This is a genomic window from Streptomyces sp. NPDC052299, from assembly GCF_040679335.1.
In the GTDB taxonomy this organism is placed as follows: Bacteria; Actinomycetota; Actinomycetes; order Streptomycetales; family Streptomycetaceae; genus Streptomyces.
Genome location: NZ_JBFAUP010000011.1, coordinates 113,872 through 297,919 on the forward strand (window position 1 = coordinate 113,872; position 184,048 = coordinate 297,919).

The window sequence follows — 184,048 nt, forward strand, 5'->3', positions numbered from 1 at the left end:
GCACGCCGTCACCATCGTCCACCGGGCCGAGGGGCCGGAGATGCGGGAGTTCGGCGAATACCTCATGACGGTCGGCGACGAGCGCGTACGGACGGAAGTCCACGACGCGTTGGGCGACTCCCGGTGACGGAGGAACCGGTCCCGTGGCGACCGGCCGCGTTTCCCGCCGACGCGGCGGCCGCCGCCCAGCTCCGGGAATGGCTCGACGACACGAGTTACGCCCTGTACGGGGTGGGGCACGACTTCCGGGGCGCCGGTCTCGCGGACGGCGACTTCACCGGCGCGTGGCTCAGCGACGCCGTGCTGACGGGCGTGGGATGCGAGTCGGCGTCCATCTACCGTGCGGACCTCAGCGGGGCGGACCTGACCGGGGCGAATCTGGCCGGCGCCGACCTCGTCCGGGCGAAGCTCGACCGGGCCGTGCTCCGTTCCGCCCGGCTCGACGGGGCCGACATGGTCAAGGCGTCACTCCACGACGTCGACGCCTCGGGGGCGAGCTTGCGCGGAACGCGCATCATGGGCGCCTCGCTGTACGACGTGGACCTGCGGGGCGCGGACCTGACGGACGCCGTCCTGTTCCAGAACACGTTCAAGGTCACCGTGGACGACACCACGCTCGTACGCGGCCTCACCGGCACGGTCTTCGGCCCGGTCACGGTCGTCGGCGGCGAGGGCCCCCGGCAGCTGGGCGGCGCGGACCTGGAAGCATGGCTCGGCGCGCGCGGCGGTCAGGTCCGCGTACTCGAACCCCACCACACCCGAAGGACCCCCGCATGACCCAGGACGTCGTCGCACTCACCAAGCGCATGCCCGACTCGCTCAGTGTGCTGGCCGGGTTGCTCGCCGGTGGGCCCGATCTGCGCGTCGGGAGCGCCGGGGAGGGGGCCGTCGTGCAGTTGTGCGACGACGAGGGACGGCCGCTCGTGTCCGTCGAGGTGCCGTTGTTGATCCAGGTGCCCGGGGAAGCCGTGCGGCTGCTCGGGGCCGAGGCCGCGCCGGAGGGGGACGGGCCCTGGTGGTGGGTCGAGGCGCGGGCCGCCGCCGGGGTGTCCCGGGCCGAGGAGCTGGCCGGAGCCTTCGCCGCGCGGCTGACCATGCTGCTGGGCGGCAAGGTGTGGCCCGCCGACGTCCCCGGCACCACCGGCGCGGCCAGCCCCGTCGACGTCTCGGGCATCACGGCCGTGCCCTCCCCCGCCGCCGCGCAGCCCGCCGTCGACATGCTCACCGACAAGGCGGCCGTCGTCATGCAGGACCGCCCGGTCGTCCCCATGACGAGCTGGCTGACGGAGGCGCTGCGGGCCACCGTGGAGAGCGAGCGGTCGCTCCAGATCGTCACCCCGCCGCACTGCACGCTCTCCCTGCCGACGCGGCTGCTGCTCCAGTCCACCTCCTCCCGCTGGGTCGTCCAGGACGAGCGCTGCGGCTACTACGACGGGCTGACCGGTGCCGTACTGCGCTGGCAGGACGACGCGTTCGCACCGGACCGGCGGGAGGACGGGCAGACCCCCGTCGCGGAGGCGTTCACGGAGGCCGGGCCCACCGGCGAGCGGCAGCTCGTCCTGTCGCTCCGGACCGTGCACCGCCCCACCGCCGACCTGGTGCTCGGCGGCGCCCTGGAGGCCGCCTGGGAGGCGCTGACCGGTGCGCCCCCGGCCGGCTGGGGGACGTCGGAGCCCGCGGGGCTCACCTGGTCGCGGCGGCGGCTGACCGACCTGGCGTACGAGCGCGCGCCCCGGCCCACCTGGCTGGTGGCCGTGGGCAGCCCGGACCGCCCCGCCGTCGCCACCCTCCAGGTGAGCCGGACGCCGGAGGGCGTGGAGGAGGACATCACCCTCGTCCTCGGTTACGGCTCCGACGAGGCGCCGCCCCTGGACGCGCTGCCGGGGCTCGCCGACGAGCTGGTGACCCGGCACGGGCTGCGGACCATGCTGTGCCAGCTGGGCGAGGGCCGCCGCGATCTGAACGCCCCGCCCCGCTTCGAACGGCCGCCGCTCCCCCACGCCTTCGCGCTCGGCTCGGCCGAGGTGACCGAGGTGGGCCTCGACACCGCGGCCCGGACCCCGCTCAAGGAGGCGCCGGTGCGGCTGGGTCCCGGCGGCCGGCCGGGCTACTACTACCCGCTCGGCGACGGCGAGACCGCCGAGAGCTGGGCGGCCCTGGAACAGCTGATGCGCCATCTGCGTGGGGCGCCGCCGGTCTAGCGTGCCGGCCCCACGGGGCCTCCGGACGATCGGCTAGCGTCCGGAAATGATCAGATTTACGCACAAAGTAGCCGTTCTGGGTGCGCTGGGCGCGGTACTCGTCGGCTGTGGCCAGGCCCAGCCCCGTACCGCCGTCGAACGGCCGTCGGCCTCCCCCGTCGCCGGGAAGCCCACGGAGAAGCCCGCCGCGAAGCCGCCCGTCATGGCCCCCGGCCCCGGCGGGCTGACCCCCGTCTTCACGCGCGGGCCGCAGCGCGCCGCGAAGGTCGTCGCGCTGAGCTTCGACGCCGACATGACGGCCGACGAGGGACCGCGCGCGGCGGCCGGGGAACACTTCGACAACCCGGAACTGATCGCCCTGCTGCGCCGTCTGAAGGTGCCCGCGACGGTGTTCATGACCGGGCGGTGGGCCGAGGAGTACCCGGACCAGGCGCGCTCCATCGGCACCGACCCCCTCTTCGAGATCGGCAACCACTCCTACAGCCACTACGCGTTCACCACACCGTGCTACGGGCTGCCGACGGTCGAGAAGGGCGCGGTGCGGGAGGAGGTCCAACGGGCCTTCGGGGCGATCCGGGCGACCGGCGCCCGGAACGTGGTGCCGTACTTCCGCTTCCCCGGCGGCTGTTACGACGACGACACGCTGCGCGCCCTCGGGCCGGAGAAGGTGACCGCGGTGCAGTGGGACGTCGTCAGCGGCGACGCCTTCGCGACGGACGCGCACGCCGTCGCGGAGCAGGTGCTCGACGGGGTGCGGGCCGGTTCGCTCGTCGTCATGCACTGCACGCGCAGCGCGGCACCGGTCACCGCCGAGGCGGTCCGCCAGATCGTGCCGGAGCTGCGGAAGCGCGGCTACCGCTTCGTCCGGGTGTCCGAGCTGATGGCCGCCGGCTGACCCGCCTCACCCCGAGCAGGCCGTGCGCTGGGCCTCCTGCCACTCGCACACCGGGCACAGCGTGATCCCCTTGACCGACTCGGCGTATTCGGTCGGCTTCCCGGCACAGCACGCACTCGGCGTACGGAGGGCCCTCGGCCCGCTCCCGCGACGCCGTGGCCCCGGCGGGCGGCGTCTCGCAATAGGGCTCCGATTCCTCAGTCATACGTGCGAGCCTACTCAGCTCCGTACGGAAGCGAGCCGGCAGACGAGCGCGAAGGTGGCGGCCGCCACGGCGGCGGCCCCGAGCAGGGGCAGCACCGGGACCCGGACCGTACCGGTCAGCGAGCCGGTGACCAGGCCCGTCACCGCGTACTTCGCGGGCGACCCGGCCGTGACGAGCGCCAGCAGCGCCACGAGCGCCGTCGCCGCGACGGACCAGCCGCGCCCGTGCAGCAGCGGCCTGCTGCACAGCGCCCCGGCCGCCGCGCCCAGCAGCACGCAGGACGCGGTGGCGAGGATTCCGGCGGCCCCGGCGGGCGCCAGGGGCACCCGCACCGCATGGTCCGTACTGGCCGGGTCGCTGATCGCCAGGACCACGGCGGTGGCGGCGGTGCCCAGCAGCGCGGCGCCGCCCAGCGCGGTGAGCAGGGCCGCCAGATGGGCCCGGGGCTGCCCGCCGGCCGCCGCCGCGACGACCGCCCGGGCGGCGGGCGGCTCCTGGGTGACGCAGACCCGCACCAGCCAGGCGGTGACCGGGAGCGTCCCGGCGGCGGTGTAGCCGAGCGAGTCGAGGACGGGCTGTCCGGAGCGGACGCCGACGGCGAGGAAGGCCAGGTAGAGCAGCACCGGGGCCAGCCACCGCTGGGACCGTACGAGCAGGGCGGCCTGGTAGCGGATGAGTGCGGTCATGGCGCGGGGTTCCCGTCCGGGGTGGGTGAGCGGTGCGGCGCGGTTTCCGGCCCGGGGCGGGCCCCGGCACCGGCGCCGCCCGCCTCGTCGCCGTCCGCGCCGGGCCCCCGCACCGGCGCCACGCGCCCGATGTGCCAGGGCGGCCGGGCCGACAGCAGCGCGCCGAGCAGGGCGTCGGAGTGCGCCGCCGGGACCGTGAGCCGGGCCGTTCCGTCGTCGGCCAGGGTGTACGCGGGAGCCCCGGGCAGCCCGGGCGGGAGCGGGGTCCCCGGCGGGGCCGTCGCCTCGATCCGTACACGAGGCCCGGCGGGCGCGAGCGGGGCGGGGGTCAGGCCCAGGCCCTCCACCCGGTACGCCGCGTCGGCCTCGCCCGCCAGCCGGCGCGGGTCGTGGTCGACGTACACCACCGTCGCCCCGGCGGCGACGCGTTCCGTCACGGCCCGGTCCAGCTCGCCGCGCGCCTCGGTGTCGAGACCGGCCCACGCCTCGTCCAGCACCAGCAGCTCCGGTTCGGCGAGGAGCGCCTGGGCGACGGCGACCTTCTGGCTGGTGCCCTTCGAGAGCTCGCCGAGGGGCGTCCGGGCGTGCGCGGCGGCGCCGAACCGGGTGAGCCAGCGGTCCGCCCGCCCGGCCGCCTCGGCGGCGCCCAGCCCGTGGACGCGGCCGAGGTGGACGAGATATCCGGCGGCCGTGAACGGCAGGGCCGCCGGGAACCGCTCGGGGACGTACGCCGTGCGCGGCCGGCCCGTGACCCGGCCCTCGGAGGGGGCGTCGATCCGGGCCAGCAGCCGCAACAGGGTCGACTTGCCGCTGCCGTTGGCGCCCTCGACGCGGACGAGGGAGTGCGCGGGCAGGACGAGGTCGACGCCGCGCAGCACCCAGGGTCCGGTGAGGCCGTACCGTCGCCCGGCTCCCCGCAGCCGCAGGACCTCCGTACCGGTACTCAGTGGGACGACGCCTTCTCGGGCTTGAGCTCGCTGGGCCGTACGATCACGAACCCCTGCCCGTCCAGGCGCAGTTGGACGGCCTCGCCCGACCCGCCCCGGATCATCGAGCCGACGCTCTGCGAGCGGTGCAGCGAGGTGTTCAGCTGGGCGCTCCAGCCGACGACGGCGTCCGTGTCGACGAAGACCGGCTGCTGCGGGGTGACGGGGATGACGATGGGATACCCGTCACACATCAGGCCCAGCTTGCCGTGGCCGGTGAAGACGCTGTTGAAGAGTCCGCCGCCGGCCATCCCGGCGCCCTTGACGGTCTTTATCTCGTACGAGAGCGTCGCGTCGAAGCACAGGACGTTGCGGCCGTTGATGGTGAGGGCGTCGCCCTGCTCCATCTCCACGATGAAGCAGTTCGCGGCCTCGTGCGCGAACCACGCCTCGCCCTGGCCGCGCACGGCCATCAGCGGCAGTCCCTCGCCGGTGACCGCGCGCTTGAGCAGACCGCCGATGCCCTGGCTCTTGTGCTCGAACTGGAGGTTCCCGCGGAAGGCGACCATCGATCCCTGACGGGCGTGCATCTCCCCGTTGACCGCATACTTGATGGACTTGGCGTTCTGCAGCGTCATCCCGGGGACGGTCGCCTGCTCCGCCATGTGCTCACTGGAAAAGAGATCGCTCTTCATGGACGGCATCCTCGCCCGGAGCCCTCCATTCCGCCAAGAACGGTGTCCGGGGCGGCTGGCAGACTGGGCGGGTGAGCAGCAACGACATCCCCGTGTCCCCGTCCGCCGAGCCGGCCGCCGTGCCCGTGGACAGCCCCTTCAAGTCCGAGCGGACGGACCGGGACGAAGCACCTCAGTACGTACTGCCCCTGGTGGTGCACATCGAGAAGGCCGCGCCCCCGGCCCGCACCGACGCCCTGCGCACGGCCGCCCGCGCGGTGCTCGTGATGCTGTCCGACGAGCGGTCGGTGGGCGAGGGCGAGTGGGCGGGGGTGATGCGGGACTGGCAGGACGCCCGCATCCGCAAGGTGGTCCGGCGGGCCCGGGGCGCGGAGTGGCGCAAGGCGTCGGCCCTGCCGGGGATCACGGTGACGGGCGAGGAGGCGGAGGTGCGGGTCTTCCCGCCGGTGCCCCTGGACGGCTGGCCGAAGGAGCTGGCCAAGCTCCAGGTCTCCGGCACCGACCTGGACGACCCGGAGCCGCCGGCCGCGCCCGACCCGGCGCACCCGGTCCTCTGGCTCAACCCGGACCTCGGCATGTCGGCCGGCAAGGAGATGGCGCAGGTCGGACACGGGGCGCAGCTCGCCTGGTGGGAGCTGACCGCGACCGAGCGCAAGGCATGGCGCGAGGCGGGCTTCCCGCTCTCGGTGGCGACGGCCGAGCCGGGCCGCTGGGCGGAGCTGACAGCGAGCGGCCTGCCGGTCGTACGGGACGCGGGCTTCACGGAGATCGCACCGGGCTCGTGCACGGTGGTCGCCGACCACCCCGCCCTGCGCCGCCGCCGCTGAGCGGATCGGGCGGCACGGAACCTCAAATGAAGCTCTGAACGTCCCCCCTCGCGGATTCAGGGCCGCGCTCCGGGGCCATCACCCCTGCACGTAGCGAGGGGGAAGCACATGGGGGACGGGATGAGGCTGGGCATCGGGATCGGCTGGCGGCCGGAGATCGCCGACGAGGTGGAGGCGCTGCCGGGGATCGACTGGGTGGAGGCGGTCGCGGAGAACCTCTGCGCCGGTCATCTGCCGGACTCCCTGGTACGGCTGCGGGAGCGCGGGGTCACGGTGGTGCCGCACGGCGTCTCGCTGGGGCTCGGCGGCGCGGACCGCCCCGACCCCGGCAAGCTCGCGGACCTCGCCGCCCGGGCCACGCTGCTCGGCGCGCCGCTGGTGACCGAGCACATCGCCTTCGTACGGGCGGGCGGGGCGCGCACCGGTTCGCCGGTGCTCGAGGCGGGGCACCTGCTGCCGGTGCCGCGCACCCGGGCGGCGCTGGACGTGCTGTGCGAGAACGTGCGCATCGCGCAGGACGCGCTGCCGGTGCCGCTGGCGCTGGAGAACATCGCGGCGCTGGTCTCCTGGCCGGGCGAGGAGCTGACCGAGGGGCAGTTCCTGGCGGAGCTGGTCGAGCGGACCGGGGTGCGGCTGCTGATCGACGTGGCCAATCTGCACACCAACCACGTGAACCGGGGCGAGGACCCGGCGGCCGCGCTGGACGAGCTGCCGGTGGAGGCCATCGCGTACGTGCACGTGGCGGGCGGGGTCGAGAAGGACGGCGTGTGGCACGACACGCACGCCCACCCGGTGACCGCCCCGGTGCTCGATGTGCTGGCGGAACTGCGGTCGCGGGTGGACCCGCCGGGGGTGCTGCTGGAGCGCGACGACGCGTTCCCGCCGCCCGGTGAGCTGGCGGGCGAGCTGGACGCGATCAGAGGGGTGCTGGAGAAGGCCGGTGACGCCCCGGTGGTCCCTGCCGTCCCCGCGGCCCCCGCCGCTCCCGCCGGGCCCGTCACGGAGTCCGTACGGGACGGTGTCGCCGTCGCGCAGACCGCACTGCTGTCCGCCCTGGTCGCCGGGACGCCCGCGCCGGAGGGGTTCGACGCGGGCCGGCTCCGGGTGCAGAGCCGCGCCCTGGCCGCCAAGCGCGCGGACGTCGTGGCCAAGGTGGCGCCCGAGCTGCCGGAGATCCTGGGGAGCGGCTACCGGGCGGCGTTCCTCGCGTACGCCGGTGCGCGGCCGATGGCATCGGGGTATCGCCGCGACGCCCTGGACTTCGTCGAGCACCTGCTCGTCGCGGGCCGCCCCGAGGACGACGCGGCCCGGCGTCGGCTGACGCGGTGGTGGCGGGACCGGGCCGCGCCCCGGCCGCCGGGGCGCGCGAAGCGGCTGGCCCGCGTGGCCCGGTCCGTGCTGGTGGGGCGGTGACGGGCATGGAGGGGATGCTCGTGTTCCTGACGCTCCTGGTGGTCGCCTCGTCCACCGTGCTGATCTGCGGTCTGGCCCGCTCCCGCCGGGGCGTGGGCGGTCCGGCGCACGACCTGTCCGAGGTGGCGTTCCTGAACGGCGGGCCGGGCCGCGTCGTCGACACCGCGCTGGCCGCCATGCACGCCGACGGCAGGCTGACCGTCGGCGGGCCCGGCATCGTCGCCGTGCTCCGGCCGGTCGCGTACGACCCGGTGGAGCGGGCGGTGCTGCACGAGCTGGCGGACGCGCCGAGCGGGGCGCTGCCGGGGCTGCGGGCGGCCGTGATGCGGCACCCGGCGGTGCAGGAGACCGGGGACGGTCTGGCCGCGCGCGGGCTGCTGTCCGCGCCCCGGGCGAACGCCAAGTGGCGCGTCTGGGGCCTGCTGCAGATGCTGTTGTGTCTCGCGTCGGGCCCGGTCACCATCGGCCTGGCCATCGCCGAGTTCATGGCGGACGACGAGGGCTCGGGCTGGGCGTACCCGTTCGCGGTGGCGATGATCCCGGCCGTCGTCGTCGGCTTCGTGTCCGGGGCGGTCTGCGCGGCGGTGGCCCGGTCCCGGATCACCCGGGCGGGACGCAGGGCGGCGGCCGAGTTCGGGGCCGCGCACGCCCACCGGACCGACCCGGGGTTCCTGGTGGCGACCCGGGGGCTGCGCGGCGTCCCGGACGCGGAGCTGCGGACGCACCTGATCGCGGCCGCCCGGACCCGGCCCACCGCCTCCTCGTTCACCACGCACGACTCCTCGGCGCTGCTGGTCGCGCCGGCCGTGTGGTGTGCGGGGGCGAGCCCGGGCGGCGGCTGCGGCAGTTCGTCGGGCAGCAGCTGCGGCGGAAGCGGCGGTTCCGGCTGCGGGGGCGGCGGATCGAGCTGTGGCGGTGGATCGAGCTGCGGGGGCGGCAGCAGCTGCGGCGGCGGCTCCAGCTGTGGTGGCGGATCGAGCTGCGGCAGCAGTTCCTGAGACGGCCGTCCACTTACTGGACGAGCTATGGCGCCACGGGCCGCACTGGCATAGAACACCGGCATGGTGCCGTTTCTGTTGCTGCTGGTCGCGTGGGGTGCGGCGGGTCTTTCGTGCGCCCGGCTCTGTCTCGCGGGAGCCCGCGCGGCCCGGCGGCCGGCCGGCGCGGCCGACGGGCGGGGACGGCAACTCACGCTGTACGAGGCGGCGTTCCTGGCGGGCGGGCCGGGCCGGGTCGCCGATCTGGCGCTGGTCTCGATGCATCTGCGGCGCCGGCTGCTGCTGGCGCACACCGGATGGGCGACGGTCGTGGACCCCGAGGGCCGCGACGACGTGGAACGCACGGTGATCCGGGCCATAGGGCCGGAGGGCCAGTCGCCGATAGCGCCGGTGCGGGCATCGGCCGCGGCCGCCGATGCCGTGCGCGCGGTGGCCGACCGGCTCGTGGCGGCCGGTCTGGCGCTCCCGCGCGGGGCGGACGTCGCCTCGGCGGTGCGAGCGGTACGCGGGGCGGCGCTGCTGGTGGCCGCGCTGGGCGCCGCCGCCCTGCTCGTCCCCGGCGCCGGGGACGCGGCCCCGATGCCGGTGTGGTTCGCGGTGCCGCTCGCGCTGACCCTGGGGTGCCTGGCCATAGCCCGGGTCGAGGCGCACCCCTACGGTGCGTGGGCCTCCCCGGACGGGCAGCGGCTGCTGGCGGCGTGCGCGGTGCCGGGGGACGGCGCGACGGGCGACACGCTGGTGACGGTCGCGGTGCGCGGGGTGGAGGCGGTGGACGACCCGGCGCTGCGGGCCGCGCTCACGGGCCGGCCGGGCGTACGGAGGCGGCTGGGCACCCGCGAATGACAAACGGTGCGGCGCGCGAGAAGCGCGCCGCACCGCTGAGCCGAACCCGGTGTCGCTGGACCGGCGGACGGCACGAGGTGCCGTGGGCCCGCCGTCTGATCTTCCGGGTTGGGGTGGTCACAAGCCCGTTCGCTAGGCGAGCCCGGCCACCAGGTCCGCGACCGACTTGCGCCGGCCGGTGAAGAAGGGGACCTCCTCGCGGACGTGCATCCGCGCCTCGGAGGCCCTGAGGTGACGCATCAGGTCCACGATGCGGTACAGCTCGTCCGCCTCGAAGGCCAGCATCCACTCGTAGTCGCCGAGCGAGAACGAGGCGACGGTGTTGGCGCGCACGTCGGGGTAGCCGCGGGCCATCTTGCCGTGGTCGGCGAGCATGCGGCGGCGGTCCTCGTCGGGCAGCAGGTACCAGTCGTACGAGCGCACGAAGGGGTAGACGCTGACGTAGTTGCGCGGCGTCTCGTCGGCGAGGAACGCCGGGATGTGCGACTTGTTGAACTCGGCGGGGCGGTGCAGCGCCATGTTCGACCAGACCGGCTCCAGGTGGCGGCCGAGCCGGGTGCGGCGGAAGAGGTTGTACGCCTCCTGAAGCTCGTCCGCGGTCTCCGCGTGCCACCAGATCATGAGGTCGGCGTCGGCGCGGAGGCCCGAGACGTCGTACGTGCCGCGGATCGTGATGTCCTTCGCGGCGAGCTGGTCGAACAGCTCCTGGACCTCGCCGGCGACGGCCGCGCGGTCCGTGTCGGAGGGCAGGACGTCGCGCAGCTTGAAGACGGACCACAGCGTGTAGCGGATGACGTCGTTGAGGTCCTTGGCCTTCTTGCCGGCGTTCGGAACCTTGCTTGATGTCGCAGTCTCAGGAGCACTCATACGGCTATTGTCCCGCCTCGCTCCGAGTGCCCTGAACCAGGGTCGGCGTGGCGATGATCTCCCCGGTGGGACCCCCGCCGAGATCCCCGGCGATCTCGTCCGCCGCCCGGTGGGCGCTCGCCACGCAGGCGGGGATGCCGACCCCGTCGTACACCGCGCCGCACACCCGCAGCGCGGGCAGCTTGGCGACCTCGTCGCGGATGCGGGCGACCCGGGTGAGGTGGCCCACCGGGTACTGCGGCAGTCCGCCGGTCCACCGGGTGACCTCGGTCGCCACCGGCCGGGCGGCGAGCCCCGTCGCGGCGGCCAGGTCGCGCAGCGACACGCCGACGAGCTCGCCGTCCTCGCGGTGCAGGTGCTCCTCCTCGCCGTACCGGCCGACGGAGGTCCGCAGCACGAACAGGTCCGGGGCCGCGTCGGCGACCCACTGCCACTTGTGCGTGGAGAAGGTGGCGGCCTTGATGGTCCGCCCGTCGACCGGCGGTACGAGGAAGCCGGAGCGCCCGTCGAAGGCCGCGCCGGTCACGTCGGAGCGCCGGAACGCCATGGTGACCAGCGCCATCGACGCGTACTCGACGCCCGCCAGCTCGGCCGAGGCCCCCGGCGACTCGGCTGCGAGCAGCGTGGCGGCGGACCAGGCGGGCACGGCGAGGACGAGGCCGTCGGCGGAGACGACCCCGGTGTCGGTGCGGACGTCCCAGCCGTCGGCGGTACGGGTCAGGCCCAGCACCGGGGTCTCGGTGCGGATCTCGCCGCCCCCGGCGCGCACGGCGTCGGCGACGGCCACCGGAAGGGTGCCGATGCCGCCCTCGATGCCCTGGAAGACGGGCCCGGTCTGCTGCCGGGCGGCGGCCCGCTCCTGGAGCCGGGTGACCCCGTCGAGCAGGGAGCCGCCTTCCCGGGCGGCCTCGAAGAGCTGCGGTACGGCGGCGCGCATCGAGATCCGGTAGGCGTCGCCCGCGTACACCCCGCCGAGCAGCGGCTCCACCAGCCGGTCCACGACCTCCCGGCCCAGCCGGTCCGCCACGTACGCACCGACGGCGACGTCCTCGCCGACCGGCACCGACGGAAGCTCCCGGTCCTCGGCGATCCGGTCGAGCCCTTCGGCCGACAGCACCTCGCCCAGGACGGAGGGGTCGCCCGGGACTCCCATCACATGGCCCTTGGGCATCGGGCGCAGCGCGTCGCGCGTCCACAGCGCGGCGGTGGCCGTGGCGGGCGGCTGGAGGCGGTCGCCGAGGCCCACGGCACGGGCCAGGCCGACGGCCTCCGGGCGGCGGGCGAGCATGGATTCGGCGCCGAGGTCGACCTGGACGCCGGCGACCTCGCCGGACATGAGCTTGCCGCCGAGCCGGACGGTCGCCTCCAGGACGGTGACCTTCAGCCCGGCGCCGACGAGCCGGTGGGCGGCCGCGAGTCCGGCGATGCCGCCGCCGATGACGACGACATGACGGGGGGCCCGGTCCGCGCGGTGTGTGGATGGCTGCATGGCTCCACTCTCTCAAACCGGTCCGGGGCGCCGACCGTGACCGGTTCGCAACCGGATTTCCGGGTCCGTTCGCCCGACCCGCCACGTCCCACCGCCGACATCAATCACCCGTCCTGGGGGGACAGTTATGCAAGGAGCACCTTTCGCGCGCACCGGCCGGCGCGTCGCCGGACCGGCCGCCGTACTGCTGGCCGCCGTGCTCGCGCTGAGCGGCTGCGGCGCGTCCGGGGACGATGCGGGCAGCGCCGCCGACCGGGGCGTCGTCGGACCGCAGCAGCAGAAGTCCGGTTCCGGGGCCGGCCGGGCCGGGGCACCGGCTGCCGACGCGGCGCGGCCGGAGCGGCAGCGCGAGAACCCGAAACCGTCCGCCACGCATGTCATCCGCACCGCATCGCTCTCCGTCGAGGTGAAGGACGCGTCGAAGGCGGCGGCGAACGCCCGGACGGCGGTCCAGGACGCGGGCGGGCTGGTCGAGAAGGAGACCACCGAGCGGATCGACTCCACGCGGGACTCCTCGCACCTCGTGCTGCGCGTCCCGCAGGAGTCGTACGACGGAGTGCTGCGGGACCTGGCGGGGGCGGGGAAGCTCGTCTCGCGTACGTCGGCGGCCAAGGACGTCACCGACGAGGTGGTCGACGTCGACAGCCGGATCGCCACCCAGCGGGCGAGCGTGGCCCGGGTCCGCAAGCTGATGGACCGGGCCGGCAAGCTGGCCGATGTGGTCACGCTGGAGGGCGAACTGAGCAGCCGTCAGGCCGCGCTGGAGTCGCTGCTCGCCCAGCAGGCGTCGCTGAAGGACCGTACGGCGCTGGCGACCGTCACGCTCGACCTGGTGGAGCCGGAGGCGGCCGGGGCGGCCGACGACGACCCGGGCTTCCCGGACGCCGTCGCCGGGGGCTGGCACGCCTTCGTGACGGTGCTTCGGTGGCTGGCGATGGCGATCGGCGCGGCGGCCCCGTTCCTCGCCGTAGCGGCCGTCCTGGCGGTGCTGTGGCGGCTGCTGCGCCGTCGTCGGGGCGCGCAGGGCGGGTGAGTGCGCCGCGGTGCGGCCCGCCCCGTAGCGTGGGTCCTTTCGAAGGCGCTTCGGAGGGACCGGCATGGCTGCGGAACGACTGGTGATCATCGGCGGGGACGCGGCGGGGATGTCCGCCGCGTCCCAGGCCCGGCGGCTCAAGGGCCCGGACGAGCTGAGCATCACCGCCTTCGAGCGGGGCCACTTCACGTCGTACTCCGCCTGCGGCATCCCCTACTGGGTCGGCGGCGACGTCACGGACCGGGACGACCTCATCGCCCGTACGCCCGAGGAGCACCGGGCCCGTGACATCGACCTGCGCACCCGCACCGAGGTCACCGCGATCGATGTGGCGGGGCGCCGGGTGCGCGCCCTGGACCGGGAGTCCGGCGAGACGTACTGGACCGGGTTCGACAAGCTGGTGATCGCCACCGGGGCCCGTCCGGTGCGCCCCCGGCTGCCCGGCATGGACGCGGCCGGGGTGCACGGGGTGCAGACGCTGGACGACGGGCAGGCGCTGCTCGACAGCCTGGACCGGACGGAGGGGCGCCGCGCGGTCGTCGTCGGGGCGGGGTACATCGGCGTGGAGATGGCCGAGGCGATGCTGAAGCGCGGCTTCGAGGTGACCGTCCTCAACCGCGGCGAGCAGCCGATGGCCACGCTCGACCCGGACATGGGGCGCATGGTCCACGACGCGATGGACGGGCTCGGGATCACCACGGTGAACGGCGCGGCGGTCACCGCCATCCGGACCGGCGACGACGGCCGGGTCACCGGGGTCGTCACGGACGGGGCGTCCTATCCGGCGGACATCGTGGTGCTCGGCATCGGCGTCGAGCCGGAGACGGCCCTGGCCCGGGAGGCCGGGCTGCCGCTCGGGCCGCACGGCGGGCTGCTCACCGATCTGGCGATGCGGGTCCAGGGCCACGAGAACATCTGGGCGGGCGGTGACTGCGTGGAGGTCCTGGACCTGGTCGCGGGCCGCACGCGGCACATCGCGCTCGGCACGCACGCCAACAAGCACGGCCAGGTCATCGGGTCCAACGTCGGCGGCGGCTACGGCACGTTCCCCGGTGTGGTGGGCACGGCGGTGAGCAAGGTGTGCGACCTGGAGATCGCCCGGACCGGGCTGCGCGAGAAGGACGCCCGGGCGGTGGGCCTGCGGTACGTGACGGCCACGATCGAGTCGACCAGCCGGGCGGGCTACTACCCGGACGCCCGGCCGATGACGGTCAAGATGCTCGCGGAGTACCGCACGGGCCGGCTGCTCGGCGTGCAGATCGTGGGGCGCGAGGGCGCCGGGAAGCGGGTCGACGTGGCGGCGGTGGCGCTCACCGCCCGGATGACCGTCGAGCAGATGACCGCCCTGGACCTGGGCTACGCCCCGCCGTTCTCACCGGTCTGGGACCCGGTCCTGGTGGCGGCCCGCAAGACCGTGTCGGTGCTGCGGAAGGCGGGCACCGACTGAGCGGCGCCCGCCTTCCCGCCGGTTCAGCGGGCGGTGCTGGTGTGGACGTACTCGACGAGCCGGGTCAGCGCGTCCGGGTCCATGTTCGGCATGACGCCGTGGCCCAGGTTGAAGATGTGGCCCTCCAGCCCGGCGGCCGCGTCCAGCACCTCCTGGGTCTTGGCCTCCACCGCGGAGGTCGGCGCGAACAGCACCGCCGGGTCGAGGTTGCCCTGGAGCGCCTTGCCGGGGCCGACGCGGCGCGCGGCCTCGTCCAGCGGGACCCGCCAGTCGACGCCGACGACGTCCGCCCCGGCCTCGCCCATCAGGCCGAGCAGTTCACCGGTGCCGACGCCGAAGTGGATGCGGGGGACGCCGTACCCGGCGACGGAGTCGAGGACCTTCGCGGAGGCGGGCAGCACGGAGCGCCGGTAGTCGGCGGGGGCCAGGGCGCCGACCCAGGAGTCGAAGAGCTGGACGGCCGAGGCTCCGGCCTCGATCTGGACCTTGAGGAAGGCGCCGGTGATCTCGGCGAGCCGGTCGAGCAGGTCGGCCCAGAGCTCCGGGTCGCCGTACATCATGGCCTTGGTGTGCTCGTGGTTGCGGGAGGGCCCGCCCTCCACGAGGTAGCTCGCGAGCGTGAACGGCGCCCCCGCGAAGCCGATCAGCGGGGTCTCCCCCAGCTCGGCGGTGAGCAGCCGGACGGCCTCGGTGACGTACGGGACGTCCTCGGGGGTCAGGTCGCGGAGCCGGGCGAGGTCGGCGCGAGTGCGGATCGGCTCGGCGATCACCGGGCCGACGCCGGGCTTGATGTCCAGGTCGATGCCGATCGCCTTGAGCGGGACGACGATGTCGCTGAAGTAGACGGCGGCGTCGACCTTGTGGCGGCGGACGGGCTGCATCGTGATCTCGGCGACGAGCTCCGGCATCGTGCAGGACTGGAGCATCGGGATGCCTTCGCGCACCTTCAGGTACTCGGGCAGCGAGCGTCCCGCCTGGCGCATGAACCAGACCGGCGTGTGCGGGACCGGCTCGCGCCGGCACGCCTTGAGGAACGCCGAGTCGTACGTGGCGGAAGTCTTCGTCTGCTGCCCGGAGGGGCGGTCGTTGGCACTCACGCACAGAATCTTCGCACGCGCGGGAAACGAGCCCGGCCCCGCACGGGTGTCCTTCCGCGCACGGAGCTCCCGTTCCGCCTACTCTTCCCGGCATGGCTGCGGCTCAGGGACACATCTCCGGTCAATCCGATGGCGCTGACGGCACGGACGGCGCGGAGGGTGGTGCCGTACCGTCCGCGTTCCGTTCGGCGGTGGACGCGCTGCGCGCGGCGCGGCTGCGTCCCGAGCTGGAGGTGGAGCCGACCCGGCCGCCGAAGCGGCTCGCTCCGCACGCCTACGCACTGGAGGCGGCGGTGGTCGACGGCGACGACGACCTCGCCGACGGCCGGCTCGTCCTGCTGCACGACCCGGCCGGCCACGAGGCGTGGCAGGGCGCCTTCCGGCTGGTGACGCTGGTCCGCGCCGAGCTGGAGCCGGAGATGGCCGCCGATCCGCTGCTCCCCGAGGTGTGCTGGTCCTGGCTGACCGGCGCGCTGGAGGCCCGCGGCCTGTTCTACGGGGAGGCGGGCGGCACGGTCACCATGGCGGGCTCGCACTACTTCGGCGCGCTGGAGACCCGGCGCCCCGCGACGCAGATCGAGATCCGGGCCTCCTGGACGCCGCGCGAGGGCCTGGGCGGCGCGCCGGACGCGGCGGCCCATCTGGTCGCCTGGGGCGACCTGCTCTGTCAGATCGCGGGCCTGCCGCCGTCCGGTCCTCTCGACGCGGCGGTGGTCACGCTCCCACAGCGCCGGGGCCCGCAGACGCCGTAGCGCGCGGCCGGGAGCGGAACGGGCGGGGCGGCCTTCGGGCCGCCCCGTTTTCCGTGCCGCCGCGTCGGACGATCTCCGTGACAGCGAGTCATGCGATCACTTTCAGCCAGCTGAAAACGCTCTCAGGAATCGATCGAGAACCCCATTTGCCCGAATTGTTACTCAACAAATCGTGATCTTCCCCTAAAGGAGCAGGGGTCTGCTGCCGAAGGAGTCAATGACCCTTCAAGCACGGTTCGCCCCGGCTTCATCCCCGAGCCGGCCCGTCCCGCCACTCCCCAGGAGGCCTGGTGTCCGTTCTCCTCGAGCAGCCCGCAAGCCTGGTCGCCTACCGCCCGAACAAGCCGACGGCCATGGTCGTCGTGGCCGACCCGCGCGTCCGTTCCACCGTGACCCGCCATCTGTGGGCCCTCGGAGTTCGTGACGTCATCGAGGCGTCGTCCATCGCGGAGGCCCGTCCCCGCGTCGGCAACCCGCGCGACATCTGCGTAGCCGACGTCCACCTGCCCGACGGTTCCGGGCTGACCCTGCTGTCCGAAACCCGAGCCGCCGGCTGGCCCAACGGTCTCGCCCTGTCCGCCGCCGACGACATCGGCGCCGTGCGCAACGCCCTCGCGGGCGGCGTCAAGGGCTACGTCGTCACCGGCACCCGTACCAACATCGGCCACCCGGCCCGTCCCGGCGTCGCCCCCATCGGCGCCACCGCCGCCCGCATGCACCGTCGGCCCCCCGGCACCCCGAGCCACCCGGGCGGCTACCGCGAACTGTCCGGCCGCGAGGTCGAGGTCCTGCGGCTCGTCGCCGAGGGCCAGTCCAACAAGGCCATCGGCGTCTCCATGGGGCTGTCCGCCCTGACCGTGAAGAGCCACCTCGCCCGCATCGCCCGCAAGCTGGGCACCGGCGACCGCGCCGGGATGGTCGCGGTGGCCCTGCGGACGGGCATCATCCACTGATTCCCGGCCCCGGCCGGTGCCCGCGTACGGAACCGGCTGGAATACGTGCATCGGCGCCTGCCGACGGAACGTTCCGTCGGCAGGCGCCGCGCACACACAGATACCCTTGACACGTGACCGACGCCCAAGAGACCGCAGCAGACACATCACTGCGAACCACCGGGGGCGCTCCCCCGGACGACGTCGCCCCGGCGCCGATCCCCTTGCTCGAACCGCGCGAGGGCATTCCGCCGGTGGTGGCGTCCGACGACGCCCTGGCCGGGGTGATCGCCGCATTCGCCGCGGGCTCGGGCCCGGTGGCCGTGGACGCCGAGCGGGCGTCCGGCTACCGCTACGGCCAGCGCGCCTACCTCGTCCAGCTGCGCCGCGACGGGGCGGGCAGCGCGCTCGTGGACCCCGTGGGCTGCCCCGACCTCTCCGGGCTCGGCGAGGCCCTGCGCGGCACCGAGTGGATCCTGCACGCGGCGACGCAGGACCTGCCCTGCCTGCGCGAGATAGGGATGACGCCGACCGGGCTCTTCGACACCGAGCTGGCCGGACGACTGGCCGGCTTCCCGCGCGTCGGCCTCGGCGCCATGGTCGAGAACGTCCTCGGCTACTCGCTGGAGAAGGGCCACTCCGCCGTCGACTGGTCCACCCGGCCGCTGCCCGAGCCCTGGCTGCGCTACGCCGCGCTCGACGTCGAACTCCTCATCGACCTGCGCAACGCGCTGGAGGACGAGCTCGACCGGCAGGGCAAGCTGGAATGGGCCCAGGAGGAGTTCTCCGCCATCGCCTCGGCTCCGCCCGCTCCCCCGCGCCAGGACCCGTGGCGCCGGACCTCCGGAATGCACAAGGTCCGCCGCCGCCGCCAGATGGCGGTCGTCCGGGAGCTGTGGAACGCCCGGGACCAGATCGCCCGGCGGCGCGACATCTCTCCCGGCAAGGTGCTCGGGGACGCGGCGATCATCGAGGCCGCGCTCGCCCTCCCGGCGAACACCCAGGCACTGACCGCCCTCACCGGCTTCGGTCCGCGCATGGGGCGGCGCCAGCTGGAGCAGTGGCAGGCCGCCGTGGACCGGGCCAAGGCGCTGCCCGACACGGAGCTGCCGCAGCCCGGCCAGGCCCTCGCCGGCCCGCCGCCGCCGCGCGCCTGGGCCGACAAGGACCCGGCCGCCGCCGCCCGGCTCTCCGCGGCCCGCGCCGCGGTCTCCGCGCTGGCGGAGCGGCTGCACCTGCCGCAGGAGAACCTGATCACGCCGGACACGGTGCGCCGGGTCTGCTGGGAGCCGCCGAAGAACCCGACGCCGGAGACGGTGGAGTCCGCACTCGCCGGGTACGGCGCGCGGCACTGGCAGATCGAGCAGGTGGCCCCGCTGCTGTACCGGGCGCTGACCCAGCCCTCGTAACGGCACGCGGCCCTCGTCACGGCACGGGACAGGGGCGTGATCACGCCGACTTCCGTGCGCTCCGGCACGCGGCGCGAATGGCCCGGACGGACTCGAAAACGAGTCCGTCCGGGCCATTCGCCGTGTGCGGAGGGGCGCTCTCCGGGCAGTTTCCGCGTGTGACCTTCGCCGCTCCGGCCACAGGGGGTGGGCAGTCTGGTTACCCGCAAGTAGCATGACCGGAGCGGCGTGCCTCCGGGCGCGCCCCGCAGCAGTGCCATCCCGCACCCTGGAGGAGAGCCATCGTGCCTCGTACCATCCGGGACGTCGTCTTCGTAGACGGCGTCCGCACCCCGTTCGGCAAGGCGGGCCCGAAGGGCATCTACCACGAGACCCGCGCCGACGATCTCGTCGTGAAGGCCATCCGGGAGCTGCTGCGCCGCAACCCGGACCTGGACCCCAAGAAGATCGACGAGGTCGCCATCGCCGCGACGACGCAGATCGGCGACCAGGGCCTGACCCTCGGCCGTACCGCCGGCATCCTGGCCGGTCTGCCACAGTCCGTCCCGGGCTACTCCATCGACCGCATGTGCGCGGGCGCCCTGACCGCCGTCACCTCGACGGCCGGCTCCATCGCCTTCGGCGCGTACGACGTCGTCGTCGCCGGCGGTGTCGAGCACATGGGCCGCCACCCGATGGGCGAGGGCGTCGACCCGAACCCGCGGTTCGTGTCGGAGAAGCTGGTCGACGAGTCCGCGCTGTTCATGGGCATGACCGCGGAGAACCTGCACGACCGGTACCCCACGATCACCAAGGAGCGCGCCGACGCCTACGCGGTGCGGTCGCAGGAGAAGGCCGCCAAGGCGTACGCCAACGGCAAGATCCAGCAGGACCTGGTGCCGGTGTCGGTGCGCCGCACCAACGCCGAGGCCGGCGAGACCGGCTGGGGCCTGGTCACCGCCGACGAGCCGATGCGCCCGGGCACCACCATGGAGTCCCTGGCCAACCTGAAGACCCCGTTCCGCGCCCACGGCCGGGTCACGGCAGGCAACGCCGCGGGCCTCAACGACGGCGCCACCGCCTCGCTGCTCGCCGCCGAGGACGTCGCGCGCGAGCTGGGCCTCCCGGTCAAGATGCGCCTCGTCTCGTACGCCTTCGCGGGCGTCGAGCCCGAGGTCATGGGCTACGGGCCGATCCCGGCCACCGAGAAGGCCCTCGCCCAGGCCGGTCTCTCCATCTCGGACATCGGTCTCTTCGAGATCAACGAGGCGTTCGCCGTACAGGTGCTGGCGTTCCTGGAGCACTACGGCATCGCCGACGACGACGCCCGGGTCAACCAGTACGGCGGCGCGATCGCCTACGGTCACCCGCTGGCCTCCTCCGGTGTCCGGCTGATGACGCAGCTGGCCCGTCAGTTCGAGGAGCACCCCGAGGTCCGCTACGGCCTCACGACCATGTGCGTGGGCTTCGGCATGGGCGCGACGGTCGTCTGGGAGAACCCGCACTTCGAGAACGCCGGAGGCGACAAGTGAGCACCACCACCGAGCTTCTGAAGGGCGCGGCCGAGCTGTTCCCCGGCGAGGTCGTCACCCAGGCCCACGTACGCCACCTGGACCTGCCGGCCGGTGCGGGGCGCTTCGCCCTCATCACGCTGGACAACGGCCTGGACCACACCAAGCCGACCACCTTCGGGCCGCAGTCGCTGGCGAACCTCGACGCCGCGATCGACCAGGTCGAGAAGGAGGCCGCCGACGGTGCGATCACCGGCGTCGGCATCACCGGCAAGCCGTTCATCTTCGCGGTCGGCGCCGACCTCAAGGGCGTCGAGCTGCTCAAGGAGCACAAGGACGCGCTGGCCATCGGCAAGGGCGGCCACGACGTCTTCCGCCGGCTGTCCACCCTCGCGGTGCCCACGTTCGCGTACTACAACGGCGCGGCGATGGGCGGCGGCGTCGAGGTCGGGCTGCACTGCTCGTACCGCACCGTCTCCAAGGCGCTGCCGGCCTTCTCGCTGCCCGAGGTCTTCCTCGGCCTGGTCCCCGGCTGGGGCGGCTGCGTGCTGCTGCCGAACCTGATCGGCGCCGACCGCGCGGTCTCGGTGATCATCGAGAACTCGCTGAACCAGAACCGCCAGCTCAAGGGCAAGCAGGTCTTCGAGCTCGGCATCGCGGACGCGCTCTTCGAGGGCGCGGACTTCCTGGAGCGGTCCCTCGTCTGGACCGCGGGCGTGCTCAACGGCACGGTCACCGTCGAGCGCCCCGAGATCGACCGCGGGGACGCCTGGGACCAGGCCGTCGCGCGCGGCCGGGCCATCGCCGACTCCAAGGTGCACGGCGCGGCCCCGGCCGCGTACCGCGCCCTGGAGATCGTCGCCGCGGCCAAGGACGGCGACCTGTCCGCCGGCTTCGACCGTGAGGACCAGGCCCTGGCGGACCTGATCATGGGCGGCGAGCTGCGCTCCGGGATCTACTCCTTCAATCTGGTCCAGAAGCGCGCCAAGCGCCCGGCCGGGGCGCCGGACAAGAACCTGGCGCGCCCGGTCACCAAGGTCGGCGTGGTGGGCGCCGGCCTGATGGCCAGCCAGCTCGCCCTGCTCTTCCTGCGCCGCCTCGAGGTGCCGGTCGTGCTGACCGACATCGACCAGGAGCGCGTCGACAAGGGTGTGGGCTACGTCCACGCCGAGATCGAGAAGCTGCTCGGCAAGGGCCGCATCAACCAGGACAAGGCCAACCGCCTGAAGGCCCTGGTCTCCGGTGTGCTGGACAAGGCGGAGGGCTTCTCCGACGCCGACTTCATCATCGAGGCCGTCTTCGAGGAGATCGGCGTCAAGCAGCAGGTGTTCGCCGAGGTCGAGGCGGTCGCCCCGGCGCACGCGATCCTCGCCACCAACACCTCGTCCCTCTCGGTCACCGAGATGGCGTCGAAGCTGAAGAACCCCGAGCGGGTCGTCGGCTTCCACTTCTTCAACCCGGTCGCGATCCTCCCGCTCCTGGAGATCGTGCGCGGCGAGAAGACGGACGACGCCTCGCTGGCCACCGCCTTCGGTGTGGCCCGCAAGCTGAAGAAGACCGCGGTGCTGGTGAAGGACGCCCCGGCGTTCGTCGTCAACCGCATCCTCACCCGCTTCATGGGCGAGATCCAGAACGTCATCGACGAGGGCACCCCGGTCGAGACGGCGGAGAAGGCCATCGAGCCGCTCGGCCTGCCGATGTCCCCGCTGGTGCTCCTGGAGCTGGTCGGCCCGGCGATCGGCCTGCACGTCTCCGAGACCCTGAACCGCGCCTTCCCGGAGCGCTTCACCGTCTCCGAGAACCTGGCGGCCGTCGTCAAGGCCGGCAAGCGCGGCTTCTACGTGTACGACACGGGCGCCCCGGTCCTCGACCCCGAGGTCGCCGCCCTCCTCAAGCAGGGCGACACCGTCCTGACCGAGCAGCAGGTCCGCGACCGCGTCCTGGACGCGGTGGCCGAGGAGATCGGCCTGATGCTGGACGAGGGCGTCGTGGCCGAGGCCCAGGACATCGACCTCTGCCTGATCACGGGTGCCGGCTGGCCCTTCCACCTGGGCGGCATCACGCCGTACCTGGACCGCGAGGGCGTCTCGGAGCGCGTGAACGGGAAGAAGTTCCTGGCGGCGGGCGTCGCGAGCGTTCCGGCGTAGCAGGGCATTCGCCCCGGGGCGGCGGGCCGTACGGGATCGATCCGTACGGCCCGTTTCCGTACCCGGCGTCAGGGGGCCGGGCTGCGCGGGACGACGACGATCGCGTTGGAGACCTTGCGCTGGCGTGCCTCGTCCGTGTCCCCGGGGTCCGAGGGGCTGTTGCGGACCTTGTCCCCGACCACCATGGTGCTCGACCCGCCGCCGTCGAGGTTGATGGCGTCCTCGGCGCCCAGGTCCACCAGCATTCCGGCGGCCTCGGTGAGGGTGGCCCCCTCGCTGACGCCCGGCCGGCGGCCGTCGAACACGACGAGCAGGAGGGTTCCGTCCGGCCGGATGCCGGCCACCGTGCGGGGCGACCGGCTGCTGACGGCCGCCTTGGAGACCCCGTTGGCCGCCGCGTTGATCCAGACCCGGCCGTGGCGCACCAGCGCGGGTCCGGCTCCGACGACCGAGGCGCCGGAGGTGTCCACCGTCCGGCCTTCCGGGTCCGTCACCCGGGACTCCACGGTGAGGGTGCGGCCCTCGGCGGCGTGCTCCCGGAGCCAGCCGGCCGCGGACCCGGTGCCCACCAGGGTGCGCCCGCCCGCGGGGACCTTGCCGCCCGAAGGGCTGCGCACGGTCTTCACGGTGCCCTTCGCGTCGAGCACCACCTCGACGCTGTGCCGGCCGGCGGCCGGGGTCCGGGCGCCCCAGGGGGCGGGGAAGTCGACGAGTTCGTCCGGGTCGGAGCAGACGCGTCCGGGCAGCGGGTCCACGGTCAGTGCGCCGGTGTCCGTGCGCCGGTCCCCGCCGACGCCCCCGCAGCCGACGATCCGCCCCGGCACCCGGTCGGTGCCGTCCACGACCGCACGGGCGCCGTCGGACGAGGTGACGTAGGTGGCGGACCGCAGCTCGGTGATCCGGGGGCGCTCGCCGCGCCGGGGCAGGACGAGGGCGGTCCGCCCGTTGGTGGCCTCGCTGAGGAAGGCGCCGTCGGAGACGTAGATGCCGAGGGGGTCGCCCTTGTAGCGCGCGGAGTCCGAGTCGAAGTAGGTGCCGTTCACCGCGGCGACCGCATGGGCCCTGCGGGCGAGGTCGAAGACCGTGTCGGTCGTCGCCACCGCGCTGCCGTGCTCGGTGCGGACGTCGGCCCGGGCGTCCGGCGCCACGGCGAGCACACTGACCCGGACCGGCTTGCCGTCGGCCAGCCTGCGCACCGACTGCCGGAACGTGATGCCGTCGGGGAGGTCTTCCGCCCGCTGCGCGCTGTCCGCGGACGGGTGGGTCGCCCGCGCCCCGCCGTCGTCCGGGGCCGCACCGGTCCGCGCGGTGCACGCGGCCGTCAGGAGGGCGAGCAGGAGCGCCGGTGTCCGCGCGGCCCGTCGTCCGTTCATGTCCCACTCCCCTGCCCCCGGACAACGAACAGGGCTCTGTCCGGGCACCGCGCGGGGATTCGCCTTGGATACCAGCCATATGACGGTTCGGATGCTATCAACAACGCGTCCGAGACCGGTCGGGCCATTCGTGATGAATTCGGGCTCGACTGGTGGCGCGAGGGCCGGATAGACTCGGACGGCTTCCGTCGGGGGCCGTGTCCGGAATCACACAGGAGCAGGCAGCGTATCTCGATGACCACAGCACTTCCTCCTCTCGTTCCGAATCGCGCGGCCACCGACCGGCGCCGGGTGGTCACCGAGACGGACACCTCGGGTCCTTTCCCCGTCGAGTACCGATTCCGGCCGGCCGATGGTGACGCCCAGCACCTGATCGTCGTGTTCTCCGGGCTCGGCGCGCCCAACGGTTATCATTTCGCGGGTAAATCCCTGATGGAGCTGCGCGCGAACATCCTGTGGATTCGGGACGACTTCGACGGCCATTACAGCTATTACATGTGCCGGAACATGGATTTCGGCATCGAGGCGTCGGTTGCCGGAGTCATCGAGCGCACGCTCGCCCGTCTCGGGCTCGGCCGGGACCGGGTGAGCCTCCTGGGCGTTTCCAAGGGCGGCAGCGCGGCTCTCTATTACGGCCTGCGGTACGGATACCGGAATATCGTCACCGTGGTGCCGCAGTTCCTGATCGGCAGCTATGTGCGCGACAGGCCGGTGACGGGTCAGTACATGCTGGGCGAATCGATGCCGCAGCAGAACGTGGATGTGCTCGACGGCGCCGTGCCGGACATGCTCAAGGCACGCGGTGGTCAGGGCCACAACATCTATCTGTTCACCTCCGAGGCCGACGAGCAGTACGAGACGGAGATCAACCCGCACCTGCAGCTGTTCTGGGCCTGCGAGAACTTCAACTTCATCCGCACGGATTCCCCGATGGTGCGCCAGCACGGCGAGGTGTCCGGATACAACATGCCGCTCATCGCCGGTGTGCTGTCGGCCCTCACGGAGGGGGCGGACCCGCGGCTGGGGTTCGTGGAGAACGGCAAACAGCAGGTCAACGAGATGGAGCGGCAGTCCTACCTGTACGAGGTGCGGGCATCGGACGCGCTGACGGCCGTGGTGAAGAAGCAGGACATCCGCGGCGCGAACATCATCCTCTCCGGAGATGCTTTCATACCCGGGGAGTCTCCTTATTCGCATTCCATGACGACGAAGAGCCTCATCATGGAGAGCGGGAGCCGTCACTTCGAATACCCCTTGGCCACGACCGAGGCGAAGTACCTGTACAGCCAGTACTTCGACCGGTTCTCCTGCGACTACCCCCACGGGGGGTTCGAGCCGGAATCGCCTTCGGGAATCTCCATGAAGGGGCTCCCGGTAGGTACGTACAACCTTTCCGTGCGTGTGACGAGTCCGGCCGAGGGGATAGACAGGCGGACCGCTCTGGTGGCTCGCCGCCCCTTCGACATCAGGCGGCCGGTCGGTGGGAATGAGGCTGTTCTGATCGGGGACGGAAAGCGGGTCCGTCTGATACGCCGCCCCATTGTCGGCCAGTTCTCACCGGAGACGGTCTTCTCGCTGGAATCCTCCTGGCTGAAGGACCGGACGCTCCATGTGGAGGGCGCGCTCTTCGTCCATGGAATCGAGGCGGGCGACCGGGGGCACGGCCAGTACTATCTGGTGCTCCAGGGCCAGGGCTCCACGCACTCGTTCCGGCTCGGAATGTCGAGCAAGGCGGCGGCGATCCGCAAGCACGTCCGGCGGGGCGATTTCGGGAACTACGACTTCGCCTATTTCGCGACGTCGGGGTACAAGGGCGTCGATCTGCAAAAGGCCGCACCGGGCGTGTACGAGGTCTATATCTCGCTGAGCACCGGTGGGTCCCTGTTCTCGGCCGCCGCCGGAAGCATCACACTGGACTGAGGGAACGGGCGGGGGAATTCGGGGCGGAGAGCCCCGGGCTCCCCCGCCCGTATTCTCACGCGCGCTCGCGCTCCTGCTCCCCCGGCCGCCCCATCACGAGCGGCACCGACATCCGGCCCGGGTCGCCGCCCGCGGTGGCGTTCATCGTGTCGATGACGTCGAAGGCCCGCCGGCAGTTGTTGGTGTCCCGCAGCACGAAGAACTCCTCGGCGCGGCGGCGGTACTCGGGCTCGACCTCGAAACCGCGGGCGATGGAGGCGATGATCTCGTCCACCGCGTGGTCCACGGTCCCGCAGGCGGGGCCGAAGCCGTCGCGGGCCAGGTCGAAGTAGCCCCGCTTGTAGTGCTTGCTGTAGAACGCCTCGTCGTCGAAGTTCGTGTAGACGATCGGCTTGCCCATGTACGCGACGTCGAAGAACACCGACGAGTAGTCGGTGACGAGCATGGCGCACTCGCGCATGGCCAGCTGCACGTCCCGGCCCGTCGAGGAGACGGTGATCGACGGGTGGTCGATCCGGAAGTGCTTCAGGTACGGGCGGATCTCGTAGTGCGGCATGAACTCCAGCTCCACGCCGTAGTACTGGAGGGCCTTGAGCAGCCTCTCGTCCCGGAGCAGCGCGGAGAAGAAGCGGTAGTACTCGGACGCGGCGAACGGTATCTCGGGCTTGGCCGCCTTGTTGTACGACGGGGCCACGATGTCGCGGCGCCAGGTGGGCATGACCAGGACCTTGCGCGGGCCGTCGATCGGCTTCAGCGCGTCGTAGCGCGGCAGTCCGGTGGCGGCCACGCGGTCGTAGCCGTACCCGCAGTGCTCGGCGTAGTAGGCGCGTTCGCTGCGGCCCGTGGTGAGGACCATGTCCACGTTGGTGACCTGGGCGTGGATGGACTGCACGACGTCGTTGTAGACGACGCCGTGCTGGAGGAAGACGCGCTTGTAGCGCAGCAGGTCGCCGTAGCCGCGCAGGAAGGCCCGCTTCGAGAGGCCCGGGAAGCCGAGGTACGCCTCCAGGTCGTAGGCGTTGATCAGCCTGGTGGCGTGCAGCAGGTAGGCGCGGTACTTCCAGGAGAGGCGGTCGACCACCTGGCCGAGGTGGTCGACCTTCGCGCGGTCCTCGGCGTCGCCGTTGATCGCGTAGAAGACCTTGCGCTTCGGCTCGTTCTCCCTGATCCACTTGAACAGGTGGTACGAGTTGTCCTGGGCCGTGTCCTCGCGCTCGCCGATGATCCAGATGTTCTTGCGGTGCAGTCGCGGATACGTCAGCCAGTACAGCAGCCGGGTACGCCAGCCGGACCGGCCGGGCAGCGAGTTGCGCACCTCCTCGCGCAGGCGGCGGAGCCGGTGGCCCGCCTTGCGGAGCGGGCCGGTGATCCGGCGCAGGGTCACGGACTCGTCGGCGGCGATGCTCAGCCGGACCCGCGACCGGCCGGACCGGTGCACGCCCTTGAAGCGGTGCAGCATCTGGCGGGCCTCGACGGCGATGTCGTGGCTGCGCTCCGCGTCGTGGACACGGACCCGGAGGGTCAGATTCCGGTTGGAGAGCGAGGCGAGGTCGCCGGGGCGGGCGGTGGCCCGCCAGCCCGCGTACCAGTCCTGTTCCTTTCGGGCGCGCCAACGGTCGCGGCGGTAGACCTGCTCGATGGGCAGGGCGGTCTCCCGGTGGCCGTCGCCGAGGACGAGTTCCAGGCGGTTGCCGAACAACTGGGCGATGTCGACTCCGGAGAGGACGAGCAGCCCCTCGAAGTGCAGGTGGTCGCCGTCGGGGACGAAGGTCTCCAGGACGGCCTTCTGCCTGTCCACCCGCAGCAGCGCGGTCGGCGTGCGGTCCGCGTCGAGGCGGCGGTGCAGCCCGTCGTCGTCGACGAACAGCCGGGGCAGGTAGGCGGGCTTGGTGTACGGGTCACAGAACAGCTCGAAGTTGCCGGTGCGCACGGCGTGGTGCTGGAGGCGCGACATCGGCACGCCCGCGTACTGGAGGATCAGGTCGTCGGGTATCGGCCGGTAGACATCGACCAGGGCGGGGAAGATCCCGGCGATCTCCGCCCGGCTCATGATCCGGTGGATGTTGCGCAGGTGCGGCTGCATGGAGCGGACCACGAAGCGCATGGCCAGCCGTCCGGCCCGGTCGTCCAGCCGCTCCGCGAGCCGGATGACGTGGCGGCAGAGGCGGATGAGTTCCTGGGTCTTGACGGGGTCGTTCCAGGCCAGGTCGAAGAGCGAGTCCCGTCGCTCGGGGTCGCGGGCGAACGAGGTGGCGGTGGGTGCGGTGGTGACCGTACCGGCGTGCAGGAGGGCGGGCACGGTGAGCCAGGCGCCCTCGAAGCCGGGGCCGTGGCCCGTGCGCAGGGCGTACCGGCGCAGCAGGGAGGTCCGGAACAGCTTGGTGCCCAGCTCGGCGGAGAAGATCAGGTAGGGCGCCTTGTGCAGCCGGTCGACGCGGGGCGCGTCGGCTCCGAAGTAGCGCTTCCAGGGCGCGTCCGCGCTGCTGCGCGGCCCGGGGAAGTTGTCCTGGTCACCGACCACCACGTCGGCGTCGCACCGGCGGGCGGCGGCCACCAGCCGGCCCAGGCAGTTCTCGCCGAGGATGTCCTGGGCGCTGGTGAACATGACGTACGGCGCGTGCACGTAGCGCAGGCCGTTGTCGTAGCTGGAGCGCGCGCCGAGCCTGATCTGCGGGACGACCTCGACGTTGCCGTGGTACGCGGCGAACTGGGCCAGCTGCGCCGAGGTGGCGTCGGTGGAGCCGTCGTCGACGAGGATCACCTGGACCGCGGCGAACTCGCGCTGGGCGAGCAGGGAGCTGAGGAACTCGTAGAGGTGGTACTCGTCGTTGTGGCAGTGCACCACGACCGCGGCCTCGTACGACTCCGGGACGGTCGCCGGTTCCGCGGCCGGGCTGTTCTGCCACCACAGCCAGGGGGTGCCGCGCGGGCGGTCGACGGTCTGCTGCTCGGTCGTCTCCGGGCGCAGCGCGAGGTTGCCGCTGACCGTCTCGTAGATCTCGTACGTGCCCCGGGGCCCGTGGTAGCGCTCGCGTGCGATGTCGAGGCCCGTGACCGCGACGGTGGTGGTGGCCCGCTCCCCGCCGTGCCGCAGCTGTACGAAGAGGTTCCAGTTGCCCGCCCGGTCGGCCGCGCCCAGGGTGGCGGCCAGGTCCACCGTCGTGTGGTAGCGGATGAACTCCTCGTCCACGTCCACGCCGGTCACCTCGAAGGAGTGGTCGGCCTTGGTGCTGCGGCGGCGGAGCACCGCGGTGAGCTCCAGCTTGTCCTTCGGCCCGACCCTGGCGAACTGGTTGCGGATGTAGCCGGTGACGTGGAGGGTGCTGTCCCGGATCTCCACGAGGGTGGCCTGGTTGAACAGCCGGGAGTCGGAGAGGCTGTTGCCGGTCAGGTCGAGGTCGGTGACGTCCAGGAAGCGTTCGGCGTCCGGCCGGCCGAGCAGCGCGGCGGACCAGTAGACCTTGTCGTCCCGGCGCACCAGGTCGGAGCTGAGCACGCTGCGGCGCTGGGTGTAGTCCGAGACGCTGAGCGCCAGGTCCACCCGGCCGTGCATCAGGCAGAACGCCCGTACGCGCTCCAGGGGCCCGCACAGGTCGTAGACCTCGGACGGCAGCGTGCGGAGGTACGGGGCCACGAAGCCGGCAAATCCTGCCCGGAACTCCGCGTCGCCCGTGCGCAGCTCGGGGGTGTACAGCCGCAGGTCGTGCGAGAGGAACTTGGCGGCCTTGTGGGCGAGCAGCTCCTGCTCGCCCTGCTGGATGAGGAAGGCGTCCGCGTACTGGTGCACCAGGACCCGGTCCCGGATGCTGCGCAGCTCCCCGCGCCGGTTGGTGATGGAGGGGGTGTCGGTCTCGCGCTCCCAGATCCACCGGTAGACGGGGGCGGCGAGCAGGGTGACGGAACGCGCGGAGTACCAGGCGACGGTCGAGAAGTACGTGTCCTCGAAGAAGAGTTCCTCGGGGAAGCGGATGCCGTGGTTGAGCAGGAAGTCCAGCCGGTACAGCTTGGCCGCCGCGATCGGGTCCTGCAGCAGGTCGGGCATGGCGCGCAGACCGCCGTCGACCGCGCGGTCGGTCCCGTAGAGCTGGGGCTGCCAGATGGTGATCTCGTCCTTGGCGAGGTTCACCCGGAGCGCGCGCCCGGCGGTGATGTCCGCGCCGGTGGCGACCGCGGAGGCCACCAGGGTCTCGCACGCCTTGAGGGGCAGTTCGTCGTCGGCGTCGAGGAACATCACGTACTGGCCGGTCGCGGCCATGATGCCGTTGTTGCGGGGCGCGCCCACGCCGCCGCTGTTCTGCGGGCGTTCGACGATCCGGACGCGGCGGTCGCCGGCCGCGAACTCGCGTGCCACCTGGAGGGTCCCGTCGGCCGACGCGTCGTCCACGACGATCACCTCGACGGCGCGGTGCGTCTGGGCCAGTGCGGACTGGAGGGCCCGGCCGAGGGTGGCGCTCGCGTTGTAGGCGGGCACCACGATCGTCACGGTGTACAGCGAGGGGTCGGCGGGCGAGGTCATCGGACGGACCCCTCGCTCTCGGCCCAGTAGGGCAGCGCGCGGAGCTGCTGCGTCTCGATGTCGGACGGGTGCGGCGTGTAGGGCCGGGGGTACGGCTGGAAGCCGAGGTCGTCGTCCTGCTCGGGAAGGGGGAACTTCTCGGTGAGGACCTGGGCCTGCTCGTCGGCGGCGTCCCCGCCCCTGCGGTGGCGTCCGCGGTGCAGGTGCTCGGCGATGACGCCGGCCTGCGAGGGCTCGGTGGCGAGCTCGTCCATGAGCCGCGTGAAGTCACGGGTGGACAGCCAGAACTTGTACATGATCACGAGCTCGAACAGGCCGAGCGCGGCGGCGGATATCGCGGTCGTCCAGAGGATCTGGCCGATCAGCGGCGCCACGATGAAGATGAACATCTGGAACTCGATGCCGCTGATCAGGTGCGGCCGGATGCGGCTGCGCAGCAGGGCCTGCCGGAAGCGCGTATACCAGGGGAAGCGGTTGCGGAACTGGGCGTGCAGGTCGACCACCTCACCGGCCTGCTGCTTGAGGACCTCGGCCTCGACGCCCGGGTTCTCCCGGAGCAGGTCCTCGATGAAGACCACCTTGGGCTGGTCGGCCGTCTCCGCCGCCTCCCGCCGGGCCTGCTCGTCCTCCAGCGCCTTGCGCTCCAGCGTGACCTTCTCGATCTTCATGCGCATGGACATGCGCATCTTGTAGATCTGCAGGGCGTCGACGTACCGGAGCATGTCGAGGAAGACGACGGCCAGGGCGGCGAGCAGGTAGAGCTCGTTGTGGGTGCGCAGGTACTGGCCGCCCATCAGGGCGAGCGCGCAGAAGAGGACCCGGATGCGGTCGAAGACGTAGTCGAGCCAGCCGCCGAAGACGGTGCCGTTGCCCTTGAGGCGGGCGAGTTTGCCGTCGATGCAGTCGAGGATGAAGCTCAGGTGGTAGAGGGCCGCCCCGATGACGAGCGAGGGGGTGTCGCCCTTGAGGAAGAAGTACGCGGAGCCGAGGCCCACGAAGAGAGCGGACCAGGTGACGCGGTTCGGGGTGATGAATCTGAACTTGGCCATCCCGATCAGCATGCGCGTGGCGACGGGGTCGACCAGCAGGACGGTCCACCATGCATCGCGCTTCTTGCATGTCAGCTTCTGAACGGCGCGCAGCGACAGCTTCCCCATAACCCCTCAGACAAACACGACTCACGCGGTCAACGCGGCCCCATCGGCCTGCAAAAAGTCGCAATCAAGGGGCGTTCACATAATGGACACAGGAGCTTCACCTGTGATCCACATAAAGACAGGATTAGACCCTACCAAGATCAAGGTTGATCCCGAAACCATCAATCATGATCAGGCAGGCGCGCGCGACCGCCCCCGGGCCACAGGTCAGCCTCCCGCGACCACGGTCCACTGGGCGAAGACGAGGCCGGCTTCCCCCTGCACCTGACGGGTGATCCTCAGCCGCCCGTCGTCCCCCAGCACCGCGACGACCGCCCGGCCGAGGCCGTCCACCGCCACGGCCGGCGGCACCACCGAGGTCTCCCCCGCGTCGAACCACCACACGCCGCTCTCCGGCCGTCCGTCCGCGTGCGCGCCCACCAGGCACGCACCGGACTCCCCCGACCGCACCAGCACCGTGCAGCCCCAGCCCTGGATGTCCACACCGGCGACCCCGGCCACCGGCCCCGTACCGTCCGGCCCTCCCAGGCTCACCGCACCGGCCCCCGGCACCTGCACGCAGACCTCGTTGCTCCCCGCGTACCGGTAGCGCACCGTCCCCGCTTCGGGGGCCGCCGACAGGCTGCCGGGGGACGGGCTGACCGCGCCCGCGGCGTCCGCCGCCCACTCGCCTCCCGGCGTCGCGCGGTGCCACCGGACGGCCGCGGCCGCGTCCCTGACCCGGGCCCAGACCTCGGGGACCCCCGCGTCACCGGTGAGGGCGACCAGCTCGTCGGCGACCATGACGCCGCGCAGGTGCTGCCAGGCGCTCCATCGGCCGTCCGCCCCCTGGCGTCGGGTACTGATGCTGTGGCCGACGTTGCGCACGAAGACGTGGAGGCCCCCCTCGGCGTCGAAGGCCGCGGCGGGGAAACCGGCCTGGCGGCTCTTGGCCGGGTCGTTTCCGTGCGGGTTGCCCGCGGAGTGCCAGGGGCCCAGCGGGCGCCCGCTCTGGTACTGGGTCGCGTGGACCATCTCGACGAACTTCTCGCCGTCCGGCCGCTTCCGGCGGCGCAGACCGAAGAGGTGCACATAGCCCTGGGCGTCCTGGACGACGTCCAGGCCGGGCAGCAGGTCGGGTCCGTCGAGGAGTTCGGGACCGGTCCACTCGTCGGCGCCCGCGCGGACCTCGGTCCAGCGCAGCACCCCGGCCGCCGACGGCAGGTAGGCGGAGAGCCGCCCGTCCACCCCCCTGACGAGCCAGCGCAGCGGCAGCGGGTGACGGGCACTCGCACGAACCCCCAGCGAGGCCGACGCCCCGGCACGATGGCACCGGACGAACACCGGGGCCCCGCACTCCCGCTGGTAGGTGCGCGCGGCGGAGACCGTGGCACGCGCCACGCTGCCGCGCAGCGGCGGCTCGGTGACGACCGGGCGGTTGGCCTCCAGGTCGATCGAGGAGTGCCCGGGGTCCGGGTCCAGGGTGGTCACCAGCAGCGGCCGCAGCTCGCGGAGGGCGTCGAGCACGGAAGCGGTGATCTTGCCCGGTTCGGCGTCGATCACCCAGGGCTCGTCCGCCACCCGGACCCCGCGTGCCGCGGCCTCGGCCACGGCACGGCCGAACGCGGCCCGTTCGTCCGGAGTGCCGGGCTGGGCACAGACGACATCGACCACCGGACCGGCCGGCCGTTGCAGCGCCAGCGGCTCCACGGCGTCCCCCGGCGTCGCGACCACGATCGCCACGCCACCCGCGTCGCCGGCCCGGGCCGTGCGCACGCGGTCGCGTGCCGGCCGGCGGCGCTCCGACCGGCGCTCCCCTCTGCGTGCCATGCGCTGCGCCCCCCTCGTGTGTGGAGCCGGGCTGATGGACATCCCGGCTCACAAGAAGATATGCACTCTCGCCCCGGTCAGGAAATCCACCCATAGCGCTGCGATGTCCGCCGGATTCCGTCATACATGATCGTTTTCGCCCTCGACCGGTCACCAACACCCCGCCCCGGACCGCCCGGTCTGTCACAGTTACGCGACAGCCTTCGTACGTACACCTGATCGACTGCTTATAGTGCTCATCCCGGGAAAACGAGGACCGGCTCCACCCCCCACCCGAGTCCCACCCCCACCACCTGCGCCCTGACCAGGCCACAAGCTGTGAGGACTCACTCAGGATGAGCCAAGACGACACCACCCCCGGCCAGGGGAGTTCCCCGGAGACCCCCCGCCGCCGCGGGCGCAAGCGGGTCCGGACGCGGGGCCAGCGAATACGGCGGGTGATCCTGATCTCGTCCCTGGTGCTCGTCGTCGCCGCCGGCGGCACCGCGTGGTGGTTCTGGAGCCACCTCAACGGCAACATCAAGGGCGTCGACATCAACAAGGCGCTCGGTGAGGACCGCCCCGAGAAGCTCCCGACCAGCGGGCAGAACCTGCTGGTCCTGGGGTCCGACTCGCGGGCCGGCTCGGAGAACAAGGAGCTGGGCGGCGGGGCCGGGGTCAGCGGCGCCCGGTCCGACACGGCGCTCGTCGTGCACATTCCGGAGGGCCGCGACAAGGCCATCGCCGTCTCCATCCCGCGCGACACCCTGGTGACCCGGCCCGAGTGCACCAAGGGCGACGGCTCCACGGTCGCGGGCAAGGACCGTGTGATGTTCAACTCGGTCTACTCGCAGGTCGGTCCGGCGTGTGTGGTCAAGACCGTCGAGAAGATGTCCGGGGTGCGCATCGACCACTACCTGGAGATCAACTTCGCCGGGTTCAAGGGGCTCGTGGACGCCATCGGCGGGGTGAACATCGACGTCAAGGAGCCCATCCACGACAAGAAGACCGGGCTGAACGTCGACGCCGGACCGCACAAGTTCGACGGCACCGAGTCCCTGAAGTTCGTCCGCACCCGGTACAGCCTCAGCGACGGCACCGACCTGAGCCGCATCGGCCTCCAGCAGCAGTTCCTCATGGCGCTGCTCAAGGAGGTCAAGAGCCAGGACCTGCTGGGCAGCCCGACGAGCGCCTACAAGATCGCCAACTCGGCCACGGCGGCCCTGACCACCGACGACGAGCTGGCCTCGCTCACCTCGCTCGCGAAGTTCGCCCGGTCCATGAACGGCGTCGACCCGGACACGATGGAGACGATCATGCTCCCCGTCGAGTACGACAAGATCGACCACAACCGCGTCGTCGCCGTCGAGTCGCGGGCGAACGCGCTGTGGAAGGCGATCCGCGAGGACGCCCCCATCCCGGAGTCCGCCAAGAAGTCCCCGGCGCTCGGACAGGGCTGATCCGGACGAGAGGCCCTACGGCCCCGGGAACGCTCCCGGGGCCGTACGCGTCACCCGGACCGGCGCGTACGGCTCAGACCCGCCGGGCCGGTCCCAGCGCGAGCCCCGGTTCGTCGTTCTGCCGGGCCACGTAGAGCCCGCCGCGCTCGCCGATCATCGCGAGCACCACGCGCCCCTCGCCGTCGAGCGCCAGCGCCGGGGGCGCCGAGGTGCGTTCGCCCGTCGCGGCCCACCACAGGCCGCCCGCCTCGTTCTCCGTACCGCAGGCCGCGAGCATCACGCGGCCGTCGCGGGTGCGGTGGGCGAGCACCGTGCAGTCGTAGTCGTCCAGCTCGGCGCGGAGCACGGCGACCGGGCCCTCGGCCGGGGTGTCCCCGATCGTGATGGGCGGGGCGTCCAGACGGGTGGCGACCAGGGTGCCGGTGGTGGCGTCGGTCCAGTAGAAGGTGTTGCGGTCGGGCGCGGTCTCCAGCACGCTCACCGCGCCCCCGGCGATCTTGACGGTCAGGTTGTCGCCCTTCTGGAAGGCGCCGCCCGGCTCGGCCTGAGCCCACCGCATGGCCTTGTTGGTGCCGGGGACCAGGAGCTCCATGCGGCCCGACTCGGCGACCGCGACGGCCATCGTCTCCTTGCCCAGGGTGCCCCTGAGGTCCTTCCACGCCTCCCACTTGCCGTTCTTCGCCTCGCGGCGCAGCATCATGCCACCGTTGGCGTTGCGCACGAAGACGTGGACCATGCCGGTCGGGGCGACGGCGGCGGCCGGCGGGCCGATGCGGGCGGCGCGCTCGTCGCCGTCCTTGTACGGATTGCCCACGGTCCGCCACGTGGTGACCGGGCGGCCCGTCTGGTACTGGATGGCGTGCACGAGGTCGACCTGCGGCTGCTCCTCGTCGCCGTGCACCGTGCGGCGGCCGATGAAGTGGACGTAGCCGTCCGGGCCCTGGGCGACGCCGAGGTGGGTCAGGTGCGGGGCCGGGAAGAACTCGGGGCCCTGCCAGCCGGGGCCGCCGGGGCGCTCCTCGGTCCAGCGCAGGAGCCCGTCCTCGGTGCGGGCGTAGGCGGTGAGCCTGCCGTCCTTGCCACGCACGAGCCAGCGTCCGTCGACCGGGGTCTCGCCGGTGCCACGGGCGCTTTCGACGTCTCGCAGGGCGTCGTCGCCCTTGCCCGAGGCGCTCCCCTGGGCACGTCTCGACCTGACTCGCATGTCGTGGCGTCTTCCTTCCGTGATGGTCCGCCCCCGATCTGCGGCTTTGTGTCACGACCGGCATCCGGAAGGCGGGGAGCACCCATCATAGAATCACCGTTCGAACCCTTGGAATCACCGCGTCCGCACCGCTTGCGCGGGGATTCGGCGCGCCCCGGCATGACACTCTTGCCGCATGACGAACCCGCTGCCCCTGGTGATCGTCGACGCCGCCAATGTCGTCGGGTCCGTCCCGGACGGCTGGTGGCGCGACCGGTGGGGCGCGGCCGAGCGGCTGCGCGACTCGCTGGTGCCCTTCGCTTCCGACGGCCTGCCCGGTGTGCCCGGCCCCGTCGAGCTGGTGCTGGTGGTCGAGGGGCGGGCCCGGGACGTCGCGCCGGTGCCCGGGGTGCGGGTGGAGGCGGCCCCGGGCAGCGGTGACGACCTGATCGTGGAGCTCGCGGCCGGGGCCGCGCCCCGCCCCTGTGTCGTCGTCACCGCCGACCGGGAGCTGCGCCGCCGGGTCGAGGCGCACGGGGCGCGGTGCGCGGGGCCGCGTACGGTGCGGCCCTGAGGGTCAGACCCGTTCGCGGTTCACCCGGCTGTGCGAGCGGCCGTACGCGAAGTAGATGACCACGCCGATCACCATCCAGACGCCGAACCGCAGCCACGTCTCGGCCGGCAGGTTGAGCATCAGCCAGACCGAGGCGGCCACCGACAGGACCGGGACCAGCGGCACCCACGGCGTGCGGAAGGCGCGGTGCAGGTCCGGGCGGGTGCGGCGGAGCACGATGACGCCGAGCGCGACGACCACGAAGGCGAAGAGCGTACCGATGTTCACCAGCGTGGCGAGCTCGTTGATGCTGGTCACCCCGGCGACGACGGCGATGACCACGCCGAGCAGGATGGTCGGGCGGTACGGGGTGCGGAAGCGCGGGTGCGTCTTGGAGAAGAACCTCGGGAGCAGGCCGTCGCGACTCATCGCGAAGAACACCCGGGTCTGGCCGAGCAGCAGGATCATGCAGACCGTGGTGAGGCCGACGGCGGCACCGAAGCTGATGACGCCCGCGTAGAAGGGATGCCCGACGGCCTTGAAGGCGTCGGCGAGCGGGGCGCTGACGGACAGCTCGGTGTAGTGCTGCATGCCCGTGACGACGATCGAGACGGCGACGTACAGCACGGTGCAGATGAACAGCGAGGCCAGGATGCCGCGCGGCATGTCGCGCTGCGGCAGCTTCGTCTCCTCCGCGGCCGTGGCGACGACGTCGAAGCCGATGAAGGCGAAGAAGACGATGGAGGCGGCGGTGAAGATGCCCATGACGCCGAAGTTCGTCGGGGCGTAGCCGAAGATCAGCTGGACCAGTGGGGCGTCGAGCCCGGAGCCGGAGGGCTGGGGCTCGGCGTCGGGGATGAACGGCGAGTAGTTCGCGGTGTCGATGAAGAACAGGCCCGCGATGATGACGATCAGGACGACGGCGATCTTTACGGCGACCACCACCGTGGTGACCCGCGCCGAGAGCTTCATGCCCAGCACCAGGATCACGGTCAGGACCAGCACCAGGGCGAAGGCCAGGATGTCGAAGCCGAAGCCGTCCGCCACGTCCGGCCCGGCCAGCACGTCCGGCAGGTGCCAGCCCGCGTTGTCCAGGAGCGAGCGGACGTAGCCGGACCAGCCGACCGCCACCACCGCCGTGCCCAGAGCGAACTCAAGCACCAGGTCCCAGCCGATGATCCAGGCGACCAGTTCGCCGAGCGAGGCGTACGAGAAGGTGTACGCGGACCCCGCGACCGGCACGGTGGACGCGAACTCCGCGTAGCACAGGGCGGCCAGCGCGCAGACGACACCGGCGACGACGAAGGCGATGGCGGTGGCCGGGCCGGCCGTCTCCTTGGCGACCTTGCCGGTGAGGACGAAGATGCCGGTGCCGATGACGACGCCGACCCCGAAGACCGTGAGGTCGAGGGCCGAGAGCGACTTCTTGAGGGCGTGCTCCGGCTCCTCGGTGTCGCGGATGGACTGCTCGACCGTCTTGGTCCTGAACAGCCCGTTCCCGCTCGGGGGCAGGTCCTGCTGCGTGCTCACCGGCGTACCTCCACGCACTCGTCGTGCACGCCATGTTCCGGACCCGGCCCCGTCACCCGTTCGCGGCACGCCTGGGGCGGCCGTATTTCACGCGAACGGGCCGGTCGGACCACTCGTTACGGGTGGTCCGACCGGCCCGTCCGGCCGAAGCTGCGGTGCGCGTCAGTCCCGGACGCGCTCCGCGACGGTGCGGTCCTCCGCCGTCTCGTAGCGCCCGTCCAGCTTGGCGACCAGGCCGGTGACCTGGCGGGCGATGTCCGGGGCGGTCAGCCCGATCTCGGCCAGGACCTCCTTGCGGGAGGCGTGGTCGAGGAAGACCGGCGGGATGCCGAAGTCGCGCAGCGGCACGTCGACGTCCGCGTCGCGCAGCGCCTGGGAGACCGCGGAGCCGACGCCGCCCACCCTGCTGTTGTCCTCGACGGTGACGACGACGCGGTGCTGCGCGGCGAGCGGGGCCAGGGCCTCGTCCACGGGCTTCACCCAGCGCGGGTCCACGACGGTCGTGGAGATGCCCTGGGCGTCGAGCAGGTCGGCGATCTCCAGGCACATCGGGGCGAGCGCGCCGACGGAGACGAGCAGCACGTCGGGCCGCGCGGCGCCCGGCTCGCGCAGCACGTCCATGCCGCCCACCGTGGAGACGGCCTTGACCGAGGGGCCGACGGCGCCCTTCGAGAAGCGGACGACCGTGGGTGCGTCGTCCACCTCGACGGCCTCGCGCAGCTGGGCGCGGACCTGGTCGGCGTCGCGCGGGGCGGCGATCCGCAGGCCGGGCACGACCTGGAGGATCGACATGTCCCACATGCCGTTGTGCGAGGCGCCGTCCGTGCCGGTGATGCCGGCCCGGTCCAGGACGAAGGTGACCCCGCACTTGTGCAGGGCGACGTCCATCAGGACCTGGTCGAAGGCGCGGTTGAGGAAGGTGGCGTACACCGCGAAGACCGGGTGGAGGCCGCCGGTGGCGAGGCCGGCCGCGGAGACCGCGCCGTGCTGCTCGGCGATGCCGACGTCGTAGATCCGGTCCGGGAACTCCTTCTCGAACCCGGTCAGGCCGACCGGCTGGAGCATGGCCGCGGTGATCGCGACGATGTCCTCGCGCTCGTGGCCGAGCTTGACCATCTCCTCGCCGAACACCGAGGTCCAGTCGAGGCCGGAGGTGGCGACGGGCAGGCCCGTGTCGGGGTGGATCTTGCCGACGGCGTGGAAGCGGTCGGCCTCGTCCTGGAGGGCGGGGGTGTAGCCGCGGCCCTTCTCCGTGAGGCAGTGCACGATGACCGGGCCGCCGAAGCGCTTGGCGCGCTGGAGCGCGGACTCCAGGGCCTCGATGTCGTGGCCGTCGATCGGGCCGACGTACTTGAGGCCGAGGTCCTCGAACATGCCCTGCGGGGCGATGAAGTCCTTCAGGCCCTTCTTGGCGCCGTGCAGCGTCTCGTACAGCGGCTTGCCGACGACGGGGGTGCGCTCCAGGAGGTCCTTGCCGCGGGCCAGGAAGCGTTCGTAGCCGTCGGTGGTGCGCAGGGTGGCCAGGTGGTTGGCGAGTCCGCCGATCGTGGGCGCGTAGGAGCGCTCGTTGTCGTTGACGACGATGACGAGCGGGCGGTCCTTGGCGGCGGCGATGTTGTTCAGCGCCTCCCAGGCCATGCCGCCGGTGAGGGCCCCGTCGCCGATGACGGCGACGACGTGGTCGTCCTTGCCGCGGACCTCGTTGGCCTTGGCGAGGCCGTCGGCCCAGCCGAGGACGGTGGAGGCGTGCGAGTTCTCGATGACGTCGTGCTCGGACTCGGCGCGCGAGGGGTAGCCGGAGAGGCCGCCCTTGCTCTTGAGCCTGCTGAAGTCCTGGCGGCCGGTGAGGAGCTTGTGCACGTAGCTCTGGTGGCCGGTGTCGAAGAGGACCTTGTCCTTCGGCGAGTCGAAGACCCGGTGCAGGGCGATGGTGAGCTCGACCACACCGAGGTTGGGTCCGAGGTGTCCGCCGGTCTTGGAGACCGCGTCGACCAGGAAGGTCCGGATCTCCTCGGCGAGCTGCTCCAGCTGCTCGGGAGTGAGCCGGTCGAGGTCACGCGGTCCGCCGATGCGGGTCAGCAGATCCCATCCGTCGCCCACCACCGCCCGTGCGTGACGCGCTTCGCGCGGCTGTGTCACCGTGCCTCCTTGCGATTGTGCTGGTCGAGCATGCCGATCCGATGAGTCTAACGGCCTCCCCCCGAAGCGGGAGTCGGGGCGTGCTGCCCCTTCCGTGCCGGTACGCGCCGGAGCCCGGCGCCCTCCGTGGGGGCGCCGGGCTCCGGCGGGTGGTGCGCAGGGCGCGCGGCCTGCGGTGTCGCGCCGTGCGCTACGCGCGGCCCGCTGTCTTCTGCGTCTTGCGGGAGACCGAGTCGATGATCACGGCGATGAGGAGGACCGCACCGGTGATCATGTACTGGATCGCGTTGGACGACAGGTTCATCTGGTTGAGGCCCTGGACGATCGACTGGATGACCAGGATGCCCAGGAGCGCCGACCAGACCTTGCCGCGTCCGCCGAACAGGGACGTACCGCCGATGACGGCCGCTGCGATGCACATCATGAGCTGGTTGCCGCCACCGAGCGAGCGGTCGGCGCCGCCGGTCGCGGAGGCCAGGAAGAGACCGCCGACCGCGCCGAGCGTGCCGGAGATCATGAACACCGAGATGCGGATCCAGGACACGTTGATACCGGCACGGCGCGCGGCCTCGACGCCGCCGCCGACCGCGAAGACCTGACGGCCGTACGTGGTGCGGCGCAGCACGAAGTCGGTGATGACCAGGATCGCGAGGAAGATCACCAGGGAGAGCGGGAGGCCCTGCTCCTGGTTGAACGCGTACGCGGCGAGGAGGGACAGCACGGCGAGCAGCGCGGTGCGCAGGATGATCTCGCTCTGCGGGCGGGACGGCAGCTCGGCGGCCTTGCGGCGCCGCGCGTCGCGCAGTTGCGTGAGGTAGAAGAGGACGATCACGACCACGGCGAGGCCGTAGGCGGCGGCGACGTCCTCGAAGTAGTAGCTGGTCAGGTCGCGGACGAAGCTGCCGAGCGGGGTGGTGATGGTGGACTTCTCACCCATCACCCAGGTCTGCATGCCGGCCCAGCCCAGGAAGCCCGCCAGGGTCACGACGAACGCGGGCACACCGATCTTGGCGAAGACGATGCCGTGGAAGGCGCCGATGACCGTGCCGGAGAGGATGCCGACCACGATGGCGAGGCCGTCGGGCATGTCCGTGCCGAGGACGGCCCACACCGCGCCGGCGAGACCGGCGACGGAGCCGACCGCGAGGTCGATCTCGCCGAGCAGCAGGACGAAGACGATGCCCACGGCCATGATGCCGGGGCCCGCCGCGTACAGCGTGATCTGGTCGAGGTTGTACGAGGTGAGGAAGTTGCCGGTCTCGGCCTGGAAGACGATGCCGATGATGATCAGGCCCACCACGACGGGCAGCGAGCCGATCTCGCCCGAGCGCACCTTGCGCTTGAACTCGGTCCAGTAGCCCTTGAAGCCCTGCTCGCGGACGAGCAGCCGGGGGTCCACGACCCGTACCGCGCCCTCCGCGGCCGCGGGAGCGTCGGTGGTCTCCGCCTGGGCCGGGATCTTGGCCGAGGTCTCGTTGGTGTTGCTCACTTGGATGCCTCCGCGCTGCGCGACTTGCGGCGGGTCACGGCGTTGTCCGTGGCGCCCGTGATCGCGGCGATGATTTCTTCGTGGCTGGTCGTGGCCACGGGGAAGACGCCGTTGTTGTGGCCGAGTCGCAGCACGGCGACCTTGTCGGCCACGGCCTTCACATCGGCCATGTTGTGGCTGATGAGGATGACGCCGAGGTTCTGCTCGCGCAGTCGCTCGACCAGGTCGAGGACCTGTGCGGTCTGCTCGACGCCGAGGGCCGCGGTGGGCTCGTCCAGGATCACGATCTTGGGGTTGCCGACCAGGGCGCGGGCGATGGCCACGACCTGGCGCTGGCCGCCGGAGAGCGCGGCGACCGGGATGCGGACGCTGGGGATGCGGATGGAGAGGGTGGACAGGAGGTCCTGGGCCCGCTTCTCCATGGCGACCTCGTCGAGGACGCCGCCCTTCTTGATCTCGCGCCCGAGGAAGAGGTTGGCGACGACGTCCAGGTTGTCGCAGAGCGCGAGGTCCTGGTAGACGGTGGCGACGCCGAGGTTCTGGGCGTCGTGCGGACGGCTGATGTCCACCTTCGCGCCCTCCCACTCGATGACGCCCTCATCGATGGGGTGCACGCCGGCGATCGTCTTGACCAGCGTGGACTTTCCGGCACCGTTGTCGCCGACGAGGGCGACCACTTCTCCGGCGTGGACTTCGAGATCGACACCGGAGAGGACCTGGACCGCTCCGAATCGCTTGAAGACTCCACGCAACGCCAGCACGGGCGTCTGTGACACGTGAACCATCTCCTTCGCCGCCTGACCGGCGGGGATGTGCCGCCTGACCGGCGGAGACGCCGCGCCGCGAGGGCAGCGTCGGCATACGGGAAGCACTGGGGGGTGAAGAGTGTCCGGCACCCGGCCGGAAGCGGGGTGTGAGCCGGCCGGGGCCGGACAGTCATGGGGCGGGCGGCTTCCGCCGTGCGGGGCGGAAGGGGGCCCGTACGCGCCGGGGCCGGCCGGCCCCGGCGCGAGGAGGGACTACTTGATGCCCAGCGCGGTGCACTTGGCGGCGATGTCCTTGACGCAGACGTCGGCGACCTTGTAGATGCCGTCCTTGATCACGGTGGACTGGATGTTGTCCTTGTTCACCACGGTCGGCTCGAGCAGCGTGGACGGAACGCCGTCCGTCTCGCCCTGGGCGCCGATGTCCTTGCCCTGGAGCAGGTTGACGGCGAACTTGGCGGCCTCGGGGGCCAGCTGCTTCGGCGACTTGTAGATCGTGAAGGTCTGCGTACCGGCGATGATCCGCTGGATGCCGGGGAGCTCGGCGTCCTGGCCGCCCACCGGGATGTCCTTGATGCCGGCGTTGGTCAGGGAGGTGATGATGCCGCCCGCCATGCCGTCGTTGGCGGAGTAGACGGCGTCGATCTTGCCCTTGCCGACCGAGGAGATGGCGGCGGTCATCTTCTCGCCGGCGATCTTCGGGTCCCACTCGCCGGACGCCTCGTAGGCGATCTTGATCTTGCCGTCGAGGGACGCGTGGGCGCCCTTCTTGAACAGACCGGCGTTCGGGTCCTTCTCGTCGCCGTTGATCATGACGAGGTTGGCCTTGGCGGCCTTGGCGCCGAGGGCGTCGAGGACGGCCTGGCCCTGGAGGCGGCCGATCTTCTCGTTGTCGTGGCTGACGTAGGCGTCGGCACCGGCGATGGCGCGGTCGTACGCGACGACCTTGACGCCCTTCTTGTGGGCGGCTTCGACCCAGGCGGCGGACTTCTCGGCGTCGACCGAGGAGATCGCGATGACCTTGATGCCGTCGGCGATCTGCTGCTCGAACTGCTGCTTCTGCTGGCCGACGTCACCGCCCGCGTTGTTGTAGACGACCTCGCAGTCGGCGCAGTCCTTCTTGACCGCCTCGATGAACAGCGGCTTGTCCAGCGTCTCGTAGCGGGCGGTCTTGTTCTCCGGGAGCAGCAGACCGATCTTGGTCTTGCTGCCCGAGTCCGCCGAGTCCTTCTTGTCGTCGCCGGCCTTGCCGCAAGCGGCGAGGGAGACGGCCATCGAAACGGCGGCCGTGCCTATGACGATGCGTCGCGTCATTGCGTTCATTGGGGGTTTGCCTCCCTGACGAGGCCGCAACGTCGCGGCCGAGGTGGCTGGAAGTCAACTCGGCCGCGAGGGCGGCGTCAAGGAGTAAATCCTTAACGAGATGACAACGGTGCCATTCGTTATCTAAGTGAAGGCAGGAGTGGCCGCGGGGAGGGTGCTCTCCAAAAGGGTTGAATCCCCCATCTCGCTGAGGACGAGCGCCAGTGCGCCCAGCACCTCGGCACGGCCCCCCAGGGCCCCCGGGAGCACGGACAACTGCCGGGCCGCGCTGGGGATCGCGTAGCGCGACACGGAGTCCCTGATGGGCCCCAGGACCAGCTCCCCGGCCTCCGCCAGCGAGCCGCCGAGCACCACGCGGCTCGGGTTCAGCAGATTGCAGAGGTTGGCCACCCCGCTGCCGATGTGGCGCCCGACGTCGCCGATCACCCGCCGGCACCCCGGATCCCCCTCGCGGGCCAGCTGGACCACCCGCTCCATGGTGAGATCGGGGCCGTGGCTGGGCTGGAGCAGGGGCAGGACGTAGCGCGCGGCCGTGAAGGTCTCCAGGCAGCCGCGGTTGCCGCAGCGGCAGACCGGGCCCGACTCGTCGAGGGTGATGTGGCCGATCTCGCCGGCCGTGCCGCCCGGGCCCCGGTAGATGTGCCCGTCGATCACCAGACCGGCGCCGACACCGCTCGCGACCTTGATGTACGCGAGGTCCCTGACCCCCCGGCCGCTCCCCCAGACCAGCTCGCCCAGGGCTCCGAGGTTGGCGTCGTTGTCCACGTACACCGGGACGCCGAGGCGCGAGGAGAGCTCCTCGCTGGGGTTGATGCCCGTCCACCCCGGCAGGATCGACGTCGAGCCCAGGGTGCCGGACTCGACGTCGATCGGGCCGGGTACACCGAGGCCCACCCCGATGACCTTGCCCGGGCTGATCCCGGTCGTCTCGATCAGCCGGTTGACCAGCTGTTCCGCCCGCCCGAAGCCCTCGGCGGAGGAGGCGTCGACGTCCAGCGGCTCGGACTCCTCGGCGAGCACCTGGTGGGCCAGGTTGCCGACGGCCACCCGCAGGTGGGTGTGGCCGAAGTCGACGCCGATCACGATGCCCGCGTCGCCGCTCAGCGAGACGCTGCGGGCCCGCCGGCCGCCCGCCGAGGTGGGGGTCACCTCGACCGTGCCGCTGTCCTTCAGTTCACGAACGATATTGGAGACGGTGGCCGCGGAGAGGCCCGTGCTCCTGGCGATCTCCGCCTGGGTGAGCGAACCAGCCATGCGTACGGCGCGCACGACCCGCTCAAGGTTGGCGCGATGCAGAGACGTCTGCGACCCCGGAGTCTCCATCGACTCACTCACTCCTGCCATATTCTCCAACATGTGAACTCTAAGCTGACCGTTTTCGGGCGGGCCCCGTCAAGACCTTGAGCAGTCGGAGCCACCGATGAGCACCGGCCCCGGGCCCGGCGGCCCGGGCGAACTCCCCCGTACGCAGACGAACCGCCCGCCGGCTGGGATGCCGGCGGGCGGTTCGTTTCGTTCGTGAAGTGCGTTCGGGCCGTACGGGGCTTTACTTCACCGCCCCCGCGGTCAGCCCCGCCACCACCTGGCGCTGGAAGATGATGTAGGCCGCGAGGACCGGCAGCATCGCCATCACCAGACCGGCGAAGAGCCCGGACCAGTCGCCCTTGTAGCCCTGGCTGCTGGCGAGTTCGACCAGTCCCTGCGAGAGCACCCGGTACTTCGGGTCGGTGTTCAGCACCGTCGGCAGCATGTACTGGTTCCACTGGCCCAGGAAGTTGAAGATGCCGACGCTGATCAGCCCGGGCTTGGCCATCGGCAGCATGACCTGGAAGAACGTCCGGGTGTGCGAGGCCCCGTCGATCATCGCCGCTTCCGCCACCGAGCCCGGCAGCGTCCGGAAGAAGGAGGTGAGGAAGAAGACGGTGAAGGGCAGCGAGTACGCGATGTAGACCAGGATCAGTCCGTGCCGCGTGTTCAGCATCCCCATGTTGTTCATCACGAAGAACAGCGGGACCAGCGCCAGGATGATCGGGAAGCTCATCCCGCCGATGAACAGGTAGTAGATGAAGCGGTTGCCCGGGAAGTCGAACCGGGCCAGCACATAGGCCGCCATCGAGCCGAGCAGCAGCGTGCCGACGAGCGAACAGCCCACCACCACGATCGTGTTGAAGAAGTAGTCGCTCATGTGCGCCTGGCTCCAGGCGCGCGACCAGTTCTCGAAGTGGAGCTTGTCCGGCAGCGCCCACGGCGTGGACAGGATCGAGTCGTCGTCCTTGAACGACGACATGATCGCCCAGAGCAGTGGCATGACCACCAGGATCGCCCAGATGATCAGCACGCCGTGCGAGAAGACGTTGAGGGTCTTGCCCTCGCTGTTCTTCTCCTTGCCCGCCGGGGCGGGCGACTTGGACACGGGGGCCGGATCCGTCGCCGCGACCACGGGAGGGGTTTCAGTGGCCTTCACGCGTGCTCACCTCGTACTACTGTCGAGCCGGCCGCCGCGGCCGGGCTGTCTTGCCTGCTGGGGGTCCGGGGAACGCGCCCCGCGGAGCGGGGCATCAGAACTCCAGCCGCTCGCGCCGGCCCAGCCGCATCACGACGGCGGCGAACGCCATGGTGACGATGAGCAGTCCGACACCGATCGTCGTCGCGTATCCGGCCTGACCGTCGCGGAAGGCGGTCTGGTAGACGTACAGCGGCAGGATCGACGTCGAGTAGTCGGGGCCACCGGGGCCGACCGTCATGACCTGGACGGCCGTGAACGCCTCGACGCCGAGGGCCAGGATGCCCATGTAGACCCAGCCCGACTGGATGGTGTCCCAGAGCAGCGGGACGGTGATCTTGAAGAACGTCGTGATGCGGTTCGCCCCGTCCAGGAGCGCCGCCTCGTAGAAGTCCTTGGGAATGGACGCCATTCCGGCCGAGAAGAGGACGACGAAGAAGCCGACCGTCGACCAGACCAGCACCACCATGACGCAGATCAGCGCCAGATTCGGATCGCCCAGCCAGTCCGGCTGGACGGAGTCGAGACCGATCCCCTTCAGCGCCGAATTCACCATGCCGGAACGCGGGTTGTACGCGAACTGGAACAGCAGGGCGACGATGACGATCGACAGGACCTGCGGGAAGAAGTAGGCGATCTTGTAGAAGCCCGATCCCCGCACGCCGGCGACCGCGGCGTTCTTCCGCCGACGGCCTCCGACGTTGAGCATGAAGGCGAAGAAGAGCGCGAGGCCCAGCGTCACCAGCGGCAGCACCAGCACGAGAATCACGCTGTGCTGGAGCGACTTCCAGAAGATGTCGTCCTTCAGCATCCTGGAGTAGTTGCCGAAGCCGACCATCTTGAAGTCGGGGCTCAGTCCGGTCCAGTCCGTGAAGGAATAGTAGATGGCCTGGATGAACGGCCAGATGACGAAGACCGCATACAACACCAAGGGGACTACCAGGAACCCCACAATGAACCGGTACTTGCCGTGCTGCATCGTTTACCGACCCCGATCTTTCCGCGGGTGCCGCCGCTGGTGACGGTTGCTCACTGGTGCTTGTAGTGCTTGATGGACTGGTCCTTGGCCGCCGCGTCCGCGAATGCCTGGATCTTCTTGATGGCCTCGGCCGGGGTCAGGCGGCCCGCCATCATCTCACCGAGACCGGCGGTGCCGATCTGCTCCTTCTGGAGCTTGACGTACCAGTCCTGCATACGCGGGTTCACCACGTTGTCGCCGGCCTTCTTCAGCGCGTCGACGCCGGACTGCATGGCCGTGGAGAGGGTCAGGCCGTCGGTGCCGCCGTTGAAGGCGCTCAGCGACTTCACCTGCTTGGTGAAGTTCTTCGAGGACTCCTCGGAGAGCATGATGCGCAGCTGCTCCATGCCGCCCTGCGGGTTGGCCGCCTTGGCCGGGACGACGAAGGGCTCGCCGCCGGACGCCCAGATGGTGCCGAAGGGCATCGCGTCGGACTTGTCCAGGCTGGACGGGGCCGCGACCATCATCTTGAAGTCCTTGGGCGTGGTCGGCGCCGCCTCGTTCTCCACCCACGAACCGTTCGGGATGAAGAGCGCCCGGCCCTTGGTCCACTCGGTCTGCGACTGGATGTGGGTGAGGCCCGGGGTGCCCTTGAGGATGTACCCCTTCTTGTACAGCTCGTAGTACGCCTCGAAGGCCGCCTTGACGGCGGGGTCCTTCCACGCGTTCGGCTCCAGGTTGTCGATCTTGTCGAGAACCTCCCGGCCACCGATCTTGGCGATGAACGGGTAGAGGGAGAACGGCAGGTAGTACGGGTACTTACCGGCGTACGTCCAGCCCGCGATGCCCTGCTTCTTCGCCTTGGCGCAGAGGGCGAGCATGTCGTCCCAGGTCTCGGGGTACTCCGCGTCCAGCTTCTCCAGGTTGGTCTGCGAGTACCACACGCCGTACACGGTGTACGCGTAGTACATGATCCAGACCGGGTCGCCCTCGAACTGGCCCATCTCCAGAACGCCCGGACGCAGCGTGTCGCGGACCTTCTTGCTCGGGTCGTCGTAGGACGGGGCGTCCATCAGCGGGGTCAGGTCGAGCAGCTGCTTCTTGCCGACCAGGACACCCATGTCCATCTGCTCGGCACCCGAGTTGTCGATCAGGTCCGGCGGGGTGCCGCCGTTGAAGCGCGGCTGGAGCTGCGACTGGATCTTCTGCGTCGAGGTGTGCTTGACCTTGGCCTTCGGGAACGCCTCGCCGTACTTCTTCTCGGCGTCCTTGGCGTACTGGTCGCCGAATCCGCCATTGAAGATCACCACGTCGAGCGCGGCGCTCTCATTGACACCCAGCGGGTTCTTCGCGCTGGTCTTGCCCTTCTTGACGGGCTCGTCGCCACCGCTGTCGCCGCTCGCGCAGGCGGACAGGAAGCTCATGGTCGGAACGGTGATCAGACCGAGTGCGGCAGAACGCTTGATCACATCGCGACGGCCAAGGCCCTCATTGTTGTGGGCGGAGGTGGATCCCATGCTCAAGTCCTCGCCTTCTCCAGGACTCAGGCGGTGTGTACCGGTCGCCCCGTCGTAATTCGCCTCAGCGAAGGGCCCCGCCACCGCGGTCAGTTGCGCTTGGGTGGTACAGATTTCAGGCTAACGATTGCCGTGGGGGGCGCCGGGGGACCGGACAGCCGACGCACCTGCGGCGTCGCGTTGTCGTGCCCCCGTGTCCCCCAGCCGCACAACCGGTGAACCAGCTGTGCGGACGCCGACAGGTATAGTCCACTTGCCGCCAACTGAGCAAGATCGAAAGCAAGGTTGCACGGCAGTCTTTCCCGAGTTGAGACCTCGCGGATACCTCGACACTCCGGACCCTCCTTCGGATGTAACGATTTCCGCATTCCGGTCGATTCGGCGGCGGGCCGTGCCCCAACTCCCTTGACAGCATGAGCCACTTCACTCCCTACTTGTTCCTGCGCATCTTCTGACAACGTTGTCCAAGCGCACACTTCCCCGAGAGGAATCGGCTCGGCATGCACCCCCGACACCGTTCTCGTACGAGACGAAGCAGCACGGCAGCGCTGATCGCGGCCTCTTTGGTCGTGGTCGTGACAGCCCCCGCGGCGGCCGCCGCCCAATCGGCCGGGACCCGACCGGGAGGCCAAAAGCCCCCGGGCGAACGGACGTTCAGCACCTCCTTCGAGGAGGACGAAAAGCAACCGGACTGGCGTAATTCCGTAGAAGAGGGCCCCGACGGAAAGAAGCGGTCATCGGGTGTCGATGGCGGATTCTCCTCCGGAATACCGGGCAATGTGACCGACCGGGTCACCGGGGTCCGCGCCAGCGACGAGAACACCGGCGGCGGGGAGGTGAAGGAGAACCTCGTGGACGGCGAATCCCGTACGAAGTGGCTGTCGTTCGAGCCCACCGCCTGGCTCGAGTTCGACCTCACCGAACCGGTGAAGGTCGTGACCTACGCGCTGACCTCGGCCGACGACCACGACGAACGCGACCCCAAGGACTGGACGCTCCAGGGCTCCGAGGACGGCAAGACCTGGACGGACCTGGACACCCGGACGGGCCAGACCTTCAGCGAGCGCTTCCAGACCAAGTCATACGACTTCGAAACGGACAAGGCGTACCAGCACTTCCGCCTGGACATCACCAGGAACAACGGCGCCACCGACGCCACCCAGCTCGCCGACGTCCAGTTCTCCGACGGCGACACCTCGGCCCCCGCGCCCTCCGACATGCGCACGCAGATCAGCAACGGCCCCTCCGGCTCCCCCACCGCGAAGGCCGGCGCGGGCTTCACCGGCACGAAGGCGCTGCGGTACGCGGGCACCCACAAGGCGGACGGCCGGGCGTACTCGTACAACAAGGTCTTCGACGTCAACACGCGCGTCGAGCGGGGCACCGAGCTGTCCTACCTGGTCTACCCGCAGATGGGCGAGACGGACCTGTCCTACCCGGCCACGCACGTCGCGGTGGACCTGGCCTTCACGGACGGCACCTACCTGAGCGACCTGCGCGCCACCGACACCAACGGCGGGCTGCTGACACCGCAGGGCCAGGCGGACGCCAAGCGGCTCTACGTCAACCAGTGGAACAAGGTCGACGCCGCCATCGGCACCGTCGCGGCGGGCAAGACCGTCGACCGCGTCCTGGTCGCGTACGACTCCCCCAAGGGCCCGGCGAAGTTCCAGGGCTGGATCGACGACCTGAAGATCGCGCCCGCGAAGCCGGAGAAGCGCAAGGCGCACCTCTCCGACTACGCGTCGACCGTGCGGGGCACCAACTCCAGCGGCTCCTTCTCGCGCGGCAACAACTTCCCCGCGACGGCCGTGCCCAATGGGTTCAACTTCTGGACGCCGGTCACCAACGCCGGCTCGACCAGCTGGCTCTACGACTACGCGCGGGGCAACAACGACGACAACCTGCCCACGCTCCAGGCGTTCGCGGCGAGCCACGAGCCGAGCCCCTGGATGGGCGACCGGCAGACGTTCCAGCTGATGCCCTCGACGGCCTCCGGCACCCCGGACGCCTCGCGGACGGGCCGCGCGCTGCCGTTCAAGCACGAGAACGAGACCGCGCGGCCGCACTACTACGGCGTGACGTTCGAGAACGGCCTCAAGGCCGAGATGACGCCGACCGACCACGCGGCGCGGATGCGGTTCACGTACCCGGGCAAGGACGCGAGCATCGTCTTCGACAACGTCTCCAACGACGGCGGGCTCACCCTGCATCCGGCGACGAGCTCGTTCACCGGCTTCTCCGACGTGAAGAGCGGCGGTTCGACCGGGGCGACGCGGCTGTTCGTGTACGGCGTCTTCGACGCGCCGGTCACCGCGAGCGGCAAGCTCTCGGGCGGTGGCGGTGATGACGTCACCGGCTACCTGCGCTTCGACGCCGGCAAGGACCGCACGGTGAACCTGCGCCTGGCGACCTCGCTGATCAGCGTCGACCAGGCGAAGAAGAACCTGGCCGCCGAGATTCCCGCCGCGCGCTCCTTCGCGCGGGTGGAGGGCGCGGCGCAGGGCGCCTGGGACGACCTGCTGGGCAAGGTGGAGGTCGAGGGCGCCACCGCCGACCAGCTCACCACGCTGTACTCCAGCCTGTACCGGCTCTACCTCTACCCGAACTCGGGTTCCGAGCGGGTCGACGGCAAGGACAAGTACGCCTCCCCCTTCTCGCCGCAGACCGGCTCGGACACCCCGACGCACACCGGCGCGAAGATCGTGGACGGCAAGGTGTACGTCAACAACGGCTTCTGGGACACCTACCGGACGACCTGGCCCGCCTACTCGCTGCTGACCCCGAAGAAGGCCGGCGAGATGGTCGACGGCTTCGTCCAGCAGTACAAGGACGGCGGCTGGATCTCCCGCTGGTCGTCGCCGGGTTACGCGGACCTGATGACCGGCACCTCCTCGGACGTGGCGTTCGCCGACGCGTACGTGAAGGGCGTGGACTTCGACGCGAAGGCGGCGTACGACGCGGCCGTGAAGAACGCGACGGTCGTCCCGCCGTCCTCGGGCGTGGGCCGCAAGGGCATGGAGACGTCCCCGTTCACCGGGTACGCCGACACCACGACCCACGAGGGCATGTCCTGGTCGATGGAGGGTTACGTCAACGACTATGGCATCGCGAAGATGGGCGAGGCGCTGTACGAGAAGACGCACGAGCAGCGCTACAAGGACGAGTCCGAGTACTTCATGAACCGGGCCCGCGACTACGTGGAGCTGTTCGACGACAAGGCCGGCTTCTTCCAGGGCAAGGACGCCAAGGGCGACTGGCGGCTGCCGTCCGGCCTCTACGACCCGCGCGTCTGGGGCTACGACTACACGGAGACCAACGGCTGGGGCTACGCCTTCACCGCTCCGCAGGACAGCAAGGGCCTGGCCAACCTGTACGGCGGCCGGGACGGGCTCGCCAAGAAGCTGGACACGTACTTCGCCACCCCGGAGACCGGCACCCCGGAGTTCGCGGGCAGCTACGGCGGCGTCATCCACGAGATGACGGAGGCCCGTGACGTGCGGATGGGCCAGTACGGGCACAGCAACCAGGTCGCCCACCACGTCACGTACATGTACGACGCGGCCTCGCAGCCGTACAAGACGCAGGAGAAGGTCCGCGAGGTCCTGGGCCGCCTTTACACGGGCAGCGAGATCGGCCAGGGCTACCACGGCGACGAGGACAACGGCGAGCAGTCGGCCTGGTACCTCTTCTCCTCGCTCGGCTTCTACCCGCTGGTGATGGGCAGTGGCGAGTACGCGATCGGCTCGCCGCTCTTCACCAAGGCGACGGTGCACCTGGAGAACGGCCGCACGCTGGTCGTGAAGGCGCCGGAGAACAGCGCGAAGAACATCTACGTCCAGGGCCTGCGGGTGAACGGCAAGAAGTGGACCTCCACCTCGCTGCCGCACGACCTGCTGGCCAAGGGCGGGACGCTGGACTTCGCCATGGGACCGAAGCCGTCCGCCTGGGGCACCGGCAAGGACGCCGCGCCGGTCTCCATCACCAAGGACGACCAGGTGCCGTCCCCGCGCAAGGACGTGCTGAAGGGCGAGGGCCCGCTGTTCGACAACACCTCGGCCACCACCGGCACCGCCGCCACGGTCGAGCTGCCCGTCCCGTCCGCCACGAAGGGCGTCCAGTACACCCTGACCTCGGCCGCCAGGGCGACGGCACCGGCCGGCTGGGTGCTGCAGGGCTCGTCGGACGGCAAGAGCTGGAAGGACCTCGACAAGCGGTCCGGCCAGTCCTTCACCTGGGACAAGCAGACGCGGGCCTTCTCCGTGAAGTCCCCCGGCTCGTACGCGCACTACCGGCTGGTGTTCGACGGTGAGGCGTCGCTCGCGGAGGTGGAGCTGATCGCCTGACCGCACCGAGCGGCACGACCGGGCGGGGCCTTCTGGTCCCGCCCGGTCGTGCTGCGTACGGCGGGTTCGGCCGAAATTGGTCTACACCAAGTTTCCCCCAAGTCCCGCCCCGCGCTTGACCCGGCGCATTGGTCCAGTCCAATCTCCGTAGAAGACGGCCGTCTGGCATGCACACATAAACCGCGCCGTACCCGGAGGTGGCACGATGTCCGCACGCCCAGCAGGCTCCCCGACCGCGCAGGTGCGCGGACCGGCGGCCCGCGCACGACGCAACGGAGCCCTGGCGGTCGCCGCCGTACTGGTCGCCTCCGGGGCCGCCCTGGCCGCCGTCCCCGGCCACGCCGCCGCGGCCGACGCCGAACTCCTCACCAACCCCGGCTTCGAGACCGGCTCGCTGAACGGCTGGACCTGCGCGAACGGCGCCTCGGTCACCTCCACCGCGCACAGCGGATCGGGCGGCCTGGCCGGCAACGCCACCGCCGCCGACACCGGACAGTGCGGCCAGACCGTGGCCGTGCGGCCCAACACCTCGTACACCCTGTCCGGATGGGTGCAGGGCTCCTACGTCTACCTGGGTGCCACCGGCACCGGGGTGGACGCGAGCGCCTGGGCGCCGTCCGCCTCCTCGTGGCAGAAGCTGTCCACGACCTTCACGACGGGCGCGAACACCACCTCGGTGACGGTCTACACACACGGCTGGTACGGACAGGGCGCCTACCACGCGGACGACCTCAGCCTCACCGGACCGGATGGCGGCTCCACGGACCCGACCGACCCGCCCACCGACCCCACCGATCCCCCCACGGACCCGACCGACCCGCCGACCGGTCCGCCCACCGACCCCAACGGGCCCGCCGGTGACGGCAAGGTCACCACGCCCACGGGGCTGACCGCGTCGAAGGTCACCGGGAACGCCGCCGTGCTCACGTGGAAGGGTTCGACGCCCTCGTCGGAGGACGGCAGCGTGGCCTCGTACAAGGTGTGGTCGGGCGGACAGCTCGTGGCCACCTCCATGGGCACCACCGTCGCCGTCAGCTCGCTGCTGCCGAACCACAGCTACACCTTCACCGTGCAGGGTTACCAGGGCTCGCACGCCTCCGCCCAGTCCACCGCGGTCACCGTGACCACCCGGGCCGCGCCCGCCGCGAAGCCCTACGCCTCCGCCTACTTCGACCAGTGGGGCATCTACGAGAACGCCTACTACCCGAAGCACATCGGCACCAGCGGGGCCGCCGCCGGTCTCGACGTGGTCACCTACGCGTTCGAGAACATCCACCCCACGACGCTCAAGTGCTTCGAGGCGATCAAGGCGTCCGACGCGGGCAACGAGGACAACCCGAACGCGGGCGACGGCGCCGGTGACGCGTACGCCGACTACCAGGCGGACGTCCCGGCGGCCGACAGCGTGGACGGCACCGCCGACGTCTACGAGCAGCCGCTGAAGGGGAACTTCAACCAGCTGCGCGCGCTGAAGGCGAAGTACCCCAACCTCCGGTTCACCGTCTCGCTGGGCGGTTGGACCTACTCCAAGTACTTCTCCGACGCCGCGGCCACCGACGCCTCCCGGAAGGCGTACGTCTCCTCCTGCATCAACATGTTCATGAAGGGCAACCTGCCGAAGAACGTCCAGGGCGACCCGTCCGGCGGCCCCGCGTCGGCGGCCGGCATCTTCGACGGGATCGACATCGACTGGGAGTACCCGGGCTCGGCCGGCGGTCACACCGGCAACCACTACTCCGCCGCCGACAAGGCCGACTTCACCCTGCTGCTCAAGGAGTTCCGCACGCAGCTCGACGCGTACGGCGCGACGGTCGGCAAGCGGTTCCTGCTCACCGCGGCCCTGCCCAGCGGCCAGGACAAGATCGCCTACCTGGAGACCGACAGGATCGGTGACTACCTGGACTACGCGGACGTCATGACGTACGACATGCACGGCGCCTGGGACGCCACCGGGCCCACCAACCACCAGGACCCGCTGCACGACAGCCCCGCCGACCCGACGACGCCGATCACGCCGGGCACCGCCAAGTACAACCTCGACACCGCCGTCACCGCGTACACCGACGGGCTTCCCGCGTACGGCATCCCGGGCGGCTTCCCCGCCTCCAAGCTGGTGCTCGGCGTGCCCTTCTACTGGCGCGGCTGGACCGGGGTGCCGGCCGGTGACAACTACGGGCTCTACCAGAAGGCCACCGGCCCCACGCCCGCCAAGCAGCTGAGCCAGGAGGCGGGACTCGCCGCCTGGAAGGAGCTGAACGCGACGGAGGCCCAGACCCACTGGGACCCGGTCACCGAGAGCTCCTGGATCTACGACGGCACCAACTTCTGGACCGGTGACACGCCCCGCGCCATCCAGGCCCGGGCGGACTACGCCAAGAGCAAGGGGCTGGCCGGGATGTTCGCCTTCTCGCTGGAGAACGACGACGCGTCGGGCACCCTGCTCAACGCGATGACCGACGGCCTGGAGTGAGGCCGCCTGGCCGGGCCGCCGGGATCAGGTCCGCTCGGGTGTCTCCGGGACCGCCGCCGGGAACAGGCTCTCCGGCAGGGTGACGTTCCAGGCGGTGATGACCGGGTTGCCGTGTTCCCGGCCCAGCCGGGAAACGGCACCCGTGGCCAGCTGGAACAGGGTGCCCTCGGCCGGGGTCAGGCGGAGGTAGCGGGCGGTCAGGACGCGCAGGAAGTGGGAGTGCGCGACGAGCACGATGTCCTCGTCGCCGGCGCGTCCGGCCGCCTCCGCGACCTGCGCCAGCACCCGGTCGGCCCGGTCCCCGACCTGCGCGGGGGTCTCGCCGGGGTGGGCCGCGGGACCGGCGCCGACCCCGTCGGTCCAGAGGTTCCAGTCGGGCCGGGTGCGCCGGATCTCGTCCGTGGTGATGCCCTCGTAGCCGCCGTAGTCCCACTCGCGCAGCTCCGGGGTGATGCGGGGCGCGGCGAGCCCGGCGAGTTCGGCGGTGCGCCGGGCCCGGACCAGGGGGCTGACCAGGGTGAGCGCGATGGACCGGTCGGCGAGCAGGGGGGCCAGGGCGCGGGCCTGGCGCTCGCCGAGGGGGGTCAGGGGCAGATCGGTGTGGCTGGTGTGGCGCCCGTCGCGGGACCACTCGGTCTCGCCGTGCCGGATCAGGATCAACTCGCCCATGGAAGGCCATCCGCTCTCGGTGCTGTTACCGCTCGTGTTCACGTTCCGTACAGGCTCCAACCCGCCGGTCCACGATCGCATTCCGGCCGGGGCGGGGCGGGCGGGCGCGCCCGTGCGGCGTCAGTCCCTGAGCCGTCCGGCGTCGGACGACGCCTCGGCGAACGCGCGGATGAGCGGGGTCTCCGCGGCGGTGCGCCAGACCAGCGCCCAGCGGCAGGGGGGCGCGTCCCGGATGGGGACGTAGGCCAGGCTCGGCCACGCGTAGAAGTCCTGCGTCTCGGCCGGAACGGCGGCGGTGGCCTGCCCCGCGGCGACGACGCTCAGCGCTTCCTGCCAGGTGGTGACCCGGGGGCCCCGGCGGACCGGGCGGCCGGAGGGGGTGCGCCGGGGGTTGAGGGCCTCCTCCATCCCGGCGGGGATCGAGCCGCCCTCGACCACGGCGCAGTCGCCGAAGTCCTCCAGACAGACGGACTCGCGCTCCGCGAAGGGGTGGCCGGCGGAGACCATCAGGGACAGCGCGGAGGTGTGCCCGGTCGGCAGGACGGTCAGCCCCGGACCGTCGACGGGCAGCCATACGTAGACCGCGTCCACCTCGCCCGACACGAGGAGGTCGAGCGGTGAGGCGGGCTGGATCTCGCGGTGCCGGACGCGGGCGTCGGGGTGGCGGGCGTGGAAGAGGCCGAGGGTGTCCTTGATCTGGAGGGCGTACGGGCCCATGGTGCCCAGGGTCAGGGTGCCCCTGGTGCCCCGGGCGGTGGCCCTGGCGGCCTCGATGCCCTGGGTGATCTGCTCGTGGCCGCGCTTCAGCGCCTCGTACAGCTGCTCGCCGAGGGGCGAGAGGCGCACGGTGCGGGTGGTGCGGTCGAAGAGCGGGCCGCCGATGAGGCGTTCCTGTTTCCTGACCAGCTGACTGACCCTGCCGGGGCTGACGCCCAGCCGCTCGGCGGTGCGGCTGAAGTGCAGCTCCTCCGCGAGCGTCAGGAATATCTCGATCTCCCGCATCTCCACGCCCGGCCCCCCGGATTTGTTAGTCCAGAGTCAAAAGACGTTACCAGTCCCGTCGTTGATGCCCCGCGGGCGTCGGGGAAGACTGGTGGGTGCCGCCCTCGACCGGGAGTGCGCGCAAGCAGGCAGGCCCGGCTGCCGTTCCAGGAGGTGCCGTGCCCGTCGGATATCTGTTCCCCGTGCTCATCGTCACGATCGGCACGTGGTGTGCCCTGAGACCGGTGCGGTGGGAGCACCCGCTGGGCCGCCCCGCCTACGTCTTCGGTCTGGCGGCCAACGAGCTGCCGTTCGCCGCCTTCTTCTGGATGCTGTTCGTCCCGACGGCGATGGCCTTCGCCCAGGACGACGTCATGGACTCGCCGGGCGCCTGGTTCATCGTCGCGCTGGCGACCCTGGCCTCGGCCGGGCTCGCCGTGATCGCCCACCGGGCGTGGGGCGAGCGGGACCGGATCGAGCGCGCGATGACCAAGGGGCTCGGCGAGGGGTGGCGCGCCGCCATCGACGCGGACCTCGCCGAAGGACTGCGGCACCGGCCCCCGTGGTTCCGCGTCCTGTTCATACCGGTCGTCAAGCGCCGCCGGGACGTGCGGCGCGTGGCCAACCTGTCGTACGGGGAGGCGGGCCGCCGCAATCTGCTCGACGTGTACCACCACCGGGACCGCCCGCAGGGCGCGCCCGTGCTGATCCACATGCACGGCGGCCACTACAGCGGCGGCCACAAGAACAGCCAGTCGCTGCCGCTCCTGTACCGGCTTGCGAGCCGGGGGTGGGTCACCATCAGCGCCAACTACCGGCTGAAGCCGCAGGTCCGGCACCCCGAGCACATGATCGACCTGAAGCGGGTCATCGCCTGGGCGCGGGAGCACGCCCACGAGTACGGGGCCGACCCGTCGACCCTGTTCGTGGCGGGCAGTTCGGCGGGCGGCCACATGGGCTCGATCGCCGCGCTGACCCCGAACGACCCCGCGTTCCAGCCGGGGTTCGAGGACGCCGACACCTCGGTCACCGGGCTCGTCGTGCTGAACGGCTTCCTGGGCGCCTACTGGCACCAGGGCCCGGAGTCGTCCCCCCTCGGCCGTGCCCGGCCGGACGCGCCGCCCATGCTGATCGTCCACGGCGACCTGGACCCGCTGGTGCCGGCCGCCGACATCCGCGAGGTCGCCGAGGGGCTGCGCGACGCGTCCGAGAGCCCGGTCGTCTACGCCGAGCTGCGGGGCGGGAACCACGCCTTCGACCTGTACCACTCGCTCCGCTTCGAGGCGGTGGTGGACGCGGTCGAGGCGTTCACCGCCTGGGTCAGATCGCGGGAGCGGTCTCCCCGCCCGTGACGACCACCGCCTCGCAGGGCCGGTCCGTGTCGGCGGTGACCCGGAGCGTGCCGCCCTCGCGGACCACCTCGTAGGTGGCGGCGGGCTCGCCCGTGAGGCCGGGGACGGTGACCGTGCGGCGGACGTCGCCGGTGCCCTCGGGGGCGTACACGCGGAGCTGGAGGTTCTCCGTCCAGTCGCCGTCCGGCCGGGAGGTGTCCGCGCCGACCGGGAGGACCGCGCCGGGACGGACCAGCAGCGGGAGGCTGTCGAAGCCGTAGGTGTCCCGGCGCCAGGCCGGGCCGGTGACCGTCTCGCCGGTGAGCAGGTGGGTCCAGGTGCCCTCGGGGACGTAGTACTCGACCTCGCCGTCCTCGGTGAAGACCGGGGCGACCAGCAGGTCGGGGCCGAGCATGTACTGCCGGTCGGCGGTGCGGGCGGCCGGGTCGTCCGGGAACTCCAGGAGCATCGGGCGCATCAGGGGGACGCCGGTGCGGTGGGCCTCGACGGCCGCCCCGTACAGGTAGGGCATGAGCCGGTGCTTGAGCTCCGTGAAGCGCCGGGCGACCTCGACGGCCTCGTCGCCGAACTCCCACGGGACGCGGTACGACGAGGAGCCGTGCAGCCGGCTGTGCGAGGAGAGCAGGCCGAAGGCGAGCCAGCGCTTGAAGACCGCCGGGTCCGGGGTGCCCTCGAAGCCGCCGATGTCGTGGCTCCAGAAGCCGAAGCCGGACAGGCTGAGCGACAGGCCGCCGCGCAGGGACTCCGCCATCGCCTCGAAGGAGGACCAGCAGTCGCCGCCCCAGTGCACGGGGAACTGCTGGCCGCCGGCCGTGGCGGAGCGGGCGAAGAGGACGGCCTCGCCCTGGCCGCGCTCCTTCTCCAGGAGCTCGAAGACGGCCTTGTTGTACAGGTGCGTGTAGTAGTTGTGCATGCGCTCCGGGTCGGAGCCGTCGTGCCAGACGACGTCGGTGGGGATGCGCTCGCCGAAGTCCGTCTTGAAGCCGTCGACGCCCTGGCCGAGGAGGGTGCGCAGCTTGCCCTGGAACCAGGCGGTGGCCTCGGGGTTGGTGAAGTCGACGAGTGCCATGCCGGCCTGCCACTTGTCCCACTGCCAGACGTCGCCGTCGCGGGTGCGGACGAAGTAGCCCCGGGCCGCGCCCTCCTCGTACAGGGGACTCTTCTGCGCGATGTACGGGTTGATCCAGACGCAGATCCGCAGGCCCTTGTCCTTGAGCCGGGTGAGCATGCCCTCCGGGTCGGGGAAGACGGCCGGGTCCCACTCGAAGTCGCACCACTGGTACTCGCGCATCCAGAAGCAGTCGAAGTGGAACACGGAGAGCGGGATGCCCCGCTCGGCCATGCCGTCCACGAACGAGGTCACGGTCTCCTCGTCGTACGCGGTGGTGAACGAGGTGGTCAGCCAGAGGCCGAAGGACCAGGCCGGGGGCAGCGCCGGGCGGCCGGTCAGCGCGGTGTAGCGGGACAGCACCTCCTTGGGGGTGGGCCCGGCGACGACGAAGTACTCCAGCGTCTGGTCCTCGACGCTGAACTGCACCTGGCCGACCGCCTCGGAGCCGACCTCGAAGGACACCTTGCCGGGGTGGTTGACGAAGACGCCGTAGCCGCGCGAGGAAAGGTAGAACGGGACGTTCTTGTACGCCTGCTCGCTGCTGGTCCCCCCGTCCGCCTGCCACATGTCGACGACCTGGCCGTTCTTCACGTACGGCGTGAACCGCTCGCCGAGCCCGTGGACGGTCTCGCCGACGCCCAGCGCGAGCTGGGCGAACATGTGGTGGGCCCCCTCGCCCGTGGTGGCGAAGGCGGTCCCCTTGCGTCCGGCGGCGGTCAGGAGGCGCCCGTCCGCGTCCCGGAACTCCAGGCCGAAGCCGCCGTCGGCGGGGATGCGGAGGGTGAGCGGCCCGCTGGTCAGCTCGGCGGCCCCGGCGTCTTCGCGGGTGACGGCCGAGGGGTCACCGGTGGCGCCGGGCAGGGCGAAGTCGGGGCCGGGGTGGCGCTTGCCCGCCAGATGGGTGACGCGGACACCGATGACGCCTTCGGCGGGGGCGTACGCCTCCACGGTGATCAGCGGGGCGTTCAAGGTGTCCCCGCGCCGCGTCACGCGCTGGACCGCCGCGTAGGCGGTGAGGCGGTCGGTGCCGAGGCGGAGGTCGCGGAGCTCGGTGGCGTACGAGGCGTGGACACCGTCTCGCATCTGCCAGAAGCCGTCGGTGAACTTCATGGGGGGTCCGTTCCTGTGGTTCCTGATTTTGATCGTACACAAAACAAATATTTTTCGAAGCGCTTCGATTCACCCTCCGAGGCCCACGAATCCGCCACGACAAGGGCTCGAACGCCCCGCCCGAGCGGCCATGTTGCCCCTGTGTGACCTGTACGTCACCAGGACGGTCTAGAAACGGACGGCCACATGCCGTATTAGTACTGGCAGCAAACAAATCGGTCGGACGGCAGCGCAGCCGCCCGGGCCCTTGCCGACAAGAGGCAGCTGAATGTCGAACCGCTTCACCCCACGGGTCGCCGTCCCGCTCACCGTCGTGTCCGCGCTGATCGGCGGTGTGGTCCTGTCGGGCTGCGGCCAGCAGCGGGACCCGGACGTGTACACCGTTCTGAACTCCTCGACCGACGAGTCGTACCACCGCTGGGACGCCGAGACGCTGGCCCGGTGCAGCAAGCAGCTGGGGGTGACCATCGAGCAGCAGAGCGTCCCGGCCGCGCAGGTGATGACCAAGGCGCTGCGGATGGCGTCCTCGAAGTCGCTGCCCGACGTGCTCCAGCTGGACGCCTCCGAGATGCCGACGTTCGCCGAGGCGGGCGGGCTGATCCCGCTGAAGGACCTCGGGCTGACCACGAAGGACATCCCCGAGGGCATCGTGAACTTCGGCTCGTACGAGGGGAAGTACTACGGGGCCGCGCGCACGGTGAACACGCTGGCGCTCTTCTACAACAAGGACACCCTCGACAAGGCCGGCCTGAAGGTCCCCACCACCTGGGCCGAGATGCGCGAGACCGCGAAGAAGCTCACCCACGGCAAGCGGTACGGCCTGGCGCTCAGCGCGGGCGGCGCGGAGGACGGCGTCTTCCAGTTCACTCCCTTCATGTGGTCCAACGGCGGCGACGAGACGAAGCTCGACAGCCCCGAGGTGGCCGGGGCGCTGGACTACTGGAAGAGCCTCCTCAAGGACGGCTCGCTGTCCAAGTCGACGGTCAACTGGACCCAGGCCGACGTGAACGACCAGTTCATGGCGGGCAACGCGGCGATGATGATCAACGGCCCCTGGCAGGTGGAGACCCTGAACTCCAAGAAGGGGCTGAACTGGGGCATCGCCGAGATCCCGGTGCCGAAGGCCGGCGACGACTCGGTGGGCCCGCTGGGCGGCGGCGTGCTGACCGTGCCCAACACCGGTGACGAGGCGCGGGAGAAGATGTCCGCGAAGATCATCGGCTGCATGTCCGGCGAGCAGGAGCAGATCACCTACGCGCTGAACAGCTGGATGGTCCCGGCCAACGCGAAGGCCGCCGCCGAGTGGCGCACGAAGGTGCCGGAGCTCGACGCCCTGGCCGACCAGGTCGCCACGGCCCGCTCGCGCACCGCCAAGCTCGGCGCGCGGTGGTCGTCCGTCTCCCTCGCGCTCCAGAGCGCGTTCCAGTCCGCCCTGACCGGCGAGTCGAGCGAGGCCGCCCTCACCCGCGCCCAGAAGCGCGCGACGAGCGGGAACTGAGGTATCCGAACCATGTCGACCACCACCGCAGCCCCGGCGCTCGCGACCGCGAAGACCGCGAAGCCGCCGAACCCCGCCCGGATCCGGCGCCGCAGGCGGCTCGCCCAGTGGGGCTTCATCGCCCCCGCCGTGATCTTCATGGCGCTGTTCTTCGGCTACCCGCTCGTCCGGAACATCGTGATGAGCTTCCAGCACTACTCGCCGTCCACCTTCTTCACCGGCGAGTCCCCGTTCAACGGAACGGACAACTGGAGCAAGGTCTTCAACGACGAGCTCTTCGGCAAGGCCCTGTGGCACACCATCCTGTTCACGATCGGATCGCTGATCGGGCAGTTCTGCATCGGCCTCGGCCTCGCCGTCTTCTTCAACCGCCGCTTCCCGCTGAACGGGGTGCTGCGGTCGCTCATCCTGCTGCCGTGGCTGGTGCCGATGGTCGTCTCCGGTGTCGTCTGGCGGCGCATCCTGGACCAGGACACCGGCGTCCTCAACTCCTTCCTCGGCACGATCGGCATCGGCGGCGACACCCCGTGGCTGACCAGCACGAGCATGGCGCTGATCTCGGTGATCCTGGTGAACATCTGGATCGGCATCCCGTTCAACATGGTGATCCTCTACGGCGGGCTCCAGGAGGTCCCCAAGGAGCTGTACGAGGCCGCCTCGCTGGACGGCGCCTCCGCCTGGCGGACGTTCCGCTCGATCACCCTGCCGATGCTGCGGCCGGTGATCACCGTGGTCCTGGTGCTCGGCTTCATGTCGACGGTGAAGATCCTCGACCTGATCCTGGCGCTCACCGACGGCGGACCCGCCGACTCCACCCAGACCCTGGGCACCCTCACCTACCAGAACTCCTTCGTCCAGCTGGACTTCGGAGCGGGTGCCGTGGTCGGCAACATCCTGATCCTGATCTCCGCCGTCTTCGCGGTGTTCTACCTGCGGGCCAACCGCAACGAGGGGAAGTGACCGGCATGGCGAGCACCGTGCGTACCCCCGCCGCGCCCACGCGGTCCACCGGCCGGCCGAAGCGGCGCTGGGGCGCCACGGTCTTCGGCGTCCTGGTGCTGTGCGTGATGCTGTTCCCGCTGTACTGGATGGTGAACACCGCGCTCCAGCCCGAGTCCGGGCTGCTGGAGGTCGATGCCGTCCCGCACGGCCTGGACCTGTCGGGCTTCCGCTCGGCGCTGACCGACCAGGGCGGCAATCTGCTGACCTCGCTGGCGGTGGCGCTCGGCGCGGTCGTCATCTGTCTGGCGATCTCGGCGCCCGCCGCCTACGGGCTGGCGCAGTTCAAGCTGCGCGGCACCCGGACGATCGTCTTCGGCACGCTGATCACCCAGATGGTGCCGGGCATCGTCATCGCCAACGCCCTGTACAGCGCGTACGTGGACCTCGGCCTGGTCAACTCGTACGCCGGTCTGATGCTGGCCGACGCCTCGCTGGGGATTCCGTTCGCGATCGTGCTGATGCGGTCGTTCATGGTCGCGATCCCGCGCGAGGTCATCGAGGCCGCCGAGGTCGACGGGGCCGGGCGCTTCCGGACGTTCGTCCAGGTCGTGCTGCCGATGAGCCGCAACTCGCTGATCACGGCCGGGCTGTTCTCGTTCCTGTACGCGTGGAGCGACTTCATGTTCGCACTGACGCTGAACACCACGGACGACGTGAAGCCGATCACGCTGGGCATCTACCAGTACATCGGCGCCCATGTCGGCGACTGGGGCTCGGTGATGGCCGCTTCCGTGCTGTCCGCGGTGCCGGCCGCGGTGCTGCTCGTCCTGTCGCAGAAGTACATCGCCGCCGGGATCACCGGCGGCTCGGTCAAGTAGGGGTATCCATGAGTGAGTTCCCGGTCTTCCCGCCCGGTTTCGTCTTCGGCGCGGCGACGGCCTCGTACCAGATCGAGGGGGCCGCGCGGGAGGACGGACGCGGCCCGTCCATCTGGGACACCTACAGCCACACGCCCGGGAAGACGGACGGCGGCGACACGGGTGACGTGGCCTGCGACCACTACCACCGCTACCGGGAGGACGTGGCGCTGCTGCGCGAGCTCGGGGTCGGCTCGTACCGCTTCTCGATCGCCTGGTCGCGCGTCCTGCCGGAGGGCTCGGGCGCGGTGAACCCGAAGGGGCTCGACTTCTACTCCCGGCTGGTGGACGAGCTCCTGGAGGCGGGCATCGAGCCGGCCGCCACCCTCTACCACTGGGACCTGCCGCAGGCCCTGGAGGACCGGGGCGGCTGGCGGGTACGGGAGACGGCCGAGCGGTTCGGCGAGTACACCGCGGTCGTGGCGGAGCACCTGGCCGACCGGGTGCCGCGCTGGATCACCCTCAACGAGCCGTGGTGCAGCGCCTTCCTCGGCTACTCCGTGGGGCGGCACGCGCCCGGCGCCAAGGAGGGACGCGGTGCCCTGGCCGCCGCACACCACCTGCTCGTCGGCCACGGCCTGGCGATGAAGGCGCTGCGAGCCGCCGGGGTCCGCGAGGCGGGCATCACGCTGAACCTGGACCGCAACGTCCCGGCCGCGCCGACCGACGCCGACCGGGCCGCGGTGGTCCGCGCCGACACCCAGCACAACCTGGTGTGGACGGAGCCGATCCTCGCGGGCCGCTACCCGGCCACCGAGGAGGAGACCTGGGGCGAGCTGATCACCGGCCAGGACTTCCGGCGCGAGGGCGACCTCGACCTGATCTCCCAGCCCCTGGACTTCCTGGGCATCAACTACTACCGACCGATCGTGGTGGCCGACGCCCCGTACCGCGAGCCGGACCCGGCGCTGCGGGTCGCCACGGACAACCGGTACGCCGAGGGGCAGTACCCCGACGTGCGGCGGACGGCGATGGGCTGGCCGGTCGTGCCGGAGTCCTTCACCGATCTGCTGACCGCGCTGAAGGACACCTACGGGGACGCGCTGCCGCCGGTGCACATCACGGAGAACGGTTCGGCGGAGTTCGACACGGTGGGGCCGGACGGTGCGGTGCGGGACGCGGACCGGGTGGAGTACCTGCGTACGCATCTGACGGCGCTGCGGGCGGCGATGGACGCGGGCGTCGATGTGCGGGGCTACTACGTGTGGTCGCTGCTGGACAACTTCGAGTGGGCGCTCGGGTACGCGAAGCGGTTCGGCATCGTCCGGGTCGACTACGACACCCTGGAGCGCACCCCGAAGGACAGCTACCGCTGGTATCAGGCGCTGATCGCGGCGCACCGGGCCTGAGCGGCACGACGAAACGCCCTGTCCACCGCTGCGTGCGGTGGACAGGGCGTTCGTCGTACGGGCGCTCCGGTCAGGCGCGTCGCCGGGCCCACACGGGGCTGACGAAGGCGATGAGCACGGCGGCGACACCGATCTGGAAGATGTGGCGGATCCAGTCGATGCCCCCGGTGTCACGCACACCGAAGGCGCTGGCGAGGGCGTTGCCGGCGAGTCCGCCGACGATGCCGAGCAGGACGGTCAGCCACAGGGGGATGGGCTGACGGCCGGGGACGACCAGCTTGGCCAGCAGGCCGATGATGAGTCCCGCGATGATGGCCCACAGAAATGACACGACAACTCCTCTTCTACCGCTGTCCGACTGGTTTCGGGAAGCTGACTTCCGCCTTCCCGGCACGCACCGGTGTACGCATGTCTCTCCGGACGAAGGGCGATCGGCCCCCATCGGGCCCTCGCGGTGTCCGCATACCGGGGCGAAGGCGTGGGGTTGGCCTCATTTCGACAAACCCTTGGAGACGTGGAGGAGTCGTGAAAGGATCACCCTCAATTCCGTGGCGTGTCCCCGTATCCCGCGGCGCGTCGCGCCACCTCCCACCATCCATGGAGAAATACGTGGCCAAGATCTCTGGCCTGCGGCGCGGGCGGACTGCCGCCCGTCTCGCCGCCGCGATAACCGCGGCCCTGGTCGCCACCGGCACTGCCGCCGCTTCCGCCTCCGCCGCCGACGTCGGCGACGCACCCATGTTCGGCCTCTACGGCCTCGACAGCTCCGGCACCGCGTACACCTACGTGCCGCAGGGCGACGGCACCATCTCGCCGCGCGTCCAGTTCGAGACCGGCATGACGGGCCTCGCGTTCGTCGGGCTGGTGGACAACGACGCGAACAACCTCGCGGACGGACGCTGGCAGCTCGGCACGTCGGGCAACCTCTGGTACTACGAGGGCAACGCCCCGGCCACGAAGGTCGGTTACGGCTGGGACATCTACAACACCGTCGTCTCGGTCGGCCAGTTCGGCGGAGCCGAGGGCGGCGACCTGCTCGCCCGCGACACCAAGGGCGACGTCTACCTGTACCTGGGCTACGGCGACGGCAAGGTCACCAAGCGCCTGAAGGTCGGCTACGGCTGGGACATCTACACGCAGATCGCGGGCAACGGCGACCTGGACGGCGACGGCAAGGGCGACCTCGTCGCGCGCGACAAGTCCGGCGTCCTGTGGCTGTACAAGGGCACGGGCGACCAGAAGGCCCCGTACACCAAGCGCACCAAGATCGGCAGCGGCTGGAACCAGTACAACACCCTCTTCGCCGCCGGTGACCTGAACATGGACGGCCGGACCGACCTGGTCGCCCGCAACGCCAAGGGTGAGCTGTACCTGTACGCGGGCACCGGCGACGGAGCCGCCCCGTACAAGCCGAAGGCCCTCATCGGCACTTCGGGCTGGAACACGTACCGCCTCTTCTTCTGAGCCGGTCCGGTCACAGCGGTTACACACTCATGACGAAACGTGAAGGTTTCACGTACGAAATCGTGACACGATTCCGCTGAAACCGTGGCCCGTCGCCAACGTGCGGCGGGCCACTCCCACTTCACGATCCATGGAGTACTTGTGGCCAAAACCACTGGCCGGCACCACATGCGCATAGCCGCTCGCGCGGCAGCCGCGGCGCTCACCGCCGCCCTCGTCGCCACCGGCACCTCCGCGGTGGCCGCCGACGCCCCGCAGCCCTCGCTCGGCGCCTCCGCCGACCAGCCGGCGGCGGCTCCCGCCGCTGCCGCCGCTGCCGGCAACCCGCACTTCTCGCTGTACGCGGTCAACTCCGCGGGCATCGCGTACGCGTACGGCCCGAACGGCAAGGGCGGCCTCACCGCCCGCGAGCAGTACGGCCAGGGCTGGACCGGCGTCACCTCGATGATGCAGGTCGACCACCAGAACGACGGTGACAGCGACGGCCTCTGGTTCCGTGAGACCAACGGGAACATGGGCTACCTGAAGTTCGACTCGTCGGCCGTCAAGATCGGCTACGGGTGGGACATCTACAGCAAGCTCGTCTCCCCCGGCCAGATCGGCGGAGCCGCCGGTGGTGACATCCTCGCCGTCGACGGCAAGGGCGACCTGTACGTCTACCTCGGGTACGGCGACGGCACCGTCACCAAGCGCATCAAGGCCGGTTACGGCTGGAACATCTACAGCGAGATCGCCGGCAACGGCGACCTGAACGGCGACGGCAAGAACGACGTCGTCGCGCGCGACAAGTCCGGCGTCCTGTGGCTGTACAAGGGCACCGGCAACCAGAGCGCGCCGTTCGCCAAGCGCACCAAGATCGGCAGCGGCTGGAACCAGTACAACCGCCTGATCTCCACGGGCGACATCGATCTGGACGGCAAGACCGACCTGATCGCCCGCAAGGGCGGCGAGCTGTACCTGTACAGCGGCACCGGCAACGCCACGGCCCCGTACAAGGCCAAGAAGCAGATCGGCACGAGCGGCTGGGACAGCTACAAGTTCCTGTTCTGATCCGCACGGCAGCTCCTACCGGAGCATGAGAGAGGGCCGCACCCCCGTCACCGGGGATGCGGCCCTCTCGTCGTACCGCCGCTGATCCCTACTTGCGGATCAGGCTGCGCAGCACGTACTGCAGGATGCCGCCGTTGCGGTAGTAGTCCGCCTCACCGGGGGTGTCGATGCGGACGACGCCGTCGAACTCCACGCCGGTGTCGGTGGTGACCTTGACCGTGCGCGGGGTCGTGCCGTCGTTCAGCTCGGTGACGCCGGTGACGGAGAAGGTCTCCTCGCCGGTCAGGCCGAGGGACTCGGCGGTCTGGCCCTCCGGGAACTGGAGCGGCAGGACGCCCATGCCGATGAGGTTCGAGCGGTGGATGCGCTCGTAGGACTCGGCGATGACGGCCTTGACGCCGAGGAGCGCGGTGCCCTTGGCCGCCCAGTCGCGGGACGAGCCGGAGCCGTACTCCTTGCCGGCCAGGATGACCAGCGGGGTGCCGGCCGCCTGGTAGTTCTGCGAGGCGTCGTAGATGTACGAGACCGGGCCGCCGTCCTGCGTGAAGTCGCGGGTGAAGCCGCCCTCGGTGCCCGGCGCGATCTGGTTGCGCAGGCGGATGTTGGCGAACGTGCCGCGGATCATGACCTCGTGGTTGCCGCGGCGCGAGCCGTAGGAGTTGAAGTCACGGCGCTCGATGCCGTGCTCCGTGAGGTACTGACCGGCCGGGGTGTCGGCCTTGATCGCACCGGCCGGAGAGATGTGGTCGGTGGTGACCGAGTCGCCCAGCTTGGCCAGGACCCGGGCGCCGGTGATGTCCTCGACCGGCGAGGTCTCCATGGTCATGCCCTCGAAGTACGGGGGCTTGCGCACGTAGGTGGACTCGGAGTCCCACTCGAAGGTGTTGCCGGTCGGGATGGACAGCGCCTGCCACTGGGCGTCGCCCGCGAAGACGTCCTGGTAGGACTTGTTGAACATGTCCTCGCCGATGGCGTTCGCCACGACGTCGTTGACCTCGGCCTCGGAGGGCCAGATGTCGGCCAGGTGGACGGGCTTGCCGTCCTGGTCGACGCCGAGCGCGTCCTTGGTGATGTCCACCTTCATCGAACCGGCGATGGCGTACGCGACGACCAGCGGCGGGGACGCCAGGTAGTTCATCTTGACGTCGGGGTTGATCCGGCCCTCGAAGTTGCGGTTGCCGGAGAGCACCGAGGTCACGGCCAGGTCGTGCTCGTTGACCGCCTTGGAGACCTCCTCCGGCAGCGGGCCGGAGTTGCCGATGCAGGTGGTGCAGCCGTAGCCGACGAGGTTGAAGCCGACCTTGTCGAGGTACGGGGTCAGGCCCGCCTTGTCGAAGTAGTCGGTGACGACCTTGGAGCCCGGGGCGAGGGTGGTCTTGACCCACGGCTTGCGGGTCAGGCCCTTCTCGACCGCCTTCTTCGCCACGAGCGCCGCGGCGACCATGACGTACGGGTTCGAGGTGTTGGTGCAGGAGGTGATCGCGGCGACGGTGACGGCGCCGTGGTCCAGCTCGTACGTGGTGCCGTCGGGGGCGGTGACGGTGACCGGGTTCGTCGGGCCCGCGGCGCCGATGGCCGGGGAGTCGGAGGCCGGGAAGGACTCCTTGCCCGCCTCGTCCACGCAGTCGACGTAGTTGCGGACGTCCTGGGCGAACTGGGCCTTCGCGTTGGCGAGGACGATGCGGTCCTGCGGGCGCTTCGGGCCGGCGATGGACGGGACGACCGTGGAGAGGTCGAGCTCCAGCTTCTCGGAGAAGTCGGGCTCGGCGGCCGGGTCCAGCCAGAGGCCCTGCTCCTTGGCGTACGCCTCGACCAGGGCGACCTGCTGGGCGTCGCGGCCGGTCAGGCGCAGGTAGTTGAGGGTCTCCTCGTCGATCGGGAAGATCGCGGCGGTGGAGCCGAACTCCGGCGACATGTTGCCGATGGTGGCGCGGTTGGCGAGCGAGGTGGCGGCCACGCCCTCACCGTAGAACTCGACGAACTTGCCGACGACGCCGTGCTTGCGGAGCATCTCGGTGATGGTCAGCACGAGGTCGGTGGCGGTGGTGCCGGCCGGGAGCTCGCCGGTCAGCTTGAAGCCGACGACGCGCGGGATGAGCATGGAGACCGGCTGGCCGAGCATCGCGGCCTCGGCCTCGATGCCGCCGACGCCCCAGCCCAGCACGCCGAGGCCGTTGACCATGGTGGTGTGCGAGTCGGTGCCGACGAGGGTGTCGGGGTACGCCTGGCCGTTGCGGACCATGACCGTACGCGCCAGGTGCTCGATGTTGACCTGGTGGACGATGCCGGTGCCCGGCGGGACGACCTTGAACTCGCTGAACGCGGTCTGGCCCCAGCGCAGGAACTGGTAGCGCTCCTTGTTGCGGCCGTACTCCAGCTCGACGTTCTGCCCGAAGGCGTCCTTCGTGCCGAACTTGTCGGCGATGACGGAGTGGTCGATGACCAGCTCGGCCGGGGCGAGCGGGTTGATGCGCTCCGGGTCGCCGCCGAGCTCCTTGACGGCCTCGCGCATGGTCGCGAGGTCCACGACGCAGGGCACACCGGTGAAGTCCTGCATGATCACGCGGGCCGGCGTGAACTGGATCTCCTGGCTGGGCTGCGCCTGGGAGTCCCAGCCGCCGAGCGCGCGGATGTGGTCGGCGGTGATGTTCGCGCCGTCCTCCGTGCGGAGCAGGTTCTCCAGCAGCACCTTCAGGCTGTAAGGGAGGCGCGCGGAGCCCTCGACCTTGTCCAGCCTGAAGATCTCGTACGACTCGTCGCCCACGCGCAGCGTGCTGCGGGCGTCGAAGCTGTTCGCCGACACGACAGTCTCCTTCATCAATGTGCGCGTAACTCCGCGCCGCGCCTCACCACGGCGGGCGCCGCGTGGTGCCGCCTCGGACCACCGGGCCATCCGCTAAGGTAAGGCTTAGTTAGGTAACCCTTACCTCGGGCGGCTCGCTGTGCGCCTTCGGCATATATCTCGATGTCGAGATAACTCTAGTACATGACCGCGGAAGGGTCATGTTCGGGCGCCCCGATGATCTCTCGCCGCGAAGGTCGAGCGTTGTCACCGGAGGCTGCGCACTGTGTTGGGCTCCGTGTGGGTGCGCGGTGACGAGGGGCGGCCATGGGGGCTATGGGTCGTGGCCGGAGGGGCAGCCGGCCCCTCCCCCGGGAACGCTCAAGCGAGATCGTGCCGCCCGGCGGACGAGTCGGCAGGCGCCGACGGGACCGCGAAGAAGGCCAGTGCCGCGAGTACCGCCACACTCGCCGCGAGCGTCAAAGCGCCTGGAAGCGACCACGTCACCACGAGGCCGGCAACCGCTGCCCCCAGGGCGAACCCAGTGATCTTCAGACTGGCACCCGTGGTGAAGATCTGGCCCCGCAGGTGATCCGGGGCCTCCCGGTGACGAATGGCGAACAAGGCAGCCAGCTGGGGGCCTTCACCGATGCCCGCTACGAGTACGGCCACGGCGAGCACGAAGGGCGACCCCACGGCGGCCAGGGCCGACGCGGCAGCCTGGACAAGGGCACTGGCCCAGATGATCGTGTCGGGGGCGACCGCACGCGGAAACCGGGCGAGTACGGCGTTGGCCGCCAGGGCGGAGACCGCCGCACAGGAGAGCAGCACCGCGCCGCGGCCGGCCCCGCCCAGGACGCGCTCGCCCAGGAGCGGGATGCACGCCGTCAGCATGCCCTGGGCGACACAGGAAACAACCGAGCTGAGGGTCGCCCGCGCCAGAGCCGCCTTTCCGACGATGACCCGCGTTCCGGCAGCGAGGTCGCTGATCAGCGAGGTCGTCCGAGTTCCCCGCGCCCGACCAGGACGAGTGGGCAGCATCGACGCGGCGGGCAGCGCCAAGGCGATGAGCGCCGCGGAGACCACCACGGCCGACGAAGCTCCCCACGCCTCCGCCACGCCACCGGCGAGAGCCGGACCGGCCAGACTCGCCCCGCTGAACGTCATGGCATCGAGCGCGTTCGCCCGCGGCAGGCGGTCGCCAAGCGCCAAACGCGGCAGCTGGGCCGTCCATCCGCCCGACAGAGCTGGCCCCAGCAGCCCCGTCACCACGGCGATCAGCATCGTGACGCCGAATGGCAACCAGCCCAGCCCTACGAGAATCATCCCCAGCCCCGCGGCGTACAGGACGAGGGCCCCGGCCAGCAGGCGTCCCGGCCGTCCTGCCCTGTCGAGGAGCACCCCGAGCACCGGCCCGCCCACGGCGGCGGAGACCGTGATGCCCGCGAGCAGCAGCGACGCCTCGACAGCCGATCCGGCCACGGCGAATCCCGCCAGCATCAGCGCCGGTCCTGACATCTCGTCCCCGGAACGAGCTGCCACTGCTCCGGCGAGATACAAGCGCAGTGAGTAACGCCTTCTCATTCACCAGACGTTACGGAAGTAACTCAAAAGTCAGCAAGATGCGTTACATTGGGCGGGTGCTCTCCAACGGCGACGACTGGTCCACCCGACACTCCGTGCTGACTACGGCCCGACGGACCGCTGCCCTGATCAATGCTCTCGCCGACGACCGCCCCGACCCGACCGAAGTCGCCGACGTGCTCCGCGCATACGGTGAGTCCGACCCCCTCGACCTCACCAACCGCGACGTCACCGAGATGCGCGCGGCCGCCGCCCTGCTGCGGCAGGTCTTCGCCGCCGAGCACGCCGATGACGCCGCAGCCACCCTCAACCGCCTCCTGCACGACCACACCGGACCGCTCCGCCTGACCTCGCACGGCGGCAGCACCCCCTGGCATCCCCACCTCGACCGCGACGACAACGCGCCCTGGGGCGAGTGGCTCCTCGCCTCGTCGTGCATGGCCCTGACCGTCCTCGTCTGGGACCGTCAACGCCCGCCCGGCAGGATCTGCGCCTCGCTCAGCTGCCGGAACGTCTTCGTCACCCAAGGCAGCGGTCCGGAACGCCGCTACTGCTCACGCCGGTGCGCGACCCGCGAGCGAGTCGCAGCGCACCGACGCTCCCACTCCGCCGAGCGATCGAGCGACATCGAGTAGGGCGCCCAGGAGCCCACGCGCCATCACTCGGACTTCGGCGAGGACCGCTCAGCCTTCGCTACGGCAGAAGACCCCGGTCGGGGCGCGTGGCGCCCGTGCGGCGGCGGATCATGTCCTTGCTCTCGTCGGGCAGCGCGTCGGCGACGAGCAGGCGCGGCAGCAGCTCCGGCTCCAGGGTCATGGCCCGGAACTCCAGCGCGACGGTCACGTCGTGCGCGGGCCGGTGGACGATCTCCAGGCGGTCGCCGGAGCGGATCTCGCCGGGCTCGATCACCCGGAGGTACGCGCCGGGCAGGGCGGCCCGGGTGAACCGCTTGATCCACCCCTCCCGCTCCAGCCAGCCCTGGAACGTGGCGCACGGAATCCGCGCGCACGACACCTCCAGGACGACGTCCGGCCCGATCCGCCAGCGCTCCCCGATCAGGGCGCCGTTGACGTCCACGCCGACGGTGGTCAGGTTCTCGCCGAACTCCCCGCCGGCGAGCGGCCGGCCGAGCTCGGCCTCCCAGCCGTCGAGGTCCTCGCGCGCGTAGGCGTAGACGGCCTGGTCGGTGCCGCCGTGATGCTTCACGTCGTAGGCGCGGTCACCGGCCAGACCCACGGCTCCGGTGCCCTTGGGTCCGGGGGCGGTCACCGCGACCGGCCCGTCGACGGGCCGCTTGTCGATTCCGGTCGCGCTGATCCCCTTCCAGGGGTTGGGGCGGGGACGGCCGATGTTCACGGAGAGCACGTGCGTGCCGCGGGAATCCATGGGGCGTGACCCTACGAGGGGCGGGGTCCGTGCGCGAGGGAGTTTCGGGCACCGCCCTTCACTCCCCCGCCCCTTCAGTCACACCCCTCTCACCACTTCTCACCCGAACGGCACACCCCCACGCGGGTGCAATCTCATATCTGAGATAGCCTTTCGCCATGTCAGATGACTACCTCGTACGTATCGGCAAGCTCATCCGTGACGCCCGTCAGCACCGGGGCTGGACGCAGAGCCAGCTCGCCGAGGCGCTCGGCACCAGCCAGAGCGCGGTGAACCGCATCGAGCGCGGCAATCAAAACATCAGCCTTGAGATGATCGCCCGCATCGGTGAAGCACTCGACAGCGAAATCGTCTCGCTCGGCTACGCCGGTCCCATGCATCTGCGCGTGGTCGGCGGGCGCCGGCTCTCCGGCGCCATCGACGTCAAGACCAGCAAGAACGCCTGCGTGGCGCTGCTCTGCGCGTCCCTGCTCAACAAGGGGCGTACGGTGCTGCGCCGCGTGGCCCGCATCGAGGAGGTCTACCGCCTCCTCGAAGTACTCAACTCCATCGGCGTGCGCGCCCGCTGGATCAACAACGGCACCGACCTGGAGATCGTGCCGCCGGCCCGGCTCGACATGGACGCGATCGACGCGGACGCCGCACGCCGCACGCGCTCCATCATCATGTTCCTCGGCCCGCTGCTGCACCGCATGGACGCGTTCAAGCTGCCGTACGCGGGCGGCTGCGACCTCGGCACGCGGACGATCGAGCCGCACATGATCGCGCTGCGCCGCTTCGGCCTGGACATCGCCGCCACCGAGGGGATCTACCACGCCCGGGTGGACCACTCCGTCACGCCCGGCCGCCCCATCGTGCTGACCGAGCGCGGCGACACCGTGACCGAGAACGCCCTGCTGGCCGCCGCCCGCCACGACGGCGCCACGGTCATCCGGAACGCCTCCTCCAACTACATGGTCCAGGACCTCTGCTTCTTCCTGGAGGCGCTGGGCGTCCGCGTGGACGGCGTCGGCACGACGACCCTCACGGTGCACGGTGTGCCCGAGATCGACGTGGACGTGGACTACTCGCCCTCCGAGGACCCGGTCGAGGCGATGAGCCTGCTGGCGGCCGCCGTCGTCACGGAGTCCGAGCTGACGATCCGCCGGGTGCCGATCGAGTTCCTGGAGATCGAGCTCGCGGTCCTGGAGGAGATGGGCGTCGACTGCGACCGCACCGCGGAGTACGCGGCGGACAACGGCCGCACCCGCCTGGTCGACCTGACGGTCCGCCCCTCCAAGCTGGAGGCGCCGATCGACAAGATCCACCCGATGCCGTTCCCCGGCCTCAACATCGACAACGTCCCCTTCTTCGCGGCCATCGCGGCATCCGCCCACGGCCAGACCCTGATCCACGACTGGGTCTACGACAACCGCGCCATCTACCTCACCGACCTCAACCGCCTCGGCGGCCGCCTCCAGCTCCTGGACCCCCACCGCGTCCTGGTCGAGGGCCCCACCCGCTGGCGCGCCGCCGAAATGATGTGCCCCCCGGCCCTGCGCCCGGCGGTGGTCGTCCTCCTCGCCATGATGGCGGCGGAGGGCACGTCGGTGCTGCGCAACGTGTATGTGATCAACCGCGGTTACGAGGAGCTGGCGGAGCGGCTGAACTCGGTGGGGGCGCAGATCGAGATCTTCCGGGACATCTGAGGTGAAGGTGCCGCCGCGCCCCTCCAGCCTGCTGTTCGACGGCGCTGGAGGGGGGCGGCGGCGCTTCTCCCGGCCCGGGATGCCGCCGGGCACGCCTGTCGCCTTACTGCGCACCGTTCGCGGGGCGCCAGGGCTGTCCGCTCCGGCGTGGGCGCGCGTTCAAAGTGAGGCCCGGGACCGGCCGCGCACGGCTGGGTGGAGGACCAGGTGCGGACCGCCGCGCGGGTGGTCACGCTGATCGGCCGGAAGTTCGACGTCCCTCACAGCGTCTCGCTTCGCCCTTCGCGGCGTCCCGGCGGTCAGGGGCCTCTCCGCCGGGACGTAGGTCAGCACCTGACACTCCATGTGCAGGCAGTGCACGAGCTTCGCGGGAGGCGGCCCCTGGGCTACGCCGACCTGCGCACCCATACCAGGGCGAGCCATGGCATTACGGACGCCAGCAGCGCGAGCAGCCAGCCGACCAACGTCGGGGGGAACCCCAGCTTCAGGGGGAGGAGCAGGGCGCCGCCGAGGAGGAAGAGCGCGATGACCGGGAGATGGATGCGGGGGCTGAAGCGCCGCAACAGCGCGACGTCCTCCTCCTCGATGAATCCCATCCCGGCAAGGATCGCGACCAACGTCCACGCCCAGATGAAGATGAGGAAGAAGCTACCGTCGAAGAACCCGGTCGGATCGTCCCGCACGCCCAGTTCGGGATGGGCGGGCGCGTACATCACCAGTACTTGCTCGCCGCGTTGCGGCGTACCGCGCGTCCGCACGCCGTCGACGGTGAACTTCCTGCGTCCCTCGGGAGTCTTGAGGAACACGGTTACGGTCGTCGCGTACTGGTCGACGTCGTTGATGTTCACACCGGTGGGTTCCGGCGTGCCCACGACGCGGTCGATGGGCACGGCATACGTATCGCCGCCCGCCCGCTGGACCTTGTCCACCCACGCTGCCATCTCGCCGTCGGGACCGATGCCCTGGCTTAACGCGGATCCGCTGCTCAGCGCGAACACCAGAGCAACCAGTGTGCGCAGCAGCTTCCACCGGCGTTGTTGCGCCGGATGTTTGACAAGGTCGACGCCGCCCATGGTGCGCCGTCGCAGTGCGGCCCAGGACACGGCCACCCAGCAGCCGACGAAGACGGCAGCCGCCGCCGCGAGGATCAGCAGGTACCCATTGGGCACGGACCGGGTCGGCGCCAGCCCCGCGAGGACGGCCCCGAGCGTGCAGAGCAGGGTGAACGCTCCCAACACGCGGGCCACTTTGATCGATGCGGGCATTGTGGGCATGGGGACTCCGAACGTCACACGGGCCCTGTTCCTCGTCAGGGCAGTCACGCAGCACAGTGGCATGGACCCGCGCCCTGGGGGAACCGACGTGCGATCCCGTCTTCGCCGTGCGGCACGTCCGGGCCGCGTCGCCCGGCAGTCGGACCGACCGGCGCTTCCTGCTTCGACCACCGGACACCTCCGGTCGTTCGCCGCCGGCGCGGACCGGTGAGGGGCGACGAACATCCCGGTGCGGCCGGGGACTTTTCGAAGGATCACCCCAACGAGCCGACGGCAGCAGCAGCACCCGCCGCACCGCGTCCGCGTGGGGCGCGTGATCGCCGCGTCCACGGCCGTCGATCAAGTCGTTCCAAAGGCGGGCTGTGCCACCGGCATGTGGAGGGGTTGCCGAGGATCTGTTGACGGAGTGCAGTCGCGCCATCACAGATAAGTCTCTCACTGAGCTGTTCAGTAGTCCGCTCGAGCCTGCCCTACGCCGACGATCCGGGCGGCGCCGTCGGTGTCGCCTCCTGCCCCGCCGGAACCGCCGCGCAGACCGCGAACGTCACGCCCACCAGGCCGAGGACGATCGCCAGGTAGCCCTTGGTCTGGACGGCCGACTGGCGGGACGCGACCTCGCGGGACCAGAGGGCCGCGTCCTTCTGGGTCTGGGCCTGGTACTCGAAGTAGCACTTCTGGAAGAGCTGGTCGGGCGGGGTGCCCTCCTGCTTGGGCTTGCAGTCCGCGTCCTCGAACAGGCTGAGTTCGCCGGCGTACTCGTCCAGGGGCTTGTCCGAGACCTTCGAGGCATCGGACATCGCGACCGCGGCGAGGATCACCGCCGCGATCATGCTGAGCATCGCCATGACGATGCAGACGGCGGCTCCGGCGTTGCGTCCTTGGGATGACATGGGCATGAGAGTAGTCATCCCTCCGGAGCCGCCTTCCGGGGGCTCAGACCAGCCGCAGGCTGCCCCGCGCCGTCGCCGCCGAGCTCGTGCCCGTGTAGACGTCGATCCGGCCGCGCTCCAGGACGTACGTGCCCGACGGGTCGTTGGTCCAGAAGCCGAGGTCCTCCGCGCCCAGGGTGAAACGCAGGCGGCGCTCCTCGCCCGGGGCGAGGGTGACGCGTTCGAAGGCGCGCAGCCTGCGTACCGGCTGGACCACCGACGCCGCGACGTCGTGGACGTACAGCTGGACGACCTCGTCGCCGGTGCGGTCACCGGTGTTGGCGACGGAGACCGCGACCTCGACCCGCTCGCCGCGTTCCAGGGCGTCCACCGCGATCTCGGCGTGGCTCAGCCGCGGTTCACCGGTCGTGAAGGTGGTGTAGCTCAGGCCGTGGCCGAAGACGAACTGCGGGCCGTCCGGCAGGTCCAGGTACTTCGAGACGTACTTCTCGGCCTCGTCGTAGGGGCGGCCCGTCGACTCGCGGTTGTAGTAGACCGGGATCTGGCCGACCGTGCGGGGGAAGGAGACCGGGAGCTTGCCGCCCGGGCTGACCGCGCCGAACAGGAGGTCCGCGACCGCGTTCCCCGCCTCGATGCCCGCGTGCCACGCCTCCAGGACAGCCGGGGCCCTGTCCACCCAGCCGCCGATGGTGAGGGGTCGGCCGTTGACGAGGACGACCACGAAGGGCTTGCCGGTGGCCGCGACCGCCTCGATCAGCCGCTGCTGGCCCGCGGGCAGGTCGATCTCGCTGCGCGACGCCGCCTCACCGCTGATCGCGGAGTCCTCGCCGACCACGACGACGGTGACGTCGGCCGCCCAGGCGGCTGCCGCGGCCATCGCCGGGTCGCCGCCGGAGTGCCGGACATCGGCGTCCGGCGCGGCCGCGCGGACCGCGTCGAGCACGCTCACCGTGTCGAGCACCAGCCGGCCGGGGCCCGCCCAGGTGCCGTGCTGGTCCGTGGAGTCGGCGTGCGGGCCGACGACGGCGATCGTGCCGCCCGGCTTCAGCGGCAGGACACCGCCCTCGTTCTTCAGGAGCACCATCGACCGGGCCGCGGCCTCCCGCGCGGCGGCCCGCGCCTCGGCGGTGGGGCCGGTGATCTCCGCCGCCTCGTCGGTGTACGGGTCGTCGAAGAGGCCGAGGGCGTACTTCAGGCGCAGGATGCGGGTGACGGCGTCGTCCAGCCGTTCCGTGCTGATGCGGCCCGCGTCCAGCAGGTCCGCGCCGTGGTCCGCGATGTGCGTGGACACCATCTCCATGTCCAAGCCGTGCATGAGGGCCAGTTCGGCGGCGTGGGCCGCGTCCTCCGCGTAGCCGTGCGCGACCAGCTCCATGACGCCCGTGTAGTCGCTCACCACGAAGCCGTCGAAGTCCCACTCGCCCTTGAGGATGCTGTTCATGGTGTGGCTGTTGGCGTGCGCGGGGACGCCGCCCACGGTGTTGAACGCGGCCATCACCGTCGCCGCGCCCGCGTCCAGCGCCGCCTTGAACGGGGGCAGGTAGTGGTTGCGCAACCGCTGCTCCGAGAGGTCCACGGTGTTGTAGTCCCGGCCGCCCTCGGCGCCGCCGTAGGCCACGAAGTGCTTGGCGCAGGCGGCGACGCGCTCCGCGGACCGGAGCCCCGAGCCGTCGGCGGGGCCCTGGTAGCCGCGTACCTTCGCCACGGCCAGGACGGCGTTCAGATACGGGTCCTCGCCGCTCGATTCGGCGATCCGGCCCCAGCGCGGCTCGTTCGTCACGTCCATCATCGGCGAGAACGTCCAGCGCACGCCCTGCGAGCGGGTCTCGGCCGCCGACACCCGGGCGTCGGTCTCCGCCACGGCCGGGTCGAAGGCGGACGCCTGCGCGAGCGGGATCGGGAAGGTCGTCCAGAAGCCGTGGATGACGTCGAAGCCGAAGAGCAGCGGAATGCCGAGCCGGGACTCCTCCACCGCCAGGCGCTGGAGGTCGTTGGTCCACTTCGCCCCGTGCAGGTTCAGCACCGAACCGAGCCGCCCGGCGCGGGCCAGCGCCTCGATCTCCTTCGTCTGGCCGCCACCCGGTCCCGTGTCCCCGGTCCAGGTCAGCTGCTGGATCTGGCCGAGCTTCTCCTCGGTCGTCATGCGGCCGAGGAGTTCCTTGACCTTGTCGTCGTGCGATCGGAGCATGTCGGGTCCTTCGTAACCGGATAGCGGGGGCGAGCGGGCTCCCTGCCGGGAGCCTTGCCGGACGGAACAACGGCGGGCTAACGTCGCTCGCAGCAAAATGTAAGCGCATTCAGATGCGGGGGCAAGGAATCCTGGTCCCTCGTGACGGAATCGATGAGTCAGCACGGGAGAGATCCATGGCCAACAGCGCGTCGGCCCTGCGCGTCATGAGCTTCAACCTCCATGTGGACTGGGCGGGTTCGCCCCGGCCCTGGTCCGGGCGCCGGGACGCGGTGGCTGCGGTGCTCCGGACCGAACGGCCCCAGCTGCTCGGCACGCAGGAGGGCCGCCCGCACCAGATCGCGGACGTGCTCACCGCCCTCGGGCCCGGCTACGCGAAGTCCGGCCGGGACCGCGACGGCGACGGGACCGGCGAGCACACGGCCCTCTTCCACGACCGCGCACGCCTCGAAGCGCTGGAACGGGGCGACTTCTGGCTCTCGGACGCGCCCGACGTGCCCGCATCCGAGACCTGGGGCGGCGGCTGCCCCCGCATGGCGACCTGGGTCCGCTTCCGGGACCTGGCCGCCGGGGGCGAGTTCCTGGCCGTCAACACCCACCTGGACCATGTGAGCGCTTACGCACGCACCCGGGCGGCCGGGCTGCTCGTGGAGCGGTGCGCCGCACTCGCGCCCGGCCTGCCGGTCGTCGTCACCGGCGACTTCAACACCCCGGCCGGGGACCCGGATGTGCACGGCGTGCTGCTCGCGAAGGGCGGCCTGGAGGACACCTGGGACCGGGCCGAGGAGCGCGGGCCCGCGTACGCCACCTTCCACGACTACCGCGCTCCGGTCGCGGACGGCCCGCGCATCGACTGGATCCTCGCCTCGCGCGGTACGCGGGTACGGGAGGCGTCGGCGGTGCTGCCGGGCGCGACGGCGCCGAGCGACCACCTTCCCGTGCGCGCCCTGATCGAGCTGGAGCCCGCGCCCGTCGCGCGCTGAGCCGCGTTCACGCAGACCGCCCCGTACACCCTTGCAGGAGGAACCCGTATGACGTCCCCCCGTCCGGCGGCCGAATGGCTTGCCGACGCCGTGCTCTACCAGATCTACCCGCAGTCCTTCGCCGACTCGAACGGCGACGGGATCGGGGACTTCGCGGGGATCGAGGCCCGGCTCGACCATCTCCAGTGGCTGGGGGTGAACACCGTGTGGTTCAACCCGTGCTTCGTGTCGCCGTTCGACGACGCCGGTTACGACGTGGCCGACTACCTCGCCGTCGCCCCGCGCTACGGCACCAACGAGGATCTGGCCCGGCTCACCGAGGCCGCCGGGCGCCGCGGCATCCGAGTGCTCCTCGACCTGGTCGCCGGGCACACCTCCGACCAGCACCCCTGGTTCCGGGCGTCCGCCGACGACCCGGCCGACCAGCGGTTCATCTGGGCCGACACCGAGCAGGCGCCGCCCGGGTTCGTCGCCTCGCCCGGCAGCCGGTCCGGCTTCTACCAGCCGAACTTCTTCGAGTCGCAGCCCGCGCTCAACTTCGGACACGCGCGCATGGACCCGGCGGAGCCCTGGCGGCTGCCCGTCGACGCCGAGGGGCCCCGCGCCAACCGGCAGGCGCTGCGCGAGATCATGGACCACTGGCTGGGCCTCGGCCTGTCCGGATTCCGGGTCGACATGGCCGCCTCGCTGGTCAAGGACGATCCGGGGCAGGCCGAGACCGCGAAGCTCTGGACCGAGCTGCGCGGCTGGCTGGACCGGGCGCACCCGGGCGCGGCGCTGCTCTCCGAGTGGGGCGACCCGCAGGTCTCCGTCCCGGCCGGGTTCCACGCGGACTTCTTCCTGCAGTTCGGTCCGCGCGGCGACGGGCTGCCGCTCCGGTCGCTCTGGAACAACTGGGAGGGCACCGTCAGCGAGCCCTGGGAGCCGCTTGAGCCGTACTTCGGGGCCCGGGGAGAGGGCGGGTTCACCACCTTCCTCGACGCCTGGCGCGAGGCGACGGAGGTGATCGGGGACGCCGGGTTCATCTCGCTGCCCACGTCCAACCACGACTTCTCGCGCCTCGCCACGGGCCCGCGTACGGCCGAACAGCTGCCCGCCGCCTTCGCGTTCCAGCTGACCTGGCCGACGCTCCCCGCGATCTACTACGGGGACGAGATCGGCATGCGGTACGTGCCCGGCACGCCCACCCGCGAGGGCAGCCGACTGGGCCCGCGATACGACCGGGCCGGGTCCCGTACGCCCATGCAGTGGGACGACTCGCCCAACGCGGGCTTCTCCACCGCCCCCGCCGACGCCCTGTACCTGCCGATCGACCCGGACCCGGACCGCCCGACGGTCGCCGCCCAGCGCGCCGACGAGGGCTCCCTCCTCCACCTGGTCAGGCGCCTGATCGCGCTGCGCAAGGCCACCCCTGAGCTGGGCAGCGGGGGCACGACGGAGGTGCTGCACGACGGGTATCCGTTGGTGTACGTCCGGGGCGGGCGCCATCTGGTCGTGGTCAACCCGCGCTCCGAGGCCGCCTCCACCGCAGCGCCCCGCGGCCGGGCCACCCCGGTGGAGGCCCGCGGGGTCACCGTCGCGGACGGCCGCGTCCGGGCCGAGGGCTTCGGCTTCGGGATCTTCACGCTCGACGCGGGCTGACCGGTGCGCCCCCGCCCGGGACCGGGCGGGGGCGGAAGCCGTACGTCAGCCTGGGGTGTCCCCGTAGTGCGCCTGCAGCGCCGCCAGTTCGGCGGTCAGCTCCGCGACGAGATTCTGGCAGGCCGGGTCGTCGTAGCGGTTGTGCAGCTCGTCCGGGTCGGCTACCAGGTCGAACAGCTCCCACTCGGGGGCACGGGTCTCGTCCTTGGCGCCCGGCTGGCCGGAGCCGTGGCCCGGGTAGTGGATCAGCTTGTGGGTGTGGGTGCGGACGCCGTAGCTGGCCTGCACGTTGTGGCAGACGTCCAAGTGCTCGAAGTAGCGGTAGTACACCGACTGCCGCCAGTCGTCCGGCCGTTCGCCCCTGAGAAGCGGGACGAGGCTGCGGCCCTGCATCCGTGGATGCGCTTCCACTCCGGCCAGGTCCAGGATCGTCTGGGCGTAGTCGACGTTGACCACGAGCTCGTCGCACCTGCTGCCCGGCGGAGTGACGCCGGGCCACCGCACCACCAGCGGGATGCGCAGCGACGGTTCGTACATGAACCGCTTGTCGAACCAGCCGTGTTCGCCCAGGTAGAAGCCGTGGTCCGAGGTGTAGGCGACCGCGGTGCTCCGGTCCAGGCCGGTGATGTCGAGGTAGTGCAGGACCCGGCCGACGTTCTCGTCCAGTGCCGCGATGACCCGTAGGTACTCCTTGATGTAGCGCTGGTAGCGCCACTCGCGTTCCGCGCGCTCGTCCAGCCCTTCGGGCACGGGCGCCTTGAGGTCCTCCGGGAGCAGGTCCCGCATCCGCATCTCCGCCTCGGCGGCGGCGCTCGCCCGGTGGCTGTAGTCGTCGTGGAGGGTGCGGGGCGCCGGGATGTCCACGTCCTCGTACAGGTGCCGGTGGCGTTCGGCGGGTTCGAAGGCGCGGTGCGGGGCCTTGTGCTGGATGAACAGCGCGAAGGGCCTGTCGCGGTCCCGGCGGTCGAGCCAGTTGAGGGCGAGGTCGGTGATGAGGTCGGTGACGTAGCCGGTGTGCTGCCGCTCCCCGTCGCGGGTGACGAACGTCGGGTCGTGGTAGACGCCGTGTTCCGGCAGCACCTCCCAGTGGTCGAAGCCGACCGGGTCGGAGTCGCCGCCGTGGCCCAGGTGCCATTTGCCGATGATCGCCGTCTGGTAGCCGGCCTCCTGGAGCATGCTCGGGAAGGAGGGCTGGGTGGCGTCGAACTTCTGGCCCGGCTGTTCGAGGGTGGTCATGCCGTTGACGTGGCTGTAGGTGCCGGTCAGCAGGGACGCCCGGGCGGGCGAGCAGATCGAGTTGGTGCAGAAGGCGTTGTCGAAGCGCATGCCCTCGGCGGCCAGCCGGTCGACGGCGGGCGTCCTGTTGATGACGCTGCCGTAGGCGCCGATCGCGGGCACGGCGTGGTCGTCGGTCATGAAGAACACGAGGCTGGGGCGCTCGGCGCCGGTGGTACTCATGGCCCGGGGTCCTCCTTGGCTGGTGCGGGATCACGAGCGAGCCGCAGGGTTCGGCTGCCCGGCATGGGTAGGTCGAGCGTGGTGCGTACGAGGCCGTCCGGGCCGGTGTGCACGAGGGCTCCGGGGCCCCTGTCACCGGCGGGGCGCAGCCGGTAGCACGCCTCCGGTTCGAGGCCGGCGACCTCCACGGTGACGCGGCGGCCCAGCACCGGGACCGGTACGGCGCGCGGGCGGTCGGCGGCGGCGTTGACCACGCGCACCTCGACCGTGCCGTCGCGCGCGGTGACCGTGGCGGTCACCAGGGCGTGGGCTCCGTCGCCGGTGAGGTGCGCGGCGCGGTGCGGGGCCCCGGCGTCGACGCGGACCCGGACGCGGGCGGGTGCGCTGCCCGGGGCGAGCGCGCAGCCGCGTACGGGGCCGGGCAGCGGCGGCTCGGGGCCCTCGGCGGTCCTGGGCGCGATCCGGTACCAGTAGCCGCGGCCGGGCTCGGCGCGCGTGTCCGCGTACGGCGGGAGGACGGGGCCGGTGTGCAGGGGCTCGTACGGTCCCTCGTAGTGGTCGGAACGGTGTACGAGGTATCCGGCCGTCCTCGGTGCCGGGAGCCAGTCCAGGAGCACGTGGCCGATGCCGTCCCGGGACCGCAGCACCGTCCGGTGCGGGGGCAGTACGCCCGCGGGGCCGGGGCGCGCGTTCACTTCAGGCCGGAGGTCGCGATGCCCTGGGTGAAGTGCCGCTGGAGGGCGATGAAGACGGCGACGACGGGGAGCACCACGAGGAAGGCGCCGGCCATCAGCACACCGTTGGACCCGGCGGCCTTGGTGGGGTCGGTGGCGAAGGTGGCGAGGGCGACGGGCAGGGTGTACTTGTCGGGGTCGTTGGTCGCGACGAGGGGCCACAGGAAGTTGTTCCACGAGCCGAGGAACACGAAGATCGTCAGCGTGGCGAGGGCCGGCTTGACCAGTGGGAGCACGATCCGCCAGAAGATGTACCACTCGCCGGCGCCGTCGATGCGGGCCGCTTCGAGGAGTTCGTCGGGGATGGCCGAGATGAACTGCCGCATGAGGAAGACCCCGAACGCGCCCGCCGCGAAGGGCAGGATGAGCCCGGCGTAGCTGTCGAGCAGCCCCATCTTGCTCATCATCACGAACTGGGGCAGCAGCATCAGGTTGCCCGGCACCATCAGGGCGCCCAGCACGATCGCGAGCACGCCCCGCTTACCGAAGAAGTTCAGCTTGGCGAGCGCGTAGCCGAGCATCGAGCAGAAGACCAGGTTGCAGAGGGTCACGACGACGGCGACCACCGCGGAGTTGAGGAAGTTCCGCGCGATGTCCATCAGGTCGAGCAGTTCGCGGAAGTTCGCGAGGGTCCACTCGGTGGGAATCCAGACCGGCGGGCTGGCGCCCAGGTCCTGGGGGGTCTTGAAGGCGGACACCGCCATCCAGAGGAAGGGCGCGGCCATCACGATCAGGCCCAGGGTGAGCAGCGTGTACGTGAGGGCCGTGGTGCCCGGCCTGCGCGAGGTGGCGGTGCGTCGCCGGGCCGGTGCGCTCTTGGTGGGGAGGTCGGTGGCGCTCATCAGGTCTTGTCCTTCAGCAGGCGGAACTGGAGCAGCGTGACGGCCAGGACGATCGTGAACAGGACGTAGGCCATGGCGCTCGCGGAGCCCATGTGGAAGAAGCTGAAGCCTTCCTTGTACATGTGCAGGGACACGGTGAGGGTGCTGTCGCCGGGTCCGCCGTCGGTCATCACGAAGGGTTCCTCGAAGACGTTGAGGAAGCCGATGGTGGTCATCACCGCGACGTACAGCATGGTGGGCCGCAGCAGCGGGACCGTGATCCGGCGGAACTCCTGGAACACGCCGGCGCCGTCCAGCTTGGCGGCCTCGCGGACCTCGGCCGGGATGGCCTGGAGGCCGGCGAGGAAGAGGACCATCGCGGTGCCCATGTTGCGCCAGACGGCCATGACGATCAGCGAGGGCATCGCGAGCGCCTTGGAGGCGAGGAAGTCCGGCGTGGAGAAGCCGAGCTGTGCGCCGAGACCGGCGATCAGGCCCTCCGACGGGTCGAGCACGAACCGCCAGATGACGGCCACCGCGACGATGGCGGTGACCACGGGGACGTAGAAGCCGACCCGGAAGAAGGTGCGGAGGCGGTCGATGCCGGAGTTGAGCAGCACGGCGGCGACCAGGCCGCTGCCGATGGTGAGCGGGACGCCCAGCACCACGAAGTAGCAGGTGTTGAAGAGCGCCCTCATGAACTTCGGGTCGTCGAACAGCGCGGTGTAGTTGTCGAAGCCGACGAAGTTCGCGTCGAGCGGGTGGGTGACGTTGCGCAGGCCGAAGTCGGTGAAGCTCATGAGGAGCGTCGCGACGATCGGGAAGGCCATGAAGGTCAGGAAGAGGGCCAGGAACGGCGTGGAGTACAGCCAGCCGGCGAGGTTCTGCCGGGAGAGCCGGTCGCGGCGGAGCTCCTGCTGCGGTCCGGGAGGGCCGCCGGCCTGGGCCGGGGCGCGGTCCAGGCCGGCTCCGGCCCGGGTGGCGGCGGTCTTCACTGGGAAATCAGCCCCTCCGTGACGGCCTGGAGCTTCTTGGCCTCGGCGGCCGGGTCACCGCCCTGTGCGATCTTCTCCAGGGTGCCTTCGATGGCGGCGGCGATCTCGTTCCACTTCTCCAGGGCCGGGATCTCCTTGCCGGTGTCGAGGGCCTGGCGGAAGACCTTCAGGCTGTCGGCCTCGGCGCTGTCCTTGATCTCCGGGAGGTCGTAGGCGGCCTTGTTGGCGGGCAGCGACTTGGTCGCCCCGTACCAGGCGGCCTGGGTCTCGGGGGTGGTGAGGTACTGGGTGAACTTCTCGGCGGCGGCCTTGTGCTCGCTGTCCTTGAAGGTCACGAGCGAGGCGCCGCCGACCCAGGAGACGGACCCCTTCGGGCCCGCGGGCAGCGGGGCGGTCTTCCACTTGCCCTTGAGCTGCGGCTGCTGCTCGTTGAGGTTCTGGACCATCCAGGGGCCGGACATGAACGTCGGCTCCTCGCCCTTGGCGAAGGTCTTGGCGACGTCCGCGCCGGGCACGAAGTTCTTCTTGGCGAGCCCGTCCTTGAAGTAGCTGCCCCACGTCTCGAACGCCTTCACGGCCTCGGGGGAATCGAGCGCGGACTTGCCGTCCGCGTCGACCAGGCTGCCGCCCTCGGAGTACAGGAACTGGAGCCAGCTCTGCCAGGCGCCGGTGTTGCCGGGCTGGAGCGCGGTGCCCCACTGGGCGCCGCCCTTCTGGTACGCCTCGGCGAGCTTGTGGTGGTCGGCCCAGGTGGCCGGGGCCTTGTCGACGCCGGCCTTCTCCGCCAGGTCGGTGCGGTAGTACAGGCCGCGTACGTCGGCGTACCAGGGGACGCCGTAGGCGGTGCCGTCGACGACGTTGCTGTTCCAGGTGGCGGGGAAGAAGTCGGACTTCTTGAAGGTCTTGGTGTCCACCGGCTCCAGCACGTCGAGCGCGATGTACTGCCCCATCATCGTGGAGCCCATCTGCGCCATGTCGGGGAGCTTCCCGGCGGCAGCGGCGGCGGTCATCTTCTGGCCGACGACGTCCCAGCCGATGGGGGTCACCTTGACGGTGATGTTCGGGTTGGCCTTCTCGAAGTCCTCGGCGACGGTGGCGAGCCGCTTGGCCTCCTCGCCCATGCCCCAGACGGTCAGGGTCTGCTTGGCGTCGGCGGACTGCTGCGCGCCGCCGCCGCCACCGCAGGCGGTGAGGGACAGCGCGGCGACCACTGCGACGGAGATGCCTGCGACGGTCTTGGCGGGGCGTGCCATGGATGCTCCTCCTTGAGCCTGTATGCGCTATCTGAAAGCGCATACAGGACTCTGCAATACGGGTCCGGATCGCTCAAGAGGGATGGGATAACGCTTGGGTAACGTGGCGGGTGGCGGGGTTGACCGGAGGTGTACGGGAGTGAGCTCCGGGCGCACGAAGGAGGGGCACCCGGTCCCGCGGAAGCGCCCCTGACCTGCACTTACGGGCCCGTTCCCTTCGCTTGCGGCGCCCCGCGCCCGGCCGGCGGAAAGTCGGCGGCGGGGCCTACGCCGACGCGTCCGCCGGGCAGCCGCAGCTGCGGCGCAGCACCGCGGAGACGGGCAGAAGCCGTTCCTGAGGGGGTCTCTCGCGCTCGGAGAGCCGGGCCACCAGCAGTTCGACGGCCTCCACGCCCAGCTGTCCCATCGGCTGCCGGACCGTCGTGAGCGCCGGCCGCACGAGCCTGCTGAGCGGGATGCCGTCGAAGCCGGTCACGGCGATGTCCCCGGGCACGTCGATGCCGCGTGCCTCCAGGGCGTGCAGCGCGCCCACGGCCATCTGGTCGTTGGCGAACACCAGGCCCTGAGGCCGGGCCCCCTCCCCCGCCGCCCCGAACAGCGTCTCCACCGCCCGGCGTCCGGCGGCCTGGGTGAGGTCGCCCCGCAGGTCGGGGGCCTTGGGGAGCGGGAGGCCGGCTTCGAGGTGGGCGGCCTGGTAGCCGAGGAACCGGGCCTCCCCGTCCGGGGAGTCCTCCGGCCCTCCGACGAACGCGAGCCGCCGCAGCCGGTGGGTGCCGAGCAGGTGCCTCGTGATCTGCAGCTGTCCGTCGAAGTTGGCCACTTTCACGTGGTCGATGCCGTCGTACGGCTCCCCGGCGAGGAGCACGACCGGGACCCGCCTGGCCACCATCTCCAGGGTCTCGTCGGGCACCGCCTGGGCGAGGACGGCGAGTCCGTCCACCCGCCCCGCGACCTCGGTGAGCCGGGCGCCCGCGTCGTCGGCGTGCGAGGAGGCGATGAGCAGCGCGTAGCCGTGGCGCCGCGCGGCGCGCTCCATGCCCCTTATGACCTCGTCGGAGTAGAGGGTGACCTCGCCGGGCTCGGCGGCGGGCGCGCTGTCGGCCTCCGCGTCGTGGAAGTCCGGGTAGCACAGGCCCAGGACCCCGGTGCTGCGGCTGGCGAGGCCGCGGGCGCTGCCGCTGGGCACGTAGCCCAGTTCGCGCGCGCTGGCCAGCACGCGCTCGCGGGTCTCGCCGCGCACCGATTCCGGGCTGCGGTACACCCTGGACACCGTGGCGATGGAGACCCCCGCCCGCTCGGCAACGTCGTACACCGTCGGAGTACTCATCGCGCCGCGTCACCTCTCTTCCCCTGTGGTGGGGAGATGTTCCCACATGAGGGGACGCAGCATGGAAGCGCATTCACGCATCGGGCGTCGTCGGGCCGCGCCCCGCAGAATTCGTCCGGCGTTCGCGGGAAGTCTTCCTGCGGGGCGGCTCCCCGTTCGGGCTGGGCCGGGAGCGTCGGGCCGCCCGACCCCGACGACCTCAGGATGGACCCACGTGACCGCATCGCCCTCCCGCCCCCGGCGGCCCCGCGCCCTCGCCCGCTTCCTCGTCGCCGCGCCGCTGCTGGCGGCCGGTGCGCTCACCGGCGTCCCGGCGGCTCACGCGGCCCCGGCCGATGACGTACGGATCAACGAGGTGGTGACGACCGGCGCCGTGAACGACTCGGTCGAGCTGTACAACAAGGGCACCGCGTCGGTCGACGTGTCGGGCTGGATTCTGAAGGACGACGACAACGGCCACTCGTACAAGATCCCCTCCGGCACGACGCTGGCACCGGGCGGCTTCCGCGCCTTCGACGTCAGCGGCGCGTTCGGTCTCGGCTCGGCGGACCAGGCCCGGCTCTACCTGGCGGACGGCGGGACGCAGGTGGACGGCTTCTCGTGGAGCACGCACTCGGCCCCGTCCTGGTCGCGCTGCGCCGACGGCACGGGGTCCTTCGCGCAGGCGGCGTCGGTGACTCTGGGCGGCGCGAACGACTGCGGTCCGGGCGAGGGCTCGACCGCCCCCGTGGCGTGGCCGGGCGGCAGCTCGGTCGCCACCGCGGACGGCTCGAACGTGTTCGGCGAGGACCTGAGCGGGCTCTACCAGGACGGCAGCGTCCTGTGGGCGGCGCAGAACAGCGGCAAGCTGTGGCGCCTGGTGCGGGACGGCTCGGGCGGCTGGAAGCCCGACACCGCGAACGGCTGGTCCTCGGGCAAGTCCCTGCGCTTCCCGGGCGGCTCCGGCAGCCCGGACAGTGAGGGGGTGACCGCGACCCCGGCCGGTGTCTTCGTCGCGAGCGAGCGCAACGGGGACGCCTCGGGCACGAGCCGCCTGTCGGTGCTGCGGTACGACGTGAGCGGTACGGGCTCGTCGCTGACGGCCGCCAAGGAGTGGAACCTCACCTCTGACCTCCCGTCGACCGGCTCCAACCTGGGCCTGGAGGCGGTTACTTGGGTGCCGGACGCGTCGCTGACGGGCGCCGGATTCAAGGACGCCTCGACGGGCGCGGCGTACGACCCGGCCCACTACGGCGCCCACGGCAACGGCGTCTTCTTTGTCGGCGTCGAGGGCACGGGCATGGTGTACGGCTACGTCCTCGCCGACTCCGGTTCGTACACCCGGATCGCCTCCTTCAGCAGCGGCCTGTCCGGCGTGATGGAGCTCCAGTGGGAGCCCCAGGCTTCCCGCCTCTGGGCGGTCTGCGACGACACGTGCGACGGCCGCCACCAGACGCTGACGGTCAACGCGGCGGGCGCATTCGCCGTGACCGGCACGTACAACCGCCCGTCCGGCATGCCGAACTACAACAACGAGGGCTTCGCGCTGTCCGGCGCCGGCGAGTGCGTGTCGGGCTCGAAGCCGGTGTACTGGTCGGACGACGCGAATGACGGCGGGCACGCGTTGCGGCGGGGCAGCGTCGGCTGCTGAGCGGAGGCGCGGGCAAGCGGTCACGGCGCCCGGCGGAGGGAGGCGTCCAGCGCGGCCATGAGGTGCGCGGCGCGACTCCTGCCGCCGGGCGCGGGCGGGTAACGGCGGAGGACGTCGATCAGGACGGGCGTGGCCCGTTCGCGGGCCCCTTCGAGTACCCGGTTCCCGGCCTCGGGGTCCTCCCCCGCCTCGATCTCCGCGATGCGGGCCGCGTTCGCGGCGGCCCGGAGGATGTGGCCGACCTGGTGGGCCTTGGCGATGGGATGCAGGTAGGCGGCGGACGCGGCGTCGCCCGCCGCCTGCGCGGCGAGGCGTGCGGCTTCGGTGGCCGCGTCCTTCGCCGCGCGGTGCGCGTCCATCGACGTGACGCGCTGGAGCCTGCTCCGGGGCGCGCCGTCGATGAACTCCCGGGCCGCCGCGAGGGCGGCCCGCGGCCTGCCGTCGTCGGGGTGGGCGTCCTCGAACACCGCCAGGACTCCTTGCGCCGACTCTGCGGCGTACCGCGCCACGACGCGCAGCTCGGCCATGGACAGCTCGAAATCCCCGCTCACGCCCGTCATTCGAGCGATCGTCGCACATCGGCCCGCACCTGGCCTTACGGCTCCGAGGGGCCGCCCCGTCCGCCGGGGCGGCCCCCGTCCGCTTTCAGGCGAGGTGTTCGGCCGTGTACGCCTCGATGGCGTCGCGCTGGAACGCCGCGAGGCCGGGGGCGATCGCCTCGTAGGCCGCTCGCCACTCGGGGTTGTCCACGACGGAGCGCCCCATGGCCAGGTGCTCGTCGGCGGCGACCGGTCGCAGCGCGGAGAGCAGCCGGTAGTGGGCCTCGATCTCGGCCTGGACCGGTGCGGAGTCGGCCGCGTGTCCGGCGGCCCGGAGCTCGGCGAGGCGGATCATGCGGGCCGTGCGGTCCCGCTGCCCGGCCGCGATGTCCTCCGGGCTCATCGCGGCGACGTGCTGGGCGACCCGCTCGGCGTGGGCGGGGAAGTCGCGCAGGCTCTCCTGGTACTGGGTCGGCTGTACGCCCTCGAACAGGTTCTCCGGTCGGTTGATGGTCATGGGTGCGTCGTCCTTCCTGGACTGTTCCAGTTCGGCGATCGTGCGCGAGACGGTGGCGGCCAGGGTGTCGAGCCGGTCCCGTTCGGCCAGCAGCCGCCGGTGGTGGCCGCGCAGGGCCTCCACCGCGTCGACCTGCTCGGCCAGGACGCGGCCGATGTCCTCCAGCCCGAGCCCCAGCTCCCGCAGGACCAGGATCTGCTGGAGCCGCAGGAGCTGGCGCTCGCCGTAGTACCGCAGCCCGCCCGCCCCCGTCCGGGCGGGCCGCAACAGCCCGACCGCGTCGTAGTGCCGCAGCGTCCGCGCGGTCACCCCGGACATCCGGGCCACTTCAGCGATCGACCACTCCACCACCGTCACCCCGCGCTTCGCCGTTCCGGGCCGGTGTTTCCGGCCCTGTCCCACGACCGTAGAAGCTGCCGTTACGTCAACGGCAAGCCGTGGCGTCGGGCGGCGGGCGCACTCGCTGTTCGGGCCGCACGCGCACAGAACCGCGCTGCGGGGCAGCTGTCTTCCAGACGTCGCTTCCCGTAACTCTGTTCTAGGGCGTGTTTCGGAAGTAGCGCCGTCCGCCCGCAGGGCGGGTCCGGCGGCGTCTGGTGCGTGCGATCGCAAGGCGGAGGGTCGCCCCGATACTGGGTGTATCGGGGTGATCCCGACAACGCGGCGAGCGTGCGTGCCAGGCGTCGCCGGACAGGCGGGACTTTCGAAACACGCCCTAGGATCTCGGGATGAGTGACGAGCTTCTTCGCCTCACGGTCCTGGGCTGCGCGACGCCTTACCCGAGCGCGGACAATCCTTGTTCCGGCTATCTGGTGTCGAGCGGGGACACCCGTATCTGGGTGGACGCGGGGAGCGGGACGCTCGGCCCACTGCAGCGGCACGTGCGGCTGGATGAACTCGACGCGATCTGGATCTCGCATCTGCACGCCGATCACAGCGCGGACCTGCTCACCGCGTACTACGGAGCCCTGTACGCAGACATCCGCCTCGCAGCGCCTATCCCCCTCTACGGTCCGCCCGGAATCGCCGACCGGCTGGCCGGCTTCCTCACTCACACTCCAGCCCGTAGCCCTATCGAATCCGCCTTCTCCGTCGCCGAGTTGCACGACGGGCACCAGGCGGCCGTCGGCTCGCTCCGCCTGACCAGCCGGGCGGTGTCGCACGGCATGCCGGCCTTCGCCGTGCGCATCGAGGCGGCAGGCAGATCACTGGTGTACTCCGGAGACACGGCACCGTGCCCGAGCCTCACGGAACTGGCCGAGGGATGCGACGTGCTGCTGTGCGAAGCCGAGAGTGCGCAGGCACCGTCGGAGGGCGAACAGGTGCACCACACGCCCGAGGACACCGGCGACACCGCGAATAAGGCCGGGGCGGGCCGACTGATCGTCACGCACGTCGGCCGCTTCCTCACACCCCAGCAGGCAGTGGCTCGTGCCTCGGCGCGGTTCGGCGGTTCCGTCGATCACGCCGCCCCCGGCGCCACCTTCTCGATCGGCTAGTGCTCTGACCGGAAAGGTTCGCCGGGTATGTCATTCCGGCGGTTGGATGTCCTGAGACGTCCATCCGGGTACTGGAGGTGTGGGGCGGCTGAGCCTGTACGTGTACGCAGGCTGACTGACCAGGAGGGGCAGGAACTGCAGCAGATCGTGCGCCGGGGCAGCGCCGGCTCAGTGGGCTACCGGCGCGCGGTGATGCTGCTCGCCTCGGCCGGCGGCAACCGGATCCCGGTGATCGCGAAGCCGGTGCAGGCCGACGAGGACACCGTCCGGGATGTGATCCACCGGTTCAACGAGATCAGACTTGACTGCCTGGACCCTCGAAGGGCGGGAGGCCGTCCCCGCCTGCTCAACCGTGACGAAGAGGACTTCGTCATCGAGACGGCCATCACCCGCCCGACCAAGCTCGGTCAGCCTTTCAACCGCTGGTCCATCCGCGAGGCCCGCTTCGGACCGCTGCGGCAGTTCACGGTCGCCAACTCCAACCACCGCAACCACGCCGCCCAGACGCTCGCTCTGCACGCCTGTCTGCGCTGGCGCAACAAGAACGCTCGCCATCCCGACGTGCTGGCCGCTCAACGACGTGAGCGCGCCCGCATCCGCAGTGAGAAGGGCCTTTGCTGGGGAGCACGGCTGGTCCCGCAAACAGCACCGGCGGCACTGACGCCATGACGTACATGCCGGCCGGCATGGTCGTGGCAGCGGAGGCTCTACGGGCTTTCGATTGCGAGCCTGCTGGCGAATGCGATCATGGCAACTCCGCCGCTGGCCTTCAGCACCCGGATACGGCGACTTTTCGCCTGAAACCAGGTACGCATGGCTCCGGCGGCACAAACCCAGACGGTTTCGATGAGTGCCTGGACCACGCCTCCGGCGAGGCCGATGACCAGCATCTGGAGAACGAGGTTCCCGCGCGAGTGGTCAACGAACTGAGGTAGTACGGCCATCAGCGACACGATGCTCTTCGGGTTGGCCACACCGACCAGGAAGCCCTGCCGTACCGATCGCGTCCACGAACTGCTCGGGACATCGGCTGTGGCGGAGGACTCGTTAACGGAGTTGGACCGGGCGGAGCGCAGCGCACTGAAGCCCAGCCAGAACAGGTAGCACGCGCCGACGACCTTGACCGCCATGAAGAGCTTGGCCGATGCCGCGACGATTGCTCCAAGGCCAGCGACCACCAACACCAGAAGTACCAGACCGCCCAGGGCATTCCCCAGCACGATCCACATCGCAGATCGACGCCCCGAGGTGATGGCACTGCCGGTCTCAAGCAGGACAGATGGTCCCGGGATCGCTGACAGCAACGCCGACAGAGTCAGGAAACCAACGAGCAGGCTTGGGTTTACGGGCACAGGACGGACGATAACCGAGGGTGGATTCGCCGGGGAAGAGCCGTGCCCCGCGACTGCGGTACCAAACGCCTCCAGCGATCAGATCAGGCGTCACTGGCCATCCAGCGACGCACCTCGCCGACCCGGCGAACCTTTCCGGCCGCGGCACTACACCGCGGCTTGGAGCGGTCGGCGCGGCCGGCGTTCGCCCAGCAGCACATGGCGTGGCTCGCTCCGGTGCCGGGTACCCGGGTCCTCGACCTGAGGGCCGGGCGCGGCGCGCTGACCGCTGCCGCGCTTGGCCGAGATTGCCGGGTGACGGCCGTGGACTGCGCTCCCGGGATGGTCGAGCGACTGGCGGTCCAGTACCCGCAGGTGCGCGAGGCGCGAGTGATGGAGGTTCACCGGCTGGAGTATCCCGACAGCTCGTTCGACCTGGTCTGCGCAGGGTTCGTCGTCCATCTGCTCGATGATCCAGCTACTGCGGTCCAGGAGGTCCGGCGCGTGCTCGCTCCCGGTGGGTGTTCTCCTTCTCCGTCCCGGGCGACGTCGAGGACGCGCCGGAGTGGGAGCTCTACGGGGCCCTCTTCCGGGAATTCCAGCCCCTGATCCCCGACGGTCGCGGCCGGCTCAGTCGGCCCCTGGACGCGGAGCGGCAGCTCTCGGCTGCGGGGTTCACCGGTATCGGTGAGACCGCCACCGACCAACGCCTCCCCGTTCCGGACGCCGACACGTTCTGGGACTGGGGGCTCTCCCACGGCTCCCGCGCCTGCTTCGACGCCCTCCCGGCCCATGCACGTACCGAGCTCGAAGCCCGGGTGCGGGCGGAGCTGTCCGCCATGGACCCGATCGTCTTCGCCGCCGGTGCGCGCCTCTGGAGAGGCACCTCAGCGACCTGACCTCGGGCGGTGAACCGCGCCATCGTTCGTGAGGGCGAAGCCGAGCAGAGTGACCTTGTCCGCGTCGACGTCCTCGGGCGAGGGGCTGCCCTCCAGCAGGAAGCCGAAGAGGGACCGGAGCGCCTCGTTGCCCAGTTCCAGGGGGTGGAACGGCAGCGCGTAGCCCTCCATCGCCCGGTCGCCCGCCCAGTACGGCGCCTCGAAGGGGAACGGGTCGCCGACGTTCTCCACGATGCCCCCGTCCGGCGACAGGCTCAGGGAGCGGCGGAGGCGGCCCTCCTCCCAGACCGCGAACGCCAGCCAGTCCGAGACGCTGTGCATCGCGTGCAGGATCACGCGACGGCCCTGGGCGGCCTCCAGGTGGTGCACCGGGAGTCCCGACGGGCGGTCGAACATCAGCCGCCGGTCGCAGACCACGTCCACTCCGGTGAAGCTCGCCGCGTACGTGATGCCATCCGGCGGATACGTCGATTCGGCCAGGACATCCCCCTCGGTCGACACCAGCCCCCGGCCCGGGAACACCCGGGCGACCAACTCCGCCGTTCTCGGTGCCCGCGGCTCACCGGCCGCCTTCAGTACCGGGGCCACGTCCCCGTCCGCGTACGCCAGTAGCGCTGTCTTCGCTCCCATGCACCGCACGCTAGCCCCGAGCACTGACAGCCGCGTCAATCGCAAGCCGGCCGGGGAATCTCGTACTCAGCCCACACCGTCTTCCCCGGTGCCTGCGTTCTGGGATACCAGCCCCAGCGGGTGGCCAGGCCCTCGACCAGCAGCAGGCCGCGCCCGTCGTCCGCGAGGCCCGCGTCCGGGAGCTTGCCGGGGCGGGGCGGGACGTGTTCGCCCCGGGTGTCGGTCACCTCGATCCGGGCCGTCGGACCGGGGCGCTCCACGAGGCGCAGCAGCAGGTGGAAGTCCCGCCCCGACACGTGCCCGTGCCGCACCGCGTTCGCCGTCAGCTCGGCCGTGATCAGGACGACCGCCTCGTGCGGCTCCGTCCCGTACGGCAGACCCCACGCGTCCAGCCGGACCGCCGACAGGCGGCGGGCCAGCCTGGCGCCCCGGGGCGTGGAGGTGAACCGCATGTCGAAGCTCGGGGTGCCCAAGTGGGCGAAGTGGTGGGTGGGTTGCGTGGTGCGGTGGGGGCTGTCGATGTTGCTCGTCATGGCTACGAGCGTCCTCGCCGTGGCGTAGCGTGACCAGTGGTGACGCACCGACGCGATCTCCTTGTACGCGCGCTGACGGCACCGGTAGGCGGAACGCGGCGCGATCGAGCGAGGCAGGGTGCGATGACGGCTGAGCAGGTGGACCCCGGGGAGATGGACGGCGTCCAGGCGGCGGACAAGGCGGGCCAGGATGTGGTCCTTGCCTTCGGGCAGAGCCTGAAGACCTTACGCGTACGGGCGGGCATGCAGCGGGACGAGCTGGGCCGACGCCTGGGCTACTCGGCGTCCACCATCGCCTCCTTCGAGCAGGGCCGGAGGATTCCGCCGCCGAGGGCGATCGACCAGGCCGACAAGGAGCTGGGCGCGGACAACCTGCTGGCGGTGTGGAAGGAGCCGGTGGAGAACGCGCAGTACCCGGTGTTCTTCCAGGGCATGGCGCAGTTGGAGAAGCAGGCGATGGAGCTGCTGGTCTACGACACACATGTCGTCAACGGCCTTCTTCAGACGGAGGCTTACATGCGGGCGCTGCTCGACATGCGTCGTCCGCCTCTGGACCTGGAGACGATCGAGCAGCGGGTGGCAGCCCGGTTGGCCAGGCAGGACATCTTCGACCGGCGTCCTGCGCCGCTCCTGAGCTTCGTCATGGACGAGGCGGTCCTGCGGCACCGGTACGGCGGCCGAGAGGTTGTAAAGGGGCAGTTGGAGCACCTGCTGCTCTTCGGCGAGCGGGGCAACGTGGAGCTTCAGGTGATGCCGACCGACTGCGAGGACAACGCCGGGGTCAACGGCCCGTTCACCGTCATCACGCGCAAGGACGGCAAGAAGTATCTGTACGTCGAGGCCCTCAACACGAGCACCTTGGCAACCGATGCCTCGCAGACGGTCCTCGCTGCCGCACGCTATGGGATCATCCGTTCGCAGGCTCTCAGCCCGCGAGAGTCACTGGCGTTCATCAAGAAGTTGCTGGGAGAACTATGAACAACACCGAACCCCTCGCCTGGTTCAAGAGCAGCTACAGCGGCACCGAGGGCGGCCAGTGCGTTGAGGTCGCGACCGGTGCCGGAGCCGTACACGTCCGTGACTCCAAGGACGCGGCCGGCCCCGTCCTCCGCGTATCGCAGAACGCCTGGGCCGGGTTCGTCGGGCTCGCCACGGCGGAGTAGTACAGGCGGCGTTTGTACGCACGAGAGCCCTGCCGGTCCGCCTCGGACCGGCAGGGCTCTCGTCATCGGCCGCGCCCTATCAGAAGCAGGCGACCATCTTTCCGGTCGTCCGCGACCAATGGGCCCACACCATGGCACTTCTGGTCTGCGGTCCGTACTTGCCGTCCACGGTCACACCCACCCGGCGCTGCACGAACTTCACCGCCGCGTAGGTGGCGGCGCCGAACTTGCCGTCCACGTCCAGGCCCGTGCGGTAGCAGGCGTTCATATTGCGCTGGAGCGACTTCACGGCCGCGTTGGCCGCACCCTCGTGCAGGGTGCACGCGGAGGTGTATCTGCCTGCGGCCGTGTCGAATCCGATGGGGGTCGAGGTCACGTAGGAGCCCTCGTACGCGCTATAGACGCCGGTGCACGAAGGCGCCACCGCCGCCGCGGTCGGTGCCCAGACGAGGGCGCCGCCGAGCAGCGCTCCCAGCGCCAGGGTCACCGCGCCGGAGGACTTCAGCCGTCGTGTGCGTGTGTTCATGAAGAGTTCCCTTCTCTTGGGGTCAGCCAGCGTTCGGTGTGGCTTCCAGCAGTCCGCGTACAGGCGGACTCCCGCGGTCGTGCGGCCGGTGCCGTCAGCCGCCGCTGAGCGTCTGTTCCAGGCTGTCCGCATACAGCCGGGCGCCCACGACGGTCGGGTGGAAGGACTTCATCGAGTTCGGCCGGCTGTCCGCCTCGGAATGGCCGGTCAGGATGATGCCGTGCAGCCCTTCGGGGTTGCCGCAGATGCCCTTCCCCGCGAACTCGTCGCGTGGGTCCGAGAACACGGCGTTCGTGCCGAAGCGCGTATTCGCGTCGTCGACAGCTCCCGCCATCTCGGCGGCCACCACATCCGCCAGATGATTGAGCCACACCTTCTCGTCGGTGGTGATCAGGTCCAGGCACACATCCAGGGACAGCAGCCGCGGATACCCCATCAGCACGATGCGCGCGTTCGGCGCCTGTTCCTGGATCGTCCGCAGCATGCCTGCCAGACGCGGACGGATGATCTGGTGGGCCCAATCGGGAGCCCACAGACTCAGTGGCCCCGTCTCGTAGGAGAGTTTCTCCCCTGTGCTCGGATCGACGGCCGCGAGAGACGTATTGCGGCAGTCGAGCACCAGAGGGTTGATGCAGGAGGCCACGACGTCGGCGAACCGCATGTCGTTCCCGCCGATCGACAAAGCCACCATGGTGGTGTGCTGATCGAGGTAGCCCTGTTCGATCTGGCCCAGCTCCCCGTTCTGCCCCTCACCGAGGATGTGGTAGTGCCGGGCTCCTGAACAGGCGACGAACTGGAAGTCCAGTGCCGGGTCCATGGCATCGGCCCGCGCACCGATCGACGTGGACGTCCCGGGCAGGGCCGCCTGCCGTGACCAGGCCTTCGTGGAGCGGTGGCAGGAGTTCTTCGTCGCCTCGGTTCTCCCGTCGTAGTAGTCGCTCTCCGGGTAGTAGTCGACGCCGCCCGGACCCTCGGTCACGCCCTCACCGGACGCGTACGAGTCCCCCATGGTCACGATCTGGTGCGCCGGCTTGCGGTCCAGCGGTTCGAACCCGGCGGCGTCCCAGGCGATGTCTTCGGTGCCGTTGCCGTCCTTGGTGATGTTCGACAGGGACACCTGGGGTGTGCCGGTGAAGTTGAAGACCCCCAGGGAGACCCACTTGTTGGACATCACCCGCTGCGGTTTGGCCCGCTGCGGGCTGGTCGAGTCCGTCCCGGAGACCGTGTAGAGGGCCTGACGCGTATGGGCGCCGTGGTCGGGCAGGTGCACCCAGACCCGCATCCAGCCCCGGTGGGCCGTGCCCAGCGTCCAGGTACCGGTGACCTTCGTCCTGGGTGCTTCGGTGCCGTACTGGCGGTAGGTGTGGGAGAACCAGAAGTGGTTCTCGTGTCCGGCACCGATCTGGTGCAGGTCCATCCGGCCCGACGGGTCGGGGAAGTCGAAACCGAACGTACCGGCCTTGGAGGTCACCGCGCCGCAGCTGCGCGGCGGCGGGCCGGTGGATGTCGCCGTGGACGCGCCGGTGGGGGTGACGCCGTCCGCCACGTCGTCGATGATCAGGGTGCCCGCGGGTAGCTCGGCCGAGCAGCGCGGCGGGTACACGGGCGGATTCGGGTCGTCCTGTTCCGGATAGGTCGTGTTGAAGCGGTGCAGTGGGTAGCCGCACGCGCGCATCGCGCTGCCGCATTCCTTCCACGTCACCGGCTGGTGATACCAGCACTTCAGGTACAGCGGGTCGGAGCTGTCGCCCGGCAGCAGGCACGGGCCGCCGCCGGTGTCGTTCGTCGCGCCCTCGTCGATCCTCGACGGGTCGCAGTCGTTGGTGGTGTCGCAGAAGAGGCTGATCGGCGGCTTCGCCATCGTCCGGTACTCCACCTGGTTCCAGGTGGCCTGGCGGTAGCCGGGCTGGTAGTCGCCGGGCCGGAACATGGCCGAGATCGGCCGGGCCGCCCACCCGATGACCTTCTCCTGGTACGGCCAGTCCTGCGGGTGCGAGGCGTGGCTGTAGTCGTCGTCACCGTTCGACGCCTCCAGGAACGGCAGGCGGTTCTCCTTCCAGAGCGGATTGGCCGGGTTGTTGGTCCACCCGACGCCCCACTTGCCGCTCTTGGCCGCCGCCTCCGCCTTGGGGTAGTAGCCGCTGTTGTAGGCCCACAGCGCGTAGAACCAGTTCTCCATCCACTTGGGCTCGCCGTTGTTGACGACGAGGCCGTCCGCGCGGGTCTGGTTCCACTTGTCGGCGAGGATGTCCGCCCCGGCAGCGATGTTCGCGGCGTAGTCCACCGCGACGGCCCGCTGCTGGGTCTCGGACAGGGTCGGCTGCCCCTTGCCGGGCAGCCGCATGCCGTCGGTGACCTGGGTGACCCCGTAGCCGCAGTCCGCCTCCGACCAGTTGATGGCCCAGGGATCACCCTGCTCGCCGTCCGATGCGTAGCTCACGCCGTAGTAATTGCCGATCAGCGGGTTGGCGGACACCCCCGGGACCGCGTACCGAGTGGCCTGCCACATGTTGGACTCCTGCGCGGTGATGCCGAGCAGGATCTGCGCGGGAATCCGCCAGTCGGATCCCGTTCCGCCGCTCAGCGGGCTCAGCGGGAACAGCGACTGCGGGGAGTACGCGGGCATCCCGGTGTTCCGCCAGTCGGCCGGCCGGCTCGCCTTCGCGTTCAGATTGCTGACGACGGCCTGGTCGACGGCCCACTCGATCTGCCGCGGTGTCGGCTGGTACGCCTGCAGCTTGACGTCACCGCGCGGCACCGAGCACGTGCGGTCGGATTCGACCGGCGGCATCGCCGATGAAGTCGCCCCCGCAGCGGCAGGTCCGGGAAGGGCCGGGCTGGCGGTGACGGAGGTCCGCTGCGCCGTGGCGCTTCCGACGCGCCGGTCCGGCACGGTGTCGAGCGTCACGCTCTCGCCGGTGCCCAGCGACGTCAGTGTGATGCGGGCCGGGCGGGCGGACAGCGCGTCCTCCGGGTGCGCGGGCGAGTCCTTGCCGTCCGCCTGTCCGGTGGACAGCACGGCACGCCCGTGACTGGAGACCCGCACGTCCTTGGCGATCCCGCCCGGATTCCGCACCGATCCGGGCAGCTTCCGGCCCGGTTCCGTACGAGCCGTGCCCGTGACCAAGACCGTGCCGTCCGCCGCTCGGGCCAGGTCGAAGGCGGTCAGTTTGCCCTTCGCCAGCCTCTGCGCGGTGTTCTTCGCCGCCGGTGAGCGCAGCTGTGCGGCGGTGACACGTGCGACGGCGGCTTCGGACTCGGCGTCGGCCTGGGCGGCGGACCGGGCCGCGCCCGGCAGCCGGTCGATGAACGTGACGCCGCCGTCCGCGTCCGGCTTGAGCTGGAACGGGACGCCGTGGGTCCGGGCGACCACCCGCACCTTCCGCCCGTCGATCCGTACGATCCGGTGGCCCTGGGCGGCGACGATGTGTCCGCCCACCGGTACGGCCGAGGTGATCTGCCCGCCGAGGCGGGTCTTGTGCGTCGTCCCGCTCGGCGCGGCGACGGTGATCAGCCGCGTCTCGGAGGTGTCCGAGGACACCTCATCGGTGAACTGGGAGAAGACCGCTTCCTCGCCCCTGCCGCAGCCCGGCGAGAAGTACCCCAGGGTCGCCTGGAAGGGCAGCTTGCGGACGCTTCCGGTGTCGAGGTCGACCACCGCGGTGAAGGCGCCGCGGCTCATCAGGTCGGGCTTGTTGGTGAACGTCCGGGGCGCGTACGCGACGGCGGCGTACCTGCCGGACTCCGTCACGCAGGCGTTGCCGACCCAGGTGTCCGTGTCGAAACCGGCCTCGGACAGGGTGGCCGCGGTCCGCCACCCGTACCCCTTCTTCTCCTCGGCCACCATCACGTGGAAGCCGGTGGCATCGCCGGAGGTGGTGAACGCCCGGTCCGAGGAACCGGCGTAGTCCGCGCCGAGTACGGCGGCGCGGCGGTCCTTCGCCACGGCCGAGGGCTTGAACGCGGACTGCGCGTCCTTGACCGCGTCGTCGTCCCTGAGCGCGGCCTCCGTCTCGGCGGACCAGCCGTCGGCCGCCCGTGGCGGCGGGCTGTCGGCGGATGCCTGCGGCAGGCCGATCCCGACCGCGACCGCGAAGGCGGCGGCCGAGGCTGCGGCGGCGCGCAGGCGGGTGTGCGTGCTGCGGCGTCTCAACTTCCCTCTCCTCACGTACGCGGAAGCGGGGGTGCCGCACGGCACCCCCGCTCCGGTCATCGCCTCGTGCAGCCCTTGAACTTGCCGGTCGGCTCGTTGTAGAGGGGCCACTTCAGCGCGTCGCGGGTTTTGGGCCCGTACGCGCCGTCGGCGGTCACTCCCGCCACCCGCTGGGCGTTCTTCAGGGCCGCGAAGGTCTTGTCACCGAAGACACCGTCGATGGAAATGCTCTGGCTGTAGCACTTGACCAGCGCGCGCTGGATCGCATCGACCTCGCCCCCACGGGCGCCCTTGTGCACGTAGCAGTTCGTGTTGACCATGATCGGCTCCCACTCGTGGGGGATCTTGATGTAGTCGCCGCCTCCCCTCGACTCCCAGATGCCGCGGTCGCACTCCCACGACGCCGCGGAGCTCGGTGCCACCGCGACGCCTCCGAGGAGACCGGTGACCATCGCTGTCACGACTCCGGCTGCCCTGATCTTCCTGATCGTCCCTGTGGACATGAGACCCCCTGTTGACGGTGGTAGGACCCTAGGGGCGTCGGGGCCGCGTGACTTTGTCGTGTGTGCGGAGTCCTTTGTCCCGCGTGCGTCCGCGTCATGTCCCCCACGCGTCACAGCCGTTGCACCGTGGGAGCGTGTACTCCACACTCGTCTGCGACCGTTCATGTCGAGGGGGCGCGCATGAGTCCGGCACTGGACACCGCGTACATACCGCCGCAGGACCGCGAGGAGATCATCCGGCACGCGGTGTGGGATTCCGTCGTCCCGGTGGACATCGATCACCGGGCACCCGACGGGGAGATCCGGGCCCGGATGGACGTGAGGTCGGTCGGAGCGTTGCGCGTGTCATCGGCCCGGTCGACGGCGGTGACGTTGCGGCGGACCGAGCAGCTGGTGCGGAAGGACGAGGAGCCCTCGCTCTTCCTCAGTCTCCAGGTGACGGGCACCAGCATGGGCGCGCAGAACGGGCGGGAATGCGTCGTCGGGCCCGGTGAGTTCGCGGTGTTCCGGTCGAACGCCCCGTACACGCTGCTCTTCGACGAGGGGGTCGACCACCACTTCCTGCGGCTGCCCCTCTCCGCGCTCGCGCTGCCGGACCGGCTGATCCGGGACACCACCACGCTCACGTTCGGCGCCGGGGACCCGCTCGCGCGGCTGGCGTACACGTACTTCTCGCACCTCGCCCGGAGCGAGGAGCTGCACCGCAGCGACCGGGCCGAGGCCGTGCTGGCGCCCAGCGTGGAGCTGCTGCGCGCCGCCCTGGTCTCCCGGCACGCGGACGCCGCGACGGCGAGGGAGCCGATGGAGGCGACGCTCGCCTTGCGGATCACGCACTACATGCGGGAGCATCTGGCCGAGCCCGGCCTGTCGGCGGCGCGGATCGCGGCCGCGCACGGCATCTCCGTGCGGCATCTGTACACCGTGCTGTCCCGGGCGGGGATCAGCCTCGGGGACTGGATACGGGCCCGGCGGCTGGAGGCGTGCAAGCGGGAGCTGGCCGGGGCCGCCGGGCAGACGCGGACCGTGGCGGCGATCGGGCGGAGCTGGGGCTTCGTGAACGCCACCCACTTCAGCAAGGTCTTCAAGGACGCGTACGGGATGTCGCCACGGGCCTGGCGCGATCAGCATCACCGGGGCGGGTGAGGCCGGTCGCGCCGGGCCGGGCCGGTCAGGCCAGGGTCCAGGACTGGTTCGCCGTGCCGCCGCACGTCCAGATCTGGAGCTGGTTGCCGTCCGTGGTGCTCCAGTCCGTGACGTCGAGGCACTTGCCCGAACCCGTGTTGACCAGACTGCCGTTGGCGCCGGTCGTCCAGGACTGGGCGGCGGTGCCGTTGCAGTCGTAGAGCTGGACCTTCGTGCCGTTGGCGGTGCCGGCCGCCGCGACGTCGAGGCACTTGCCCAGCGCCCGGAAGGTGGTGCCGTCACGGGTCCACTGCTGGGCCGACGTGCCGTTGCAGGTGTAGAGGTCGACCTTGGTGCCGTTGGCGCTGTTGGCTCCGGCGACGTCGACGCACTTGCCGCCGTAGCCCTTGATGGCGGTCGTGCCGGCCGGTGGGTCGACGGGGCCGCCGCCGCCCGTGATGGCCTTGAAGGTGTTGGTGAACTGCCAGGTGCTCTGCGGGGTGCCGCTCTGGCCCTGGTTGTCGCGGCCCAGGGACCAGAAGGTGAGTTCCTGGATGCCCTTGCTCGCGGCGAAGGCTTCGAGTTCCTGGGCGTCCTGGACGGTGAAGACCTCGGCGGCGGTGTCGTTGACGCCGATCATCGGGCAGTTGCCCTCCATCGCCCACAGCTCGGCGGAGGACTTCTCGGTCCAGATCTGGCCGAGCTGGCCGTGCAGTCCGTTCGCGGCGCTGATCGCGGCCTGGCCCATGTCCATGGCGGGGCCGTAGTCCATGGTCATGATGTTGACCAGGTTGACGTTCAGATTGTGGCTCTTGGCGTTCTTCAGGAGCGCGATGCCGTTGGACTCCAGGCCGCTCGGGCTCACCGGGAGGGTGAAGTCGACGTCCAGCTTGCGACCCTGGGCCGCGTAGTCCTTCTGGAGGTTGGCCAGTGCCTGGTTGCGGCGGTCGTTGGCGGCGGTGTTGTCGAGGGTGCTGCCCTCGATGTCCAGGTCGATGCGGGTCAGGTTGAACTGGTCGATGACCTTCTTGTACTGCGCCTGCATCGCGGACACCGTGCCGCAGGAGGTGAGTTCGCTGCCGCTCGCGCCGCCGAAGGAGGCGATGACGTCGCCGCCGACCGCGCGGAGGCTGTTGATCGCGTTGTTCCAGCCGGTGTCGGTGACCGGGGTGTCGCCGTTGATGGTGGCGTTGCAGGTGCCCTGGCTGACGATGAAGGCCAGCGTGTAGTACTTGTTGCCGGTCGCGTTGTACGCGTTCATCAGGCTGGACGGGCTGTTCCACATCTCCGCGTACGGAGCCGCGTAGTGCGCGGGGAAGCCGGGGCCGGGGTTGGCGGCGGCGGAGGCGGGGGCGGCGGCCGTGGCGACCAGGCCGGCGGCGGCCAGCGGCACGACGCCGAGCAGGGCGGTGAGCCATCTGCTGCGGGATCTGGGCATGGGGGGGTCCCTCCGGTTTACGGGTAGGTGGTGAGGTAGGCGACGTTGCTGCTGGGCGTGACGGCCGCTCCGGTGCCGTTGATGATGTGGCTGATCGTTCCGGCGCCGCCGAGGACGACGGTGACCATGTCGTGGAACTTCACGCCGGAGGTCTGGGGCACCTCGAAGGAGTGGTCCTCGACCACTGACGGGTTGACGTTGAAGTACGCGTAGCTCCCGAGGCCCCAGGCTTCGTGGCTGGTCACGGACGCGCCGACCTTGTAGGCGGGGTAGCCGTTGGTGTTCCCGTTCTTCCAGGCGCTCTGGTTGGGCGGGTCGTACGGCAGCTCGTTCTGGAAGAAGTACGTGCGCCCGCCGTTGCCGTTCCAGATGACCTGCGTCTTCTGGTAGTGCTCCACGAACAGCCCGTACGCGGTGACGTTCCGGCCGTTTACGACGAGCCCGGTGTCGGCGGTGTTGGTGGTCCAGCCGACCGTGCCGCCGTTGCCGTGGTCGGCGCGCCAGATCCAGGTGTGGTCGATGATCGTGTCGTTGGTGTTGACGACCAGCGACTGGGTCGCCTTGCCGACGGTCGCGCCGCCGATGCGGAAGAACACGTCGTTGAGCGTGACGGGGTCGGCGGCGTGGCTCGCCGACGATCCGTCCGGCCCGATCCGCATCAGGGTCTGGGAGTTGACCGTGCCTGCGTCGACCAGGACTCCGGCGATCTTGATGCCGTCCACGTCGGCGGTGGTGAGCGCGGTGATGCCGTTGTCCGGGATGAGGGTGGCGAGGCCCATGCCGAGGACGACGGTGTCGGGGCGGGTCACGTTGAGCGTCTGGTTGAGGTGGTAGACGCCCGGGGTGATGAGGAGGTTCTTGCCGGCGGCCAGGGCGGCGTTCATGTCGGCCGCGCTCGCACCGGGCTTCGCGATGTAGAAGTCGTCCAGCGGCAGCGAGGAGCCCGCCTGGTTCCTGCCGCTCCAGGTGGTGGCCGATGCGTTGGTCTGTGCGGCGGGGACGAAGACCTTCCAGGCGCCCGCGTCGTCCACGTACAGGAAGGGCTTCTCGCGGTTGACCGGGGCCGAGGCGACGGTGGTGTAGGTCGGGAAGGACTGGGCGGGGGCGCCCTGGTCGCCGACGAAGACCATGTTCCAGTTGGAGCCGGACCAGGAGCCCATGCGGCTGTTCTTGGTCAGGAACTGCTGCTGGCTGCCCGACTGGATCTGCCCGTCGATCACGGAATCCGAGATGAAGCCGCCGCTGGACCAGCCGCCGTCGTCCAGCTTGAGGTTCCCGCGCACGTGCATGCGCCGGTACGGTGCCGCCTGCGAGACGGCCCAGCGGTCGCTGCCGCCGTTCGGCGTGACGGACAGGTTCTCCGCGTCGCGCCAGAAGTTCTGGGTGGCGTTGCCCTGGAACCAGTCGGCCTCGGCGTGGACCGCGCCGTTGATGTTCACGGCGTCCGGGGACAGCCCGAGGCCGGCGACCTGGGTGTAGAAGCCGACGTTGACGTCCGCGCTGTACGTGCCCGGCTTGAACAGGACCGCGTAGCGCTGGGAGCCGAACTGGTTCGACTGCTGCTGGCTGAAGATGCTGTTCAGCTTCGACTGGATGGACGAGGCGGACATGGACGGGTCGAAGATCACCGTGTTCGGGCCGAGGTCCGGGTTGTCGCCGGTGGGCGGGTCCGTGGGGTCGCTCGGGTCCACGGCTCCGGAGAAGCTCCACTTCTGGTTGCCGGTGCCCGCGCAGTCCCAGATCTGAAGGCGGGCGCCGTCCGCGTTGCTGTTGTCCTTGATGTCCAGGCACTTGTCCGCGGCGGTGTTGACCAGGTCTCCGGCGGAGGTCAGCCGCCACTTCTGGCTGGCGAGGCTCCCGTAGCAGGTCCACAGGTGGACGGCGGTGCCGTTCGCCGTGCCGTTCGCGGCCAGGTCGAGGCACTTGCCCTTCGCGGTCACCGAGCCGTCGCTGTTCAGGGTCCAGCTCTGGTTCTGGCTGCCGGGGTAGCAGGTCCACATCTGGACGGGCGTGCCGTCGGCGGTCGAGCCGTCCGTGACGTCGAGGCACTTGCCGTTGCCGGTGTTGGTCAGGGCGCCGGGCGTCGCGGCGCCGGCGGTCCCCGAGCCGAGGGCGACCAGGGCCCCGGCGGCGGCCAGCGAGGCGGACAGCGCCATGGCCAGGGCGGCGGTTCGCCGTCTGCGGCGATGGGGTGAACGAGGCATGGGGAGCCTTCCTGTGGTGGGGGATGCAGAGGCAGGTGCATGACAGGAGCTCGGCCGGGCGCCTTATTTCAAGCCGTGAAGCTAGAGGCGTCGCCGACTGCACGTCAACCCCCTTGTACAGGCCGGTATTTCACCTTCTATAGGCAATCGGCCCGCGATTTCGCGTAACCGCAGGATGCTCGTACGCCTTCTGAAGTCGCAGGTCAGCAGCACCGATGTGCAGCGTTCGAGTTGTGCGCGGTTTTCTGCCAGGAAGGTTTCCTGACAGAAACCTTGACGGGCTGTCGTGTACACGCGCAGACTCCGGTCTGCTCGGCCGCTGCGCTCCTCCGCCCACCTTGGAGTCCCCCATGCGCGTCAGACACGGCACCGCCCGCCTGCTCCGGCTCCTCGCCCTGGCCGCCCTCGTGCTCGGTCTGCAGGCCGCCCCGGCCCACGCCGCTCCCGCCGCCGCCGGTACGTTCCGGGTGCTGGCCTTCTACGACGGCACATACGACGCGGCGCACATCAGCTTCGACCGCGAGGCCAACGCCTGGTTCGCCCAGCAGGGCGCCGCCCACGGATTCACGTACACCGCCACCACCGACTGGAACCGGCTCAACAGCAGCGAACTGTCCGGCTACCAGGTCGTGATGTTCCTCGACAACTACCCGCACACCGCCTCGCAGCGCTCCGCCTTCCAGTCGTACGTGAGCAACGGCGGCGGGTTCGTCGGCTTCCACGTCTCCGCGTTCAACACGGACACCAGCGACTGGCCCTGGTACCACGACACCTTCCTGGGCACCGGTACGTTCCGGTCCAACACCTGGGGTCCCACGCAGGAGACGCTGCGCGTGGACGACCCCGGGCACCCGGCCACTGCGGGGCTCCCGGCCACCATCACCTCGTCGGTCAGTGAGTGGTACAGCTGGCAGAACGACCTGCGGAAGAACCCCGCGATCGACGTCCTCGCCTCCATGGCGCCGTCGACGTTCCCCATCGGCACCGACCCCAACCAGACCTGGTACAGCGGGGATTACCCGATCGTGTGGTCGAACCGCGACTACCGGATGGTCTACAACAACTTCGGGCACAACGCGATGGACTACGCGACGGACACCGCCCTGTCCTCCACGTTCGCGAGCGACCGGCAGAATCAGCTCCTGCTCCAGGAGATCGCCTGGGCCGCCGGCCAGGACGGCGGCCCGGTCACCCCGCCCGACGGCGCCACCGGCAGGATCACCGGATACGGCGGCAAGTGCGTCGACGTGGCGGGCGCGAGCTCCGCCAACGGCACGGCGGTCCAGCTCTACGACTGCAACGGCACCGACGCCCAGCGGTGGACGACCGCCGCCGACGGCACCCTGCGGGCGCTCGGCAAGTGCCTGGACGTCGAAGCGGCCGGGACCGCGAACGGCACGAAGGTGCAGCTCTACGACTGCAACGGCACCGGGGCGCAGCTCTGGCAGCACCGGAGCACCGGTGAGCTGGTGAATCCCGCGTCCGGGAAGTGCCTGGACGCGACCGGCCCCAGCTCGGCCAACGGCACCCGGCTCCAGCTCTGGACCTGCTACGGCACCGACAACCAGCTCTGGACCCTCCCGGTCTGACGGGACGCCCGGCCCCGCCATCCGGGTGACCCCGCCCCGCCGCGCGGCGCAACGGCTCGTGTCGCGCGCGCGGGGCCGGGGTGCGGGCCTCCCAGGATGCCGCCATGAAACCCATGCCCAAGCAGCGCCTGGCCGCGCTGCGCTCACGTGCCCGCACCACGGGTGCGGCCTGTGCCGTCCTGGCGGCCGTCGTCCCCGCCGTCACCTTCGGCCTGGGCACGACGCCGGCCGCCGCCGCCCCCCTGCCCGGCGGGCTCGGCCCTTGTGTGCCGGGCGACTGTCCCGACCCGTTTCCCGACGTCAACAACGGACCGATCGCCGGCCGGGACGACGGGATCAACATCTTCGTGGGTGACGACTTCCTCGTCCGGGGGCGTGCGGCGGAGGCCGAGGGCCGGGTCGTCGTGCTCGACGACTTCGACCAGAACAAGGACACGGCAGGCAGCACGCTGTACAACCTCGGGATCGTCGGGGTGGGGTCGCGCGTCGCGCCGCCCCGCGAGTCGGACTTCCTGGCCGCCGGCGGCGACGTGACCATCGCCGCCGGGCAGACCCTGGACACGACGGGCGGCCTCGTCGACGAGCTGGGCACCGTGCGCTACGCGGGCGCGCTGACCGGGAACGTCACCGGGACGACCGTCCAGGACGACGACGCGACGGCCCCTTACGTGGGCCTGCGCGACGAGCTGACGGCGGCCAGCCAGTGCTACGCGCGGCCGGACGGCGAGACCCGGACGCCCACCGGGACCGCGGTCAACGAGGGCTACCGGACACTGTTCACCGGCGACGGCACGTCCAGCCTCCAGGTGTTCAACGTCGACTTCGACCTGGTCAACCCGAACTCCCCCAGCGGCAGCCAGGACCTCGAGTTCACGGGCATCCCCGCCGACGCGACGATCCTGGTCAACGTGGTCGGGGAGGACCGCGTCATCAACACCACCAGCGGCAGCGCCACGCTGGGCCAGTACCGCGAGCGGCTGCTGTGGAACCTGCCCGACGCCACCACGGCGTCCTTCGAGGGGTCCGGGCAGTTCCAGGGCAGCGTGCTGGTGGGCGAGCAGGCGTCCATGACCACCGTGAGCCTGCCCGGCATGAACGGCAGGTTCTTCACGACCGGCTCGCTCACCCACACCAGCGAGAACGCCGGGGTGGAGTTCCACGCCTACCCCTTCGACGGCGACCTTCCGGAGTGCGGTGGTCCGCAGCCGGTCACGGGCGCGGTGAGCGTGCTGAAGACCGACGCCGAGACCGGCGACCCGCTCGCCGGGGCCGACTTCGAGCTCTGGCGCGAGACCAACGACATCCCTGGCCTCCAGACCGACGGTACCGACCCGGACACGCACGTCTCGGACTGCACCACCCCGGCGAACGGCGTCTGCTCCGACACCACGACCGTGGGTACGTACTACTGGCGCGAGACCGCGGCCCCCGACGGCTACGACCTGCCCGACCCCAACGTCTTCGGACCCCTCGTCCTCACCGAGGACAACGCGGACCAGGGCGTCCAGGTCGAGGCCGTCAACAGCCAGACGCCCGTGCCACCGGTGACCGGTGAGGTCCGCGTGCAGAAGACCGACGCCGAGACCGGAGACCCGCTGGCCGGGGCCGACTTCGAGCTGTGGCGCGAGACCAACGACACCCCCGGCCTCCAGACCGACGGCGCCGACCCGGACACCCACGTCTCGGACTGCACCACCCCGGCCAACGGCGTCTGCACCACGACGACGGTCCCCGGCACCTACTACTGGCGCGAGACCGCGGCCCCGGACGGCTACGAGCTGCCCGACCCGAACGTCTTCGGACCGCTCGTCCTGACCGAGGACAACGCGGAGGACGGCGTCCAGGCCGAGGCCGTCAACACCAAGACCCCCGTCCCGCCGGTGACCGGTTCGCTGACGCTGGACAAGACGGACGCGAAGAACGGGGAGCCGCTGCCCGGGGCCGTCTTCGAGCTGTGGCGCGAGACCAACGACGTGCCCGGCCTGCAGACGGGCGGCACCAACCCGGACACGCTCGCGGACGCGGGCTGCTCCACCGACCAGGACGGGCAGTGCACCTTCGACGACCTGCCGCTCGGTGAGTACTACCTCCGCGAGATCGCCGTCCCGGAGGGCTATGTCCTTCCGGCGAACCCGGTCTCGGGTCCGTACGAGGTGACGGAGGAGAACAGCGAGGAGGGCGTCACCGTGGAGCTGGCCAACCACCGCGGTGAGCCCTGCAAGGGCAAGGACTGCAAGGACGACACGCACAAGGCCGCTCGCGGCTGACACGGTCACCCGCCCGGCCGCCCACTCGTGGGCGGCCGGGCGTTTCCGCTGATTGGCTCGGCAGCACACCGTTCCCGTTGATCCCGCAGGAGGTCCGGCCGTGTCCCGTTCCCACCGCCTCATCGGTGCCACCGTCGCCACGGCGGCCATGGCGCTGCTGTGCACCGCGGCCCCGTCGGCCGCCCTCCCCGGCCGCGACGCCGCGTGCACCGCGCCGGCCGGTCCGTACCAGCGGCAGTTGGAGGCCCACCTCGGGCTGCCCGTGGACGGCCGTCAGTCCGACGCCGACTGCCGGGCGATCCGGTCCTTCCAGACCGAGCGGGGCCGCCCGCACCCGGACGGCTTCGCCGACCTCGGTACGTACCGCGCGGTGCTCGTCGTCGAAGCCACGCCGGACCCGAACGCCGCCGGGAACTGCCCCGTCGAGACCGGCCGGGTGACCTGCGTCGACATGGACCGCCAGCTGCTGTGGGTGCAGAAGGGGAAGAAGGTCGTCTTCGGACCCGTGGCCGTCCGTACCGGCCGCGACGCCGAGGAGACGCGGCCGGGGCGGCACACCATCTACTGGCGCGACCGCGACCACGTCTCCGACCTCTACGACGACGCCCCCATGCCGTACTCGCAGTTCTTCGACGGCGGTCAGGCGCTGCACGGTCACCCGGGCGACCTGTACGACGGCGGCGGCTCGGCGGGCTGCGTCAACCTCACCGTGGACGACGCGGCGAAGCTGTGGGATCTGCTCGCGCTCGACGACGTCGTGTACGTCTGGGGTGTGAAGCCCGGGACCGCCGGCTGAGGGCCGCGGTCGCTCAGTCCTCGCCCTCCAGGTTTCCTTCCGTCTCCAGGAAGACCTGGCGCAGCGCCTCGAGGACCGCCGGGTCGGGCTCGGCCCACATGCCGCGCGACTCGGCCTCCAGGAGGCGTTCCGCGATGCCGTGCAGGGCCCACGGGTTGGCCTGTTCGAGGAAGGCGCGGTTGGCCGGGTCCAGGACGTAGGTCTCGGTCAGCTTGTCGTACATCCAGTCCGCGACCACGCCAGTCGTGGCGTCGTAACCGAAGAGGTAGTCGACGGTCGCGGCCAGCTCGAAGGCGCCCTTGTAGCCGTGGCGGCGCATCGCCTCGATCCACTTGGGATTGACGACGCGGGCGCGGAAGACGCGGGAGGTCTCCTCGGTCAGCGTGCGGGTGCGGACCGTCTCGGGGCGGGTCGAGTCCCCGATGTACGCCTCCGGGGCGGTCCCCTTCAGCGCGCGGACGGTGGCGACCATTCCCCCGTGGTACTGGAAGTAGTCGTCGGAGTCCGCGATGTCGTGCTCGCGGGTGTCGGTGTTCTTCGCCGCGACCGCGATGCGCTTGTACGCGGTCTCCATCTCCTCGCGGGCCGGGCGGCCGTCCAGGTCGCGGCCGTAGGCGTAGCCGCCCCAGGTCGTGTAGACCTCGGCGAGGTCGGCGTCGGTGCGCCAGTCGCGGGAGTCGATGAGCTGGAGCAGCCCGGCCCCGTACGTGCCGGGGCGCGAGCCGAAGATACGGGTGGTGGCCCGCCGTTCGTCCCCGTGCTCGGCCAGGTCGGCCTGGGTGTGCGCCCGTACGTGGTTGAGCTCGGCGGGTTCGTCGAGTGAGGCGGCCAGCCGGACGGCGTCGTCCAGCAGGCCGATGGTGTGCGGGAACGCGTCGCGGAAGAAGCCGCTGATGCGGAGGGTGACGTCGATGCGGGGGCGGCCGAGCTCGGCCGCGGGGATCGGTTCGAGGCCGGTGACGCGGCGCGAGGCGTCGTCCCAGACCGGGCGGACGCCGAGCAGGGCGAACGCCTCCGCGACGTCGTCGCCCGCGGTGCGCATGGCGCTCGTGCCCCAGAGGGAGAGGCCGACGGATTCCGGCCAGTCGCCGTTGTCCGTGCGGTAGCGCTCCAGGAGCGAGTCGGCGAGGGCCTGGCCGGTCTCCCAGGCGAGGCGGGAGGGGACGGCCTTGGGGTCGACCGAGTAGAAGTTCCGGCCGGTGGGCAGGACGTTGACGAGTCCTCGGAGGGGGGAGCCGGAGGGGCCCGCGGGGACGAAGCGCCCGTTGAGGGCGCGGACGCAGTGGTCGAGTTCGTCCGTGGTCCCGGCCAGGCGGGGGGCGACCTCCCTGGCCGCGAAGTCGAGGATTGCCGCCACGTCCGGGCTGAGGTCGTGGAGCAGCGTGCGGGTCGTCTGCTCGGGGCTCTGCCCCGGCCCCCGCTGCTCGATCGCCGCAGGGGCTTGAATGGCCGGTCCGATGGCCGACGGGTCCCAGTCCGCGTCCTCCATCGCCTGGACCAGGGCCCTCGCCTCCTCCTCCACCGCGTCCGCGTCCGTGCGGGTCGCCGCCGACTCGTCCAGGCCCAGTGCCTCGCGCAGGCCCGGCAGGGACGTCGTGCCGCCCCAGATCTGGCGGGCGCGGAGGATGGCCAGGATCAGGTTGACCCGGGCGGTGCCCGTCGGCGCGTTGCCGAGGACGTGGAGGCCGTCGCGGATCTGGACGTCCTTGATCTCGCAGAGCCAGCCGTCGAGATGCATGATGAAGTCGTCGAAGCCCTCGTCCTCCGGGCGGTCCTCGACGCCCAGGTCGTGGTCGAGCTTCGCGGCCTGGATCAGGGTCCAGATCTGGGCGCGGATCGCCGGCAGCTTGGCCGGGTCCATGGCGGCGATCTGGGCGTGCTCGTCCAGGAGTTGTTCGAGGCGGGCGATGTCCCCGTAGCTGTCGGCCCGGGCCATCGGCGGCACCAGATGGTCCACGAGCGTGGCGTGCGCCCGGCGCTTGGCCTGGGTGCCCTCGCCGGGGTCGTTGACGAGGAACGGGTAGATCAGCGGCAGGTCGCCGAGGGCCGCGTCCGGGCCGCAGGCGGCGGACAGGCCCGCGTTCTTGCCGGGCAGCCATTCCAGGTTGCCGTGCTTGCCGAGGTGGATCATCGCGTCGGCGCCGAAGCCGTTGTCGTCGGCGCGGGCGGCGATCCAGCGGTAGGCGGCCAGGTAGTGGTGCGAGGGCGGCAGGTCCGGGTCGTGGTAGATCGCGATCGGGTTCTCGCCGAAGCCGCGCGGGGGCTGGATGAGGATCAGCAGGTTGCCCCGGCGCAGGGCGGCGAGCACGATGTCGCCCTCCGGGTTGCGGGAGCGGTCCACGAACATCTCGCCGGGCGGCGGGCCCCAGTGCTCCTCGACGTCCTCGCGGAGTTCGGCGGGCAGCGTGGCGTACCAGCGGCGGTAGTCGGCGGCGGGGATGCGGACCGGGTTGCGGGCGAGCTGTTCCTCGGTGAGCCATGCCTGGTCGTGGCCGCCCGCCTCGATGAGGGCGCGGATCAGCTCGTCGCCGTCGCCTGAGGCGAGGCCGGGGATTTCGTCCGTGCCGAAGTCGTAGCCCTCCTCGCGCAGTCGGCGCAGCAGGGCGACCGCGCTGGCCGGGGTGTCGAGTCCGACGGCGTTGCCGATGCGGGAGTGCTTGGTCGGGTACGCGGAGAGGACGAGCGCGACGCGCTTGTCGGCGTTCGGGATGTGGCGCAGGCGGGCGTGGCGGACGGCGATGCCGGCGACGCGGGCGGCGCGTTCGTCGTCGGCGACGTAGGCGGGCAGGCCGTCCTCGTCGATCTCCTTGAAGGAGAACGGGACGGTGATCAGGCGGCCGTCGAACTCGGGCACGGCGATCTGGCTGGCGGCGTCCAGCGGGGAGACGCCCTCGTCGTTGCTCTCCCAGTCGGTGCGGGAGCCGGTGAGGCAGAGCGCCTGGAGGATCGGCACGTCGAGCGCGGTGAGCGCGCCCGCGTCCCAGGACTCGTCGTCGCCGCCGGCGGACGCCTCGGCGGGCCGGGTGCCGCCCGCCGCGAGGACCGTGGTGACGATCGCGTCGGCGTCGCGCAGGCTCTCGATGAGCTCGGGTTCGGGGGCGCGCAGCGATGCCACGTACAGCGGGAGGGCCCTGGCGCCCTCGGCCTCGACGGCCCGGCACAGGGTCTCGATGAAGGCGGTGTTGCCGCTCATGTGGTGGGCGCGGTAGTAGAGCACGGCCACCGTGGGGGCGCCGTCCGGCGTCTCCCGGGGTGTGCGTTCCAGAGGGCCCCAGGAGGGTGCGGCGGCGGGCGGTTCGAAGCCGTGGCCGGTGAGCAGGACGGTGTCGGAGAGGAAGCGGGCGAGCTGGTCCAGGTTGGCGGGGCCGCCGTGCGCGAGGTAGGCGTGGGCCTCGGCGGCGATCCCGATGGGCACGGTGGAGGCGGCCATCAGCTGGGCGTCGGGGGCCTGTTCGCCGGTGAGCACGACGACGGGGCGGCCGGTGGCGAGCAGCTGGTCGAGGCCGTCCTGCCAGGCGCGGACCCCGCCGAGGAGGCGTACGACGACGAGGTCGGTGCCGTCCAGGAGCGCGGGCAGGTCCTGGAGCGGGAGGCGGGAGGGGTTCGCGTACCGGTAGCGGACGGGTCCGTCGGAGGCGCGGGCGCTCAGCAGGTCGGTGTCGGACGTCGACAGGAGCAGGATCATGCGGCGTCTGGCCTTCCTCGGGGTGTCCACGCCCCGGGCGGTGTCGAGAGCTCCCCTGCTCGGACCTGCCGAACGTGCGGGGAAGGGAGTTCCTGACTCGCCCGGCCTGGTGGGGCCGGGCTCACAGTGGCGGGACCGCGCCGGAATCGCACCGGGCTTCCTCCCCTGTCGCCGTCTGTGGCGACGACGGACCCGGAGGCCCGCCGGGGTCCGTCCGTGAAGACGGGCCCCGCAGGCATAGTACGGGCCGGGGCGGCCGACGGGTCATACGGATCGGATGAGATGGTCGGTATGCTCGCCGCCATGCCTCCCCCAGCCCCCCATTTCGCCCAGCCCGACGACGCCCGTTTCCGGTCGCGCGGCGACGCCTGCCCCGGCGCGCTGCGGCTGCACCGGGCGGACGACGGGGCGTTGGCGCGGGTCCGGGTGCCCGGTGGTGTGCTCGCCGTGGACCAGGCGGACGGGCTCCGGGAGTTGGCCGGACGCCTGGGCGACGGTGAGCTGTATCTCACTTCGCGCGGCAACGTGCAGCTGCGGGGACTGGGCGAGGAGTGCGGGGGCGAACTGGCCTCCCGGATGTATGAAATGGGACTTTTGCCCTCGGAGCGGCATGAGCGGGTCCGTAATGTGGTGGCCTCCCCGCTGTCCGGGCTCGACGGCCGCGGGGAGGGGAACGTCCGTCCGTGGCTGACCGCACTGGACGCGCTGGTGTGCGCGAGCGAGGAGGCGGCCGGTCTGTCGGGCCGGTTCCTGTTCGCGCTGGACGACGGCCGGGGGGACGTGGACGCGCTGGGCGCGGATGTGACGCTGCGGGCGCGGGCGGACGGGGACGCGGAGCTGCGGATCGGGGCGCTGGAATCGGTGGCCCTGGTTCCGGCGGACGAGGCGCCGCGCGCCGCGCTGCTCGCCGCGACGGTGTTCCTGTCCATGGCTGCCGGTTCCGGCGCGTGGCGGGTGGCCGAGCTGCCCGGGGGCCCGGGGCCCCTGTTCGACGCGGTGGTACGGAGGTGGGGTGCGGCCGGGCGGCCCGTCGCCCTCGGGACCGTACCGGTGCCTGACGGCGCTCCCCCGGCGCTCGGTGTGGTGACGGGGTCCGGGGACACGGACGCGCTGTCCGTCGGACTGCCGCTCGGGCGGGCGGACGCGGTGCGGTGGCGGGCGCTGACGGAGCTCGCCCGGGACCACGGCGCCGGCGAACTGCGGCTCACCCCGTGGCGCGGAGTCGTCGTGCCGGGTGTGCGGCGGGAGCGGGCGTCCGAGGCGCTCGACGCGTTGGAGGCCGTGGGGCTCGTCACCGGGGACCGCTCGCCGTGGACCGGCGCCGGGGCGTGCATCGGGCGGCCGGGGTGCGCGAAGTCCCTTGCGGACGTGCGGAGTGACGCCGCGTCAGCACTGCGGGGCGCCCCGTCCGTGGACGCCCTGCCCGTGTACTGGTCCGGGTGCGAACGGCGGTGCGGGCATCCGCGCGGCGCCTGGGTCGACGTCGTCGCCGGGCCGGACGGCGGCTACCGCGTGTCCGTCGTGCGGGACGGCGGGCGGCCCGGGGCTCCGGTCCGCGTCGCCGGCGACCCCGTCGCACTGGCCGATGCCGTGACGGCCGCCCGCATGCCCCGCACCTGACCACCCCTCACTTTTTCTGTCCGACCCCCCGCCCTGAGAAGAGAGCGACACCACTGTGTACGAGTACGAGAAGGACGGACCGGCCATCTATCGCCAGTCCTTCGCCACCATCCGGGCGGAGGCGGACCTCGCCGGGCTGCCCGCGGACGTGAGCCAGGTCGCGGTCCGGATGATCCACGCCTGCGGGATGGTCGACCTCGTACGCGACCTCGGCTACACGCCCGGCGCGGTCGCCCGCGCCCGCGCCGCGCTGCGGGCCGGCGCGCCCATCCTGTGCGACGTGGCCATGGTCGCCAGCGGGGTCACCCGCAAGCGGCTGCCCGCGGACAACGAGGTGGTGTGCACCCTGTCGGACCCGGCCGTGCCCGGGCTCGCGGCGGAGCTGGGCACGACGCGCTCGGCGGCCGCCCTGGAGCTGTGGCGGGACCGGCTCGACGGGGCGGTCGTGGCCGTCGGGAACGCGCCGACCGCCCTCTTCCGGCTGCTGGAGATGATCGAGGAGGGGGCCCCGCGCCCCGCCGCCGTCATCGGTGTCCCGGTCGGGTTCGTCGGGGCCGCCGAGTCGAAGGACGCCCTGGCCGCCCACCCGTCGGGGCTCGACCACCTGATCGTGCGCGGCCGGCGGGGCGGCAGCGCCATCGCGGCCGCCGCGCTCAACGCCATCGCCAGCGAGGAAGAGTGACCGTGAGCGAGCAGCAGACGGGACGGCTGTACGGGGTCGGGCTCGGCCCCGGGGACCCGCGCCTGATGACCCTGCGCGCCGTGGAGGTCATCGCGGAGGCGGACGTCATCGCCTACCACAGCGCCCGGCACGGCCGGTCGATCGCCCGGTCCATCGCGGCGGAGCACCTGCGCGCCGACCACATCGAGGAGGCCCTGGTCTATCCCGTCACGACGGAGACCACGGACCACCCGGGCGGCTACCGGGGCGCGATGGAGGACTTCTACGCCGAGGCGGCGGCCCGGCTCGCCGTGCACCTGGACGCGGGGCGCACGGTCGCCGTGCTCGCCGAGGGCGACCCGATGTTCTACGGCTCGTACATGCACATGCACAAGCGGCTGGCCGACCGCTATCCGACCGAGGTGATCCCCGGGGTGACCTCGGTCAGCGCGGCCGCCGCCCGGCTCGGCACCCCGCTCGCGGAGGGCGAGGAGGTCCTGACGATCCTGCCCGGCACCCTGCCGGAGGAGGAGCTGACCGCCAGGCTGGCCGCGACCGACGCGGCGGTCGTTATGAAGCTGGGCCGCACCTTCCCCGCCGTGCGCCGCGCGTTCGAGGCGTCGGGCCGGCTGCCCGAGGCCCGCTATGTCGAGCGCGCCACGATGGCCGGGGAGCGGCTGGGCGAGCTGGCGGAGACGGACGCCGGTTCGGTGCCGTACTTCGCGGTCGCCGTCCTGCCGAGCCGGATCGACGCACGCCCGGAACGCGCCCCGGGCGACGGCGAGGTGGCCGTCGTCGGCACGGGTCCGGCCGGTCCGCTGTGGCTGACGCCCGAGACGCGCGGGGCGCTGGCCGCCGCCGACGACCTGGTCGGCTACACGACGTACCTGGACCGGGTGCCGGTCCGGCCGGGGCAGACACGGCACGGCTCGGACAACAAGGTGGAGTCGGAGCGGGCGGAGTTCGCGCTCGACCTGGCCCGGCGCGGGCGTCGGGTCGCCGTGGTGTCCGGCGGGGACCCCGGGGTCTTCGCGATGGCGACGGCCGTGCTCGAAGCCGCGTCGCAGGAGGAGTACGCGGACGTGCCGGTGCGGGTGCTGCCCGGGGTGACGGCGGCCAACGCGGCGGCGGCCCGGGCGGGTGCGCCGCTGGGCCACGACTACGCGACGGTCTCGCTGTCGGACCGGCTCAAGCCGTGGGAGGTCATCGCGCGCCGGCTGTCCGCGGCCGCCGCGGCGGACCTGGTGCTGGCCCTGTACAACCCCGGTTCGCGGAGCCGGACGTGGCAGGTCGGCAAGGCGCGGGACCTGCTCCTCGAACACCGCTCGCCGGACACGCCCGTGGTCCTCGGCCGGGACGTGGGCGGGCCGTCCGAGAGCGTACGGACCGTGCGCCTGGCCGATCTCGATCCGGCCGAGGTGGACATGCGCACGATCCTGATCGTCGGGTCGTCGCAGACCCGGTGGGGGCGGCGGGGCGACGGCGCGCAGATCGTGTGGACGCCGCGCCGCTACCCGGAGGGCTGATCCATCAGCCGGTGCAGCCAGGCCACGGCCTCTTCCGGGGTGCCGGCCACCGCGCCCCCCTCGGGGACCGGTGGCCGGCGGACCACGACGACGGGGATGCCGGCCTCACGGGCGGCGGTCAGCTTGGGGGCGGTGGCGGCGCCGCCGCTGTCCTTGGTGACGAGGACGTCGATCCGGTGGCGGCGGATCAGCTCGCGCTCGCCCTCCAGGGTGAAGGGACCCCGGTCGAGCAGGATCTCCATCCGGGCCGGGAACGGCGGTTCCGGGGCGTCCACGGACCGCGTCAGGAACCACAGCCCGTCCAGGCCCGCGAAGGCGGCGAGCCCCATCCGCCCGGTGGTGAGGAAGACGCGCCGCCCCAGCGCGGGCAGCGCGTCTGCCGCCTCGGCGAGGGAGCCGACCGGGTGCCAGGCGTCACCGGCACCGGGCACCCAGCCGGGCCTGCGCAGCATGAGCAGGGGAACATGGGCGGCGGCGGCCGCGGCGGCCGCGTTGAAGGTGATCGTCCCGGCGAAAGGATGGGTGGCGTCGATGAGCGCGTGCACCCGGTGCGAGCGGAGCCAGTCCGCGAGCCCGTCGGCCCCGCCGAAGCCCCCGGTCCGGACCTCCCCCGGCGGCAGCTTCGGCCGGGCCACCCGGCCCGCGAGCGAGCTGGTGACCCTGCTTCCGGCGGGCAGCGAGGCCACCAGCAGTTCGGCGAGGCGGCGGGCCTCCGTCGTCCCGCCCAGAATCAGTACGTGCACGGGGTCCATCCATGAGTGAGGCGAAAGGCGGGCGCGGCGCCCAACTCAAGCACACCGGTCTGCGGCCCGGCTGGACGACCGGTGCCTGCGCGACGGCCGCCACGACGGCCGCGTACACGGCGCTGCTGAGCGGGGACTTCCCGGACCCGGTGACCATCACCCTGCCCAGGGGCGAGACCCCGGCGTTCGCGCTGGCCGTGGAGGAGCTGGCGGACGGGCGGGCGACGGCGGGCGTGGTCAAGGACGCGGGCGACGACCCCGACGTGACGCACGGGGCCCTGGTGCGGGTGAGCGTGCGGGCGCTGCCGCCGGGCTCGGGCGTGGTGTTCCGGGCGGGCCCGGGCGTCGGCACGGTGACGCTGCCGGGGCTGCCGCTGGACGTCGGCGAACCTGCGGTCAACCCGGTGCCGCGTCAGATGATCCGGGACCACGTCGCGCGGGTCGCGGCGGCGCACGGCGGGTCCGGGGACGTCGAGGTGACGATCGGCGTGGACCACGGCGAGGAGATCGCCCGCTCCACCTGGAACCCGCGCCTGGGCATCCTGGGCGGCCTGTCGATCCTCGGCACGACCGGGGTCGTGGTGCCGTACTCCTGCTCGGCGTGGATCGACTCGATCCGGCGCGGCGTGGACGTGGCGCGCGCGGCCGGGCACACCCATGTCGCCGGGTGCACGGGGTCCACCTCGGAGAGGACGGTGGTCGCCGAGTACGGGCTGCCGGAGATCGCGCTGCTGGACATGGGCGACTTCGCGGGCGCGGTCCTCAAGTACGTACGCCGCCATCCCGTGGACCGGCTCACGATCTGCGGCGGGTTCGCCAAGCTGTCGAAGCTGGCCGCCGGCCATCTGGACCTCCACTCGGGGCGCTCCCAGGTCGACAAGGCGTACCTGGCGGAGCTGGCCCGGCGGGGCGGCGCCGACGAGGCCCTGGCCGCCGGGATCGCCGTCGCCAACACCGGTCTCGCCGCGCTTCAGCTGTGCCAGGCGCACGGGGTGCCGCTGGGTGATCTGGTGGCCGTGGCCGCGCGGGACCAGGCGCTGTCGGTGCTGCGGGGCGCGCCGGTGGCCGTGGACGTGATCTGCGTCGACCGGGCGGGGACCGTGGTGGGGCGCAGTCCCGTGCGCTGACCCGCCCGGGCGGTGACCGGCCCCGGTCAGCAGGTGTGGCGGTCGCGGGCGGGCGAGTAGAGGTGGCTGTCGTGGAACTGCGCGGCGCCCAGGGTGCGGCCGACCATGATCACGGCGGTGCGGATGACGCCCGCGGCCTTCACCTGCCCGGCGATGTCGTCCAGGGTGCCGCGCAGGACGAGCTCGTCGGGGCGTGAGGCCATCGCGACGACGGCGGCCGGGCAGTCCGCCCCGTAGTGCGGCAGCAGCTCCGCCACGACGCGGTCCACGTAACGGGCCGCGAGGTGCAGGACGATCAGGGCGCCGCTGCGGCCGAGCGTCGCCAGGTCCTCGCCCTCGGGCATGGCGGTGGCCCGCTGGGCGATCCGGGTCAGGATGACGGTCTGGCCCACGGTCGGCACGGTCAGCTCGCGCTTGAGGGCCGCCGCGGCGGCGGCGAACGCGGGCACGCCCGGGACCACTTCGTACGGCACGCCCGCCTCGTCCAGGCGCCGCATCTGTTCGTTGACCGCGCTGAACACCGAGGGGTCGCCGGAGTGCAGCCGCGCCACGTCGTGGCCGGCCTGGTGCGCGGCGACGAGTTCGGCGGTGATCGCGTCGATGTCGAGCTGTGCGGTGTCCACCAGGCGGGCGTCGTCCGGGCACTCGGCCAGGAGCTCGCGGGGCACCAGGCTGCCCGCGTACAGGCACACCCGGCAGGCGGCGAGCGTGCGCGCGCCGCGCACCGTGATCAGGTCGGCGGCGCCGGGGCCCGCGCCGATGAAGTACACGGTCATCTGTCGTCTCCAGGGAGTTGGGTGGCCTTGCGTACGGACCACTGGGTGACGGGCATGGCCTGCCGCCAGCCGGTGAACGTGCCGACCGGCACGGCGTGCGAGACGGCGAGGCGGGTCAGCTCACCGCCGTGCGCCTTGTGCCGGGCGGCGAGCAGCGCCTCGGACTCCAGGGTGACCGTGTTCGCGACCAGCCGGCCGCCGGGCGGGAGCGCGTCGAGGCAGGTGTCGAGGAGGCCGGGCGCGGTGAGGCCGCCGCCGATGAACACGGCGTCCGGGGGCGGTAGTCGGTCCAGGCAGTCGGGGGCGCGGCCGGTGACGACGCGGAGGCCGGGCACGCCGAGCCGGTCGGCGTTCTCCGCGATGCGCGCCGCGCGTACGGGGTCGCGTTCGACGGTGACCGCCCGGCAGGAGGGATGGACGCGCATCCACTCGATGGCGATGGAGCCGGAGCCGCCGCCGATGTCCCAGAGGAGTTCGCCGGGGGCGGGGGCGAGCACGCCGAGCGTGACGGCCCGGACATGCCGCTTGGTCAGCTGTCCGTCGTGCGCGTACGCCTCGTCCGGCAGGCCCGGTACAGCGCCGAGGCGCAGCGCCCCGGGCTCCCTCCGGCACTCGACGGCGACGATGTTGAGCGGGTCCCCCGCCGGGTGGTCCCAGGTGTCCGCGGTGCCCTCGGCGCACGACTCGCCCTCGCCGCCGAGCTGTTCCAGGACCCGCATGCCGCTGGGCCCGAAGCCGTGGTCGCGGAGCAGTGCGGCGACCGTGCCCGGGGTGGTGGCGTCGGCGCTGAGGACGAGGAGCCGGCGTCCTTCGTGGAGGGCGGCGGCGAGCCGGGCGGCGGGGCGGCCGACGAGGGTGACGACCTCGGTGTCCTCCAGCGGCCAGCCGATCCGGGCGCAGGCGTAGGAGACGGACGAGGGGTGCGGCAGGACGTGCAGCCGGTCGGCGCCCAGGACTTCGGTGAGGGCCCGGCCGATGCCGTAGAACATGGGGTCGCCGCTGGCCAGGACGGCGATGCGGCGGCCCGCGTGCGCGGCGAGCAGGCCGGGGACGGCGGGGCGCAGGGGCGAGGGCCAGGGCACGCGGGTGCCCGCGCACTGCGGTGGCAGGAGGGCGAGTTGGCGCTCGGCCCCGATGAGGACCTGGGCGTCGGTCAGTGCCGCGCGCGCCGGTCCGGTGAGCCCGGCCCATCCGTCGGCGCCGATGCCGGCCACGGTGACTGCGGGCGGGCGGGGGTGCTCGGGGGTCACGGACGGTACCTCGGTCTCGGGGGCTGGCGCGCATCCGCACTCTACTGGCCGGTCACGGGCGGCCCGGAGGCGGCTGGGAGCTTCCTCCAGGACGTACCGCACCTGCCATGTGTTTTCCCATGGAAAGCTGTAAATGCGATGTGATCAGCCATACTCTTTGGCACATGCTGCTCTCCATGACTTCTGCCTCTCCTCAGCGGCGCGCCGCCGCGGCCCTGGTCGTCGTGGGCCTGCTGCTCACTCCCCTCACCGCCTGCGGCGGGGACGACGGCACCACCGGGGACACGGCCGCCGACCTCACCGTCCTCGCCGCCGCCTCCCTCACCGATGTGTTCAAGGAGGCGGGTGCGGCGTACGAGAAGGAGCACCCGGGCACGAGGGTGACGTTCTCGTTCGCCGGGTCGCAGGAGCTGGCCGCTCAGGTGAAGCAGGGCGCCCCCGCCGACGCGCTGGTCACGGCCGACACCAAGACGATGGACGGGCTGAAGCGCGACACCGGCACCCCGACGGTCATCGCGAAGAACCGTCTCGTCATCGCCACCGGCAAGGGCAACCCGGAGAAGGTCGGGAGCCTCGAGGACCTGGCCGACACCGGGCTGAAGGTGGTCCTCGCCGCGCCCGAGGTGCCGGTGGGCCGGTACAGCAAGCAGATCCTGGACGCCCGGAAGATCACCGTGAAACCGGTCTCGCAGGAGCCGAACGTGCGCGCGGTGCTCAGCAAGGTCGAGCTGGGCGAGGCGGACGCCGGGCTCGTCTACCGGACCGATGTCGCCTCGGCCGCCGGCAGGGTCGACGCGGTCGACATCCCGGACGGGCAGAACGCCGTCGCCTCGTACCCGGCGGCGACGCTGAGGAACAGCGAGCACGGCGCGGCGGCCGAGGCGTTCGTAAAGTGGCTGTCCTCGCCCGAGGCACAAGAGATCCTGACCGGTGCGGGCTTCCAGCAGCCGTAGCGTGGACAAGGAACGCCGATGAACCGACCCCGCGGCCGCGCGCCGATCGTGCTGGCCCTCCCCGCGCTCCTGGCCGTCGCGTTCCTGCTGCTGCCGCTGGCCGGCATCCTGGCCCGGACCTCGTGGAGCGAGCTGGGCACGCACCTCACCGGCGAGTCCACCACCCGGGCGCTGACGCTGTCGCTGATCGTCTCCGGCTGGGCGCTGGCCCTCTCCCTCGTCCTGGGGGTGCCGCTGGCCTGGCTCCTGGCCCGGGTCGACTTCCCCGGCAAGGCGTTCGTCCGCTCGCTGGTGCTGCTGCCGATGGTGCTGCCGCCCACGGTCGGCGGGGTCGCCCTGCTCCTCGCCTTCGGCCGCCGGGGGCTGCTCGGACCGTGGCTGGAGGACTGGTTCGGGATCACGCTGCCCTTCCACACCTCGGGCGCGGTGCTCGCGGCGACCTTCGTCGCCATGCCGTTCCTGGTCATCAGCCTGGAGGGCGCGCTGGGCGGGCTGCGTCCCCGTTACGAGGAGACGGCGGCCTCCCTGGGGGCCTCGCCGGTACGGGTGTTCCTCACGGTCACCCTGCCGATGGTGGCGCCCGGTCTGGCCGCCGGGGCCGCGCTGACCTGGGCGCGGGCGCTCGGCGAGTTCGGGGCGACCATCACCTTCGCGGGGAACCTTCCCGGCACCACCCAGACCCTGCCCCTCCAGGTCTACCTGCTGCTCCAGGACAGCCCGGAGGCCGCGACCTCGGTGTCGCTGCTGCTGCTCGTCATCGCCATGGGGGTGCTGCTGGCGCTGCGGGGGCGGTGGACGGGGACGCCGCCGGAGCGTGTGCGGCGGGAGACCGGCGCCGAGGACCCCGCCCCCGTACGCGAGCAGCCCCTCCTGGAGCCGTCCGGTGGCGAACCCCGGCCGCTGCACGCCGAGGTCACCGGCTTCAACGAGCTGACCCTCGACGCGGAGGCCGGGACCACCATCGCCGTCGTCGGCCCCAACGGCGCCGGCAAGACGACCCTGCTGCGCGCCCTGCTCGGCCTCACCCCACGCTCCCACGCCCGCCTCCTGCTGGGCGACACCGACGTCACCGCCCTGCCCGCCCACCGCCGGGGCGTCGCCTGGGTCCCGCAGGACGGCGCGCTGTTCCCGCACCTGAGCACCCTCGCCAACACCGCTTACGGGCTGCGCGCGAAAGGCGTCCCGCGCGCCGAGGCCCGCCGCACCGCACAGGAGTGGCTGGACCGGCTCGGGGTCGGGCAGCTGGCCTCCCGCCGCCCCGCCCAGATCTCCGGCGGCCAGGCGCAGCGCGTCGCGCTGGCCCGCGCGCTGGCCGCCCGTCCGCGCCTGCTGCTGCTCGACGAACCGCTCGCCGCGCTGGACCAGACGACCCGGTCCCGGGTCCGGCACACCCTGCGCCGCCATCTCGACGGCTTCGGCGGCGTCTGCCTCATCGTCACGCACGACCCCGTGGAGGCCGTCGCGCTCGCCGACCGGGTCCTCGTCCTGGAGGACGGCCGCACGCTTCAGTACGCCCCGCCCGCCGAGGTCACCCGGCACCCGCGCTCCCCCTGGGTCGCCCGGATGCTCGGCCGCAACGCCTGGCCCGGCACCGCGACCGCCGACGGCCTGGCCCCCTCGGGCGGCGGTCACCTCGTCGCGGCCGACCCGCTGCCGGCCGGGGCGCCCGCGCTCGCGGTCATCGCGCCCGAGGCCGTCTCCGTGCACCGGGAGAAGCCGTCCGGGAGCCCGCGCAACGTGTGGCCGGGGACGGTGCGCGAGATCACGGCGGGCGGGAGCCGGCTCCGCGTGCTGGTGGGCTCCGAGCAGGTGCCGGACCTGGTCGCCGAGATCACCCCGCAGGCCGCCGCCGAGCTGTCCCTCGCGGACGGGGCGCGGGTCTGGACCAGCGTCAAGGCCACCGAAGTGACGCTCGTGGCGCTCTGAGTCTCAGTAGACGTCCCGGACGTACCGCTTGTCGGCGGCGAGCTGCTTCACGTAGAGGGCGGCGGCCTCCGGGTCGAGCCCGCCGTGCGCGACGGCGATGTCCCGCAGCGCCCGGTCGACGTCCTTGGCCATCCGGGCCGCGTCGCCGCACACGTAGAAGTGGGCGCCGTCGCGCAGCCAGGACCACAGCTTGGCCCCGTGCTCGCGCATCCGGTCCTGGACGTAGACCTTGGCGCGCTGGTCGCGCGAGAAGGCGGTGTCCAGGCGGGTGAGGGTGCCGTCCGCGAGGAAGGACGTCAGCTCCTCCTCGTAGTAGAAGTCGGTGGCCCGGTGCTGTTCCCCGAAGAACAACCAGTTGGGGCCCGGGGCGCGGCGGGCGCGGCGCTCCTCCAGGAAGCCGATGAAGGGGGCGACGCCGGTCCCGGGGCCGACCATGACCATCGGTGCGTCGGGGCGGGCCGGGGGCCGGAAGTGCGGGGCGCGGCGGACGAAGACCGGGACGCGGGTGTCGGGGGCGGCGTCCGCGAGGAACGGCGAGCAGACCCCGGCGCGGGGGCGGCCGCGGGTGTTCTCGTAGCGGACGACGGAGACCGTCAGGGAGAGGCGGTCGGGGTCGGTGAGCGGGCTGGACGATATCGAGTACAGGCGCGGCTGCAGGGGTCTGAGGACGGCGGCCCACTCCTCGGGGGTGGCCTTGACCGGGTATTCGGCGAGGACGTCGACGGCCTGACGGCCCCAGGACCAGCGGGCCAGCTCGCCCTTGTTGTCGGGCCGCAGCATCTTCTTCAGGTCCCGGTCGCCGGTGCGTTCGGTGACGAAGCCGAGCAGGGCGGGGGTGAGGCGGGTGACGTCCAGGTGGGTGCGGAGGGCGTCGCCGAGCCGGAGGCCGCCGTGGCCGGAGACCTCGATCTCCGCGTCGGCGTCGAGGCCGGTGACGGAGAGCCATTCGGCCACCAGGTCCGGGTGGTTGGCGGCGTGGACGCCGAGCGCGTCACCGGCGGCGTAGTCGAGGGCGGTCCCGGTGCCGCTGGTGTCGAAGGTGAAGCGGCGGACCTCCTTGCCGGAGCCGGGCAGTCCGAGCAGCCGGTTCCCGGCCAGCCGGGCGGTGACGGGCGCGGGCTTCGGGGTGCGCGCCGGGGCGGGCGGGGGCGCCGGGGCCGGGTCGGCGGGCGGGGCGGTGAGCCCGGCGAGGACCTGGTCGAGCCAGCTCAGCGCGGACGGTTCGTAGTCGGGTTCGCAGTCGGTGCGGGGGGCGAGGCGGACGGCGCCGAGTTCGTCCAGGCGCCGGTCGAGCCTGCGCCCGTGCCCGCAGAAGTCGTCGTACGAGGAGTCGCCGAAGGCCAGTACGGCGTACCGCCTGCCGTCCAGGGGCGGGAGGTCCGCCGCCGTCAGGGCCTCCCAGAACCCGGAGCCGTTGTCGGGCGCGTCGCCGTCCCCGAAGGTGCTGGTGATCAGGAGGAGGTCGGCGGCCGGCGGCAGGGCGCGCGGGTCCGCCTGGTCCATGCCGAGGAGCCGGGTGCGCAGGCCCGTGGCGGTGAGCCGGTCGGCGGTGGCGACGGCGAACTCCTCGGCGTTGCCGGTCTGCGAGGCCCACAGCACGACGACCTCGCGGCCGGGGGCCTCGGCGGCGGGGACGGGCGCGGGGTCGTCGGCGGGCGGCCCGGTGCGCGAGTACATGCCGGCCAGGACACCGTTGACCCAGCGGGCGTGCTCGGCGCTGAAGGGGGCACCGGGCGGGAGGACGGGGACGCCGGGGTTGCCCAGCGGCAGCCCGGCGAGGAAGCCGACGAGGTACTGGCGCTCGTGCTCGGCGAGGACCGGGGGCGGGGAGGTCTCCAGGCCGAAGACGGCGGCGGGCGCCTGCGCGGGCGCCTCCACCGGCAGCGGCACCGGGGCGGCGGGGGCGGCGGGGGCGGCGGCCACCTTCTTCAGGGTCACCGCGCACACCTTGAACTCCGGCTGGTAGGAGACCGGGTCCACCGCGTCCCCGGTCACCGCGTTGACGCTGAGGTATTCGCCGAACAGGTCGTTCCAGTGGAACGGTGCGAAGCAGCAGCCGGGCGCCACGCGGTCGGTGACCACGGCGGGCAGCACGGCCCGCCCGCGCCGGGACTCGACCTCGACCTGGTCGCCCTCCGCGAGCCCGAGGCGTGCCGCGTCCTGCGGGTGCACCTCCACGAAGGGTCCGGGGTTGAGCCGGTTGAGCTTGCCGACCCTGCCGGTCTTGGTGAGGGTGTGCCACTGGTGCTGGACCCGCCCGGTGTTGAGCAGGAAGGGGTAGTCGTCGTCGGGCATCTCGGCCGCCGCGATGTGGGGGCGGGCGAAGAAGCGGGCGCGTCCGGTCGGGGTCGGGAAGGCCGGCCCGCCGCCGTCCGGGGCGAGATAGCGGATGGGGTTGCGGTCCGGCCCGTCGGGGGTGGGCGCGGGCCACTGGACGGGGGCGGTGCGCAGCCGTTCGTACGTCACGCCCCGCAGGTCGTAGCCGGTGCGGGGGTTCGCGGCGCGCTTGATCTCCTCGAAGACCTCCTCGGCGCTCCCGTACGAGAAGGCGTCCTCGTAGCCCATCGCGCAGGCGACGCGGGCGATGATCTGCCAGTCCGCGAGGGCTTCGCCGGGCGGCTCGACGGCCGGGCGGGCGAGGGTGAGGTTGCGTTCGCTGTTGACGAGGACGCCCTCCGCCTCGGTCCACAGGGCGCCGGGCAGCACGACGTCGGCGTAGGCGTTGGTCTCGGTGTCGGCGAACGCGTCCTGGGTGATGACGAGTTCGGCGGCCTCCAGGGCCTCGATGACGGTGCGGCGGTTGGCGACGGAGGCGACGGGGTTGGTGCAGATGATCCAGCACGCCTTGATGTCTCCGGCCGCCATCCGCTCGAACATCTCGACCGTGCCCCGGCCGCACTCGTCCTTGCGGAGGGTGCCGGGGGCCAGGCCCCACAGCTCCTCGGTGAAGGCCCGGTCCTCGTCGTCCAGGAGCGAGCGCTGCCCCGGCAGTCCGGGGCCCATGTAGCCCATTTCGCGCCCGCCCATCGCGTTGGGCTGGCCGGTGAGCGAGAGCGGGCCGCTGCCGGGGCGGCAGATCGCTCCGGTCGCGAGGTGGAGGTTGATCAGCGCGTTGGTGTTCCAGGTGCCGTGCGTGGACTGGTTGAGCCCCATCGTCCAGCAGCTCGTCCACTCCCCGGCCTCCCCGATCCACCGGGCGGCCTGGCGCAGGTCCTCCTCCGGGATGCCGGTGATCTCCGCGACGGTGGCGGGCGGGTAGTCGGCCAGGAACTCCGGCATCTCCTCCCAGCCCTCGGTGTGCGCGGCGATGAACGCGGGGTCGGTGTGCCCGTCGGCGTGGAGCAGGTGCAGGAGGCCGTTGAGGAGGGCCAGGTCGGTGCCCGGGTTCACGCGCAGGAAGAGGTCGGCCTTGTCGGCGGTGGCGGTGCGCCGGGGGTCCACGACGATCAGCCTGGCGCCCGCCTTGACGCGGTCCAGGAGGCGCAGGAAGAGGACCGGGTGGCAGTCGGCCATGTTGGAGCCGATGACGAGGAAGACGTCCGCGCGGTCCAGGTCGTCGTAGGAGCCGGGCGGCCCGTCGGCACCCAGCGACAGTTTGTAGCCGCTGCCCGCGCTCGCCATGCACAGCCGGGAGTTGGACTCGACGCGGCTGGTGCGGACGAACCCCTTGGCCAGCTTGTTCGCGAGGTACTGCGCCTCCAGGCCCAGTTGCCCGGACACGTAGAACGCGACGGCGTCCGGTCCGTGCGTGTCCATGACCGCCCGCAGCTGCCGCGCGGTGGCCGCGATCGCCTCGTCCACGCCCACCGGGACGGGCTCCGCGCCGCGCTCGGGCCGTACCAGCGCGGTGGTCAGCCGGCCGGGGGCGGCGAGCATGTCGGCGGTGGTGGCGCCCTTGGTGCAGAGCCGCCCCGCGTTGGCGGGGTGTGCCTTGTCGCCCGACGCCTTGAGGACCGTGCGCCGGCCGTCGGGCCCGGCGGCGATGTCGAGGACCATCCCGCAGCCCACCCCGCAGTACGAGCAGACCGTACGGACCTGAGTGGCGTCGGCCGACGAGCTCTGTGGGGGCACCGGGGAGACCTTCCGTGAATCGGATCGTGCTCCGACGGTAGGAAGGCGCCGTTACGCCGGTGTGGCACCGGCCGATCATGGGCGGTAACGCTCGTCGCACACCGGCCGGGCCGCCGGTGTGAGATGACCGGTCTCTCAGGTCTCCTCGGTGAGCTGTTGGTCCAGGTCGTCGAAGAGCAGTTCCGCGTGGTCGACCTGGCCCGTCCGGTACGCCGAGCGCGCGACGAGGTGGGCGGCGACCGGGCCGGTCATCATCTGGAAGAAGCCGATCAGCGCGAGCGTCGCGAGGTCCATGCCGCTGCGCAGCCGCAGCGCCACCCCGGCGAGCACGATCAGCATGCCGAGCGCCTGCGGCTTGGTCGCCGCGTGGCCGCGGGAGAGCACGTCCGGCAGTCTCAGCATGCCGAACACCCCGAGCAGGCAGATCGCGGCGCCGAGCAGCACGAGGGCGGCGCCCGCCGTGTCCAGGATCTGGAGCCAGACGTTCATGAGGCGGAGCCGCCGTTCCGTCGCTCGCGGGGGTGGTGCGGACGGCCCGGCGGCCGGTCGCGTACGGCGATGAAGCGCGCGATGCCGACCGAGCCGGTGAAGCCGAGGATGGCGAGGACCAGCATGATCGGGAAGTAGAAGGGGTCGCGGGCGAATGCCGACTTGGCGCCGAGCCCGGCGATGATGAGCGCCGCGCAGACGTCGAGCGCGATGGCCCGGTCGAGCATCGAGGGGCCGCGCCAGATGCGCGCGAGCAGCAGCACACCGGCGAGGAGGATCAGGACGACGGCCGCCACGAGCAGCACCCGGTCCACGGTCTGGGGGGCGCTCATCGGCCGTCCTCCTGGTCTCCCGGCGGTCGGCCGGTGTGCGGTGTCCGCGGGGGCGCAGCGGCGACCCGTTCGATCTCGTCGGGGGTGCCGAAGGCGCGTACGGTCAGCTCCTCCAGGCGCCAGACGGACTGCCGGGCGGCTTCCAGTTCGGCGGGGTCGCCCGCGTCCAGGACGTGCAGGAAGACGGTGGCGGTGGCGCGGCGGACCTCCACGACGGAGCCGTCGGGCACGTTCGACACGGTGACCGCGGTCGCTGCGAGCATCAGGTCGGAACGGCACCGCAGCGGTACGGCGATCACGGCGGCCCGGCGGGAACGGCCGCCGTGGATCTGCCGGGTGACCTTCACGCCGGAGGTGTACATGTCGTACAGCAGATAGCCGGCGAGCCGCAGGATGCCCCAGGGGTGCAGCCGCAGCCCCAGGTCGACCTTGGGCAGCGGGAAGGCCAGGCAGACGACCACCGCGACGACGGCCCCGGTCAGCAGGTTCGCCCAGTTCAGGCTGGACCAGAGCAGCACCCAGATGACGGTGAGCCAGGCGATCAGCGGCAGGTCGAGCACCCGCCGGCGCCGGGCGCCGAACGCGGCGCTGAACGGCGGCATGTCCTTGTTCCGGAAGGAGAAGGTGACGAGGCGTTTCACGGGCCCAGCACCTCCTGGGTGTACGGCGTGCGGGCCAGGAGTTCGGCGGCGGCGCGGTCGGTGTACGAGGTGAGCGGACCGGCGAACACGGTGAAGGCGAGGCCGAGTCCGACCGCGGCGGCCGTCGCCCAGGTCATCGGGCGGGGCAGCACGCTGGTGGTGGTGACGGCGTGGCCGTGGAGCGTGGCGGCGACGGCGAGCCCGGCGGGCTCGTGGCGGACGCGGACGCCCTCGTCGCCGGTGCCCGCCATCCGGTCCGGGCCCTCGTCGGCATCGTCGTCGTCGCTGTCGTCGTCGGACTCCAGGACGGTGCCGGCGGCGGCCTGGCCCGGGGGCACGGCCCGCCAGAAGGCGAGGTTCCACACCTTGGCCATCACGTACAGCGTGAGCAGGCTGGTCGCGGTCGCCCCGGCGACGAGGGTCCAGGCCCACACCCCGCCGTCGGCGACACCGGCGCGCATGAGGCCCAGCTTGCCGATGAAGCCGGACAGCGGCGGGATGCCGGCGAGGTTCATCGCGGGCACGAAGAAGAGGACGGCGAGGGCGGGGGCGGCCCGGGCGATGCCGCCGATCCGGGTGAGTTCGGTGGTGCCCGTCCGGCGTTCGATGAGCCCGGCGACCAGGAACAGCGTGGTCTGGACGGTGATGTGGTGGACGACGTAGACGATCGCGCCGCCGTACGCGTCCCGGGTGGCGAGGCCGATGCCGAAGACCATGTAGCCGATGTGGCTGATCAGGGTGAAGGAGAGCAGCCGCTTGAGGTCGGTCTGCGCGACGGCCCCCAGGATGCCGACGATCATCGAGGCGAGGGCCGCCGCCATCAGCAGGTCGCCGAGCCGGTTGCCGGGGAAGAGCAGGGTCTCGGTGCGCAGCATGCAGTAGACGCCGACCTTGGTGAGCAGTCCGGCGAAGACGGCGGTGACCGGGGCGGGCGCGGTCGGATAGGAGTCGGGCAGCCAGGCGGCGAGCGGGAAGACGGCCGCCTTGATCGCGAAGACCGTCAGCAGCATGGCCTGGATCAGGGTCTGGACGCCCAGCGGGAGCGCGCCCAGCCGTTCGGCGAGCTGCGCGAAGTTGGCGGTGCCGGTCGCCGCGTACGTCATGGCGATGGAGGTCAGGAAGAGCATCGAGGAGAACAGCGAGATGATCACGTACGTGGAGCCCGCCCGGATGCGCGGACCGGTGCCGCCGAGCGTCAGCAGGACGAAGCTGGCGACGAGCATGATCTCGAAGCCGACGTAGAGGTTGACCAGGTCACCGGCGAGGAAGGTGCACGACACCCCGGCGACCAGGATCAGGTACGCGGGGTGGAAGACGGCGACGGGCGTCTCCTCGTCCCGGTCCGCCATGCCCTGGCCGAGGGAGTAGACGAGGACGCACAGGGTGATGGCGGAGGAGACCGTCAGCATCAGCCCGGAGAGCCGGTCGGCGACCAGGGTGATGCCGAGCGGCGGCGCGAAGTCCCCGAGGTGCACGGAGAGCGGCCCGTCCGTGTCGGCGGCGATCATCAGGGCGACCGAGAGACCGAGTACGGCGGTGAGCACGGCGACGCTGATGAGGCGCTGGAACTGCTTGAGCCGGGTGCCGAACGCGAGGCTCAGGCCGGTCGCGCAGAGCGGCAGCAGCACCGGCAGCGGGACGAGGGCGTTCATCCGGTGCCTCCCGGCGTGTCGGAGTCGGATTCCGAGCGGGGCCCCGGCGGGGCTTCGGCGCTCTTCGCGTAGTCCTCCGGGTCCGCGCCCAGGACGTCGTGCCACAGGTCGCCGGTGGCGTCGCGGCCCCGGGCCTGGAGGGCCCGGTCGGCGCGCAGCCGGGCCCGCAGGCGGCGGCGTTCGTCGCGGTAGGCGCGGCGGGCCTCGGCGCTGCGGTCGCCGTCGGCCCGGAACCGCTCGCGCAGCTCGTCGCGCTCGTCCAGGACCTCGGCGCGCAGGACGATGCGGCGGTCCTCCAGGTCGTCGTGGACCTCGTCGGTGCCGGTCAGCTGGTGGCCGCGGTAGGCCATGGCGAGCAGGAACGCGGTGGTGGCCAGGGTGATGACGATCGCGGTCAGCGCGATGGCCTGGGGCAGCGGGTCGGTGACCCGGCCGAGGTCGACGCCGTACAGCAGTGGTTCGCGGCCCGCCCGGCCGGTGGCGGACAGGATGAACAGGTTGATGCCGTTGCCCGCGATGACCGCGCCCAGCAGGATGCGGGTGAGGGGCCGGGTCAGCATGAGGATGCCGCCGACGGCGCAGAGGACCGTCGCGGTGGCCAGGAGCGAGGCGCTGACGGTCACGGTGCGGCCTCCCCGGTCTCCGGTCCGGCCCGGCGGGCGAGGGCCTTCTCGGCGGCGGCGCGCTCGATCTGCCGGTCGATCTTGGCGCCGAGGGCCCGCACGATGTCCAGGACGACGCCGAGGACCAGCAGGTAGACCCCGCAGTCGAAGACGACCGGGGTGCCGAATGCGAAGTCGCCGACGAGCGGCCAGTGGCCGTGGTAGGTCCAGGCGTGCAGGACCGTTCCGTCGTAGAGGCCGAACACGGCGACGCCGGTCGAGACGAACAGGCCGAGCCCGGTGAAGAGGCCGGGTTGCAGGGGCGCGGCCTCGGCGAGTTCGAAGCGGCCGCCCGCGAGGTATCTGGTGATCAGGGCGAGGCCGGCGACGAGGCCGCCGACGAAGCCGCCGCCCGGCATGTTCTCGGCGCAGAACAGCAGGTAGACCGAGAGCACCAGGATCGGGTGGAACAGCAGCCGCGTCACCACCTCGAAGACCACGGAGCGGTGCTCGGGCGCCAGCGTGGCGCCCGCCGCCAGCCAGCCGCGTTCGGGCGCGCCCTCGTCGCCCTGCGGCACCCCGGTCAGCGGCTCGGCGGTCACGGACCAGGCGGTGCGGCCGCGTACCTCGGCGGGCGCCGCCGTCCCCTCGGCGCGGCGGTGCAGGTAGATGAGGCTGGTGACGCCGATCGCGGCGGCGGCGAGTACGGCGGACTCCCCCATGGTGTCCCAGGCGCGGAGGTCGACGAGGATGGTGGCGACGACGTCCTTGAGGCCGTGGTGCGCGGTCTCCTCGACCATGGCGGCGCCCGCCGGGGCCGCGGTGCGCGCGGCGGCGGCGACCCAGACGACTACGCCGAGGGTGGCGGCGGCGGCCAGGGCGACCGGGATGCGCACGGCCCGCCGCCAGGTGCTGACGGACTCCTGGAAGTGCACCGGCATCCGCCGCAGGACCAGCACGAACACGATCATGGACACGGTCTCGACGCAGAACTGGGTGAGTGCCAGGTCCGGGCCGCCCTGGACGACGAACAGCAGGGCGGTCCCGTAGCCGGTGAGTCCGGCCAGGACCACGGCCTTCATGCGGCGCCTGACGGTGAGGCAGAGGAGGGCCGCCGCGCAGGTGAGGGCGGCGACGGCGCCCTGGAGCGGGACGTCCCAGAGCCGGGGCGGGGGCGCGCCCTGCCAGGGCCGGTCGGCGATGAGCACGGCGAGCTGTCCGGCGAGCATCACCAGCAGGGTCGTCGCGAGGTACACGGAGAGGGAGCCGCGCTGGACGAAGCCGGTGGCCTGGAGGGAGAGCCGTTCCAGGCCCAGGAGCAGCTGGCCGAAGACGCCGTCGGCGGTGGGCCAGGCGATGCGCCGGGAGAGCCGGGCGACGGGGGCGCGCGCGGCGAAGAGCACCGCGCCGCCGAGGGTGGCGACGACGGAGAGGAGGAGGGCGGTGCCCCAGCCGTGCCAGAGCGCGAGGTGGTACGGGTGGGCGGGGGCCGGGAAGGCGTCCGCGTAGGCGCTGAGCAGCCGGTCGGTCCAGCCGACGCCGGGGCCGAGGACGAGCCCGCAGAGGGCGAGCACGGCGGGGGCGGCGAGGAAGGCCGGGCCGACCCGGTGCACGGGGGTGTCGGCGACCCCGGGTTTGCGCAGGAAGCCGCCCCAGATGAACCGGGCCGTGTACGCCACGGTGAGCGCCGAGCCCGCGACCGTGATGCCGAGCGCCCAGCGGTCCGCCGCGTCGCCGAGCAGCAGCGCCTCGAACGCCGACTCCTTCGCGGCGAAGCCGAGCATCGGGGGCAGGGCGGCCATCGAGAGGGCGGCGAGCACGGCGACGGCGCACACCTGGGGCAGGGCGCGCCCGACGCCGGAGAGCTTGCGCAGGTCACGGGTGCCGGCGGCGTGGTCCACGATGCCGGTGACGAGGAAGAGCGGGGCCTTGAAGAGGGCGTGGCCGAGGATCATGACGGCGGCGGCGAGCGCGGCGTCGCGGTTGCCGACCCCCGCGAGGAGGGTGAGGAAGCCGAGCTGGCTGACGGTGCCGTAGGCGAGGACGATCTTGAGGTCGTGGAGCCTGAGGGCGCGCCAGCCGCCGAGGAGCATCGTCGCGGCACCGAGGACCATCACGACGGGGCGCCAGCCGGGCACGTCGGCGAAGGCGGGGGCGAGCCGGGCGACCAGATAGACCCCGGCCTTGACCATCGCGGCGGCGTGCAGATAGGCGCTGACGGGGGTGGGCGCGGCCATGGCGTTGGGCAGCCAGAGGCTGAACGGCCAGACCGCCGACTTGGACAGGGCCCCGCACAGGATGAGCAGGACGCCGGCCTCGACGGCGGTGGTCGCCGGGGGCGGGTCGGCGAGGATCGCGGAGATGCGGTAGGTCCCGGCCGCCTGACCGACGATCAGGAAGCCGATCAGCATGGCGAGGCCGCCGAGTGTGGTGACGGTCAGCGCCTGGAGGGCGGAGCGTCTGCTGTGCCGCTGCTCGCTGTCGTATCCGATGAGCAGGTACGAGAAGACGGTGGTGAGCTCCCAGAAGACGTAGAGGGAGATCAGGTCGTCGCTGAGGACGAGGGCGAGCATCGCGCCGGCGAACGCGAGGAGGTTCCCGGCGAATCCGGCCAGCCGGGGGGTCGTGTCGCTGAAGTACGAGGCGCAGTACAGCAGGACGAGGGTGCCTACGCCGGACGCGAGCAGGACCATGAGTTCGGCGAGCGCGTCGAGGCGCAGGTCCACGGAGACGCCGTAGTCGGGCATCCAGGCCCAGGACCAGTTCACGGACGAGCCGGAGGCGGCCGTCTCCCACCGGGTGAACGCCCAGCAGGTGGTGGCGCCGGGCGGCAGCGCGAGGACGAGGAAGGCGCGCGCGCCCAGCCGTCGCACCAGCGGCCGCGCGAAGGCCGCGAGGACGAAGTGGGCGGCGATGAGCGCGGTCATACGGCGGGGCGGCGGGGCGCGGCGGCGGGCTGCGGGGTGCGCGGGACTACCGAACGGACAGAGGGCACTAAATACAGATATATCCCCGGCGCCGCTTCCCCCGTCCGACCCGCCGCACCCCGGGCGCCCGGTCACAACTCAGGCGGCTTCGCCCCTTCATGGCGAACATGTGCGTGCCACATGTTGAACATGTGATCCCACTTACTTTTCTTTTTTGCATTGTGACTACTATCTATCCGTCCTGGTTCTCAACGGATTTGACCGGCCGTGAGGTCGGTACCACGTCAAGGAGCATGCCCTGCGCACGCGCGCGTCACGGCGGAGCAGCTCGACCACAATGGCGCTGCGGACGGCCCTGCTCGTACTGGCCGTCGTCCCCGGTGTTGCCCTGGCCGCCCTCTGGGCCGTCACCAGTGGTCAGACTCTGCTCGACTTCCAGAAGCAAGCGGCCCAAGGCCAGTTGGCCCAGAAGGCCGGCCAGCCGTCGAACATCGTGTACTACAACCTCCAGGAGGAGCGGCGGCTCAGCGCGGAGGCACTGGCCCGCAAGGGAGGAGCCACCGACGCCCTGCGCAAGCAGCGCAAGCTGACCGACAAGGCGATCACCAGCTTCCAGTCGCTGTCCGGCACCGACACCGAGGACGCCCCTGGCGAGGTGCGGGACGCGGTCGCCGAGGCCCGGACGGCGATCACCCAACTCCCGGCACAGCGCGCGCTCGTGGATGAGGGCGACAACGACCAGCAGAAGGCCGTGTACCGCTATTACACGGACCTGATCGCCGTCGACCTGAGGCTCTTCACGGCCCTCAGCCATGTCGACAACGGCCGGATCACCACGATCTCGCAGCCGTTGGTGGACATGTTCTGGGCCAAGGAGATGATCTCCCGCTCGGACGCCCTGCTCGCGCGGGGCTGGATGAAGGGCGAACTGGGCGCCGCGGACCTCCAGGACGTCCGGCAGGCCGTCTCCGCCCAGTCGTTCCAGTACACGACGAAGGTCCTCCCCTATCTCCCGGCGGACGAGAAGGCCAAGTGGCAGGAGGTCTTCGGCGGTACGGCGTGGAAGGCCAAGACCCGGGTGGAGACCCAGGTCCTGCGCCCGGCGGGCGCGGACTCCTCCGGCTCCGTCTCCCTCCACGCGAAGGAGGCCGACTGGCGCGGCGCGATGGACGAGCTCACGCCGCAGCTGGTCGAGCTGATGGAGGCCCGCACCGACGTGGTGGTCGCGGAGGGCAAGGACAGTGTGATCTCCCTCCTCATCAAGGTCGTTCTGACCACGGTCGTCGGCCTCGCCGCCGTCGTCGCGGTCATCTGGTTCACCTGGCGGCTCTCCCGCAACCTGCGCCGCCGGATCAGCCGGCTCCAGGAGCGGGCCGAGGAGCTGGAGAAGGCGCTGCCCGACGTGGTCGAGCGGCTCGGCAGGGGCGAGCGCATCGACGTCGAGGCCGAGGCCCGGGCGATCGGGGACGGTGGCGACCCCGGCACCGCGGACGAGCTGGCCCAGCTCGGCCACGCGCTCGACCTGGCCCGCACCAGCGCCCTGCGCGCCGCCGTCGACCAGGCCGACCAGCACCGGGGCTTCGAGCGGCTGCTCCAGCGCATCGCCCGCCGCACCCAGCAGCTCATCGGCCAGCAGCTGAAGAAGCTGGACGAGCTGGAGCGCAAGCACGAGGACCCCGAGGTGCTGGACGGCCTCTTCGACCTCGACCACCTCACCGCGCGCCTGAGGCGCTACGAGGAGAACCTGGTGATCCTCGCGGGCGGCTCCCCGCACCGGCGCTGGCGCAAGCCCGTACCGCTGCTGGACGTCATGCGCTCCGCACAGGGCGAGGTGCAGGACTACCAGCGCGTGGTGCTCGACCTGGACGGTTCGCCGTGGCTCGCGGCGCGGGCCGTGGGACCGGTCTCCCATGTGCTGGCGGAGCTGATCGAGAACGCCCTCACCTTCTCCCGGCCGCCCAGTCCCGTCGAGGTCAGGGCCGCCCAGGTGAGCCGGGGCCTGGCCATCGAGGTCGAGGACCGCGGGCTCGGCATGGAGGAGGACCAGCTCGCGGCGGCCAATGAGCTGATGAGCCGGCCGCCCCGGATGGACGTGCTGGCCCACGCCGACGACATCCGCCTCGGCCTCTACGTGATCGCGCGCCTCGCCGACCAGCACGGGCTCCGGGTGGAGTTCCGCCACTCGGCGTTCGGCGGCACCCGCGTCGTCGTGCTGGTCCCGGACGCGCTCACCGTTCCCGGCCCGCACGCCGGTCCGGTGGCCGTCCCCGCCCCCGAGCCGGAGGAGCCCGCCCAGGCTCCCGCCCCGCTCCGGGACACCGACGCGCTGCCCAGCCGCGGCCGGGGCAGGGCCCTCGCCGGGGTCACCGCCCTGCACGCGCCGGGCACGCCCGAGCCCGCCCCCGCACCCGCACCCGCACCCGATGCGCCGTACGACGGCGCGGACGGGCATGCGTACGGGCAGCGGGACGACGTGTACGGCGGGGCGCCGCCGGAGGAGGCCGCCCACCACGGCGGGTACCCGGGCGCCGAGCAGCCGTACATGACCGCTCAGGGGCAGTACCCGGTCGCCCACCAGGCGTACCCGGAGTCCTCGGAGGCGTACGGCGCTCCCCAGCAGCCCTACACGGACACGTATCTGACGGGCGAACTGGACGCGGACGGCTTCCCCGTGTCCCTGCCCCCGCAGCCGGAACCGGCCGCCGGGCACCCGGGACACGGCGGGCACGCCGGACCCCCCGGGCACGCCGCCCAGCCCGTGCCGCTTGCCGAGCCCGCGCCGGGACCGGGCCTTCCGGTCACGCCGTCCGGGGCGTCCTTCGGGGAGCCGCCGTTGCCGCGCCGGGTGCGTCAGGCCAGCCTCGCCGACGAGCTGCGGGTCGACCCGGCCGCGCCGGCCGCCGCGGCCCGGCCGCGGGTCAGGGCGGAGGACCCGCCGCCCCGGACCGCCCCGCACCGCGCGGGCGCGGCCATCGGAGCGTTCCAGCGCCGCTCCCGGGCCGCCCGCGCCACCGACGGGCCGCCGACGCAGCCCGACCTCACGAGAGAAGAACGGACATGACACGCACTACCGCCACTCGCCAGGATCTCGACTGGCTCCTCGACGGTCTGGTCGACTCGGTGGCCGAGACCATCAACGCCGTCCTGCTCTCGGACGACGGGCTGGTGGTGAGCCACTCGCGCACCATCGAGCGGCCCGACGCCGAGCGGTTGGCCGCGATCTGCACCGGCCAGCAGAGCCTGGCCCGGGGGGTGGGCCAGCTCTTCAACGGCGGCGGCGTCCACCAGGTGATCGTGGAGCTGGCGGACCTGTGGCTCTTCATCATCTCGGCGGGCCAGGGCACCCACCTGGCCGTCATCGCCTCCCAGGAGGTGGACGCCGAGATCATGTCGCTCGCCATGCACAACCTCGTCCTCCAGGTCGGCCAGAAGCTCAGCACCCCGGCGCGGGACGACTTCGACGCCTTCGGCGCCGGGGACAGGCCGCGGGCGTGAGCGGCCACTGGCCTTACGGGCAGGGGGAATTCGAGGACGACGGCGAGGACGCCGCGGGCACGATGGTGCGCCCGTACACCATCACCCGCGGCCGGACGGCACCCGACCGGGACGACCTCACCCTCATCACCGTGCTCACGACCGCGCACGACCCGCGGGACGAGCACGGCGCGGCGGCCCGCCCGGGGCGGCTCCAGCCGGAACACCGGCTGATCCTGGAGCGCTGCCGGCGGCCCGCCGCGGTCGCCGAGGTCGCCTCGGACCTCGACCTGCCGGTCTCGGTGACCAAGATCCTTCTGGCGGACCTGGTCGCCTCCGGCCTCCTGATCGCCCGGGCCCCGCTCTCGGTGGCCCGGGCGTCCGGTGGCGCCGACATGGGCGTACTGGCCGCTGTTCGCGACGGACTCCGGAGACTCTGACCCAAGATGACCACCAGTCAGGCGGCGCCCGCCGCCGTCAAGATCCTGATAGCCGGCGGCTTCGGCGTCGGCAAGACCACCCTTGTGGGGGCCGTCAGCGAGGTCGCCCCGCTGCGCACCGAGGAGCTTCTGACCACGGCCAGCATCGGCGTGGACGACCTGGCCGGCGTCGGTCAGAAGGACACGACGACCGTGGCCCTGGACTTCGGCCGGATCACGGTCAGCCAGGACCTCGTCGTCTACCTGTTCGGCACACCGGGCCAGGAGCGCTTCTGGTTCATGTGGAACGACCTGGTCAACGGGGCCCTCGGCGGCGTCGTGATCGCCGACACCCGACGCCTGGAGTCCAGCTTCGCCTCGATCGACTTCTTCGAGAGCCGGGACATCCCGTTCGTCGTCGCGATCAACTGCTTCTTCGGGCACAACACCCGTACCACGGAGGAGATCAGGGCCGCCCTGGACCTGGACCCGCACGTGCCGCTCCTGGTCGGCGACGTCCGCGAGCGGCCGTTCGGCCGGGATGTGCTGCTGGCCCTCGTCGACCACCTGATGAGCCTGCCCGTGGCAGTGGGCTGACCCCGGTCCCATTCCTCAACCTCCCCCTACTTCCTCGCTCTGGAGAGATCCGACATGGCAACACCCCTGCGCGTCCTGATCCACGGCGGCGGCATCGGCGGGCTGACGCTCGCCACCGCCCTGGCCCGGCGGGGCCACACCGTCGAGGTGGCCGAGCTCCGCGACGAGCTCGACGCCCTCGGCGTCGGCATCATCCAGCCGTCCAACGCCCTGCACGTGATGCGGGAGATCGGGGTGCTGGAGGACTGCCTGGCGGCGGGCTTCGAGTGGGAGGTCCTGACCATCGCGGACCCGGCCGGCAACACCCTGGCCGAGATACCGCAGCCGCGCATGGGCGACGCCCCGTCCAACAACGGAATCCCCCGCCCCGCGCTCGCCCGCGTCCTGAACGCGGCGGCCACCTCGGCCGGTGCGAAGATCCGGTTCGGCGCGACCGTCGCCGAGCTCACCGACGACGGCAGCGGCGTCGACGTCACCCTCTCCGACGGCTCGTCCGGCCGCTGGGACCTCGTCGTCGGCTTCGACGGCATCGGCTCGCCGCTGCGCACCCGGCTGTACGGGGACCGCTACGCCCCCCAGTACACCGGCTTCGCCAACTGGCGCGTCACCGTGCCCCGTCAGGAGCAGGTGCGGGGTGTCGTGATGGGCACGGCGGGCCAGGCCGCGAAGGCGCTGCTGACCCCGATCACCGACGAGCTGATGTACCTGGGCTCGGTCTTCGCGGAGGCCGAGGACTTCCGGCCGGACCCGGAGAAGGCGCACGAGCAGCTGAAGGAGCGGCTGGCGATGTTCTCGGGACCGGTCGCCGAGGCACTGGCCGAGGTCACCGGTCCCGAGGCGGTCGTCTACTCGCGGATCTCCCAGGTGACGGTCGAGGAGCCGTGGCACGTGGGCCGGGTGGTCCTGGCCGGTGACGCGGCGCACGCGAGCACCCCGCACATCGCGCAGGGCGCGGCGATGGCCGTGGAGGACGCGCTGGTGCTCGCCGAGTCGCTGGACGCCGAGGCGGACGTCGACGCGGCCCTGGACGTCTGGGAGGCCCGTCGCCGTCCGCGCGCCATGTGGGTGCAGGCGATGTCCCGCGCGGTGCTGAAGCAGGAGACGGGCGGCGAGACGACGCCGGAGGAGGACGAGCTGCTGAAGATCGGCATCCCGGGCGCGGCGCACGTGCTGGTGCAGCCGTACTGATGGAGGCGCCGCGCCCCCGCCGGGTCCGGTTTCCGGGCCCGGCGGGGGCGGTCGTCGTTCAGGGCAGGACCGCGATGCCGTCGATCTCGACGCGTGCCTGTTCGTCCCAGAGCCGGGCCGCGCCGATGACCGCCATGGCCGGGTAGTCGCGGCCCGCCATCCGCCGCCAGATCCGGCCCAGCTCCGGGGCGTTGGCCCGGTAGTCGGCGACGTCGGTGGCGTACACCGTGACGCGGGCGAGGTCGGCCGGGGAGCCGCCCGCCGCGCGCAGGGCGGTGAGGAGGTTGCCGAGGGCGGTCGCGAACTGCTCGGGCAGGGTGCCGCCCACGACCTCGCCGTGCTGGTCCAGGGCGGTCTGCCCGGCCAGGAAGACGAGCCGGCCGCCGGTCGCGGTGACGGCGTGCGAGAAGCCGGAGGCGGGCGAGAGTTCGTGCGGGTTGATGCGGTGGATCGGGCTCATGCGGTGGGCTCCCGGTTCGCGTACAGCTCCTTGGCGATGATCGTGCGCTGGACCTCGCTGGCGCCCTCGTAGATGCGCGGGGCACGGACCTCCCGGTAGAGGTGTTCGAGGAGGTGGCCCCGGCGCAGGGCGCGGGCGCCGTGCAACTGGACGGCGGTGTCCACGACGAACTGCGCGGTCTCCGTGGCGTACAGCTTGGCCATCGCGGCCCGGCGCGGCACCCCGGGCTCCCCGGCGTCATGGGCGGCGGCGGCCGCGTAGACCAGCAGCCGGGCGGCCTCGGTGCGGGTGGCCATCTCGGCGACCTGGTGCGACACGGCCTGGAGGGCGGAGAGGGGCGCGCCGAAGGCGGTCCGGGTCGCGGTGTGCTCCACGGTGGCGTCGAGAGCGGCCCGGGCCATGCCGAGGGCGAAGGCGCCGACGCTGGGGCGGAAGAGGTTCAGGGTGTCCATGGCGACCGCGAAGCCCCGGTCCGGCTCGCCGAGCAGGTCGTCGGGGGTGACGCGCACTCCGTCGAAGGCGAGGGCCCCGATCGGGTGCGGGGAGAGCATGTCCAGGGCGGTGCCGGTCAGCCCGGCGCGGTCGGCGGGGACCAGGAACGCGGTGACGCCACGGGCCCGGACGCCGGGCGTCGTGCGGGCGAAGACCGTGTAGAAGTCGGCCTCCGGCGCGTTGGAGATCCAGCACTTCTCGCCGGTGAGCCGCCAGCCGCCGGAGTCCGGGGCGGCGTCGAGCGCGAGGGCCGCCGCGTCGGAGCCCGCGCCCGGCTCGCTGAGCGCGAAGGCGGCGACCTGGCGGCCGGCGCGGACCCCCGGGAGCCATCGTTCGCGCTGGGCGGGGGTGCCGGACCGGAGCACGGGGAACGCGCCCAGGCCCTGGAGCGCGAGAGCCGTCTCGGCCTCGGTGCAGCCCCGGGCGAGCGATTCGCGCAGCAGGCAGAGGTCCAGGGCGCCCGAGCCGAACAGCCGGTCGAGGAGGCCCAGCTCGCCGAGGGCGGCGAGCAGCGGGCGGTTGACGTGCCCCTGCACGCCCTCGGCGGCGAGCGGGGCGAGCCGGTCACGGGCCAGGGTGCGCAGCTCCTCGCACCAGGCGGTCTGTGCCGGATCGAGCGAGAATGCCGTCATACCGGCGCCTCTCTGGTCGGATCTGGTCAAAGATTTTTCGAATCGATGGCACCTGAGCTCGACGGCACCTGAGCATCTTTATCGCGGACCGTTGACTACCGTCACCCAAACGATACGCTCCAAGGGCGACAAGGGAGCGATGCTTCATGGACCCGAACACCATGGACCCGAAAACCTCAGCGCACATCGACGGCTTCGCCAGGGAGCATCTGCCCCCCGTGGAGCAGTGGCCGGACCTGCTCTTCGACCTGCCCGAGCTGCACTACCCGGACCGGCTCAACTGCGCCGCCGAGCTCCTGGACCGCACGGCCGACCGCCTGGGCCCCGACCGCCCCGCCTTTCGCACACCGGACGGCGGGGCGCTGTCCTACGGGGAGCTGCGCGGCCTCGTCGACCGGATCGCCCATGTCCTCACCTCGGACCTGGGGGTCGTCCCCGGCAACCGCGTCCTGCTGCGCGGCCCCACCACGCCGCGTCTCGCCGCCTGCTGGCTGGCGGTGCTGAAGGCGGGCGCGGTCGCCGTCACCGTACTGGCGCAGCAGCGGGCGTCCGAGCTGGCCACGATCTGCTCGATCGCCCGGGTGAGCCACGCCCTGTGCGACGCGCGGTCGGTCGAGGACCTGGCGCGGGCGGAGGTGCCCGGGCTGCGGATCACGGCGTACGGGGGTGAGGCGCCGGACGACCTGCTGCGGCTGGCGGCCGCCCGGCCGGGGCCGTACCGGGCGGTGGACACCGCGTCGGACGACGTGGCGCTGATCGCGTTCACCTCGGGCACCACGGGCCGCCCCAAGGGGTGCATGCATCTGCACCGGGATGTGCTGGCCATTGCGGACACCTTCTCGCGGCACGTCCTGCGGCCCGGGCCCGACGACGTGTTCGCGGGCAGTCCGCCGCTCGGTTTCACCTTCGGGCTCGGGGGCCTGGTGGTGTTCCCGCTGCGGGTGGGCGCCTCGGCACTGCTGCTCGAACAGGCGGGCCCGAAGCAGCTGCTGCCCGCCCTGGCCGAGCACCGCGTCTCGGTGCTGTTCACGGCGCCGACCGCGTACCGGGTGATGCTGGACCAGCTCGACGGGCACGACCTGTCGGCGCTGCGCCGGTGTGTCTCGGCGGGCGAGAACCTGCCGGAGGCGACCTGGCACGCCTGGCACGAGCGGACCGGGCTGCGGATCATCAACGGCATCGGCGCGACCGAGCTGCTGCACATCTTCGTCTCGGCCGCCGACGACGCGATCCGCCCCGGCACCACGGGCGTCCCGGTCCCCGGCTGGCAGGCCCGGGTGGTGGACGCCGACGGCGCGCCCGTGCCGGACGGGGAGCCGGGCCTGCTGGCCGTGCGCGGCCCGGTCGGCTGCCGCTACCTCGCGGACGAGCGGCAGCGCGACTACGTACGGCACGGCTGGAACGTCACCGGCGACACCTATGTGCGCGACCCGGACGGCTACTTCCGCTACGTGGCCCGCGCCGACGACATGATCATCTCCTCGGGGTACAACATCGCGGGCCCCGAGGTCGAGGAGGCCCTGCTGCGCCACCCGGACGTGGCGGAGGCCGCGGTGGTGGGGCAGGCGGACGAGCTGCGCGGCCGGATCGTGGCGGCGTACGTGGTGCCGCGGGAGGGCGCCGCGCCGACGGCGGACGAGCTGCGCACGTTCATGCGGGCGGAGCTGGCCCCGCACAAGTGCCCCCGCCGCATCACCTTCCTGCCGGCTCTTCCCCGTACCGCCACGGGAAAACTGCAACGGTTCAGGCTCCGCGCGGGCGAACCCGGTGCGGCGGACCCCGCGCCGGACCGAGAATGATCACATGGCCGAACCGCACACCCCCCGTTCACTGATCGTCACCCTGTACGGGGCGTACGGCCGCACCCCCGGAGACGGGCCGATGCCGGTGGCCGGTCTGGTCAGGCTGCTCGGCGCCGTCGGCGTGGACGCGCCCGCCGTACGCTCGTCCGTCTCCCGGCTGAAGCGGCGCGGGCTGCTCGTCGCCGGGCGCACGGCGGACGGGGCGGCGGGGTACGCGCTGTCGGCGGACGCCCGCCAGCTCCTGGACGACGGCGACCGGCGCATCTACCGCCATCCGGACCCGCCGTTGGCGGACGGCTGGGTGCTGGCGGTGTTCTCGGTGCCCGAGGCGGAGCGCCACAAGCGGCACCTGCTGCGCTCGCGGCTCGCCCGGCTCGGCTTCGGCACCGCCGCCCCCGGTGTCTGGATCGCTCCGGCCGGGCTGCGCGACGAGACCCGGCACACCCTGGAACGCCTGGAACTCGCCCCGTACGTCGATCTGTTCCGGGCCGAGCACCTGGGCTTCTCCGCGACCCGGGAGGCCGTGGCGCGCTGGTGGGACCTGGACGCGGTCGCCCGGCTCCACCACGGCTTCCTGGACCGCCACGAACCGGTGCTCAGGGCCTGGGAGGCACGCGGCGACGCGGCGGCGGACCCGGAGGCGGCCTACCGGGACTATCTCACCGCGCTGGACTCGTGGCGCCGGGTGCCCTACGCCGATCCGGGGCTGCCCGGGGAGCTGCTGCCCGACGGGTGGCCGGGCGCCAGGTCGGCCGAGGTGTTCCGGGCGCTGCACGAGCGGTTGCGGGACGCGGGGGCAGAGTTCGCGGCCGGGCTGGTGGCCGGCGCGGAGCCGGGCCGTGGCTGAGGCGCCCGAGCCGCGCTGGCTGGTCGCGGCGAACGTCGTGCGGTGGCGGCGGTACGGGGAGCTGGGCCAGGAGTTCCGCTCCGGCACCAAGGCGTTCCGGCCGGGCGCCAAGGTCTATGTGGTGGACACCCATGCCGGGATGGGCCACGAGCAGCTGACGGCGGTCGGTCACGGGCGGCACACCGGTCACTGGATCACCATCGACACCGGCACCCGCCATCTGCACACGTTCCGGGCCCGGTTGGTGCACTCCCCCGCCGTGCTCCGGCGGTGCCCCGGCCACGCGCCCCGCACCCGGGAGGAGGCCGCGGAGCTGGCCGGGCTGCTGGAGCGCGTCGCGCGCCTGGGGCGCGACACCCACCACGCGGCCCCGCATCCGGACCCGTGCCTGTGCCACGAGTGCCTGCCGGCCGGCCCGGACGTCAGCCCAGCGTGAGGCGCGGCTTCGGGGCGTCGGTGCGGCCGGTCGGCGGGGTGCGGCTGCCCGCGCGGTACGGGAGGGGCCAGGGGGCGCCCGGGCCGGTGTAGCCCTGCTCGGCGGCCGCGTGGAGCGTCCAGTGCGGGTCGTAGAGGTGGGGGCGGGCCAGGGCGCAGAGGTCGGCGCGGCCCGCGAGGAGCAGGGAGTTGACGTCGTCCCAGGAGGAGATCGCGCCGACCGCGATGACCGGCACGCACAGGGTGTTGCGGATGCGGTCGGCGTACGGGGTCTGGTAGGACCGCCCGTACTCGGGCCGCTCGTCGGGCACCACCTGGCCGGTGGAGACGTCGATGGCGTCGGCCCCGTGCGCGACGAACGCGCGGGCGATCTCCACGGCGTCCTCGGCGGTGGTGCCGCCCTCCGCCCAGTCGGTGGCGGAGATCCGCACGGTCATCGGCCGGTCGTCGGGCCACAGCGCGCGGACCTCGTCGAAGACCTCCAGCGGGAAGCGGAGGCGGTGGGCGAGCGGCCCGCCGTAGGCGTCCGTGCGCCGGTTGGTGAGCGGCGAGAGGAAGCCGGAGAGCAGATAGCCGTGCGCGCAGTGCAGTTCGAGGAGGTCGAACCCGCAGGCGGCGGCGCGCCGGGCGGCGGCGGCGAACTGCTCGCGGACCTCGTCCAGACCGGCCCGGTCCAGGGCGTGCGGGACCTGGTTGACCCCGGGCGCGTACGGCAGCGGCGAGGCGGCGGTCACCGGCCAGTTGCCGTGGTCCAGGGGCTGGTCGATGCCCTCCCACATGAGCTTGGTGGAGCCCTTGCGGCCCGAGTGGCCGAGCTGGACGCCGATCGCGGTGCCCGGGGACGCGGTGTGCACGAAGTCGGTGACCCGGGTCCAGACGGCTGCCTGTTCGTCGGTGTAGAGGCCGGTGCAGCCCGGGGTGATGCGGCCCTCGGGGCTGACGCAGACCATCTCGGTCATGACGAGCCCGGCGCCGCCGAGCGCCCTGGCGCCGAGGTGGACGAGGTGGAAGTCGCCGGGGACGCCGTCGGTGGCCGAGTACATGTCCATCGGCGAGACGACGACGCGGTTGCGCAGTTCCAGGCCGCGCAGCCGCAGCGGGGTGAACATCGGCGGGGTGCCCGGCGGGCAGCCGGCCTCCTCCTCCACCCCGGCCGTGAACGCGGGGTCACGGAGCCGGAGGTTGTCGTGGGTGACGCGGCGGCTGCGGGTGAGGAGGTTGAACGCGAACTGCCGAGGCGGCTGGTCCACGTATGTGCCCAGCTCCTCGAACCAGCGCAGGCTGGCCGCCGCCGCGCGCTGCGTCGAGTCCACGACGGGCCGCCGCTCGCTCTCGTACGCGGCGAGCGCGGCGGGCAGCGAGGGCTGCTCCTCGATGCAGGCGGCGAGTGCGAGGGCGTCCTCCACGGCGAGCTTGGTGCCGGAGCCGATGGAGAAGTGCGCGGTGTGCGCGGCGTCCCCGATGAGGACGGTGTTCCCGTGCGACCAGTGCTCGTTGACGACGGTACGGAAGGTGAGCCAGGCGGAGTTGTTGGAGCGCAGGGGGCGGTGGCCGAGCGCGTTCGCGAAGACCTTGGCGCACTGGTCGATCGACTCGGCCGGGTCGGGCACGTCGAAGCCGGCCGCGCGCCAGACCTCCTCGCGCATCTCGACGATCACGGTCGACGCGTGCCGCGAGAAGGGGTAGGCGTGGAGCTGCATCACGCCGTAGCCGGTCTCCGCGATCTCGAAGCGGAAGGCGTTCAGGGCGAAGTCGGCGGCGAGCCAGATGTAGCGGCAGCGGTGTCCGGTGATCCGGGGCCGGAAGCTGTCCGCGTGGGCGTCGCGGGTGGTGCTGTGCACGCCGTCGGCGGCGATGACCAGGTCGTGCGTGGCGGCGAGTTCGGCGGCGGGCGGGGCCTGCGCACGGAAGCGGAGGTCGACGCCGAGCCCGGCGCAGCGCTCGTGCAGGATCTCCAGGAGCCGGCGGCGGCCGAGCGCGGCGAAGCCGTGGCCGCCGGAGGTCTGGGTGTGGCCCCGGTGCACGATGTCGATGTCGTCCCAGCGGACGAACTCGCGCTGGAGGGCACGGTGCACGACCGGATCTGCGTGCTCGATGCCGCCCAGGGTCTCGTCGGAGAGGACGACGCCGAAGCCGAAGGTGTCGTCGGGTGCGTTGCGCTCCCAGAGGGTGATGTCGCGGTCCGGGCCGAGGCGCTTGAGCAGCGCCGCCGCGTAGAGCCCGCCGGGGCCGCCGCCGATGACCGCGATCCGGCGCGGGCCGGTCATTTGCCCCGCCAGGCGGGCGGCCGCTTCCCGGTGAACGCGGCGTGGAATTCGGCGTAGTCCTCGCCATGCATCAGGAGGGCCTGGGTCGCGGCGTCCATCTCGACGGCGGCGGCCAGCGGCATGTCCAGCTCGGCGGTGAGCAGCGCCTTGGTCTGGGCGAGGGCGAGCGCGGGCCCGTCCGCGAGGCGGCGGGCGAGCGCGGCGGCGGCCTTGTCGGCGTCGCCCTCGTCGGTGAGCTCGCTGATCAGGCCGATCCGTTCCGCCTCCGGGGCGCGGACCGGTTCGCCGAGCATCAGGAGCCGGGTGGCGTGACCGAGGCCGACGACCCGCGGCAGCAGATAGGCCGCGCCCATGTCGCCGCCGGAGAGCCCGACCCGGGTGAAGAGGAAGGCGAACCGCGCGGTGGGGTCGGCGACGCGGAAGTCGGCGGCGAGGGCGAGGACGGCACCGGCGCCCGCGGCCACCCCGTGCACCGAGGCGACGACGGGGAAGGGGCACTCACGGACCGCGCGGACGACCTGGCCGGTCATCCGATTGAAGTCCAACAGCTGGGCGGTGTCCATCGCGAGCGTGGCGCCGATGATCTCGTCCACATCGCCGCCGGAGCAGAAGCCGCGTCCCTCCCCGGTCAGCACCAGGGCCCGCACGGTGCGCTCCCGGGCCAGCTCGGCCAGCAGGTCGCGGAGGTCGGCGTAGGCGCCGAAGGTCAGGGCGTTGAGCTTGTCGGGCCGGGCGAGGGTGACGGCCGCGACGCCGTCCTCGACGGTGACCCGCAGATGGCGCCAGTGCTGCGTGCGCGGTGCGGAACCGGTGAACGGGCTCATGGCGGGGCGTCCCCTTCGGCCGTCGCTGCTGCTGTCCCGAATTTATCACCGTTACGTGACTGCCGTCACGAGTACGCGATACATCGGCGCGCGCCCGGTCCCGTGACGAATGTCCCCAAGGTGCCGGACCACAGGCTCTTGTCCGCGACGCGCCACTTCGTAAGGTTGGACCCGACACGTCTTGAGCGCGGAACCGTCTGAGCCCAGGACCCCCGCGCTCACCCGAACGGACATCTCGTGCCCCCCGACGGACCGCCACCCCCCTCCTGGCGCATTTCCCTGCCGCACTCCACCGCCGCCGTGCCGATCGCCCGTGCGCTGATCCGCTCGGTGCTGACGGACATCGACGCCCCGGCCGACAGCGACACCGCCGAACTGCTGACCGCCGAGCTGGTCGCGAACGCGGTGGAGCACACCCCGGGCGACGACCCCATAGAGCTGGTGGTCGAGCTGCTCGCGGCCGGCTGCCAGGTGGAGGTGCACGACGGCGACCCGGCACCGCCCGGCGATCTGTCCCGCCCGGAGCCCGACGACGTGCCGGACCCGTGGCAGGAGCACGGCCGGGGGCTGCTGCTGATCCGCACGCTCAGCTCGTCCTGCGGCCATCGCCCGACCGAGCGCGGCAAGGCGGTCTGGTTCCGGCTGCCGCCCGTCTAGACGGGGTCCGCCAGCCGCGAGCGGCGGTGCCCGTAGACCGCGTACACGAGGGCGCCGGCCGCGAGGAACACGGCGAACTGCACCCAGGTCGTCCAGCCCGTGCCGTACATCAGGTAGACGCAGAAGCCGATGCCGGCGAGCGGGCTCAGCGGGTAGAGCGGGACCCGGAAGGAACCGCGCACCTCGGGGTTGCGGCGGCGCAGCACGAGGACGGCCGCGTTGACGGCGACCATGGTGGCGAGCGTGCCGATGGTCGTCAGGTTCACCACCATGTCGAGCGAGGAGAAGGCCGCCGGGACCGCGAAGACGACGGCGACGATCCAGGTGTTGGCGACCGGGGTCGCGGTGCGCGGCGAGACCCGCTCGAAGACCCTCGGGACGAGGCCGTCGCGGGACATCGACATCAGGATGCGGGTCTGCCCGTACATCACCGCGAGGACCACCGAGGCGATGGCGACGACGGCGCCGAAGGCGATGACGCCGCCGCCCACGGACGAGCCGGTGACCTGGTCCACGATCAGCGAGAGCGCGGCGGGCTTGTCGGCGACGGCGTCCGGGCCGAGCGCGCCGATCGCGGCGAGGGCGACCGCGCAGTAGAGCAGCGTGACCAGGCCGATGCAGATCATGATGGCGAGCGGGATGTTGCGCCGGGGGTTCTTGACCTCCTCCCCCGCCGTGGTGATCGCGTCGAAGCCGATGTACGAGAAGAACGCCAGCGACGCGCCCGCCGTGACGCCGCCCGCGCCATGGGTGGCGAACGGGGCGAGGTTGCCGCGCTCGAACGCGGTGAAGGCGATGACGCAGAACAGGGCCAGGACGACCAGCTTGAGGACGGCCATGGCAGCGGTGGCGGTCGCGCTCTCGCGCACGCCGCGCACCAGCAGCGTCGCGGCCATCATGACCACGATCACGGCGGGCAGGTTGATGGCGCCGCCGTCGGCCGGTCCGGCGGAGAGCGCGGCGGGCAGCTGGTGGCCGAAGAGGCTGTCGAGGAGTTCGTTGACGTACTGGCTCCAGCCGACCGCGACGGCGGAGACCGAGACGCCGTACTCCAGGAGCAGGCACCAGCCGACGAGGAAGGCGAGGCGTTCGCCGAGCGTGGCGTAGGCGAAGGAGTACGAGCTGCCGGAGACGGGGATCGCGCTGCCCAGCTCGGCGAACGAGAACGCCGTGAAGACGCAGGTGACGGCGGCGAGGACGAAGGAGACCACGACGGCGGGCCCGGCCTCCGCCACGCTGTCGGACAGGCCCACGAAGATGCCGGTCCCGACGACCGCGCCGACCCCGAAGCACACCAGCTGGAACAGGCCCATGGTCCGCTTGAGGCCGTGCCCCTCCAGGTCGGCGCCCGATTCGGCGATCAGCCGGTGCGGGTCCTTGACGCGGTGCGGGGGGCCGGGGAGGCGCAGAGGGCTCACGGCGGTGTCTCATTTCCGGTGGTACGCGTGGGGGGAGGCGCGTGTCGGGCAGTGGGGGCCGTCGCGCGCACGAAAAGGGGGTTCGAGCGTGCGAGCTCGAACCCCACCAATCGGCACCATCATAGACACCTGTCCGCATATTCACCCAATTGGATGCATGAACATGCGGGGCCGTCGGGCTGTCAGCCCGCCATCGTCGCCACGAGGACGGCCTTGATCGTGTGCATGCGGTTCTCCGCCTCGTCGAAGACGACGGAGTGCTCCGACTCGAACACCTCGTCGGTGACCTCCAGCTCGCTCAGCCCGTGCCGCTCGTGGATCTCGCGCGCCACCCCGGTGCCGAGGTCGTGGTACGCGGGCAGGCAGTGCATGAACTTCACCCCGGCGTTCCCGGTGGCCCGCAGGACGTCCATCGTGACGGCGTACGGCACGAGGGCGGCGATGCGGGCGTCCCAGACCTCCTTGGGCTCGCCCATCGAGACCCAGACGTCGGTGGCGACGAAGTCCGCGCCGCGCACCCCCTCGGCCACGTCCTCGGTGAGCGTGACCCGCGCACCGGACTTCTCGGCGAGCGCGCGGGCCTCGGCGACGACCGTCTCGGCGGGCCAGTACGCCTTGGGCGCGACGATGCGCACGTCCATGCCGAGCAGGGCGCCGGTGACCAGGTAGGAGTTGCCCATGTTGAAGCGGGCGTCGCCGAGGTAGGCGAAGGCGATCTCCTCCAGCGGCTTGGCGCTGTGCTCGGTCATCGTCAGCACGTCGGCGAGCATCTGGGTCGGGTGCCAGTCGTCGGTCAGCCCGTTGAAGACCGGCACCCCGGCGTACGCGGCCAGCTCCTCGACGGCAGCCTGGCTGTCGCCCCGGTACTCGATCCCGTCGAACATCCGGCCGAGGACGCGCGCGGTGTCCTTGACGGACTCCTTGTGCCCCATCTGGGAGCCGGAGGGGTCGAGATACGTGGTCGAGGCGCCCTGGTCGGCGGCGGCCACCTCGAACGCGCACCGGGTGCGGGTCGACGTCTTCTCGAAGATCAGCGCGATGTTCCGGCCGCGCAGTCGCCGCACCTCCGTGCCCGACTTCTTGGCGGCCTTGAGCTCCGCGGCCAGCTCGATCAGACCGCGGAATTCCGCGGCCGTGAAGTCCAGCTCCTTGAGGAAGTGGCGGCCTGCGAGGTCTATGGCCATGGTGACTGCTCCTGGGTCGGACGGGGGGACGCATACCGTAACGCTGGAACTCTATACGATGCAATGCATCGCTATACAGAGCCGTCTCGTGGTACGGATGGCCCCCTCGCCGCGCGTCACACCGCGTCCCGGACCACCGGGCAGCTCATGCAGCGCGGACCGCCCCGGCCCCGGCCCAGCTCGCTGCCCCGGATCTCGATGACCTCGATGCCCTGGCGGCGCAGATGCGTGTTGGTGGTCGCGTTGCGCTCGTACGCGACGACGACGCCCGGTTCGACGGCGAGCACGTTGCAGCCGTCGTCCCACTGCTCCCGCTCGGCCGCGTGCACGTCCTGGGTGGCGGTGAGCACCCGGATCGAGCCGAGACCGAGCGCCCGCGCGATCGCGGTGTGCATCTGCTCGGGCGGGTGGTCGGTGACCTTGAGGTCGCGCGGCCCGTCGCCGGGCTCGATCGTGTACGAACGGAGCATGCCGAGGCCCGCGTACTTGGTGAAGGTGTCCCCGTCGACCATGGTCATCACGGTGTCCAGGTGCATGAACGCCCGGCTCTTGGGCATGTCCAGCGCCACGATGGTCCGGGCCGAGCCCGCGTCGAAGAGCCCCCGGGCCAGCATCTCGACGGCCTGGGGGGTGGTGCGCTCGCTCATCCCGATGAGCACGGCGCCGTTGCCGATGACGAGGACGTCGCCGCCCTCGATGGTGGAGGGGTAGTCGTCCTGCCCCTCGGACCAGTGGTGGAAGGCGCCCGCCTCCGGCCCGGTGAACAGCGGGTGGTGCCGGTAGATCGCCTCGAAGTGGACCGTCTCGCGCTGCCGGGCCGGCCAGCGCATGGCGTTGATCGAGACGCCGTCGTAGATCCAGGCCGAGGTGTCCCGGGTGAAGAGGTGGTTGGGGAGCGGCCCGAGCAGGAAGTCGTCCAGGTCCATGACGTGGAAGCGCACGGAGACCGGCTCCTTGTGCCGTTCCAGGAACTCCCGCTTGGTCATCCCGCCGACCAGCGCCTCGCACAGCTCGGCCGCGGTCAACTCCTCGAAGGCGGCCCGCAGATGCTCGGTGGCGAGCGGACCGTACTCCTTCTCGGCGAAGACCCGGTCCAGCACGAGGCGCCGGGCGACCGGAATCTCCAGCGCCTCGCGGAGCAGGTCGCCGAAGAGGTGCACCTCGACGCCCCGGTCGCGCAGCACGTCCGCGAAACCGTCGTGCTCCTGGCGCGCCCGGCGCACCCAGAGCACGTCGTCGAAGAGGAGCGCGTCCTTGTTGCTCGGCGTGAGCCGTTTCAGTTCCAGATCGGGGCGGTGCAGGATGACGCGGCGCAGCCGCCCGGCCTCGGAGTCGACGTGGAATCCCATGCCCACATCCTCACCGCGCGGCGCGCCGTTCACCCGGCGAATCGCCAGCCTGTTCTCCCGGCCCGCCCCGACGCGCCCTCAGAGCCGGGGGTCCACCGGCTCCGACTCCAACGCCAGGACGGCGAAGACGGCTTCGTGGACCCGCCACAGCGGCTCCCCGTCCGCGAGCCGGTCCAGGGCCTCCAGGCCGAGGGCGTACTCGCGCAGGGCCAGCGAGCGCTTGTGGCCGAGGAAACGGCCGCGCAGCCGGTCCAGGTTGTCCGGGCGGGTGTACTCGGGGCCGTAGATGATCCGCAGGTACTCCCGGCCGCGCACCTTGATGCCGGGCTGCACCAGGCGGCCCCTGTCGTCCCGGACGAGCGCGCCGAGCGGCTTGACGACCATGCCCTCGCCGCCCCGGCCGGTCATCTCCAGCCACCAGTCGGTGCCCGCGCGGACGGACGCCTCGTCGGCGGTGTCCACGACGAGCCGCCGGGTGACCTGGAGCAGCCCGGTGGGGTCGTGCTCGACCAGCCGGTCCAGCCAGGCCAGCTGCTCGTCGTGCGGTACGGAGGCGAGGGAGCGGCCCTGCACGGCGAGGACCTGGAACGGCGCGAGGCGCACGCCGTCCAGCCCGTCGGTGCCCCAGCAGTAGCGCCGGTACGCCTCCGTGAACGCGGCGGCGTCCTCGGCCCGCTCCCGCTGCCGGTCCGCGAGCGCGCCCACGTCGACACCGCGCGCGGCGGCCGCCGCGAGGGCCCCGGTGGCGGCGGGGAACACCGCGCCGGAGGCGGCGCCCACGGCCGCGTACTGCGAGCGGAGCAGGCCGCGCGCCTTCAGCGACCAGGGCATCAGCTCGGCGTCGAGCAGCACCCAGTCGGTGCCCCACTCGTCCCAGAGCCCGGCCGCGGTCACGGCCGCGCGCAGCCGCCCGAGCACCGTCTCGGTGAGCGCGGAGTCGTCCAGGAACGGGCGGCCGGTGCGGGTGTACAGCGCGCCGGTGGGCCCGCCGTCCCCGGTGCCGAAGCGTTCCCCGGCCGCTGCGGCGTCCTTGCAGACCAGGGCCACGGCGCGGGAGCCCATGTGCTTCTCCTCGCACACCACCTTCGCGACTCCGGCCGCCCGGTACTCGCCGAACGCCTCGGCCGGGTGCTCCAGATAGCCGTCCTCGCGCGAGGTGGCGGTGGGTGCCATGGTCGGCGGCAGGTAGGGCAGCAGCCGGGGGTCGACCGCGAACCGGCTCATGACCTCCAGGGCGGCGGCCGCGTTCTCCTCGCGGACGGCGAGGCGGCCCATGTGCCGGGTCTCCACGGTCCGGCGGCCCTGCACGTCGTCCAGGTCCAGCGGCCTGCCTTCACGGCCCCCGGGCGCCTCCGTCTCCAGCGGCTTCACCGGCTCGTACCAGACCTGCTCGGCCGGTACGTCGACGAGCTCGCGTTCGGGCCAGCGCAGCGCGGTCATCTTCCCGCCGAAGACGGCACCGGTGTCCAGGCAGATGGTGTTGTTGATCCACGAGGTGTTGGGCACGGGCGTGTGGCCGTAGACCACGGCGGCGCGGCCCCGGTAGTCCTCGGCCCACGGGTAGCGCACGGGCAGCCCGAACTCGTCGGTCTCGCCGGTGGTCTCCCCGTACAGGGCGTGCGAGCGGACCCGGCCGGAGGTGCGGCCGTGGTACTTCTCGGGCAGCCCGGCGTGGCAGACGACGAGGCGTCCGCCGTCCAGCACGTAGTGGCTGACGAGCCCGTCGATGAACGCGCCGACCCGCTTGCGGAAGTCGGGGTCCTTCGCGTCCTCCCGATCCAGCTGCTCGACGGTCTCGGCGAGGCCGTGGGTGAGCTGGACCTTGCGGCCCTTGAGGTAGCGGCCGAGCTTGTTCTCGTGGTTGCCGGGGACGCACAGCGCGTTGCCGTCGGCCACCATCGACATCACGCGGCGCAGGACGCCGGGGCTGTCGGGGCCGCGGTCGACGAGGTCGCCGACGAAGACCGCGGTGCGGCCCTCGGGGTGGGCGCCGTCCACGTAACCCAGCTTGCCGAGGAGGGTGTCCAGCTCGGAGCGGCAGCCGTGGATGTCGCCGATGATGTCGAACGGCCCTGTGAGGTGCCGCAGGTCGTTGTAGCGGCGCTCCAGGACCACTTCGGCCCGCTCGACCTCGTCCTCGGAGCGCAGGACGTGCACCTTGCGGAAGCCCTCGCGCTCCAGGCCGCGCAGGGAGCGGCGCAGCTCGCGGTGGTGGCGCTGGATGACGTGGCGGGGCATGTCGGCGCGGTCCGGGCGGGCCGCGTTGCGGGCGAGGCAGACCTCTTCGGGCAGGTCGAGCACGATGGCGATGGGCAGCACGTCGTGCTCCCGGGCCACGCGTACGAGCTGGCGCCGGGCCTCGGGCTGCACGTTCGTGGCGTCCACGACGGTCAGCCGGCCCGCGGCGAGGCGCTTGCCCGCGATGTAGTGCAGGACGTCGAAGGCGTCCTTGCTGGCGCTCTGGTCGTTCTCGTCGTCGGCGACGAGACCCCGGCAGAAGTCCGAGGAGATGACCTCGGTCGGCTTGAAGTGCCGCCGCGCGAAGGTGGACTTGCCGGAGCCGCTGGCCCCGACGAGCACGACGAGGGAGAGGTCGGTGACGGGGAGGGTGCGCGGGGCGCTCCCGGTGCCGTTGGTGCTGTTCATGCGGCTTTCGCCTCCTTCTCGGTCTCGTCGGTGGTGGTGCCGGTGGTGAACACGGCCATCTGGGTGGGCGGGCCGACCTCGGGGTCGTCCGGGCCGATGGGCACGTACTCCACGCCGTACCCGTGCCGTGCGGCCACCGCCTCGGCCCAGGACCGGAATTCGGCCCGGGTCCACTCGAAGCGGTGGTCGCCGTGGCGGGTGTGGCCGGCCGGAAGGGTCTCCCAGCGGACGTTGTACTCGACGTTGGGCGTGGTCACGAGGACCGTGCGGGGGCGCGCGGAGCCGAACACGGCGAACTCCAGGGCGGGCAGCCGCTCCGGGTCCAGGTGCTCGATGACCTCGCTGAGCACCGCGGCGTCGTATCCCTTGAGCCGCTTGTCCGTGTAGGTCAGGGAGCCCTGGCGCAGCGTCACGCGGGCGGCCTGCCGCTCCCCCATCCGGTCCAGCTTCAGCCGCCGCGAGGCGATCGTCAGGGCGCGCATGGACACGTCGAGGCCGACGATCTCCGTGAAGCGCGGGTCCTTCAGCAGCGCCTGCACCAACTGCCCCTGTCCGCAGCCCAGGTCGAGCACCCGGGCGGCCCCGGCCGCGGTGAGCGCGGCCAGGATCGCGTCGCGGCGGTGGACGGCCAGCGGCACCGGGCGCTCCTCGGTGTCGGAGCTCTCGTCCACGGCGTTGTCGACGCTCTCGACGTCGAGGTCGTCCGCCTCGGCGAGCCGCACCAGTTCCAGCCGCTCCATCGCCTGCCGGGTGAGGCCCCAGCGCCGCGCCAGATACCGGCTGGTGATCAGCTTGTGCTCGGGGTGCTCCGCCAGCCACCCCTCGCCCGCGCGCAGCAGCTTGTCCACCTCGTCGGGCGCCACCCAGTAGTGCTTGGCGTCGTCGAGGACCGGCAGCAGCACGTACAGCTGGCGCAGCGCGTCGGCGAGCCGCAGCTCGCCTTCGAGCACCAGCCGTACGTACCGCGAGTCGCCCCACTCCGGGAACGTCTCGTCCAGCGGGACGGCCTCCGCCTCCACCCGCGTCCATCCGAGCGGACCGAAGAGCTTGCGCACCAGCTCGGCACCACCACGGGCCGGCAGGGCGGGCACTTCGATCCGCAGCTCCATGGGGGCCCCCGCCCGCTCGGGCATCGCCTTGCAGGCCCCGCTCAGCGCGGACTTGAAGACGGTGCTCATCGCGACGGACAGCAGCGAGGATGCCGCGTAGGGGCGGTCGTTGACGTACTGCGCGAGTGCCGCGTCGGGCGCCCCGCCCCGGCCCTTGCCCTTCCCCTTGCGCACCAGGGCGACGGGATCGACCTCCAGCAGCAGGGCAGCCGTGCAGCGCTCCGCGGACGCCTCGGGATAGAAGACGTGCGCGGTGCCGTGGGAGGTGGAGAACGCCTGCGCCCGCCCGGGATGCTTGTGCAGCAGAAACCCGAGGTCGGTGGCGGGACGTTCCGGGGAGCCGGTCGTACTGATCGTCAGGAACACGCGTTTGAGTATGATCCGCCCGCCCTTCCCCCACCAGGCAATTTCCGTAGGCCACCACAAGTGCTCCCCCCAGGAGGCGTCATGCTCATCCGCCCGTCGGTGCTGGCCGCCGCGAGGCGTCACTCGGTCGGCCTGCGCCGAGACGGCACCGTGCTCGCCGTCGGCAGCGGGCCCGCGGCCGCCGAGTGCCGTGTCGAGCGGTGGGACGGTGCGGTCTCGGTGGCGGCGGGCAACGTCCACACCGCGCGGAACACGGGCAGGTCCCATACGGTGGCGCTCCGTTCGGACGGCACGGTGCTGGCGACGGGGTGGGACGGCGACGGGCAGTGCGCCGTCTCCGGCTGGCGAGGCGTCACAGCCGTGGCCGCGGGCTGGCGCCGCACGCTCGGACTGCGCGCCGACGGCCGCGTACTGGCGACGGGACGAGGCGCGGAAGGACAGTGCGACGTAGGACACTGGCGCGAGGTGGTCGCCCTCTCGTGCGGTGACTGGCACTCGGTCGGCGTCCGGGCGGACGGTTCCGCGGTGGCTACGGGGAACAACCGGCGCGGGCAGTGCGCCGTGGCGGAATGGCGCGGCCTGGCCGACGTCTCGGCCGGGTATCTCCACACCGTCGGCCTCCGGGCCGACGGGCGCGCCGTGGCCACCGGCGACCGGGCGACCGGGGCATGCGCGGTCGATGCGTGGGAGGACGTGGTGGCGCTGGACGCGGGCAGCTACCACACCGTCGGGGTCACGGCGTCCGGACGGGTCATCGCCGCGGGCGACAACCGGCACGGGCAGTGCGAGGTCGGCGGCTGGCGCGACGTCGTCGCCGTGGCGGCGGGCTCGACGCACACGCTCGGCCTTCGCGCCGACGGCACGGTCGTCAGCACGGGGAACAACGCGGACGGGCAGTGCGAGGTCGCCGCCTGGTCCGGCATCCACCTGCCGTGATCCCACGGACCGCGTCCCCTGACGTCGACGCCGAGCGGCACCCCCGCACGGGCCCACGCGGTGTCACCCCGCCCCGGCTCCCCCCGAGGGGTCGCCGGGCGCGCCCCGTCGCGCGGCCGCCAGCTCCGCGATCGCCTCCGGGCCCACCCGGCAGCAGCCGCCGACCAGCCTGGCGCCCGCCTGCTGCCAGGACGCCGCCCGGTCCGGGGTGAACGTCGCCGTCCCGGTCCAGCCACCGTCCCCCGCGTCCCAGCGCTCGCCGCTGTTCGGGTAGACCACGGCGGGCTTCCCGGTCACCGCGACCGCCGTCCGCGCGGCGGCTTCCGCCTCGGCCGGGTCGCAGCAGTTGACGCCTGCCGCGATCACCTCGTCGTGCCCCCGGGCCAGGGCGAACGCCTCGTCCAGTGGCTGCCCGGCCCTGGTCCGGCCCCCGGCCACGGTGTAGGAGAGCCACACCGGCAGCCCGTACTCCCCCGCCAGCCGCAGCAGCGCCCGCGCCTCGTCCATGTCCGGCACCGTCTCCAGGGCCAGCGCGTCCGGCCCGGCGGCGGCCAGCGCCTCGATCCGGGGGCGGTGGAAGCGCTGCAGCTCCCGGACGGTGAGCCCGTAGCGGCCCCGGTACTCCGCGCCGTCCGCCGTCACCGCCCCGTACGGGCCGACCGAGGCCGCGACCCAGACGTCCCGGTCCACCGTGCCGGCCGCCCGGCGGGCCAGCTCCACGCTGCGGGCGAAGAGGCGTGTCGCCTGATCCCACCCGATTCCGCGCCGCTCGAACCCCTCGTGGCTCGCCTGATAACTGGCCGTGATGAGCACCTGGGCCCCGGCCCGCACGTAGGCCGTGTGGGCGGCCTCGATCTGTCCGGGTCCGTCGGCGAGCAGCCGGGCGGACCACAGCGCGTCGGACAGATCGCAGCCCTGAGCCTCCAGCTGATTGGAGAGCCCGCCGTCGAGGACGAGCGTGCCCTCGGCCAGCGCGTCGGCCAGCGGACGGCTGGGCCCAGGTGTCATCGCGTCCCCCTGCTCAGCCCAGCTGGGACTGGACCTCGGAGGCAATCAGCTCCAAGTGGTCCAGGTCGTCCAGGTCGAGGACCTGGAGGTAGATCCGCGACGCCCCGATCGCCGCGAAGCGCCCGATCTTGTCGACCACCTCGGCGGGCGAGCCGGCGAGCCCGTTGGCCTTCAGCTCGGCCACCTCCCGGCCGATGACGGCCGCCCGGCGCGCGACCTCCGCGTCGTCCCGGCCGACGCAGACGACCAGGGCGTTGGAGTACACCAGGTCGTCGGGCTTGCGGCCCGCCGCCTCGGCCGCCTCCCGGACCCGGCCGAACTGCTTCTCGCTGTCCTCCAGCGAGGCGAACGGGATGTTGAACTCGTCCGCGTACTGCGCGGCGAGGCGCGGGGTGCGCTTCGCGCCGTGCCCGCCGATGAGCACCGGCACCTTGGCCTGCGCCGGCTTGGGCAGCGCGGGCGAGTCCGTCAGCTGGTAGTACGTGCCGTCATAGCTGAACGTCTTGCCGACCTCGGTCGCCCACAGCCCCGTGACGATCGCGAGCTGTTCTTCGAGACGGCCGAACTTCTCCTTCGGGAACGGAATGCCGTACGCCTTGTGCTCCTCCTCGAACCAGCCGGCTCCCAGGCCCAGTTCGATCCGGCCGCCCGACATCTGATCCACCTGGGCGACCTGGATGGCCAGGACTCCGGGGAGCCGGAAGGTGCCCGCCGTCATCAGCGTGCCCAGACGGATGCGCTTGGTCTCGCGGGCCAGCCCGGCCAGCGTGATCCAGGCGTCCGTCGGCCCGGGCAGGCCGTCGCCCTGCCCCATGCGCAGATAGTGGTCGGACCGGTAGAAGGCGTCGAAGCCGAGGTCCTCGGTGGCCTTGGCGACGGTGAGGAGGGTGTCGTAGCTCGCCCCCTGCTGGGGCTCGGTGAAGATGCGAAGATCCATGCCTCCATCCTGCACCCGCGCGCGCCGCTCGCCCATCTCCGGGGCGACGTCCTCGGGGAGTCGCCGTCCCGGAGCGCGCATCGGAGGGCATTCCGCTCACTGAATACCGGTCACGGGGCCCACCGGGCCGTGCAGCACCCCGTGCGGGCCGTCCCGCTCCCGGCCGCGCTCCAGGTCCTCGCGCCTCTCGCGCTCCCGCTCGTCCAGGAGCCGGAGCATGGAGCGGACCCGGTCCGTCGACTCGTCGGCGGCGTCGATCGCCTCCATGCACTGCCAGTACAGGCCCTGCTCATCGGTCTCGCAGGCCACACCGACCAGGGCTATGCCCACCTCCCCGAGCAGCACGGCCAGGCCCGTCAGGGCCTCGCGTGGATCGGCGACCTCGGTCAGCCGCGCCGCGCGGGCCACCCCGGCGCGGGCCGCCGGGTGGTCGAGCGCGCCGCCGGTCCTGCCCCCGATCTCGCTGAGGGCACTCGCCTCGGCCCGCAGCTCCTTGGGACCGTCCGCCGCCAGCCGGCTGCCGACCGCCTGGGCCAGCGCCTGGGCCTGCCACGCCTCGGCGATGATGTCGGGTGTGCCCCGGCTCTGCGCCAGCGCCTGCCTGATGACCGCTACCAGCCGTTCCGCTTCCATCGACTGCCCCCGTTCGACGCGAAATCCCACTCGTCGCTGCGGAAAACCCGCTCACCACGTTCATTACCCACAGTGAGGTCGGTCGCACCGAAACGCCAGAGGATTTCGGAAATCTGTGGACACTCAATCGAATGTGGACAAGTCGATCACTCCGAAGAGTGACGATCTTGGTTGCCTGCTGATCCCGCGACCGGAAAGCGCGACTCATTCCGTTCGATCTTGGCCGCGAGCGCCGCGAGGACGTCGATCCCCACCACCTCGCAGAACTGGAGGAGATACGCGAGCACGTCCGCGACCTCGTCCGCCACGCGGGGCGCCCGCTCGGCGTCCTCCATGACTCGCGCCGACTGCTCGGGCGTCAGCCACTGGAAGATCTCCAGGAGTTCGGCGGCCTCCACGCTCAGCGCCGAGGCCAGGTTCTTCGGGTTGTGGTACGGCCCCCAGTCCCGCGCGTCCGCGAAGGCGGCCAGGCGCCGCTGGAGGGTTCGTACGTCGAGTTCCGTCACCGGCTGTCCCTACGCCCCCGGCACCCCGGCCGCCGTGACGCCCTCGACCTCCATGCCGGCGGGCGAGAGCAGGAAGACGTTGCGGTCCACCCGGTGCATGCCGCTGCCGAGCCCGAAGACGACACCGCTGGCGAAGTCCAGGATGCGCTTGGCCACATCGGCCTCCGCGCCGGTCAGGTCGAGCAGCACCGGCACCTGGGCGACCAGGTACTCCGCGACCTCGCGGGCGTCGGCGAAGACCTGGACCCGCAGCACGACCATGCGGCGCTGCTCGGCGGGCTCCGGATCGTCCTGGACCGAGCGGTGGTCGACCCGGGAGGGCCACTCGTTCCGGCTGCGCAGCGGTACGACCTGGGCCAGCCCCTCCCACTGCTCGTCCGTCACGTCGTACCTGTCGTACCTGCTCACCGGACCACCCCGTCCGCACGTCGGTCGGCGTTGCGCCGGCTGCGCTCACTGTTCATCGGGCGATTGTCCCCTCCCTCACCCGTTCGGCCTACGAGCGACACGGTTCAGGACTCAATCGCCGCCGAAAGCACCTCCGACGGGTCCGCGACCGTGATGGCGCCGCTCGGCGCGGTGGTGGTGTCCAGCGGGGTGAAGCGGATCGGGAGGTGTGCCAGTGCGCGGTGGAACGGGCCGGGGCGCCACAGCAGTTCCTCCGGCGCCACGGCGAGCCGCGCGTCGCACAGGAGGCTGGTGAGCTGTTCGATCGCGGTCGTCGCGATGAGCAGGGCCGGCTGTTTGGCGGGGCAGCGGTGGGGCCCCGCCGACCAGGCGAGATGGGCGCTGGCCCCGGACCGGAGGCCGTCGTCGGAGACGGGCGGCGCGGACTGGGAGTTGGCGGCGGCGTAGGAGACCAGGACGAGCTGTCCCGCGCGCAGCCGGACGCCGTGGAACTCGGTGTCGTGGCGCGGGTAGTGGGCCGCCAGGTTGGCGAGCGGCGGGTCGCGCCACAGCACCTCGTTGATCGCCTCGTGGGCGGTCATCGCGCCGCCGTGCAGCGAACCCGCGTAGCGTTCGTCGGTGAGCATGTGGAGCGTGGCGTTGCCGATGAGGTTGGTCATCGGGTCGTTGCCCGCACTCATCACCAGGGTGATCTGACGGACCGTCTCGTCGTTGTCGAGACCCGCCGGATGGGCGAGGAAGTACGAGGTCAGGTCGCGGCGCGGCCGGGCGCGGCGGTCGGCGACGAGGCGGGTGACGACGTCCACCAGGTCGGCGTACGCGGCGGCGGCGTCGGCGGCCGAGTTCATCATCCCGGCGACGCCGTCCACGATGCGTTCGCCGTCCTCGGGGTCGGCGCCGAACCAGGTGACGAAGATGTGCATGGGGAGACGGCGGGCGTACTGGGCGATGAGGTCGCCGCTGCCGGTGGCGGCGAACCGGCCGATGAGCTGGCGGGCGACCCGGGCGACCTCGGCGCGCAGGACGTGCGGTTCGATCAGCGCGAGGCTGTCGTTGATGGCCTGGCGGTAGCGGGCGTGCACCGCGCCGTCGCTGAACAGGGCGGTGGGGCGGTGACCGAGCACGGGCAGCACGGGCGAGTCCGGCGGCACCGTCGCCTGCCAGGCGCGGGGGTCCTTGCTGAAGGTGTGGGTGTCGCGGAGCAGGTCGATGGCGGCCTGGTAGTCCGTGACGAGCAGCGCCTCGACGTCGGGGGCGATCCGCACCGGGGCGAGCGGACCGTGCTCGCGCAGGGCGCGGTAGTGGCCCTGCGGGTCGGCCGCGAAGTCCGGGCCGAACAGCGCGAGGGGCTGCGGCGGCGGTGCGTACGTGGTCATGAGGCGTCCTCGGGCTGCGGCATGCGGGTCAGCACGTGTTCGGCGAGTGCGATCAGGGCGTCGATGCTGCCGCGCCGCTCACGCGCGTCGCACTGGACGAGCGGGGTGGAGTCGTCCAGGTCCAGGTGCTTGCGCAGGACCTCGTCACTGTGTGCGGGAGCATCGGGGAAACGGTTCACCGCCACCGCGTACGGCAGTCCCTGCTCCTCGACCATGTCCATCACGGCGAAGGAGTCGGCGAGCCGCCGGGTGTCCACGAGGACGAGCGCGCCGAGGGCACCGCGCGCGATGTCCTCCCACAGCGGCAGGAACCGCTCCTGTCCGGGGGTGCCGAACATGTAGAGGACGAGGTCGTCGGGGACGGTGAGGCGCCCGAAGTCGATGGCGACCGTGGTGGTCGTCTTGTCGGGGAGTCCGGCGGTGGAGTCGACGCGGGTACTGGACTGGGTCATCGCCTCCTCGGTGTGGAGGGTGGCGATCTCCGAGAGGGTGCGGATCAGGGTGGTCTTGCCCACGCCGAAGGGACCCGTGACGACGAGTTTCATCAGGGTCCGGGCGGCGGCCGGCAGATAGCCGACGCCGGTCCGGTCAGGGGAGGGAGCGGAGTCCATCGAGCAGCCTCTCGACAAGCGACCTGTCGATCTGCCCGGCACTGGGTATCGGCGGTCGGGTGAGCAGTAGTCCGGTGGCCGCGAGGTCCGTGGCCAGGAAGACGGTGGCACTGACCGGCAGGTCCAGGTGGGCCGCGCACTCGACGACGGTGAGGGCACCCGGTTCCAGCAGGTCGCAGAGTCTGCGGGCCTGGGTACCGGCGTCGTCGGGCACGGGCACGTCGGTGCGAACGAGGACGGCGAGCCGGTCGAGGGCGGGACCGGCGGGTCGGGACCGGCCGCCGGTGACCAGATAGGCGGGGATGAGACGACGTGCCGGGCCGGGGGTCATGGCCGGGCGGCGGTGTCCGGTTGGCGGGCGGGTGCGTGCATCGCCCGGGTGAGCGCGGTGACCTGGACCTGCATCTGGTAGGCGATGTCGCCCAGTTTGGCGCCGGGTTCGGCGAACAGGGCGAGGGTGGTGTTGCGGCCGGCGGGTACGACGATGGCGAAGCCCAGGTCCGATTCCACCACGGTCTGGGCCAGTTGCGGGGCCTCGGCGTCGGTGAACGCGGTCGTGAAGGCACGGGCGGCGGCGTGCAGGGTGGCGGTCATCGCGGCGACCCGTTCGCCGGAGGCCCGGTCGAGTCCGGGGGACGCGCCTTCGACCAGGCCGTCGCCGGTGGCGACCACGGCGTGCTGGACTCCGGGCAGCTCAAGCAGCGGGGTCAGCACCCATGCGAGGTCGCCTGAGGTGGGGCTGGGGGCGCTCACTTCTCGTCGTCTCCTTGGTCGTCCTGGTGGTCGGGGGCGTCGGTCTCCGGTGCGGGGGGCCGCCCGGTGACGCTCCTGCCGTTGAGGGTGCCCTGCTGGAGGGCCGCCCAGGAAGCCCCTGCCGCCTCCGGAGTTCGGGCCGGCTGGGCGGCGCTCGGCTCGGCGGTCCGGGCGGCGGGCGCCGCGCCGGGTGTGCGGCGTGGCGCCCGGCGGCGCCGGCTCGGCAGTCCGGAGGGCTCGGCGGCGGCCGGTGCGGGGGTTTCCCTCGCGGCCGGGGCCGGCTGGGCGGGGGCGGCCGCCGTCACCGGTGCGGGGGCGAGGGCGGAGAGGTTCCGGTCCTCGTCCAGCACGGTGAGCAGGTGGGCCGGGACGCGCAGGATCGTCCGCATGCCGCCGAACGGGGACGCCTCGATGTGGCACTCGAAGCCGTACTGCACGACGAGCCGGCCGACCACCGCGAAGCCGGTCTGCGGCGGGTCGCCGAGCTCGGTGAGCAGGATCTCGCTGGGCCCGGCGAGCAGGGCGCGGGCCCGTTCGAGGGCGTCCTCGTCCATGCCGATGCCGGCGTCGTCCACGACGAGGAACGCGCCCCGGCCGCCGCTCTGCTGGACCGTGACCTGGACGTCGGTGTCGGGGTGGGAGTACGCGGTGGCGTTGGCGAGGAGTTCGGCCAGGGCGATGGCGAGGGGTTCGGCGGCGCGGGCGGCGAGGGCGAGGCGTTCGTCGCGCAGGTGGTTGGAGACCTTGATCCGCTCGTAGCCGGCGACGCGGGACTGGGCGCCGAGGACGATCTCGACCAGGGGCGAGTTCTGGCGGGCGAGGCCGGGCCAGGCGTCGCACAGGACGGCGGTGGACTGGGTGCGGCGCAGCGCGAGTTCGTTGCGGAAGTCGAGCTGGAGGATGCGCGGGTCGTCGTACTCGTGCTGGAGCTCGTGCAGCAGCTGCTGGGACTGGTTCAGGAGGGACTGGATCTTGGCGGAGGTGCCGCGCATGGCGGCGCGGGCCGCCGCGTCGACGCGTCCGCGCTCTTCGAGGACGGCGGTCCGCGCGGCCTGGACGGCCTCGGTGAGCAGGAGAGCGGCGCCGCCGTCGACCTCGGCCGCCTCGCGCAGTCCGGGGACGGTGGCGCTGGGGTGGGAGAGGGCGAGGGCGGCGGCGGGTATCCGTCGGCGCGCGAGCTGCCGGATCTCGTCCAGGAGGGCGGCGGTGCGGGCCTCGGCCGCCTTGGCCTGGCGCTCGGCGAGTTCGGCGCGGGTGACGGCCTGCTGCTCGGAGAGCCCGGTCCGGTAGGCGCGCGTGAAGCCCACCACCGCCGCGACGACGGCGATCAGTGCGAGGATCCATGCCATGCCGTTACCGCGTTCCTCTCGTCGGGTCGGTCCGCCGGTGCGCGACGGGCGGGACCGCGCGGTCAGCCCGCGCTGCCTGCCGGCTCACAGACCTGCTCCACTTCGTGCGCGACCGTGGCGACGTCGGTCATGACCTGGACGACACTGCGCCGTTCCGAGCCGTCCAGCTGCCGGTACTCGCTGCCGATGGTGACCACCAGCCGCTCGGGCAGGCCCAGTCCGGGGTAGCGCCCCTCGGCGATGACCCGGCGGGCCGCGTCGATGGCGGGGACGCCCTCGGCGTGCAGGGTGTGGGCGCGCTCGCGGATGTATTCGAGGTACGCGATGTGCTCGCGGACGCCGTTCCGGTCGAGGACGGGTCCGTGGCCGGGGACGATCGTTTCGGCGCCGGTGGCCAGCACCTGCTCGCAGGCCCCGATGATGTTGCTCAGCGGGCCCTCCCAGTGGATCGGGTGGTCGCCGGGCTGCGCGTCGGACGACGAGAAGATGATGTCGCCGCTGAACACGGTGGACTGGGCGGGCAGGTGGACCATCAGGTCGCCGCTGGTGTGCGCGGGTGCGAGCGAGGTGATCTGCACCGGGTAGTCGCCGAGGCTCAGTTCGAGCTCGCCCGTGAAGTAGGTGGTCGGCCGGACGGGCTCGGTCCGCGACCAGTCGAACGGGCCGAAGTGGCGGGCGAGGTAGGCGCCGAGCGGGGTGGCCGGGTCGCCGCCGGTGACGAGCGCGTGCTGCTGCTGCGGCGAGGGCTCGTAGTGGATGTGCTCCCTGGCCTCGCGGGTCACGATGATCTCGGCGTCCGGGAGCACGCCCGCGCCCCAGAAGTGGTCGCCGTTGGCGTGCGTGACGATCACCCGGTCGATGGTGACGCCGTGCGGCAGCCGCTTGGTGGACTCGGCGAGGAACTGGCCTGCGAGCACCGGGTCGTACGGGGTGTCGATCCACAGCGCGCCCCGGGGCGAGACGAGCAGGCCGCAGTTGGCCAGCCCCCAGCCACGCTTCGGCGGGAGCCAGGCGTACAGGCCCCTGCCAAGGTCAACGACATCCCCACCCGTGATCGACATGGACGCGATTATGCCGACCGGTTTCCGGTCGCGCGTTCGAACCCGGCCAGATGGGCACGTGATTGGCTTGAAATAGACCTTGCTCCGCCGTGCACGCGGTCGGACGGTGACCGTACGACACCACTTCGGGCCTGCTTCGTCACGATTACGGGATACGGTGTCGTTAAACCGAAAGAGACCGATTACCCATTGAGCATGGCCGAAAACAGACGCCAAAAGGCCCCCGGCGCGACCGCGTGGAGCGGTGCGCCGGGGGCCTGTGGCTCGGTCGGCCGGACCGTCAGGAACGGACCTGGCCGCGTTCGAAGTACGCGATCAGCTCCGGGTCGAGCGGCGGCACCTCGTGGGGTGCGCCGCCCTCGCGCAGGGAGCGGGTCGCGAGGACACCGGCGGCGACGCTCATCCGGGCGGCGACCGGGGAGGTGTCGGTGACTCCCCCTTCGCGGACGAACCGGACGAACTCCTGCATGATCCGGCTGTCGCCGCCACCGTGGGAGCCCTTGGCCTCGGGCACCCGGTAGGTGATGTCGGCGTCGGCGCGGTAGCCGCTGGGGCCGGTGTTCCAGACCTTGACCTCGTCGCCCGGGCCGTCGCCGAAGTTCTCCAGCCGGCCCTCGGTGCCGATGACCGTGTAGTTGCGCCAGTAGTCGGGGGTGAAGTGGCACTGCTGGTAGGCGGCCACGACCCCGTTGTCCAGCTGCATGTTCATCACCGAGACGTCCTCGACGTCCACGATGTGGTGCAGGTCCTTGCGGGCCGTCGGCGGCCAGTCGAACTCGCGCAGCCAGTTCTCGGGGCGCGGGGTGTCCGGCTCGCGGCGCGGCAGGTCGCCGTAGACGAGCAGGTCACCGAGGGCGTTGACGCGCTGCGTGTAGCCGCCGGCCAGCCAGTGCAGCACGTCGATGTCGTGTGCGGCCTTCTGGAGGAGCAGGCCGGTGGTACGGGTGCGGTCGGCGTGCCAGTCCTTGAAGTAGTAGTCGCCGCCGTAGCCGACGAAGTGCCGCACCCAGACGGCCTTGGGCTCGCCGATGTCGCCGCGCGCGATGATGTCGCGCATCAGCCGCACGACGCCCATGTGGCGCATGTTGTGGCCGACGTAGAGCCGGGTGCCGGTCTCGTACGCGGCGCGCAGGATGTTGTCGCAGCTCTCGACGGAGATGCCGAGCGGCTTCTCCACGAAGACCGCCTTGCCGGCCCTCAGGGCGTCGATGGCGATGACCTCGTGGGTGTCGTCCGGGGTCGCGACGATGATCGCGTCCAGGTCGTCCCGGCCGAGGAGCAGCTTGTAGTCCTCGACCGCGATCTCGGCGCCGAAGCGCTCGGCCTCGCGCCGGCGCACCTCCGGGTCGAGGTCGCAGACGGCGGTGATCGCCGATCCCTTGCCGGGGTGGTGGGCCGACATCGCGATGGACCGGCGCAGGCCGAGCCCGATGACGCCGAGTCGCAGGTCTGACACGGGAGTCCCTTCAGTTGGTGCGGGTCGTGCGGGCGGAGGTTACTTGCCGGCGAGCGACGCCTCGAATTCGGCGCGCATCTTGTCGCCGCCGCCGGAGCGCCACTTGCGCAGCTCGTCCTTGAAGGCGGAGATGGGCTTGCGCCCGGCGACGATGTCCAGCTGGATGTCGCTCATGGCGGTGGTGAGCGACGGGCTCTTGCTGGTGGACGTGTCCGAGAAGTGGCCGCTGGTCGGGTTGGTCTGGGCGATCTTGAGCAGCTGCTCCTGCCAGCCGTGGATCTTGCTCGCCATGTCGCCCCGGCCCGGCAGGTAGATGTACTCGGGCCCGGCGGCGAGGAAGGCCAGCGGCATCGCGGTGGTGACGGCCTCGGAGTTGCCCTTGGCGGTGAGCTTGACGTCCCCGTCGGAGGTGCGGTTCCAGTGCCTGCCCTCGATGCCGTTGTCGAGGAAGAGGCGCTCCTCCGTGCCGAAGGGGGCGGCCAGGTAGTCCAGGACGCGCAGCAGCATCTTGACGCGCTTGTCGTCGGCCTTCTTGTTGATGGCGGTGTAGCCGACGGAGCCGTAGCCCATGTTGTAGTGCGGCGTTGCGCCTTCCTTGGCGGCGAACGGCACGATGACGCCGAACGGGAAGTCGTACGTCTTGGCGTCGACCAGGAAGCTGGGGAAGGACTGGACGTAGGCGCCGAGGGAGCCCTGGGCCATCTTCTCCATGGTGGTGCTGAGGTTGGGGTCCGGCCAGAAGAGCTTGGCCTCGGCACACTTGACGGCGAAGGCCAGCGCCTCCTGGTACTCCTCCGTCTCGTACTGGTGCGTCAGCTTGCCGCCTTCCAGGCGCCAGGCGCTGGGGGCGCCGAACCACTGGGCGAACTGGGCGATGTGGTTCACGTACGCCGGCTCCAGGACGTACTTGTTGCGCTTGACGTCCAGCAGTTCCTTGCCCTTGGCGAGGAAGTCCTCGGCGCTGGTGAACTCGGCGCCGCCGACCGGCTTCCAGAAGTCCTGGTTGACGACGTAGACCTGGCCCATCGAGCCGTAGGCGACGGTGACGCCGCGGATCTTGCCGTTGACGACGGCGGTCTTCCAGGCGGTGGTCGGCAGGTTCGCCAGGTTGGGGTACGCCTTGACCGCGTCGCCCGACAGGTAGGGGGTGAGGTCGTGGAACTTGGCGTCCAGGAGCTCGGGCACGCGCTGGATGCCCTGGTTCGGCGGGAACCACACCAGGTCGGGTATGTCGCCGCCGGCCATCATCGCGTTGAACTTGGTGAGGTACGCGTCGACGCCCTGGTCCACGACGATCGTCATGTCGAACTGGGCACCGAGCCGCTTGTTCAGCTCCTGCCAGTAGCCGTTCTTGCCCTGCGGCGGGGCGGGGGTGGTGAACGTCTCGGTGAGGGCGGTGATGCGGCTGCCGTCACCGGGGGTCTTCGCGACGGACTTGGTGAGCTTCTTGGGGTAGCGCAGGTAGGTCGCGTCGAGGCCCGCCGCGTTGCCCGCGAGGTCGGCGGGGGCGGTCTGGGCCGCCACGTACGTCGGAAGCTTGAGCTTGGCCGACGCCTTGGCGCCGCCCTTGCTGACCGTGGCGCCGCTGCCGCAGGCGCTCAGGGTGGACAGACCCGCGACGGTGAGGCCGGCGATTCCCGCGGCGCCCATGAAACCGCGTCGGGACAGGTGGGTGGACATGGGGCTCCTTCAAGTGGGTGGCGTTGCGGGGCGGTGGTGCGGGGCGGGCCGGTCAGCCCTTGATCGCCCCGGTGAGGACGCCCTTGACGAAGAACTTCTGCAGGAAGGGGTAGACGCAGAAGATGGGCACGATGGCGATGATCAGCACGGCCATCTGCAGGGAGGTCGCGGGCGGGATGGAGTGGACGCCCATCGCGGAGGCGTTGATGCTCTGTCCGTTGAGGACATAGCTCCGCAGGATCACCTGGATGGGGAACTTGCTGGAGTCGTTGAGGTACAGCACCGCGTTGAAGAAGCTGTTCCAGTAGCCGACGGCGTAGAACAGGCCGACGACGGCGAGCACCGCCTTCGACAGCGGGAGCACGATCCGGAAGAGGACGGTGACCTCACTGGCGCCGTCGATGCGCGCCGCGTCGTACAGCTCCTCCGGAATGCTCTGGAAGAACGAGCGGACGACGACGATGTTGAAGGCGTTCAGCAGGACCGGAAGGATCAGTGAGGCATACGTGTCCAGCATGTGGAACTGCTGGACCGCGAGGTACGTCGGGATGATGCCGGGCGCGAAGAGGAACGTGCCGAGCACGAGCAGCAGGATCGGCTTGGCGAGGACCGTGCCCGGCCGCGAGGTGCCGTACGCGATCATCACCGTGCAGGCCAGGCTGAGCGCGGTGCCGATCAGCGTGATGAAGATGGACACCACCGCGGCCCGGGTGACCACGCCACCGGACAGGATGACGCGGTACGCCTCCAGCGTCGGGTGGTGCGGGATCAGCACGTAGCCGCCGTTGGCGTTCAGCTCCTCGCGGCCCGCGAGGCTGGTGCCGATGGCCAGGACGAACGGGTAGAGCACGATCACGGTCAGCACGATGAGCGCGAGGCCCTTGGCGCCCTGCCCGTACCAGTGCGGGCGCTCCATCCACGGCGGGCGGCCGTTGGACTTGCGGGGGCGGGCGGCCCCGGACCGGGCGGCGCGCAGCCGGGTCGCGACGGACTGACTCATCGGTACACTCCCTGCTCGCCGAAGCGGTGGGCCAGCTTGTTGGCGGCGAGGATGAGGGCGAATCCGATGACGCCCTTCATCAGTCCGGCGGCGGTGCTCATGCCCCAGTCGCCGTCCACGACGCCGTGGAAGTAGACATAGGTGTCCATGACTTCGGCGGCGTCCGGGCCGACGGCGTCGCGCTGGAGCAGGATCTGCTCGAAGCCGACCGACAGGATGTCGCCGAGCCGCAGGATGAGCAGCATCAGGATGACCGGCCGGATGCCGGGCAGGGTGATGTGCCAGATCCGGCGGAGCCAGCCGGCGCCGTCCATGGCGGCGGACTCGTACTGGCCCATGTCGATCGAGGCGATGGACGCCAGGAAGATGATCGTGCCCCAGCCGCAGTCCTTCCAGATGGCCTGCGCGGTGATGAGGAACTTGAAGGTCCCCGGGTCGGTCATCACGTTGCCGATGCTGACCCCGTGCTCCATGAGGAGCGTGGTGACCGATCCGGCGCCGCCGAGCACCTGCTTGAACATCGCGACGACGACGACCCAGGACAGGAAGTGCGGCAGGTAGACGACGGTCTGGATGAACCGCTTGATCTTCTCGCTGATGAGCGAGTTGAGCAGCAGTGCCAGAGCGATCGGCGCCGGGAAGTAGAGGAGGAGCTGGATCGCCGTGATCTGGAGGGTGTTGGACACCGCGCTCCAGAACTCGGGCTCGGCCAGCAGCGCGGTGAAGTTCGCCATCCCGACGAACGGACTCTCCTTGAAGCCCAGGAACGGCTGGTAGTCCTGGAAGGCGATGACGTTGCCCGCGAGCGGCAGATAGAAGAAGAGGACGAAGTACAGCACTCCGGGGAGACAGAAGAGCAGAAGCGCCTTGTCCCGCTTGAGTCGCTGCCGGAGCGGCTGCCGTATTCGGTTCTTCTTGACCTTCCTCCCTGCGGGGCGTTCCGCGTCTTCCGGGTCGCGGGGCTGCGGCACGGGCGGCCGCGCAGCTGTGACCGGCGTGTTTGCCATCGTCACAGGCACCTCCAGGGCTGATGGAGCGAGAGAACGTCCCGCATACGTGGAGGGCGGCGCGCGCTTCGGGGAAGCTCGGCCGCTGCCTCTTCGCGGCGACAGGCACATAGTTCACGACCGTGCGGCCATATGGCAAGAGTTGTTCATTTCGCAGAGGTAACGAACATCTATGGGCAGGCAAAAGTCAGCCCATGGGGCGCCTCAGGGCGTCACAGATGTGGCAATCACCGCATAAGGGGCGCTCGATGTCTGCAAAATGAGACCGGAATGCGCTGTTCCTCCGTCAGAACCGGCTGGCTGGTGCATGGTTGTGCTCGACCGTGCACACTTCACGCACGATCCGGGGCCTCGAACCGGTTTGGTTGCGCGCGAAGAAGCGGGCCGCCGCGCAAGGTGCGCGCGGCGGCCCGCTTCGGGTACGGCGAGGGGTCAGACGGCGATGACGGTGACGCCGGCCTCGGTGAAGCGGGCGGACGCCTCGGGCGCGATCCCCCGGTCGGTGACCAGGAAGTCGACCAGGGAGAGGTCGCAGACCCGGGCGAAGGCCCGCTTGCCGATCTTCGAGGAGTCGGCGGCGACCACCACGCGCTGGGCCTGCTGGGCGAGCAGCCGGTTGATGCTGGCCTCGCCCTCGTGGTGCACGTACGCGCCGCGTTCGGTGTCGATGGCGTTGACGCCGAGCACGGCGACGTCGAGCGTTATCTCACCGAGCACCCCGCTGGCCAGCGGGCCGGTGAGCTCGTACGACTGGGGCCTGGCGACCCCGCCGGTGACGACCATCTTGATCTGCGGCCGGATCACCAGCTCGTTGGCGATGTTGAGGGCGTTGGTCACCACCGTCAGCGTCGGCTGCCCCGCCGCGCCGCCCGCGCCGTCGCCCACCAGGTCCGCGCGGACGGCGAGCGAGCGGGCCACCTCGGTGATGGTGGTGCCGCCGGTGAGGCCCACGACCTCGCCGACCGCGACGAGTTCGGCGACGGCACGGCCGATGGCCTGCTTCTCCGGGGCGTTGCGCCCCGTTTTGTACCGGAGGGCCAGCTCGTAGCTGACGCCGTGCGCGATGGCGCCACCCCTGGTGCGGGTGAGCAGTTGCTGTTCGGCCAGCTGGTCCAGGTCCCGCCGGATGGTCGCGGCGGAGACGTCCAGCGTCTTCGCGGCGTCCTCGACGTCCACCCGGCCGTGCTTACCTACGAGTTCCAGCAGTGCGTTCCACCGGGCATCCCTGGACAAGACGGTTCTCCTCACAGGTCCGGGCTGCGGGCGCCCATCCCCTTGGGCGCGATCACCGGACAGGCGCAAGCGTCGCACAAGGCTCCGGCGAGTCAAGCCCTCTGCACGCTGAATGCTTGATAATGCTCGCTCCTCGCGGGTAACGTGCGTAAACGAGCATCCCATCACCAGTACGGAGTGCAAAAGTGTCATTTGTCGAGATCGAGATCGCCAGTCAGCCGGAGTGCTGGCGCCGCGCAGCCGAGCTGGCACCGAGTCACGCGGCCGCGCTGCCCGCGCCCGGCGAGCGCGTCGCCGTCGTCGGCTGCGGCACCTCGTTCTACATGGCTCAGGCATACGCCTCGCTCCGTGAGGAGTCCGGACAGGGCGAGACCGATGCCTTCGCCGCCTCGGAGTTCCCCACCCGCCGCCGCTACGACCGGGTCGTCGCGCTCACCCGCTCCGGCACCACGACCGAGGTCCTCGAACTCCTCGGCCGGCTGCGCGGAACGACGCCCACGGTGGCCATCACCGCCGACCCCGGGACCCCGGTGATGACCGCCGCCGACGCCGTCGTCGTCCTCGACTTCGCGGACGAACAGTCCGTCGTCCAGACCCGGTTCGCCACCACGCTGCTCACGCTGCTGCGCGCCCACCTCGGCCTGCACACCGACGCCGTGGTCCGGGACGCGGAGCGGGCGCTCGCCGAGCCGCTGCCGGAGGGCCTGGTGGACTGCACGCAGTTCACGTTCCTCGGGCGCGGCTGGACGGCCGGCCTGGCCAACGAGGCGGCGCTCAAGATGAAAGAGGCGTCGCTCTCCTGGACCGAGTCGTACGCCGCGATGGAGTACCGGCACGGCCCGATCTCCATCGCCACCGACACCACCGCCACCTGGATGTTCGGCGCCGCCCCCGAGGGCCTGCGCGAACAGCTCCTGGAGACCGGTGCCCGCTGGGTGGCCGGCGACCTCGACCCGCTGGCCGACCTGGTCCGCGTCCAGCGCCTGGCCGTGGCCCGCGCCACCGCGCGCGGCCTCGACCCGGACGCCCCGCGCCACCTCACCCGCTCGGTGGTCCTGGCGGACGCCTGACCGGGGGGCGTCGCCCCCCGGACCCCAGTCCTCGAACGCCGGCCGGGCCGGATCTTCGGCCCGGCCGGCCTTCGAGGCGCGGGGTCCCGCTCAGGATTCCTCGAAGTGGGCGTCCAGGACCGCGTCGAAGCCCTCGGTCCACTCCTTGAGGCTGCCGCGGGACGGCGCCTCGACCTCGCCGTTGAACCAACGCTGCGACGACAGGTGGACGGTGACGGTGAACCGGCGGCCGAAGCGGGCCGGCTTCAGCTCGACCGCGCCGATCTCGTCCCAGCCGAAGTCCGCCTGCTGGTCGTCCAGCGTGAACCGGACGCCCTCGGGCCCGGCCGAGATCGAGCCGCGCCGGTCGCTCACCTCGAACGAGGGCCCCTCGGCCTTCTCTTCGTCGCTCTCCTCCTGCTCGTCCTCCTCGTCCTCTTCCTGCGCCACCGGCGCCTCCTCGGCCGGCGGCTCGGCGACGGCGTCCGCGGGGACGGGCTCCTCGGTGTTCTCCGGCTCCTCCTCCACCGCTTCCGCGGGTCGGGGGGCCGTGAGACCGGGGATGTACGCCGGGTCGGTCCCTGCGGCGTACGCGGGCTGGGTCTTCGGGTCTATGCGCTGCTCCACGGCGGGCAGTATGGCCGACGAACCTGTACGGGGCCAGTAAGCCCGTGCCGGGGGGCGGGCCCGGGCCGCCCGGCCCGCCCCCCGACGCGGGGCCCCGCGCCCCGCGTCAGCCGGTGGCGCAGGCCTTCCCGCCGAGCGAGAAGGCGGCCGGTGCGGTGTTGCCGCCGGTCAGCGTGCCCGTGAAGCCGAAGCCCGCGGACGCGCCCGGCGCCAGCCGGCCGTTCCAGGAGACGTTGGTGACGGTCACCTTCGCCCCGTCCTGCTCGGCCGTCGCGTTCCACATCTGGCCGACCTTCTGCCCGTCCGGGAACGTCCAGCCGAGCTTCCAGCCGTCCAGCTCCGCGCTGCCCGTGTTGGTGAGCGTCACATCGGCCTGGAAGCCGCCGGACCACTGGTTGGTGACCTTGTACGTCACCGAACAGGCCGCGTCACCGGGGTCGGTGCCGGGGTCGGTGCCCGGGTCCGTACCGGGGTCGGTGCCGTCGCCGTCCGAGGAGTCGCCGTACATGATTCCGCGCCCGTTGGTGGACACGTACACCCGGCCGAAGACGCGCGGGTCACCGGTGATCGCGGCACCGGTCCAGCCCCACTGGTGGGCGTCGTCGTTGACGCGGGTCCACGTGGCGCCCGCGTCGGTGGACCGGAAGATGCCGCGCACCCCGCCGATCTTCGCCGAGACGAAGAGCGTCTGGTACGAGGCGCCCGCGGCCGCCTTGCCGAAGCCGACGGCGTCCGCCTCGTCGACGCCGCTCAGCCTGGTGAAGGTCGCCCCCGAGTCGGTCGAGTGCCACAGGCCGTACGCGCCCGTCGTGGCGCCGCCCGCGAGCCAGATGTCGCCCTCGGCGCCGGGGACCGCCTTGAAGCGGACGTTGCCCTCGGTGGGCAGGCCGCTCGACGCCTTCGCCGTGAAGGTCGCGCCGCCGTCCGTGGAGACGTAGAAGGTGCCGGCCTTGAACCCGTAGAACTTCTTCGGGTTCTTGCGGTCCGACTCGACCGTCGCGCCCTGCGGTATCCCCGTGGAAGCCGACCAGGAACTCCCGTACCCGGTCGTGTGATGGACCCCGGCGCCCTCGGGGCTCCAGACGAAGCCGCTCCCGTCGGCCGCCGCGGCGACCGTGCCGCCGCCGGTCACCCCGGACGGCTCCGAGCCCTGGAACCAGTTGGAGCCGTTGTCCGTGGAGAAGCCGATGTGCGGGGCCGCGTCGGCGCTGCCGACCCGCACCACCGTGTTCGGGTTGCTCTCGGCGAAGTCGATGCTCGTGGTGGAGGTGAGGTTGGGCGAGGTGAACATCATGTCCGGCACGGCGTCGAGGTCGGTGTGCCGGAAGCCCCCGATGTCCCCGAGCGCGCTGAGCAGCGGTGCCCCGGACGGCGGGCTGGCCAGGTCGTTGACGGCGGTCTCCTCCAGGCCCTTCACCATCGGGGTGATCCCGAACTGGCTGCCGGAGTCCCAGTTGGTGAGGTTCTCGGTGCCGTAGATCGTCGCGCCGGTCCCGTACATCATGCGGTCCGAGTCGAACGGGTCGATCTCCAGCGCCTCGGTCATCCAGCCCAGCTTGGGCGTGGTCTCCGGTGGCGTCGGGTTGGCGCCCCAGGTCAGCCAGGGCACCGAGGAGACGTCCTGGGTGAAGCGGTTGGCGCGGTTGGGGTAGCTGGTGTAGTCCCACGCCTGGGTCCAGGTCGCGCCGCTGTCCGTGGAGCGGAAGATCTGGGTGTCGGGCCACCAGGAGCTGTACGCGGTCGCCATCACCGTGCCGGGGTGCTGCCGGTCCACGGTGAGCCCGCTGAAGCCGTAGTAGGTGTCCGCCTCGGCGACCGGGCTGACGTCCTTCCACTCACCGGTCGCGGTGGTGTAGCGCCAGATCCGCCCCTTGCCGCCGTCGTAGGGGCCGCCGGTGTCGCTGAGGGTCAGATACAGGTAGCCGTTGTCGGAGTCCAGTACGCCCTTGTGCGCCAGGTATCCGGTCGGCTGCCCGGCGATCCGGGACCAGGTGGTCCCGCCGTCCGTCGAGCGGTAGACGGTGTTGTCCTTGTCGGCGACCCCGACGTAGATGTCCTGGGTGGCGCTGCCCGCGCTGCCGCTGCGCTCGTCGAACGTCACCCAGACGATGCCCTGGTTGTCGTTGCCGTAGCCGCTGGTGTCGGTCGGGTCCTGGGCGTAGTTGCCCGGGTTGGGGAAGGCCGTCACCTCGGACCAGGTGGCGCCCGAATCGGTGGACCGCCAGAGGCCGTTGCCGCTGGGCGCGCCGAGATACAGCACGGAGTTCTTGTTCGGGTCGACCGCGAGGCGTTCGCCCATGCCCCGGCCCGGCATGTTGCCGCCGAGCTTGAAGGGCAGCGTGCTCGCCTTCCAGGTCGCCCCCCGGTCCGACGAGCGCAGCACCGCGCCGTTGGTGGGGTCCCAGTCGTTGGTGTACGTGCCCACGGCGGCGTACACCTTGTCCGGGTCGACGGAGTCCGAGGCGAGGCTCACCACCCCGGTCCAGCCCCAGTGGTCCCAGTCCACCCAGTCCAGCAGCGGCTTCCACTGCTTGCCGGCCTGGTCCCAGCGGTAGGCGCCGCCGATGTCGGTGCGGGCGTAGGCGAGGTTCTTCTCGGACCGGTTGAAGACGATCCCGGGGACGAAACCGCCGCCGTCGATGCGGACGTTCTTCCAGTCGTACGTGTCCGCCGCGAGGGACACATCGGATGCCTGGGCCGCGGGCGCGGCTTCGCTGTCCTTCGCCGACGCCGGCGCGCCGGAGGCGAAGAGCCCGGCGGTGAGGGTGAGTGCCGCCACCAGGGCAGCGAGGGGTCTTGCGCTTCTGCGCACGGAAACGTCTCCTCCGAACAGGGCCGCCGACAAAGGCGGTAAGGGCGTGAACGGACGTGGGAGCGCTCCCATTTCGCGTCCCGATGGTAGCGGCGCCGCCCCTCCGGGAGAAGAGAAGAGGCAAGGTTCATCGGATGACTCGGGCGATGGCTCGGGCGTGCTGCCCTCGACGGGCCCCTGCGGTAAACCGCACCCCGGACGGCGGCGACCCTCATACCGGGGCGGTCCGGCGCTTCCTAGCGTGGTCGGAGCCGGGGCAGGGTGCCCCGGCTCCCCGTCCGTCTGGAGCCCCGCATGCACCCCGTCCCGCTCGCTCTGCCTCAGGCACCCGCCGGGGGCTTCGCCGGCTGGGCGGCCGACCTCGTCGACGCCCTCGGCGCTCCGGGGGCCGGTCTGGCCATCGCCCTGGAGAATCTGTTCCCGCCGCTGCCGAGCGAGGTGATCCTGCCGCTGACCGGATTCGCCGCCGGTCAGGGGGTGCTGTCGCTCGCCTCGGCGCTGTTCTGGACGACGCTCGGTTCGGTGGCGGGGGCGGCGGCCCTGTACTGGATCGGAGCGCTGTTCGGGCGGGACCGGGTGCACGCCCTGTGGGCGCGGCTGCCCCTGGTCGGGGCCACCGACCTGGAACGCACCGAGGCGTGGTTCCTGCGGCACGGCACGAAGGCGGTGCTGCTGGGCCGGATGGTGCCGATCTTCCGGAGCCTGATCTCCGTGCCCGCGGGCCTGGAACGCATGCCGCTGCCGACGTTCCTCGGGCTGACCGCAGTGGGCAGTCTGGCGTGGAACTCCGTGCTGGTGATGGCCGGTTACTGGCTCGGCGACCAGTGGGACACCGTCGGCGACTACGTCGGCGTGCTCTCCCAAGCCGTGCTCCTCCTCGTCGCGGTGGCGCTGGTGCTGTACGTCGTCGTGCGCGTCCGGTCACGCGCGGCGGCGGGGCGGGCCAGGCACCGCCGGGATGCCGGATGAGCGGGCCGGGAACTAAGGTTCGGCCGACCGGGCCCCGGCGGGCGGGCTCCGGGCGCGAGGCGGAGGGACGGGGCGCGGTGCTGGAGGAATCCCCTGGGGTGCCGGACACGTCCGGTCAGGGCGCGGCAGCCCGGCCGTCCCGGGCGGCGGGGACGCTGCTCGGCTGCGCGACGGCCCTCGCCGGGCTGGTGTACTTCGCGGTGGCCGGGACGCTCCTGGGGCCGTTCCTGCTGTGGCCCCGCACCCGGGTCACCGCGCGCCGCCTCCTGGTGGCCGGGGCCCGCAGGCTGGCGGAGGCGGAACGGTGGCGCCGTACCGCCCTCTTCGGCGACCGGTTCCCCGCGCACCGCGCCTCGGACCAGCAGGTCCTGCGCTATCTGGGCGGCCGCATCTCCTCGGGGCTGCTGTGCGCGGTGGTGAGCGCGCTGCTCGGGTTCGGCCTGATGCTGGCCGGGCTGCTCGCGGTGGGCGTGGCCCGTGGCACGCTCGGCTGGGGCGAGTTGGTGACCCAGGTGGTCCTGGGCTCCGTCCTCCTCTTCCTCGACGTGCAGGGACTGTTCTCGCTGGCCGCGCTCGACGCCCGGCTCGCCCGGGAGTGCTTCGGTCCCGGGGAGCGTGAGCTGCTGAGGCGGCGCATCGGTGAACTCGCCGCCAGCCGGGCCGCCGTGGTGCGGGCGGTGGACCGGGAGCGGCGGCGCGTCGAGCGCGATCTGCACGACGGGGTCCAGCAACGCCTGGTGGCGCTGGCGATGCTGCTGGGCCGGGCCCGCCGCGCCCGGGACGCCGACCGCGCCGACGCGCTGCTGGCCCAGGCGCACCGGGAGGCGGGCGAGGTGCTCGCCGAACTCCGTGAGGTGGCCTGGCGGGTGTATCCGACGGCCCTGGACAGCGTGGGGCTGCGGGAGGCGCTGGGCGGCGTCGCGGAGCGCTGCCCGATCCCGGTCCGGGTGGCGTACGAGGTCTCCGGCGAGCTGCCGTCGCCCGTGGAGACGGCCGCGTACTTCGTGGTGTCCGAGTCCGTGAACAACGCCGCCAAGCACTCCGGCGCCGAGACGGTCGTGGTGGCCGTGGTGCGGCGCGACGGCGTGCTGACCGTGCGCGTCCGGGACGACGGGTGCGGCGGCGCGGACCCGGACGGCGGCGGGCTGGCCGGGCTGCGCGGCCGGGTCGCCGCGATCGACGGCATGCTGGACGTCCACAGCCCCGTCGGGGGCCCCACCACCGTGACCGCGGAGCTGCCGTGCGTGTGATTCTCGCCGAGGACTCGATCCTGCTCAGGGAGGGCCTGGTCCGTCTGCTCACCGAGGAGGGCCATGAGGTCCTGGGCGCGGTGGGTGACGCGGAGTCGCTGCTGGCGCAGGTCGCGGCACACGCGCCGGACGTCGTCGTCACCGACATCCGGATGCCGCCCACGCACAAGGACGAGGGGTTGCGCGCGGCCGTGGAGATCCGTGAGCGCCGGCCGGACGTCGGCGTGCTGGTGCTCTCCCAGTACGTGGAGCGCAACTACGCCGCCCGGCTGCTCGCCGAGAACGCGGCGCGGGTCGGCTATCTGCTCAAGGACCGGGTCGCGCAGGTGGAGGAGTTCCTGGACTCGCTGGAGCGCATCCACGCGGGCGGGGCCGTCTTCGACCCGGAGGTCGTGCGGCAGTTGGTCATCCGCAGCACGCACGGTGATCCGCTGTCCCGGCTGACGCCGCGCGAGCGCACCGTCCTGGAGGCACTTGCCCAGGGCCACACCAACGCGGCCATCGCGCGGAAGCTGCACATCTCGCTGAGCGCGGTCGAGAAGAACCTCAACACCGTCTTCGACAAGCTGGGCCTCGCGCACACCACCGGCTACAACCGGCGCGTCCTCGCCGTGCTGCGCTACCTGGAAGCGTGAAACCTCAGTACCGGCCGGGCGGGTCGCAGACTTCGAGTACGACCTCGCCGGACACGGAGGTGCGGCCGCCGACCGGGCGCACCCGGTCGCCGACGTTCACCATGTGCGGGGCCGCGCCCACGATCCGGCAGCGGTAGACGAAGCCTTCGGGGAAGCGGACCAGGGACTCGTTGCGCATGATGCGCGAGTAGCGGTTGACGACGCTGGAGCGGATGACCACACCGTGGCCGTCGCTGTGCGCGGACCGGAGATCGCTCGACGCGCAGACGGGGCACAGGAGTTTGCGGAAGGAGGCGGTGTGGCACCAGCGGCACACCTGATAGACGAGCCCTTCCTGGCTGGTGTTCGCTTCCGCCGCCTCGCGGCTCGGCCGCCCCATCACGTCGGTTCCGGTACTGAACACGTTCCGCCTCCCGCGCTCGACTCGGTGCGCCGCGGCTTCGGCAACGGCACACGGGCACCGTATGGCACTTAGTTCCAGGAGTAAAGGCACTGAGTGCCGCGAACTCGCGAAGGGGCCCGCCCGGGGCCGTTACGCGGTGCCGAGCGCGGACTCGATGTGCTGCACCACGCGCCACATCGGGGCGCCCTTGCGCGCGACCATGACGATCACCTCGTCGTCGCTCACGGCGCTGGAGACGGCGGCGGGCGCGGACTCGGGCCCGGGCGCGACGGGCCGCGCGTCCGCCCCGCCCCACACCGCGCGCACCAGTTCGAGGGCCCGGTCCACCTCGGCCCCCGCGTCGCCCTTGCCGCCCGAACGCAGCCAGGAGCGGAGCCCGTTGTTGTGCGCGGCGACGACCGAGGCCGCGATCACCTCGGCGCGCAGCGCGGCGTCGGGCCCCGCGTCCGGGTCATCGGCCCAGCGCCGCTCCAGATAGCCGGCGAGGGTCCGCTCGTAACGGCGCACCACGGACAGCTCGTACGTGCGAAGGCCGGGCACCTCCCGGGTGAGCCGGTAGCGCTGCACGGAGAACTCGGGCTTCTCGGCGTACATCCGCAGCACCAGCCGGGCGCCGTCGCACACCGTGGCAACCGGGTCCGTGCCGTCGGCGTCGGCCAGGAAGGCGGTCATCTCCGCGAGGCACCCCTCGTGGTCGGGGAAGACCGCGTCCTCCTTGGAGGGGAAGTAGCGGAAGAAGGACCGCCGCCCCACCCCGGCCCGGGCGACGATGTCGTCCACCGTGGTCCGCTCGAACCCGCGCTCCAGGAAGAGGGCGAAGGCCGCCTCGGCGAGCACGTCACGCATGGGGGGCTTCTTGGCCGGCCGGGGGTCTTCGGTCATGCCGGAAACGTAACACCGAAACCAGCCTGCCGACACTGGGTACCTTTACGAAGGGTACTGAGTGCCATAGGATTCCCGCAGGACACCACCAGGTACAGGGAGAGCCGGCGTGAGCTTGAGGATCGTTGTCTGTGTGAAGTACGTGCCCGACGCGACCGGTGACCGGCATTTCGCCGATGACCTGACGTTGGAC

148 protein-coding genes, 2 pseudogenes and 1 riboswitch (1 of these 151 cut by a window edge) are annotated in these 184,048 nt (G+C 71.7%); of the genes and pseudogenes, 63 read left to right on the top strand and 87 right to left on the bottom strand.

Features of this window, described 5'->3' with window-relative positions:
• The 4 genes in view from AB0L33_RS20265 to AB0L33_RS20280 are tightly spaced (at most 46 nt apart) and all read left to right on the top strand, a layout consistent with a single transcriptional unit that may run on beyond the window.
• Positions 1-127, top strand: partial view of a hypothetical protein gene (locus tag AB0L33_RS20265; protein WP_365683260.1) — the end only. It extends 563 nt beyond the left edge of the window; 127 of the gene's 690 nt are visible here — the last part of the coding sequence; its start codon lies beyond the left edge, outside the window; it ends in the stop codon at positions 125-127.
• A complete protein-coding gene (locus AB0L33_RS20270) occupies positions 124-777 on the top strand; it encodes a pentapeptide repeat-containing protein (RefSeq protein WP_365683262.1) in 654 nt (217 codons plus the stop codon). The genes AB0L33_RS20265 and AB0L33_RS20270 overlap by 4 nt, the downstream gene beginning before the upstream one ends.
• Positions 774-2,201 carry a DUF6177 family protein gene (locus tag AB0L33_RS20275; protein WP_365683264.1) on the top strand — a complete coding sequence of 476 codons (1,428 nt, stop codon included), beginning with the start codon at positions 774-776 and terminating at the stop codon, positions 2,199-2,201. The genes AB0L33_RS20270 and AB0L33_RS20275 overlap by 4 nt, the downstream gene beginning before the upstream one ends.
• Positions 2,202-2,247: 46 nt before the next feature.
• Complete coding sequence (locus AB0L33_RS20280; protein ID WP_365683266.1) at positions 2,248-3,096, top strand: polysaccharide deacetylase family protein; 849 nt, start codon at positions 2,248-2,250, stop codon at positions 3,094-3,096.
• A gap of 6 nt (positions 3,097-3,102) precedes the next feature.
• On the opposite strand, the pseudogene AB0L33_RS20285 reads toward AB0L33_RS20280, so the two are convergent.
• The 4 genes and pseudogenes from AB0L33_RS20285 to AB0L33_RS20300 form a co-directional block, all read right to left on the bottom strand.
• A pseudogene (locus AB0L33_RS20285) lies at positions 3,103-3,301 on the bottom strand (hypothetical protein).
• A 14-nt stretch (positions 3,302-3,315) separates the two neighbouring features.
• Entirely contained in the window at positions 3,316-3,987 is a 672-nt protein-coding gene (locus AB0L33_RS20290) for an ABC transporter (protein WP_365683268.1), read from the bottom strand.
• Positions 3,984-4,865, bottom strand: coding sequence for an ATP-binding cassette domain-containing protein (locus AB0L33_RS20295; protein ID WP_365683270.1), 882 nt, complete (start codon positions 4,863-4,865; stop codon positions 3,984-3,986). The genes AB0L33_RS20290 and AB0L33_RS20295 overlap by 4 nt, the downstream gene beginning before the upstream one ends.
• Before the next feature lie 65 nt (positions 4,866-4,930).
• Positions 4,931-5,608, bottom strand: a complete 678-nt coding sequence (locus AB0L33_RS20300) for an AIM24 family protein (RefSeq protein WP_365683272.1) — start codon at positions 5,606-5,608, stop codon at positions 4,931-4,933.
• 71 nt (positions 5,609-5,679) lie between these two features.
• Between AB0L33_RS20300 and AB0L33_RS20305 the strand changes: the two genes are divergently transcribed.
• The 4 genes from AB0L33_RS20305 to AB0L33_RS20320 all read left to right on the top strand — a co-directional run bounded on the left by AB0L33_RS20305 (position 5,680) and on the right by AB0L33_RS20320 (position 9,689).
• Complete coding sequence (locus tag AB0L33_RS20305; RefSeq protein ID WP_365683274.1) at positions 5,680-6,435, top strand: aminoacyl-tRNA hydrolase; 756 nt, start codon at positions 5,680-5,682, stop codon at positions 6,433-6,435.
• A 120-nt stretch (positions 6,436-6,555) separates the two neighbouring features.
• A complete protein-coding gene (locus AB0L33_RS20310) occupies positions 6,556-7,848 on the top strand; it encodes a DUF692 domain-containing protein (protein ID WP_365683276.1) in 1,293 nt (430 codons plus the stop codon).
• On the top strand, positions 7,764-8,846 hold the full coding sequence (locus AB0L33_RS20315; protein ID WP_365683529.1) for a TIGR04222 domain-containing membrane protein: 1,083 nt from the start codon (positions 7,764-7,766) through the stop codon (positions 8,844-8,846). Before AB0L33_RS20310 ends, AB0L33_RS20315 begins: the two co-directional genes overlap by 85 nt.
• Positions 8,847-8,909: 63 nt before the next feature.
• Complete coding sequence (locus tag AB0L33_RS20320; protein ID WP_365683278.1) at positions 8,910-9,689, top strand: TIGR04222 domain-containing membrane protein; 780 nt, start codon at positions 8,910-8,912, stop codon at positions 9,687-9,689.
• Between the two features lie 132 nt (positions 9,690-9,821).
• Here AB0L33_RS20320 and hemQ read toward each other — a convergent pair whose 3' ends face one another.
• Together hemQ and hemG are read right to left on the bottom strand one after the other, a co-directional pair.
• Positions 9,822-10,556: a hydrogen peroxide-dependent heme synthase gene (gene hemQ / locus AB0L33_RS20325; protein ID WP_365683280.1), complete on the bottom strand. Its 735-nt coding sequence runs from the start codon at positions 10,554-10,556 to the stop codon at positions 9,822-9,824.
• Between the two features lie 4 nt (positions 10,557-10,560).
• On the bottom strand, positions 10,561-12,045 hold the full coding sequence (gene hemG / locus AB0L33_RS20330) for a protoporphyrinogen oxidase (protein WP_365683282.1): 1,485 nt from the start codon (positions 12,043-12,045) through the stop codon (positions 10,561-10,563).
• Between the two features lie 127 nt (positions 12,046-12,172).
• On the opposite strand from hemG, the gene AB0L33_RS20335 reads away from it, so the two are divergent.
• Positions 12,173-13,078 carry a DUF4349 domain-containing protein gene (locus AB0L33_RS20335; RefSeq protein WP_365683284.1) on the top strand — a complete coding sequence of 302 codons (906 nt, stop codon included), beginning with the start codon at positions 12,173-12,175 and terminating at the stop codon, positions 13,076-13,078.
• A gap of 64 nt (positions 13,079-13,142) precedes the next feature.
• Positions 13,143-14,525: an FAD-dependent oxidoreductase gene (locus AB0L33_RS20340; RefSeq protein ID WP_365683286.1), complete on the top strand. Its 1,383-nt coding sequence runs from the start codon at positions 13,143-13,145 to the stop codon at positions 14,523-14,525.
• Positions 14,526-14,548: 23 nt separating this feature from the next.
• Here the strand turns inward: AB0L33_RS20340 and hemE are convergent, their stop codons facing one another.
• Positions 14,549-15,622, bottom strand: a complete 1,074-nt coding sequence (gene hemE / locus AB0L33_RS20345; RefSeq protein ID WP_365683288.1) for a uroporphyrinogen decarboxylase — start codon at positions 15,620-15,622, stop codon at positions 14,549-14,551.
• Between the two features lie 92 nt (positions 15,623-15,714).
• Here hemE and AB0L33_RS20350 point away from each other — a divergent pair, with 92 nt between their 5' ends.
• The 5 genes from AB0L33_RS20350 to AB0L33_RS20370 all read left to right on the top strand — a co-directional run bounded on the left by AB0L33_RS20350 (position 15,715) and on the right by AB0L33_RS20370 (position 22,352).
• A complete protein-coding gene (locus tag AB0L33_RS20350; RefSeq protein ID WP_365683290.1) occupies positions 15,715-16,374 on the top strand; it encodes a DUF3000 domain-containing protein in 660 nt (219 codons plus the stop codon).
• Between the two features lie 290 nt (positions 16,375-16,664).
• Positions 16,665-17,327, top strand: coding sequence for a response regulator transcription factor (locus AB0L33_RS20355; RefSeq protein WP_018100712.1), 663 nt, complete (start codon positions 16,665-16,667; stop codon positions 17,325-17,327).
• 113 nt (positions 17,328-17,440) lie between these two features.
• Complete coding sequence (locus tag AB0L33_RS20360) at positions 17,441-18,715, top strand: HRDC domain-containing protein (protein WP_079192903.1); 1,275 nt, start codon at positions 17,441-17,443, stop codon at positions 18,713-18,715.
• Positions 18,716-18,999: 284 nt separating this feature from the next.
• Positions 19,000-20,226, top strand: coding sequence for an acetyl-CoA C-acyltransferase (locus tag AB0L33_RS20365; protein WP_073966137.1), 1,227 nt, complete (start codon positions 19,000-19,002; stop codon positions 20,224-20,226).
• Positions 20,223-22,352, top strand: a complete 2,130-nt coding sequence (locus tag AB0L33_RS20370; RefSeq protein ID WP_365683292.1) for a 3-hydroxyacyl-CoA dehydrogenase NAD-binding domain-containing protein — start codon at positions 20,223-20,225, stop codon at positions 22,350-22,352. Before AB0L33_RS20365 ends, AB0L33_RS20370 begins: the two co-directional genes overlap by 4 nt.
• Positions 22,353-22,420: 68 nt before the next feature.
• Here AB0L33_RS20370 and AB0L33_RS20375 read toward each other — a convergent pair whose 3' ends face one another.
• Positions 22,421-23,725 (bottom strand): phosphodiester glycosidase family protein, encoded by a 1,305-nt coding sequence (locus tag AB0L33_RS20375; RefSeq protein ID WP_365683294.1) that lies wholly within the window; start codon positions 23,723-23,725, stop codon positions 22,421-22,423.
• 234 nt (positions 23,726-23,959) lie between these two features.
• Between AB0L33_RS20375 and AB0L33_RS20380 the strand changes: the two genes are divergently transcribed.
• Positions 23,960-25,645 (top strand): hypothetical protein, encoded by a 1,686-nt coding sequence (locus AB0L33_RS20380; protein ID WP_365683296.1) that lies wholly within the window; start codon positions 23,960-23,962, stop codon positions 25,643-25,645.
• A 55-nt stretch (positions 25,646-25,700) separates the two neighbouring features.
• Here AB0L33_RS20380 and AB0L33_RS20385 read toward each other — a convergent pair whose 3' ends face one another.
• The 3 genes from AB0L33_RS20385 to AB0L33_RS20395 all read right to left on the bottom strand — a co-directional run bounded on the left by AB0L33_RS20385 (position 25,701) and on the right by AB0L33_RS20395 (position 33,127).
• Positions 25,701-30,161, bottom strand: coding sequence for a glycosyltransferase (locus tag AB0L33_RS20385; RefSeq protein WP_365683298.1), 4,461 nt, complete (start codon positions 30,159-30,161; stop codon positions 25,701-25,703).
• The gene (locus AB0L33_RS20390; RefSeq protein WP_365683300.1) at positions 30,158-31,318 is read right to left on the bottom strand and encodes a CDP-alcohol phosphatidyltransferase family protein; all 1,161 of its coding nucleotides are present in this window, start codon (positions 31,316-31,318) and stop codon (positions 30,158-30,160) included. The genes AB0L33_RS20385 and AB0L33_RS20390 overlap by 4 nt, the downstream gene beginning before the upstream one ends.
• Before the next feature lie 207 nt (positions 31,319-31,525).
• Positions 31,526-33,127: a hypothetical protein gene (locus tag AB0L33_RS20395; protein ID WP_365683302.1), complete on the bottom strand. Its 1,602-nt coding sequence runs from the start codon at positions 33,125-33,127 to the stop codon at positions 31,526-31,528.
• 335 nt (positions 33,128-33,462) lie between these two features.
• Between AB0L33_RS20395 and AB0L33_RS20400 the strand changes: the two genes are divergently transcribed.
• The gene (locus AB0L33_RS20400) at positions 33,463-34,566 is read left to right on the top strand and encodes an LCP family protein (protein WP_365683303.1); all 1,104 of its coding nucleotides are present in this window, start codon (positions 33,463-33,465) and stop codon (positions 34,564-34,566) included.
• Positions 34,567-34,639: 73 nt separating this feature from the next.
• Here the strand turns inward: AB0L33_RS20400 and AB0L33_RS20405 are convergent, their stop codons facing one another.
• Complete coding sequence (locus AB0L33_RS20405) at positions 34,640-35,770, bottom strand: hypothetical protein (protein WP_365683306.1); 1,131 nt, start codon at positions 35,768-35,770, stop codon at positions 34,640-34,642.
• 175 nt (positions 35,771-35,945) lie between these two features.
• Between AB0L33_RS20405 and AB0L33_RS20410 the strand changes: the two genes are divergently transcribed.
• The gene (locus AB0L33_RS20410; protein ID WP_365683309.1) at positions 35,946-36,323 is read left to right on the top strand and encodes an NTP pyrophosphohydrolase; all 378 of its coding nucleotides are present in this window, start codon (positions 35,946-35,948) and stop codon (positions 36,321-36,323) included.
• Positions 36,324-36,326: 3 nt separating this feature from the next.
• On the opposite strand, the gene AB0L33_RS20415 is transcribed toward AB0L33_RS20410, so the two are convergent.
• The 9 genes from AB0L33_RS20415 to ngcE form a co-directional block, all read right to left on the bottom strand.
• On the bottom strand, positions 36,327-37,832 hold the full coding sequence (locus tag AB0L33_RS20415; protein ID WP_365683312.1) for an amino acid permease: 1,506 nt from the start codon (positions 37,830-37,832) through the stop codon (positions 36,327-36,329).
• A 162-nt stretch (positions 37,833-37,994) separates the two neighbouring features.
• On the bottom strand, positions 37,995-39,971 hold the full coding sequence (gene dxs, locus AB0L33_RS20420) for a 1-deoxy-D-xylulose-5-phosphate synthase (protein WP_365683314.1): 1,977 nt from the start codon (positions 39,969-39,971) through the stop codon (positions 37,995-37,997).
• Positions 39,972-40,161: 190 nt separating this feature from the next.
• Positions 40,162-41,460, bottom strand: a complete 1,299-nt coding sequence (locus AB0L33_RS20425) for a sugar ABC transporter permease (RefSeq protein ID WP_365683315.1) — start codon at positions 41,458-41,460, stop codon at positions 40,162-40,164.
• Positions 41,457-42,245, bottom strand: coding sequence for an ATP-binding cassette domain-containing protein (locus tag AB0L33_RS20430; protein ID WP_063822575.1), 789 nt, complete (start codon positions 42,243-42,245; stop codon positions 41,457-41,459). The genes AB0L33_RS20425 and AB0L33_RS20430 overlap by 4 nt, the downstream gene beginning before the upstream one ends.
• 234 nt (positions 42,246-42,479) lie before the next feature.
• Positions 42,480-43,538 (bottom strand): substrate-binding domain-containing protein, encoded by a 1,059-nt coding sequence (locus AB0L33_RS20435; protein WP_365683531.1) that lies wholly within the window; start codon positions 43,536-43,538, stop codon positions 42,480-42,482.
• A gap of 132 nt (positions 43,539-43,670) precedes the next feature.
• Positions 43,671-44,870 carry an ROK family transcriptional regulator gene (locus tag AB0L33_RS20440; RefSeq protein WP_164399655.1) on the bottom strand — a complete coding sequence of 400 codons (1,200 nt, stop codon included), beginning with the start codon at positions 44,868-44,870 and terminating at the stop codon, positions 43,671-43,673.
• A gap of 223 nt (positions 44,871-45,093) precedes the next feature.
• The gene (locus AB0L33_RS20445) at positions 45,094-46,011 is read right to left on the bottom strand and encodes a carbohydrate ABC transporter permease (protein WP_365683317.1); all 918 of its coding nucleotides are present in this window, start codon (positions 46,009-46,011) and stop codon (positions 45,094-45,096) included.
• A 94-nt stretch (positions 46,012-46,105) separates the two neighbouring features.
• A complete protein-coding gene (locus AB0L33_RS20450; protein ID WP_365683319.1) occupies positions 46,106-47,029 on the bottom strand; it encodes a sugar ABC transporter permease in 924 nt (307 codons plus the stop codon).
• A gap of 50 nt (positions 47,030-47,079) precedes the next feature.
• A complete protein-coding gene (ngcE, locus tag AB0L33_RS20455) occupies positions 47,080-48,525 on the bottom strand; it encodes an N-acetylglucosamine/diacetylchitobiose ABC transporter substrate-binding protein (RefSeq protein ID WP_365683321.1) in 1,446 nt (481 codons plus the stop codon).
• Positions 48,526-49,304: 779 nt separating this feature from the next.
• Between ngcE and AB0L33_RS20460 the strand changes: the two genes are divergently transcribed.
• Positions 49,305-52,871 carry a GH92 family glycosyl hydrolase gene (locus tag AB0L33_RS20460; RefSeq protein WP_365683323.1) on the top strand — a complete coding sequence of 1,189 codons (3,567 nt, stop codon included), beginning with the start codon at positions 49,305-49,307 and terminating at the stop codon, positions 52,869-52,871.
• Between the two features lie 205 nt (positions 52,872-53,076).
• The gene (locus tag AB0L33_RS20465; protein WP_365683325.1) at positions 53,077-55,341 is read left to right on the top strand and encodes a glycosyl hydrolase family 18 protein; all 2,265 of its coding nucleotides are present in this window, start codon (positions 53,077-53,079) and stop codon (positions 55,339-55,341) included.
• 24 nt (positions 55,342-55,365) lie between these two features.
• Here AB0L33_RS20465 and AB0L33_RS20470 read toward each other — a convergent pair whose 3' ends face one another.
• Complete coding sequence (locus tag AB0L33_RS20470; protein ID WP_365683327.1) at positions 55,366-56,010, bottom strand: histidine phosphatase family protein; 645 nt, start codon at positions 56,008-56,010, stop codon at positions 55,366-55,368.
• A gap of 120 nt (positions 56,011-56,130) precedes the next feature.
• Positions 56,131-57,012 (bottom strand): LysR family transcriptional regulator, encoded by an 882-nt coding sequence (locus AB0L33_RS20475; RefSeq protein WP_365683533.1) that lies wholly within the window; start codon positions 57,010-57,012, stop codon positions 56,131-56,133.
• 158 nt (positions 57,013-57,170) lie between these two features.
• On the opposite strand from AB0L33_RS20475, the gene AB0L33_RS20480 reads away from it, so the two are divergent.
• Entirely contained in the window at positions 57,171-58,343 is a 1,173-nt protein-coding gene (locus AB0L33_RS20480; RefSeq protein WP_365683329.1) for an alpha/beta hydrolase, read from the top strand.
• On the opposite strand, the gene yicI is transcribed toward AB0L33_RS20480, so the two are convergent.
• Positions 58,312-60,564 carry an alpha-xylosidase gene (gene yicI / locus AB0L33_RS20485; protein WP_365683331.1) on the bottom strand — a complete coding sequence of 751 codons (2,253 nt, stop codon included), beginning with the start codon at positions 60,562-60,564 and terminating at the stop codon, positions 58,312-58,314. The genes AB0L33_RS20480 and yicI overlap by 32 nt on opposite strands.
• 268 nt (positions 60,565-60,832) lie before the next feature.
• Here yicI and AB0L33_RS20490 point away from each other — a divergent pair, with 268 nt between their 5' ends.
• The 4 genes from AB0L33_RS20490 to AB0L33_RS20505 are packed head-to-tail and all read left to right on the top strand — an operon-like array spanning position 60,833 to position 65,270.
• On the top strand, positions 60,833-62,062 hold the full coding sequence (locus AB0L33_RS20490; protein WP_365683332.1) for a sugar ABC transporter substrate-binding protein: 1,230 nt from the start codon (positions 60,833-60,835) through the stop codon (positions 62,060-62,062).
• Between the two features lie 12 nt (positions 62,063-62,074).
• Positions 62,075-63,022, top strand: coding sequence for a sugar ABC transporter permease (locus AB0L33_RS20495; protein WP_365683334.1), 948 nt, complete (start codon positions 62,075-62,077; stop codon positions 63,020-63,022).
• A 5-nt stretch (positions 63,023-63,027) separates the two neighbouring features.
• On the top strand, positions 63,028-63,882 hold the full coding sequence (locus tag AB0L33_RS20500) for a carbohydrate ABC transporter permease (protein WP_365683336.1): 855 nt from the start codon (positions 63,028-63,030) through the stop codon (positions 63,880-63,882).
• A gap of 8 nt (positions 63,883-63,890) precedes the next feature.
• Positions 63,891-65,270, top strand: coding sequence for a GH1 family beta-glucosidase (locus AB0L33_RS20505; protein WP_365683338.1), 1,380 nt, complete (start codon positions 63,891-63,893; stop codon positions 65,268-65,270).
• 70 nt (positions 65,271-65,340) lie between these two features.
• Here the strand turns inward: AB0L33_RS20505 and AB0L33_RS20510 are convergent, their stop codons facing one another.
• Positions 65,341-65,601, bottom strand: a complete 261-nt coding sequence (locus AB0L33_RS20510) for a GlsB/YeaQ/YmgE family stress response membrane protein (RefSeq protein ID WP_365683340.1) — start codon at positions 65,599-65,601, stop codon at positions 65,341-65,343.
• 278 nt (positions 65,602-65,879) lie between these two features.
• Here AB0L33_RS20510 and AB0L33_RS20515 point away from each other — a divergent pair, with 278 nt between their 5' ends.
• Positions 65,880-66,734, top strand: coding sequence for an FG-GAP-like repeat-containing protein (locus AB0L33_RS20515; RefSeq protein WP_365683342.1), 855 nt, complete (start codon positions 65,880-65,882; stop codon positions 66,732-66,734).
• Between the two features lie 168 nt (positions 66,735-66,902).
• Complete coding sequence (locus AB0L33_RS20520; protein ID WP_365683535.1) at positions 66,903-67,784, top strand: VCBS repeat-containing protein; 882 nt, start codon at positions 66,903-66,905, stop codon at positions 67,782-67,784.
• Between the two features lie 88 nt (positions 67,785-67,872).
• Here AB0L33_RS20520 and acnA read toward each other — a convergent pair whose 3' ends face one another.
• Complete coding sequence (acnA, locus tag AB0L33_RS20525; RefSeq protein WP_365683344.1) at positions 67,873-70,587, bottom strand: aconitate hydratase AcnA; 2,715 nt, start codon at positions 70,585-70,587, stop codon at positions 67,873-67,875.
• A 360-nt stretch (positions 70,588-70,947) separates the two neighbouring features.
• Positions 70,948-72,150 (bottom strand): MFS transporter, encoded by a 1,203-nt coding sequence (locus AB0L33_RS20530; RefSeq protein ID WP_365683346.1) that lies wholly within the window; start codon positions 72,148-72,150, stop codon positions 70,948-70,950.
• Between the two features lie 38 nt (positions 72,151-72,188).
• On the opposite strand from AB0L33_RS20530, the gene AB0L33_RS20535 reads away from it, so the two are divergent.
• Positions 72,189-72,785 (top strand): CGNR zinc finger domain-containing protein, encoded by a 597-nt coding sequence (locus AB0L33_RS20535; RefSeq protein WP_365683348.1) that lies wholly within the window; start codon positions 72,189-72,191, stop codon positions 72,783-72,785.
• A 58-nt stretch (positions 72,786-72,843) separates the two neighbouring features.
• Here the strand turns inward: AB0L33_RS20535 and AB0L33_RS20540 are convergent, their stop codons facing one another.
• Positions 72,844-73,536 (bottom strand): MOSC domain-containing protein, encoded by a 693-nt coding sequence (locus AB0L33_RS20540; protein WP_365683350.1) that lies wholly within the window; start codon positions 73,534-73,536, stop codon positions 72,844-72,846.
• 158 nt (positions 73,537-73,694) lie between these two features.
• Between AB0L33_RS20540 and AB0L33_RS20545 the strand changes: the two genes are divergently transcribed.
• Positions 73,695-75,224: a UDP-N-acetylglucosamine 1-carboxyvinyltransferase gene (locus AB0L33_RS20545; RefSeq protein WP_365683352.1), complete on the top strand. Its 1,530-nt coding sequence runs from the start codon at positions 73,695-73,697 to the stop codon at positions 75,222-75,224.
• Positions 75,225-75,610: 386 nt separating this feature from the next.
• On the opposite strand, the gene AB0L33_RS20550 is transcribed toward AB0L33_RS20545, so the two are convergent.
• The 3 genes from AB0L33_RS20550 to AB0L33_RS20560 form a co-directional block, all read right to left on the bottom strand.
• The gene (locus AB0L33_RS20550) at positions 75,611-76,489 is read right to left on the bottom strand and encodes a hypothetical protein (protein ID WP_365683354.1); all 879 of its coding nucleotides are present in this window, start codon (positions 76,487-76,489) and stop codon (positions 75,611-75,613) included.
• A gap of 479 nt (positions 76,490-76,968) precedes the next feature.
• Complete coding sequence (locus AB0L33_RS20555; protein WP_365683356.1) at positions 76,969-77,388, bottom strand: hypothetical protein; 420 nt, start codon at positions 77,386-77,388, stop codon at positions 76,969-76,971.
• Between the two features lie 43 nt (positions 77,389-77,431).
• Positions 77,432-79,576 (bottom strand): glycoside hydrolase family 3 N-terminal domain-containing protein, encoded by a 2,145-nt coding sequence (locus AB0L33_RS20560; protein ID WP_365683358.1) that lies wholly within the window; start codon positions 79,574-79,576, stop codon positions 77,432-77,434.
• A gap of 176 nt (positions 79,577-79,752) precedes the next feature.
• Between AB0L33_RS20560 and AB0L33_RS20565 the strand changes: the two genes are divergently transcribed.
• Both AB0L33_RS20565 and AB0L33_RS20570 read left to right on the top strand, forming a co-directional pair.
• The gene (locus tag AB0L33_RS20565; protein ID WP_365683360.1) at positions 79,753-80,559 is read left to right on the top strand and encodes an endonuclease/exonuclease/phosphatase family protein; all 807 of its coding nucleotides are present in this window, start codon (positions 79,753-79,755) and stop codon (positions 80,557-80,559) included.
• Positions 80,560-80,607: 48 nt separating this feature from the next.
• On the top strand, positions 80,608-82,200 hold the full coding sequence (locus AB0L33_RS20570) for an alpha-amylase family glycosyl hydrolase (protein ID WP_365683362.1): 1,593 nt from the start codon (positions 80,608-80,610) through the stop codon (positions 82,198-82,200).
• 45 nt (positions 82,201-82,245) lie between these two features.
• Here AB0L33_RS20570 and AB0L33_RS20575 read toward each other — a convergent pair whose 3' ends face one another.
• From AB0L33_RS20575 to AB0L33_RS20600, 6 genes are all read right to left on the bottom strand, one after another.
• Entirely contained in the window at positions 82,246-83,658 is a 1,413-nt protein-coding gene (locus tag AB0L33_RS20575) for a sulfatase (protein WP_365683364.1), read from the bottom strand.
• On the bottom strand, positions 83,655-84,353 hold the full coding sequence (locus tag AB0L33_RS20580) for a hypothetical protein (protein WP_365683366.1): 699 nt from the start codon (positions 84,351-84,353) through the stop codon (positions 83,655-83,657). Before AB0L33_RS20580 ends, AB0L33_RS20575 begins: the two co-directional genes overlap by 4 nt.
• Positions 84,350-85,234, bottom strand: a complete 885-nt coding sequence (locus AB0L33_RS20585; protein ID WP_365683368.1) for a carbohydrate ABC transporter permease — start codon at positions 85,232-85,234, stop codon at positions 84,350-84,352. Before AB0L33_RS20585 ends, AB0L33_RS20580 begins: the two co-directional genes overlap by 4 nt.
• Complete coding sequence (locus AB0L33_RS20590; RefSeq protein WP_365683370.1) at positions 85,234-86,208, bottom strand: sugar ABC transporter permease; 975 nt, start codon at positions 86,206-86,208, stop codon at positions 85,234-85,236. The genes AB0L33_RS20585 and AB0L33_RS20590 overlap by 1 nt, the downstream gene beginning before the upstream one ends.
• Positions 86,205-87,461, bottom strand: a complete 1,257-nt coding sequence (locus AB0L33_RS20595; RefSeq protein ID WP_365683372.1) for an extracellular solute-binding protein — start codon at positions 87,459-87,461, stop codon at positions 86,205-86,207. Before AB0L33_RS20595 ends, AB0L33_RS20590 begins: the two co-directional genes overlap by 4 nt.
• Before the next feature lie 265 nt (positions 87,462-87,726).
• Positions 87,727-88,788 carry a LacI family DNA-binding transcriptional regulator gene (locus AB0L33_RS20600; protein ID WP_365683374.1) on the bottom strand — a complete coding sequence of 354 codons (1,062 nt, stop codon included), beginning with the start codon at positions 88,786-88,788 and terminating at the stop codon, positions 87,727-87,729.
• Between the two features lie 214 nt (positions 88,789-89,002).
• Between AB0L33_RS20600 and AB0L33_RS20605 the strand changes: the two genes are divergently transcribed.
• Positions 89,003-90,418 carry a lamin tail domain-containing protein gene (locus tag AB0L33_RS20605; protein WP_365683376.1) on the top strand — a complete coding sequence of 472 codons (1,416 nt, stop codon included), beginning with the start codon at positions 89,003-89,005 and terminating at the stop codon, positions 90,416-90,418.
• A 20-nt stretch (positions 90,419-90,438) separates the two neighbouring features.
• Here the strand turns inward: AB0L33_RS20605 and AB0L33_RS20610 are convergent, their stop codons facing one another.
• Both AB0L33_RS20610 and AB0L33_RS20615 read right to left on the bottom strand, forming a co-directional pair.
• Entirely contained in the window at positions 90,439-90,978 is a 540-nt protein-coding gene (locus tag AB0L33_RS20610; RefSeq protein ID WP_365683378.1) for a putative immunity protein, read from the bottom strand.
• 85 nt (positions 90,979-91,063) lie between these two features.
• The gene (locus AB0L33_RS20615) at positions 91,064-91,822 is read right to left on the bottom strand and encodes a MerR family transcriptional regulator (protein ID WP_365683537.1); all 759 of its coding nucleotides are present in this window, start codon (positions 91,820-91,822) and stop codon (positions 91,064-91,066) included.
• Positions 91,823-92,202: 380 nt separating this feature from the next.
• Between AB0L33_RS20615 and AB0L33_RS20620 the strand changes: the two genes are divergently transcribed.
• Positions 92,203-92,973 carry an MBL fold metallo-hydrolase gene (locus AB0L33_RS20620; RefSeq protein WP_365683380.1) on the top strand — a complete coding sequence of 257 codons (771 nt, stop codon included), beginning with the start codon at positions 92,203-92,205 and terminating at the stop codon, positions 92,971-92,973.
• Between the two features lie 27 nt (positions 92,974-93,000).
• Positions 93,001-93,642 carry a helix-turn-helix domain-containing protein gene (locus AB0L33_RS20625; protein WP_365683382.1) on the top strand — a complete coding sequence of 214 codons (642 nt, stop codon included), beginning with the start codon at positions 93,001-93,003 and terminating at the stop codon, positions 93,640-93,642.
• Between the two features lie 38 nt (positions 93,643-93,680).
• Here the strand turns inward: AB0L33_RS20625 and AB0L33_RS20630 are convergent, their stop codons facing one another.
• A complete protein-coding gene (locus tag AB0L33_RS20630) occupies positions 93,681-94,325 on the bottom strand; it encodes a LysE family translocator (protein ID WP_365683384.1) in 645 nt (214 codons plus the stop codon).
• Between the two features lie 198 nt (positions 94,326-94,523).
• Between AB0L33_RS20630 and AB0L33_RS20635 the strand changes: the two genes are divergently transcribed.
• Complete coding sequence (locus tag AB0L33_RS20635; protein WP_365683540.1) at positions 94,524-94,913, top strand: class I SAM-dependent methyltransferase; 390 nt, start codon at positions 94,524-94,526, stop codon at positions 94,911-94,913.
• Positions 94,826-95,203, top strand: a complete 378-nt coding sequence (locus tag AB0L33_RS20640; RefSeq protein WP_365683386.1) for a hypothetical protein — start codon at positions 94,826-94,828, stop codon at positions 95,201-95,203. Before AB0L33_RS20635 ends, AB0L33_RS20640 begins: the two co-directional genes overlap by 88 nt.
• Here the strand turns inward: AB0L33_RS20640 and AB0L33_RS20645 are convergent.
• A complete protein-coding gene (locus tag AB0L33_RS20645; protein ID WP_365683388.1) occupies positions 95,192-95,833 on the bottom strand; it encodes a hypothetical protein in 642 nt (213 codons plus the stop codon). The genes AB0L33_RS20640 and AB0L33_RS20645 overlap by 12 nt on opposite strands.
• A gap of 35 nt (positions 95,834-95,868) precedes the next feature.
• Complete coding sequence (locus tag AB0L33_RS20650; RefSeq protein ID WP_365683390.1) at positions 95,869-96,366, bottom strand: ATP-binding protein; 498 nt, start codon at positions 96,364-96,366, stop codon at positions 95,869-95,871.
• A gap of 123 nt (positions 96,367-96,489) precedes the next feature.
• Between AB0L33_RS20650 and AB0L33_RS20655 the strand changes: the two genes are divergently transcribed.
• Entirely contained in the window at positions 96,490-97,344 is an 855-nt protein-coding gene (locus AB0L33_RS20655) for a helix-turn-helix transcriptional regulator (protein ID WP_365683392.1), read from the top strand.
• Positions 97,341-97,529, top strand: a complete 189-nt coding sequence (locus AB0L33_RS20660; RefSeq protein WP_365683394.1) for a DUF397 domain-containing protein — start codon at positions 97,341-97,343, stop codon at positions 97,527-97,529. Before AB0L33_RS20655 ends, AB0L33_RS20660 begins: the two co-directional genes overlap by 4 nt.
• 79 nt (positions 97,530-97,608) lie before the next feature.
• Here AB0L33_RS20660 and AB0L33_RS20665 read toward each other — a convergent pair whose 3' ends face one another.
• From AB0L33_RS20665 to AB0L33_RS20675, 3 genes are all read right to left on the bottom strand, one after another.
• The gene (locus tag AB0L33_RS20665; RefSeq protein ID WP_365683396.1) at positions 97,609-98,055 is read right to left on the bottom strand and encodes a peptidoglycan-binding domain-containing protein; all 447 of its coding nucleotides are present in this window, start codon (positions 98,053-98,055) and stop codon (positions 97,609-97,611) included.
• Positions 98,056-98,149: 94 nt separating this feature from the next.
• Complete coding sequence (locus tag AB0L33_RS20670) at positions 98,150-102,208, bottom strand: SGNH/GDSL hydrolase family protein (RefSeq protein ID WP_365683398.1); 4,059 nt, start codon at positions 102,206-102,208, stop codon at positions 98,150-98,152.
• 56 nt (positions 102,209-102,264) lie between these two features.
• Complete coding sequence (locus tag AB0L33_RS20675; RefSeq protein WP_365683400.1) at positions 102,265-102,711, bottom strand: peptidoglycan-binding domain-containing protein; 447 nt, start codon at positions 102,709-102,711, stop codon at positions 102,265-102,267.
• Positions 102,712-102,891: 180 nt separating this feature from the next.
• Here AB0L33_RS20675 and AB0L33_RS20680 point away from each other — a divergent pair, with 180 nt between their 5' ends.
• Entirely contained in the window at positions 102,892-103,854 is a 963-nt protein-coding gene (locus AB0L33_RS20680) for a helix-turn-helix domain-containing protein (protein WP_365683402.1), read from the top strand.
• 25 nt (positions 103,855-103,879) lie between these two features.
• On the opposite strand, the gene AB0L33_RS20685 is transcribed toward AB0L33_RS20680, so the two are convergent.
• Positions 103,880-105,271, bottom strand: a complete 1,392-nt coding sequence (locus AB0L33_RS20685) for a ricin-type beta-trefoil lectin domain protein (protein ID WP_365683405.1) — start codon at positions 105,269-105,271, stop codon at positions 103,880-103,882.
• 17 nt (positions 105,272-105,288) lie between these two features.
• Positions 105,289-107,427 carry an RICIN domain-containing protein gene (locus AB0L33_RS20690; RefSeq protein WP_365683542.1) on the bottom strand — a complete coding sequence of 713 codons (2,139 nt, stop codon included), beginning with the start codon at positions 107,425-107,427 and terminating at the stop codon, positions 105,289-105,291.
• Between the two features lie 398 nt (positions 107,428-107,825).
• Between AB0L33_RS20690 and AB0L33_RS20695 the strand changes: the two genes are divergently transcribed.
• The 3 genes from AB0L33_RS20695 (at position 107,826) to AB0L33_RS20705 (ending at position 112,127) form a co-directional block, all read left to right on the top strand.
• A complete protein-coding gene (locus tag AB0L33_RS20695; protein WP_365683407.1) occupies positions 107,826-109,064 on the top strand; it encodes a ThuA domain-containing protein in 1,239 nt (412 codons plus the stop codon).
• A gap of 104 nt (positions 109,065-109,168) precedes the next feature.
• A complete protein-coding gene (locus AB0L33_RS20700; protein ID WP_365683409.1) occupies positions 109,169-111,331 on the top strand; it encodes a choice-of-anchor A family protein in 2,163 nt (720 codons plus the stop codon).
• A gap of 100 nt (positions 111,332-111,431) precedes the next feature.
• Complete coding sequence (locus AB0L33_RS20705) at positions 111,432-112,127, top strand: L,D-transpeptidase (RefSeq protein WP_365683411.1); 696 nt, start codon at positions 111,432-111,434, stop codon at positions 112,125-112,127.
• A gap of 13 nt (positions 112,128-112,140) precedes the next feature.
• Here the strand turns inward: AB0L33_RS20705 and cobN are convergent, their stop codons facing one another.
• A complete protein-coding gene (gene cobN, locus AB0L33_RS20710; protein ID WP_365683413.1) occupies positions 112,141-115,812 on the bottom strand; it encodes a cobaltochelatase subunit CobN in 3,672 nt (1,223 codons plus the stop codon).
• Between the two features lie 86 nt (positions 115,813-115,898).
• Positions 115,899-115,975, bottom strand: a riboswitch (cobalamin riboswitch).
• Positions 115,976-116,115: 140 nt separating this feature from the next.
• Between cobN and cobG the strand changes: the two genes are divergently transcribed.
• From cobG to AB0L33_RS20725, 3 genes are read left to right on the top strand one after another with little or no spacing between them, the layout of a single operon-like run.
• Complete coding sequence (gene cobG, locus AB0L33_RS20715; protein WP_365683415.1) at positions 116,116-117,432, top strand: precorrin-3B synthase; 1,317 nt, start codon at positions 116,116-116,118, stop codon at positions 117,430-117,432.
• A 55-nt stretch (positions 117,433-117,487) separates the two neighbouring features.
• On the top strand, positions 117,488-118,114 hold the full coding sequence (locus tag AB0L33_RS20720) for a precorrin-8X methylmutase (RefSeq protein ID WP_143623089.1): 627 nt from the start codon (positions 117,488-117,490) through the stop codon (positions 118,112-118,114).
• Positions 118,111-119,619 carry a precorrin-2 C(20)-methyltransferase gene (locus tag AB0L33_RS20725; RefSeq protein ID WP_365683417.1) on the top strand — a complete coding sequence of 503 codons (1,509 nt, stop codon included), beginning with the start codon at positions 118,111-118,113 and terminating at the stop codon, positions 119,617-119,619. The genes AB0L33_RS20720 and AB0L33_RS20725 overlap by 4 nt, the downstream gene beginning before the upstream one ends.
• Here AB0L33_RS20725 and AB0L33_RS20730 read toward each other — a convergent pair.
• Positions 119,604-120,362, bottom strand: coding sequence for a cobalt-precorrin-6A reductase (locus AB0L33_RS20730; RefSeq protein ID WP_365683419.1), 759 nt, complete (start codon positions 120,360-120,362; stop codon positions 119,604-119,606). The two genes, AB0L33_RS20725 and AB0L33_RS20730, sit on opposite strands and share 16 nt — an antisense overlap.
• 11 nt (positions 120,363-120,373) lie before the next feature.
• Between AB0L33_RS20730 and AB0L33_RS20735 the strand changes: the two genes are divergently transcribed.
• Positions 120,374-121,489, top strand: a complete 1,116-nt coding sequence (locus tag AB0L33_RS20735; protein ID WP_365683421.1) for a cobalt-precorrin-5B (C(1))-methyltransferase — start codon at positions 120,374-120,376, stop codon at positions 121,487-121,489.
• Between the two features lie 26 nt (positions 121,490-121,515).
• Here the strand turns inward: AB0L33_RS20735 and cobM are convergent, their stop codons facing one another.
• The gene (gene cobM, locus AB0L33_RS20740) at positions 121,516-122,265 is read right to left on the bottom strand and encodes a precorrin-4 C(11)-methyltransferase (protein ID WP_365683423.1); all 750 of its coding nucleotides are present in this window, start codon (positions 122,263-122,265) and stop codon (positions 121,516-121,518) included.
• Positions 122,262-123,515, bottom strand: coding sequence for a precorrin-6y C5,15-methyltransferase (decarboxylating) subunit CbiE (gene cbiE, locus AB0L33_RS20745; protein WP_365683425.1), 1,254 nt, complete (start codon positions 123,513-123,515; stop codon positions 122,262-122,264). Before cbiE ends, cobM begins: the two co-directional genes overlap by 4 nt.
• 176 nt (positions 123,516-123,691) lie before the next feature.
• On the opposite strand from cbiE, the gene modA reads away from it, so the two are divergent.
• A complete protein-coding gene (gene modA, locus AB0L33_RS20750; protein WP_365683427.1) occupies positions 123,692-124,468 on the top strand; it encodes a molybdate ABC transporter substrate-binding protein in 777 nt (258 codons plus the stop codon).
• 18 nt (positions 124,469-124,486) lie between these two features.
• Positions 124,487-126,394, top strand: a complete 1,908-nt coding sequence (locus AB0L33_RS20755) for an ABC transporter permease (RefSeq protein ID WP_365683429.1) — start codon at positions 124,487-124,489, stop codon at positions 126,392-126,394.
• 3 nt (positions 126,395-126,397) lie between these two features.
• On the opposite strand, the gene AB0L33_RS20760 is transcribed toward AB0L33_RS20755, so the two are convergent.
• The 7 genes from AB0L33_RS20760 to AB0L33_RS20790 all read right to left on the bottom strand — a co-directional run bounded on the left by AB0L33_RS20760 (position 126,398) and on the right by AB0L33_RS20790 (position 137,108).
• On the bottom strand, positions 126,398-130,465 hold the full coding sequence (locus AB0L33_RS20760; RefSeq protein WP_365683431.1) for a bifunctional nitrate reductase/sulfite reductase flavoprotein subunit alpha: 4,068 nt from the start codon (positions 130,463-130,465) through the stop codon (positions 126,398-126,400).
• A gap of 135 nt (positions 130,466-130,600) precedes the next feature.
• Positions 130,601-130,954 carry a monovalent cation/H(+) antiporter subunit G gene (mnhG, locus tag AB0L33_RS20765; RefSeq protein WP_365683433.1) on the bottom strand — a complete coding sequence of 118 codons (354 nt, stop codon included), beginning with the start codon at positions 130,952-130,954 and terminating at the stop codon, positions 130,601-130,603.
• Complete coding sequence (locus AB0L33_RS20770) at positions 130,951-131,286, bottom strand: MrpF/PhaF family protein (protein ID WP_365683435.1); 336 nt, start codon at positions 131,284-131,286, stop codon at positions 130,951-130,953. The genes mnhG and AB0L33_RS20770 overlap by 4 nt, the downstream gene beginning before the upstream one ends.
• Positions 131,283-131,927: a Na+/H+ antiporter subunit E gene (locus AB0L33_RS20775; protein WP_365683437.1), complete on the bottom strand. Its 645-nt coding sequence runs from the start codon at positions 131,925-131,927 to the stop codon at positions 131,283-131,285. The genes AB0L33_RS20770 and AB0L33_RS20775 overlap by 4 nt, the downstream gene beginning before the upstream one ends.
• Complete coding sequence (locus AB0L33_RS20780; protein ID WP_365683439.1) at positions 131,924-133,579, bottom strand: Na+/H+ antiporter subunit D; 1,656 nt, start codon at positions 133,577-133,579, stop codon at positions 131,924-131,926. The genes AB0L33_RS20775 and AB0L33_RS20780 overlap by 4 nt, the downstream gene beginning before the upstream one ends.
• Positions 133,576-134,202: a Na(+)/H(+) antiporter subunit C gene (locus AB0L33_RS20785; RefSeq protein ID WP_365683441.1), complete on the bottom strand. Its 627-nt coding sequence runs from the start codon at positions 134,200-134,202 to the stop codon at positions 133,576-133,578. Before AB0L33_RS20785 ends, AB0L33_RS20780 begins: the two co-directional genes overlap by 4 nt.
• Positions 134,199-137,108 carry a Na+/H+ antiporter subunit A gene (locus AB0L33_RS20790; protein WP_365683443.1) on the bottom strand — a complete coding sequence of 970 codons (2,910 nt, stop codon included), beginning with the start codon at positions 137,106-137,108 and terminating at the stop codon, positions 134,199-134,201. The genes AB0L33_RS20785 and AB0L33_RS20790 overlap by 4 nt, the downstream gene beginning before the upstream one ends.
• A gap of 337 nt (positions 137,109-137,445) precedes the next feature.
• On the opposite strand from AB0L33_RS20790, the gene AB0L33_RS20795 reads away from it, so the two are divergent.
• Genes AB0L33_RS20795 through AB0L33_RS20815 form a run of 5 tightly spaced genes read left to right on the top strand, consistent with a single transcriptional unit; the run spans position 137,446 to position 142,786 of the window.
• On the top strand, positions 137,446-140,169 hold the full coding sequence (locus AB0L33_RS20795; protein WP_365683445.1) for a nitrate- and nitrite sensing domain-containing protein: 2,724 nt from the start codon (positions 137,446-137,448) through the stop codon (positions 140,167-140,169).
• The gene (locus AB0L33_RS20800; RefSeq protein WP_018105797.1) at positions 140,166-140,603 is read left to right on the top strand and encodes a roadblock/LC7 domain-containing protein; all 438 of its coding nucleotides are present in this window, start codon (positions 140,166-140,168) and stop codon (positions 140,601-140,603) included. The genes AB0L33_RS20795 and AB0L33_RS20800 overlap by 4 nt, the downstream gene beginning before the upstream one ends.
• Entirely contained in the window at positions 140,600-141,022 is a 423-nt protein-coding gene (locus AB0L33_RS20805; protein WP_365683447.1) for a DUF742 domain-containing protein, read from the top strand. Before AB0L33_RS20800 ends, AB0L33_RS20805 begins: the two co-directional genes overlap by 4 nt.
• A gap of 6 nt (positions 141,023-141,028) precedes the next feature.
• A complete protein-coding gene (locus tag AB0L33_RS20810; protein ID WP_365683449.1) occupies positions 141,029-141,598 on the top strand; it encodes an ATP/GTP-binding protein in 570 nt (189 codons plus the stop codon).
• Between the two features lie 54 nt (positions 141,599-141,652).
• The gene (locus AB0L33_RS20815; protein ID WP_365683451.1) at positions 141,653-142,786 is read left to right on the top strand and encodes an FAD-dependent monooxygenase; all 1,134 of its coding nucleotides are present in this window, start codon (positions 141,653-141,655) and stop codon (positions 142,784-142,786) included.
• A 58-nt stretch (positions 142,787-142,844) separates the two neighbouring features.
• On the opposite strand, the gene AB0L33_RS20820 is transcribed toward AB0L33_RS20815, so the two are convergent.
• Both AB0L33_RS20820 and AB0L33_RS20825 read right to left on the bottom strand, forming a co-directional pair.
• On the bottom strand, positions 142,845-143,246 hold the full coding sequence (locus AB0L33_RS20820; protein ID WP_365683453.1) for a RidA family protein: 402 nt from the start codon (positions 143,244-143,246) through the stop codon (positions 142,845-142,847).
• A complete protein-coding gene (locus AB0L33_RS20825; RefSeq protein WP_365683455.1) occupies positions 143,243-144,370 on the bottom strand; it encodes an acyl-CoA dehydrogenase family protein in 1,128 nt (375 codons plus the stop codon). The genes AB0L33_RS20820 and AB0L33_RS20825 overlap by 4 nt, the downstream gene beginning before the upstream one ends.
• Before the next feature lie 146 nt (positions 144,371-144,516).
• On the opposite strand from AB0L33_RS20825, the gene AB0L33_RS20830 reads away from it, so the two are divergent.
• The 3 genes from AB0L33_RS20830 to AB0L33_RS20840 are packed head-to-tail and all read left to right on the top strand — an operon-like array spanning position 144,517 to position 147,455.
• A complete protein-coding gene (locus AB0L33_RS20830; protein WP_365683457.1) occupies positions 144,517-146,169 on the top strand; it encodes an AMP-binding protein in 1,653 nt (550 codons plus the stop codon).
• A gap of 4 nt (positions 146,170-146,173) precedes the next feature.
• Positions 146,174-147,019, top strand: a complete 846-nt coding sequence (locus AB0L33_RS20835; protein WP_365683459.1) for a PaaX family transcriptional regulator C-terminal domain-containing protein — start codon at positions 146,174-146,176, stop codon at positions 147,017-147,019.
• Positions 147,012-147,455 carry a hypothetical protein gene (locus AB0L33_RS20840; RefSeq protein ID WP_365683461.1) on the top strand — a complete coding sequence of 148 codons (444 nt, stop codon included), beginning with the start codon at positions 147,012-147,014 and terminating at the stop codon, positions 147,453-147,455. Before AB0L33_RS20835 ends, AB0L33_RS20840 begins: the two co-directional genes overlap by 8 nt.
• Here AB0L33_RS20840 and AB0L33_RS20845 read toward each other — a convergent pair.
• Positions 147,442-149,721, bottom strand: coding sequence for a bifunctional salicylyl-CoA 5-hydroxylase/oxidoreductase (locus tag AB0L33_RS20845; protein ID WP_365683463.1), 2,280 nt, complete (start codon positions 149,719-149,721; stop codon positions 147,442-147,444). The genes AB0L33_RS20840 and AB0L33_RS20845 overlap by 14 nt on opposite strands.
• The gene (locus tag AB0L33_RS20850; RefSeq protein WP_365683465.1) at positions 149,718-150,545 is read right to left on the bottom strand and encodes an enoyl-CoA hydratase family protein; all 828 of its coding nucleotides are present in this window, start codon (positions 150,543-150,545) and stop codon (positions 149,718-149,720) included. Before AB0L33_RS20850 ends, AB0L33_RS20845 begins: the two co-directional genes overlap by 4 nt.
• A 237-nt stretch (positions 150,546-150,782) precedes the next feature.
• Between AB0L33_RS20850 and AB0L33_RS20855 the strand changes: the two genes are divergently transcribed.
• Positions 150,783-151,202, top strand: a complete 420-nt coding sequence (locus tag AB0L33_RS20855) for an ATP-binding protein (protein ID WP_365683467.1) — start codon at positions 150,783-150,785, stop codon at positions 151,200-151,202.
• Here the strand turns inward: AB0L33_RS20855 and AB0L33_RS20860 are convergent.
• The 5 genes from AB0L33_RS20860 to AB0L33_RS20880 form a co-directional block, all read right to left on the bottom strand.
• Entirely contained in the window at positions 151,199-152,620 is a 1,422-nt protein-coding gene (locus tag AB0L33_RS20860; protein WP_365683469.1) for an amino acid permease, read from the bottom strand. The genes AB0L33_RS20855 and AB0L33_RS20860 overlap by 4 nt on opposite strands.
• Positions 152,621-152,802: 182 nt before the next feature.
• Positions 152,803-153,804 carry an ornithine carbamoyltransferase gene (gene argF / locus AB0L33_RS20865; protein WP_365683471.1) on the bottom strand — a complete coding sequence of 334 codons (1,002 nt, stop codon included), beginning with the start codon at positions 153,802-153,804 and terminating at the stop codon, positions 152,803-152,805.
• A gap of 116 nt (positions 153,805-153,920) precedes the next feature.
• Positions 153,921-155,153 (bottom strand): arginine deiminase, encoded by a 1,233-nt coding sequence (locus AB0L33_RS20870; protein WP_365683473.1) that lies wholly within the window; start codon positions 155,151-155,153, stop codon positions 153,921-153,923.
• Positions 155,154-155,231: 78 nt separating this feature from the next.
• Positions 155,232-157,799, bottom strand: a complete 2,568-nt coding sequence (locus AB0L33_RS20875) for a polynucleotide kinase-phosphatase (protein WP_365683475.1) — start codon at positions 157,797-157,799, stop codon at positions 155,232-155,234.
• Positions 157,796-159,274, bottom strand: coding sequence for a 3' terminal RNA ribose 2'-O-methyltransferase Hen1 (locus AB0L33_RS20880; RefSeq protein WP_365683477.1), 1,479 nt, complete (start codon positions 159,272-159,274; stop codon positions 157,796-157,798). Before AB0L33_RS20880 ends, AB0L33_RS20875 begins: the two co-directional genes overlap by 4 nt.
• Before the next feature lie 81 nt (positions 159,275-159,355).
• On the opposite strand from AB0L33_RS20880, the gene AB0L33_RS20885 reads away from it, so the two are divergent.
• A complete protein-coding gene (locus AB0L33_RS20885; protein WP_365683479.1) occupies positions 159,356-160,210 on the top strand; it encodes a chromosome condensation regulator in 855 nt (284 codons plus the stop codon).
• Between the two features lie 63 nt (positions 160,211-160,273).
• Here the strand turns inward: AB0L33_RS20885 and mmuM are convergent, their stop codons facing one another.
• The 16 genes from mmuM to AB0L33_RS20965 form a co-directional block, all read right to left on the bottom strand.
• Complete coding sequence (gene mmuM / locus AB0L33_RS20890; RefSeq protein ID WP_365683482.1) at positions 160,274-161,218, bottom strand: homocysteine S-methyltransferase; 945 nt, start codon at positions 161,216-161,218, stop codon at positions 160,274-160,276.
• A gap of 13 nt (positions 161,219-161,231) precedes the next feature.
• Positions 161,232-162,155 carry an LLM class F420-dependent oxidoreductase gene (locus AB0L33_RS20895; RefSeq protein ID WP_365683484.1) on the bottom strand — a complete coding sequence of 308 codons (924 nt, stop codon included), beginning with the start codon at positions 162,153-162,155 and terminating at the stop codon, positions 161,232-161,234.
• A 96-nt stretch (positions 162,156-162,251) separates the two neighbouring features.
• Positions 162,252-162,788, bottom strand: a complete 537-nt coding sequence (locus AB0L33_RS20900; protein WP_365683486.1) for a DUF6099 family protein — start codon at positions 162,786-162,788, stop codon at positions 162,252-162,254.
• A gap of 146 nt (positions 162,789-162,934) precedes the next feature.
• Complete coding sequence (locus tag AB0L33_RS20905; RefSeq protein WP_365683488.1) at positions 162,935-163,294, bottom strand: nucleotide pyrophosphohydrolase; 360 nt, start codon at positions 163,292-163,294, stop codon at positions 162,935-162,937.
• Between the two features lie 9 nt (positions 163,295-163,303).
• Entirely contained in the window at positions 163,304-163,702 is a 399-nt protein-coding gene (locus AB0L33_RS20910) for a cell division protein SepF (protein ID WP_365683490.1), read from the bottom strand.
• Between the two features lie 104 nt (positions 163,703-163,806).
• Positions 163,807-165,078, bottom strand: a complete 1,272-nt coding sequence (locus AB0L33_RS20915) for a cytochrome P450 (protein WP_365683492.1) — start codon at positions 165,076-165,078, stop codon at positions 163,807-163,809.
• Positions 165,075-165,689, bottom strand: coding sequence for an ATP/GTP-binding protein (locus AB0L33_RS20920; RefSeq protein ID WP_365683494.1), 615 nt, complete (start codon positions 165,687-165,689; stop codon positions 165,075-165,077). Before AB0L33_RS20920 ends, AB0L33_RS20915 begins: the two co-directional genes overlap by 4 nt.
• The gene (locus AB0L33_RS20925) at positions 165,667-166,020 is read right to left on the bottom strand and encodes a DUF742 domain-containing protein (RefSeq protein ID WP_365683496.1); all 354 of its coding nucleotides are present in this window, start codon (positions 166,018-166,020) and stop codon (positions 165,667-165,669) included. The genes AB0L33_RS20920 and AB0L33_RS20925 overlap by 23 nt, the downstream gene beginning before the upstream one ends.
• Positions 166,017-166,442: a roadblock/LC7 domain-containing protein gene (locus AB0L33_RS20930; RefSeq protein ID WP_073966247.1), complete on the bottom strand. Its 426-nt coding sequence runs from the start codon at positions 166,440-166,442 to the stop codon at positions 166,017-166,019. The genes AB0L33_RS20925 and AB0L33_RS20930 overlap by 4 nt, the downstream gene beginning before the upstream one ends.
• On the bottom strand, positions 166,439-167,791 hold the full coding sequence (locus AB0L33_RS20935; RefSeq protein WP_365683498.1) for an ATP-binding protein: 1,353 nt from the start codon (positions 167,789-167,791) through the stop codon (positions 166,439-166,441). The genes AB0L33_RS20930 and AB0L33_RS20935 overlap by 4 nt, the downstream gene beginning before the upstream one ends.
• 62 nt (positions 167,792-167,853) lie before the next feature.
• On the bottom strand, positions 167,854-168,852 hold the full coding sequence (locus tag AB0L33_RS20940; RefSeq protein WP_365683500.1) for an MBL fold metallo-hydrolase: 999 nt from the start codon (positions 168,850-168,852) through the stop codon (positions 167,854-167,856).
• Positions 168,853-169,132: 280 nt separating this feature from the next.
• A complete protein-coding gene (locus tag AB0L33_RS20945; RefSeq protein WP_365683502.1) occupies positions 169,133-170,308 on the bottom strand; it encodes a Gfo/Idh/MocA family oxidoreductase in 1,176 nt (391 codons plus the stop codon).
• 39 nt (positions 170,309-170,347) lie between these two features.
• On the bottom strand, positions 170,348-171,988 hold the full coding sequence (locus tag AB0L33_RS20950) for a hypothetical protein (RefSeq protein ID WP_365683504.1): 1,641 nt from the start codon (positions 171,986-171,988) through the stop codon (positions 170,348-170,350).
• Positions 171,989-172,040: 52 nt separating this feature from the next.
• Positions 172,041-172,988, bottom strand: coding sequence for a carbohydrate ABC transporter permease (locus tag AB0L33_RS20955; RefSeq protein WP_365683506.1), 948 nt, complete (start codon positions 172,986-172,988; stop codon positions 172,041-172,043).
• Positions 172,985-173,959 (bottom strand): ABC transporter permease subunit, encoded by a 975-nt coding sequence (locus AB0L33_RS20960; RefSeq protein ID WP_365683544.1) that lies wholly within the window; start codon positions 173,957-173,959, stop codon positions 172,985-172,987. Before AB0L33_RS20960 ends, AB0L33_RS20955 begins: the two co-directional genes overlap by 4 nt.
• Before the next feature lie 468 nt (positions 173,960-174,427).
• A complete protein-coding gene (locus AB0L33_RS20965) occupies positions 174,428-175,228 on the bottom strand; it encodes a DeoR/GlpR family DNA-binding transcription regulator (RefSeq protein ID WP_026171883.1) in 801 nt (266 codons plus the stop codon).
• 185 nt (positions 175,229-175,413) lie between these two features.
• Between AB0L33_RS20965 and AB0L33_RS20970 the strand changes: the two genes are divergently transcribed.
• A complete protein-coding gene (locus AB0L33_RS20970; protein ID WP_365683508.1) occupies positions 175,414-176,298 on the top strand; it encodes an SIS domain-containing protein in 885 nt (294 codons plus the stop codon).
• A 90-nt stretch (positions 176,299-176,388) separates the two neighbouring features.
• On the opposite strand, the gene AB0L33_RS20975 is transcribed toward AB0L33_RS20970, so the two are convergent.
• Together AB0L33_RS20975 and AB0L33_RS20980 are read right to left on the bottom strand one after the other, a co-directional pair.
• Positions 176,389-176,904 carry a hypothetical protein gene (locus tag AB0L33_RS20975; protein ID WP_365683510.1) on the bottom strand — a complete coding sequence of 172 codons (516 nt, stop codon included), beginning with the start codon at positions 176,902-176,904 and terminating at the stop codon, positions 176,389-176,391.
• A gap of 106 nt (positions 176,905-177,010) precedes the next feature.
• The gene (locus tag AB0L33_RS20980; RefSeq protein ID WP_365683512.1) at positions 177,011-179,716 is read right to left on the bottom strand and encodes a cellulose binding domain-containing protein; all 2,706 of its coding nucleotides are present in this window, start codon (positions 179,714-179,716) and stop codon (positions 177,011-177,013) included.
• A gap of 294 nt (positions 179,717-180,010) precedes the next feature.
• Between AB0L33_RS20980 and AB0L33_RS20985 the strand changes: the two genes are divergently transcribed.
• The 3 genes from AB0L33_RS20985 to AB0L33_RS20995 all read left to right on the top strand — a co-directional run bounded on the left by AB0L33_RS20985 (position 180,011) and on the right by AB0L33_RS20995 (position 182,570).
• Positions 180,011-180,685 carry a DedA family protein gene (locus tag AB0L33_RS20985; RefSeq protein WP_365683514.1) on the top strand — a complete coding sequence of 225 codons (675 nt, stop codon included), beginning with the start codon at positions 180,011-180,013 and terminating at the stop codon, positions 180,683-180,685.
• Positions 180,686-180,783: 98 nt separating this feature from the next.
• A complete protein-coding gene (locus AB0L33_RS20990; RefSeq protein WP_365683516.1) occupies positions 180,784-181,935 on the top strand; it encodes a histidine kinase in 1,152 nt (383 codons plus the stop codon).
• Positions 181,926-182,570 (top strand): response regulator transcription factor, encoded by a 645-nt coding sequence (locus AB0L33_RS20995; protein ID WP_365683518.1) that lies wholly within the window; start codon positions 181,926-181,928, stop codon positions 182,568-182,570. The genes AB0L33_RS20990 and AB0L33_RS20995 overlap by 10 nt, the downstream gene beginning before the upstream one ends.
• A 4-nt stretch (positions 182,571-182,574) precedes the next feature.
• Here the strand turns inward: AB0L33_RS20995 and AB0L33_RS21000 are convergent, their stop codons facing one another.
• Both AB0L33_RS21000 and AB0L33_RS21005 read right to left on the bottom strand, forming a co-directional pair.
• Positions 182,575-182,973 (bottom strand): hypothetical protein, encoded by a 399-nt coding sequence (locus tag AB0L33_RS21000; protein WP_365683520.1) that lies wholly within the window; start codon positions 182,971-182,973, stop codon positions 182,575-182,577.
• A gap of 129 nt (positions 182,974-183,102) precedes the next feature.
• The gene (locus AB0L33_RS21005; protein ID WP_365683523.1) at positions 183,103-183,855 is read right to left on the bottom strand and encodes a TetR family transcriptional regulator; all 753 of its coding nucleotides are present in this window, start codon (positions 183,853-183,855) and stop codon (positions 183,103-183,105) included.
• Between the two features lie 109 nt (positions 183,856-183,964).
• On the opposite strand from AB0L33_RS21005, the pseudogene AB0L33_RS21010 reads away from it, so the two are divergent.
• A pseudogene (locus AB0L33_RS21010) lies at positions 183,965-184,048 on the top strand (electron transfer flavoprotein subunit beta); the annotation flags it as partial.

Excerpts from the sequence above, each read along its gene's own strand:
- AB0L33_RS20275 (WP_365683264.1), top strand. The coding sequence starts at position 774 with ATGACCCAGGACGTCGTCGCACTCACCAAGCGCATGCCCGACTCGCTC.
- AB0L33_RS20280 (WP_365683266.1), top strand. The coding sequence starts at position 2,248 with ATGATCAGATTTACGCACAAAGTAGCCGTTCTGGGTGCGCTGGGCGCG.
- AB0L33_RS20290 (WP_365683268.1), bottom strand. The coding sequence starts at position 3,987 with ATGACCGCACTCATCCGCTACCAGGCCGCCCTGCTCGTACGGTCCCAG.
- AB0L33_RS20300 (WP_365683272.1), bottom strand. The coding sequence starts at position 5,608 with ATGAAGAGCGATCTCTTTTCCAGTGAGCACATGGCGGAGCAGGCGACC.
- AB0L33_RS20310 (WP_365683276.1), top strand. The coding sequence starts at position 6,556 with ATGAGGCTGGGCATCGGGATCGGCTGGCGGCCGGAGATCGCCGACGAG.
- AB0L33_RS20320 (WP_365683278.1), top strand. The coding sequence starts at position 8,910 with ATGGTGCCGTTTCTGTTGCTGCTGGTCGCGTGGGGTGCGGCGGGTCTT.
- hemQ (WP_365683280.1), bottom strand. The coding sequence starts at position 10,556 with ATGAGTGCTCCTGAGACTGCGACATCAAGCAAGGTTCCGAACGCCGGC.
- hemG (WP_365683282.1), bottom strand. The coding sequence starts at position 12,045 with ATGCAGCCATCCACACACCGCGCGGACCGGGCCCCCCGTCATGTCGTC.
- AB0L33_RS20335 (WP_365683284.1), top strand. The coding sequence starts at position 12,173 with ATGCAAGGAGCACCTTTCGCGCGCACCGGCCGGCGCGTCGCCGGACCG.
- AB0L33_RS20340 (WP_365683286.1), top strand. The coding sequence starts at position 13,143 with ATGGCTGCGGAACGACTGGTGATCATCGGCGGGGACGCGGCGGGGATG.
- AB0L33_RS20350 (WP_365683290.1), top strand. The coding sequence starts at position 15,715 with ATGGCTGCGGCTCAGGGACACATCTCCGGTCAATCCGATGGCGCTGAC.
- AB0L33_RS20375 (WP_365683294.1), bottom strand. The coding sequence starts at position 23,725 with ATGAACGGACGACGGGCCGCGCGGACACCGGCGCTCCTGCTCGCCCTC.
- AB0L33_RS20380 (WP_365683296.1), top strand. The coding sequence starts at position 23,960 with ATGACCACAGCACTTCCTCCTCTCGTTCCGAATCGCGCGGCCACCGAC.
- AB0L33_RS20385 (WP_365683298.1), bottom strand. The coding sequence starts at position 30,161 with ATGACCTCGCCCGCCGACCCCTCGCTGTACACCGTGACGATCGTGGTG.
- AB0L33_RS20390 (WP_365683300.1), bottom strand. The coding sequence starts at position 31,318 with ATGGGGAAGCTGTCGCTGCGCGCCGTTCAGAAGCTGACATGCAAGAAG.
- AB0L33_RS20395 (WP_365683302.1), bottom strand. The coding sequence starts at position 33,127 with ATGGCACGCAGAGGGGAGCGCCGGTCGGAGCGCCGCCGGCCGGCACGC.
- AB0L33_RS20400 (WP_365683303.1), top strand. The coding sequence starts at position 33,463 with ATGAGCCAAGACGACACCACCCCCGGCCAGGGGAGTTCCCCGGAGACC.
- AB0L33_RS20405 (WP_365683306.1), bottom strand. The coding sequence starts at position 35,770 with ATGCGAGTCAGGTCGAGACGTGCCCAGGGGAGCGCCTCGGGCAAGGGC.
- AB0L33_RS20410 (WP_365683309.1), top strand. The coding sequence starts at position 35,946 with ATGACGAACCCGCTGCCCCTGGTGATCGTCGACGCCGCCAATGTCGTC.
- AB0L33_RS20430 (WP_063822575.1), bottom strand. The coding sequence starts at position 42,245 with ATGGTTCACGTGTCACAGACGCCCGTGCTGGCGTTGCGTGGAGTCTTC.
- AB0L33_RS20435 (WP_365683531.1), bottom strand. The coding sequence starts at position 43,538 with ATGACGCGACGCATCGTCATAGGCACGGCCGCCGTTTCGATGGCCGTC.
- AB0L33_RS20440 (WP_164399655.1), bottom strand. The coding sequence starts at position 44,870 with ATGGAGACTCCGGGGTCGCAGACGTCTCTGCATCGCGCCAACCTTGAG.
- AB0L33_RS20450 (WP_365683319.1), bottom strand. The coding sequence starts at position 47,029 with ATGCAGCACGGCAAGTACCGGTTCATTGTGGGGTTCCTGGTAGTCCCC.
- ngcE (WP_365683321.1), bottom strand. The coding sequence starts at position 48,525 with ATGGGATCCACCTCCGCCCACAACAATGAGGGCCTTGGCCGTCGCGAT.
- AB0L33_RS20465 (WP_365683325.1), top strand. The coding sequence starts at position 53,077 with ATGTCCGCACGCCCAGCAGGCTCCCCGACCGCGCAGGTGCGCGGACCG.
- AB0L33_RS20470 (WP_365683327.1), bottom strand. The coding sequence starts at position 56,010 with ATGGGCGAGTTGATCCTGATCCGGCACGGCGAGACCGAGTGGTCCCGC.
- AB0L33_RS20475 (WP_365683533.1), bottom strand. The coding sequence starts at position 57,012 with ATGCGGGAGATCGAGATATTCCTGACGCTCGCGGAGGAGCTGCACTTC.
- yicI (WP_365683331.1), bottom strand. The coding sequence starts at position 60,564 with ATGAAGTTCACCGACGGCTTCTGGCAGATGCGAGACGGTGTCCACGCC.
- AB0L33_RS20490 (WP_365683332.1), top strand. The coding sequence starts at position 60,833 with ATGTCGAACCGCTTCACCCCACGGGTCGCCGTCCCGCTCACCGTCGTG.
- AB0L33_RS20495 (WP_365683334.1), top strand. The coding sequence starts at position 62,075 with ATGTCGACCACCACCGCAGCCCCGGCGCTCGCGACCGCGAAGACCGCG.
- AB0L33_RS20500 (WP_365683336.1), top strand. The coding sequence starts at position 63,028 with ATGGCGAGCACCGTGCGTACCCCCGCCGCGCCCACGCGGTCCACCGGC.
- AB0L33_RS20505 (WP_365683338.1), top strand. The coding sequence starts at position 63,891 with ATGAGTGAGTTCCCGGTCTTCCCGCCCGGTTTCGTCTTCGGCGCGGCG.
- AB0L33_RS20520 (WP_365683535.1), top strand. The coding sequence starts at position 66,903 with ATGCGCATAGCCGCTCGCGCGGCAGCCGCGGCGCTCACCGCCGCCCTC.
- AB0L33_RS20530 (WP_365683346.1), bottom strand. The coding sequence starts at position 72,150 with ATGAGAAGGCGTTACTCACTGCGCTTGTATCTCGCCGGAGCAGTGGCA.
- AB0L33_RS20535 (WP_365683348.1), top strand. The coding sequence starts at position 72,189 with ATGCGTTACATTGGGCGGGTGCTCTCCAACGGCGACGACTGGTCCACC.
- AB0L33_RS20540 (WP_365683350.1), bottom strand. The coding sequence starts at position 73,536 with ATGGATTCCCGCGGCACGCACGTGCTCTCCGTGAACATCGGCCGTCCC.
- AB0L33_RS20545 (WP_365683352.1), top strand. The coding sequence starts at position 73,695 with ATGTCAGATGACTACCTCGTACGTATCGGCAAGCTCATCCGTGACGCC.
- AB0L33_RS20550 (WP_365683354.1), bottom strand. The coding sequence starts at position 76,489 with ATGCCCGCATCGATCAAAGTGGCCCGCGTGTTGGGAGCGTTCACCCTG.
- AB0L33_RS20555 (WP_365683356.1), bottom strand. The coding sequence starts at position 77,388 with ATGTCATCCCAAGGACGCAACGCCGGAGCCGCCGTCTGCATCGTCATG.
- AB0L33_RS20560 (WP_365683358.1), bottom strand. The coding sequence starts at position 79,576 with ATGCTCCGATCGCACGACGACAAGGTCAAGGAACTCCTCGGCCGCATG.
- AB0L33_RS20565 (WP_365683360.1), top strand. The coding sequence starts at position 79,753 with ATGGCCAACAGCGCGTCGGCCCTGCGCGTCATGAGCTTCAACCTCCAT.
- AB0L33_RS20570 (WP_365683362.1), top strand. The coding sequence starts at position 80,608 with ATGACGTCCCCCCGTCCGGCGGCCGAATGGCTTGCCGACGCCGTGCTC.
- AB0L33_RS20575 (WP_365683364.1), bottom strand. The coding sequence starts at position 83,658 with ATGAGTACCACCGGCGCCGAGCGCCCCAGCCTCGTGTTCTTCATGACC.
- AB0L33_RS20585 (WP_365683368.1), bottom strand. The coding sequence starts at position 85,234 with ATGAGCGCCACCGACCTCCCCACCAAGAGCGCACCGGCCCGGCGACGC.
- AB0L33_RS20595 (WP_365683372.1), bottom strand. The coding sequence starts at position 87,461 with ATGGCACGCCCCGCCAAGACCGTCGCAGGCATCTCCGTCGCAGTGGTC.
- AB0L33_RS20600 (WP_365683374.1), bottom strand. The coding sequence starts at position 88,788 with ATGAGTACTCCGACGGTGTACGACGTTGCCGAGCGGGCGGGGGTCTCC.
- AB0L33_RS20610 (WP_365683378.1), bottom strand. The coding sequence starts at position 90,978 with ATGACGGGCGTGAGCGGGGATTTCGAGCTGTCCATGGCCGAGCTGCGC.
- AB0L33_RS20620 (WP_365683380.1), top strand. The coding sequence starts at position 92,203 with ATGAGTGACGAGCTTCTTCGCCTCACGGTCCTGGGCTGCGCGACGCCT.
- AB0L33_RS20625 (WP_365683382.1), top strand. The coding sequence starts at position 93,001 with ATGTCATTCCGGCGGTTGGATGTCCTGAGACGTCCATCCGGGTACTGG.
- AB0L33_RS20635 (WP_365683540.1), top strand. The coding sequence starts at position 94,524 with ATGGCGTGGCTCGCTCCGGTGCCGGGTACCCGGGTCCTCGACCTGAGG.
- AB0L33_RS20645 (WP_365683388.1), bottom strand. The coding sequence starts at position 95,833 with ATGGGAGCGAAGACAGCGCTACTGGCGTACGCGGACGGGGACGTGGCC.
- AB0L33_RS20650 (WP_365683390.1), bottom strand. The coding sequence starts at position 96,366 with ATGACGAGCAACATCGACAGCCCCCACCGCACCACGCAACCCACCCAC.
- AB0L33_RS20655 (WP_365683392.1), top strand. The coding sequence starts at position 96,490 with ATGACGGCTGAGCAGGTGGACCCCGGGGAGATGGACGGCGTCCAGGCG.
- AB0L33_RS20660 (WP_365683394.1), top strand. The coding sequence starts at position 97,341 with ATGAACAACACCGAACCCCTCGCCTGGTTCAAGAGCAGCTACAGCGGC.
- AB0L33_RS20665 (WP_365683396.1), bottom strand. The coding sequence starts at position 98,055 with ATGAACACACGCACACGACGGCTGAAGTCCTCCGGCGCGGTGACCCTG.
- AB0L33_RS20675 (WP_365683400.1), bottom strand. The coding sequence starts at position 102,711 with ATGTCCACAGGGACGATCAGGAAGATCAGGGCAGCCGGAGTCGTGACA.
- AB0L33_RS20680 (WP_365683402.1), top strand. The coding sequence starts at position 102,892 with ATGAGTCCGGCACTGGACACCGCGTACATACCGCCGCAGGACCGCGAG.
- AB0L33_RS20685 (WP_365683405.1), bottom strand. The coding sequence starts at position 105,271 with ATGCCCAGATCCCGCAGCAGATGGCTCACCGCCCTGCTCGGCGTCGTG.
- AB0L33_RS20690 (WP_365683542.1), bottom strand. The coding sequence starts at position 107,427 with ATGGCGCTGTCCGCCTCGCTGGCCGCCGCCGGGGCCCTGGTCGCCCTC.
- AB0L33_RS20695 (WP_365683407.1), top strand. The coding sequence starts at position 107,826 with ATGCGCGTCAGACACGGCACCGCCCGCCTGCTCCGGCTCCTCGCCCTG.
- AB0L33_RS20700 (WP_365683409.1), top strand. The coding sequence starts at position 109,169 with ATGAAACCCATGCCCAAGCAGCGCCTGGCCGCGCTGCGCTCACGTGCC.
- cobN (WP_365683413.1), bottom strand. The coding sequence starts at position 115,812 with ATGATCCTGCTCCTGTCGACGTCCGACACCGACCTGCTGAGCGCCCGC.
- cobG (WP_365683415.1), top strand. The coding sequence starts at position 116,116 with ATGCCTCCCCCAGCCCCCCATTTCGCCCAGCCCGACGACGCCCGTTTC.
- AB0L33_RS20735 (WP_365683421.1), top strand. The coding sequence starts at position 120,374 with ATGAGTGAGGCGAAAGGCGGGCGCGGCGCCCAACTCAAGCACACCGGT.
- cobM (WP_365683423.1), bottom strand. The coding sequence starts at position 122,265 with ATGACCGTGTACTTCATCGGCGCGGGCCCCGGCGCCGCCGACCTGATC.
- modA (WP_365683427.1), top strand. The coding sequence starts at position 123,692 with ATGACTTCTGCCTCTCCTCAGCGGCGCGCCGCCGCGGCCCTGGTCGTC.
- AB0L33_RS20755 (WP_365683429.1), top strand. The coding sequence starts at position 124,487 with ATGAACCGACCCCGCGGCCGCGCGCCGATCGTGCTGGCCCTCCCCGCG.
- mnhG (WP_365683433.1), bottom strand. The coding sequence starts at position 130,954 with ATGAACGTCTGGCTCCAGATCCTGGACACGGCGGGCGCCGCCCTCGTG.
- AB0L33_RS20770 (WP_365683435.1), bottom strand. The coding sequence starts at position 131,286 with ATGAGCGCCCCCCAGACCGTGGACCGGGTGCTGCTCGTGGCGGCCGTC.
- AB0L33_RS20780 (WP_365683439.1), bottom strand. The coding sequence starts at position 133,579 with ATGAACGCCCTCGTCCCGCTGCCGGTGCTGCTGCCGCTCTGCGCGACC.
- AB0L33_RS20790 (WP_365683443.1), bottom strand. The coding sequence starts at position 137,108 with ATGACCGCGCTCATCGCCGCCCACTTCGTCCTCGCGGCCTTCGCGCGG.
- AB0L33_RS20795 (WP_365683445.1), top strand. The coding sequence starts at position 137,446 with ATGGCGCTGCGGACGGCCCTGCTCGTACTGGCCGTCGTCCCCGGTGTT.
- AB0L33_RS20800 (WP_018105797.1), top strand. The coding sequence starts at position 140,166 with ATGACACGCACTACCGCCACTCGCCAGGATCTCGACTGGCTCCTCGAC.
- AB0L33_RS20810 (WP_365683449.1), top strand. The coding sequence starts at position 141,029 with ATGACCACCAGTCAGGCGGCGCCCGCCGCCGTCAAGATCCTGATAGCC.
- AB0L33_RS20815 (WP_365683451.1), top strand. The coding sequence starts at position 141,653 with ATGGCAACACCCCTGCGCGTCCTGATCCACGGCGGCGGCATCGGCGGG.
- AB0L33_RS20820 (WP_365683453.1), bottom strand. The coding sequence starts at position 143,246 with ATGAGCCCGATCCACCGCATCAACCCGCACGAACTCTCGCCCGCCTCC.
- AB0L33_RS20825 (WP_365683455.1), bottom strand. The coding sequence starts at position 144,370 with ATGACGGCATTCTCGCTCGATCCGGCACAGACCGCCTGGTGCGAGGAG.
- AB0L33_RS20830 (WP_365683457.1), top strand. The coding sequence starts at position 144,517 with ATGGACCCGAACACCATGGACCCGAAAACCTCAGCGCACATCGACGGC.
- AB0L33_RS20835 (WP_365683459.1), top strand. The coding sequence starts at position 146,174 with ATGGCCGAACCGCACACCCCCCGTTCACTGATCGTCACCCTGTACGGG.
- AB0L33_RS20845 (WP_365683463.1), bottom strand. The coding sequence starts at position 149,721 with ATGACCGGCCCGCGCCGGATCGCGGTCATCGGCGGCGGCCCCGGCGGG.
- AB0L33_RS20850 (WP_365683465.1), bottom strand. The coding sequence starts at position 150,545 with ATGAGCCCGTTCACCGGTTCCGCACCGCGCACGCAGCACTGGCGCCAT.
- argF (WP_365683471.1), bottom strand. The coding sequence starts at position 153,804 with ATGGCCATAGACCTCGCAGGCCGCCACTTCCTCAAGGAGCTGGACTTC.
- AB0L33_RS20870 (WP_365683473.1), bottom strand. The coding sequence starts at position 155,153 with ATGGGATTCCACGTCGACTCCGAGGCCGGGCGGCTGCGCCGCGTCATC.
- AB0L33_RS20875 (WP_365683475.1), bottom strand. The coding sequence starts at position 157,799 with ATGAACAGCACCAACGGCACCGGGAGCGCCCCGCGCACCCTCCCCGTC.
- AB0L33_RS20885 (WP_365683479.1), top strand. The coding sequence starts at position 159,356 with ATGCTCATCCGCCCGTCGGTGCTGGCCGCCGCGAGGCGTCACTCGGTC.
- mmuM (WP_365683482.1), bottom strand. The coding sequence starts at position 161,218 with ATGACACCTGGGCCCAGCCGTCCGCTGGCCGACGCGCTGGCCGAGGGC.
- AB0L33_RS20895 (WP_365683484.1), bottom strand. The coding sequence starts at position 162,155 with ATGGATCTTCGCATCTTCACCGAGCCCCAGCAGGGGGCGAGCTACGAC.
- AB0L33_RS20900 (WP_365683486.1), bottom strand. The coding sequence starts at position 162,788 with ATGGAAGCGGAACGGCTGGTAGCGGTCATCAGGCAGGCGCTGGCGCAG.
- AB0L33_RS20915 (WP_365683492.1), bottom strand. The coding sequence starts at position 165,078 with ATGACCACGTACGCACCGCCGCCGCAGCCCCTCGCGCTGTTCGGCCCG.
- AB0L33_RS20920 (WP_365683494.1), bottom strand. The coding sequence starts at position 165,689 with ATGGACTCCGCTCCCTCCCCTGACCGGACCGGCGTCGGCTATCTGCCG.
- AB0L33_RS20925 (WP_365683496.1), bottom strand. The coding sequence starts at position 166,020 with ATGACCCCCGGCCCGGCACGTCGTCTCATCCCCGCCTATCTGGTCACC.
- AB0L33_RS20935 (WP_365683498.1), bottom strand. The coding sequence starts at position 167,791 with ATGGCATGGATCCTCGCACTGATCGCCGTCGTCGCGGCGGTGGTGGGC.
- AB0L33_RS20940 (WP_365683500.1), bottom strand. The coding sequence starts at position 168,852 with ATGTCGATCACGGGTGGGGATGTCGTTGACCTTGGCAGGGGCCTGTAC.
- AB0L33_RS20950 (WP_365683504.1), bottom strand. The coding sequence starts at position 171,988 with ATGTCCACCCACCTGTCCCGACGCGGTTTCATGGGCGCCGCGGGAATC.
- AB0L33_RS20955 (WP_365683506.1), bottom strand. The coding sequence starts at position 172,988 with ATGAGTCAGTCCGTCGCGACCCGGCTGCGCGCCGCCCGGTCCGGGGCC.
- AB0L33_RS20985 (WP_365683514.1), top strand. The coding sequence starts at position 180,011 with ATGCACCCCGTCCCGCTCGCTCTGCCTCAGGCACCCGCCGGGGGCTTC.
- AB0L33_RS21005 (WP_365683523.1), bottom strand. The coding sequence starts at position 183,855 with ATGACCGAAGACCCCCGGCCGGCCAAGAAGCCCCCCATGCGTGACGTG.